The sequence below is a fragment of the Paenirhodobacter huangdaonensis genome, assembly GCF_004022465.1.
In the GTDB taxonomy this organism is placed as follows: Bacteria; Pseudomonadota; Alphaproteobacteria; order Rhodobacterales; family Rhodobacteraceae; genus Rhodobacter; species Rhodobacter huangdaonensis.
Genome location: NZ_SAVA01000001.1, coordinates 226,557 through 448,979 on the forward strand (window position 1 = coordinate 226,557; position 222,423 = coordinate 448,979).

At 68.3% G+C, this 222,423-nt stretch carries 210 protein-coding genes, 5 tRNA genes and 2 pseudogenes (2 of these 217 running past the window's edge); 93 read left to right on the forward strand and 124 right to left on the reverse strand.

Going from position 1 to position 222,423, the window contains the following annotated elements; translation table 11 throughout:
• The 6 genes from EOW66_RS01050 to EOW66_RS01075 all read right to left on the reverse strand — a co-directional run.
• Positions 1-391 carry the beginning of a fumarylacetoacetate hydrolase family protein gene (locus tag EOW66_RS01050; protein WP_128154146.1) on the reverse strand. 449 nt of this gene lie to the left of the window's left edge, so the window shows 391 of its 840 coding nt (coding positions 1-391); it begins with the start codon at positions 389-391; its stop codon lies off the left edge, out of view.
• A 63-nt stretch (positions 392-454) separates the two neighbouring features.
• A complete protein-coding gene (locus EOW66_RS01055) occupies positions 455-1,186 on the reverse strand; it encodes a GntR family transcriptional regulator (protein ID WP_128154147.1) in 732 nt (243 codons plus the stop codon).
• Between the two features lie 52 nt (positions 1,187-1,238).
• A complete protein-coding gene (locus EOW66_RS01060) occupies positions 1,239-2,744 on the reverse strand; it encodes a TRAP transporter large permease (RefSeq protein WP_128154149.1) in 1,506 nt (501 codons plus the stop codon).
• Positions 2,744-3,283, reverse strand: a complete 540-nt coding sequence (locus tag EOW66_RS01065; RefSeq protein WP_164880984.1) for a TRAP transporter small permease — start codon at positions 3,281-3,283, stop codon at positions 2,744-2,746. Before EOW66_RS01065 ends, EOW66_RS01060 begins: the two co-directional genes overlap by 1 nt.
• Before the next feature lie 118 nt (positions 3,284-3,401).
• A complete protein-coding gene (locus EOW66_RS01070) occupies positions 3,402-4,607 on the reverse strand; it encodes a hypothetical protein (RefSeq protein ID WP_128154153.1) in 1,206 nt (401 codons plus the stop codon).
• 434 nt (positions 4,608-5,041) lie between these two features.
• A complete protein-coding gene (locus EOW66_RS01075) occupies positions 5,042-5,986 on the reverse strand; it encodes an AraC-like ligand-binding domain-containing protein (RefSeq protein WP_128154155.1) in 945 nt (314 codons plus the stop codon).
• Between the two features lie 318 nt (positions 5,987-6,304).
• Here EOW66_RS01075 and capB point away from each other — a divergent pair, with 318 nt between their 5' ends.
• From capB to EOW66_RS01155, 16 genes are all read left to right on the forward strand, one after another.
• Positions 6,305-8,053: a caprolactamase subunit beta gene (capB, locus tag EOW66_RS01080; RefSeq protein WP_128154156.1), complete on the forward strand. Its 1,749-nt coding sequence runs from the start codon at positions 6,305-6,307 to the stop codon at positions 8,051-8,053.
• Positions 8,054-8,141: 88 nt separating this feature from the next.
• Positions 8,142-10,268, forward strand: a complete 2,127-nt coding sequence (gene capA, locus EOW66_RS01085) for a caprolactamase subunit alpha (protein ID WP_128154158.1) — start codon at positions 8,142-8,144, stop codon at positions 10,266-10,268.
• 77 nt (positions 10,269-10,345) lie between these two features.
• Positions 10,346-11,692, forward strand: a complete 1,347-nt coding sequence (locus EOW66_RS01090) for a purine-cytosine permease family protein (protein ID WP_128154160.1) — start codon at positions 10,346-10,348, stop codon at positions 11,690-11,692.
• A gap of 268 nt (positions 11,693-11,960) precedes the next feature.
• Positions 11,961-12,677: a GntR family transcriptional regulator gene (locus EOW66_RS01095; protein WP_128154162.1), complete on the forward strand. Its 717-nt coding sequence runs from the start codon at positions 11,961-11,963 to the stop codon at positions 12,675-12,677.
• A gap of 165 nt (positions 12,678-12,842) precedes the next feature.
• Positions 12,843-14,807, forward strand: coding sequence for an oxidoreductase (locus EOW66_RS01100; RefSeq protein WP_128154163.1), 1,965 nt, complete (start codon positions 12,843-12,845; stop codon positions 14,805-14,807).
• 26 nt (positions 14,808-14,833) lie between these two features.
• Complete coding sequence (locus EOW66_RS01105; RefSeq protein WP_128154165.1) at positions 14,834-15,199, forward strand: hypothetical protein; 366 nt, start codon at positions 14,834-14,836, stop codon at positions 15,197-15,199.
• Between the two features lie 380 nt (positions 15,200-15,579).
• A complete protein-coding gene (locus EOW66_RS01110; RefSeq protein WP_128154166.1) occupies positions 15,580-16,440 on the forward strand; it encodes a substrate-binding periplasmic protein in 861 nt (286 codons plus the stop codon).
• Between the two features lie 11 nt (positions 16,441-16,451).
• A complete protein-coding gene (locus EOW66_RS01115; protein ID WP_128154168.1) occupies positions 16,452-17,123 on the forward strand; it encodes an amino acid ABC transporter permease in 672 nt (223 codons plus the stop codon).
• Positions 17,120-17,773 (forward strand): amino acid ABC transporter permease, encoded by a 654-nt coding sequence (locus tag EOW66_RS01120; protein ID WP_128154170.1) that lies wholly within the window; start codon positions 17,120-17,122, stop codon positions 17,771-17,773. The genes EOW66_RS01115 and EOW66_RS01120 overlap by 4 nt, the downstream gene beginning before the upstream one ends.
• 80 nt (positions 17,774-17,853) lie before the next feature.
• A complete protein-coding gene (locus tag EOW66_RS01125) occupies positions 17,854-18,606 on the forward strand; it encodes an amino acid ABC transporter ATP-binding protein (RefSeq protein WP_128154172.1) in 753 nt (250 codons plus the stop codon).
• 7 nt (positions 18,607-18,613) lie between these two features.
• Positions 18,614-19,921, forward strand: a complete 1,308-nt coding sequence (locus tag EOW66_RS01130) for an NAD(P)/FAD-dependent oxidoreductase (protein WP_128154174.1) — start codon at positions 18,614-18,616, stop codon at positions 19,919-19,921.
• A gap of 43 nt (positions 19,922-19,964) precedes the next feature.
• Positions 19,965-21,554, forward strand: coding sequence for a gamma-glutamyltransferase family protein (locus EOW66_RS01135; RefSeq protein ID WP_206363653.1), 1,590 nt, complete (start codon positions 19,965-19,967; stop codon positions 21,552-21,554).
• A 150-nt stretch (positions 21,555-21,704) separates the two neighbouring features.
• Entirely contained in the window at positions 21,705-22,904 is a 1,200-nt protein-coding gene (locus tag EOW66_RS01140; RefSeq protein WP_128154176.1) for an NAD(P)/FAD-dependent oxidoreductase, read from the forward strand.
• A 54-nt stretch (positions 22,905-22,958) separates the two neighbouring features.
• The gene (locus EOW66_RS01145; RefSeq protein WP_128154178.1) at positions 22,959-23,756 is read left to right on the forward strand and encodes an AroM family protein; all 798 of its coding nucleotides are present in this window, start codon (positions 22,959-22,961) and stop codon (positions 23,754-23,756) included.
• 3 nt (positions 23,757-23,759) lie between these two features.
• Positions 23,760-24,653, forward strand: a complete 894-nt coding sequence (locus EOW66_RS01150; protein WP_128154180.1) for a creatininase family protein — start codon at positions 23,760-23,762, stop codon at positions 24,651-24,653.
• Positions 24,653-25,783 (forward strand): saccharopine dehydrogenase NADP-binding domain-containing protein, encoded by a 1,131-nt coding sequence (locus EOW66_RS01155; RefSeq protein WP_164880985.1) that lies wholly within the window; start codon positions 24,653-24,655, stop codon positions 25,781-25,783. The genes EOW66_RS01150 and EOW66_RS01155 overlap by 1 nt, the downstream gene beginning before the upstream one ends.
• Before the next feature lie 66 nt (positions 25,784-25,849).
• Here EOW66_RS01155 and EOW66_RS01160 read toward each other — a convergent pair whose 3' ends face one another.
• The 9 genes from EOW66_RS01160 to EOW66_RS01200 form a co-directional block, all read right to left on the reverse strand.
• Positions 25,850-26,509 carry an amino acid ABC transporter permease gene (locus tag EOW66_RS01160; RefSeq protein WP_164880986.1) on the reverse strand — a complete coding sequence of 220 codons (660 nt, stop codon included), beginning with the start codon at positions 26,507-26,509 and terminating at the stop codon, positions 25,850-25,852.
• A complete protein-coding gene (locus EOW66_RS01165; RefSeq protein ID WP_128154185.1) occupies positions 26,509-27,180 on the reverse strand; it encodes an ABC transporter permease subunit in 672 nt (223 codons plus the stop codon). The genes EOW66_RS01160 and EOW66_RS01165 overlap by 1 nt, the downstream gene beginning before the upstream one ends.
• Before the next feature lie 4 nt (positions 27,181-27,184).
• On the reverse strand, positions 27,185-27,976 hold the full coding sequence (locus EOW66_RS01170) for an amino acid ABC transporter ATP-binding protein (RefSeq protein ID WP_128154186.1): 792 nt from the start codon (positions 27,974-27,976) through the stop codon (positions 27,185-27,187).
• The gene (locus EOW66_RS01175; protein ID WP_128154187.1) at positions 27,963-28,742 is read right to left on the reverse strand and encodes an AroM family protein; all 780 of its coding nucleotides are present in this window, start codon (positions 28,740-28,742) and stop codon (positions 27,963-27,965) included. The genes EOW66_RS01170 and EOW66_RS01175 overlap by 14 nt, the downstream gene beginning before the upstream one ends.
• Positions 28,743-28,811: 69 nt before the next feature.
• On the reverse strand, positions 28,812-29,627 hold the full coding sequence (locus tag EOW66_RS01180) for a substrate-binding periplasmic protein (RefSeq protein WP_164880987.1): 816 nt from the start codon (positions 29,625-29,627) through the stop codon (positions 28,812-28,814).
• A gap of 153 nt (positions 29,628-29,780) precedes the next feature.
• On the reverse strand, positions 29,781-30,557 hold the full coding sequence (locus EOW66_RS01185; protein WP_128154190.1) for an SDR family oxidoreductase: 777 nt from the start codon (positions 30,555-30,557) through the stop codon (positions 29,781-29,783).
• Positions 30,557-31,483, reverse strand: coding sequence for a dihydrodipicolinate synthase family protein (locus EOW66_RS01190; protein WP_128154192.1), 927 nt, complete (start codon positions 31,481-31,483; stop codon positions 30,557-30,559). Before EOW66_RS01190 ends, EOW66_RS01185 begins: the two co-directional genes overlap by 1 nt.
• 11 nt (positions 31,484-31,494) lie before the next feature.
• Positions 31,495-32,856: a dihydroorotase gene (locus EOW66_RS01195; RefSeq protein WP_128154193.1), complete on the reverse strand. Its 1,362-nt coding sequence runs from the start codon at positions 32,854-32,856 to the stop codon at positions 31,495-31,497.
• Position 32,857: 1 nt separating this feature from the next.
• Positions 32,858-33,517, reverse strand: coding sequence for an aspartate/glutamate racemase family protein (locus EOW66_RS01200; protein ID WP_128154195.1), 660 nt, complete (start codon positions 33,515-33,517; stop codon positions 32,858-32,860).
• 211 nt (positions 33,518-33,728) lie between these two features.
• Here EOW66_RS01200 and argE point away from each other — a divergent pair, with 211 nt between their 5' ends.
• A complete protein-coding gene (gene argE, locus EOW66_RS01205; protein ID WP_239017460.1) occupies positions 33,729-34,913 on the forward strand; it encodes an acetylornithine deacetylase in 1,185 nt (394 codons plus the stop codon).
• A gap of 73 nt (positions 34,914-34,986) precedes the next feature.
• Here the strand turns inward: argE and EOW66_RS01210 are convergent, their stop codons facing one another.
• The 8 genes and pseudogenes from EOW66_RS01210 to EOW66_RS01240 all read right to left on the reverse strand — a co-directional run bounded on the left by EOW66_RS01210 (position 34,987) and on the right by EOW66_RS01240 (position 41,520).
• The gene (locus EOW66_RS01210) at positions 34,987-35,751 is read right to left on the reverse strand and encodes an amino acid ABC transporter ATP-binding protein (RefSeq protein WP_128154198.1); all 765 of its coding nucleotides are present in this window, start codon (positions 35,749-35,751) and stop codon (positions 34,987-34,989) included.
• A gap of 1 nt (position 35,752) precedes the next feature.
• A complete protein-coding gene (locus EOW66_RS01215; RefSeq protein WP_206363654.1) occupies positions 35,753-36,664 on the reverse strand; it encodes an amino acid ABC transporter permease in 912 nt (303 codons plus the stop codon).
• Positions 36,665-36,737: 73 nt separating this feature from the next.
• The gene (locus EOW66_RS01220) at positions 36,738-37,637 is read right to left on the reverse strand and encodes an ABC transporter substrate-binding protein (RefSeq protein WP_128154200.1); all 900 of its coding nucleotides are present in this window, start codon (positions 37,635-37,637) and stop codon (positions 36,738-36,740) included.
• A gap of 64 nt (positions 37,638-37,701) precedes the next feature.
• Positions 37,702-39,348 (reverse strand): FAD-dependent oxidoreductase, encoded by a 1,647-nt coding sequence (locus tag EOW66_RS01225; protein ID WP_128154201.1) that lies wholly within the window; start codon positions 39,346-39,348, stop codon positions 37,702-37,704.
• A gap of 23 nt (positions 39,349-39,371) precedes the next feature.
• Complete coding sequence (locus EOW66_RS01230; RefSeq protein WP_164880988.1) at positions 39,372-40,097, reverse strand: aspartate/glutamate racemase family protein; 726 nt, start codon at positions 40,095-40,097, stop codon at positions 39,372-39,374.
• A 739-nt stretch (positions 40,098-40,836) separates the two neighbouring features.
• A pseudogene (locus EOW66_RS20890) lies at positions 40,837-40,968 on the reverse strand (IS5/IS1182 family transposase); the annotation flags it as partial.
• 71 nt (positions 40,969-41,039) lie between these two features.
• Positions 41,040-41,287: pseudogene (locus EOW66_RS20895) on the reverse strand (IS5/IS1182 family transposase); the annotation flags it as partial.
• 145 nt (positions 41,288-41,432) lie between these two features.
• Positions 41,433-41,520 (reverse strand) — tRNA-Ser (locus EOW66_RS01240).
• 246 nt (positions 41,521-41,766) lie between these two features.
• Here EOW66_RS01240 and EOW66_RS01245 point away from each other — a divergent pair.
• From EOW66_RS01245 to EOW66_RS01275, 7 genes are read left to right on the forward strand one after another with little or no spacing between them, the layout of a single operon-like run.
• Complete coding sequence (locus EOW66_RS01245; protein ID WP_239017461.1) at positions 41,767-42,675, forward strand: SPOR domain-containing protein; 909 nt, start codon at positions 41,767-41,769, stop codon at positions 42,673-42,675.
• A gap of 15 nt (positions 42,676-42,690) precedes the next feature.
• Positions 42,691-43,863, forward strand: a complete 1,173-nt coding sequence (locus tag EOW66_RS01250; RefSeq protein WP_128154207.1) for a D-alanyl-D-alanine carboxypeptidase family protein — start codon at positions 42,691-42,693, stop codon at positions 43,861-43,863.
• A 6-nt stretch (positions 43,864-43,869) separates the two neighbouring features.
• Entirely contained in the window at positions 43,870-44,490 is a 621-nt protein-coding gene (tmk, locus tag EOW66_RS01255) for a dTMP kinase (protein ID WP_128154208.1), read from the forward strand.
• Positions 44,487-45,602 carry a DNA polymerase III subunit delta' gene (locus tag EOW66_RS01260; RefSeq protein ID WP_128154209.1) on the forward strand — a complete coding sequence of 372 codons (1,116 nt, stop codon included), beginning with the start codon at positions 44,487-44,489 and terminating at the stop codon, positions 45,600-45,602. Before tmk ends, EOW66_RS01260 begins: the two co-directional genes overlap by 4 nt.
• A gap of 54 nt (positions 45,603-45,656) precedes the next feature.
• Positions 45,657-46,448 carry a TatD family hydrolase gene (locus EOW66_RS01265; RefSeq protein WP_206363661.1) on the forward strand — a complete coding sequence of 264 codons (792 nt, stop codon included), beginning with the start codon at positions 45,657-45,659 and terminating at the stop codon, positions 46,446-46,448.
• Entirely contained in the window at positions 46,445-47,245 is an 801-nt protein-coding gene (locus EOW66_RS01270; protein WP_128154210.1) for an MBL fold metallo-hydrolase, read from the forward strand. The genes EOW66_RS01265 and EOW66_RS01270 overlap by 4 nt, the downstream gene beginning before the upstream one ends.
• On the forward strand, positions 47,242-48,186 hold the full coding sequence (locus EOW66_RS01275; RefSeq protein ID WP_128154212.1) for an AEC family transporter: 945 nt from the start codon (positions 47,242-47,244) through the stop codon (positions 48,184-48,186). Before EOW66_RS01270 ends, EOW66_RS01275 begins: the two co-directional genes overlap by 4 nt.
• Here the strand turns inward: EOW66_RS01275 and EOW66_RS01280 are convergent.
• From EOW66_RS01280 to EOW66_RS01295, 4 genes are all read right to left on the reverse strand, one after another.
• Positions 48,072-49,154 carry a glycosyltransferase family 2 protein gene (locus EOW66_RS01280; RefSeq protein WP_128154214.1) on the reverse strand — a complete coding sequence of 361 codons (1,083 nt, stop codon included), beginning with the start codon at positions 49,152-49,154 and terminating at the stop codon, positions 48,072-48,074. The two genes, EOW66_RS01275 and EOW66_RS01280, sit on opposite strands and share 115 nt — an antisense overlap.
• 30 nt (positions 49,155-49,184) lie before the next feature.
• Positions 49,185-50,105: a glycosyltransferase family 2 protein gene (locus tag EOW66_RS01285; RefSeq protein ID WP_128154215.1), complete on the reverse strand. Its 921-nt coding sequence runs from the start codon at positions 50,103-50,105 to the stop codon at positions 49,185-49,187.
• A gap of 464 nt (positions 50,106-50,569) precedes the next feature.
• Complete coding sequence (locus EOW66_RS01290) at positions 50,570-53,185, reverse strand: hybrid sensor histidine kinase/response regulator (RefSeq protein ID WP_128154217.1); 2,616 nt, start codon at positions 53,183-53,185, stop codon at positions 50,570-50,572.
• An 18-nt stretch (positions 53,186-53,203) separates the two neighbouring features.
• Positions 53,204-53,752: an oxidoreductase gene (locus EOW66_RS01295; RefSeq protein ID WP_128154219.1), complete on the reverse strand. Its 549-nt coding sequence runs from the start codon at positions 53,750-53,752 to the stop codon at positions 53,204-53,206.
• Between the two features lie 334 nt (positions 53,753-54,086).
• On the opposite strand from EOW66_RS01295, the gene EOW66_RS01300 reads away from it, so the two are divergent.
• Complete coding sequence (locus tag EOW66_RS01300) at positions 54,087-54,701, forward strand: response regulator (protein ID WP_128147664.1); 615 nt, start codon at positions 54,087-54,089, stop codon at positions 54,699-54,701.
• Positions 54,702-55,120: 419 nt separating this feature from the next.
• On the opposite strand, the gene EOW66_RS01305 is transcribed toward EOW66_RS01300, so the two are convergent.
• The 5 genes from EOW66_RS01305 to EOW66_RS01325 all read right to left on the reverse strand — a co-directional run bounded on the left by EOW66_RS01305 (position 55,121) and on the right by EOW66_RS01325 (position 60,609).
• Positions 55,121-56,080, reverse strand: a complete 960-nt coding sequence (locus tag EOW66_RS01305; protein ID WP_128154221.1) for an ABC transporter permease — start codon at positions 56,078-56,080, stop codon at positions 55,121-55,123.
• 13 nt (positions 56,081-56,093) lie between these two features.
• Positions 56,094-57,347: an ABC transporter permease gene (locus EOW66_RS01310; protein ID WP_128154223.1), complete on the reverse strand. Its 1,254-nt coding sequence runs from the start codon at positions 57,345-57,347 to the stop codon at positions 56,094-56,096.
• Between the two features lie 107 nt (positions 57,348-57,454).
• Positions 57,455-58,528 carry an ABC transporter substrate-binding protein gene (locus EOW66_RS01315; protein ID WP_128154225.1) on the reverse strand — a complete coding sequence of 358 codons (1,074 nt, stop codon included), beginning with the start codon at positions 58,526-58,528 and terminating at the stop codon, positions 57,455-57,457.
• A 108-nt stretch (positions 58,529-58,636) separates the two neighbouring features.
• Complete coding sequence (locus tag EOW66_RS01320; RefSeq protein ID WP_128154227.1) at positions 58,637-59,740, reverse strand: ABC transporter ATP-binding protein; 1,104 nt, start codon at positions 59,738-59,740, stop codon at positions 58,637-58,639.
• 410 nt (positions 59,741-60,150) lie between these two features.
• Positions 60,151-60,609 (reverse strand): GatB/YqeY domain-containing protein, encoded by a 459-nt coding sequence (locus EOW66_RS01325; RefSeq protein ID WP_113900897.1) that lies wholly within the window; start codon positions 60,607-60,609, stop codon positions 60,151-60,153.
• Positions 60,610-60,777: 168 nt separating this feature from the next.
• Between EOW66_RS01325 and carA the strand changes: the two genes are divergently transcribed.
• Both carA and EOW66_RS01335 read left to right on the forward strand, forming a co-directional pair.
• The gene (gene carA / locus EOW66_RS01330) at positions 60,778-61,944 is read left to right on the forward strand and encodes a glutamine-hydrolyzing carbamoyl-phosphate synthase small subunit (RefSeq protein ID WP_128154228.1); all 1,167 of its coding nucleotides are present in this window, start codon (positions 60,778-60,780) and stop codon (positions 61,942-61,944) included.
• Positions 61,945-62,108: 164 nt separating this feature from the next.
• Positions 62,109-64,133, forward strand: coding sequence for a glycosyltransferase family 2 protein (locus EOW66_RS01335; protein WP_128154230.1), 2,025 nt, complete (start codon positions 62,109-62,111; stop codon positions 64,131-64,133).
• 15 nt (positions 64,134-64,148) lie between these two features.
• On the opposite strand, the gene EOW66_RS01340 is transcribed toward EOW66_RS01335, so the two are convergent.
• Positions 64,149-64,775: a GntR family transcriptional regulator gene (locus EOW66_RS01340; RefSeq protein WP_128154231.1), complete on the reverse strand. Its 627-nt coding sequence runs from the start codon at positions 64,773-64,775 to the stop codon at positions 64,149-64,151.
• A 115-nt stretch (positions 64,776-64,890) separates the two neighbouring features.
• Here EOW66_RS01340 and EOW66_RS01345 point away from each other — a divergent pair, with 115 nt between their 5' ends.
• The 4 genes from EOW66_RS01345 (at position 64,891) to EOW66_RS01360 (ending at position 67,462) form a co-directional block, all read left to right on the forward strand.
• Positions 64,891-65,550 carry a pyrimidine 5'-nucleotidase gene (locus EOW66_RS01345; RefSeq protein WP_128154233.1) on the forward strand — a complete coding sequence of 220 codons (660 nt, stop codon included), beginning with the start codon at positions 64,891-64,893 and terminating at the stop codon, positions 65,548-65,550.
• 99 nt (positions 65,551-65,649) lie between these two features.
• Entirely contained in the window at positions 65,650-65,832 is a 183-nt protein-coding gene (locus EOW66_RS01350) for a hypothetical protein (RefSeq protein ID WP_128147574.1), read from the forward strand.
• Positions 65,833-65,987: 155 nt separating this feature from the next.
• On the forward strand, positions 65,988-66,170 hold the full coding sequence (locus tag EOW66_RS01355; RefSeq protein ID WP_113900903.1) for a hypothetical protein: 183 nt from the start codon (positions 65,988-65,990) through the stop codon (positions 66,168-66,170).
• An 83-nt stretch (positions 66,171-66,253) separates the two neighbouring features.
• Positions 66,254-67,462 carry a UbiH/UbiF family hydroxylase gene (locus EOW66_RS01360; protein WP_128154235.1) on the forward strand — a complete coding sequence of 403 codons (1,209 nt, stop codon included), beginning with the start codon at positions 66,254-66,256 and terminating at the stop codon, positions 67,460-67,462.
• Positions 67,463-67,610: 148 nt separating this feature from the next.
• Here the strand turns inward: EOW66_RS01360 and urtE are convergent, their stop codons facing one another.
• From urtE to EOW66_RS01400, 8 genes are all read right to left on the reverse strand, one after another.
• Positions 67,611-68,306, reverse strand: a complete 696-nt coding sequence (urtE, locus tag EOW66_RS01365) for an urea ABC transporter ATP-binding subunit UrtE (RefSeq protein ID WP_128154237.1) — start codon at positions 68,304-68,306, stop codon at positions 67,611-67,613.
• A gap of 2 nt (positions 68,307-68,308) precedes the next feature.
• Positions 68,309-69,049, reverse strand: a complete 741-nt coding sequence (gene urtD, locus EOW66_RS01370) for an urea ABC transporter ATP-binding protein UrtD (protein WP_128154239.1) — start codon at positions 69,047-69,049, stop codon at positions 68,309-68,311.
• Positions 69,046-70,272, reverse strand: coding sequence for an urea ABC transporter permease subunit UrtC (gene urtC / locus EOW66_RS01375; RefSeq protein WP_128154241.1), 1,227 nt, complete (start codon positions 70,270-70,272; stop codon positions 69,046-69,048). The genes urtD and urtC overlap by 4 nt, the downstream gene beginning before the upstream one ends.
• Positions 70,273-70,381: 109 nt before the next feature.
• Positions 70,382-72,373, reverse strand: a complete 1,992-nt coding sequence (urtB, locus tag EOW66_RS01380; protein ID WP_128154243.1) for an urea ABC transporter permease subunit UrtB — start codon at positions 72,371-72,373, stop codon at positions 70,382-70,384.
• A 64-nt stretch (positions 72,374-72,437) separates the two neighbouring features.
• Positions 72,438-73,733, reverse strand: a complete 1,296-nt coding sequence (gene urtA, locus EOW66_RS01385; RefSeq protein ID WP_128154245.1) for an urea ABC transporter substrate-binding protein — start codon at positions 73,731-73,733, stop codon at positions 72,438-72,440.
• A gap of 256 nt (positions 73,734-73,989) precedes the next feature.
• Positions 73,990-74,616, reverse strand: coding sequence for an urease accessory protein UreG (gene ureG / locus EOW66_RS01390; RefSeq protein WP_128154246.1), 627 nt, complete (start codon positions 74,614-74,616; stop codon positions 73,990-73,992).
• Positions 74,613-75,257: an urease accessory protein UreF gene (locus tag EOW66_RS01395; RefSeq protein ID WP_128154248.1), complete on the reverse strand. Its 645-nt coding sequence runs from the start codon at positions 75,255-75,257 to the stop codon at positions 74,613-74,615. Before EOW66_RS01395 ends, ureG begins: the two co-directional genes overlap by 4 nt.
• Complete coding sequence (locus EOW66_RS01400; RefSeq protein WP_128154250.1) at positions 75,244-75,747, reverse strand: urease accessory protein UreE; 504 nt, start codon at positions 75,745-75,747, stop codon at positions 75,244-75,246. The genes EOW66_RS01395 and EOW66_RS01400 overlap by 14 nt, the downstream gene beginning before the upstream one ends.
• A 76-nt stretch (positions 75,748-75,823) precedes the next feature.
• Here EOW66_RS01400 and EOW66_RS01405 point away from each other — a divergent pair, with 76 nt between their 5' ends.
• Positions 75,824-76,180 carry a hypothetical protein gene (locus EOW66_RS01405; protein ID WP_128154252.1) on the forward strand — a complete coding sequence of 119 codons (357 nt, stop codon included), beginning with the start codon at positions 75,824-75,826 and terminating at the stop codon, positions 76,178-76,180.
• Positions 76,181-76,184: 4 nt separating this feature from the next.
• Here the strand turns inward: EOW66_RS01405 and ureC are convergent, their stop codons facing one another.
• The 6 genes from ureC to EOW66_RS01435 form a co-directional block, all read right to left on the reverse strand.
• Positions 76,185-77,891: an urease subunit alpha gene (gene ureC, locus EOW66_RS01410; protein ID WP_128154254.1), complete on the reverse strand. Its 1,707-nt coding sequence runs from the start codon at positions 77,889-77,891 to the stop codon at positions 76,185-76,187.
• Positions 77,891-78,196 carry an urease subunit beta gene (locus EOW66_RS01415; RefSeq protein ID WP_128154256.1) on the reverse strand — a complete coding sequence of 102 codons (306 nt, stop codon included), beginning with the start codon at positions 78,194-78,196 and terminating at the stop codon, positions 77,891-77,893. Before EOW66_RS01415 ends, ureC begins: the two co-directional genes overlap by 1 nt.
• Positions 78,197-78,205: 9 nt before the next feature.
• The gene (locus EOW66_RS01420) at positions 78,206-78,508 is read right to left on the reverse strand and encodes an urease subunit gamma (RefSeq protein WP_128154258.1); all 303 of its coding nucleotides are present in this window, start codon (positions 78,506-78,508) and stop codon (positions 78,206-78,208) included.
• Positions 78,509-78,517: 9 nt separating this feature from the next.
• Positions 78,518-79,330, reverse strand: coding sequence for an urease accessory protein UreD (locus tag EOW66_RS01425; RefSeq protein WP_128154260.1), 813 nt, complete (start codon positions 79,328-79,330; stop codon positions 78,518-78,520).
• 141 nt (positions 79,331-79,471) lie between these two features.
• Complete coding sequence (locus tag EOW66_RS01430; RefSeq protein WP_121530366.1) at positions 79,472-79,930, reverse strand: Lrp/AsnC family transcriptional regulator; 459 nt, start codon at positions 79,928-79,930, stop codon at positions 79,472-79,474.
• A complete protein-coding gene (locus EOW66_RS01435; RefSeq protein ID WP_128154262.1) occupies positions 79,927-80,385 on the reverse strand; it encodes an Lrp/AsnC family transcriptional regulator in 459 nt (152 codons plus the stop codon). The genes EOW66_RS01430 and EOW66_RS01435 overlap by 4 nt, the downstream gene beginning before the upstream one ends.
• 65 nt (positions 80,386-80,450) lie before the next feature.
• Here EOW66_RS01435 and ilvC point away from each other — a divergent pair, with 65 nt between their 5' ends.
• From ilvC to EOW66_RS01450, 3 genes are all read left to right on the forward strand, one after another.
• Positions 80,451-81,533 (forward strand): ketol-acid reductoisomerase, encoded by a 1,083-nt coding sequence (gene ilvC, locus EOW66_RS01440; RefSeq protein ID WP_128154264.1) that lies wholly within the window; start codon positions 80,451-80,453, stop codon positions 81,531-81,533.
• Between the two features lie 84 nt (positions 81,534-81,617).
• Positions 81,618-81,998, forward strand: a complete 381-nt coding sequence (locus tag EOW66_RS01445) for a hypothetical protein (RefSeq protein WP_128154265.1) — start codon at positions 81,618-81,620, stop codon at positions 81,996-81,998.
• A 13-nt stretch (positions 81,999-82,011) separates the two neighbouring features.
• Positions 82,012-82,632 carry a sulfotransferase gene (locus EOW66_RS01450; RefSeq protein ID WP_128154267.1) on the forward strand — a complete coding sequence of 207 codons (621 nt, stop codon included), beginning with the start codon at positions 82,012-82,014 and terminating at the stop codon, positions 82,630-82,632.
• A gap of 1 nt (position 82,633) precedes the next feature.
• Here the strand turns inward: EOW66_RS01450 and glmM are convergent, their stop codons facing one another.
• From glmM to EOW66_RS01530, 16 genes are all read right to left on the reverse strand, one after another.
• Positions 82,634-83,977, reverse strand: a complete 1,344-nt coding sequence (gene glmM, locus EOW66_RS01455; RefSeq protein WP_128154269.1) for a phosphoglucosamine mutase — start codon at positions 83,975-83,977, stop codon at positions 82,634-82,636.
• Entirely contained in the window at positions 83,974-84,993 is a 1,020-nt protein-coding gene (gene folP / locus EOW66_RS01460) for a dihydropteroate synthase (protein ID WP_128154271.1), read from the reverse strand. The genes glmM and folP overlap by 4 nt, the downstream gene beginning before the upstream one ends.
• 38 nt (positions 84,994-85,031) lie before the next feature.
• Entirely contained in the window at positions 85,032-85,961 is a 930-nt protein-coding gene (locus EOW66_RS01465) for a dihydroneopterin aldolase (RefSeq protein WP_128154273.1), read from the reverse strand.
• A 95-nt stretch (positions 85,962-86,056) separates the two neighbouring features.
• Entirely contained in the window at positions 86,057-86,749 is a 693-nt protein-coding gene (locus EOW66_RS01470) for a cell wall hydrolase (RefSeq protein ID WP_113900924.1), read from the reverse strand.
• A 223-nt stretch (positions 86,750-86,972) separates the two neighbouring features.
• Positions 86,973-89,516: a putative PEP-binding protein gene (locus EOW66_RS01475; protein ID WP_128154274.1), complete on the reverse strand. Its 2,544-nt coding sequence runs from the start codon at positions 89,514-89,516 to the stop codon at positions 86,973-86,975.
• Between the two features lie 143 nt (positions 89,517-89,659).
• Positions 89,660-90,265 (reverse strand): glutathione binding-like protein, encoded by a 606-nt coding sequence (locus EOW66_RS01480; RefSeq protein ID WP_128154276.1) that lies wholly within the window; start codon positions 90,263-90,265, stop codon positions 89,660-89,662.
• Between the two features lie 105 nt (positions 90,266-90,370).
• Positions 90,371-92,149 carry a thiamine pyrophosphate-binding protein gene (locus tag EOW66_RS01485; RefSeq protein WP_128154277.1) on the reverse strand — a complete coding sequence of 593 codons (1,779 nt, stop codon included), beginning with the start codon at positions 92,147-92,149 and terminating at the stop codon, positions 90,371-90,373.
• Positions 92,150-92,250: 101 nt separating this feature from the next.
• The gene (locus tag EOW66_RS01490; protein WP_128154279.1) at positions 92,251-93,807 is read right to left on the reverse strand and encodes an FGGY-family carbohydrate kinase; all 1,557 of its coding nucleotides are present in this window, start codon (positions 93,805-93,807) and stop codon (positions 92,251-92,253) included.
• On the reverse strand, positions 93,797-94,813 hold the full coding sequence (locus tag EOW66_RS01495; RefSeq protein WP_128154281.1) for an ABC transporter permease: 1,017 nt from the start codon (positions 94,811-94,813) through the stop codon (positions 93,797-93,799). The genes EOW66_RS01490 and EOW66_RS01495 overlap by 11 nt, the downstream gene beginning before the upstream one ends.
• The gene (locus EOW66_RS01500; protein ID WP_128154283.1) at positions 94,810-95,814 is read right to left on the reverse strand and encodes an ABC transporter permease; all 1,005 of its coding nucleotides are present in this window, start codon (positions 95,812-95,814) and stop codon (positions 94,810-94,812) included. The genes EOW66_RS01495 and EOW66_RS01500 overlap by 4 nt, the downstream gene beginning before the upstream one ends.
• The gene (locus EOW66_RS01505; protein ID WP_128154284.1) at positions 95,811-97,325 is read right to left on the reverse strand and encodes a sugar ABC transporter ATP-binding protein; all 1,515 of its coding nucleotides are present in this window, start codon (positions 97,323-97,325) and stop codon (positions 95,811-95,813) included. Before EOW66_RS01505 ends, EOW66_RS01500 begins: the two co-directional genes overlap by 4 nt.
• Before the next feature lie 64 nt (positions 97,326-97,389).
• A complete protein-coding gene (locus EOW66_RS01510) occupies positions 97,390-98,400 on the reverse strand; it encodes a sugar ABC transporter substrate-binding protein (protein WP_128154285.1) in 1,011 nt (336 codons plus the stop codon).
• An 81-nt stretch (positions 98,401-98,481) separates the two neighbouring features.
• A complete protein-coding gene (gene xylB, locus EOW66_RS01515; protein ID WP_128154287.1) occupies positions 98,482-99,927 on the reverse strand; it encodes a xylulokinase in 1,446 nt (481 codons plus the stop codon).
• An 86-nt stretch (positions 99,928-100,013) separates the two neighbouring features.
• Positions 100,014-101,543 carry a glycerol-3-phosphate dehydrogenase gene (glpD, locus tag EOW66_RS01520; RefSeq protein ID WP_128154288.1) on the reverse strand — a complete coding sequence of 510 codons (1,530 nt, stop codon included), beginning with the start codon at positions 101,541-101,543 and terminating at the stop codon, positions 100,014-100,016.
• Positions 101,536-102,351: an HAD-IIB family hydrolase gene (locus EOW66_RS01525; protein ID WP_128154290.1), complete on the reverse strand. Its 816-nt coding sequence runs from the start codon at positions 102,349-102,351 to the stop codon at positions 101,536-101,538. Before EOW66_RS01525 ends, glpD begins: the two co-directional genes overlap by 8 nt.
• Positions 102,351-103,691: a sn-glycerol-1-phosphate dehydrogenase gene (locus EOW66_RS01530; protein WP_128154291.1), complete on the reverse strand. Its 1,341-nt coding sequence runs from the start codon at positions 103,689-103,691 to the stop codon at positions 102,351-102,353. The genes EOW66_RS01525 and EOW66_RS01530 overlap by 1 nt, the downstream gene beginning before the upstream one ends.
• A gap of 172 nt (positions 103,692-103,863) precedes the next feature.
• Between EOW66_RS01530 and EOW66_RS01535 the strand changes: the two genes are divergently transcribed.
• Positions 103,864-104,865: a sugar-binding transcriptional regulator gene (locus EOW66_RS01535; RefSeq protein WP_164880989.1), complete on the forward strand. Its 1,002-nt coding sequence runs from the start codon at positions 103,864-103,866 to the stop codon at positions 104,863-104,865.
• A 118-nt stretch (positions 104,866-104,983) separates the two neighbouring features.
• Here EOW66_RS01535 and glyS read toward each other — a convergent pair whose 3' ends face one another.
• Positions 104,984-107,044, reverse strand: coding sequence for a glycine--tRNA ligase subunit beta (gene glyS, locus EOW66_RS01540; RefSeq protein WP_128154294.1), 2,061 nt, complete (start codon positions 107,042-107,044; stop codon positions 104,984-104,986).
• A gap of 1 nt (position 107,045) precedes the next feature.
• Positions 107,046-107,528, reverse strand: coding sequence for a DUF6446 family protein (locus EOW66_RS01545; RefSeq protein ID WP_128154296.1), 483 nt, complete (start codon positions 107,526-107,528; stop codon positions 107,046-107,048).
• Positions 107,529-107,636: 108 nt separating this feature from the next.
• Between EOW66_RS01545 and EOW66_RS01550 the strand changes: the two genes are divergently transcribed.
• Positions 107,637-108,269, forward strand: a complete 633-nt coding sequence (locus tag EOW66_RS01550) for a MarC family protein (RefSeq protein WP_206363655.1) — start codon at positions 107,637-107,639, stop codon at positions 108,267-108,269.
• Positions 108,270-108,290: 21 nt separating this feature from the next.
• Here EOW66_RS01550 and EOW66_RS01555 read toward each other — a convergent pair whose 3' ends face one another.
• Complete coding sequence (locus EOW66_RS01555; RefSeq protein WP_113900940.1) at positions 108,291-109,229, reverse strand: glycine--tRNA ligase subunit alpha; 939 nt, start codon at positions 109,227-109,229, stop codon at positions 108,291-108,293.
• A gap of 170 nt (positions 109,230-109,399) precedes the next feature.
• Between EOW66_RS01555 and EOW66_RS01560 the strand changes: the two genes are divergently transcribed.
• Positions 109,400-111,205, forward strand: a complete 1,806-nt coding sequence (locus EOW66_RS01560; protein WP_164880990.1) for a peptidoglycan-binding protein — start codon at positions 109,400-109,402, stop codon at positions 111,203-111,205.
• 29 nt (positions 111,206-111,234) lie between these two features.
• Here EOW66_RS01560 and EOW66_RS01565 read toward each other — a convergent pair whose 3' ends face one another.
• Positions 111,235-112,683: a TrkH family potassium uptake protein gene (locus tag EOW66_RS01565; protein ID WP_128154300.1), complete on the reverse strand. Its 1,449-nt coding sequence runs from the start codon at positions 112,681-112,683 to the stop codon at positions 111,235-111,237.
• Positions 112,684-112,852: 169 nt separating this feature from the next.
• On the opposite strand from EOW66_RS01565, the gene EOW66_RS01570 reads away from it, so the two are divergent.
• Positions 112,853-116,287, forward strand: coding sequence for a pyruvate carboxylase (locus EOW66_RS01570; protein WP_128154301.1), 3,435 nt, complete (start codon positions 112,853-112,855; stop codon positions 116,285-116,287).
• Positions 116,288-116,363: 76 nt separating this feature from the next.
• Positions 116,364-116,732, forward strand: coding sequence for an MAPEG family protein (locus tag EOW66_RS01575; protein ID WP_113901851.1), 369 nt, complete (start codon positions 116,364-116,366; stop codon positions 116,730-116,732).
• A gap of 51 nt (positions 116,733-116,783) precedes the next feature.
• On the opposite strand, the gene EOW66_RS01580 is transcribed toward EOW66_RS01575, so the two are convergent.
• On the reverse strand, positions 116,784-116,981 hold the full coding sequence (locus EOW66_RS01580) for a CsbD family protein (RefSeq protein ID WP_128154303.1): 198 nt from the start codon (positions 116,979-116,981) through the stop codon (positions 116,784-116,786).
• A gap of 198 nt (positions 116,982-117,179) precedes the next feature.
• Between EOW66_RS01580 and EOW66_RS01585 the strand changes: the two genes are divergently transcribed.
• The 4 genes from EOW66_RS01585 (at position 117,180) to hisH (ending at position 118,767) form a co-directional block, all read left to right on the forward strand.
• Positions 117,180-117,254: transfer RNA gene (locus EOW66_RS01585), tRNA-Gly, on the forward strand.
• A gap of 22 nt (positions 117,255-117,276) precedes the next feature.
• Positions 117,277-117,351, forward strand: a tRNA-Gly gene (locus EOW66_RS01590).
• A 173-nt stretch (positions 117,352-117,524) separates the two neighbouring features.
• Positions 117,525-118,112, forward strand: coding sequence for an imidazoleglycerol-phosphate dehydratase HisB (gene hisB / locus EOW66_RS01595; RefSeq protein ID WP_128154305.1), 588 nt, complete (start codon positions 117,525-117,527; stop codon positions 118,110-118,112).
• A gap of 13 nt (positions 118,113-118,125) precedes the next feature.
• The gene (hisH, locus tag EOW66_RS01600) at positions 118,126-118,767 is read left to right on the forward strand and encodes an imidazole glycerol phosphate synthase subunit HisH (RefSeq protein WP_128154306.1); all 642 of its coding nucleotides are present in this window, start codon (positions 118,126-118,128) and stop codon (positions 118,765-118,767) included.
• 46 nt (positions 118,768-118,813) lie between these two features.
• Here the strand turns inward: hisH and EOW66_RS01605 are convergent, their stop codons facing one another.
• Positions 118,814-119,197 (reverse strand): DUF2147 domain-containing protein, encoded by a 384-nt coding sequence (locus EOW66_RS01605; RefSeq protein WP_113901847.1) that lies wholly within the window; start codon positions 119,195-119,197, stop codon positions 118,814-118,816.
• A gap of 149 nt (positions 119,198-119,346) precedes the next feature.
• On the opposite strand from EOW66_RS01605, the gene hisA reads away from it, so the two are divergent.
• The 15 genes from hisA to EOW66_RS01680 all read left to right on the forward strand — a co-directional run bounded on the left by hisA (position 119,347) and on the right by EOW66_RS01680 (position 132,079).
• Positions 119,347-120,066 carry a 1-(5-phosphoribosyl)-5-[(5-phosphoribosylamino)methylideneamino]imidazole-4-carboxamide isomerase gene (hisA, locus tag EOW66_RS01610; RefSeq protein ID WP_128154308.1) on the forward strand — a complete coding sequence of 240 codons (720 nt, stop codon included), beginning with the start codon at positions 119,347-119,349 and terminating at the stop codon, positions 120,064-120,066.
• A 182-nt stretch (positions 120,067-120,248) separates the two neighbouring features.
• Positions 120,249-121,010: an imidazole glycerol phosphate synthase subunit HisF gene (hisF, locus tag EOW66_RS01615; protein ID WP_128154310.1), complete on the forward strand. Its 762-nt coding sequence runs from the start codon at positions 120,249-120,251 to the stop codon at positions 121,008-121,010.
• The gene (locus EOW66_RS01620) at positions 121,007-121,318 is read left to right on the forward strand and encodes a phosphoribosyl-ATP diphosphatase (protein ID WP_113901844.1); all 312 of its coding nucleotides are present in this window, start codon (positions 121,007-121,009) and stop codon (positions 121,316-121,318) included. Before hisF ends, EOW66_RS01620 begins: the two co-directional genes overlap by 4 nt.
• 56 nt (positions 121,319-121,374) lie before the next feature.
• Entirely contained in the window at positions 121,375-121,677 is a 303-nt protein-coding gene (locus tag EOW66_RS01625; protein WP_128154311.1) for a DUF1330 domain-containing protein, read from the forward strand.
• Positions 121,670-122,020 carry a DUF1330 domain-containing protein gene (locus tag EOW66_RS01630; protein ID WP_128154313.1) on the forward strand — a complete coding sequence of 117 codons (351 nt, stop codon included), beginning with the start codon at positions 121,670-121,672 and terminating at the stop codon, positions 122,018-122,020. Before EOW66_RS01625 ends, EOW66_RS01630 begins: the two co-directional genes overlap by 8 nt.
• A gap of 42 nt (positions 122,021-122,062) precedes the next feature.
• Positions 122,063-122,506 (forward strand): tellurite resistance TerB family protein, encoded by a 444-nt coding sequence (locus tag EOW66_RS01635; RefSeq protein ID WP_128154314.1) that lies wholly within the window; start codon positions 122,063-122,065, stop codon positions 122,504-122,506.
• A 132-nt stretch (positions 122,507-122,638) separates the two neighbouring features.
• Positions 122,639-123,415 (forward strand): ABC transporter ATP-binding protein, encoded by a 777-nt coding sequence (locus EOW66_RS01640; protein ID WP_113901840.1) that lies wholly within the window; start codon positions 122,639-122,641, stop codon positions 123,413-123,415.
• Between the two features lie 50 nt (positions 123,416-123,465).
• Positions 123,466-124,191, forward strand: a complete 726-nt coding sequence (locus EOW66_RS01645) for a transporter substrate-binding domain-containing protein (protein WP_128154316.1) — start codon at positions 123,466-123,468, stop codon at positions 124,189-124,191.
• A gap of 55 nt (positions 124,192-124,246) precedes the next feature.
• Positions 124,247-125,128 carry an ABC transporter permease gene (locus EOW66_RS01650; RefSeq protein WP_128154318.1) on the forward strand — a complete coding sequence of 294 codons (882 nt, stop codon included), beginning with the start codon at positions 124,247-124,249 and terminating at the stop codon, positions 125,126-125,128.
• A complete protein-coding gene (locus EOW66_RS01655) occupies positions 125,125-125,958 on the forward strand; it encodes an ABC transporter permease (protein ID WP_128154319.1) in 834 nt (277 codons plus the stop codon). Before EOW66_RS01650 ends, EOW66_RS01655 begins: the two co-directional genes overlap by 4 nt.
• A gap of 4 nt (positions 125,959-125,962) precedes the next feature.
• Positions 125,963-127,294 (forward strand): glutamine synthetase family protein, encoded by a 1,332-nt coding sequence (locus EOW66_RS01660; RefSeq protein WP_128154321.1) that lies wholly within the window; start codon positions 125,963-125,965, stop codon positions 127,292-127,294.
• A 131-nt stretch (positions 127,295-127,425) separates the two neighbouring features.
• Entirely contained in the window at positions 127,426-128,106 is a 681-nt protein-coding gene (locus tag EOW66_RS01665) for a type 1 glutamine amidotransferase (RefSeq protein ID WP_128154323.1), read from the forward strand.
• Between the two features lie 17 nt (positions 128,107-128,123).
• Positions 128,124-129,479, forward strand: a complete 1,356-nt coding sequence (locus EOW66_RS01670) for a glutamine synthetase family protein (RefSeq protein WP_128154325.1) — start codon at positions 128,124-128,126, stop codon at positions 129,477-129,479.
• The gene (locus tag EOW66_RS01675) at positions 129,476-130,783 is read left to right on the forward strand and encodes an NAD(P)/FAD-dependent oxidoreductase (protein ID WP_128154327.1); all 1,308 of its coding nucleotides are present in this window, start codon (positions 129,476-129,478) and stop codon (positions 130,781-130,783) included. The genes EOW66_RS01670 and EOW66_RS01675 overlap by 4 nt, the downstream gene beginning before the upstream one ends.
• A 96-nt stretch (positions 130,784-130,879) precedes the next feature.
• The gene (locus EOW66_RS01680; RefSeq protein WP_128154329.1) at positions 130,880-132,079 is read left to right on the forward strand and encodes a DegT/DnrJ/EryC1/StrS family aminotransferase; all 1,200 of its coding nucleotides are present in this window, start codon (positions 130,880-130,882) and stop codon (positions 132,077-132,079) included.
• A 167-nt stretch (positions 132,080-132,246) separates the two neighbouring features.
• On the opposite strand, the gene EOW66_RS01685 is transcribed toward EOW66_RS01680, so the two are convergent.
• Positions 132,247-132,666, reverse strand: coding sequence for a CoA-binding protein (locus EOW66_RS01685; RefSeq protein WP_128154331.1), 420 nt, complete (start codon positions 132,664-132,666; stop codon positions 132,247-132,249).
• A gap of 213 nt (positions 132,667-132,879) precedes the next feature.
• Positions 132,880-133,662: a 23S rRNA (guanosine(2251)-2'-O)-methyltransferase RlmB gene (gene rlmB, locus EOW66_RS01690; RefSeq protein ID WP_128154333.1), complete on the reverse strand. Its 783-nt coding sequence runs from the start codon at positions 133,660-133,662 to the stop codon at positions 132,880-132,882.
• Positions 133,663-133,779: 117 nt separating this feature from the next.
• Between rlmB and EOW66_RS20285 the strand changes: the two genes are divergently transcribed.
• The 6 genes from EOW66_RS20285 to EOW66_RS01715 all read left to right on the forward strand — a co-directional run bounded on the left by EOW66_RS20285 (position 133,780) and on the right by EOW66_RS01715 (position 142,490).
• Positions 133,780-133,863, forward strand: a tRNA-Tyr gene (locus EOW66_RS20285).
• Between the two features lie 123 nt (positions 133,864-133,986).
• Positions 133,987-134,982, forward strand: a complete 996-nt coding sequence (locus EOW66_RS01695) for a hypothetical protein (RefSeq protein WP_128154335.1) — start codon at positions 133,987-133,989, stop codon at positions 134,980-134,982.
• 88 nt (positions 134,983-135,070) lie between these two features.
• The gene (locus tag EOW66_RS01700) at positions 135,071-135,439 is read left to right on the forward strand and encodes a hypothetical protein (protein ID WP_164880991.1); all 369 of its coding nucleotides are present in this window, start codon (positions 135,071-135,073) and stop codon (positions 135,437-135,439) included.
• A gap of 94 nt (positions 135,440-135,533) precedes the next feature.
• Positions 135,534-136,817, forward strand: a complete 1,284-nt coding sequence (locus EOW66_RS01705) for an O-acetylhomoserine aminocarboxypropyltransferase/cysteine synthase family protein (protein ID WP_128154338.1) — start codon at positions 135,534-135,536, stop codon at positions 136,815-136,817.
• 277 nt (positions 136,818-137,094) lie between these two features.
• Positions 137,095-140,463 carry a hypothetical protein gene (locus tag EOW66_RS01710; RefSeq protein ID WP_128154340.1) on the forward strand — a complete coding sequence of 1,123 codons (3,369 nt, stop codon included), beginning with the start codon at positions 137,095-137,097 and terminating at the stop codon, positions 140,461-140,463.
• 131 nt (positions 140,464-140,594) lie between these two features.
• Positions 140,595-142,490 (forward strand): monovalent cation:proton antiporter-2 (CPA2) family protein, encoded by a 1,896-nt coding sequence (locus EOW66_RS01715; RefSeq protein ID WP_128154342.1) that lies wholly within the window; start codon positions 140,595-140,597, stop codon positions 142,488-142,490.
• 52 nt (positions 142,491-142,542) lie between these two features.
• On the opposite strand, the gene EOW66_RS01720 is transcribed toward EOW66_RS01715, so the two are convergent.
• The 5 genes from EOW66_RS01720 to EOW66_RS01740 form a co-directional block, all read right to left on the reverse strand.
• On the reverse strand, positions 142,543-143,052 hold the full coding sequence (locus EOW66_RS01720; protein ID WP_113901795.1) for a CarD family transcriptional regulator: 510 nt from the start codon (positions 143,050-143,052) through the stop codon (positions 142,543-142,545).
• A 329-nt stretch (positions 143,053-143,381) separates the two neighbouring features.
• Positions 143,382-143,720, reverse strand: a complete 339-nt coding sequence (gene fdxA / locus EOW66_RS01725; RefSeq protein WP_128154343.1) for a ferredoxin FdxA — start codon at positions 143,718-143,720, stop codon at positions 143,382-143,384.
• A gap of 108 nt (positions 143,721-143,828) precedes the next feature.
• Positions 143,829-144,143 (reverse strand): RNA-binding S4 domain-containing protein, encoded by a 315-nt coding sequence (locus EOW66_RS01730; protein WP_128154345.1) that lies wholly within the window; start codon positions 144,141-144,143, stop codon positions 143,829-143,831.
• Between the two features lies 1 nt (position 144,144).
• Entirely contained in the window at positions 144,145-146,931 is a 2,787-nt protein-coding gene (locus EOW66_RS01735) for a helicase-related protein (protein ID WP_128154346.1), read from the reverse strand.
• A 22-nt stretch (positions 146,932-146,953) separates the two neighbouring features.
• Positions 146,954-147,442, reverse strand: a complete 489-nt coding sequence (locus EOW66_RS01740; protein WP_380710703.1) for a tetratricopeptide repeat protein — start codon at positions 147,440-147,442, stop codon at positions 146,954-146,956.
• Between the two features lie 137 nt (positions 147,443-147,579).
• Here EOW66_RS01740 and EOW66_RS01745 point away from each other — a divergent pair, with 137 nt between their 5' ends.
• Together EOW66_RS01745 and EOW66_RS01750 are read left to right on the forward strand one after the other, a co-directional pair.
• Positions 147,580-147,867 (forward strand): SCP2 sterol-binding domain-containing protein, encoded by a 288-nt coding sequence (locus EOW66_RS01745; RefSeq protein ID WP_113901790.1) that lies wholly within the window; start codon positions 147,580-147,582, stop codon positions 147,865-147,867.
• On the forward strand, positions 147,867-148,802 hold the full coding sequence (locus EOW66_RS01750) for an alpha/beta fold hydrolase (protein WP_128154348.1): 936 nt from the start codon (positions 147,867-147,869) through the stop codon (positions 148,800-148,802). Before EOW66_RS01745 ends, EOW66_RS01750 begins: the two co-directional genes overlap by 1 nt.
• Before the next feature lie 21 nt (positions 148,803-148,823).
• On the opposite strand, the gene EOW66_RS01755 is transcribed toward EOW66_RS01750, so the two are convergent.
• The 4 genes from EOW66_RS01755 to EOW66_RS01770 are packed head-to-tail and all read right to left on the reverse strand — an operon-like array spanning position 148,824 to position 152,762.
• On the reverse strand, positions 148,824-149,549 hold the full coding sequence (locus tag EOW66_RS01755; RefSeq protein ID WP_128154350.1) for a proteasome-type protease: 726 nt from the start codon (positions 149,547-149,549) through the stop codon (positions 148,824-148,826).
• Positions 149,550-149,579: 30 nt separating this feature from the next.
• On the reverse strand, positions 149,580-150,392 hold the full coding sequence (locus EOW66_RS01760) for a transglutaminase family protein (protein ID WP_128154352.1): 813 nt from the start codon (positions 150,390-150,392) through the stop codon (positions 149,580-149,582).
• Complete coding sequence (locus EOW66_RS01765) at positions 150,389-151,342, reverse strand: alpha-E domain-containing protein (protein ID WP_113901786.1); 954 nt, start codon at positions 151,340-151,342, stop codon at positions 150,389-150,391. Before EOW66_RS01765 ends, EOW66_RS01760 begins: the two co-directional genes overlap by 4 nt.
• Before the next feature lie 7 nt (positions 151,343-151,349).
• Positions 151,350-152,762 carry a circularly permuted type 2 ATP-grasp protein gene (locus tag EOW66_RS01770; RefSeq protein ID WP_128154354.1) on the reverse strand — a complete coding sequence of 471 codons (1,413 nt, stop codon included), beginning with the start codon at positions 152,760-152,762 and terminating at the stop codon, positions 151,350-151,352.
• 337 nt (positions 152,763-153,099) lie between these two features.
• Here EOW66_RS01770 and EOW66_RS01775 point away from each other — a divergent pair, with 337 nt between their 5' ends.
• Positions 153,100-154,923, forward strand: a complete 1,824-nt coding sequence (locus tag EOW66_RS01775) for a M3 family oligoendopeptidase (RefSeq protein ID WP_128154355.1) — start codon at positions 153,100-153,102, stop codon at positions 154,921-154,923.
• Between the two features lie 81 nt (positions 154,924-155,004).
• Positions 155,005-156,174, forward strand: a complete 1,170-nt coding sequence (locus tag EOW66_RS01780; RefSeq protein ID WP_128154357.1) for a dipeptidase — start codon at positions 155,005-155,007, stop codon at positions 156,172-156,174.
• A 410-nt stretch (positions 156,175-156,584) separates the two neighbouring features.
• Here EOW66_RS01780 and EOW66_RS20290 read toward each other — a convergent pair whose 3' ends face one another.
• The 4 genes from EOW66_RS20290 to lgt all read right to left on the reverse strand — a co-directional run bounded on the left by EOW66_RS20290 (position 156,585) and on the right by lgt (position 159,721).
• Positions 156,585-156,758: a hypothetical protein gene (locus tag EOW66_RS20290; protein WP_164880992.1), complete on the reverse strand. Its 174-nt coding sequence runs from the start codon at positions 156,756-156,758 to the stop codon at positions 156,585-156,587.
• A 239-nt stretch (positions 156,759-156,997) separates the two neighbouring features.
• On the reverse strand, positions 156,998-157,759 hold the full coding sequence (gene pgeF, locus EOW66_RS01785) for a peptidoglycan editing factor PgeF (protein ID WP_128154750.1): 762 nt from the start codon (positions 157,757-157,759) through the stop codon (positions 156,998-157,000).
• The gene (locus EOW66_RS01790; protein ID WP_128154359.1) at positions 157,743-158,843 is read right to left on the reverse strand and encodes a class I SAM-dependent methyltransferase; all 1,101 of its coding nucleotides are present in this window, start codon (positions 158,841-158,843) and stop codon (positions 157,743-157,745) included. Before EOW66_RS01790 ends, pgeF begins: the two co-directional genes overlap by 17 nt.
• A complete protein-coding gene (lgt, locus tag EOW66_RS01795) occupies positions 158,840-159,721 on the reverse strand; it encodes a prolipoprotein diacylglyceryl transferase (protein WP_128154361.1) in 882 nt (293 codons plus the stop codon). Before lgt ends, EOW66_RS01790 begins: the two co-directional genes overlap by 4 nt.
• Before the next feature lie 112 nt (positions 159,722-159,833).
• Between lgt and EOW66_RS01800 the strand changes: the two genes are divergently transcribed.
• Positions 159,834-160,091 (forward strand): accessory factor UbiK family protein, encoded by a 258-nt coding sequence (locus EOW66_RS01800; protein ID WP_113901779.1) that lies wholly within the window; start codon positions 159,834-159,836, stop codon positions 160,089-160,091.
• Positions 160,092-160,200: 109 nt separating this feature from the next.
• Here the strand turns inward: EOW66_RS01800 and EOW66_RS01805 are convergent, their stop codons facing one another.
• Together EOW66_RS01805 and EOW66_RS01810 are read right to left on the reverse strand one after the other, a co-directional pair.
• A complete protein-coding gene (locus EOW66_RS01805; RefSeq protein WP_128154363.1) occupies positions 160,201-160,626 on the reverse strand; it encodes an NUDIX hydrolase in 426 nt (141 codons plus the stop codon).
• On the reverse strand, positions 160,623-160,949 hold the full coding sequence (locus EOW66_RS01810; protein WP_239017463.1) for a DUF6476 family protein: 327 nt from the start codon (positions 160,947-160,949) through the stop codon (positions 160,623-160,625). The genes EOW66_RS01805 and EOW66_RS01810 overlap by 4 nt, the downstream gene beginning before the upstream one ends.
• On the opposite strand from EOW66_RS01810, the gene EOW66_RS01815 reads away from it, so the two are divergent.
• Together EOW66_RS01815 and rpoH are read left to right on the forward strand one after the other, a co-directional pair.
• Positions 160,939-161,976, forward strand: coding sequence for an RluA family pseudouridine synthase (locus EOW66_RS01815; protein WP_128154365.1), 1,038 nt, complete (start codon positions 160,939-160,941; stop codon positions 161,974-161,976). The two genes, EOW66_RS01810 and EOW66_RS01815, sit on opposite strands and share 11 nt — an antisense overlap.
• 163 nt (positions 161,977-162,139) lie before the next feature.
• A complete protein-coding gene (gene rpoH / locus EOW66_RS01820; RefSeq protein WP_128154367.1) occupies positions 162,140-163,039 on the forward strand; it encodes an RNA polymerase sigma factor RpoH in 900 nt (299 codons plus the stop codon).
• A gap of 63 nt (positions 163,040-163,102) precedes the next feature.
• Here rpoH and EOW66_RS01825 read toward each other — a convergent pair whose 3' ends face one another.
• Positions 163,103-163,813 (reverse strand): GntR family transcriptional regulator, encoded by a 711-nt coding sequence (locus EOW66_RS01825; RefSeq protein ID WP_128154369.1) that lies wholly within the window; start codon positions 163,811-163,813, stop codon positions 163,103-163,105.
• A 105-nt stretch (positions 163,814-163,918) separates the two neighbouring features.
• On the opposite strand from EOW66_RS01825, the gene EOW66_RS01830 reads away from it, so the two are divergent.
• Both EOW66_RS01830 and EOW66_RS01835 read left to right on the forward strand, forming a co-directional pair.
• Entirely contained in the window at positions 163,919-164,776 is an 858-nt protein-coding gene (locus EOW66_RS01830) for a fumarylacetoacetate hydrolase family protein (RefSeq protein ID WP_128154371.1), read from the forward strand.
• A 34-nt stretch (positions 164,777-164,810) separates the two neighbouring features.
• Entirely contained in the window at positions 164,811-165,704 is an 894-nt protein-coding gene (locus tag EOW66_RS01835; RefSeq protein ID WP_128154372.1) for a VOC family protein, read from the forward strand.
• Positions 165,705-165,791: 87 nt separating this feature from the next.
• Here EOW66_RS01835 and EOW66_RS01840 read toward each other — a convergent pair whose 3' ends face one another.
• The 3 genes from EOW66_RS01840 to EOW66_RS01850 form a co-directional block, all read right to left on the reverse strand.
• Entirely contained in the window at positions 165,792-167,672 is a 1,881-nt protein-coding gene (locus tag EOW66_RS01840) for an acyl-CoA synthetase (protein WP_128154374.1), read from the reverse strand.
• Complete coding sequence (locus EOW66_RS01845) at positions 167,669-169,237, reverse strand: bifunctional 3-(3-hydroxy-phenyl)propionate/3-hydroxycinnamic acid hydroxylase (RefSeq protein ID WP_128154376.1); 1,569 nt, start codon at positions 169,235-169,237, stop codon at positions 167,669-167,671. Before EOW66_RS01845 ends, EOW66_RS01840 begins: the two co-directional genes overlap by 4 nt.
• A gap of 83 nt (positions 169,238-169,320) precedes the next feature.
• Positions 169,321-169,938, reverse strand: a complete 618-nt coding sequence (locus EOW66_RS01850) for a glutathione S-transferase family protein (protein WP_128154377.1) — start codon at positions 169,936-169,938, stop codon at positions 169,321-169,323.
• 272 nt (positions 169,939-170,210) lie between these two features.
• On the opposite strand from EOW66_RS01850, the gene EOW66_RS01855 reads away from it, so the two are divergent.
• Positions 170,211-172,016 (forward strand): FAD-dependent monooxygenase, encoded by a 1,806-nt coding sequence (locus tag EOW66_RS01855; RefSeq protein WP_128154379.1) that lies wholly within the window; start codon positions 170,211-170,213, stop codon positions 172,014-172,016.
• 153 nt (positions 172,017-172,169) lie between these two features.
• Complete coding sequence (locus EOW66_RS01860) at positions 172,170-172,847, forward strand: TetR/AcrR family transcriptional regulator (protein WP_128154380.1); 678 nt, start codon at positions 172,170-172,172, stop codon at positions 172,845-172,847.
• A gap of 243 nt (positions 172,848-173,090) precedes the next feature.
• On the opposite strand, the gene EOW66_RS01865 is transcribed toward EOW66_RS01860, so the two are convergent.
• The gene (locus EOW66_RS01865) at positions 173,091-173,591 is read right to left on the reverse strand and encodes an Lrp/AsnC family transcriptional regulator (protein WP_113899287.1); all 501 of its coding nucleotides are present in this window, start codon (positions 173,589-173,591) and stop codon (positions 173,091-173,093) included.
• A 189-nt stretch (positions 173,592-173,780) separates the two neighbouring features.
• Here EOW66_RS01865 and trxB point away from each other — a divergent pair, with 189 nt between their 5' ends.
• Both trxB and EOW66_RS01875 read left to right on the forward strand, forming a co-directional pair.
• Positions 173,781-174,722: a thioredoxin-disulfide reductase gene (gene trxB, locus EOW66_RS01870; protein ID WP_128154382.1), complete on the forward strand. Its 942-nt coding sequence runs from the start codon at positions 173,781-173,783 to the stop codon at positions 174,720-174,722.
• Positions 174,723-174,930: 208 nt separating this feature from the next.
• A complete protein-coding gene (locus EOW66_RS01875; protein ID WP_113899285.1) occupies positions 174,931-176,643 on the forward strand; it encodes a bifunctional sulfate adenylyltransferase/adenylylsulfate kinase in 1,713 nt (570 codons plus the stop codon).
• Between the two features lie 94 nt (positions 176,644-176,737).
• Here the strand turns inward: EOW66_RS01875 and EOW66_RS01880 are convergent, their stop codons facing one another.
• Together EOW66_RS01880 and EOW66_RS01885 are read right to left on the reverse strand one after the other, a co-directional pair.
• A complete protein-coding gene (locus EOW66_RS01880; RefSeq protein WP_113899284.1) occupies positions 176,738-176,965 on the reverse strand; it encodes a DUF1150 family protein in 228 nt (75 codons plus the stop codon).
• Between the two features lie 21 nt (positions 176,966-176,986).
• Entirely contained in the window at positions 176,987-177,400 is a 414-nt protein-coding gene (locus EOW66_RS01885) for an Hsp20 family protein (protein WP_113899283.1), read from the reverse strand.
• A gap of 227 nt (positions 177,401-177,627) precedes the next feature.
• On the opposite strand from EOW66_RS01885, the gene EOW66_RS01890 reads away from it, so the two are divergent.
• The 3 genes from EOW66_RS01890 to EOW66_RS01900 all read left to right on the forward strand — a co-directional run bounded on the left by EOW66_RS01890 (position 177,628) and on the right by EOW66_RS01900 (position 179,482).
• Entirely contained in the window at positions 177,628-177,858 is a 231-nt protein-coding gene (locus EOW66_RS01890) for a YdcH family protein (protein ID WP_113899282.1), read from the forward strand.
• Positions 177,859-177,939: 81 nt separating this feature from the next.
• On the forward strand, positions 177,940-178,425 hold the full coding sequence (gene purE / locus EOW66_RS01895) for a 5-(carboxyamino)imidazole ribonucleotide mutase (protein ID WP_128147477.1): 486 nt from the start codon (positions 177,940-177,942) through the stop codon (positions 178,423-178,425).
• Positions 178,418-179,482 (forward strand): 5-(carboxyamino)imidazole ribonucleotide synthase, encoded by a 1,065-nt coding sequence (locus EOW66_RS01900; RefSeq protein WP_128154384.1) that lies wholly within the window; start codon positions 178,418-178,420, stop codon positions 179,480-179,482. The genes purE and EOW66_RS01900 overlap by 8 nt, the downstream gene beginning before the upstream one ends.
• 112 nt (positions 179,483-179,594) lie before the next feature.
• Here the strand turns inward: EOW66_RS01900 and EOW66_RS01905 are convergent, their stop codons facing one another.
• Positions 179,595-180,431, reverse strand: a complete 837-nt coding sequence (locus EOW66_RS01905) for a DMT family transporter (protein WP_128154385.1) — start codon at positions 180,429-180,431, stop codon at positions 179,595-179,597.
• Positions 180,432-180,534: 103 nt separating this feature from the next.
• Positions 180,535-181,554, reverse strand: a complete 1,020-nt coding sequence (locus EOW66_RS01910) for a ribose-phosphate pyrophosphokinase (protein ID WP_128154386.1) — start codon at positions 181,552-181,554, stop codon at positions 180,535-180,537.
• A gap of 113 nt (positions 181,555-181,667) precedes the next feature.
• Between EOW66_RS01910 and EOW66_RS01915 the strand changes: the two genes are divergently transcribed.
• Positions 181,668-182,267 (forward strand): 2-hydroxychromene-2-carboxylate isomerase, encoded by a 600-nt coding sequence (locus tag EOW66_RS01915; protein ID WP_128154388.1) that lies wholly within the window; start codon positions 181,668-181,670, stop codon positions 182,265-182,267.
• Entirely contained in the window at positions 182,267-183,076 is an 810-nt protein-coding gene (locus tag EOW66_RS01920) for an alpha/beta fold hydrolase (RefSeq protein ID WP_128154389.1), read from the forward strand. The genes EOW66_RS01915 and EOW66_RS01920 overlap by 1 nt, the downstream gene beginning before the upstream one ends.
• A 79-nt stretch (positions 183,077-183,155) precedes the next feature.
• On the opposite strand, the gene EOW66_RS01925 is transcribed toward EOW66_RS01920, so the two are convergent.
• From EOW66_RS01925 to EOW66_RS01945, 5 genes are all read right to left on the reverse strand, one after another.
• Positions 183,156-184,205, reverse strand: coding sequence for a threonine aldolase family protein (locus tag EOW66_RS01925; protein ID WP_128154391.1), 1,050 nt, complete (start codon positions 184,203-184,205; stop codon positions 183,156-183,158).
• Complete coding sequence (locus EOW66_RS01930) at positions 184,205-184,651, reverse strand: YcgN family cysteine cluster protein (protein ID WP_128154392.1); 447 nt, start codon at positions 184,649-184,651, stop codon at positions 184,205-184,207. Before EOW66_RS01930 ends, EOW66_RS01925 begins: the two co-directional genes overlap by 1 nt.
• Positions 184,652-184,698: 47 nt before the next feature.
• Positions 184,699-185,622 (reverse strand): bifunctional riboflavin kinase/FAD synthetase, encoded by a 924-nt coding sequence (locus EOW66_RS01935; RefSeq protein ID WP_128154394.1) that lies wholly within the window; start codon positions 185,620-185,622, stop codon positions 184,699-184,701.
• A gap of 34 nt (positions 185,623-185,656) precedes the next feature.
• Positions 185,657-186,094: a MaoC family dehydratase gene (locus tag EOW66_RS01940; RefSeq protein ID WP_128154395.1), complete on the reverse strand. Its 438-nt coding sequence runs from the start codon at positions 186,092-186,094 to the stop codon at positions 185,657-185,659.
• A gap of 164 nt (positions 186,095-186,258) precedes the next feature.
• Entirely contained in the window at positions 186,259-187,137 is an 879-nt protein-coding gene (locus EOW66_RS01945) for a TIGR01459 family HAD-type hydrolase (protein ID WP_128154396.1), read from the reverse strand.
• Positions 187,138-187,471: 334 nt separating this feature from the next.
• On the opposite strand from EOW66_RS01945, the gene EOW66_RS01950 reads away from it, so the two are divergent.
• Positions 187,472-188,374, forward strand: a complete 903-nt coding sequence (locus tag EOW66_RS01950; RefSeq protein WP_128154398.1) for a porin — start codon at positions 187,472-187,474, stop codon at positions 188,372-188,374.
• A 139-nt stretch (positions 188,375-188,513) separates the two neighbouring features.
• Here the strand turns inward: EOW66_RS01950 and EOW66_RS01955 are convergent, their stop codons facing one another.
• Positions 188,514-189,434: a manganese-dependent inorganic pyrophosphatase gene (locus EOW66_RS01955; protein WP_128154399.1), complete on the reverse strand. Its 921-nt coding sequence runs from the start codon at positions 189,432-189,434 to the stop codon at positions 188,514-188,516.
• A 264-nt stretch (positions 189,435-189,698) separates the two neighbouring features.
• On the opposite strand from EOW66_RS01955, the gene groES reads away from it, so the two are divergent.
• Positions 189,699-189,986, forward strand: coding sequence for a co-chaperone GroES (groES, locus tag EOW66_RS01960; RefSeq protein ID WP_113899268.1), 288 nt, complete (start codon positions 189,699-189,701; stop codon positions 189,984-189,986).
• A gap of 56 nt (positions 189,987-190,042) precedes the next feature.
• Positions 190,043-191,680, forward strand: a complete 1,638-nt coding sequence (gene groL / locus EOW66_RS01965; protein WP_113899267.1) for a chaperonin GroEL — start codon at positions 190,043-190,045, stop codon at positions 191,678-191,680.
• Positions 191,681-191,914: 234 nt separating this feature from the next.
• Here the strand turns inward: groL and EOW66_RS01970 are convergent, their stop codons facing one another.
• A complete protein-coding gene (locus EOW66_RS01970; RefSeq protein WP_128154401.1) occupies positions 191,915-192,265 on the reverse strand; it encodes an H-type lectin domain-containing protein in 351 nt (116 codons plus the stop codon).
• Positions 192,266-192,437: 172 nt separating this feature from the next.
• Between EOW66_RS01970 and EOW66_RS01975 the strand changes: the two genes are divergently transcribed.
• Entirely contained in the window at positions 192,438-193,007 is a 570-nt protein-coding gene (locus tag EOW66_RS01975) for a DJ-1/PfpI family protein (protein ID WP_128154402.1), read from the forward strand.
• Between the two features lie 63 nt (positions 193,008-193,070).
• Here EOW66_RS01975 and EOW66_RS01980 read toward each other — a convergent pair whose 3' ends face one another.
• From EOW66_RS01980 to EOW66_RS02005, 6 genes are all read right to left on the reverse strand, one after another.
• Positions 193,071-193,469, reverse strand: coding sequence for a F0F1 ATP synthase subunit epsilon (locus EOW66_RS01980; protein ID WP_128154404.1), 399 nt, complete (start codon positions 193,467-193,469; stop codon positions 193,071-193,073).
• A gap of 12 nt (positions 193,470-193,481) precedes the next feature.
• Positions 193,482-194,900 (reverse strand): F0F1 ATP synthase subunit beta, encoded by a 1,419-nt coding sequence (gene atpD / locus EOW66_RS01985; protein WP_128154405.1) that lies wholly within the window; start codon positions 194,898-194,900, stop codon positions 193,482-193,484.
• 18 nt (positions 194,901-194,918) lie between these two features.
• Positions 194,919-195,794, reverse strand: coding sequence for a F0F1 ATP synthase subunit gamma (locus EOW66_RS01990; RefSeq protein WP_113899262.1), 876 nt, complete (start codon positions 195,792-195,794; stop codon positions 194,919-194,921).
• A gap of 21 nt (positions 195,795-195,815) precedes the next feature.
• A complete protein-coding gene (atpA, locus tag EOW66_RS01995; protein WP_128154407.1) occupies positions 195,816-197,345 on the reverse strand; it encodes a F0F1 ATP synthase subunit alpha in 1,530 nt (509 codons plus the stop codon).
• On the reverse strand, positions 197,345-197,905 hold the full coding sequence (locus EOW66_RS02000) for a F0F1 ATP synthase subunit delta (protein ID WP_128154408.1): 561 nt from the start codon (positions 197,903-197,905) through the stop codon (positions 197,345-197,347). Before EOW66_RS02000 ends, atpA begins: the two co-directional genes overlap by 1 nt.
• A 325-nt stretch (positions 197,906-198,230) precedes the next feature.
• Complete coding sequence (locus EOW66_RS02005; RefSeq protein ID WP_113899260.1) at positions 198,231-198,989, reverse strand: methyltransferase domain-containing protein; 759 nt, start codon at positions 198,987-198,989, stop codon at positions 198,231-198,233.
• Positions 198,990-199,051: 62 nt separating this feature from the next.
• Between EOW66_RS02005 and gloB the strand changes: the two genes are divergently transcribed.
• On the forward strand, positions 199,052-199,822 hold the full coding sequence (gloB, locus tag EOW66_RS02010) for a hydroxyacylglutathione hydrolase (protein ID WP_128154410.1): 771 nt from the start codon (positions 199,052-199,054) through the stop codon (positions 199,820-199,822).
• Between the two features lie 16 nt (positions 199,823-199,838).
• Here gloB and EOW66_RS02015 read toward each other — a convergent pair whose 3' ends face one another.
• The gene (locus tag EOW66_RS02015) at positions 199,839-201,293 is read right to left on the reverse strand and encodes a chloride channel protein (RefSeq protein ID WP_128154412.1); all 1,455 of its coding nucleotides are present in this window, start codon (positions 201,291-201,293) and stop codon (positions 199,839-199,841) included.
• A gap of 299 nt (positions 201,294-201,592) precedes the next feature.
• Between EOW66_RS02015 and clpA the strand changes: the two genes are divergently transcribed.
• Both clpA and EOW66_RS02025 read left to right on the forward strand, forming a co-directional pair.
• Positions 201,593-203,914, forward strand: a complete 2,322-nt coding sequence (clpA, locus tag EOW66_RS02020; RefSeq protein WP_128154413.1) for an ATP-dependent Clp protease ATP-binding subunit ClpA — start codon at positions 201,593-201,595, stop codon at positions 203,912-203,914.
• A gap of 3 nt (positions 203,915-203,917) precedes the next feature.
• Positions 203,918-204,901 carry a M23 family metallopeptidase gene (locus tag EOW66_RS02025; protein ID WP_128154415.1) on the forward strand — a complete coding sequence of 328 codons (984 nt, stop codon included), beginning with the start codon at positions 203,918-203,920 and terminating at the stop codon, positions 204,899-204,901.
• Between the two features lie 54 nt (positions 204,902-204,955).
• Here EOW66_RS02025 and EOW66_RS02030 read toward each other — a convergent pair whose 3' ends face one another.
• The 4 genes from EOW66_RS02030 to EOW66_RS02045 form a co-directional block, all read right to left on the reverse strand.
• A complete protein-coding gene (locus tag EOW66_RS02030) occupies positions 204,956-206,848 on the reverse strand; it encodes an acyl-CoA synthetase (RefSeq protein WP_128154416.1) in 1,893 nt (630 codons plus the stop codon).
• A gap of 164 nt (positions 206,849-207,012) precedes the next feature.
• Positions 207,013-207,456, reverse strand: a complete 444-nt coding sequence (gene lysM, locus EOW66_RS02035) for a peptidoglycan-binding protein LysM (protein ID WP_128154418.1) — start codon at positions 207,454-207,456, stop codon at positions 207,013-207,015.
• A gap of 126 nt (positions 207,457-207,582) precedes the next feature.
• On the reverse strand, positions 207,583-209,370 hold the full coding sequence (locus EOW66_RS02040; protein WP_128154420.1) for an ABC transporter transmembrane domain-containing protein: 1,788 nt from the start codon (positions 209,368-209,370) through the stop codon (positions 207,583-207,585).
• 168 nt (positions 209,371-209,538) lie between these two features.
• A tRNA-Glu gene (locus EOW66_RS02045) sits at positions 209,539-209,613 on the reverse strand.
• A 241-nt stretch (positions 209,614-209,854) separates the two neighbouring features.
• Here EOW66_RS02045 and EOW66_RS02050 point away from each other — a divergent pair.
• The 3 genes from EOW66_RS02050 (at position 209,855) to EOW66_RS02060 (ending at position 211,800) form a co-directional block, all read left to right on the forward strand.
• Positions 209,855-211,033: a tyrosine-type recombinase/integrase gene (locus EOW66_RS02050; RefSeq protein WP_164880993.1), complete on the forward strand. Its 1,179-nt coding sequence runs from the start codon at positions 209,855-209,857 to the stop codon at positions 211,031-211,033.
• Between the two features lie 107 nt (positions 211,034-211,140).
• Positions 211,141-211,329 (forward strand): type II toxin-antitoxin system HicA family toxin, encoded by a 189-nt coding sequence (locus tag EOW66_RS02055; RefSeq protein ID WP_128154423.1) that lies wholly within the window; start codon positions 211,141-211,143, stop codon positions 211,327-211,329.
• A 36-nt stretch (positions 211,330-211,365) separates the two neighbouring features.
• On the forward strand, positions 211,366-211,800 hold the full coding sequence (locus EOW66_RS02060; protein ID WP_128154425.1) for a type II toxin-antitoxin system HicB family antitoxin: 435 nt from the start codon (positions 211,366-211,368) through the stop codon (positions 211,798-211,800).
• Here the strand turns inward: EOW66_RS02060 and EOW66_RS02065 are convergent, their stop codons facing one another.
• From EOW66_RS02065 to EOW66_RS02115, 11 genes are all read right to left on the reverse strand, one after another.
• A complete protein-coding gene (locus tag EOW66_RS02065) occupies positions 211,801-212,172 on the reverse strand; it encodes a bacteriophage spanin2 family protein (protein WP_128154427.1) in 372 nt (123 codons plus the stop codon).
• Positions 212,169-212,849 carry a lysozyme gene (locus EOW66_RS02070; RefSeq protein WP_206363657.1) on the reverse strand — a complete coding sequence of 227 codons (681 nt, stop codon included), beginning with the start codon at positions 212,847-212,849 and terminating at the stop codon, positions 212,169-212,171. Before EOW66_RS02070 ends, EOW66_RS02065 begins: the two co-directional genes overlap by 4 nt.
• Positions 212,850-212,920: 71 nt before the next feature.
• Positions 212,921-213,160 carry a hypothetical protein gene (locus EOW66_RS02075; RefSeq protein WP_128154429.1) on the reverse strand — a complete coding sequence of 80 codons (240 nt, stop codon included), beginning with the start codon at positions 213,158-213,160 and terminating at the stop codon, positions 212,921-212,923.
• Between the two features lies 1 nt (position 213,161).
• Positions 213,162-213,458, reverse strand: a complete 297-nt coding sequence (locus tag EOW66_RS02080) for a hypothetical protein (RefSeq protein WP_128154431.1) — start codon at positions 213,456-213,458, stop codon at positions 213,162-213,164.
• A gap of 16 nt (positions 213,459-213,474) precedes the next feature.
• Complete coding sequence (locus EOW66_RS02085) at positions 213,475-214,518, reverse strand: hypothetical protein (RefSeq protein WP_128154433.1); 1,044 nt, start codon at positions 214,516-214,518, stop codon at positions 213,475-213,477.
• 15 nt (positions 214,519-214,533) lie between these two features.
• Positions 214,534-214,974: a phage tail assembly chaperone gene (locus EOW66_RS02090; protein WP_128154435.1), complete on the reverse strand. Its 441-nt coding sequence runs from the start codon at positions 214,972-214,974 to the stop codon at positions 214,534-214,536.
• Positions 214,971-220,016, reverse strand: a complete 5,046-nt coding sequence (locus EOW66_RS02095; protein WP_128154437.1) for a phage tail tip fiber protein — start codon at positions 220,014-220,016, stop codon at positions 214,971-214,973. Before EOW66_RS02095 ends, EOW66_RS02090 begins: the two co-directional genes overlap by 4 nt.
• A 6-nt stretch (positions 220,017-220,022) precedes the next feature.
• The gene (locus EOW66_RS02100) at positions 220,023-220,445 is read right to left on the reverse strand and encodes a DUF6950 family protein (protein WP_128154439.1); all 423 of its coding nucleotides are present in this window, start codon (positions 220,443-220,445) and stop codon (positions 220,023-220,025) included.
• Positions 220,430-221,044 (reverse strand): hypothetical protein, encoded by a 615-nt coding sequence (locus tag EOW66_RS02105; RefSeq protein WP_128154441.1) that lies wholly within the window; start codon positions 221,042-221,044, stop codon positions 220,430-220,432. Before EOW66_RS02105 ends, EOW66_RS02100 begins: the two co-directional genes overlap by 16 nt.
• On the reverse strand, positions 221,044-221,676 hold the full coding sequence (locus tag EOW66_RS02110; protein ID WP_128154443.1) for a hypothetical protein: 633 nt from the start codon (positions 221,674-221,676) through the stop codon (positions 221,044-221,046). Before EOW66_RS02110 ends, EOW66_RS02105 begins: the two co-directional genes overlap by 1 nt.
• A protein-coding gene (locus EOW66_RS02115; protein ID WP_128154445.1) for a hypothetical protein crosses the window boundary here: on the reverse strand, positions 221,676-222,423 show its end. 1,592 nt of this gene lie beyond the right edge of the window; the window shows 748 of its 2,340 coding nt (coding positions 1,593-2,340); its start codon lies beyond the right edge, outside the window; it ends in the stop codon at positions 221,676-221,678. The genes EOW66_RS02110 and EOW66_RS02115 overlap by 1 nt, the downstream gene beginning before the upstream one ends.

The following is a 222,423-nucleotide window of genomic DNA, read 5'->3' on the forward strand; positions in this document are numbered from 1 at the left end:
TGATCACCGCCAGCTCGCCCTCATAGTCGAAGTCCTTGCTGACCTTCGGGCGCACCAGCGGCGTGCCGTGCCCGACCAGCGAGGACGGGTAGCGGGTGAAGATCGAGGGATGGCGGGGCCGGTCGCGGCCGGTCTCGGCGATGTGGGACAGGTAGTTCAGCCCGACACAGAGGATCTTTTCCGGGGTCGGAACCGGCGGCAGCAGCGTGACATCGGCCAGCGGCAGGGCCGTGCCGACCCCGGCCAGCCCGGCCACTGCGTCGGCAGCGATCACCTGACGCAGGTCGGCATATTGCGCCCCCAGAACGGCCCCGGCATCCAGAACGTCGGACCCGACAACGGTGCCATAACTGGCCGTCCCCGAGGGGGTGATGAAAGAAACAAGACGCATTCGTCGCTCCTGCAGAGTCTGGGATAAGGAAAATCTGATGATGATTGGCGCGCGTGGACGCGGTCACAGATCGGACGGGGGCGCGTCGGATGGGGGCGCGACGCGCTCTCCGTCCGCGGCCGCGCCGGGCCAACGGGCAAGCAGCTTGTCCGCCGTCGCCTGATAGTGTTGCAGCAGCAAAGCCGTGGCCCGCTCCGCATCGCGGTGCAGCACTGCCTCCAGAATCTCGGCATGTTCCTGCTCCACGTCGCGCGCACTCGTGGTCGTGACCGGCCCCGAGGTGACACGGTAGATCTCGGTCGCCGCCGCGAGCTTTTCGCAAATGTCGATCAGGGCCGGGATGCCACAGGCCTCGACCAGCTTTGCGTGAAATGCGCGGTGCGCGTTGAACCATTCGGGGTTGCCGTGCAGCTGGTCGCCGGGCAAACGGCGCTGCGTGCGCGACAGCCGGTGATGGGCCGCCAGCACCTCGGTCTCCCAGTCCATGTCCCCGCGCTCGATGGCCAGCGTCAGCGCCAGCTTTTCGTTATGGCAGCGCAACAACGTCAGATCGAGCAGTTCCTTGCGGTCGAGTTCGGGCACGGAAAACCCCTGCCCCGTCGTCGAGCTGACCAGACGGTCTCCGCTCAGCAAGATCAGCGCCTCGCGCACGACGGTCGTGCTGGCGTTGTATTCCTTGCTCAGAACCGCAGGCTGCAGCCGGGTGCCCGGCGTGATCTGGCCGTCAAAGATGCCCTGACGTATCCGCTGATAGACATCCAGCGCCAGTGACTTTGCGTCTCCCCGTTTCGACATGGCCCAGCGTTCCTATCTGTATCTTGGAAAAAATGACATTTGTGCATGCGGCTCAGCGGATCATCTGCGACGGCAGCCAGGTGACGAGCCCCGGGAAAATCGTGATGACGATCACCACGGCCAGAGCCAGCGGCACGAACAGCAGGACGCCGGAAAAAACGTCCTTGAGCGAGATCCGATGGCCGATGTTGATCTCGGGATCCTGCGCCATGCGATGACCGATGAACACCAGCAAGCCGACAGGCGGCGTCAGGATGCTGATTTCCGCCATCAGCACCAGAAAGACGCCGAACCACATCGGATCATAGCCCGCCGCGACCACGATCGGCATGATCAGCGGAACCGTCAGCAGCATCATCGCGATCGCATCCATGAACATCCCGAGCACGAGATAGAGCAGGATCAGCAGGCCGAAGAACACGATGACATTGCCCGAGACCTCCCGCATGCTCTGCGACAGCCATTGCGCGGCGCCGGTGACGGCCAGCAGGCGGCTGAGGATGGCCGCGCCGATGACCAGGATCAGCACCGAGCCCACCGCCGACAGCGTGCCACGCGCCGCCCCGAACAGCGAGCGCAGGAAGCTGCGGGCGTCCTGCACGGCAAGGCAATAGAGCGCCGCGCCCACCGCCCCCACCGATGCGCATTCGGTCACCGTCAGGAACCCGCCGCCGAGGCCGCCGAAGATCACCGCGATCAGCAGCGGCACCGGCCAGGCCGCGGCGACGATGCGCAGCTTCTCGCGCGGGCTCGGGGCCGGGGCCGCCGCGACCGTCGCGGCCTTCGCGCCGCGCCCGGTGGCGCCGACCCAGTCGGGGCGGAGCACGGCGATTGCCACCACGGTCAGCACATAGGCGAGGGTCAGCAGGATCCCCGGGATCGTGCCCGCGAGCAGCTGCGGCCCGACCGGCACCTCGGCGAAGCCCGCGAAGATCACCATCATGATGCTCGGCGGGATCAGCTGGCCGATGGTGCCGGCGCTGAGCACCGCGCCGACCGCAAGGCGCTTGTCATAGCCAACGCGCAGCATCTCGGCGATCGCGATCCGGCCAAGCGCATAGGTGCTGCCCACGGTCGAGCCGCTGATCGCGCCGAGACCCGCCCCGGCGATATTGGTCGTCGCGGCCAGATTGCCGGGCAGCCAGAAGAACAGGATGCGCGCGGCGGCGTAAAGCTTGGTGGTGATCCCCGAATACCAGAGCATCAGCCCCATGAAGACGAACATCGGCAGCACGACGAAGGTCGAACCGGAGGCGGTGGTGAAGGGCACCTGCGACAGCGTCGTGTCAAGCGCACGCGGGCCCATCACGGCATAGAGGCCGATCGCGCCCGAAACCCCCATCGCGAGCCCGACGCTCATGCCCAGCCCCATCAGCGCGAACATCATGCCCAGTGCCACGATCGCACGCAGCTCCCGCGCCATATCGACGAAGAACAGCGCGCCACAGACCGCGCCGAGCACCGTCAGCAAGATCACCCAGGACACGCCCTTCCACGGCTGCACATCGGCCGGGACAGGGGTGGCAAGGTCAGAAATCGGTGTCATCTGCTGGGTCATCACAGCGCCTCCGGGCTTTCCATGGGCTCATCCGCATCGGGGCTCGCCCCGGACAGAACGACGTAGAGATGCTGTGCAATGACCAGCGCGAAGCTCAGAAAGCCCACGGCCGTCACAAAGCGCACGGGCCAGATGGCGATCTTGTAGGCACCGGCATATTCGCCGTCGGTCATGCTCTCGAACGCGACGTGAAAGCCAAGCCACGCCATCTTCAGCAAGATCAGGATCGACAGCACCGCCACGATACCGTCCGCCAGTTTCAGCGCATTGCGGCCCAGAACTTCGGTCAGCATCGAGACCCGCACATGTTCATGGCTGACACCGGCCCACCAGATGCCGACAAAGACCATCGGCACCATCAGCCAGTATTCCGTGACCTCGAGCGCCCCGGGAATGGGCGTATTGAACATGTTGCGCGACACGACGTCGGCGAAGGTCAGCAAGATCAGCACGTAAAGACAGACGCTCCCCAGTCCGGTGAGCGCGGCCTTCCCCGCGCGCCAGATTGGCAGCTTCCGTTTGCCTGGGATCGATATCATGGGAGTTCTCGCAAATGGCGATTGCGCAGCCTCGGGCGGGCAGGCAATGGCGGATGGGGACATGCAGCGCGGCGCTGCGGGCGACATGGGCCGTGCCCAGCCCGCCCGCCGCGGCGCGTCAGGGCTGCGTTGCGCTATACGGGGTGACGATCTCGGCCAGGATCTGCGCCTTAAGCGGGGCGAAATCCGGCAGCTCTCCGCCCTTGGCCACGAAATCCCCCCAGGAGGTGTAATCCCCCCCGAACCCGAGGTTGTCGCTGAGCAAGCCGCGCCATTTCGCCCGCAGCTCCGTCAGGCGCGCAACCTCGCGGGCGGGATCGGCAACCTCTGCCGGGCTGGTGGCGACGGCATCGGCGCGGACGGCATCGTGATGGGCATCGACCTTCTGGCGCATGTCGGCATCCGGCGTCGTATAGACGACCCCGCTCTCGATGCTGGATTTCGCCGCGCGCAACTGCTGCCGCAGCGCGGCTTCCAGCAGCTCCGAGGCATATTGCGCGGTCTCGTCCCAGATGATCTCCTTCAGATCCTGCGGGAAGGCATTCCAGGTCTCGAGATTGAAGCCATAGACCGCCTGCGCATAGGCCGTCAGCCCCATCCCCAGGTTGAAATACTTGCCGTGATCGAAGAACCCGTTGGCCCCCGCGTCGGCAAGCCCCCCCATCCAGCAGTCGATCACGCCGGACTGGAAGGCCTGATAGACCTCGGTGATCGGCAGCGCGACCGGAGTCAGCCCGAGGTTCTGCGCCTCCTTGGTCCAGGTTTCCCCCGCGACCCGGCTGCGTTTGCCAGCGAGCTCAGAAAGGCTCGAATTGTCTTCCTTGCACAGCAGACCATAGGGGCCGGTGATCGAGAAGGACGGCATCACCGGCATGATCCCGGCATCCAGCAGCTGCTGCGTGTGCGCGGTCAGTCCGGCGTTCCATTCATACCCGGCCAATGCGGCGGTCGCCACTTCGAGGATCGGGTTCTGTTCGCTCGGAATCGCCAGACTGCCCTGCCACTCGTCCACCGAGAATTTCGCCGGCTCATAGGCCGGCAGAACGAAGCCGAAATCGAACAGCCCAGCCCCGAGCCCCGAGGTCAGCTCCTGCGCCGGCACAAGACTGCCGGCGTAGTAATATTCGAATTTCAGCTTGCCTCCGCTGCGCTTTTCCAGCCGCGCGGTAAAGGCCTCCATCGGCGCCGTGAACCAGTTGTCGGGCCCGTAAAGCGAGGCCACGCGCAACGTCATCGGCTTCATATCCGCCAGCGTTTCGGCCGAAACGGCCAGGGGTGCAAAGAGCGCCGCCGTCAGCACGGCCCCCGTCATCATGATCTTCATTGCTGTCTCCTCCCGTAAACAAAGCTGAATCGCTGCGCTCCGCCGGCCCCGTCCCCCTCCCGTCCAGGTCCAGCGCGTCACATGGCATCGCAAAAGCGAATCCAGCACCTGGAATCGATTAATTATCGAAAAATATTTTTCCGTCAACCGCAGACACCGCCGCAGCAGCGAGGGTTGTTCCCCCCCCCCCGCATCGGCGGTGTTGCGCAACGGTCTGATCTGGCGCGCCGAAAGCCGGACATCTCGCCAGGCTCAGGACCCCTTGATTTCAGGTGCCGGAAGCGCCGCAAGCAAGACGATCACGGTCGTCTCCGACAGGACCGCGCTCCTTGCGGGATCGCGGCAGCCCCACCTTGGCACACAGATGCGATCGGGGCGGTCATACCCTCAGAGCCACAGGTTGCGCATCGGCCCGCGCCCGGGCGCGGCGCGGTCTAGTCCTCGCCGCGGCGGCAGGCCGAGGGGGTCAGCCCGAACATCGCCCGGAACAGGCGCGAGAACTGCGCCTGATCGGAAAAGCCGAAGCGATAGGCGATGTCGGCGATCGAGGCGCCGGGGGTGGTGCGCAGCGCGTCGCGCGCGGCAATCAGCCGGCTTTCGCGGATGAACTGCGCCACCGTCGCATTCGTCTCGCCAAACAGCTCGTGCAGGTAGCGTTTCGAGATCGCGCAGGCCTGCGCCACGATCTCGGGCGACAGATCCGGGTCGGAGAGGCGGGCGCGGATCACCTGCTCGGCCCGGCGCAGATGCGCGGCGCGCACCGCGCTCGTGGCGCCCTCGACCGCCTCGGACTGGCGATCCAGCGCCAGCGCCAGCAGCTCGACCACCTGCCGGCCCAGCACCTCGGCGGCGTATTCGTCGGCCCGCGGCAACCCCTGCAGCGTCCGCACCGTCTGGGTGAAGAGCCCGGCCACCCCGTCGCGCCCGTCAAAGACCCGGGCGCAGAACCGGTCGGGGCCGCGCAGTTTCTCCGACAGGCCGCGTTTCGAGATCTTCAGCACGCACAGCTCGTTCGTCGCGCCATAGGAAAAGCGATAGGGCGCGTCGCCGCGTTCGATCAGGAAACCGCCCGGGTCGCAGACCACCTCGCGGCCGAGCTGGCGGAAAGCCACCGGGCTCAACCGCGGGATGGTGATCAGGAATTCCTCCTCGGCACCGGCGCGGAGGTGGCTTGGCAGGCGCTCGTATTGCGCGGGCTCGGTCATCAGCCGCGACAGCGACACCGGCCCCATCGCGCGCCGCTCGATCCGGCCCGAGAAGCGGGCGGCGTCGCGGAAGGTGAGGTCGAGCGGAAAATAGGCCTCGGCGATGGTGCCGGACCAGAACCGCGCGCGCAGCGGCGGGGCAACCTCGTCGGTGTGGCGGGCAACGACCTCCATGCGCAGTCTCCCGTTGCGCTTTTCGAATCGGTAACCGCGCCGCGCCCCGTCGATCAAGACGTTTTCGCGACAGCCGCCCGGCTTGCGCACCCGGCGACAAATCCCGGTGCGCGGAATGACAAAACCGGCAGCCGGGCGCGCTGAGTGACAAGTTTTTGCGCATCCGCGTGCAAGATCGCGCCCCCCGAGTCGCGCAGCCTGACAGGACAATGCGAGGCCGGACAGCGGCCCGTGCGAACAGGGAGAACTGACATGACCCGCCCCCGGCGGCCCGGTTTTCGCATGCCCGCTGTCCCTGAACACAAGGACCGACAGGGCATGACAAGACGCAAGGTGGACCCGATCACGCTTTCCGTGGTGCGGGGCGTTCTGGAAACGACACAGCGCGAGATGACGCTCGCGCTCGAGCAGACGGCGCGCAGCTCCGTCTTCAACCTGGCGCATGACTATTCGACCGCGCTGTTCAACGGCGCGCCCGAGATGATCCTGCAGGGCCAGGACATCCCGATCCATCTCGGCTCGCTGATCCCGGCGATGAAATCGGTGGCGCGTTTCTTCGAGGGCGAGATCCACGAGGGTGACCTGATCTTGCACAACGACCCCGCCTATGGCGGCAGCCACATCATCGACACCTGCATGTACATGCCGGTGTTCTATCAGGGCGAGCTGGTGTTCTGGACGGTGTGCAAGGGCCATCTGACCGATGTCGGCGGGCCGGTGCCGGCGGGCTACAACCCGAATGCCACCGAGATCTTCGCCGAGGGGCTGCGGATTCCGCCGGTGAAGATCTGGGACCGCGGCGTGCCGCGCCACGACGTGATGAACATGATCCTGACCAACATGCGCGCCCGCCGCGATCAGGAGGGCGATTTCAACGCGCTGATCGGCGCCTGTCAGGTGGGGGCGCGCAACCTCAAGGGGATGATGGACAAATACGGCAAGCAGGTGGTGCAGGACTGCATCGCCGAGCTGCTCGACATGGCCGAGGCGCATATGCGCAAGCTGATCGCGGCGGTGCCCGACGGCACCTATTCGGGCACCGCGATCCTCGAGGACGCGGGCCACGGCCTGGGCGATTTCGAGATCACCGCGACCGTCACCATCAGCGGCGACAATTGCCACATTGCCGTCAGCTCGCCGCCGCAGGTGCCCTATTTCATCAACTCCTACGAGGGCAACAGCCATTCGGGTGTCTATCTCGGGCTGATGATGTTCGCGCAGCTGCCGCCGCCCTACAACGAGGGGCTCTATCGCTGCGTCTCGACCGACATGGGGCCGAAGGGCACGCTGTGCAACGCGCAATCCCCGGCGCCGCACATGAACTGCACCACGACGCCGATGGAGACCCTGACCGACGCCGTGCGTCTGGCCTTCGAGCAGGCGGCGCCTGCCAAGGTCTCGGCGAGCTGGGGCCATGCGAACGGCTGCAACATCGCCGGCTGGGACAAGCGCCACGACGAGGAATACGTCACCATGGTGCTGGCCTCGATCATCTCGGGCGCCGGCGCCACGGCGACGCAGGACGGCTGGCACGCCTGCGGGCCGGAATGCTGCTTCGGCGCGCTGCATTCGGGCGACATCGAGATGCTCGAGCATTCCTATCCGATCATCATCCACGAATACGGGCTGATGGAGGATTCGGGCGGGGCCGGGCGCAACCGCGGCGGTTCCGGCACCCGCTGGGAGGTCGAACCGCTCGATGCGCCGATGACCCTCGTCACCTTCGGCGAGGGCCGGCGGATCCCGGCGATGGGCGCCTCGGGCGCGCGCTCGGCACTGGTGCCGCCGAAGGTCGGCCGGCTCGAGGTGACGCGCGGCGGCGAGACCACCGTGATCACCGAGAACGTGATCGAGACGATCCGCCCGGGCGAGCGCGCCGCCAACATGAACCCCGGCGGCGGCGGCTATGGCAACCCGTTCGAGCGCGACATCGCCCGTGTGGTCGAGGACGTGAAGAACGGCCTCGTCAGCCTCGAGGGCGCCCGGCTCGATTATGGCGTCGTCATCACCGACCGCGCGACGCTCGCCGTCGATGCCGCGGCGACGCGCGCGCTGCGCTCGGCCTGATCCCTTCATCTTGCCCGAAATACCTCCGGGGGGACCGGGGGGCAGGCAGCCCCCCGCGCGACCCCGGCCACAGTCAAGGACCCATCCCATGCAGAACCAATACCGCCTCGGCATCGACGCCGGCGGCACCTTCACCGACTTCATCCTCGCCGACCGCAGCGGCGGTGTGCGGATCTTCAAGGCACTCTCGACGCCGCAGGACCCGACCCGCGCGATCCAGAACGGCCTCGCCCTGATCGAGGAAGAGACCGGCATCACACCGCGCGAGATCGTCTCGAACGCCGATCTGTGCATCAACGGCACCACCGTCGGGCTGAACGCGCTGATCCAGCACAAGGGCGCGCGCACCGGGCTGATCGCCACGGCCGGCCATCAGGACAGCATCGAGATCCGCCTCGGCCACAAGGAAGACGGCTATCGCTACGACCCCGACTATCCGCCGGCGCGGATGCTGGTGCCGCGCTATCTGCGCCGCGGCGTGCGCGAGCGGGTGCTGTCGACCGGCACTGTCCACAGCGCGCTGAACGAGGAGGACGTGCGCGAGGCCTGCCGCCATTTCCTCGCCGAGGGCGTCGAGTCGGTCGCGATCTCCTTCGTCTGGTCGGTGCTGCACCCCGCCCACGAGCGCCGCGCCGGCGAGATCGTGCGCGAGATGATGCCGGGCGTGCGCCTCACGCTGGGCAGCGCGCTCTATCCGCAGGTGCGCGAATACACCCGCACCTCGACGGCGATCGTGAACGCCTATCTGGCGCCGATCCTCGCGGGCTATGTCGAGAAGGTCGACGGCTATTTCCAGTCGCTCGGCGCGCGCGCCCCGGTGCGCTACTTCCAGTCGAACGGCGGGCTGGCGCTTGGCCGGGTGGTGTCGGACCAGTCGGTCTATGCGATCAACTCGGGCCCGGCCTCGGCGCCGCAGGCGGCGCTCTACCTCGGCGAGCCCTGGGGGATGGAGGACATCATCACCGTCGACATGGGCGGCACCTCGTTTGACATCACCCTGACCCGCAACGGCCGCGCCAATGTCTCGAAGGACATCGACTTCCTGCGCTACCGCATCGGCATCCCGATGATCCAGGTCGAGACCCTGGGCGCGGGCGGCGGCTCGATCGGCTGGATCGACGAGATCGGACTGCTGCAGATGGGGCCGCAATCGGCGGGCTCCGAGCCCGGGCCGGCCTGCTATGACCAGGGCGGCGAGCAGCCGACCACCACCGACGCGAACCTGGTTCTGGGCTATCTGAACCCCGACGGGCTCGTCGGCGGGCGGCTGCCGCTGAACGTGGGAAAAGCCCGCCGTGCGATCGAGACGCATCTGGCCGCACCGCTTGGCATCAGCGTCGAGAAGGCCGCGCATGGCATGTTCACCATCGTCAACAACAACATGGTGAACGCGATCCGGCGCGTCTCGGTCGAGCGCGGCTATGACCCGCGCGACTTCGTGCTGAACTGCGCCGGCGGGGCGACGGCCGCCCATATCACCGCGCTCGCCCGCGAGATGGGCATCCGCAAGGTGCTGATCTCGAAGCTTGCCTCGGGGCTGTGCGCCTTCGGCCAGATCATCTCGGACGTGAAATACAACTACATGGCGCCGGCGCCGGTGCGGCTTGAAGGCGCCGAGGCGGCGGCGAAGCTCGACGCCCTCTTCAAGGAACTCGAGGCGAAGGGCCGCACCGATCTGGCCGGCGACGGCTTCGGGGCCGAGCGCGTCTCGGTGCTGCGTTCGCTCGACATGCGCTATGTCGGGCAGGTGCATGAATGCACCGTCTCGGTCGAGCCCTTCGAGGTGACCGAGGCCGCGCTCGAGCGTCTCAAGGCCGCCTTCCACGCCCGCCACGAAGAGCTTTACACCTATTCGGAACCGGGCAGCGTGGTCGAGGTGGTGAATGTCGAAAGCGCGCTGACCGGCGCCGTCGACAAGCCCGCGCGGATGACGATCGCACCGGGACTGGGGTCGCACGCGGCCCTTGCCGGCACCCGCGAGATGATCTTCGCGGCCGACGGCACGCATCAGGACACCCCCGTTTACGAGGGCGCGAAGCTCGGTGCGGGCGACCGCATTCTCGGGCCGGCGGTGATCCAGGAGGTGACGACGACGATCGTGATCGAGCCGGGCTGGACGGCCGAGCTCGACCCGACGGGCGTCTATGTCCTGACGCTCGCCGAGGCGGAGCCGGCCGTGGCCGAGGCCGCTGCGGCGCAGACCGAAGACGCGTAAGCGCCCCCCGCGGCGGGGCCGCACGCCGGCCCCCCGCCCCCGAACGACAAAACACACAACAACAGGGAGTTTCCGCAATGGCCGGAAAACTGGAGGGCTCGGAAGAGCTCGAATTCTCTGACCGCCCGGTGCCGCGCGACGCGCGGATGGGGCGGCTGCCGCTGACGATGGCCTGGTGGTCGGTCTGCTCGGCGATGTTCTATCTGGTGGTGGCGGCCTCGCTGGCGCTTGCCTATGGCGCGCGCAACGCAATCATCGGGCTAGTGCTGTCGGTGATCGCCTATGCGGTGGTGAACGCGGTGCTTGCCCGCCACGCGATCCGCACCGGGCTGAGCGTGTCGCTGTTCTCGCGCATCCTGCTCGGGCGCACCGGCGCCGCGGTGGCGACGCTGATCTTCTTCGCCACGGCGATCTATTATGCGGTGTTCGAGGGGTCGGTGATGGCGCTCGCGCTGCAGGACTATGCCGGGCTCGCCTATCCGCTCGCTGCGGGCATCGTTGTCGTCTATTCGGTCGCGCTGATCTTCGGCTCGATCCAGAACTGGCTCGACAAGCTCAATGGCGTGCTGCTGCCCTTCTACCTGCTGGGGCTCCTGGCCGCGATCGGACTGGCGGTCGCCGAATACGGCTATTCCGACGCCTGGCTGGCACTTGGCCCCGAGGGCGGCGCGCCGGCCGGCGGCTGGTGGGACTGCTTCGTCGCCTACATGGGCGTGTGGGTGCTGATGATGTACACCTACGATTACGCCCGCTTCGGCAAGACCGAGGACGCGGGCTTTCACGCGGGCTTCACCTTCGGCGCGCCGTTCTATGCCGTGGCCTTCCTGCTCAACGGCCTGGCCGGCATCTTCCTCGCCGCCAGCCTGCCCACCGGCGGCGCGGTGAGCGAGGTCTCGGTGGTGCTGGCACTGATCAAGCTGATGGGCCTTGCCGGGCTCGGCTTCGTCTGGATCTCGCAGACCCGGATCAACACCGCGAACTATTACCTTGCCGCAGTGAACATGGAGAGCTTCGCCGAGACCGCCTTCCGGCTGCACCTGCCGCGCGTGATCTGGGCCTGCGTGACCGGGGTCGTGGTCTATGCCCTGATGATGGCGGATGTCTTTGCCTACATCCTGCAGGCGCTGGCCTGGCAGGGGATCTTCGTCGTCGCCTGGGTCGCGGTGGCGATGACCCATATCCTGACCGAGGGCCGCGGCGGCGCCAACGAGGACCGGCTGCATTCGAGCCTCGCCGAAACGCCGAACGTCAATCGCGCGGGGATGACGGCATGGCTCCTGAGCGCGGGGACCGGCCTCGTCCTGCACGTCCTTGGCGGCGCCTGGGCTGCAGTCTCCGCGCCGGCGACGTTCCTCGTTGCGGCCGTGGCCTACCTCATCCTTCATCCGCTTCTCGGACTGCGGACGGCCGTGCGCAACGCATGACACTTTCGCCGCGGCCGGAAAGGCCGCGGCATCTGCCGTCACCGCAAGCGCGATGTGGCGACCCGGCGGAAATCATCTACATCCGGAATTTTCCGCCGGACCTGCCGCGGGATTTTTCTCCATCTTCATCCGGGCTTCCGGTTTCCAGACATGAGTTCCGCGCACCGATATGTGCAACAAACCCCAACCGCGCCCCTAAGGTTGCCACCCTGAGGCGATTAATATACAGATAGAAATATCAGAAATTCCTTCCCTGGACAAAACCACCATGACCGCCAAGCCGGCCGCCCTCCTTCATTCCTCGCAAACCGACGGCAAGGCCACCAAGCCCCTGTCCCTTACCGAAAAGGTCTATCAGTCGCTGCGTCACGAAATCCTGCGCTGCAAACTCAAGCCCGGGTCGGAGCTGTCCGAGGCCGAGCTGGCCGCAAGGTTCGAAGTCTCGAAGACGCCGGTGCGCGAAGCCCTCGCCGCGCTGCGTCTCGACGGGTTGATCCGGACCTTCCCGCGCCGCGGTTATCAGGTGGCCCCCATCACCCTCGGGGATATCAACGAGCTGTTCGACCTGCGCACGATCATCGAGGCGGGCACCGCCGAGCTGGCCGCGAAACGGATCACCGATGCCGAGATCGAGGAACTCTCGCGCCTCGCCAAGGCCAGCTACGATCCCGGAACCGAGCGGACCCTGGACTATTTCATCGACGCCAACCGGCACTTCCATCTCGCGATCGCACGGGCTTCCGGCAATGGCCGGCTGGTGAAGCTGCTGGAGCGGCAGATCAACGAGCTGGAACGGTTCTTCTATCTTGGCGCGACGCTGCGCGACGTGAACACCGAAACCAACAAGCAGCATCAGGAGATCGTTGACATTCTTGCGTCGCGTGATCCCGAGGCCTCGCGGGCGATCCTGACCAGCCACAACAACGCCACCCGGCACGGGCTGCTGATGGCGCTGGCGATGAATGCCAGCGACATTTCACTTTAGAACCGGGCGGGCGCGGCCGTTCCTTACGCGCGCTCCCCTCAGGCCGACGTGACATCCGGGCCATCGGCGTTTTACGCTGGACATCTCACAATAAATATTTTCTAAATATATCACACGGCGCATCGGGCGCCGGGCACCTCACCGATCCCGGACGGTCCCCCTCTCATGTCCAGCACTGATCCTGCCCACTTTCCCAACCTGTTCCGGCACCTTTCCATCAACGGGTGTCCGATCCGCAACCGGATCGTCATGACCGGCCACGGAACGGGAATGCCGACAGACGGCACACCCAACGCCCAGACCGTCGCCTATTACCGCGAACGTGCGAAGGGGGGCGTCGGCCTGATCATGCTGGGCACGCAGCAGGTGCATCCCTCCTCGCCGGGGATCACCGGGCTCCTGTGCAACTACGACGACCGGATCATCCCGGGGCTGCGCGACGTGGCGCAGGCGGTGCACGAACACGGGGCGAAGATCTTCGGCTATCTCGGGCACATGGGGCTGTCCTCTTCGGCCAAGCCCGCACCGCTGTGGTCAGCCTCAGCCACCTTCGACCAGAAATACGGCGAGGTCGCCCACGCCGTCTCGCTCGCCGAGATCAGGGAACTGATCGCCGCCTTCGCCGCAGCAGCGCGCCGCAACCTGACCGCCGGGCTCGACGGGATTGAGGTCCATTGCGGCCATGGCCTGCTGCTGATGCAATTCCTGTCCCCGCTGACCAATCACCGCACCGACGCCTACGGCGGCTCGCTGGAGAACCGCACCCGACTGCCGCGCGAGGTGCTGGCCGCCGTCCGCGCCGAGATCGGCCCGAATGTGCCGCTTGGCATCCGGGTCTCGGCCGACGAGCTGATGCCCGGCGGGCTGAGCATCGACGACATGGAAGAAATCTGCCCGATGCTGGTCGAGGCCGGCGCCCTCGACTACATCGACGTCAGTGCCGGCAATGACGGCAACCTGATTTCGAACATGTTGCACGAACCGCCGATGGGCCTGCCCTTCGCCCCCTTTGCGCCGCTCGCGGGCCGCCTGCGTGCCGCCTGCCCGGGCGTGAAGATCCTGCACGCGACGCGTATCCACACCGCCGCCGAGGCCGAAAAGCTGCTGGCCGCCGGACAGGCCGACATGGCCGGGATGGTGCGGCCGCTGATCGCCGACCCCGACCTGCCGGCCAAGGCCGCACGCGGCGAGGTCGACCGGATCACCCCCTGCGTCGGTTGCGAACAGGCCTGCTTCGGACGGCTGCACCGCGGCAAGCACATCTCCTGCGTCGGCAACCCCACCACCGGCCGTGAGATCCGCTGGTACGGGCTGGCCCCGGCGGCGAAATCGCTGAAACTCTGCATTGTCGGCGCCGGCCCAGCGGGGCTGGAATCGGCCCGCATCGCGGCGATGCGTGGCCACACAGTCACCCTGTTCGATCAGCACGACGAGCTGGGCGGGCGAATGAACATTGCAAAGCTGCCCGTCGGCCGTTCCGAATGGGGGCGGATGATCGCGCACAAGGCTTCGGAACTGGCACATCTGGGGGTCACACTGCGGCTGGGCCACGCGGTCGGCGCCGCGGAAATCCTCGCCGGGGGCCCCGACGCGGTGTTTCTGGCCACCGGTTCGAAACCCGGCAAGCTGCACGTTCCGGGCGAGGAAACCGCTCCGAGCCTGATCGTCGACGCGGCGATGCTGACCCCCGAAAGCTGCGGCGACCGGGTGCTGGTGATCGACAACATCAACCGCACCCCGGGCATCGCCACCGCGATCCACCTGGCGCGGCTGGGCCGCAAGGTCGACCTGAGCACCCAGAGCATTTTTGCCGGCTACAATCTGGTCAAGCAGAACCTCGCGCTGTTCTACCGCGAGGCCGGCCGCCATGGCGTGACCTTTCTGCCCTCGACCCGGCCCGTGCTGTTCGACGGCGGCACGGTCACGCTGGAGCAGGTCTTCACCCGCGAGAATCTGCCGCCACGAACCTATGACACGATCGTTCTGGCCGACCCGGGGCTGCCACGCGATGAGCTGATGGGGCAGTTGCAGGACAGGGTCGGCATCCTGCGCGCGATCGGCGACGCCTACGCTCCGCGCGACATCGAGGCAGCGTTCCTGGACGGTTACGAAGCCGCACTCACCCTTTAATCATCGGCAATCGAAGGAAGAAGGAAATGGAAGAGAAGATCCAGTGGTCGCGCCAGGAAGACGTTCCGCTGACCTGGGTTCACCCCGGCAAGGAATTCAGCCATCGGCTGATCACCAAGAAGCAGAACGGCTCGAGCCTGTCCTTTCACATCACCACCTACATGCCCAATTTCGAGGTGATGGTGGAAGGCAACGGCGTCAATGAAGTGATCCTGTATTGCCTGCACGGCTGGTCGCGTCAGATTGTCGAGGGCACCGGCGAAGAGCATATCTTCAAGCAGGGGGATGCGATGTATCTGCCCAAAAACTACCGCTACAAGCACATCATCGGCGAGGCCGGGCTGATCGTGGCCGTGGCTGCGAACCCGTCGAAGGAACATGGCGACATGTAAGTGTCGCGCGGGCGGCGACGCCCGGAAAAGACTGGATCGCGCAGCCCCGCCGGGAAGACCGCGGGGCTGTCTGCATTCCGCCCCCTCCCCCCGAAGCCCCGCTTTCCCGGGCGCCGGCCGCGCGGCGGAATCGCACAGCGCCGCCCCGCGAAAAGTCCCGGCCAGCCGGTCTCGTCCCGGCCGGTGCCACGTTCTTTTTCCGCTCAATAACTGACATGATCGCCATATCATTGAGCGTGCCCCACCACTGCCATCTGCAAAACATGAATGCTGATATATTACAAAAGATTTCTAGTTGAACTCCTCTTGGCCGGAGCCCTATCTGGTATCACGCCGGTCGCGAAAATCCCGGCTCACCGACTGACAGAGGATCAGAAACGATGAAAATCATGGACTTCGCCGCCGGAGTGACCGTCGCGGCTCTGACCTTGCTCCCGGCCGGGTTCGCCGCGGCACAGGAATCGCTCGGCTCGCTGCAGGTCAAACTGGAGCGCCCCAATCCCTGGCCGCTCGCGCATCTGGTCGAGGACGGCAAGCTCATGATCGTCACCACCGGCAAGACCGCGGGCGAGACGCTGGTCAACGACAAGGGCGAGCTCGAAGGCGCGCGTATCGACCTGTGGACCAAGATGGCCAAGGATCTCGGGCTGGAGCCGGTCTTTGTGCGCTCTGACTGGGCCGGCGTGATGCCGGGGCTGGCGGCGAACCGGTTCGACCTCGGCTGTGAAAGCGCCAGCTGGAACAATGACCGGCTGACCTCGAAGGACTTCTTCCTGACCCGCCCGATCAAGGTTCAGGTCGATGTCGCCGTCGTGCGCAAGGACTCCGGGATCGACAGTTTCGCCGCGATGGCGGGCAAGAAACTGGGCGGTGTCAAGGGGGAGATGGAACTGAAGGCCCTCGCCGACAAGGTCGGCACGGATCTGAACGACACGTTGGGGCTGCCGGGCGTGACCGAGTCGCGCCTTGCGCTGATGAACAAGCAGATCGACGTCTACGGCACGAACCTCACCGCGGCGGGTGCGCTGCTGAAATCCGAGGGCGGTGACCAGTTCAAGGTCCTTCCGGAACCGACCCTTGTCGGGGTTGGCGGTTTCTGCGTCAACGCGCGGGAGCCCGACCTGCTGAACGCAGTCAACTTCCTGCTGGCCGAATATCGCGCCGATGGCACGATCAAGATGCTGAACGAGAAGTGGGGCCTGCCGGACACCTCAGACCTGCTGAGCAAGGTCGGCTACTGAGCAGACCGCGCATGAGCCTCGACCTCTCCGTCTGGTTGTCCCGCGGCCCCTACATCGTGCAGGGCTTCTGGCTGACCCTCGCCATGGTGGGCGCGGTGCTGGTGATCAGCGCCCCGCTTGCCCTGGCAGTCGGGCTTGCGCTGACGTCCGGTCGGCGGGGACTGACCGCTGCCGTCGGCTTTTTCAGCTGGCTGGTGCGCGGCATCCCGCCGCTGATCATCCTGATGATCGCCTATTACATCCTGCCGATCACCCTGAACCTGAGGCTGCAACCGCTCAGCGCCGCGATCTGGGGCTTCGTGCTCTACAACACCTTCATCTTTGGCGAGGTCGTGGCCTCCGGGCTGCGTGCCGTGCCGCGCGGCCAGCGCGAGGCGATCACCGCGATGGGGCTGCCGCCGCTGCGCGCGCTGCGCCGGATCGTGCTGCCGCAGGCGATGCCGGTGATCATCCCGCCCTATATCTCCTACGCCACCGACATGGTCAAAAGCACCGCCCTCGCCGGTTCGATCGGGGTGATGGACCTGGTGACCCGCGCCAATCAGGCGATCGTCGCCACCAACCGCCCGTTCGAGATCCTGATCGGCGTGGCGGTGATCTACGGCATCTTCGACGCCGCGCTGATCGCCCTGCAATTCTGGAGCGAACGGCGCTGGACCAGAAGCCGGAGGCGCACGGCATGAATTTCGACCTGCAAATGCTGATCGACAATTGGGATCCGCTGATGCTGGGCGTGCGCACCACGCTGTGGCTGTTTCTGGCGATCATGGCGATCTGCACCCCGCTGGCGCTGCTGGTGGCGCTGGCGCGGATCTCGCGGTTCCGGACGCTGTCCCGGCTTGCAGGGGCCTATGTGAACACGATCCGTGCCCTGCCGCTGCTGGTGATCCTGTTCTTCACCTTCTACGGGCTGCCGGCCTTCGGCATCTACGTCTCGCCCTTCACCGCGGCGATGATCGGCCTGACCATCGTCACCACGGCCTTCCTGTCCGAGGATCTGCGCGCCGGGCTTTTGTCGGTGCCGCGCGGTCAGTTCGAGGCCGCCGCCGCGCTCGGGCTGAGCCCCGGGCGTTTCGTGGGCCGGGTGCTGATCCCGCAGGCGCTGCCGATCCTGTGCGCGCCCTATTTCACCCGCGCCATCGTCACGGTGAAGGCGACCTCGATCGCCTCCATGGTCGCGGTCAACGAGATCACCGCGCAAAGCATGGCGGCAGTCACCACCACCTACCACTCGATCGAGTTCCTCGGCTTTGCCGCCGCCGCCTATCTGCTGCTGAGCTCGGTTCTGGCCCTGTTGCAAGCTTTCGTGCAGCGCCGGGTCAACCTGAGCTGAGGCCCGTTTTAAAGGATCTTCCGATGTCCCTGCCCGAAACGCCCGTCCCTTCGGAACCGGCCCCCCACAGGTCCCGCTTCATGCTCGAGTTGGTGAACCTGAACAAGAGTTTCGGCGATAAGCAGGTGTTGCGCGGCATCGATCTGCGGGTGCCGCCCGGACAGGTGGTGTCGCTGATCGGCGCCTCGGGGTCGGGGAAGTCGACGCTGCTGCGCTGCGTGAACTATCTGGAACAGCCCGACCCCGGCAGTGCGGTGCTGATCGACGGGATGCAGATCGGCGGTGATGACCCGCGGCACGGCTCCGCCCGTCAACTGCGCCAGCAGCGCAGCGAGATCGGCATGGTGTTCCAGCACTTCAACCTGTTCCCGAACATGACCGCGCTCGACAACGTCTGCGAGGGGCCGCTGGCGCACAGGCGCGGCACCCGGGCCGAGATCCGCGAGATGGCGTTGCACCTGCTTGACCGGGTCGGGCTGGCCGAGCGGGCCGACCATTACCCCAGCCAGCTCTCGGGGGGCCAGCAGCAGCGCGTCGCCATTGCCCGTTCCCTGGCGATGAAGCCCAAGCTGATGCTGTTCGACGAAGTCACCTCGGCGCTCGATCCCGAGCTGGTGGACGAGGTTCTCAAGGTGATGCGCGAGCTGGCGCAGGGCGGCATGACGATGATCTGCGTCACCCACGAGATGGCCTTCGCCGAGGATGTCGGCGACCGGGTGATCTTCATGGCGGACGGCAGGATCCTCGAGGACGGACCGCCCTCGAAGGTGATCCGCAATCCCGAACACGATCGCACCCGTGCCTTCCTGGCGCGTGCGCTGCGCAACCGCTGAGGCTCCGATGACCCAAGACACGTTCTCGCAATCCCTGTGGTCGGCGATCTCCCCCCCCGGCCCCGAGCTGCCCCGCCTGCTGGGCGAGGAAACCGCCGACATCGTTCTGGTCGGCGCCGGCTTTCTGGGCATGAACACCGCACTGGGGCTGGCGCGCGCCGGACTGAAGGTGGTGCTGCTCGAGGCGAGCGAGCCCGGCTTTGGCGCCTCTGGGCGCAACACCGGCTTTGTGGTGCCGACGCTGAAAAAGGCGCTGTCGCCCTCGAACGTGGTGGCGCGTTTCGGCACCAGGCGCGGCGAGGCCTTCAACCGGATGATCGGCGGCTCGGGCGAGCGGCTGTTCTCGCTGATCCGTGACAACGGCATCGCCTGCGACAGCGAGCAGACCGGCTGGATGCAGCCCGCCCATTCCCGCGCCGCTCTTGCCGCCTGTGCCACCCAGGTCCGCGAATGGCGCGCGCGCGGCTTTGACGTGCAGCTGCTGGACCGCGGCGAGACCGAGGCCCGCACCGGCATGACCGGCTATCACGGCGCCATGCTGATCCCCTCCGGCGGCCAGATCAACCCGCTGGCCTGGGCGCGCGGGCTGGCCCGGCTGTGCCTGTCCGAAGGGGTGCGGATCTTCGCCGGTTCGCCGGTGATCCGGCTGGCGCGCGACGGCGCCGGCTGGCGGGTCCATACCCCCGGCGGCTCGGTCGTGGCGCCACGGGCGGTGCTGACCACCAATGCGCTGGTCGGCAAGCTCTGTTCCAGGGTCGACCGGGCGATCATCCCGACCTACAGTTTCCAGATCGCCACCCAGAAATTCGATGCCGAGATCCAGGCGCGGCTCCTGCCCGCGCGTTCACCGATCGCCGACAGCCGCCGTCACCTGTTCGCCGCGCGCTGGTCCTCGGACGGGCGCATCGTCGGCGGCGGGCTGGTCTACCCCGGCCCGTTCCGGCTTGCCCGGACCCGGCGCCGCTTCGAAAAGCGCTTTGCGCGCTTCCTGCCGCAACTTGGTCAGGTGCGTGCCGAATACGCCTGGTTCGGCACGGTGGCGGTGACGCTGGACGCGCTGCCGCGTCTGTTCCGGCTCGACCGGGGGCTCTGGGCGCCGATCGGCTGCAATGGCCGCGGCGTGGCGCTGACCGCCGCCTACGGCCACGAGCTGGCGCAGTTCTTTGCCGGCAACACCGCCGAAGAGGATTTCGTCGTGCCGGTCACTCAGCCCGAGCCGATCCCGATGCGGGCGATGGCCACTGCCGGTCCCTACCTGTGGCTTCCCTACAGCGAATATCGCGACCGGATCGAGACCGAGGCCCCCGCCGAGTGACTGCACGCCTCACCTGCGCAACCAGAAACCGAAAGCCCGTCCGATGATCGACTCTGCCCTGCCCTACCCCTCGTCCCGGCAACCCGTGATGGGCGACTGCGCCATTGCCGCCTCGCAGCCCCTTGCGGCGCAGGCCGGCATGGCGATGTTGATCCGCGGTGGCAACGCGATCGACGCGGCGGTGGCCGCCGCGATGGCGCTGACCGTGGTCGAACCGACCGGCTGCGGGCTCGGTTCGGATGGCTATGCGATCGTCTGGGACGGGGCCGAGCTGCACGGGCTCAACGCCTCCGGCCGGGCGCCGGCAGCCTGGACGCCGGCACTGTTTGCCGGGCTCGAGCGGATGCCCGAGCGCGGCTGGAACGCGGTGACCGTGCCCGGCGCGGTCTCGGGCTGGATCGCGCTCTGGCGTCGTTTCGGCAGCCTGCCGCTGGCCGAGCTGGCGGCGCCGGCGATCCGCTTTGCCGAACAGGGGTTCCCGGTCAGCCCGGTAATCGCCACGCTCTGGGCCAACGGCGCGAAGGTGCTGTACGCCCAGCCCGGCTTCGCCGAGTGCTTCATGCCCGGCGGCCGCGCGCCACGCGCCGGCGAACGGGTCCGGCTGCCCGGTCACGCCGCCACCCTGCGCCGGATCGTCGAGACCGAGGGCGAGGCCTTCTATCGCGGCGAGATCGCCGAGAAGATCGCCGCCCACAGCGCCGCCTGCGGCGGCCACATGACGACCGCCGATCTGGCTGCGCATGAAGCCGAATGGGTTGGCACGATCTCGACCCGGTTCGGCGATCACCTGCTGCACGAGATCCCGCCCAATGGTCAGGGCATCGCCGCGCTGATCGCCGCCGGCGTGCTGGACCGGCTGGGCTGGCACGATCACGCGCCCGACAGCGCCGGGCTGACCCATCTGGCAATCGAGGCGGTGAAGCTGGGGCTGGTGGATGCCGAACATCACGTCACCGACATCGACGCGATGCGGGTGCGCCCGGCCGATCTGCTGGCCCCCGCCTATCTGGACGCGCGCGCCGCGCTGGTCGATCCCGCCCATGCCGGCGATCCGGGCCATGGCGCGCCCCGCCCTGGCGGCACCGTCTACCTCGCCGTGGCCGATCGCGACGGCCGGATGGTGTCTTTCATCCAGTCGAACTTCATGGGCTTCGGCTCGGGTGTCGTCGTGCCGGGCACCGGGATCAGCCTGCAAAACCGCGGCACGGGGTTCAGTCTGGATCCCGACCACGTCAACATCGTCGCCCCCCGCAAGAAACCCTATCAGACGATCATCCCCTGTTTCGCCACCGACCTGTCGGGCGCGCCGGAGATGGCCTTCGGAGTGATGGGCGGACCGATGCAGGCGCAGGGGCATCTGCAGATGGCGCTGCGCTGCCTTGGCTTCGGACAGAACCCCCAGGCCGCCGCCGATGCGCCGCGCTGGCGGGTGGTGGCCGGGCGCAGGCTGGCCGTCGAGTCCTCCTTCCCTGAAGCACTGGCCGCACAGCTGGCCGCGATGGGCCACGAGATCGTGCGTGCGCCCCCCGACGCCGTCTTCGGCTTCGGCGGCGCGCAGCTGGTGCGCCGCTGCGGCAGCGGCTACGTCGCCGGCTCCGACCCCCGCAAGGATGGGCAGGCGCTGGTATTTTGAGCGCCCGTCCCGCCGCGCACCGGCATTTGCCCGGTTCTGCCGCGGCAATCGTTGACGATCTGAAATATCAATGGAAATATTATCAATATCCCGTTCGCGCCCTCCCCTCCTGCCGCGCCGCGGGCGCTGCGACATGAAGGAAGCCCGAAGATGGCCGCCAGTTTCCTCACCGACATTTCCGCCCTGCCCCGCCGCCCTGAGGTGACCGTGATCGGCGGTGGCATCACCGGCCTTGCCACCACCTTCTTCCTGTCGCGCCACGGCATCCGGCCGCTGCTGGTCGAGCGGTTGCCGGCGCTGTCGATGCTGGCCTCGCGCCGCTCGGGCGAGGGGGTTCGCGCTCAATGGGAAAAGCGCGAGAACATCGACATCGCCCGCGCCTCGATCGCGTTTTACCGCGATTTCGCCGAGGTCACCGGCGTCAGTGCCGGCTATCGCCCGCTTGGCTACCTGTATGGCGCCCGCAGCGCGGCCGGCGCGGCGCGGCTGCGCGCCCGGGTTGAACGCCAGAAGGCCGCCGGGCTGGATGACGTGCGTTACCTGACCCCCTCCGAGATGCATGCCCTGACCCCGACGCTGGCCGAGGACGTGACCGGCGGCGCGGTGCGGCAGGCCGACGGCGTGATCGAGGTCGACCGGGTGATCGAAGGCTACCTGAAGATGATGCAGGCCGACATCCTCGTCGCCGCCGATCTGCAGGCGATCATCCCCGGCCCCGGGGGCATCACCCTGACGATCAACGGGGAAACGCTGGAAACCGGCCACGCGATCCTGTGCACCGCGGCGCGGCTGCCGGCGCAGCTGCAGGCCCTGGGGATTGCGCTGCCACTGCGGCTGGCGCGCTCGACCATCCAGTATCTGCAGCTCGACGCGGTGCCGCCCGATCACCCGGCAATGGTCGACGCCGATCTGGGCTCGTTCTGGCGCCCCCACACGGGCGGGGCACGGATGACCGCCTCGTTCCGCAGCACGCTGTTCCTCGACCGCTTCACCGACGACCCGGAGATCGACCCCGATTACCTGCGCTCGGCGATCGACAGCGTGGCCCCGCTGGTGCCGTTCTGGCGCGCCCACCAGCACGAGATCCGCGGCGGCCACCTGCGGTCGGGCAGCCTGCTGGTGACCGGCGACGGCGGCCCTCTGATCGGCGCCCTGCCCGGCCAGCCGCGGCTGTGGGTGAACTCGGGCTACGGCGGGCACGGGCTGATGGCCTCGCCCGAGGGGGCGCGCCGTCTGGCCGCGATGGTGGCGGGTGCGGCACCCGACATTCCCTTCGCCCCCGAGCGGTTCCTGAACGGCACCCCGATCGTGCCCGAGCCGATGACCGTCAATCTCTCCTCGGCGCCGTAAGACCTGCTGGATCCGACAGCCCAGCAAGGCACGAAACCACTGCAAGGAACGACCATGTCCCAGACCCATATCGGCGTCGTCACCACCGGCCACGGGCCGCGCGACGAGTATATCCATTACCACGAGATGTTCCTGCGGGCGCTTGGTGCAGATGTGAAGGTGACGGTCCGCCACATCTATGACGGGATCCCGCTGGAAGCGCTGCTGCCGCACGAGGTCGACAAGACGACCCCCAACCTGGGCGCGCATGTCCATGTTCCCGGTGCCACGGGAAACCATATGGGAGACGGCTGGGAACACCGGTTCTTCGCCCTCGATTACGCCACCGGGCTGATGCAGAAGACCATCGACCGGCTGGAGACCGAGGACGGTGTGGACATGGTGCTGCTGGCCTGCGCTGCGGAATTCCCCGAAGGCGCGCTGTCGGCCGGCACGCTGATGATCCACCCGCGCGAGGTGATGTTCGGCATCGCCGGGCAGATCGCCCACGGAACCCGGCGCAAGCCGCGCATCGGGGTGATTGTCGATGCCGAGCATGCCGACCACGACCGCGCCGACTGGCTGGCGAAGCCCTTCGCCGAGCGGATCGAACTGGTGATCTCGCCGATCACCGGCAGCTGGCACGACGCGGCCCGCGCCCTCGGCGACGCAAAGGTCGAACTGGCCTTCTTCTTCGGCTATGGCGTGGGTCTTGCTCCCTATGACCGCAAGGACGAGATCCCTGCCCTCGAGGCCGAGATCGGCGCGCCGCTGATCCTGCCGCACCGGGCCACGATGCTGCACCTTCGCAACCTCGTGCGACCGGCGATGAACGATCTCGACTACCTGCCCGCCGGCTGGAACAAGGCCTGAGCCATGCGCAAGGAGACCCCCCGCCACTATGCCCCCCGCGCGCTGATCTGGTCGGAGCTGACCCGGCGCGAGCTGGAAGCCGCGCGCGATGCCGGCGCACTGGTGCTGATCCCGACCGGCTCGATCGAACAGCACGGCGACCACCTGCCGGTCGAGACCGACGCCCTGCTGAGCACCGCCATCGCCGAACTGGCCGCGGCGCGGATGCGCGACACGCCGGTGATCGTCGCCCCTTCGGTGGCCTTCGGTTTCGCCCCGCATCACCTGAGCTGGCCCGGCACCATCAGCCTGCGGCTGGAAACCTATCTGGCAATGCTGCGCGACATCGCGCGCTCGGTGCTCGACGCGGGCTTTCCGCGGGCAATCTTCGTCAACGGGCACGGCGGCAACTCGGCGCCGCTGCGCGCGCTGACCGGGCAGATGATCTGTGACGACGAGCCGGTCGGCATGGTCGATTACTTCGCCCCTTCGCAGCCGGACTGGGTAGCACTGCTGCAAGGCGGGCTGGCGCGCGCCGGTCACGCCTGCGAGCAGGAAACCGCGCTGTTGCTGGCGGTGACGGGCGAAGAGACCGCGACCGGCATCGCCGGCCGCGCCAGCGGGCTGGAACCGCGGCTGATCCAGCCGTGGATCGCGCCGGGCTATCCCGACGACCCGGTGACCGAGGCCGGCGCCGGCTGGGCCGCGATCTTCCACGCCGACGACTGTGGCTATTACGGCGATCCGGGCGCCGCGACCGCGTCGACCGGCGCTGCAATCCTCGAGGTGACGGTCGAGAAACTGGCCCGCTTCCTCGAGGGCTTTGCCCGCGCCCCGCTGCGGTGTGGCGTCGCCCGCGACCCGGCCCGGCCGGGCATTGCACCGCCCACCGTCGCTCCCAAACGCGGAGCCGAATGATGATCGACGTCCTCGTCACCGGCGCCGGGGCAGTGGGAAGCTTTGCCGTCGAATACCTCGCCCGACGCCCCGAGGTGCGCTCGATCGCGCTGGTCGATCGCGACGGCGCACGCGCCGAGGGCATCGCCTGGCGCGCTACACTCGGCGCGCTGCAGGAGGGCAGGCACGTCCGGATCGAGCCGCTGGCGCTGGACCTGACCGACACCTTCGCACTGGCCGAGGCGGTCGCCCGGTGGATGCCGCGGGTGGTGTTCCACGCCGCAACCCTGATTACCGTCCCCGAGATGGCCCGCGGCCTGCCCCCCGAGGTCTTCGAGACGGTGCGCGCCAAAGGCATGGCCGGTTTTCTGGCCGCGCATCTGGCGCTCGGGCTGTCGGTGCAGAAGGCTTTGGGACAGGCAGCACCGGGGGCGGCGCTGATTACTGCCCCCTTCCCCGATTTCACCAACCAGGTGCTGAGCCGTACCGCAGGCCCGGGCAGCGGGCCCGCACCGCTGACCGGGATCGGCAATGTCGACAACATGGCCTGCGAACTGCAGGCGATCGTGGCGCAGAAACTCGGTGTCAGCGCGCTGGACGTGCGACCGATGATCATCGCCCACCACTCGGTGGCGGAATGGTTCCAGCGCTCGGGCTCGGCCGGCGCCGTGCCGTGGCAGGTGCGGGTCTTCGTTGACGGGCGCGACCTGTCCGGGCAGTTGGACCTGACCGCGCTGATGGCCGAAAGCTCGGCCCGGATCCGCGCCGTGCCGCAGGAAAGCCGCACCGCAGCCTCGGGGGTCAAGGCGGTGCTGGCAGCGCTGCGCGACGACGGCAGCTTCCTGCATGGCGCGGGTCCGGCGGGGCTCCCGGGCGGCTGGCCGATCCGGCTCTGGCACGACCGGGTCGAGGTGCTGGACCTGCCCGGCCTTGACATGGAGCAGGGCCTGCAGACCGCGCTGGCCGGCCAGCGTAAGGGCGGCATCGAGACAATCGCCCCCGATGGCACGCTGGTCGCAACCGACGCCTGTGCGACGATGATGCGCGCGCTGTTCGACGTCGATGTGGCGCGGCTGTCCCCGGCACAGATCCCGCAAACCGCGCGGGCCCTGCGTGCCGCGCTGAGTGCAAAGATCGCTGCGGCGCGCTGAGCATCATTCCTTTCCGGCCCGAAAGGGCGCGGACCGAAGAAGGACGCCCCGCATCCGGCACCGGCCTCAGGCCGAGGGACGCCGCAGCGAGAACCGTTCCTCGATCCGGTGCTGGGCCCAGATCAGCACGCCGTTCATCAGCAGATAGGTGATGCCGATGGTGATCAGAATCTCGAACGGCCGGTAGGTGCGCGAGATCAGCGCCATCCCCTCGCCGGTCAGTTCGGTAACCGCAACCATCCCGGCCAGCGACGAGCCCTTCATCACCAGCGTGAGGTTCGAGGTCAGTGGCGGCATGATCGTGCGCAGCGCCTGCGGCACGATCACCCGGCGCAACAGCAGCCACCGGCCCATGCCCAAAGACCGGGCTGCCTCGTATTGCTCGGCAGGAACCGCGCGCAGCCCGGCCCGGATGTATTCCATGTTGTAGCCCGCAGCCGACAGCGTCAGCCCGGCGATCGCGGCCGGGATTGCATCCAGATAGATGCCGATCTGCGGCAGGCCGAAATAGGTCAGGAACAGCAGCGTCAGCGCCGGCACCGCCCGCATCACCCAGCTGAAGACCGCCGCGGCCAGCCGGGGCGGACGCGACCGCGCCTCGCGCATCAGCGCCAGCGGGAAGGCCAGCAGAACCGACAGCACGATGGTCGCGCCTGCCAGCCCCAGCGTGGTCAGGAAGGCCGAGAACAGCGCCGCACGGTTATCGAGAACGACCGCCCAGTCCATCACGACGCCCCTCCGTGTCGCACCATCGGGCCGCGGCGCGCCAGCCATCGGTTCGCCCCGGTCTCGAGCAGCATCACGATACTGGCGATCGCCGCATAAACGGCACCGGCGAACAGGATCAGCGCCATCGGATCGGTCGAGATCGCAAGGCTTTGACGCGTCACCATCATCACCTCCCCGACCGAGATCGCGGAGGCCAGCGACAGCATCTTCACCGCCCCCGCCAGATAGGTGGCCCATGGGGTCAGCGCCGTGCGCATCACCAGCGGCAGCACCACCCGGAGCAGGCGCAGGAAACGCCCCATGCCAAGCGCCCGCGCCGCCTCGATCAGCCGCGGATCGACGGCCGACAGCGCCGCACGGAAGATCTCGGCGATGAAGGCCGTTCCGATCAGCGAAAAGGCCAGAATGGCCGATCCGTTCGCCCCGAGATCGAGCCCCGCCGCCGGCAGCGCCAGAAAGCAGAACAGCAGCACCACCAGCTCTGGCACCCCGCGCAGCAGCCATGTCGCCACCGACAGCACCCGGCCGAACCCCTGCCCGCGCCGCGCCCCCAGAAGCGCCAGAACCAGCCCGGCGAGGGTCGAGATCGCGACGATCAGCGCGAACATCCAGAGCGTGAGCCAGATCGCGGCAAGGAACCTGGGCATCTGGGTGATCAGCACATCCATCGGCTCAGTCCACCACGCTGTGCACGAAGGCGCGCAGCTCGGGCGTCTGCGGATCGGCCAGCACCTGCCTCGGATCGCCGGCCTCGCAGACCTTGCCCCGGTGCATGAAGATCACCCGGTCGGCGACGGTGCGCACGAACCCCATCTCGTGGCTGACAGAGATCATCGTCATCCCCTCGGCGGCCAGATCGCGCATCACCGCCAGAACCTCGCCCTTGAGTTCGGGATCGAGCGCCGAGGTCACCTCGTCGAACAACAGCACCTCGGGGTGCATCGCCAGCGCACGGGCAATCGCCACCCGCTGCTGCTCGCCGCCCGACATCTCCTGCGGGTAGGCACTGGCGCGATGCGACAGCCGGACCTTGTCCAGCAGGGCCTCGGCCTCGGCGCGGACTTCGGTGCGCTCGCGGCCCAGCACCATCACCGGGGCCTCCATGATGTTCTGCAGCGCCGTCATGTGCGGGAACAGGTTGAAGCTCTGGAACACCATGGAAATCTGGGTGCGGTAGGACAGCAGATCCCGCTCCCGGGCCCGGACGCGAAAGCCGTTCCGATCGGCCCAGCCGACCTCCTTGCCCTTCCAGTAGATCCGCCCGTCATCGGGCGCGATCAGCAGGTTGAGGCAACGCAACAGCGTCGACTTGCCCGAACCGGAGGCGCCGATGATCGCCAGCACTTCGCCGCGCTCGACCCTGAAGTCGATGCCGCGCAGCACATCCTGCGCGCCCAGGCGTTTCTCGAGGCCGCGCACCTCGAGCAGCGGAAAGGCATGCGGGGGACGCTCAGCCGCGGACATGAACCCGCTCCGGCCAGGCGGGCGCCACAAGCATGCGTGCGTTGAACACGTTGAGCACGTTGGGGGTCACCACCGGACAGCCGAGCCAGGCCGAAATGTCGACCAGCAGGGTTTCGGGGTCGTGCGGCGCCAGACCGTCACCATAGCCCCAGATCAGGGCCAAATCGTAGGGCCCTTGCGGCGCGAGCTGATCAAGCGCCTCGCCGGTGGCGATGCCGATGCCGAAATGCGGTTCGACCTTCTCCATCCAGGGTTGCGATTTCCAGGTCGCACGATCCTGCCCGATATGCCATTCGGTCGGCAACAGCAGCGCCAGCTTCAGATGGCCGCGCGCCTCGGCCTGACGGCGCACAAGATCGAAAATCAGCTGATAGGGCAGCAGCAGCGGCACTGGAGAGCTCAGCGCCCCCTCGGGGTACATCTCGGCGCAGCACATCAGGATGATCTCGACGCCCGCCGCGACATGGGCGTCGATCGCGGCCTGTGCCCGCTCAAGGTACCAGTCCTGCGCCACGAAGATCTCTTCCCAGCCGGCCCCCATGCGGCGGTCGTCGGAAGCGGTGTTGTGCACGTAGCAGCCGATCCCCAGCCCGTCCTCGGGGGCGATCTCATGCAGGGCGATCTCGGCGCGGGTCAGCCCGTCGAGACAGGCCTGTTCGGTGACCTCCACGTCCAGCCCCAACGCCGCAAGGGCATTGCGGTGGAAGCTGACATATTCGTCGCGCGGACTCTGGCCGGTGGTGATGATCCCGAGTTTCGTGGTCATTGGGGCTCTCTCCAAGGTCTGTCTCAGGTCCGGGCCGGCGGGCCCGGACCGCTCTTCCCGGGCTGGCGGTCAGTCCGCCGGCAATGCCGAGAAATCGACGGTGGTCCCGAAATAGGCTGTGATGATCTGGTTCAGCGTGCCGTCCTGGCGCCAGGTCGCCAGCAGCGCGTCAATCGCAGCAGCAAGCGCCGGTTCACCCGAGGCGATGGCGATCGACTGCGTCTTCGGCGCACGCATCTCGGGCAGGACCGCGATGGTTGTGTCCTTGCCCGCCAGATAGTTCGGCCCGAGGTAATCCATCCCCACCCAGTCGATGCGGTGGTTCTTCAGATCCAGCGCCATCTCTGTCCAGCCGGGATATTCCTTGACCTTGCCCAGGCAATTCGCAGGCAGGGTCGCGGTGATCGCCTCGATCTCGGCCGCGCCGCGGATCACCCCCACGGTCTTGCCGCAGACGCCGTCCCAGGACGTGATGGCGTCGTTCGAGGCCAGCTTGGTCACCGCCACGCCGTTCACGATATAGGGCGAGGCCATGATCATGTCGGCGGAGGCCAGCCGCTCCTTGGTGCGGGTCACGCCCGAGGACACGACATCGAATTTCTTCGCCACCAGACCGGGCAGCAGACCGGCCCAGTCGAGCTGCTTGAACTCGACCTTGAGGCCCAGAGCCGCGCCGATCTTGTTCATCACGGCGATATCGTAGCCGTCGAGCTTGCCGGCGGTGTCGATCATCGAAAACGGCGGCGCCGAGCCGGTGGTGCCGACCACGATCGTGTCGGGGGTCAGCAACTCGGATTTGAAATCGGCCAGCGCCGGGCCGGCGAGTCCCAGCCCCACGGCCAGCGCGGTCAGGCCAAGACGAAGGCGCGAGAATTCCATCTTCATCTGTTCAGTCTCCCTGTTGCGGAATGTGGCCGTATTCCTCTGCGGGAATTCCGGTCCCCGGAGGCCCCTCCCCCACATCCGGCGGGACGGACCCTCCAAGCTCTCGGTCCGATCCCTGCCACAACCGGGTTTTCCCGTGATGCAGCCGCGGGATCAGAGGTTTTTCAGCATCCCGCCGTCGACACGGATCATCGACCCGGTGACGAAGGAGGCCTGGCGCGAGGCCAGGAAGGCGGCCACGGCACCGAATTCCTCCGGCCTGCCATAGCGGCCCACCGGGATCGTCGCGCGCGAGGCCGCGGCGATCTCCTCGACACTCTTGCCGGTCTTCTTCGCCTGGCCCGCGTCCAGCTCGGCGACGCGATCGGTGCCGATCCGGCCCGGCAGGATCATGTTCACGGTGATCCCCAGCGGCGCGACCTCGCCCGCCAGCGTCTTCGACCAGCCGGCGATCGCGGCGCGCACGCCGTTCGACAGGGCAAGGTTGGGAATCGGTGCGATCACGCCCGACGAGCCGATGGTGATGATCCGGCCGAAGCCGCGCTCGGCCATGCCCGGGATCAGCGCGTCGGCCAGCGCCATCATCGGCAGCGCCATGCCCTCGTAGGCCTCCAGCCAGCTTTCGCGCGACTGGCCGCGCGCCGGGCCGGCCTTCGGACCGCCGCAGTTAGTGACGAGGATGTCGACGCCCAGCCCGGCCATCCGTGCCGCCAGCGCGCTGACCGCCGCCGGGTCAGCCATGTCGAAGGCCACCGCCTCGACCCGCGCCGAGAGGCCGGCCGCTGCCGCCCAGTCGTCCACCGCCGCGGTGTTGCGCGCCGCGGCACAGACCTGCACGCCCTCCTCGGCCAGCGCCCGGGCACAGGCCGCGCCCAGCCCGCGGCTTGCGCCCAGCACCAGCGCCCTGGTGCCGTTCAGTCCGAAATCCATCAGTTCAGCTCCTTCAGTCGGGTCTGCAGACGCGCCATCAGGCGGTCCACCTCTGTCACGGCGCGGGCGTCCAGCCCCGCGCCCGGAGCCCGCAGCGCCGGAGACGCGATTGCCCCGCGCCGGGCCAGCATGTGTTTGCGCACCGCCAGCCCCAACCCGGGCTGGGTCTCGTAGCGGATCAGCGGCAGGTGGGCGTCGAACAGGTCCTGGGCCTTCGCCTCCTCGCCTGCAGTCATCAGCCGCACCACGTTCACCAGCATCTCGGGAAAGCCGAAGCCGGTCATCGCGCCATCGGCGCCGCGCGCCATCTCCTCGGGCAGGAACAGCCCGCCGTTGCCGCACAGGATCGAAACCCGGCGCTGGCCGGCCGCCTCGGCGGCGCGGATCCTGCTGATCTTGTTCAGACCCGGCCAGTCCTCGTGCTTGACCATCTTGATCGAGGGATAGTCGACGATGATCCGCTGCAGGATCTCGTCCGAGATCTGCACCTTGGTCGACAGCGGAAAGTCCTGCAGCACCACCGGCACCGCGTCGCCGATCTGCGTCACCACCTGCCCGTAATAGCGGTGGATCGCCGGGTCGGTGTTCAGGCTGCCGGGCGGAGCCACCATCACCCCGGCTGCCCCCAGGTCCATCACCTGCGCCGTCAGCTCGCCGATCGCTGCCAGCCCCGGGGCCGAGACGCCGACCACGATCGGCCGCCCCCCGGCGCGCGCCAGCACCCGCTTCACGATCGCGACCGATTCCGTCTGGGTCATCTTGGGCGCCTCGCCCATCATCCCGAGCACGGTCAGCCCGGTCGCGCCTTTCTCGAAGTAGAAATCCACCACCCGGTCAAGGCTGTCCCAGTCGATCGCCCCGCCCTCGTCAAAGGGCGTGACCGAGATCACGAACACGCCCGAGCTGTTTTGGTCAATCAGTGCCATGTGTTGCCCCCTTACGCGTACCAGCCCTTGGTCGCGCGCTTCACCACGCGGCCCGAGCCCTCGGGGTTCACGACATTCTCGCCGTCCCACCCCAGTTCGCCGCGCAGATAGGTGGCGCGGACCCGGACGTCGAAGGTCTCGCCGTCAAAGGGCGTCCACTTGAGACCGTCATGCGCCTTCTTCGCGTCCCAGACGAAGGCGCCCTCTTCCAGCACCGTCAGATCCGCCTCGCGACCGACCTCGATCGCGCCCTTGCGGTCATCGATACCGAAGAACTTCGCCGGCCGGGAGCTGAGCATGTCGGCGGTCATCTTGGCCGCGTCATGGCCACGTCGCCTGGCCAGCGTGTAGAAGGCCGGCACCAGCGTCTCCAGCCCGGGGATCCCCGCGCCGGCGTCGAAGATTGACGGCGTGAACTTGTTGTCGATCGGCCAGCTCGAATGGTCGGAAGAGACGAAGGCGACGTCCCCCTCTTCGAGCGACTGCCACAGCCCGTCGACCGCGTCCGGGCGGACCGGCGGGTTCACCTTCATCATCGCGCCGTATTTCTCGCCGTCGCGGGCGGCGTCGAACCACAGGTAATGCACACAGGTCTCGCCGGTCGCCCGCATGCCGGTCCGGGCGAACATCCGGGTGATGTCGAAGCTCTCCTTCGCGGTCTGGTGCACCGGGTGAGCATGCCCGCCCGCCGCCTGCGCGATCGCGAAGAACTGCGCGGTTGCGGCCAGCTCGGCCGCCAGCGGGCGCGAGGCCGAATGCGCGACGATCCCATCGACGCCGGCGTCGCGCACGCGCCCCATCCGCGCCAGCACGATTTCCTGATCTTCGTTGTGCAGCCCCAGCGGCAGGTCGGTCTGCGCCAGCGCCTCGAACAGGTCCAGCGTCAGATCCTCGGCAATGCGCGGGAAGCGCGACGGACTGTTCTCGAAGGAAGAGATCTTGAACGCCACCACGCCCTTGCGGGCCAGCCCCTCGACATGGTCGATCCGGGTCTCGCCGGTGACCGTGCCGTAGAGCGCCATATCGGCATGCGCCAGAGCCGCGATGGCGTCGACCTTGAGGTCGAAGCGTTCCTCGCGGTCCAGCGGATCGGGGTTGTCGTAGGGCATGTCGACCAGCGTCGTGATGCCGCCCGCAATGGCCGAGGCCGTCGCAGGCGCGATCCCCGGCAATCCGCCGTAATCGGTGGCGTGAGTCTGGCCGTCGACCGCCCCCGGCAGGATCAGGCACTCCCCGTAATCCTCGGTCCGGTGCGCCTGCGGCACCTCGCCCTGACCGATCGCGACGATCCGGCCGTCCTGAATGCCGATCCAGCCATTCACCAGAGTTCCCTCGGGCGTGACGATCGCCCCCTTGACGCTTCTGTCCAGCATCTCAGGCTCCCTTTCCGTAATTCAGGTCCAATGCGTTGATCGCGTCCGAGACCGCGGCCTGAACCGGGTCGATCACGATACAGCCCAGCCCGACCTGCAGCCCTGCGCGCTGCTCCCCCATGCCGGCACAGCCGAGGATCAGCACCTCGGCCTTGTCCTTCTCGAGCAGGTCCTGCGCGACACGGGTGATCGTGGGGCGCGAATGCCGGGCATCATTCGCCTCGGCCACGTCCATGTCGATCGAGCGGTCCCCCGCCAGCCGCGAGGTCAGCCCGAGCGCGTCGATCTTTGCCTTGTGGCGTGCAATCGACGATGGCCCCAGCGAAATGACACCGAAGCTTTCGCCCAAGACCAGTGTGGCGCAGTAGGCGGATTCCGCGACGCCGAATATCGGTTTTGTCGTCGTCGCCCGCGCCGCCGCAAGGCCCGGGTCAGAAAAACAGGCGATCACATAGGCATCCGCCGGCGTGTTGCGGACGAAATCCACCACCATCGGCGCGACCTGGGCCACGTCGTCGTCGGTCTCGATCCCGAGCGGCGCTTCGCTCAGCGTGTAGCAGGTGATCTCATGCGCGGTCACCGCCCGCAGCGGCGCAAGGCACCCTTCCATCGAGGCGGTCACCGCCGTCGAACTGTTGGGATTGAGTACCGCGATCTTCATTGCTCAGCCTACCTCTCACTTGTTTGCCAGCCGGAATGCCCGCACGCCCCGGCCCGTTGCGAGGGCCCGGTCTATCGAATCGGAACAGACCCGCTGCAGGTCATTGTCATTGATATATCTGATGGCATCAATCATAATATATCAAACTCCGCGTGACGGTATGCACCACCGAAATCCCGGTGCCCGCCACTTCGCCCAGAAAGGACTGCCGATGCCCGATATCTTCCCCCGTCCCGGCCCTGCCGCGATGACTGCGCAGGAGATCCTTGCCCGACTGGTCGCCTTTCCGACTGTCAGCGAGTCCAGCAATCTGGCGCTGCTCGACTGGGTCGCAGGCTATTTGGCGGGGTACGGTGTCGAAAGCCACCTGTTGCCCAATGCGACCGGAGAGAAGGCCAGCCTGTTTGCGGTGATCGGCCCACGGGTCGCAGGCGGGGTCGCGCTGTCGGGCCACACCGACGTGGTGCCGATCAAGGGGCAGGCGTGGAGTTCCGATCCCTTCGTACTGACCGAGCGCGACGGCAAGCTGTTCGGGCGTGGCGCGGTCGACATGAAGGGCTTTCTGGCGACCATGCTGGCGATCGTTCCGCAAGCCGTGCGTGCGCCCCTCAAGCGGCCAATCTACCTTGCCTTTTCCCATGACGAGGAGATCGGCTGCGAGGGCTGCATCGACATGGTGCAACAGATGGCGCGCGACCTGCCGGTGCCGCAGGCCGTGATCGTCGGCGAGCCCAGCAATCTGCGGGTGATCGAAGCCCACAAGGGCTCGATCGCCTTCCGGCTGCACGTCACCGGCCATTCGGTGCATTCCTCGCTGCTGCATACCGGCGTCAGCGCGATCATGGAGGCGGCCGAGCTGATCCACTGGGCCAACGAGACCAACACGGCAAACCGTGCGGCGCCCCCCTCGGCGGTGGCCGCGGCGTTCAATCCGCCGTGGACCACGGTCCATGTCGGCACGATCGCGGGCGGGACCGCGAACAACATCACCGCCGCCGAATGCCATTTCGCGCTGGATTTCCGGGTCGTGCCCGATGAGCGGCTCGAGGACTGGGACGCGCGGATGCGCGCCGAGGTGGCGCAGGTCGTGGCGCGGATGCGCGCCATCGAACCCGCGACCGGAATCGAGATCGAGCAGGTGTTCAGGGTTCCGCCGCTGGCCTCCGATCCCGCCCGCCGCGCTGCCCGGCTGACCGCCCGGCTGACCGGCTCGGACGCCACCGACGTGGTCAGTTTCGGCACCGAGGCCGGGCATTTTCAGGCGGCCGGCTGGCCGACCGTGGTTTGCGGTCCCGGCGACATCGCGCGGGCCCACAAGGCCGACGAGTTCATCGCGGTGGACGAGCTGGAAGCCGGGGTCGCCCTGCTGCGCCGGCTGATCGCCGAACTGAGCTGAACAGAGCGCGCGGGGGAGCCACGGCCCCGGCGCGGTATCGCAACGCGCGTTCGACGGTGCCATCCCGCCCCGCCTACAGAATCCGCGCGAGGAATTCGCGCGTTCGTTCCTGCCTCGGGTCGCGAAACAGCACGGAGGGGGCAGAACACTCGACCACCCGGCCGCCGTCCATGAAGGCAACCTTGTCGGCGACCTCCTCGGCGAAGCGCATCTCGTGGGTGACAACGACCATCGTCATCCCGGCCTGCGCCAGCTGCCGCATCACATCGAGCACCTCCCCCACCAGCTCGGGATCCAGCGCCGAGGTCGGTTCATCGAACAGCATCAGCTTGGGTTTCATCGCCAGCGCCCGGGCGATCGCCACCCGCTGCTGCTGCCCGCCCGAAAGCTGGTGCGGATAGGCGTTGATGCGGTTTCCCAGCCCGACCCGCTGCAGCAGGCTGACAGCTTCCTCGCGGACCTCGGCGGCGGGGCGGCGCTGAACACTCACCGGCGCCTCGCAGACGTTCTGCAGCGCGGTCATGTGGCTGAACAGATTGAAGCGCTGGAACACCATGCCGATCTGCGCCCGCTGCACTGCAATGTCGCGCTCATGCAGCTCGTAGAGCTTGTGGCCCTCCTGCCGGTAGCCGATCAGGTCGCCGTCAACCCGCAACGTGCCCGAGTCGACCTTCTCGAGGTGATTGATGCAGCGCAGGAAGGTCGACTTGCCCGAGCCCGACGGGCCGATCAGGCAGAACACCTCGCCTTGCTCGACCGTCAGGTCGATCCCCTTGAGGACTTCCAGCGTGCCGAACGTCTTGCCGACTTGCCGGGCGGAAACCATCGGTGCGGTCATTTCAGTGTGCCCCCGAGCTTTTGGCGTTGAAATGGGCTTCGATCCGGCTCTGGATCACGCTCAGGATCGAGGTGAGCACGAGATACCAAAGGCTTGCCACGATCAGCATCGGGATCGTCTGAAAGGTGCGCGAGGCGATCGTCTGCACCGCGTACAGAAGATCATAGAGAGCGATCACGCTGACCAGAGAGGTGGTCTTGAGCATGCCGATGGTCTGGTTCCCGGTCGGCGGGATGATGATCCGCAGCGCCTGCGGCAACACCACCCGCAACAAGACCTTGCGTCGCGTCATGCCGAGGGCGCGCCCGGCGTCCTGCTGACCGTGATCGACCGACATGATGCCCGACCGCACGATCTCGGCCATGTAGGCGCCTTCGTTGAGCGCCAGCCCCAGAAGCGCCGCGCTGTAGGGCGTGATCAGGTCATTGACCGAGCCCTCGTACAGTGTCGCGCCGCCGAACGGGAGGCCGATGCGCAGGTCCGGGTAAAGGAAGGCGAGGTTATACCAGAAGATCAGCTGGACCAGCAGCGGCGTGCCCCGGAACAACCAGAGGTAAAGCAGCGCGGGCACCCGCAGCCAGGTCCGCGCCGACATCCGCATCACCGCGAAGATCACGCCGAGGACCAGCCCGATGGCCATCGAGGCGATCGTCAGCCAGAGCGTCAGCCCCATCCCCCACAGCACCGCGGGCTCGAACAGGTAGGAGAACACCACCCCCCATTCGAAATTCGGATTGCGGATCAGCTCGGCCACGATCCCCAGCCCGACAATGCACATCAGCGCCATGCCGATCCGGTCGGTCATCCGCTGTGCCGGGATCACCATCGGCGCATCGTCCTGCCCCGTCGCGGTCCTGGCCGCGCGGGACAACACGCCTGGCCGTGTCGTTTCGTCGAATCCGTTGTCGCTCATCTTCGGGACCACTTTGTTGTCTGTTCGCGCGGATCGGCGAGGGGCTGCAGGCCCCTCGCCCTGGCGGGGACCGTTACTCGGCCGCCTTGGTCTTCAGGTTGATGCCGGGCTCGCGCAGGATGATCGGCTGCAGGTCCCATTTCTTCATGATCTCGTCATAGGTGCCGTCAGCCAGAATGGCCTTGGCCCCGGCCAGCAGCGCATTCGCCAGCTCGTCATTGCCCTTTTGCACGACGATGCCGTTGATCCAGCGCGGCAGGATGTCCGGGATCACGATCTCGAGCGGCTTCTTCGAGGCCTCGCGGATGTATTTCGCCGAGGAGGCGTCGTTGACGAGGAAGTCGACCCGGCCCGACAGCAGCGCCAGAATCGTCGCGTCCTGTGAGTTGAATTCCATCTTTTCAATCGGCTTCAGCCCCTGCTCGACGCAATAGGGCGACAGGATGTTGCTGATGGTCTGGCCATAGGTGGTGCCGGACTGGTTGCCCGATTTCTTGCCGCACAGGGTCTTCGGATCGGCGGTGACGCCACTGCCCGCCAGCAAGTAGATGCCGTTCGTCGACAGCGAGACGTCGACGAAATCGACGATCTTCTCGCGCTCGACCGAGTCCGAGATGCATTGCATCGCCATGTCGTAGCGGCCGCTTTGCACGCCCGGGATCAGCCCGTCGAAAGCGATCGAGACCGGCTCGATCTTGACGCCGAGCTTCTTGCCCAGAGCCTGGCGATAGTCCTCTTCCCAGCCGGTAAAGGTCTTGTTGTCTTCCTCGAGGAAGTCGCAAGGCGCATGCTGGGCATCGGTCGCAGCCTTGATCACGCCCGCGTCCCGGATCTTCGCCGGGAGCAGCGCGGTCAGCGCCGGATCGGTCGTGACTTTGGCAGTGATCGCCTCGTCGGCCATGCCGCTCGCGGGGATCACCGCCGAGCCGAGGAAGATGGCCCCCATGGCCATGAGCGAATGGATTTTTTTCATGGTCTTCAATCCCTGTTGGTTCTGTGCCGGGCTCCCGGCACGCTGGAGATGATCGGATGATCGGTCACTGCGCCTGTTGCGGAGCAGGAGAGAAGTCGCCCTCCGGCTCCGACGCCGCCGCGCTTTTTCTTCCGGAGGGCGCACCTCCGGGCGCGCGTTCCGCGGCCGTCTTCTTCGCGACCTTCACCAGGTCATCGGTATCGAGATCGAGATCGGCATAGGCCCGGATCTCGTCGAGGTAATAGTCGGCCTCGGCCAGCCACAGGAACGAGGTGATCCCGTCCATGAGCCGGCGGATGCCGTATTTCATCCCGGTCAGAGAGGCGCCGGAATAGCCCACGCTGGCGGTCGCCATGTAGGTGAAGTTGTGGATGTTCTTCAGAAACGGGGCGGTTCCCGGGACCTTCTCGCGAAATGACAGGTCGCCCGACAGATAGGGGTAGTCCAGCACCGGGTCTTTGCGCTGCGACGCGGGCGGGGTGAAAGCGTCGCCCCACAGCTCGATCCTGTCGGCGAAGGGCGCGAGTTCGGGGCGCTTCGACAGGTCGACCTTGTAGCCGGTGCCGAGGATCAGGAAATCGGTCATCACCGTGGTGCCGTCGGACAGCGTCAACGCGATCTCGTCGCCGATCATCCGCACCCCCTTCCAGCTGACGCCGAGGCTGAGCCGGTAATTGTCATGCGCAGTGCAGCGGTTCACCCCGTCCTGGGTCGGCGGCTGGCCTTCGCCGGTGATTGCCATCATCCAGTCCCAGCGCTGCTGGTCGGTCATGTCGGCGAAATGGTGCAGGAAGCCCGAGCGCTCCATCAGCCGGAACGGGTTCACGTCGGGGATCGTCTTGCGGCGCACGAACTGGTGCACCTCGGCCGCGCCGATCTCCAGCGCGGCGGCGGCGGTATCGAAAGCCGAGGCGCCCGCCCCCAGCACGGCGACACGCTTGCCGATCACCACCGACAGATCGTATTCCCAGTTGGTATGCATGTAGCGGCCTTCCGGGATCGCGGCGAAGTCCAGGTCCGGCAGCTGCCAGGCACCGTTGCCCTCGATCCCCGTCGACAGCACGACCTTGCGCGCCAGCCAGCTCAGCGGTTCCTTGCTGTCCACGTCGTGACCCGAAACCCGGATCAGCTCGCCCTCCGGTTCCAGCCCGGTGATCTCGGTGCAGTTGCGCACCGGCAGGTCCAGAACCTTGCGATACCAGATCAGGTAATCCTGCCAGACCCCGCGATGCCACTTGCCCAGCTCGTCCCAGGCCTTCTCGCCGTAGACTGCGACATACCAGGCCCGCGGCGTCAGCGAGCCGACGCCCAGATCGGGCCCGGTCACATGCTTGCCGGACCGCAGGGTGAGCATCCGCGCATAGGTGATCCACGGCCCCTCGCGCCCGGCGGGGGCGCGGTCGAGCGCGATCACGTTGTCAACCTTTTCCCGTCGCAGCCCGAAGCTCAGCGCCAGCCCGCCCTGCCCGGCACCGACGATCACCACATCCCAGATATGCTCGCCCGAGGCGCTCTGGCGCGGCGTCACCCACGGGTAGGCCGGGTAGTCGAGGTTGAGAAGATCCAGCCGCACCTGCTCTTCCAGCTTCGCCAGCCGCGCCGGCGCGTCGTGCAGTGGCTTCGCGTCGATCCCCGCCGTCGGCTTGAGAAGCGAGAGCTCTGTTCTGCGGAACAGCCCGTTCTTCTTCACCATGTCAGGAGATGTGCTCATCTTCTTTCCCTCAGCCTTGCTTTTCAGTTGAAATTTCCGGTCCGCGGCTGTCCCGCGAGGGCCGAATGGAACCAGGTCACGAGGCTCACCGCGTCGAAGACCGGCAACCCCGTGGCGCGCCGCAGCGCCGCCGAATGGGGAGCCATGTTGGTGCATTCCAGCAGCAGCGCACCGATCCGGCCGCCCTGCGCCGCGATCAGCGCCTGCGCGCTGGCGATCAGCTCGGCCTCCTGCGCGGCCGCATCGACCGTCGCCGCGTTTCCCGACAGGTCGCGGCGCAGGGCGCCTTCGGGTGACAGCCCGGCGACCGGCGGGATCTCGGCCACCCCGACCCCGGCAAAATGCGCCACGCTCAGCGCCGCGGCATCGGTGGTCAGCACCGCCAAATCGCGCCCGGCGCCAATCAACTGCCGGACCATCGGAATCTGCATCAGCGCCGAAGTCACCACCGGCACCGGCGAGCGCGCCGAGAGTTCGGGCTGCAGCCGTGCCAGAAAACCGCAGGACGTCGCGATCCCCGAGACCCCCAGCGCCGCCAATTCGTGGCAGCCGTCCAGAAAGGCCTCCAGAAAGGTCTCACTCCCCTGGCTGAAGAACGCCTCCTGGCTGGCCTTCTCGATGACCTTGTAAAGCACCGGGAAGCTCCAGCTCATGGCGTTGCCAATGTCGCCGGGCAGCCGCTGAAACCCGGTGTCGAGCATCAGGATGCCCAGGGAGACGCCGTGAATTGTGTGATGACGTGGCAGCACTGCACGAAAGCCTTCCAACCAATACGAATGGGGCAGCGGTCGGCTCCGGAAATCCGGGCCCCGGCTTACCTTGAGTCTGGATGGCTCTTCCGGAACAGAAATTCAAAATAAGATTACTGAAGATATATCAATACGGACATCAAAAGAACATCAGAAGCCGAAAAACGGGCAGCACCGGGCTCGGATGGGCAATTTCTCGGCAAATGCGGAATCTTGGAGGGCGGCCTCGCCTGGCGACGGGACTTCTCGGATGCCATCTGATGGTTCGTGCCGCAGCCTGCTCTCACCCGCCGTCGCGGAACGATCTTGTCAAACCGCAACAAGGTCTTGCGGTGATACGGATCGCGGCGGCGCCCGGTTCGATGTAAGCGGCGCAAAACCCCGTGTTTCAATGAACGAATGCCTGAAACCCGTCACCATCTGCTGGAAGAGGTGATGCCTGCCGGACGGAGAGGGGCCGGAGAAGGCGGATCGGGTCTGGGGCTGTGAGCCCGCCCCGGAGTGGCAGTCGGCGGAAATCGCCCGAGGCATTTCGGTCCATGCGGTCGAGCGGATTGCCGCCGGCGATGGCCTCCGGCAGATCGCCGATGCGGTCGCGGCGAACACGTCCCTGGTGGCGCTCCGCGGCAAGAATGCGCATCGCAAAGAGCCCGTGCCCGCGTTCTTCAAAGTCGTGCCACCGCCCCCGGTGAAACCCGGCCGCCGACCGGGCTTGCCCTTTCCCCGAACGGACATATTGCACGACCTCTGTGATTGGGGAGCCGAGAGCGGTGAAGCCGGTGAGCACGGCCACTTGCCCGCGGATCTCGGCAAGCTGACGGTCGAAGAGGCGCGCGGAGAAGCGCTGCCCCAGCAACTTGAAACCGTGCATCCCCGCGTCGGGGAAAACGATCCCCCGGATCGTTTTCTCGTCCTCCTCGTATCTCGCCCCGGCATTGCCACGATAATCCCCCCATCGTCGCCAGATGGTCCGGCCGACATCCGTTGATGTCCGCAGGAATTCGGTGCGGGCGACAGCGCCGGGGGGATCGGGTTTCCGGGGTTTGGCGCTCTTGCGGGATGATCGCAACAGCCACGCGGGCGGCGATCGCGCCATGGCACTTTCGGGGGTCGAAGGCGCCGTCGGCCGTGACGGTGGCGATCTCCTGCCCGGGCGAGATCCGATCGCCCCGTTCTGACAGCATGGGGTGCGGGGCGCTTTCGTGAGCCTGCGACAAGGCCGCGACGAGTTGCACACTATGCCCGAATCGCGCGCCCCCTGCATCGCCAGCTTGTAGCGCACTTATCGCAGGGGTTTTCGGGCGGAACCGAGCGGCAGCCCCCCATTGGAAACATTGGCGGATGAGGTGGGATTCGAACCCACGGAACCTTTCGGTTCGCTGGTTTTCAAGACCAGTGCCTTAAACCACTCGGCCACTCATCCGCATTAGTTTTCAACACCGGAGCCTTGAACCACCCGGCCACGCTTCCGGCCCGCCCCCGCCTAGCGGGCTTCACGCGATTCTGAAAGCCACCCGCCGCCGATTTCCGCCTCGCGGGCGCCCGGATGCTTTCCTTGCAACGCCCGAAACGCTACAGTCGGCGCGACTGCGCGGGGGGCCGCGCCGATGGGACAAGGGCCGAAGGGCCCGCAACCGACGCGGGGACAGCCCGCGCGAAGAGGGGCGAGATGGGCGACAGGATGCAGGGCAAACACCCCGGCACGCGATTTGGTCTGATGCTGGGGGCCGCGCTGGCACTGGCCGGCTGCCAGGAGGGCACCCAGCCCTTCGGCTTCCTGAAATCCGCCCCGAAGGCCGCCGCGGACGGTGCCGCTGCCGACGTGGCCCCCGCCACCTCCGCCCGGCTGGTCGAGCGCGACGTCGAGGCGCCGCAGGCCTTCTCGGTCGAGGAGCAAGGCCTGTGGGACGGCCGGCCCTCGCTCGGCGGCGTCTGGGTCGCCCATCCGACGGTGAAGGACCCCGAGCGGGTGATCATCCGCAACACCGCGAATGGCAAGTTCGTCATCGGTGCGCTGTTCCGGCGCGAGCGCGACAACCCCGGCCCGAAGCTGCAGGTGTCCTCGGACGCGGCGGCGGCGCTCGGCATGCTCGCCGGCGCGCCGGCGAAGCTGTCGGTGGTGGCGCTGCGCCGCGAGGAGGCCCCGGCCGACGGGGGCACCACGCCGATCGTCACCGACCCGGTGATCGCCGCCCCCGAAGCGATCGCGGCGCAGCCGCTTCCCGACAAGGGGGCACCGCCGCAGAAGCCGGGCGCCAAGCCCGTCCCGGCCCCGGCGAAACCGGCCGCGGGCGCAGCTGCCGCCGCGCCGGCGAAACCCGCCGCCCCGCCCGCCAAGGCGCCGGCCGGCAAAATCTATGTGCAGATCGGCATCTTCTCGGTCGAGGCGAACGCCAAGCGCGCCGCCGCGCAGATCGAGAAGGCGGGCGCGCCCGCCGCCGTGCGCACCGAAGAGAGCCAGGGCAAGACCTTCTGGCGCGTCGTCGCCGGCCCCGCCTCGGGCGCGGGCGAGCGTGATGCGCTGCTGAAGAAGATCCAGGGCCTCGGCTACCCCGACGCCTACGCCGTCACGAAATAAGGAAGTCCCGTCCCGATGCCGTTTCTCCGCCTCGTTGCCGTCCTGAGCCTCGCGCTGCTTGCAGCCCTTCCCGCCCGCGCCTTCGAAACCCGGGCCCATGCCGCCTGGGTCTATGACATGACGACCCGCACGGTGCTGCTCGAGAAGAACGCCGACATCCCGCTGCCGCCCGCCTCGATGTCGAAGCTGATGACGCTCGAGCTGCTGTTCGACGCGCTGCGCGACGGCCGGGTGACGATGGACACCACCTTCGCCGTCTCCACCAGGGCGAAGCAGATGGGCGGCTCGACGATGTTCCTCAACGAGCTCGACCGCCCCTCGGTGCACGAGCTGATGCAGGGTATCGCGATCAACTCGGGCAATGACGCCTGCGTCGTGGTGGCCGAAGGGCTCGCCGGCTCGGAAGAGGCCTTCGCGCGGCTGATGACCGAACGCGCCCAGGCGCTCGGCATGACCAACTCGAGCTTCGCCAATGCCTCGGGCTGGCCGGACCCGGGCCAGCGCATGTCGATGCATGATCTCGGCGTGCTGGCCGCGCATATCATCACCAATTTCCCGGAATATTACCCGCTCTTTGCCGAGACGACCTATAATTACAAGGATCGCGCCCCGGCGAACGCGCATAACCGCAACCCGCTGCTGAAGATCTCGGCGGCCGACTGGCACGCCGACGGGCTGAAGACCGGCCATACCGAAGAGGCGGGCTTCGGCCTTGTCGGTTCGGCGGTGATGGGCGAGCGGCGCATCGTCTTCGTGCTCTCCGGCATGGCCTCGGACACCGAGCGCGCGCAGGAGGCGGAGGCGGTGGCGAACTGGGCCTTCCGGCAGTTCGTGCTGAACACCATGGCGACGAAGGGCACGCAGCTTGCCGAGGCGCCGGTCTGGCTCGGTGCTGTGCCGAAGGTCGGCCTTGCGCCCGCCGAGGACGTGACGCTGCTGCTGCCCGCGGGCGCCAAGGAGGGCGTGACCGCCGAAGCGGTGTTCAACGGCCCGGTGCAGGCGCCGGTGAAGGCGGGCGACCCGCTCGGCCAGCTCGTCATCCACATCCCGGGCCTCGACGAGCCGACGACGGTGCCGCTTGTCGCCACCGCCGACGTCGCCGAGGGCGGCTTCCTCGTGCGGATGAAAACGGCGATCGGCCGGCTTTCGGCCCGCGCCTTCCAGGCCGCCTCGGGCGCGAACAGCTGAGGCCGGATGTTCATCACCTTCGAAGGCATCGACGGATCGGGGAAATCCACGCAGGCGCGGCTTCTGGCCGAGGCGCTGAGGGCCGAGGGCCATGACGTCGTGCTGACGCGCGAGCCCGGTGGCTCGCCCGGCGCCGAGGAGATCCGCCGCCTCGTGCTCGAGGGCGACCCCGACCGCTGGTCGGCCGAGACCGAGATCCTGCTGTTCACCGCCGCCCGGCGCGACCATCTCGAACGCACTATCGCGCCCGCGCTCGCCGCGGGCCGGATCGTGATCTGCGACCGCTTCGCCGATTCCACGCGGATGTATCAGGGCCTCAGCCGCGGCGACCTGCGCGGCCTTGTCGATCAGCTGCACGCGCTGATGATCAGGTGCGAGCCGGACCTGACCTTCCTCATCGACCTGCCGCCCGAGCTGGGCCTTGCCCGCGCCAAGGGCCGGCAGGGCAAGGAGGAACGCTTCGAGGATTTCGGCCTCGATCTGCAGGTGCGGATGCGCGCGGGCTTCCTCGCGCTCGCCCGCGAATTCGCTCCGCGCTTCCGCATCTTCGACGGCGCCGCGCCGAAGGAAGAGGTCTCGGCCGCGATCCTTGCGACCGCCCGCGCGGCGCTTGAGGCGCGGCAATGAGCGCCGAGGACCTGCCCGATCCGACACAGGTCGAAGGCGCCCCCCACCCGCGCGACACCGTGGCCCTGTTCGGGCAGGAGCGCGCCGAGGCCGATTTCCTGACCGCCTTCACCACCGGCCGGCTGCACCATGCCTGGATGCTGACCGGCCCGCGCGGCACCGGCAAGGCGACGCTGGCGTGGCGCATCACCCGCTTCCTGCTGACCCGCGGCGCGGCCGAACCTGCGGGCCTCTTCGGCGCGCCCGAGCCGCCCAGCAGCCTCGACACCGATCCCGACGACCCCGTGTGCCGGCGCATCCATGCGGGTTCCGAGGCCGGGGTCTTCGTGCTCAAACGCGGCCCGAACGCCACCGAAAGCGCGCTTTCGCTCGACATCCGTGTCGACGAGGTGCGCAAGCTGAAGAACTTCCTGCAGCTCTCCGCCGCCGAGGGCGGGCGGCGCGTGGTGATCGTCGATGCCGCCGACGAGATGAACACCCAGGCCGCGAACGCGCTGCTGAAGCTCTTGGAGGAGCCGCCCGAGCGGGTGACCTTCCTGCTGGTCACGCATCAGCCGGCGCGGCTTCTGCCGACGATCCGCTCGCGCTGCCGCGAGCTGCGTCTGGCGACCCTCGCCCCCGCCGACATGGCGCGCGCGCTGGCCGCCGCCGGCGCCGAGACCGAGGGCGAGGAAGAGGCACTTGCGGCGCTTGCCTCGGGCTCGGTCGGCGAGGCGATCCGGCTTCTGAACCTCGGCGGGCTCGAGACCTATGCGGCGCTGGTCGCGCTTTTCGCCCCCCTGCCCCGGCTCGACCGGCCGAAGGCGATTGCGCTCGCCGATAGTATCACCGGCAAGGCGAACGAGCCGCGCTATGATCTGCTTCTGGGGCTGATCGAGCTTTTCCTTGCCCGTCTGGCGCGCGCCGGACTGGCCGGCCCGCCGCTGCCCGAGGCCGCACCGGGCGAGGCCGAGCTGATGGCGCGGCTTGCCCCCGACGGGGCGGCGGCGATGAAATGGGCGTCACTTCACCAAAGCCTTGGCACCCGCGCACGCCACGGCAAGGGGGTCAACCTTGACCCTGCCGCCCTCGTGATGGATATGGTTCTGGAGATGACCGCGGCCGCCGCCTGACGGCGCCGCGCCGAAAGGACAAGGCCCGTGGCTGACAATACCCCCATTTCCGAAATCACCCCCATTTCCGAAATCGTCGACAGCCACTGCCACCTCGATTTCCCCGATTTCGCCGAGGAACTGCCCGAGGTGATCGCGCGGGCGCGCGCTGCAGGCGTCACCCGGATGGTGACGATCTGCACCCGGCTGCGCGCGGAACCTGCGGTGCGGGCGATCGCCGAGGCCTATGACGGCGTCTTCTACGCCGCCGGCACCCATCCGATGAGCGCGGCCGAGGAACCGATGGCGACGGTGGACGAGCTGATCGCCCTCGCCCGCCATCCGAAATTCGTCGGCCTTGGCGAGACCGGGCTCGATTATCACTACACCCCGGACAGCGCCGAGGTGCAGAAGGTCTCGCTGCGCGTCCACATCACCGCGGCGCAGGAAACCGGCCTGCCGCTGATCATCCACACCCGCGACGCCGACGAGGACACCGCCGCGATCCTGACCGCGGGGATGAAGGAGAAACCCTTCGGCTGCGTCATGCATTGCTTCTCGTCCGGCCCGGCGCTCGCCCGCACCGCGATCGACCTCGGCTTCTACCTGTCGATGTCGGGCATCGCGACCTTCCCGAAATCGCAGGAGGTACGCGACATCTTCGCCGCCGCACCGCTTGACCGGATCCTGGTCGAGACCGACAGCCCCTATCTTGCGCCGAAGCCCAAACGCGGCAAGCGCAACGAACCCGCCTATACCGCGATGACCGCCGCCGTCGGCGCCGAGGTCTTCGGCCTCGACTATGCCGCCTTCGCCGCCGCCACCTCCGCCAATTTCGACCGTCTGTTCACGAAGGCCGCCCGATGACCCGCATGCGTTTCACCATCCTCGGCTGCGGCTCCTCGGGGGGCGTGCCGCGCATCGGCGACATCTGGGGCGAATGCAACCCGGAGAACCCGAAGAACCGCCGCACCCGCTGCTCGATGCTGGTCGAGCGGGTGGCGCCCACCGGCATCACCCGGGTGCTGATCGACACCTCGCCCGACATGCGCGCGCAGCTCCTGCGCGCCGGGGTGGGCGAGCTTGACGCCGTGGTCTACACCCACAGCCATGCCGATCACGTGCACGGGCTCGATGACCTGCGCCAGATCACCTTCAACATGCGCCGCCGCCTGCCGGTCTGGGCCGACAGCGACACCCAGGAGGCGCTGATCAACCGCTTCGGCTATGCCTTCGTGCAGCCGCCCGACAGCAACTATCACCCGATCTGCGAGCTGCGCGCGATCCATGGCCTGTTCGAGATCGACGGCGCCGGCGGGCCGATCGGCTTCACCCCGTTCCGGGTCGAGCATGGCAATATCGACGCGCTCGGCTTCCGCATCGGCGGGCTGGCCTATCTGCCCGACGTCAGCGCCATCCCCGAGGCGGCCTGGCGCCACCTCGAGGGGCTCGACTGCTGGGTGCTCGACGCGCTGCGCCGCACGCCGCACCCGACCCATGCCCACCTTGCCCTCGCGCTCGAATGGATCGCGCGGTCGGGCGCGGCCTCGGGCGTGCTGACCAACATGCACATCGATCTCGACCATGACGCGGTCGAGGCCGAGACGCCCGAGAACATCCGCGCCGCCTATGACGGCATGGTGCTGGAGTTCGCCGCCGAATGAGCGGCCTCGTCAATGTCGTCCTGCCGGTCTTCCTGGTCCTCGGCTTCGGCTATCTCGCCGCCTGGCGCCGGCTGATCTCGGAAGCCTCGATCGACGGGGTGATGCGCTTTGCCCAGACCTTCGCGATCCCGGTGCTGCTCGCCCGCTCGATCGCCAGGCTCGACCTTGGCGCCAGCTACGACGCGGGGCTGATGATCTCGTTCTATGTCGGCGCCTTCGTGGCCTTCGGCCTCGGCATCGCGCTGTCGCGGTTCTGGCTCGACCGCACCCCCGTCGATGCCGCGGCGATCGGCTTTTGCTGCCTGTTCTCGAACGCGCTCCTGCTCGGCATCCCGATCACCGAACGCGCCTATGGCCACGACGCGCTCGACGGCAATTTCGCCATCATCTCGATCCACTCGCCGCTCCTCTTCACCGCCGGCATCCTGACGATGGAGGCCACGCGCTCGCGGGGCGCGGGGCTGGGCACGGTGGCGCTCAACGCCATCCGCGGCGTGCTGACGACGCCGATGGTGATCGGCATCCTGTGCGGCTTTGCGATCCGCGGCTTCACCGCGCTCACCGGGCAGGACCTGCCCGAACCGGGCTGGGCGGCGATCGACATGGTGGCGCGGGCCGCGCTGCCCGCCGCGCTCTTCGCGCTTGGTGGCGTGCTGGTGCGCTACAAGCCGGCGGGCGACGGCCGGGCGATCGCCATGGTGACGGCGCTGTCGCTCGTCGTGCACCCGGCGGTGGCCTATGCGCTGGCGCACTGGGTGTTCCATCTGCCGGCCGCGGGTCTGCGCTCGGTGGTGATGAGCGCAGCGATGGCGCCCGGCGTCAACACCTATATCTTCGCCAACATGTATGGCGCGGCGAAGCGCGTCGCCGCCTCCTCGGTGCTGGTCGCGACCGCGCTGTCGGTGCTGACGATCTGGGCCTGGCTCGCGATCCTGCCCTGAGGCACGGGCGGCACGGCCGCACCGGAAAGGCGCAGCGCCAGCGCCGCAGCGAGCGTCGTCAGGGTTTTCGCCGGCTCGCGCCGCAGCGGCTGGCGCGAGAGGCGCAGGCTCGCGAGGGCGAGGCACAGCGCCGCGCGCCCGTCCCCGGCCAGGACCGCGCCCCGCGCAAGGGCGCGCAGCTGATAGGCACGCGCGGCAGGGGTGTGACGGGCGAAGAACTCGGGTGCGAGCGGCGTGAGCTTTGCCACCACCCGCTCCCAGGCGGCAAGCTGCCGTCCGGGGGCCACCGGGGGGCCCGCGGGGGGCCCCGCCGGGGGCAGCCGATGCGCGGTCAGCGCGCCCGGCACCCCCTCGATCTGCCAGTCGGTGGTCAGTGCAAGGCGCAGCCAGCACTCGAGATCCTCGAACTGGCGAAAGCTCTCGTCAAACCACCAGTCGCCGAGCCTCTCTCCGGCCGGGTGCCAGGCGATCGCGTCAAGCGCCGCGCGTCGCAGCACCGCGGCCGAGCCGTTGCCCACCGGGTTGCTCAGGAAAACATGCTCGGGCCGGATGCCCGCCAGCCGCGGCCGCTGCACCAGGCCAGGCGCATGCCCGGCATCGCCGATCCGCGCCGAGCCGGAGAAGCTGAGCCCCACCGCCGGCGCCGCGGCGAGATGGCGGACATGGGCGGCAAGCTTGTGCGGACGCCACAGATCGCCCGCGTCGCAAAAGCCGACGATCGCGCCGCGCGCCACCCGGATGCCGCTGTTGCGCGCCGCGGCCGGGCCGCGGTTCGCCTGCACCACCAGCTGCACGCGGGGATCCTCGCCGGCGTGATCGGCGGCGATCCGCACCGTGCGGTCGGTCGAGCCGTCATCGACCACGATGATCTCGAGATCGGCGAAGCTCTGCGCGCGCAGGCTGCGCAGCGTCGCATCGAGTGTCGCTTCGGCGTTGCGGGCGGGCACGATGATCGAGGCATGGGGCATGATGGGCACCTTCGGGCGGCGGGGGACGGGTCAGGCAAAGAGGATGCGGCGCAGCGCGCCGGGCAGCAGCGGAGCGAAGAGTGCGCCCCCCGCCGTCAGCGCGCCGCGGCGCGGGTTCGCGAAGAAGCCGCCGGGGCTTGCCGCGATCCCCGCCAGCGCGAGCCGCAGTGCCACGCCGCCGCGCGGGTCAAGCCGCAGCGCGCGGCGCGAGAGATAGCGCAGGAACACCGCCGCATGGCGCGGATCGGGCGTCCCGCCACAACGCGCGGCGCTTTCGAGCGCGGCCGCACGCCCGGCCTTCGGCGCCGTCAGATCGGCCGCAAGCCCGCCGGGGCTGGTGCGGTAGAAGGTCAGCACCGCGTCGATGCCGATCACCAGTGCACCGCCCCCCACAAGGCGCACCAGCCATTCGAGGTCTTCGTTGCGCGCGAGGTCCTCGTCGAAGCCGCGGGTGGCCCTGAAGGCGGTTCGGCGGATCGCCAGGTTCGACATCGTGCAGACCGGGTTCTCGCCCAGCAGGTCGAGGATCGTCAGCGGCACCTCGGCCACCGCCGAGACGGTGCTCGGCCGGTCCGGGTCGGAGTGGAAGAAGGCGACGCGGGCATAGACCGCGCTCACCGCCGGATCGGCGAAGGCCGCATCGAAGCGGGCGAGCTTTTCCGGCGCCCAGAGGTCATCGGCATCGCAAAAGGCGAGGATCTCGCCCTGCGCCTCGGCAAGCGCAGCATGGTTGCAGGCGGCCGGCAGGCCCCGGCGCGGCGCGCTCACGGCGCGAAGGCGCGGATCGGCGGCGGCGGCTTCGGCGATCAGCGCCGCGGTCGCATCGGTCGAGGCGTCGTCGACAAGCAGCGCCTCCCAGTCGGTCAGGCTCTGCGCGGCAAGGCTTGCAAGCGTCGCGGGCAGCGTGGCGGCGGCGTTGTGGCAGGGGATGATGATCGAGAAACGGGGCATGGCGGGGCCTTTCTGCTGGTCAGGCGGTGGCAGGGCACAGCGCCGGGCGGCGCGGCCGGAGAAGGGGGGCGGCAACGGCGGGCAAAGCCACGCCGGGCAGTCCCTGCGCCCTCATCTGCGAAGCGAGGCGGCCGGCAATGGGAAGGCGGGGCGTGGTCATCGGAAGGCTCCGGCAGAGGGGCAAAGTGCCGCTGCGTCATGCCTTCTGTTTTACCCCGCCCGCGGCCGCCCCGTCGCGGGAGCCCCCGGAGAGCGGACCGGCGCCGACGGAGCCCCATCCTGTCCGAACGGAGAGGGTCCCTCTCCCGCCGCGCAGGGGGAAACACCCGCCCGGCCCTGCGACAGTCCGGCCGCAGTCCCTGCCTGTCTTGCCAAAAACCGGGTGGGCGCCCGGCGGGCCGCGGTCGCCCTCACGTGGCGGCCGGCCCCGGCACGGACCGACCGGCGGCTGAGGCGGGCAGGGCTCAGCCCGCCGGCGGCCCCGGGCGCTGCGCAGCCAGCCAGTCGGTGATGGCGGCGCGCGTTTCCGTCCAGACCGGCAGGACCGCTGCGGCCGCCGCCGCAAGCGACGCCGCCCCGTCCCGCTTCGCCGCGGTCTCGAGCGCCTGCAACCGCATCTGCAGCCGCAGCGCACCGAGGGCGCCCGCCGAGCCCGCGCAGCGATGGACCGCGGCGAGCACCTCCTCGCGCCCCGCCGCCCCCGCCGCGAGATCCGCCGCCAGCGCATCGCCCTGCGCGACGAAGCGCTCGAACAGGCCACGCAGTGTCGCCGCCGACAGCGGGCCGGCACCGCACCGCTCCGGGTCGAAGACCGGCGCCGGAGCCGTCGCACCGCCCGCCTGCGCCGTGCCGGCAAGCAGCCGCACCAGCTCGGGCCGGTCGATCGGCTTTTTCAGGATCTCGGTCATGCCGACCTCGCGGAAGGCCGCCAGCTCCTCGGGCAGGGCATGGGCGGTGACGCCGATGATCGGCACATCGCGCGAGGCCCCCGCCCCCGCACGGATCTCGCGCGTTGCGTCGCGCCCGTCGAGCACCGGCATCGAGACATCCATCAAGATCAGGTCGAAGCGGGTCGACGCGGCGCGCTCGACGCCCTCGCGGCCGTTCACCGCCTCGGTCACGGCATGGCCCTCGGCCTCGATCATCTCGCGCAGGAGGGTACGGTTGATCTCGTTGTCCTCGACCACAAGCACCGACAGCGGGTGCACCGGCGCGCGGCGCCGGCGCGGACGGCTGCGCAGCGCCCGCGCCTCGGGCGGCGCCGCCTCGGCCCGTTCGAGCGGCAGGCGCAGCCAGAACAGGCTGCCCTCGCCCGGCGTGCTCTCGACCCCGATCTCGCCGCCCATCAGCTCGACCAGGCGCCGCGCGATGCCAAGGCCAAGCCCGGTGCCGCCCTGCCGGCCATAGGAGCTGTCGAGCATCTCGAAATCGCGGAAGATCCGCTCCTGATCCGCCTCGCCGATGCCGGTGCCGGTGTCGATCACCCGGAACTCGACCTCCCGCAGCGCGTCCGTGCCCGGGCTGGCCTCCACCTCGATGCGGATCTCGCCGTCGGTGGTGAACTTGGTGGCGTTGTTCACCAGGTTCAGCAGCACCTGGCGCAGCTTGGCCGCATCGCCGATGCAGGGCTCGAAGGCCGGACCGCACCAGCTCCAGCCAAGCCGGTTGCCATGGGCCCGCGCCAGCTCGCGCTGGTTCGCCACCACGTCCTCGAGCACCCGCGACAGCAGGAACGGCGCGCGCGCGAGGGTCATCATCCCGGCCTCGAACTTCGACAGGTCGAGCACGTCGTTGACAAGCCCGCTCAGCAGCCGCCCCGACAGCTCGACCGTGTCGACATAGCGGCGCTGACGCGCATCGAGCCCGGTGTCGCGCAACAGCGAGATCGAGCCGAGCAGCCCGTTCAGCGGGGTGCGCATCTCGTGCGACATCACCGCGACGAAATCGGCTTTCGCCTTCTCGCCGGCGACGGCGCGGTCGCGGGCCTCGGTCAGCGCCGCCTCGGCCTCTTTCAGCGCCGAGATGTCGCGGATGAACAGAACGAAGATCCGCCCGCCGCCGGCGTCGGCCGGACGCAGCGAGGCCTCGGCCGGGAAGGTGCTGCCGTCGCGCCGCCGGCCGTCGAGATAGATGCGGTCATGCGCCCCGGGCAGCGGGTTGCGCAATTCGGCGGCCAGGGCCAGGCTGCCCGGCGCCATCCCGGCCTCGGGCGGCAGGATCAGCCCGAGCATGTCGCGCCCCTTCGCCTCGGCCGCGGTCCGGCCGAAGATCGTCTCGGCCGCCGGGCTGAACTCGATGATCCGGCCGGTGCGGTCGCAGACGATGATCCCGTCGAGCGAGGTCTCGATCACCGTGCGCATCCGGGTGGCGGTGGCAGCGCGTTCGGCCGCGCGGGTCTCGCTCAGCCGGTAGAGGCGCAAAAGCGACACCGCGAGCAGGGAAATCGCGACGAAGAGCACCGAGGCGACGCCGCCGAGCCGCATCAGCATGGTGGTGATGGCGACCCGGCCGGCGTCGGACTGGCGAGCGAATTCCGCCAGCCCGATGAGCGACAGCGAGCGCACCGTCTGCGCCACCGCCTCGGCTTCGGTGTCGAGCGCGACCAGGCCGGCGGCAAGCTGATCGTCCGGCGCGTCGATCAGCGGCATCATCTGCGCGAGCGCGGCGCCGGTATCGGCGAAGGCCCGCGAGAACTCCGGATCGTCGCGCAGCTTGGCATAGGTGCCGGTGGCGCGGAAGGTGTCGATGCGGCTGTAGAAGATGTCGAAGCGGGTGCGCAGCTCGGCCAGATCGGCGGCGGTCAGCGCGCCCAGCATGCTGTTCACCCGCGCCTCCTCGATCGCGTGGTGATAGCGCAGGAACTCGGTGTCGACCTGGGCGAGGGTCCATTGCAGGTTGTCCGACGCGGCGGTGCGCAATGCGCGCATCTGCCCCATCACCCCGACGCTCATGCCCGCGATCACCGCAAGCGCAAGGCCCAGGACAAGCACGACGAGCCCCGGCCGCAGCAGCCGCACCAGCCGCGGCCGGCCGCGCCGGGCCGCATCACGCCGTTTCGTCGCGATCTCGAAATCCCACACCCCCCGCCTCCCGGCCCGTCAGGGCTTCAGCTCCAGCCGGTCGAGCTGCCAGATGCTGCGCGAATAGACCACCTCGCTGCGATAGTCGGAGCGCGCATCATAGGGATAGACGATCCACAGCGGCCCCTTCTCGCGCACCGACATCGGCTTGCCATTGCGCAGATAGGCGACGATCGGGCCCTCGGCCGGCCAGGTCTCGACCGGGATCTCGACCGAATAATCGTTGATCGCGCGCGCGAGGATTGCCCGGCCGGTCATCCCGGTGGCGGCCAGCAGCGCCGAGAGCGGCACGCCGGTGAAGGTCTGCGGCCCCTCGGTCCAGATCGTGGTGGTGGTGAAGCTCGCCTGCGGCAGCGCGGCCAGCATCGCCTGATCGAGGTGCAGCGTCACCGGCGCCGCCTGTCCGGCCACCGGCCCGGTGATGGTGAGCAGCACCGCGCCGGTGGGCTTTTGCGCCAGCACCTCCGCCCCCGGACCGAGGGTCTGCGACAGGATGGCGGGGGCCGGCACAAGCAGCAGCCCGCCGGCAAGAGCGAGCGACAGGAGCGGATGAAAACGTCTGGTCATGGGGCACCGGAAATGGGAGGGGCGGGACATGCATATACCGAGAATCTCGCGCATCGGTTGAAATCAGGCTAACACGATCCGGCGCGGGCCGACGGGGACTTCGGCACAGCCGACCTATCCGATGGGATAGGTCGCGGCGGTCGCTCTGGCCCCGGCCCCGGCACTCGCGGCCGCCCGGATCGGCCCCGGTCTGACCGCCCTTCCCCAAAATCGCCACGATCCCGTGCAATGGATGCGACGGGAGGACCACAGCATGCAACCATGTCCGCAAGGCGAATCGACCGGGAGGAAAGCAGTCGTGACCAGCAGACCGGCCGATGCCCCGCCCCCGCCCCTGCGCATCCTGATCGCCGACGATCACGACCTGCTGCGCGACACGCTCGTGCTGTTCCTCGAGAGCGAGGGCGGCATGGCGGCCGAGACCGCGGCCGATCTGCCCGCGGCGATCGCCGCGATCGAACGCGGGCCGGCCTATGATCTTGTGCTGCTGGACCTGACGATGCCGGGGATGAACGGGCTCGAGGGGCTCGAGCGGATCATGGCGCTTGGCGACGGCCAGCGGGTGGCGCTGATCTCGGGCACCGGCACGCCGGAGCTTGCCGAACGCGCGCTGGCGCTTGGCGCGGCCGGCTATGTGCCGAAGACCCTCGCCGCGAAATCTCTGGTCAATGCCGTGCGCTTCATGGCCATGGGCGAGCAATTTGCCCCGTTCGACTTCCTGCGCACCGCCCCCGAGGAGGCGGCCAACCCGCTGCGCGAACGCCTGACCCGGCGTGAGGCCGAGGTGCTCGAGGGGCTCGTCGAGGGCAAATCGAACAAGGAGATCGCCCGCGACCTCGAGGTGACCGAGCCCACGGTGAAGCTGCATGTGAAGACGCTCTATCGCAAGATCGGCGCGCATAACCGCACCCAGGCGGCGATGATCGCGCGCGACGCGGGGCTGTTCTGACCTATCCGAACGGATAGGTGCCCCTCTCCCATCGCCCCCTGCGCCGATCCCTCCTCGCGGCGGCATCCGCCGGCACGCCGCGCTAGAAGGAACCGGAGGAGGCGCCGCCATGATGTTGCGTCACCCGCCGCTTGCAGGCGCCGAAGCCACCACTCTCAGCACGGCAAGCGGTTGCGGCAGGCGTCTCCTCCCTTGATGCCCGGCAGGAAACACCTTTTCGCTGCTGCGGCTTATCGGCGGCGGCCGGCGCGACGATGCCGGCCGCCTGCCGTGCGTCGGGCGGTAGGCGCGGCCGCCCCCCTTCGGCCCTTGGCCCGGGCGGGTGCGGCCCGCGTGAACAGCCCCGCCGCGCCGCGCGGCCCCCGAAACGCGACAGGGGGGCCGAAGCCCCCCTGTCTGATCCGGTTCCGAAGGCCCGCTCAGCGCGGGCTGAGACCGCGCAGCCGTTCCGAGCGGCGGCGCAGCAGCTCGACCGTGGCCAGAAGCGCGATCGAGATCACCACGAGGATCGTCGCCACCGCGAGGATCGCCGGCGAGATCTGTTCGCGGATGCCGTTCCACATCTGCCGCGGGATCGTCTGCTGGTCGTGGTTGGCGATGAAGAGCACCGCGACCACCTCGTCGAAGGAGGTGACGAAGGCGAAGAGCCCCCCCGACACCACCCCCGGCAGGATGAGCGGCATCACCACCCGGAAGAAGGCCGTGCGCGGGTTCGCGCCGAGCGAGGCCGCCGCCCGCACCAGCGACTGGTCAAAGCCCGAGAGCGTCGCCGTCACGGTGATGATGACGAAGGGAATGCCAAGCGCGGCATGGGCGAGGATGATGCCGGCATAGGTGCCGGCAAGCCGCCCCCATTCCATGTGCACCCCGCCCGAGAGGCTGATGATCGGCAGCCACTTGCCCGAGTAGAAGAAGAACATGCCGGTGGCCGAGATGATGATCGGCACGATCATCGGCGAGATCAGCACCGCGGTGATCTGCTTGCGGAAGGGCATCTCGGGCCGGGTCAGGCCGAGCGCCGCAATGGTGCCGAGCCCGGCCGACAGCAGCGTCGCACAGACGCCGATGATGATCGAGTTCTTCGTCACCTGCATCCAGGTCGCGTTGTTCCAGAAGTCCCACCAGAAGGCGGCGCCGCGCTCGGCCTCGGGGTTCTGCATGCCGAAGGTGATCAGCTTGTCGTACCAGCGCAGCGAATAGCCCGCCGGGTCGAAATGCAGCATCTTCTCGGTGAAGGTGAAGTAGGGCTCGGCGTTGAAGCTGAGCGGGATCACGATGATGATCGGCGCGATCAGGAACAGCAGGATCAGCGCGCAGATCACCAGATAGGTATAGTGCCACAGCCTTTCGAGCGGGCTTGCGTAGACGGGAAGCGCCATGGGTCCTCTCTCCTCAGCCGAGCTTCATCTTGTCGATGCCGACGAGCTTGTCGTAGATCCAGAAGAAGATCATCACGACGGCCAGCAGCTCGGCGGCGAGCGCCGCGGCCAGCGACCAGTTCAGCGTCTTCTGCATGTGCATCGCGATCATGTTGGAAATCATCTGCCCGTCGGCGCCACCGACGAGGGCGGGGGTGATGTAGTAGCCCATCGCCAGGATGAAGACCAAAAGCCCCCCTGCCCCGATGCCGGGCAGCGTCTGCGGCAGGTAGATCCGGCGGAACGCCGTCCAGGAGGTGGCGCCCAGTGAGCGCGCCGCACGCACATAGGAGGGCGGGATCGTCTTCATCACCGAATAGAGCGGCAGGATGGTGAAGGGCAGCAGGATGTGGGTCATCGCCACGATCGTGCCGGTCTCGTTGTACATCATCTGGATGCGGTGGTCGTCGCGCACGAGGCCGAGCCAGACCAGCAGGTCGTTCACCACGCCCTGGCTTTGCAGCAGCACCATCCAGGCGGTGGTGCGCACCAGCAGCGAGGTCCAGAACGGCAGCAGCACCAGGATCATCAGCAGCATCGCCTTGCGCATCGGCAGCGCCGAGAGCAGGAAGGCGATCGGGAAGCCCAGAAGCAGACACAGCGCGGTGATCTCGAGCGACAGCATCAGCGTGCGGCCCATCAGCTTCTTGTAGATCGCCTGGCCCTCGGCCACCGGCACGATCTTGCCGCTCTCGTCACGGGTCAGGTCGTTCGCGGCGAGGTAGAAGTCGAGGGTGAACGGGCTCGAGGCCGAGCGCATCGCGCGCCAGACGTTCGGGTTGTCCCATTTCTTCTCGACCTGCAGGATCGCCGCCTTGAACGGCGGCTGGAACTTGTCGGCGCCGCGGGCGGTGCCGGTGAACATCGAGCGGGTGCCCGAGACGTCATAGTTGATCCGCGTGCCCGCCTCGCCGGCGCTGCGGTTCTTCTTCATCAGCGCAAGGTCGGCGGCGAGCGCGGCATAGGCGCTCTCGTCGATCTCCGAGCCTTCGGGATGGGTCGAGAACCACTCGACCAGCGCCGGGGCGTTCTTGCTGAAGGTGTCGTTGTAGAACGACTGGAACAGCATCTGCCCGATCGGCACGATGAAGGAGATCAGGATGAACAGAAAGAGCGGCGCGACAAGCAGGAAGGCGCGGCGGCGGCGCACGGCAAGCGAGGCGGCAAGCGCAGCCTTGAGCGGCTTGCCGTCCGCGGTGGTAATCAATTGGGAGGTTGCGTCGGTCATTCGGTTCCCCTTCGGAAGGCGCGTCGGGGCCACCGCGGCGAAGGCGGCGGCGCGGGGGAGAGGGAGGACAGGGAAGCCCCGTCCTCCGCAGTCTGAAGGTCAGACGATCAGCTGGCGAGCCAGGCGTTGAACTTCTCGGCCAGTTCCGCATCGTGATCGGCCCAGAAGGTCGGGTCGGTCCAGATCGGGTTCTTCATGTTTTCCGGGTTGGTCGGCATGTAGGGCGCCATCTCGGTCTTGCCGTCCTTGTACATGCCGATCAGCGCGTTCGACGATTTCCGGGCCGGGCCGTAGGCGATGTATTTCGCCTGGTCAGCGAGGCGCTGGGTGTCGGTCGAGAAGGCGAGGAACTTCATCGCGTCTTCCAGATGCGGCGCACCCTTCGGGATCACCCAGAGGTCGTAGTCCATGTATTCGCCGTCCCAGATCGTGCCGAAGGGCTTGCCCTCGCCCACTTCGGCGGCGAAGAAGCGGCCGTTATAGCCGGTGGTCATCACCACTTCGCCATCGGCGAGCAGCTGCGGCGGCTGCGCGCCGGCTTCCCACCACACGATGTCCTTCTTGATGCTGTCGAGCTTCTTGAAGGCGCGCGCCACGCCCTCGTCGGTGCCGAGCACCTCATAGACCTGGTCAGGGGCGACGCCATCGGCGACGAGCGCCATTTCCATCGTGCGCTTGGCGGTCTTCAGCAGGCCGCGCTTGCCCGGGTATTTGGTGGTGTCGAAGAAGTCGGCCAGCGTCGAGGGCTCGTTGCCTTCGAACTTGGTCTTGTCATAGGCGACGACCGTGCCCCAGACGATGTTCGCGACGGCGCAGTCCTGGATCGCGCCCGGCACGAAGTCCTCGGTCGCCGGGGTGCCATCGGGCGCGGGCGGCAGGATCGCCGGGTCGATCGGCTCGAGCAGGCCCTCGTCGCACATGCGGATCGCGTCGGAGAGCTCGACGTCGGAGAGGTCGATCGAGACGTTGCCGGCCTCGGTCTGCGCCTTCACCGGGGTCGCCGGATTGTCGGCGTCGATCGAGTTGATCTTGATGCCGGTCATCTCGGTGAAGGGCTTGTGATAGGCCTCGACCTGCGAAACGGTGTAGGACCCGCCCCAGGAGACGATGTTGAGCTCCTGCGCCGAGGCGGCATAGCCCGTCGCCACCAGCGCGGTGGTGAGGATCAAAAGTTTCTTCATGGTTTACTCCCCTGTTGGTCTTGTCTGACTTCTGTTGGTCTTGTCTGACTTGTCGTCATTTCTGTCGGCGCGACGGTTCCGCCGCCCGCGTTTTTGAGCGGCGCCCGCTCACATCGGGTCGAGGGCGCGCGCGTCCTGCGGATGCCAGCCGATCTTCAGCTTCTCGCCCGGGTGCAGGCGGGTCTGGCCGAGGGTGTTGCGCGACTTCATCACGAAGTCGTCGATCCCGGCGACCCGCATCCGGGTGCGGAAGATGTCGCCCATGTAGATCACCTCGAGCACCTCGGCGTCGATCATGTGCGCGCCCGGCGGCATCATCTCGGGCTTGAACTCGATGCGCTCAGGGCGGATCGAGACCAGCGTGTCCTGGCCGACATGGCGGATGTTGACGGGCGTCGCGCTGATCAGCTCGCCGGTCTGGAGCCGAACCGTGCAGGTTTCCTCATCGAGGCTCTCGACGGTGCCGGGCAGCTTGTTGTTCTCGCCGATGAACTGGGCGACGAAGCTGTTCTTCGGCCGCTCGTAAAGCTCGTCCGGCGGGGCAAGCTGCTGGATCCGGCCGTCGTTGAACACCGCGACGCGGTCCGACATCGTCAGCGCCTCTCCCTGGTCGTGGGTGACATAGACCACGGTGATGCCAAGCCGCTCGTGCAGCGCCTTGATCTCGAACTGCATGTGCTCGCGCAGCTGCTTGTCGAGGGCGCCGAGCGGTTCGTCCATCAGCACCAGCTCGGGGTCGAAGACCAGGGCCCGGGCGAGCGCGATGCGCTGCTGCTGGCCGCCCGACATCTGTGCGGGGCGACGGTTGGCGAACTTGCCCATCTGCACCATGTCGAGGGCGCGCGTCACTTTCGCCTCGCGCTCGGACTTGGCCATGCCCCGCACCTCGAGCGGAAAGGCCAGGTTCTCGGCCACCGTCATATGCGGGAAAAGCGCGTAGTTCTGGAACACCATGCCGATCCCGCGCTTGTGCGGCGGAAGGTGGTTGATGTTCGTCCCGCCAAGGCGTATCTCGCCGTGCGTGGCGGTTTCGAATCCCGCCAGCATCATCAGGCAGGTTGTCTTGCCCGAGCCGGACGGGCCGAGCATGGTCAGGAATTCGCCCTTGCCGATCGAGAGGTTGAGGTCCTTCACCACCAGAGTTTCGCCGTCATAGCTCTTCTGGACGTGATCGAATACGACGAAACCTTCGTCGGTCGTTGCAGTCGTCAAATTCGGGCTCCCCTGTCGTTTTTTGTGGTTCGTTTGCTCCCGTGGGGGAAACTTAAACAAGCGCGCATCAGGAATTCAACAAGGAAAACCCGTTACGACGAAATGGGGCCGAAGCGGACCGATCGTCGTCACGGAACCGTCAGAAAGCGTCGCCCTGGGCGCGAAGCGCGACCTGCCCTCTGCGTCAGACTGTCCATTTTCAAGGCAGTGCAACAACGCGTCCCGCACCGCACGCAGACGCGGCGTCAGCCAGGGGCGGCCGTCGCGGCTCGAATCGCACCGCAGGACGGCACCGCCCGCACCCGGCCGGCGAATCGCGGCCCGGGGCACGCGCGTTCATCAATGTCTGGAAACAGGTGCGGGCCGCCCCGCGCCGCCCGCACGGGCGCGCAGGGCAGCGCTCCGCAGGCTCAGCCGAGCCGGGTCTTCACCATCGGGCCGACGGCACCAAAGTCCATCTGCCCGGTGTATTTCGTCTTCAGCTCGGCCATCACGCGGCCCATGTCGCGGATCGAGCTGGCGCCGACCTTGGCGATCGCCGCGTCGATCGCGGCCGTCGTCTCGTCGGCGGTCAGCTGCCGCGGCAGGAACTCCTCGATCACCTTGACCTCGGCGAGTTCCTTCTCGGCCAGCTCGAGCCGGCCGCCCTCTTCATAGGCGCGCGCCGATTCCTGGCGCTGCTTCACCATCTTGCCAAGGATGCCCAGCACCTCGGGATCGCCGATCGACACCGCCTCGCCCTCGGTCCGCATCGCGATCTCGCGATCCTTGATCGCGGCATTGATCAGCCGCAGCGTCGAGAGACGGGCAGCATCCTTTGCCTTCATCGCCTCTTTCAAAGCCGCGGAAAGCCGCTCGCGCATCTGCATCACGTTATCCCCATCTGGATCAAGGGGCTCAGGATACCCCCGCAGGAGCCCCAGCGCAAGCAATGCAAGTTATTGATTTTAAATGAAAACATCTTTTGCCGTAAGGGCCTTGACCCGGCTGTTCTCCCCCCGTAGGTTCCAGCAGATTTTGCCCCGGGGAGTCGCACCATGCCTGCCAGTCACCAGTCATCGGAAAAGCCCACCGCGCTGATCGCGCTGGCAGACGGCCAGCTGTTCTACGGCAAGGGCTTCGGCGCCACCGGCGTCACCGTCGCCGAGCTGGTGTTCAACACCGCGATGACCGGCTATCAGGAGATCATGACCGACCCGAGCTATGCCGGTCAGGTCGTCACCTTCACCTTCCCCCATATCGGCAACGTCGGCGTCAACGCCGAGGATGACGAGACCGCCGAGCCGGTCGCCGCCGGCCTCGTGGTGAAATGGGACCCGACCGATCCCTCGAACTGGCGCGCCACCGACGACCTCGTCGACTGGCTGGTGAAGAAGGGCCGGATCGGCGTCGGCGGCGTCGACACCCGCCGCCTGACCCGCGCGATCCGCCAGCAGGGCGCGCCGCATGTCGCCATCGCCCACGATCCCGAAGGCAACTTCGACATCGAGGCGCTGGTGAAGAAGGCGCGCGAGTGGAAGGGCCTTGTCGGCCTCGACCTCGCCAAGGATGTGACCTGCGCGCAAAGCTACAGCTGGGATGAAAAGCGGTGGGCCTGGCCCGAGGGCTACAGCCGCCGCGAGGGCCCGGGCCTGAAGGTCGTCGCGATCGACTATGGCGCCAAGCGCAACATCCTGCGCTGCCTCGCCTCGGCCGGCTGCGAGGTCACCGTTCTGCCCGCCTCGGCCACCGCCGAGGAGGTGCTGGCGCTGAACCCCGAGGGTGTGTTCCTGTCGAACGGCCCGGGCGACCCGGCCGCGACCGGCGCCTATGCCGTGCCGATGATCAAGGGCATCCTGGACACCGAGCTGCCGCTCTTCGGCATCTGCCTCGGCCACCAGATGCTCGCCCTCGCGCTTGGTGCGAAGACGATCAAGATGAACCACGGCCACCACGGCGCCAACCACCCGGTCAAGGACCTGACCACCGGCAAGGTCGAGATCACCTCGATGAACCACGGCTTCACCGTCGATGCGCAGACCCTGCCGAAGGGCGTGCAGGAGACCCATGTCTCGCTCTTCGACGGCTCGAACTGCGGCATCGCGATGGAGGGGCGGCCGGTGTTCTCGGTGCAGTATCACCCCGAGGCGAGCCCCGGCCCGCAGGACAGCTATTACCTCTTCGAGCGCTTCGCCGAGGCGATGCGCGCCCGCCGCGCCGGCTGAGCGCGGCACAGACAGGACCTTCGGGGGGCGGCTTCGGGACACCGGGCCGCCCCTTTTCCGTCTCCCCCTCCCCGCCGGCACACCGGGCGGCGGGACAAGATTAACGCGACGTTAATCCGACTCGGGAATGCTGTTCCGCGCAACACCAGCGCAGCGAGGGCGGCATGGTCTCGGACAGGGGGGGGCGGATCAGCGGACCGGCGGCGGAGAACACGCCGGGCCTGACCGGCCTGGCCGCCGGGGGGCGCATTGCCGTCCGCGCGCCGCCGGCCCGCATCCCGCGTCCGGTCGCCGGGCGCCGTCCGCTCGGGCGCATCCTGCTCGACCGCGGCGCCGTCGCGCCAGGCGATCTGACCACGGCCCTCGCGCTGCGCGAGCGCGAGGATGTGCGGCTTGGCGACATCCTGCTGACCCATGGCTGGGTGAGCGAGGCGGCGCTGATGGCGGCGCTGGCCGAACAGTGGCAGGCGGCCCTCGTCGATCTTGCCGCCGAGCCCCCCGATCCGCGCCTGATCGATGCGCTCGGGCCGGAGCTGTGCCTTGCCGAGGCGATGGTGCCCTGGCGGCGGATCGGCGCGACCACGGTGATCGCCACCGCGCGGCCCGAGGAGTTCACCCGCCTGCGCGGCGTGTTGCCGGCGAAATTCGCCCCCTACCGGATGGTGCTCGCGCCCGAACGCGCGGTGCATGACGCGCTGCTCGCGCGCCGGCAGACCGCCCTGATCCGCCGCGCCGAATGCCGCGTCGCCGCCGCGGAGAGCTGCCGCAGCCATGACGGCGAGCGCGCCGCGCGCCGCGCGCTCGGGGCGCTCCTCGGGCTGGCCTGCGGGCTGTTTCTGGCACCGGTCGCGGTCTTCGCGCTGCTCTTCGCCTGGACGATCGTCACGCTGGTCCTGACCATGGCGCTCAAGTTCGCCGCCTGGCTTGCCGAGTTGCACCACCGCGCCACCACCCTGCCGCCGCCGCAGATCACCGCGCCGATCCGGCTGCCGGTGATCTCGGTGCTGGTGCCGCTTTTGCACGAAAAAGATATCGCCGGGCGGCTGGTCGCCCGGCTCGGCCGGCTGACCTACCCGCGCGAGCTGCTCGACGTGCTCCTGGTGGTCGAGGAGGCGGACACGCCCACCCGCGACGCGCTGGCCAAGGCCACCTTGCCGCGCTGGATCCGGGTCGTCACCGTGCCGGACGGGCCGATCCGGACGAAGCCGCGCGCGCTGAACTACGCGCTGAACTTCTGCCGCGGCTCGGTGGTCGGGGTCTGGGACGCAGAGGACCGGCCCGATCCCGACCAGCTCCACGCCGTCGCCCGCCGCTTCGCCGAGGCGCCGCCCGAGGTCGCCTGCCTGCAGGGCGTGCTCGATTACTACAGCCCGCGCACGAACTGGCTCTCGCGCTGCTTCACCGTGGAATATGCGGTGTGGTTCCGCGCCGTCCTGCCCGGCGTCGCGCGGCTTGGCCTGGCCGTGCCGCTGGGCGGCACCACGCTCTTCTTCCGCCGCGACCTCCTTGAGGCGGTCGGCGCGTGGGACGCCTTCAACGTCACCGAAGATGCCGATCTCGGCATCCGCCTGGCCCGGCGGGGCCTGCGCACCGAGCTGATCGCCACCGTCACCCAGGAGGAGCCGAACTGCCGCCCCCTGCCCTGGGTGAAGCAGCGCTCGCGCTGGCTGAAGGGCTATGCGATGACCTGGGGGGTGCATATGCGCGCGCCACGGCAGCTGTGGCGCGAACTCGGCGCCTGGCGTTTCCTCGGCCTGCAGGTGATGTTCCTCGGCACGCTGTCGCAATACCTGCTCGCGCCGCTTTCGTGGAGCTGCTGGCTCATCCTGTTCGGGCTGTGGCATCCGGTGCGGGCGCTGCTGTCGCCCGGCAGCGAGACCGCCCTGCTTGTCGCCTTCGGGCTGACCGAGCTCGTCAATCTGGCGGTCGGGTTCTGGGCGGTGCGCGGCGCCGGGCATCGCCACCTGCTGCCCTGGGTGCCGACGCTGCACCTCTATTTCCCGCTCGGCACGCTGGCGGGCTGGAAGGCGATCTACGAGGTGATCGCGAAACCCTTCTACTGGGACAAGACGGCCCATGGCCTGTTCGATGCGCTGCACGAGATCGCCGCCCCCGCAACGCCCGCCCCGGGGCGCGCCCGGCTCCAGCCCGAGCCGGCGCGGCCGCAATGCGCGCCGCTGATCGACTAGCGCCCCTTGCCCGCGCTAGTGCCCGCCCTGGGCATCGAGCTTCAGCCGGGTCTCGAACGCCTTCGAGATATGGGCCCGCAAGGCCGCCGCGGCCCCCGCCTCGTCGCCCTCGCGGATCGCGTCGACGATCGCTTGGTGTTCGGCCAGCGCCGTCTCGCCCCGCCCCTCGGCGGCAAGCGAGGTGGTGGCCAGCAGCGCCATCGAGCGGTGCACGAGGTCGAGCTGCTGCACCAGATAGCGGTTGTGCGAGGCGAGATGGATCTGCCGGTGAAAGCGCTTGTTCGCCTGCGACAGCGCGATCGGGTCGCGGGTGCGGGCGCGGTCCTCGTCGACCATCTCCTGCAGCACCCGCACCTCCTCGGGCGCGGCGTGCTTCGCGGCCAGCGCCGCGGCGAGCGCCTCGAGCTCCGAGCGCACGACATAAAGCTCGGCAAGCTGGTTGTGATCGAGCGAGGCGACGATCAGCGAGCGGCCGTCGCGCGCCAGCATCGACTGCGTCTCGAGCCGCTGCAACGCCTCGCGGACCGGGGTGCGCGACACGCCGAAACGCTCGGCGAGTTCCGATTCCACCAGCCGGTCCCCCGGCCGGTAGACCCCGGCGTCGATCGCCTCGAGGATCAGCGTGTAGGCGTCTTTCTGCATCGTTCCTCTCTCGCGCTTGCGGGGCGCAACCTTAGGAGCGGCGCCGGCCCCTGACAAGCCGGCAATAGGAGAGCCCCCCTTCCCCCCGCCCGACGGCCGGGATAGGGTCCGCGCCATGTCAGCCGCAGATTTCGCACATGTCACCGACTGGGTGTTCGACCTCGACAACACCCTGTACCCGCCCGAGGCCCGTCTCTTCGCCCAGATCGAGGTGAAGATGACCGAATATGTCATGCGCGCGCTCGGCGTCGACCGTGGCGAGGCGAACCGGCTGCGCGACCATTACTGGCGCCTTTACGGCACCACGCTCGCCGGGCTGATGCACGAGCACGGGCTCGACCCGATGCCCTACCTCGCCGAGGTGCACGACATCTCCTTCGACTCGCTCAGCCCCGATCCGGCGCTGCGCGGCGCGATCGGCGATCTGCCCGGGCGCAAGATCGTCTTCACCAACGGCTCGGCCCCCTATGCCCATCGGGTGCTCTCGGCGCGCGGGCTGAGCGGGCTTTTCGACGGGGTCTTCGGCGTCGAGGATGCCGAGTTCCACCCCAAGCCCGAGCCCCGCGCCTTCGAGACCGTCTTCACCAAGGCCGGTATCCGCCCGCCGCAGGCGGCGATGTTCGAGGACGATCCGCGCAACCTTGCCGCGCCGCATGCGATGGGGATGCAGACCGTGCATGTGGCGGCCGACCCCGCCCCCGCGGCGCATATCCAGCACCATACGAACGACCTCACGGGCTTCCTTGCCGCGCTGCGGCATCCGCGACACAGCTGAGCCATTTTGCCCCTGCGACATTGTGGCGCGGTTCCCATGCGCGGCGCCAGCCGCTATTCAGGCCGGACTGTCAGGGAGACAGCCAAGGGAGATTCTGCCATGACCGCCGAGCACGCGGACACCAAAGACAATTCCGCCCAGATGTACCTTCTGGCGCTCGTGATCATCGGCATCGCCGTTGGCCTCGTCGCCTTCATGGGTCTTGGCGGGCTGATCCTCTGGGCCGTTGTGGCCACCTGGATCATGCTGGCCTTCCTCGTGGTGATGACCGCGGGCGGCTGAGCCGTTCCGGCCCGGCAAGACCGACACGGCCCGAGCCCCCGGCTCCGGGCCGTTTTCGCCTGCGACAAGATGGGATCTGGTTCCGTCCGGCCGCGCGCCCTATCAAAGATGCATCGTCGATCCATCATTTCGACCGCATCCGAAAGGGCCTCCCGATGACCACCACCCATCCCGAAACCGGCACCCCCGGCGCCCTTGGCGCCTATCTCATCGCCCTTCTCGTCGTCGCGGGGGCCGCGGCCTCGGTGCTGGTGATGGGGCTCGGCGGGCTGATCCTGTGGTTCGTCGCCCTCACCTTCCTGATCCTCGCCGGCATGATCATCGTCTCCTTCCCGTGACCCGCGGGCGGACCGATCGCCGCACCCGATTGCATCGCGCCGCCCGGCGGGGCATCTTGGGCGCGCTGTAACGGAGGCCCGAGATGGAGCAACAGACCCTGCGCACGACCGATATCCTGATCTCGGGTGGCGGTGTCGCCGGCCTGACCGCCGCGGCGGCCTTTGGCGCGGCCGGCTTCACCACGATCTGCGTCGACCCGCAGCCGCCGGTCACCGCCGAGGGCGAGGCCGGGGCCGACATGCGCACCACCGCCTTCCTGCACCCCTCGCGCGCGGTGCTGGAACGCGCCGGGCTCTGGGCGCGGCTCGCCCCCTATGCGGCGCCCTTGCAGATCATGCGCATCATCGACGCGGGCGGGGCCGAGCCCGTCGCCCGGCTCACCCGTGATTTCGACGCGGCCGACCTCTCGGACGAGCCCTTCGGCTGGAACTTCCCGAACTGGCTCCTGCGGCGCGAGATGGTGGCGCGACTGGCCGAGCTGCCGCTCGTCGATTTCCGCCCGGGCGTCGCGACGACCGGCCTTGTCAGCCGCGAAAGCGGCGCCGAGGTGACGCTGTCGGACGGCAGCCGGGTGCGCGCCCGGCTGGTGGTGGCCGCCGATGGCCGCAACTCCTTCATCCGCGAGGCCGCGGGCATCCCGGTGAAGACCACGCGCTATGGCCAGAAGGCGCTTGCCTTCGCCGTCACCCACCCGCTGCCGCACAATGACGTCTCGACCGAGATCCACCGCTCGGGCGGCCCCTTCACCCTGATCCCGCTGCCCGATCGCGACGGGCTGCACAGCTCGGCCGTCGTCTGGATGGAGCGCGGCGCCGAGGCCGAACGTCTCGCCGCCCTGCCGGTGCCCGAATTCGAGGCGGCGATGACTGCGCGCTCGACCGGGCTTCTCGGCCCGCTCACCCTCGTCACCCGCCGCTCGGTCTGGCCGATGATGACGCAGATCGCCGCGCGCTTCGCGGCCGAACGCGTCGCGCTCATTGCCGAGGCCGCGCATGTGATCCCGCCGATCGGGGCGCAGGGTCTGAACATGTCGCTCGCCGATCTCAGCTGCCTGCTGGGCCTTGCCGAGAAGGACCCGGCGCATCTGGGCGAGGCCGCGATGCTCGCGGCCTACACCCGTCGGCGCTGGCCCGAAGTGAAGGCGCGCGAGATCGGCATCGACTTCCTCAACCGCGCCTCGATGGTCGAGCCCCGGCCGCTGCGCGACCTGCGGGCGGGGGTTCTGGGCGCGCTCTACTCGCTCAAGCCGGTGCGCAGGACGCTGATGCGGGCGGGGCTTGGCGTGCGCTGAACAGACAGGGGGGGCGCTGCCCCCCTCGGCCTGCGGCCTCACCCCCCGGGATATTTGAGGCAATTGGAAGACAAGGGCTTTCCGGCTTCCAATTGCCTCAAATATCCCGGGGTGAATTGCCCCGCAGGGGCAAGAGGGGCAGCGCCCCTCACACGCTCACCACCTCGCGCAGCGCCTCGCGGGTGAGCGACACCTTCGTCCCCTCCATCGCCACCGCGCCGCGCTTGAGCACATAGAAGCGGTCGCCGAGATCGTGGGCGAAGTCGAAATACTGCTCGACCAGGATGATCGCGATGTCGCCGCGCGCGCGCAGATAGGCGATGACGCGGCCGATCTGCTGGATGATATTGGGCTGGATGCCCTCGGTCGGCTCGTCGAGCAGCAGGATCTTCGGCTTCATCAGCATCGCCCGGGCAATCGCCAGCTGTTGCTGCTGCCCGCCCGAGAGATCGCCGCCGCGGCGGTGCAGGAACTCTTTCAGGATCGGGAACAGATCATAGATCTCGTCGGGGATGAAGCGCTCGGATTTCGGCAAGACGGCGAAGGCGGTTTCCAGGTTCTCGCGCACGCTGAGCAGCGGAAAGATCATCCGCCCCTGCGGCACATAGCCGAGGCCGCGCCGCGCCATGCCCTGCGGCGCCACCCGCGGCACCTCCTCGCCATCGAGGACAAGCGTGCCGCCCGAGCGCGGATGGGTGCCCGAGATCGCCTTCAGGAGCGAGGTCTTGCCCACGCCATTGGTGCCCATGATGCAGGTCACCTCGCCCGCCTTCGCCACCATGTCGATGCCGTAGAGGATCTGCGATCCGCCGTAGTGAAGCGTAAGCCCCTTGGTTTCCAGCATGTTCAGCGCCCCAGATAGACTTCGATGACCTGCCGGTCGGCGGTGACGTGATCGAGCGAGCCCTCGGCCAGCACCGATCCCTCATGCAGCACGGTGACGCGGCAGTTCAGCCGGCGCACGAAGTCCATGTCGTGCTCGACCACCACCACGGCGCGCGTCTTCGCCAGATCGACGAGCAGCGCGGTGGTCTGCTCGCGCTCGGCCAAGGTCATGCCGGCGGCGGGCTCGTCGACCAGCAAAAGCCGCGGCTCCTGCGCCAGCAGCATACCGATCTCGAGCCATTGTTTCTGACCATGCGACAATTCCCCGGATTTCCGCGTCAGGCTGTCGGCAAGCCCGACCTGCGCCGCCAGCGCCGCAACGCGGGCGTGATCGGCCGGGCGCGGGCGCCAGACCAGCACCTTCCAGGGCGCGCGTGCGGCCTTCAGCGCGATCATCAGGTTCTCGGCCACCGACTGGTCCTCGAACACCGTCGGGCGCTGGAACTTGCGGCCGATGCCGGCACGGGCGATCTGCGCCTCGTTCATCCGCAGCAGGTTGACCGATTTCTCGCCCCAGAGCACGCGGCCCTCGTCGGGCCGGGTCTTGCCGGTGACGATATCCATGAAGGTGGTCTTGCCCGCCCCGTTCGGGCCGATCACCGCGCGCAGTTCGGCCGGGCCGATCGAGAAGGACAGGTTGTTGATCGCCCGGAAGCCGTCGAAGGAAACGGAGATGCCGGAGACCTCGAGCAGCGCCCTCATTCCACCGCCTCCTCTTCGCGCAGTGCGCCGTCATCGGGACCGAGCGGATCGCCCCCGCGCCAGGGCGCCCGCAGCCCGGCAAGCAGGTCGACAAGCCCCGAGAGCCCCTTCGGCGCGAAGAGCGTGACCAGAACGAAGCTGAGGCCCAGCAGCACCTGCCACCAGTCGACCCATTTCAGCGTGTAGAGGCCAAGGTTCAGGTCGGGCGCCCGTCCGCCGGTGAACCAGGTCGAGACGAGCGAGACGAAACCCGCCCCCATCACCGCGCCGTAAAGCCGGCCCCTGCCGCCGATCGCCACCCAGACCGCGAGATAGATCGAGGCGATCGGCGCCATCTCGGCCGGGTTGATGATGCCCGCCTGCGGATAGTAGAGCGCGCCGGCGATCGCGGCGATCACCGCGGTCAGGGTGAAGACGAAGAGCTTGTAGCCCTCGACCGAATAGCCGAGGAACCGCACCCGCGCCTCGTCATCGCGGATGCCGCGCATCACCGAGCCGAACTTGCCCGAGGTGACGAAGCTCGCGAGCAGATAGCCGAGGCCGAGCGCCGCGGCCGAGGCCCAGAGGAACCAGACCGACAGGTGGTCCTGATCGGCGGCGAGGCCGGGGATGTTCTGCAGCCCCGAGAGCCCGTTGTTGCCGCGCAGGCCGGAGTCGTTCTGGAAGAGGTAGAGCGAGAGCGCGAGGGTCATCGCCTGGGTCAGGATCGAGAGATACACCCCGGTGACGCGCGAGCGGAAGGCGAGCCAGCCGAAGACGAGCGCGAGCAGCCCCGGCACCAGCACGACGAACAGGAGCTGCATCGGCAGCGATCCGGCGAAGTGCCAGATCGCGGGCAGCTCGGAGGAGCCGACGACGCCGAAGATCTGCGTCGCGATCGCGTCGCTCATCTCCTGCGGCGTCATCGGCAGCACGCCCGCGGCGGAGGCGAGCACGATCTCGCGGGTGCGGGCAGCCATCAGCCACATGCCGATCATGTAGCCGCCAAGCCCGAAGAAGGCGAAATGGCCGAGGCTGAGGATGCCGGTATAGCCCCAGACCAGATCCATCGCGATCGCGATCAGGCACAGGCACAGCGTCTTGCCCAGCGTCTTCACCATCGAGGTCGAGACGATCTCGGCCCCGTAGGCGGTCGAGAGCAGCGTCACCGCGAGGGTGAAGAGCGCGAGCAGCGCGAGGAAGGTGAGAACCGAGGGGTTCTTTGCGAGGAAGCCGGGTTTCATCTCTGGGCCTCGGGGATTGCGGCGGCGTGCCGGGGGGCCAGCCCCCCGGGCCCCCCGGAGTATTTTTGCCAAGAAAAAGGCAAGGCGAGGGAAGAGTGCCGGGTCATGCTCAATCCCCCGCCGCGCGGCCCTTGAGGGCGATGATGCCCCGCGGCCGGAACTGGATGAAGATGATGATGAAGAGGATCATGTAGGTCTGCGCGGCGAGCGTGTTCGAGGGGTTCAGCGCCTCGATCCCCTTTTGCAGGAAGCCGACGAGCGTGGCGCCGGCGAGCGTGCCCCAGATATTGCCGACGCCGCCGACAACCACGGTCATGAAGCTTTGCACGATGTAATCGGAGCCGAGTTCCGAGGTGACCTTGGCGAAAAGCCCGATCGCCACCCCCGCGATGCCCGCAATGCCCGAGCCAAGGCCGAAGGCCAGCATGTTGATGCGGTCGGGGTTGATCCCCATCGAGGCCGCCATCGAGGGGTTCTGCGTCACCGCCCGGACCTCGAGGCCGAGCCGCGTGCGCTTCATCACCCAGAGGTAGAGGGCGAGGAAGACGAGCGCGAGCACGAAGATCGCGATCCGGATGTAGGAGATGCCGACGATGTCGTTCAGCGTCCAGGCGCCGTCGAGCCAGCCGGGCGCGGTGAGCGGGCGGGCCTGGGTGCCGAAGATGTTCTTGAACAGCTGCTGCAGCGCGATCGAGATGCCGAAGGTGGCCAAGAGCGTTTCCAGCGGGCGCTTGTAGAGGTGGCGGATCACCAGCCGTTCCATCGCCACGCCCGCGGTGAAGGTGACGGCGAAGGCGAGCGGCAGCGCCACGAGAAGCGAGGCGGTGTAATCGTGGATCCAGAGCTGCACGACATAGCCGGTATAGGCGCCCATGGTGATGAACTCGCCATGCGCCATGTTGATCACCCCCATCACCCCGAAGGTGATGGCAAGCCCGATCGCCGCGAGGAAGTAGATCGAGGCGAGCGAGAGCGCATCGAGGCCAAGGTCGATCCCCTGCATCGCGTCGACCTTGAGCGAGACCGATTGCAGCGCCGCGGCGGCGGCCGTGGTGACGGCGGCGTCGGGCTCGGCGTAGATCTCGGCATAGCGGTGTGCCGCGACAGCGCGCGCGACCTCGTCATCGGTGGCGGCGGCGGGAACGGCACCGGCCGCTTCGAGCGCGGTATAGGCGGCGTCGCGCTTTGCCGGGTCGTCGAGCGCGGCCAGCGGCACGCCGCCGACCGTGCCGTTCTCCACATGCGCCTCGAGTGCCGCGCGCAGGTCGGCCCGCGACAGACGCCTGGGCGCCAGCCCCTGGGCCACGAGCAGCGCATAGGCCTCCTCGGCGCTGAAGCCGCCCTGCCCCGGGCGCAGTTCCGTGGCCACGTTGCCGATGGGGGCGCCGTCGAAGGCCTTGCGCGTGGTGGTCAGGATCGGGTTCAGCGCGCCGCGGAAATCAAGCCCCATGTCGGCGCCGAAGCCCCCGATCGCGGCGACGCGGTCGGCGGGCGTGGCGCCGAAACGGATGGTCAGAAGGCCGAGCAGGCGTTCCTTCTGCGCCTTGATCGCCGGATCACCCTCGCCGGCGATCGAGGCGGCGAGCGGGGCCAGATGCTCGGCCCCGCCTTCGCGGGCAAGCGCCTCGAGCGCGGCGCGGCGCTGCGCGGGGTCGGGATCGGCGAGCTGGAACTGCACCAGTGCTGCCGCGATCAGCCCGCGCACGCCGGAATTCGGCTTGATCTCGGCGATCTCGGCTTTCGGCGCGGTGCCGGCCGGGGCGCCGCTGACCGGGTCGCTCAGCGCATAGCCGGCGCCCTGCTTTTCGACCGCGAAGATCGCCCCGTCGGTCTTGCGTTGGCCAAGCCGCTTGTCGGCCCAGGCGGCGAGGAAGCCGGGCGCCCCCTCTCCCGCCGCGACGATCGCCGCCACCACCGGGCCGATCGTCTGGCGCGAGGGCTTGGCGATCGCCTCGGCATTCGCCGCGATCACCGCCGCGAGGCCGGTCACGGCCGGGGCGGACACCCTCGGTTCGGACGGAACGGGGGCGGCGCTTTCCTGTGCGAGGCCGGGCAACGCGAGGCACAGCGAGGCACTCAGCGCCAGAAGGAGTTTGCGCATCTCGGTTTCCCTGCAAGGGTCGTCGGAGGGGGCGCGAACGCCCCCTCCTGGGTGCCAAAGCCGATCAGTAGTTCGACTTCAGCTGAACGCAGGTCTTGGTGTCGGTGTTGTACATGCCGCATTTGAGCGTCTTCCAGTCCGACTCGAGCACCGCGGATTCGGGCAGGAAATCGGTCCAGGCATCGCCCGGCACCGGGTCGGTCTGCGAGATGATGTCGAACTGACCGTCCGCCTGGATCTCGCCGATCAGCACCGGCTTCGTCAGGTGGTGGTTCGGCAGCATCTCGGCCGTGGTGCCGGTGAGGTTCGGGAATTTCTGCCCGATCATCGCGTCCTCGACCTTGTCGACATTGGTGGTGCCGGCCTCGGTCACCGCATTCACCCACATGTTGAAGCCGATATAGGTGGCCTCCATCGGGTCATTGGTGACGCGCTTGTCGTTGCCGGTGAACTTGTGCCAGCCGTCGATGAAGGCCTTGTTCTCGGGCGTATCGGCGCTCTCAAAGTAGTTCCAGGCGGCGAGCTGGCCGACGAGGTTCTTCAGATCGCCCTCGCCGAGCCCAGAAAGCTCCTCCTCGCCCACCGAGAAGGCGACGACGGGGATGTCCTCGGCGGTGATCCCCGAGGCCGCGAGCTCCTTGTAAAAGCCGATGTTCGCATCGCCGTTGATCGTCGAGATCACCCCCACCTTCTTGCCGTCGGCGCCAAGCGCCTTGACGTCGGCCACGATCTTCGACCAGTCAGACTGCCCGAAGGGGGTATAGTTCACGAAGATGTCGCTCTCGGCGATGCCCTTCGACTTGAGATAGGCGGTGAGGATGTTGTTCGTGGTGCGCGGATAGACATAATCGGTGCCAAGCAGCGCGAATTTCTGCACGCCGAGCTCGTTCAGGAAATAGTCCACCGCCGGGATCGCCTGCTGGTTCGGCGCGGCGCCAGTGTAGAACACGTTGTACGAGCTTTCCTCGCCCTCGTATTGCACCGGGTAGAACAGCAGCCCGTTCAGTTCCTCGAGCACCGGCAGCACCGACTTGCGGCTGACCGAGGTCCAGCAGCCGAAGATCACATCGACCTTGTCGACGGAGATCAGCTCGCGCGCCTTCTCGGCAAACAGCGGCCAGTCGGAGGCCGGATCGACCACCACCGGCTCGATCTTCTTGCCCAGAAGCCCGCCCTTCTTGTTCTGTTCGTCGATCAGCATCAGGACGGTGTCCTTCAGCGTCGTTTCCGAGATCGCCATCGTCCCCGACAGCGAGTGCAGCACGCCGACCTTGATCGTGTCGCCTTCGGCGAGCGCGCCGCCCGCCGAGAACAGCGTGGCCAGCGCCGCACCCGCCATCAGTTTGCCAAACCGCGTCATCGTGAAAATCCCCCTGTTCCGGCCCGTCGTTCGATGCGCGGGCAGATTGTCTGCCGCCGGTTGCGGCGGCGCGGCCCGGTTCTGATGCCGCTGAGATCAACAGAGCGCAGCACGCCGCGCTGCGGCAAGAGATGGCGGGCGCGGCGCTCACGCCGCCCGCACGAATTCGTGAGTTAAGCCCGAAAAACATGCAAATGCCCGGGCATCGCGCAATGCCCGGGCACCATTTCGATCAATTTGTCGGTTTTTCTGCCAATCAGGTCGGAATCTCCGCCAGGGCGAGCCCCCCTTCGCGCTCGAGAAAGGCGATGATCTCGGCGACGCCCCGGCCCTGGCGCAGCTGTGCCATGACATAGGGCCGGGCGCCGCGCGCGCGCTGCGTGTCCGCCTCAAGAAGCACCGGATCGACGCCGACATAGGGCGCAAGGTCGGTCTTGTTCACCACCAGCAGGTCCGAACGGGTGACACCCGGGCCGCGCTTGCGCGGGATGTCCTGCCCCGCCGCGGTGTCGATCACATAGATCGTCAGATCGGCCAGTTCCGGGCTGAAGGTGGCGGCCAGGTTGTCGCCGCCCGACTCGATCAGCACGAGGTCGAGGTCCGGGAAGGCCGCGTTCAGCTCGGCGATGGCCGCAAGGTTGATCGAGGCATCCTCGCGGATCGCGGTATGCGGACAGCCGCCGGTCTCGACGCCGCGGATGCGCTCGGCCGGCAGCACCTGCGCCCGCATCAGCGCCTCCGCATCCTCGCGGGTGTAGATGTCATTCGTCACCACCGCCATCGAGAGCCGATGGCCGAGGGCGCGGCACAGCTGTTCGGTCAGCGTGGTCTTGCCCACGCCCACCGGGCCCCCGATGCCGACGCGAAGCGGTCCGTTCGTCATGTCTTGAAGATCCTTACATCGAGCGTTTCATGCGCCGCCGCCTGCAGCTCGGCGCGGAAGGCCGCGCTGGCCAGATCGGCGCGCGTGGCGGTGGCCGCGCGGGCGGCCAGAGCGGCGATCATCGGGTGCAGGCCAGCCAGCACCGACTGCCCCGCGGATTGTCCCAAAGGGATAAATCTGACCCCCGCCGAGACCAGGTTCGAGGCGAAGGAATGTTGGAAAAGTGCAATCACCTGCCCGGCCGGAAGGGCCAGGCCGCGCGCCGCCCGGGCCACTGCAAGCGGCAGCGGCAGCGGCGCAAGCGGCGTGCCGGTCATCTCCGCCTGCGCCCGGGTGAAGGCCGCGCCCTGCGCCTCGGTCTCATGCAGCCGCTCGGCACTGCCGGCCAGCGCCCGGGCAAGCCCCGCGAGCGGCGCAAGATCCTCGCCGCGCAGCGCACAGGCCAGCAGCACCGCGTCGTTCCAGCCCGCCCCATCGGCGAGGATGTCGGCAAGCCAGGCCGCCAGCGCCGGCGCATCGCGCACGTCGCCCTCCGCCACCGCCTGTTCAAGCCCGTGGCTATAGGCGAAGGCGCCGGTCGGGAAGGCCGGCGACAGCCATTGCACGAGGCTGAGCAGGCCAAGCGCCTCAGGGGTGGACATGGAACTGCCCCGGCCCGTGCGAATGCCCCGCCCCGGAATGGCCGTGATCGTGGCCCATCGTGCGCCCGATGCCATAGGCGCCGCCCTCGGGGGCGAAGGGCTCGACCGTCGCCGTGACCCGCGCGCCAAGCTGGCGCAGCATCGCCTCGAGCACATGATCGGCGCGGATGACGAGCCGCGTGGGCTCGATCTGGCAGGGCGTGTGGCGGTTGCCGATGTGCCAGGCGAGGCGCGCCAGATCGCCCGAGATGCTCAGCACCGGCTCGAGCCCGCAGCGCACCTCGACGAGGCGCCCGTCATCGAGGCGGAACGCCTCGCCGCCGGTCAGGTTCACCACCTCGGGCAGGTCGGCAAGGAAGGCAAGCCCTCCCGCCGCGACCAGCCGCTTGCGGCGCAGGAAACGCCCCTCGTAGTCAAGCGCGACGTGATCGGCCGCGCCCAGCCACTGGCCCTTCGGCACCACGGCCTGCGCATGGGGAAGTTCTGTCATCTCGGACCTTCGTTGTTAGACGTTTCTTAAAGATGGCGGCGCAGGCTGAGGCTTCAACTTCGCAAGGGAGGCGAAGATGCATCTGACATCCCCTGCCGACGAGCTGGTCGCCATCCGGGCCGAGATTGCCCGGCTGCGACGACGCGAAGCGGAACTGCGCGCGGTCTTCCTGACCCGGCCAGAAGTGCCGAAGATCGGCCGCTGGCACAAGATCGAGGTGGTGACACAGCGCCACCGCGTGTTCGACCCGCGGCTTCTGCCCGATGAGATCCGCCTCGATCCGGGCTATACCCGCGAGAAGATCGCGCGCGTGCTGCGGGCCTCGCGCCGCGCGGCCGAGGAACGCCCGCCGCTGCTCGACCTGCCGGACCTGGCCGGCGCCCTGCGCACGCTGCCGCGCGCAAGGCTGTTCGCCGGACTTGGTCTGGGCTGAGCGCTCAATAGAGGAAGTAGCGCTGCGCAAGCGGCAGGCTTTCCGCCGGCTCGCAGACAAGCAGCTCGCCATCGGCGCGCACCTCGTAGGTTTCCGGGTTCACCTCGATCATCGGTGTCGCGGTGTTCAGCTTCATGTCCGCCTTGCCGATGCTGCGCGTGCCCTTGACCGCGATCACCTCTTTCTCGAGGCCAAGCCGGCCGCTCACCCCCTCGGCCACCGCGGCCTCGGAGACGAAGGTGGCGCAGCTTGCCGAAAGCGCCTTGCCGAAGGCGCCGAACATCGGCCGGGTGTAGAAGGGCTGCGCCGGGATCGAACCGTTCGGGTCGCCCATCTGCGCCGCGATGATCATGCCGCCCATCAGCACCATCTCGGGCTTGGCGCCGAAGAAGGCCGGGTCCCACAGCACGAGGTCCGCACGCTTGCCGACCTCGACCGAACCGATATGGGCGGCGATGCCATGGGTGATCGCCGGGTTGATCGTGTATTTCGCGATATAACGGCGGACGCGGAAGTTGTCGTTGGCGCCGGCTTCCTCGGCCAGCCGCCCGCGCTGCTTCTTCATCTTGTCGGCGGTCTGCCAGCAGCGGATGATGACCTCGCCCACCCGGCCCATCGCCTGGCTGTCCGAGCTGATGATCGACATCGCGCCGATGTCGTGCAGGATATCCTCCGCGGCGATCGTCTCCTTGCGGATCCGGCTTTCGGCGAAGGCCACATCCTCGGGCACCTTGTTGTCGAGGTGGTGGCACACCATCAGCATGTCGAGGTGTTCCTCGATCGTGTTCTTGGTGTAGGGCCGCGTCGGGTTGGTCGAGGACGGGATCACATTCGGCGCCGAGACCACGCGCAGGATGTCGGGGGCATGACCGCCGCCCGCGCCCTCGGTGTGGAAGGCGTGGATGGTGCGGCCCTTGAAGGCGGCCAGCGTGTTCTCGACAAAGCCGCTTTCATTCAGCGTGTCGGTGTGGATCATCACCTGCACGTCCATCGCGTCCGCCACCGACAGGCAGCAGTCGATCGCCGCGGGCGTGGTGCCCCAGTCCTCGTGCAGCTTGAGCGAGCTTGCCCCCGCCTTCACCATCTCCTCGAGCGCCTCGGGCAGCGAGGCGTTGCCCTTGCCGGCCAGCGCCAGGTTCATCGGGAAGGCCTCGAAGCTTTGCAGCATCCGGCCGATGTGCCACGGCCCCGGGGTGCAGGTGGTGGCGAGCGTGCCATGCGCGGGGCCGGTGCCACCGCCGAGCATCGTGGTCACGCCCGAGGCCAGCGCATCCTCGATCTGCTGCGGGCAGATGAAATGGATATGCGCATCCATGCCGCCCGCGGTCAGGATCTTGCCCTCGCCCGCGATGATCTCGGTGCCCGGGCCGATGATCAGCGTCACGCCGGGCTGGGTGTCGGGGTTGCCGGCCTTGCCGATACCGGCAATGCGGCCCGAGCGCAGTCCGACGTCGGCCTTGTAGATGCCGGTGTAATCGACGATCAGCGCATTGGTGATGACGGTGTCCATCGCGCCCGCGGCGCGGCTGACCTGGCTTTGCCCCATGCCGTCGCGGATCACCTTGCCGCCGCCGAATTTCACCTCCTCGCCATAGGTGGTGAGATCCTTCTCGACCTCGATGATCAGGTCGGTATCGGCCAGACGCAGCCGGTCGCCGGTGGTGGGGCCGAACATGTCGGCATAGGTGGCGCGGGAAATCGTTGCGGGCATCAGAGGTCCCCCATCACGGTCTGGTTGAAGCCGAACACCTTGCGCGCGCCGCGATAGGGCACAAGCCGCACCTCGCGGGTCTGGCCCGGCTCGAAGCGCACCGCGGTGCCCGCGGCGATGTCCAGCCGATAGCCGCGCGCGGCGGCGCGGTCGAAGCTGAGGCCCGGGTTGGTTTCGGCGAAATGGTAATGCGAGCCCACCTGCACCGGCCGGTCGCCGGTGTTCGCGACGGTGAGGGTGATCGCCTCGAGCCCCTCGTTCAGGGTGATAACGCCGTCGGCGGGGAAGATTTCTCCGGGGATCATCGCGGCACCTCAGCGGATCGGATGGTGAACGGTGACGAGCTTGGTGCCGTCGGGGAAGGTCGCCTCGACCTGGATCGAGTGGATCATCTCGGGGATGCCCTCCATGCACTGCTCACGGCTCAGCACCTGGGCGCCGGTCTCCATCAGCTCGGCGACCGAGATCCCGGCACGGGCGCCCTCGACGACGAAATCCGAGATGATCGCGATCGCCTCGGGATGGTTGAGCTTCACGCCGCGCTCGAGCCGGTTGCGCGCCACGATGGCGGCAAGGCTGATCAGCAGCTTGTCCTTTTCGCGGGGGGTCAGGTTCATCGTTCCCTCTTACAATTGCCAGACGCGCGGCGGGGCAGCACCCCGGCGCAGCGCATCCATCAGCTTCAGGATCTGTCGGCGCAGCGGCCAGCCGTCACCGGCCAGCAGCCGCACCACGCATTTGCCGTCAAAGCCCGAGGCGGCGCCTTCAACCCCGGCCTCGGTCAGCGCCGCACGAGCGGCGGCAACCGCATCCTCGGCGCCCGGGGCGCAGAGCACCAGCGTCGCGAAGGCACGCGCGGGGCCCAGGATCGCGGCACGCGGCCCACGGGCCAGAATGTTCGAATTCAGCGCGAAAGGCTCGAAAAACACCGGCCTTCCGGCCCGCAGGATGGTGCGATGGTCGGAAAACTGCAAGGTCTCCACCGTCTCGCCCATCGCTGCACGGCCCAGAACCACCGCCTCGAGCAGCAGGCAGGCGGCATCGGGGGCGAGCTCGATCACCGTTTCGCGAGCGAGGTTCGCCGCCTCGAACAGGATCGTCTCCTGTGGCAGCCAGTCGAGCGACCCGCCCGGACCGACCTTGTGGCGCACGGTGACACGGGCAGGGCCGGCATTCGCGCGATAGGCGCGCTCGGCCGCCTGGGTGGTGGTCACGGCCCGCGCACCGCCCTCGAGTGTCACGGAATAGGAGAGCGTATCACCCGAGGTCAACCCGCCCGAGGTGTTGAGAAACACCACCTCCGGCACGCCACGCACCCGCGGCAGCAGCGCCTTGCCCGAGCCCTTCTGCCGCAACCCGGTCAGGCGCGTGCCATCAAAGGCCACGGCGGCCTCGCCATGGCTGCGCTGCATGCGGGACTGGCCGGCTGTGTCGAACATCATTTCCTCTCGCCCCGATCCAATCCCCGGCGCGCGGGAAGGTCCATCCCGCGCCCTGCGCCCTGCCCCGCTCCGGTCGCGCAACACGGCGTGAATGCCCGCAGGAATGGCGTATCGCCCATAAAATGAGCGATCATAAAATCAGCCAAGCGGCCCCGGCAGCCGCTCTTCCGACAGCAGCACATTCGCCTCGACCTGACCGAGGCCGGGCAAGGTCATGATCCGCCGCCGCAGCACGCGCTCGAAATCGGCGATGTCGCGGGCGCGCACCTTGATGCGATAGTCGAAAAGGCCCAGCACATGCTGCACCACCTGCACCTCGGGAATGGCGGTCACCGCGCGCTCGAAATCCTCAAGGCTGACGCGGCCCTTGGTGGCAAGCTTCACCCCGAGGAACACCGTCACCCCGAAGCCGAGCGCGGCATGGTCGAGCACCAGCCGCCGCCCGGCGATCACCCCGGCCTCTTCCAGCCGCCGGATCCGGCGCCAGCAGGCAGGCTGCGACAGGCCGAGCCGGCGACCAAGCGCCCCCGCGCTCAGCGTCGCATCGGCTTCGAGCGCGCGCAGGATCGCCCGGTCGGTATCGTCGAGCGCGATCACAGCGGCAGCTCCGCACTGTCCTTGATCGTCGAGATCAGCATCAGCGCCTCGGTGTCCTGGATATGCGGCAGGGTCAGGATGCGGGTGCGGTAGATCTCCTGCCAATGCGCCATGTCGCGGGCGATCACGTTCAGCCGCACGTCGGTCTGACCGAGGAAGGTCTGGATCTCCAGCACCTCGGGCACCTCGCGCGCAGCGGCGAGAAACTCGTCGAAGGCGCGCGGATGGGTCTTGTCGAGGGTGAAGCGCAGGCTGACCTCGACCTCCCAGCCAAGCGCGCGCCAGTCGATCACCGCCTGCGCGCCGCGGATCACGCCGCCCTCGCGCAGCCGTTCGAGCCGGCGCCAGCAGGTCGCGGTGGTCACCCCCGCGCGCTCGGCCAGATCCGCCGTCGCCATCGCCGGTTCCGCCAGCAGCTGGCGCAGGATCCTGCGGTCGGTGTCGTCGATGAGCATGAATATTCCGTCAATGTCGATTTTCAGGAATGACTTTTAACGTATTGCGCGAAAATCTTCAAACAATGAACCGACAATCTTTGCAATGCGCCTATCCTGTGCGCATCAATCAATGGAGGACCGCCATGCGCGTCTATTATGATCGCGATTGCGATGTGAACCTGATCAAGGACAAGAAGGTCGCCATCCTGGGCTATGGCTCGCAGGGCCACGCCCACGCGCTGAACCTGCGCGACTCGGGCGCGAAGAACGTCGTCGTCGCGCTGCGCGAAGGCTCGGCCTCGGCGAAGAAGGCCGAAGCCGAAGGCCTGACCGTCATGGGCATCGCCGAAGCCGCCGCCTGGTGCGACCTGATCATGTTCACCATGCCCGACGAGCTGCAGGCCGCGACCTACAAGAAATACGTGCATGACAACCTGAAGGAAGGCGCCGCCATCGCCTTCGCTCACGGCCTGAACATCCACTTCGGCCTGATCGAGCCGAAGGCCGGCGTCGACGTCATCATGATGGCGCCGAAGGGCCCGGGCCACACCGTGCGCGGCGAATACGTCAAGGGCGGCGGCGTGCCCTGCCTCGCGGCCGTGGCGCAGGATGCCACCGGCAAGGCGATGGACATCGCGCTGAGCTACGTCTCGGCGATCGGCGGCGGCCGCTCGGGCATCATCGAAACCACCTTCCGTCAGGAATGCGAGACCGACCTGTTCGGCGAGCAGGCCGTGCTGTGCGGCGGCGTGGTCGAGCTGATGCGCATGGGCTTCGAGACCCTGGTCGAGGCGGGCTATGCCCCCGAGATGGCCTATTTCGAATGCGTGCACGAGATGAAGCTGATCGTCGACCTGATCTATGAAGGCGGCATCGCGAACATGAACTACTCGATCTCGAACACCGCCGAATACGGCGAATACGTCTCGGGCCCGCGCGTTCTGCCCTATGACGAGACCAAGAAGAACATGAAGGCCGTGCTGACCGACATCCAGAATGGCAAGTTCGTGCGCGACTTCATGCAGGAAAACGCCGTCGGCCAGCCCTTCTTCAAGGCGACCCGCCGGATCAACGACGAGCACCTGGTCGAAGAGACCGGCGCCAAGCTGCGCGCGATGATGCCCTGGATCACCGCCGGCAAGCTGGTGGACCGTTCGCGCAACTGATCGCCGCGACATCGCAACACGGACGGGGCGCCTTGCGGGGCGCCCCTTTTGTTTCTACGCTGCACGCGCAGAAGGAGAGCAGCGATGACCGAACTGACGGAACGAGAGATCGAGAAGATCGAGGCGGAACGCGCGAAGATCTTCACCGCACCGTGGTTTCGCGACCTCGTCGCCGGCCGGCTGGGCCTGGGCGACACCTTCTGGATCGGCAATTACGGCGTGCTGCTGGGCGTGGTGCCGCTGGTGGTGCTGATTTCGGGCCTGCTCTATGCGCAGCTGCCCGACCTGCTCACCCCCTTCCTGCGGCTGTTCGCGGCGGCGCTTGGCCTGTGGCGCCTCGTCACCCTGCGCGCGCTGGCGCGGGCGCGCACGCGCCTTGCCGCCCGCGGCGCCTGGCCCATCGCCGGGCTGATCTGGACGCTGGGCGAGGCGATCACCGCCGTCGTCTATGCCGCCACGCTCTGATCCGGGGGCGCCGATGGACGGGACGCCCGACGCGCGCCGCCTGCCGAAGCTCCTCGTCGTCGGCTTCCCGAAATCGGGCACCAGCACGATCCAGCGCGCGCTCGAGGAAAGCGGCCTCGTCAGCGCGCACTGGATGTGGCGCAACCGCCCGGTCGGCCGGCTGATCTATGACGGCTGGTTCTCGCGCGGCGATCCGCTGGCGCTGCTCGAGGGCGTCGATGCGGTGACGCAGATGGATTTCTGCATGCCGTCGCAGGGGGTGAACCTCTGGCCGAACCTCGACATCGCGCTGCTGCTGACGATCCGCCGGCTGTATCCCGACTGCCGCTTCATCCTGAACTATCGCCCGCCGCAGGCGACCGAGAGCAGCTTTGGCCGCTGGAACACATTGGTCGAGCGGATCACCGAAAGCGACATCCCCGGTCTGCCGCGTGGCCGCGGCGGCCGCCCGGGCGAGATCGCGCGCTGGATCGAGACGCATCTCGATGCGATGCGGCAGATCTTCGCGGGCGACCCGAACTTCCTGGAACTCGACATCACCGCGGCCGATGCGGCCGAGAGGCTCGGCACCTTTCTCGGCCACGAGATCCACTGGTGGGGCGTCGCGAACGCGAACCCGGACGGCAAGCGCTGAGTTACGCCGCCGCCTCGACCGCGGCGACGATGCCGTCGACGGTTTCCGACAGCAGCGCCGCGTCCTCGCATTCCGCCATCACCCGGATCAGCGGCTCGGTGCCCGACTTGCGGATCAGCAACCGGCCCTGACCGGCCAGACGCACCTCCGCCTCGGCGATCACTTTTCGAACATTCTCCGTCGAAAGCGGCTCTTGCCCGGCGGCATAGCGCACATTCTTCAACAATTGCGGCACAGTCTCGAATTGCTGCGTCAGCTCCGAGGCAGGCTTGCCGCTTTCCGCCATCGCGGCGAGGAACTGCAGCCCCGCCATCAGACCGTCGCCGGTGGTGGCATAGTCGGTCATCACGATATGGCCCGACTGCTCGCCGCCCAGATTGAAGCCGCCCTCGCGCATCCGCTCGACCACATAGCGGTCGCCGACCTTGGTGCGTTCAAGCCGCAGCCCGTGGCCGGCGAGGAACCGCTCGAGCCCGAGGTTCGACATCACCGTGGCCACCAGCGCGCCGCCGCGCAGCTTGCCCTCCTCCGCCCAGCGGCGGGCGAACAGCGCCATGATCTGGTCGCCATCGGCCACCTGCCCGCGCTCGTCGAGGATCATCACCCGGTCGGCATCGCCATCGAGCGAGATGCCGAGATCGGCGCCATGGCGCAGCACCGCCTCGGAGGCCGCCTCGGGATGGGTCGAGCCGCAGCGGTCGTTGATGTTGTGCCCGTTCGGGCTGATCCCCACCGGGATCACCTCGCAGCCAAGCTCCCACAGCACCTCGGGCGCCGCCTTGTAGGCCGCCCCGTTCGCGCAATCGACCACCACCTTCAGCCCGCTCAGCCGGTCGCGCGCCGGGAAGGTGGTCTTGGCATATTCGACATAGCGCCCGACGCCGTCGTCGATGCGCTTCGCCCGGCCGATGTTGTGCGGCTGCGCCGGGCGGATCTCGCCGGCGACGATCGCCTCGATCTCGGCCTCGGCCTCGTCCGAGAGCTTGAACCCGTCCGGGCCGAAGAACTTGATGCCATTGTCCTTGGCCGGGTTGTGGCTGGCCGAGATCATGATCCCGAGGTCGGCCCGCATCGAGCGGGTCAGATAGCCCACGGCGGGCGTCGGCACCGGGCCGAGCAGCAGCACGTTCATCCCGGTCGAGGTCAGCCCGGCGGTCAGCGCGTTTTCGAGCATGTAGCCCGACAGCCGCGTGTCCTTGCCGATCACCACGCGGTGGCCGTTGCCGGCGTCACGGCGGAAATAGCGCCCCGCCGCGGCCCCGAGCTTCAGCGCCATCTCGGCGGTCATCGGCCAGCTGTTGGCCTCGCCCCGCACCCCGTCGGTGCCGAAAAGCCTGCGCGTCATTGCTCGTACCCTTTCGTGATCGCGGCCCACAGCCGGACGCCCTGGGCGATCTCGGCGACATCGTGCACGCGGTGGATCTGTGCCCCCTGCGCGATCCCCGCAAGCGTCACGGCGAGCGTGCCGGGCATCCGCGCCTCGGCGGTCTCGACGCCTCCGACGGTGCCGATGAAACGCTTGCGCGACACGCCCAGAAGGATCGGGCAGCCGAGCCCGTGAAACAGGCCAAGACCGCGAATGAGCGCCAGATTATGCGCCACGGTCTTGCCAAAGCCGATGCCCGGGTCGACGACGATCTGCTCGCGCGCGATGCCCTGCGCCTCGGCGAGCGCAATGCGCTCCTCGAGATAGTCGTAGACGTCAAGCAGCACGTCGCCATACTCGGGGTCGTCCTGCATCGTCTCGGGCAGGCCCTGCGCGTGCATCAGGCAGATCGGCAGGCCGGTGATCGCGGCAAGCTCTGCCATCGCCGGGTCGAACTCCATCGCCGAGACGTCGTTGAGCATCTCGGCCCCGGCCTCGACCGCGGCATCGGCGACCAGCGCCTTGCGGGTGTCGATCGAGATCGGCAGCGGGAAATCCTCGTCGCGCAGCGCGGCAATCACCGGGGCGGTGCGGTCGATCTCCTCGTCCTCGGGCACTTCCTCCGCGCCCGGCCGGGTGGATTCGCCTCCGATGTCGAGGATGTCGGCGCCGGCCTCGGCCAGCGCGCGGGCATGCTCGAGCGCGACCTCCTCGTCGTCGTAGCGGCCGCCGTCCGAGAAACTGTCGGGGGTGACGTTCAGGATCCCCATGATCCGCGGCACGTCCATGCTCAGCCCGGCGACGGGCCGGCGCGGGGCGCACAGCCGTTCGGCCACCTCGGGCGGCAGATGGGTGGCGGGTAGGATCTCGCTTTCGCCGCCGCGACCGAGGACCTCGACCTCGGTGAACCAGCACCAGCCACCGGCAAGCGGCAGGGCGCCTTCGGGGCGGACGGCATCGGTCTGGACGAGCGGGCGATAGTAAGGTCGGGTCATGCCGTTCCTATCGCCCGCGCGCGCCGGCTTGGCAAGCGTCAGACCGGCACCCGGACGACCGGCACGCGGCTTCCTGCCGGGGCTGAAACATCCCCGTGAAGTTCAAGCCGCAGCGCCGCACTCTGCTCGGCCAGCCACAGCGCCAGCGCCACCGCATCGCGCGCGGGCCCCTTCGGGCCGTCGACCGCGTCGAGCACGATCTTCGAGGGCGCCCAGACCACCATCTCGCCGTTGCGCATCGCCCAGTCGATCTCGGTGCGGGTGGCGACGACCATGCAGCGCCGGTCGCGCGCGGCAAGCCTCCAGGCGTTCTGCTCGATCGCCAGAAGGTCGATGCGGCGCTGCGTCGGGCGCTGCCCGGTCTCGGGCACCGGGGTATCGGGCAGACCGACGGTCAGGATCACCGGCGCGCCCGAGGCCGCCAGCCGGTCGAGCCGCGCGCCAAGGTCGGGCGCCGCGATCGCGGCATTCGTCAGATAGGCCACCACCGGGTGCAGCGCCTCGGCCCCCTGCCCCTCATGCGCGGCAACCGGCGCCGCCGCGCGCGAGCGCACGATCTCGACGCCAAGCGCACCGGGGCCGCGGTCGAGCTTTTCGATCCGGACGAAGACGCGCATCGCCTGCGGTTCGGCAAGGATGCGCTCGGCCACCCGCTCGGCCAGCGTCTCGAGCAGGTTCAGCCGCTCGGCCGCGAGCTCGGCCGCGATCGCCTCGGTGATCCGGTCATAGCTGAGAATGCGGTCGACGTCGTCATCGAGCGGCGCGGGCGCCGGACGGACCTCGACCACCACGTTGAAGCGCAGCCGCTGGCCGTGGCCGCGTTCCTGCTGGAAGGCGCCGATATCGGCGGTGACCACATGGTCGCGCAACGAGATCCGGTCGCGCGGATCGGCCGAGGCGGAGGCGATCGCCCGCTCTTCGGGATGGGCGAAGGCCAGCGAGGTGTCGGAAGTGGGATCGGGTGTCATCGGCGTCCTGTGCAGTCACGCCCCGCCGTTATAGAAACGGGGCAGGCAAAGGCCCACCCCGAAACGTCCTGTTCCGGCCGCGAAACGACCCCGCCTCAGTTCGAGGCGGTCTGGATCGGCCGGCGGTAGAACAGATGCGCACCGATCTCGGCGGTGTTGACGAAGCGGTTCGACCAGCTCGGCCGGACGCTGCGGGCGTGGAAGAAGGTTGCGCCGTCGGTCAGGCTGCGCGGCATCCCGTCCAGCATCGCCCGGGCGACCTTGGCGACCCGCTCGTAGGTTGCGTCGCGGCGCACGGCGTCGGATCGGCCGTCACAGGCCCAGCTGAACTGGCAGCTGCCGCCGCTGCGCTGATGCACGACACCGCAGATGGTCTGGGGAAACCGGCCGTCGTCGACACGGTTGAGGATCACCTCGGCCACCGCCTGCTGGCCCTCGACGCTTTCGCCGCGGGCCTCGTGATAGAGGGCGCTGGTGAGGCACTGGAACTGCTGGTCACCGCCGGCAGGCACCGGCTGGGCAGCGATCCAGTCCTCGGTGAGAACCCCGGGGGCTTCCCCGGCCTTCGGCCGCGGCGCGGTGGTGATTGCCGTGATCCGGCTCGCTGGAACCGAATCGAACCCGCTGCGTTCCTGAGACAGAAGCGCGACAAGGCTCGACGGAGCGAAGTCGGGCTGCGCAGTCCCGATGGGGTCATTTGACTGGCTTACCGTAACTTCGGCACGCAAGCCTCCGGCGAGGGCAAGGAGGAGCAGGGCTCCACCCGTCCAGCTTTTCAGCACTGACATGTGTATCTTCCGATAAGGACGTCGCCCCGACAAACGTCAGGACCCGGCGCTCATAGCCCACAAGGGCGCACCGCGTCTACCTACCGATTTGAAAACAAGCACTTCCTTCCGCCTTCACGGCGGAATTCCGCTGATTTGCGACCCGAATCACCCCCGAGCCACTTTTCTGTGAGTAGTCCCGCGCCAGATGAAACGCCAGTGAAATCAGCGCCAAAACGCAAGATCAGGGACCCGCGCGATGCTTCGGCGCAAGAAGGGCGAAATGTGCGGCAGCAAGGCGCGCGACCGGCACCCGGAAGGGTGAACAGGAGACATAATCGAAGCCCGCAGCACGGCAGAAGGCGATCGATTCGGGGTTGCCGCCATGCTCGCCGCAGACCGAAATCGTCACATCGGGGCGCGCGCTCTTGCCCCGCGCGGCACCGATCAGCAGCAGCTCCCCCACCCCCTCGACGTCGAGGATGTGGAACGGGTCCTCGGCAAAGACCCCCTGATTGACATAGGTCGACATGAAGCGCCCGGCGTCGTCGCGCGACAGGCCATAGGTCATCTGCGTCAGGTCGTTGGTGCCGAAGGACAGGAAATGCGCATGCTCGGCGATCTCGCCCGCCCGCAGCGCGGCCCGCGGCGTCTCCACCATCACGCCGAGGCGATAGGTGAACTCGGCCTTCATCTCGGTGCGCACGGCGGCCGCCACCGCATCGATCCGAGTCTTGACGATCTCGACCTCGCGCGCCGCGGAGACGAGCGGGATCATCACCTCGGGCACCACCTTGGCGCCGCGCCGGCTGGCCTCGACCGCCGCCTCGAAGATCGCGCGGGCCTGCATGTCGTAGATCTCGGGCACGGTCACGCCAAGGCGCACACCGCGCATGCCGAGCATCGGGTTGAATTCCGAAAGCGCCTCGCAGCGCCGCGTGACCTCGCTCAGCGGCCGGTCGAGCGCCTCGGCCAGCTCGCGCATCCCCTCGCGGTCATGCGGCAGGAACTCGTGCAGCGGCGGGTCGAAGAGCCGGATACAGACCGGCTGGCCCGCCATGATGTCAAAGAGCGTGATGAAGTCGGCGCGCTGCATCGGCAGCAGACGCTCGAGCGCGATGCGCCGGTCGTTCGGCGTGTCGGCAAAGATCATCTCGCGCATCAGCGTCAGGCGATCCTCGTCGAAGAACATGTGCTCGGTGCGGGCAAGGCCGATGCCCTCGGCCTCGAACATGCGCGCGGTGCGGGCATCCTCGGGGGTGTCGGCATTCGCCCGCACGCCGATGTCGCGCACGTTGTCGGCCCAGTGCAGCAGCGTGCGGAAACCGTCGTCGAGCGCCGGCTCCAGCATCTCGGCGACGCCCGCCAGAACCTCGCCATTGGTGCCGTCAACGGTAATCACGTCGCCTTCGCGGAAGATCCGGCCGCCGGGCGCGCGCATCACCCTTTCGCGGGTGTCGATCGAGATGTCGGCGCAGCCCGCGATGCAGGGCAGCCCGAGACCGCGCGCGATCACCGCGGCATGGCTGGTCATGCCGCCACGCTCGGTCAGCACGGCGACGGCAGCGTGCATGCCACGGATGTCCTCGGGCGCGGTCTCGCGGCGCACCAGGATGCAGGGCTCGTCGCGCGCGGCCGAGGCCTGGGCGGCGGCGGCGGTGAAGACGATGCGGCCGGTGGCGGCGCCGGGGCTTGCCGCGATGCCGCGGGCAAAGCGGTCGCGCGCGCCGCGCGGGTCGACCTGATAGTGCAGAAGCTCCGACAGCGCCCGCGGCTCGACCCGCAAGAGCGCCTCCTCGCGACTGATGATGCCGTCCTGGGAGAGCGCCACGGCGATCTTCACCGCCGCCCGCGCCGAGCGCACCACCCGCACCGCGTCGATCACCGAGACCCGCCCGCCCTCGATCGCGAATTCGATCTGCATCTCCTCGCGCAGTTTCGCCCGGCAGGCGAGGCCATAGCCCTGCAGCTCGGCGAAGACCTCGGGCGAGGCCTCCTCGAGCGAGGCACCGCGCGGATCGCGGGTGAGGTAAAGCGTCTCGACCGAGGCCTTGCGGCCCTGGCTCTGGCCGCGGAAGCGGCCGGTGATGCGGCGCGCGCCGGTGACGCCATCGGCAAATTGCATCGTGCCCGAGCCCGACAGCCCCGGCCCGATGCCAAGCGCCATGCGCTGCACCAGAAGGCCAAGCACCGCCTCGAGCGGGGCGCCCTTCGCCTGACGCAGAAGCCGCGCCGTGGTCCCCTCCCAGGCCCGCGCCATCGAGCGCAGCACCTCGCCCAGCTGGCGGGCGGGCGATTGCGGGAACTCCTCGTCGGTCTCGGCGCGATAGGTGGCCAGCGCCGAGGCCAGCGCTCCGGGGCCCGGCTCGTCATGGAACATGTCGGGATCGAGCCGGGCAACATGGGTCGCGTAATTCTGCACGAAGCGCAGATAGAGCGCATCGGCCGCCTCATGCCCGTGGCTGTCGGTCAGCCGCGCGTGCATGGCATCGTTCATGCCGACATTCAGCACCGTCCCCGGCCCGCCCCACTCGGGGTTTTCCGGACTCGAGCGCACCGAAACAAGGAAATCCGGCCCGAACACCGCAGCCAGCCGCTCGGTGTCGGGCAATTGCCCGGCGACGATCGCGCGCACCGTCTCGCTGGGCAGCGCCACGGTCTGCGGCACCGGCAGATCAAGCCGGATCAGCCGTTGCAGGCACTTCGCCCGCCAGCCATGGCGCGCGACACTGACCTGCGCCGAGGGCGTCAGTTCGACAAATTCAGCGAAATTCGCATGTTTCTGCATTGCAGCAATCCCCCGGTCCCCCGCAGGATATGCGGAAACGCGCCCCGTGCAAGTGCGACGATCAGGTGACGGACGCAACGTCGGTGCCGCCGCGTCAGCCAGAGCATGGAAAAGCCCGTCCGGTCCCCCGGACGGGCGCGGGCTCAGATCAGCCCCTCGGCGCGCAGCGCCGCCTGTGCGGCCGGCCGCGCCATCACCCGCGCGCGCAGCGCAAGCGCCTTCGGGCAGGCCGACATGTCGAGGTTCAGCGCCAGCCCCCAGCCGAGGATGGTGGCGACATAGGCATCGGCCTGAGTGAAATCGGGGCCGAGCCAATAGCCCTCGCCCGCCGGCATCATCGCCTCGAGCTCGCCCAGACGCCGCTTCACCCGCGCCATCACCATCGCCCGCGTCTCCTCGGACATGTTCGGGGCGAACAGCCCGCCCACAGCCGCGTGCAGGTCCGAGCAGAAGCCGAGCGCCTCGTGCAGCCGCGCCCGCGCGATCGTGCCGCAGGCGGGCTTCAGCGCCGCGATCTGCGACAGATCGCCAAGATAGGGCAGGATCGCCGCGTTCTGGGTCAGCACCGTGCCGTCATCAAGCTCGAGCGCCGGCACCGCACCGCGCGGGTTGATCTCGAAATAGTTGCGCCCGCCGGCAGTCACCTTGCCCTGCAGATCGACCGCCTCGGTCTCGAAGGGCACGCCCATCTCGCACAGCACGATATGGGAGGCGAGCGAACAGGCGCCGGGCTTGTAGTAGAGTTTCATCATCCATCCTCGGAAAACAGATCCTGCGCCCGATGTAGCAGGCTCGCGCGGCGCGGCAACGGCAACCGCCCCCGGATCGCTCCGGAGGCGGCAACTGCCCTTGCGTCACTCGGCAAGGTCGGGCGAGACCTTCCAGTCGCGCAGCTTGTAGACCGTGCCCGGCCGCGGGAAGGGGGTGTCCGACTTCTCGCGCAGGCGCCGCTTGAACGAGTGGATCGGCGTCGCGCGGTCGTCGATGCGGATCTCGACCACCGAGGGGCCGTCATGGGCGAAGGCGCGGTCGAGCGCCGGGCCGATCTCGTCGGGGGTCTCGACATAGATCCCCAGAAGGCCAAGCGCCGCGGCCGCCCCGGCATAGCCCGGCTTCACGCTTTGCGTCTCGAGAACCGCCGATTGCACGTTGTTGAAGTAGAGCTCCTGCCAGAGCTGGATCCAGCCGAGCTTGCCGTTGTTGATGACCACGTTGACGATCCGCTGGCCATATTGCGCCTGCGTCGCAAGCTCGCCCACGGTATAGGAAAAGGCGCCGTCGCCCGCGACGGTGACGATGCGCGCATCGGGCCGCACCGCCGCGGCGCCGATTGCGGCCGGCACCGAATAGCCAAGCCCGCCCTGCCCGCGCGCGAACAGGAACTGCCGCCCTGCCCGCTTCGCCGGGATGTAGCCCGAGATCCAGCCCGCCGAGAACGAGGCATCCGAGACCACGATATCCTCGGCGCCAAGGCGGCGCGCGATCTCGGCCATCACCCGCGGCGGCTGGATCGGCATCCGGTCGCTCTCGATCTCGGCGCGCTTGTCGGCGTCGCAGGCGGCCTTCACCTCGGCGATGCGGGCGCGCCACTCGGGATGGGCCGGGATCTCGACGAGCGCCGCGTCGATCGCCGCCATCGTCTCGCGCACGTCGCCGAGCAGGGCCACCGTCGGGCGGAAGGTGCGGCCATGTTCCAGCGGGTCGGCGTCGATGGTGATCGTCGCCTGCTCGGGCAGCGGCAGCGACCAGTTCATGCCGGTGTTCTGACTGACCTTGGAGCCGCACCAGATCACCAGATCGGCCTCGCGGACGAGATCAATGGCCGCCTTCGAGCCGAGCGGGTTCAGCACCCCGGCCGCATAATCGCGGGTCTCGGGAACCGAGCCCTTGCCCGAGAGCGAGGTGACGACCAGCCCGTCGAGCCGGTCGGCGAAGGCGGTCACCTCGGCCGTCGCCTCCGATCCGTGCACGCCGCCGCCGCACACAAGGGCCGGCCGTTTCGCGCGCCGGATCAGCGCCGCGGCGCGGGCGATCTCGCCATGCGGGGCGCAGCTGCGCAGGTAGGGGATCTGCCGGGCGCGGTCGTCGACGCGGATCTTCAGCACCTCCTCGTCCCATTCGGCATCGAAGATGTCATGCGGGATGATCAGCGCCACCGGCCCCGGCCGCGGCGCGGTGGCGATGCGGAAGGCGGTGCGGATCAGCTCGGGCAGCGCGGTGACCGAGGGCACGAGGAACGCCTCCTTGGTGCAGGTCTTGAAGAAGGAGAGCTGGTCGAAGCCCTGGCTCGCGATGCCCTTCTCCTTCAGCGGCAGCCAGTCGAGCGGCAGCTCGCCGATGATGCCGATCATCGGGATCGAGGCGTTCAGCGCCTCGAGGAAGCCCGCGGGCAGCAGGTTGGCGCCCGGGCCCACCGTGACGTCGCAGATCCCGGGCTTGCCGGTCAGGCGGGCATAGGCGTCGGCGGCATAGGCGGCGTTGCGCTCGTCGCGCATCAGGATGTGGCGGATGCGGTCGGTGCGGCGCGAGATCCCGTCATGCAGCGCCGTGGTCTGCCCGCCGGGCATGCCGTAGACATATTCGACCCCGTATTGCGCCAGCATTTCCGCAATGAGGTCACCGATATGAGCCATGATCTTTCCTTTCGTCAGGCATCGTTGGGCCGTGCCGCGGCGCAAGGCGCGCCGCGACCGGCAGGAAGCAAGGTCGTGAGCGAGTGGTGGCCGGCCCGGGATCAGGCGGGCACGGTGGCAGGGGGCGGCGCCACGGGCGCGGGGCTCGCCCGGCTGCGCGCCGCCATCCGGTGCATCAGCGGCCGCAGCGCGGCATGGGTTTCAAGGTACAGCTCAAGCTGCGCGCGGAACTGCGCAGTGCGCCCGGGGTCGGGGTGCACCTCGTCGCGGATCCGCACCATCCGCTCCGCCGCCGCCTCGAGCGAGGGGTGCAGCCCCGCCCCGACCGCCGCCGCAATCGCGGCACCGAAGGCGGTGGCGTCGCCCACCTCGGGGATGCGCAGCGGCGTGCCGGTGGCATCGGCGTGCATCTGCACCCAGAACGGCGAGCGCAGCACCCCGCCCGCCAGCGTCATGCTGTCGACCGCAAGGCCCTTCGCGCTCAGCCGGCCGAGGATGTTCGCGGTGCCAAGCGCCACCGCCTCCATCAGCGCCCGCGTCACCTCGGCGCGCGAATGCTTGAGCGTCAGCCCCCAGATCGCGCCCTGCAGGTCGTAATCGGTGAAGGGGTTGCGATTGCCCTGCCAGAAGTCGAGCACGACGAGCCCGTTCGCCCCGGCCGGCGCCGCCTCGGCCTCGGCCAGCAACCGGCCATAGCCGTCGCCCGCCTCATGCAGCAGATCATGCCACCAGCGCAGGATCGCGCCCGACGAGACCTGCCCGCCCTCCATCACGAAGCGGCCGCGGGTGACGCAATCGGGATGCGGGCCGAAGAGGCCCTCGATCTCGACATCCTCGGCCACCACCGGCAGCACCAGATGCGAGGTGCCGGTGATGAGGGCGGTCTCGCCCGGGCGCAGGGTGTTGAGCCCGACCATCGCGACATAGGCGTCGGTACCGCCCGCCACCACCAGCACATCCGCGGGCAGGCCGGTCTCGGCCGCGGCGGCAGCGCAAAGCGGCCCGATCGGATCGCCAAGCGCGGGCATCTCCTCGGGGAAACGCGCGGTGATGCCCTGAAGCCCGATCGCGGCGAGGAAATCCTCGGGCCAGCCGCCGGCGCGCGGATCATAGAACCAGCGGTTGATCGTCAGGTTCTGCCCGAGCGTCAGCCGGCCCGACAGCTTCAGCGCCAGATAATCGGCCATCTCGACGAACCAGCGGGTGCGGGCAAACCGCTCGGGCGCCTCTTCGCGCAGCCACAGGATCTTCGGCAGCGCGGTCTCGGCGCTGACCCCGGCGCGCGAGCGGCGCAGCGCAGCATGGCCCGTCGCCTCGATCCGGCGCGCCTGCGGCGAGGCGCGGTTGTCCATCCACAGGATCGCCTCGGAGACCGGCTCGAGCTCCGCGTCGAGCGCGACCAGCGTGCTCGAGGTGCCGTCGGCGCAGATCGCGGCGATGCGGGCGGGGTCGATGCCGGCGCGCCCGACCGCCTCGCGGATCGCGCCGCAGGCCGCGCGCCACCAGTCGGCGGGCGCCTGCGTCGCCCAGCCCGGGCGCGGGTAATGGGTGGGGTAGTCGCGCGTTGCCATGGCAAGCACCTGCCCCGCCGCGTTGCACACCAGCGCCCGCGCGCCGCCCGTGCCGCAATCAAGCCCGATGGTGATGTCACGCGCCATCGCGGTGCCCTCCCGCGCCGTGGTGGCGCGCCGCCAGCGTCGCGACCGCGAGCCCGATCAGCAGCAGCGCCCCCTGGATGATCTGGCGCTGGTAATCGGGCAGGCCGAGCAGCGCCGTGCCGCTGAACAGCACCCCGATGAAGAGCGTCGCGGTGAGCGTGCCAAGGATGTTCGGCTTGCCGACCCGCACCATCATGCCGCCGAGCAGAACGACCGTCAGCCCGTTGATCAGGTAAGGTCCGCCGATCATCGGCTGACCCGATGCGAGATGCTCGGCGAGCAGCACCCCCGCGGCGGCGGCACTCACCCCCGACAGCGCGAAAAGCAGCACGCCAAGCCCCACCACCGGCACGCCGACGCTGCGCACCGCGGCCTCGTTCTGCGCCATCGCGTAGATGTAGCGCCCCATCGCCAGCCGCTCCTGCACCACCCAGGCCAGCGCCGCGATCAGCAGGACGGGCACCACCACCGGCGGCACCGCGCCCCCGAGCACCGGGTCGAGCAGCGGTGCGAGCGGTCCCGGCGTCTCGATCCGGATCACCGTGCCCTTGCCAAGCGCCGCCGCGATCGAGGCGCAGATCCCCGCGGTCGAGATCGTGACGATCAGCGCCGGCAGCCGCATCGCCGAGACGAGGAGCCCGTTCACCACGCCGACAACAAGCCCCGCCGCCAGCGCCACACCGATCGCCGCGCCCCAGCCCCAGCCCTGCGCCAGGCTCCAGGCGCAGAGCATGTTGGCGAGCGCCGCGACCTGCATGAAACTGACGTCGATCTTGCCCGCGGCAATCACCCAGGTCAGGCCGAGCACCATCACCGCCATCACCGAGAAGGATTTCAGCACCGCCGCGATATTGCCGGCGTCGAGGATCTGCGGCCGGACACTGGCCACCGCGAGGGTCAGCACCACCACCGCCGCCGGCAGCCACAGATCGGTGGTCAGCCGCGCCATGCGCCGGCGCAGGGTGCCGCCCGGGCGGGTCGTCTTGTCGATATAGGTCATGGTCATGCCCTGTTCTCCGATTTCCGCGCCGCGCGCGGGCGCAGCAGGCCAAGCCCGGTGATCCACTCACGCAGGCTGTCCGAAAAGGCGATCACCCCGCCCAGCAGGATCAGGCTGACGACCCCGTCGCTGTAGTAGTAGGGCACCCCCATCAGCGCGAAGCCGTCGAGCAGCATGGTGATCAGCAAGATCCCCCCGAAGGTGGCGACGACCGAGGTTCCGCCCATCACCGCGGCACCGAGGAACACCCCGGCATAGGCCGGCATCATCAGGTTCGCGCCCTTGTTGGTCTCGGCATTGCCCGATTCCGCCAGGATCAGCAGCACCGCCAGCACCGTGCACAGCGCACACAGCACATAGGCGAGCGCCACGAAGCGCCGCGTCGCGATGCCCGAGAAATGCGCCGCAACCGGGTTCTCGCCGGTGGCATAGAAGGCCATGCCGGTGCGGGTGCGACTCATCACGAACCAGGCCGCGGCATAGACCGCGAGCAAGATCCACAGCGACACGCCCAGCCCCAGCAGCCGGGCATCGTTGAGATCGGTGATGCCGCTCTGGAAGAAGTTCTGGAAGATCGAGCGCCCGCCGGTGTAGAGGAACGCCAGCCCGCCGCAGACCGAACCGACGGCGATGGTGGTGACGATGTCGGGCAGCTCGAAATAGCTGATCGCGATGCCCGAGACGGCGCCCAGCACCGCGCCAAGCGCCATCCCGCCGCAGATCGCCGCCCAGAGCGGCAGCCCGGCGGCAATCATCGCCCCCATCGACATCGCCGCGAAAGCCGCAATGCCGGCGATCGACAGGTCGAACTTGCGCACGATCACCACGAAGGTAAGGCCAAGTGCCGCGAGCCCGTTCGCCGCCATGTGCCGGGCGATGCCGTTCAGGCTCGCGTGGCTCAGAAAGCGCGGCTCGATCAGCGCGAAGACCGCGCCCACCCCCAGCACCAGCGCGACAAAGCCCAGAACCCGGGCCGCGCCGCGGAAATGATCGTTCAGCCGGCTCATGCCGCAACCTCCCCCATGATCCCAGCCATCAGCAGCTCGTCGCGGCTGAACCGGCGCGCTCCCGGCGCCACCAGCCGCCCCTTGTGCAGCGCCACGCTGCGATCGGAGACGCCGTGCACCTCGTCGCAGTCGCTCGAAATCACCACCACCGCGGCGGTCTCGGCGAGCGCGCGCATCTGCGCATAGATCTTCGCCCGCGCGCCGATATCGACGCCGACCGTGGGCTCGACGAAGATGTAGATGTCGGCCTGACTGTAGAGCCCCTTCGCCAGCACGATCTTCTGCTGGTTGCCACCGGAAAAGCCGCTCGCCGGCGTGGTCAGGCTGGGCGGATGCAGCGCCACCTGCCGCGTCAGCTCCTGCGCGTCGCGGCGCAGCCTTCCGCGGCGCAGCGCCCAGAACCCGCCCGAGGCGCGGCGCAGGTTGGCGAGCGGCACGTTGAACAGCGCCGGCCGGCTCAGCGCCAGCCCCTCGCTGCGCCGGTCGCCCGGCACGAGGAAGATGCCGGCATCGAGCGCCGCGCGCGGCGAGCGCAGCACCACCTCGCGGCCATGCACGCGGATCGTGCCGCGCACGGCCGGCAGCGCGCCGAAGATCGTCTTCGACAGCTCGTCGCAGCCCGATCCGACCAGCCCGAAGATGCCGAGGATCTCGCCGCGGCGGGCCTGAAGGCTGATGTCGGTGAACTCGTGCGGCCGGCCGAGCCCCGCAAGCTCGAGCAGCGCCGCACCCGCGGGCGCGCCGGCCTTCGGCGGGAACACGTCGCCGATCGCCTCGCCCAGCATCAGCTCGGCCAGCGACACCCGGCTCTCGCGCGCCTCGGCAACGCTCATCCGCGCCACGCAGGTGCCGGCACGGAACACCGAGAAGCTGTCGGCGATGGCAAAGACCTCCTCGAGCTGGTGGGTGATGTAGATGATCGAGATGCCGCGGGTCTTGAGCTGGTTCATCAGCGCGAAGAGGTCCTCGCGCTCGACCTCGGTCAGCGTCGAGGTCGGCTCGTCGAGGATCAGCACGCGGATGCCGTCGACGGCGAGCGCCTGCAGGATCGCCACCGCCTCGCGTTCGACCGCCGACATCTGCCCGACCTCCTGGCGCAGATCGAGCGGCACGGCAAAGCGCGCCAGCAGCGCCTCGGCGCGGGCCTCGAGCCCGGCGCGGTCGATGCGGCCGAACAGCCCGCGGCCGGCGGTCTCGCGACCGAGGAAGATGTTGTCGAGCCCGCTCATGTCGGCGACCAGCTCGGGGTGCTGCTGCACCGTGGCGATGCCGGCGCGGATCGCGTCCTCTGGGGTGCGGAAATGCACCTCGCGGCCGGCGACGGTGAGCGTGCCGCCGTCTTTCTGGATGATCCCCGAGAGGATCTTGATGAAGGTGGATTTTCCCGCGCCGTTGATGCCGAGCAGGGCGTGCACCTCGCCCGGCTCGACGTGGAAGTCCACGCCGCGCAGGGCCTGCACCGGGCCGAACCGCTTCGACACATCGGACGCCGTCAGAACGGGCGTTGCCATGGCTTCAGTTCCTCATGTTGCGTTTGCGGGCCGCGGGCGGGGGTCCCCCGCGGCCCGGCCCGGGTCAGAGCGCGCGGGTCCAGCCCAGCTCTCCGGCGCGCCCCGGCACGTCGTAATCGTCGGGAATGCCCGCCTGCAGCATGTCTCGGGTCACCGCATAGGTCGGGGTGATCACCAGCCGCGGCGTCTTGCGCCCGGCCAGCCCCTCATGCGCATAGAAGACGCTGGCATAGGCCATCTCGTAGAAGCTCTGCGCCATCGAGAGTTTCAGCGGCGTATCGGCAGCGATGTAGTTGAAGGCCTGCGAGCCGCCGTCGATGCCGGTCAGGATCAGGTCGGCCCGCCCCGCGGCGCGGGCGGCAAGCGTGCCCTCGACCGAGGCGCCATCCCAGGCGCACCAGATCGCATCGACATCGGGGTTCGAGGTCAGGATGTTGTCGACCGCCTGACGCGGCGTGACATTGCCGGCCAGCGCAAAGGCCCATTCGGTGACGATCTCGATCTCGGGATAGCGGCGCAGCGTCCATTCCATGCCGAGCGTGCGCTGATCCCAGCTTTCGTTTTGCGGCAGCATCACCCGGGCGATCTTGCCCTTGCCGTTCAGCGCCTTGCAGATGAACTCGGCGGAATACTGACCCATGCCGAAGTTCGAGGACATCGCCGTCGTGGTGATCATCGCGCCCGGCACCGAGCTGTCGGCACAGAAGACCGGGATCCCCGCGGCGATCGCGCGCTGCACCGCCGGGGCGATCGCCACCGCGTCGGCCGGGGTGACGAAGAGCGCCTCGGGTTTCGAGGCGACGAGCGAGTCGATCTGGTCGGACTGCACCCGCGCGTCAAAGCCCGCGTCGGTGGTGGTCAGGGAGCCGCCCAGCTCCTTCACCGCGGCGTTGAACCCGTCCTGCAGGTGGCGGCCCGAGTCATAGGTCGTCCAGCCGAGCGCTGCGGCGAACTTGCGGTCGGCGGCGGCGGCGCGCATCTCGCGCGGCCAGAGCGCGGCGGAAGCGGCGAGCGTCGCGGCCCCCGCGAGGAAGGCACGGCGGCCAAGGCCCGCGCCGGTGAAATCGTCGGTCATGTCGTCTCTCCTCCACTGTTGCACCGCCCTGTTCCCGGGCGGGATCCTTGGCCGGCGCCCCGCAAGGCGCCCGCCCCTTCGTCAGCACAACGCCGCGACCGTCCTCCAGCGGTCGTAGGCCTGTGTGTAACCGTCGGCATGGGCGGGCTCGGGCCCGACCGCCTCGCGCAGCGCCGGGCGGCGCAGCACGGTGTCGGGCGCCGCGCCACTCGCCGCGATCATGCCGAGCCGCGCCGCCCCGAAGGCCGCGCCAAGCGCGCCGGTGCGCGGCACGTCGAGCTCGACCCCGAGCGAGGTCGCGATCATCGCGAGCCAGGGCCGCGAGCGCGAGCCGCCGCCGATCGCCAGCAGCCGGCGCAGCTCGGAGCCGCCCGAGCGGAAGGCATCGGCGCAGTCGCGCAGCGCGAAGGCCACGCCCTGCATCACCGCCTGCGCCATCGCGAGGTCGTCGTGCTGATGCGCCAGACCATAGAACCCGCCACGCACCGAGGCATCCGAGCGCGGCGACCAGCAGCCGTCGAGGAAGGGCACGAAGATCAGCCCCGTCGCCGGCAGCGGCGCCTCGCCCAGTGCCCGGGCCAGCTCGCCGGGGTCGCGCTTGAGCCGCGCGCCGAGCCAGGTCAGGCAGGAGGTCGCGGACAGCAGGACCGACATCTGGTGCCAGCGGCCGGGGACGGCGTGGCACAGCGTCTCGATCGCGTAATCGCCGGCCGGGCGCGGGCTGTCGTTCGCCACGAACAGCACCCCCGAGGTGCCGAGCGACACGGTGCCGTCGCCATCCTCGATCACCCCGGTTCCGCAGGCGCCGCAGGCGTTGTCGCCGCCACCGCCGGCGATCACCGGGCGGCGGTGCATGCCCCAGCGGGCGGCAAGCTCGCGCCGCAGCCGGCCCGAGACCTCGGTGCCCTCGACCAGCTGCGGCATGTGCGAGCGGTTCAGCCCCGAGGCCTCGAGCATCCGGTCCGACCAGTTCCGCGCCGCCAGATCGACCCACATCGTGCCGCTGGCATCGGCGAGGTCGGTCGATTTCTCGCCCGACAGCCGCAGCCGCACATAGTCCTTGGGCAGCAGGACCTTGCGGATCTGGCGATAGGTCTCGGGCTCGTGCCGGCGCAGCCACAGGATCTTGCTGGCCGTCACCCCGGGCGTCGGCCGGCGCCCGACGCGGGCGACCAGATCGGGCACCCCCGCCATCAGCTCGTCGCATTCGGCGCCGCTGCGGGTGTCGTTCCACAGGATCGCCGGACGCAACGGCTGATCGCGCGCGTCCAGCACGGTCGCGCCATACATCTGCCCGGACAGCCCGATCCCCTCGACCGCCGCCATCGCCGCCGGATGCCCGGCCGCAAGGCTGTCGAGCGTCTCGCTCACCGCTTCCCACCACAGTTCGGGGTCCTGCTCCGACCAGCCCGGCCGGTGCCGGCTCACCTCGAGCGGCCGCGAGGAGGCCTCGCCGATCACGCTCTGGGCGTCATCCATCAGGATGCACTTCACCCCCGACGTTCCAAGGTCGATCCCCAGAAACATCGCGTCTCCTCCCTGTTATACGGCCGCCTCCCGTGCGGCCGGTTGGATCAGAGCGCCCCGGGCCTCCACTCCCGGCGCGATCGCGCTCAGGCGCTCTGACGTTTCGGCATCGGTCCTTCCATGTAGCGTTCCAGCGCCGCCACCTCGGCCGGGCTCAGCACGAGACCAAGCTTCGAGCGGCGGAACAGGATGTCCTCGGCGCTGCGCGCCCATTCCTGCGCGCGCATGTAGTCGACCTCGCGCGCGGTCAGACCGCCGCCGAAGGCCTCGCCCAGATCGGCACGGCTGCGGGCCCCTCCCAGAACCCGTCGCGCCCGCGATCCGTAATAGCGCAGAAACCGCGTCGCCTCGGCCTTGCCCAGAAAGCCATAGTCCGCCAGCAGCCCGTCGCGCTCGGCGTCGAATGCCAGGGGCGCGAAGTCCCCGCCCGGAAGTGCCTTCTGCCCGGTCCATCCCGCCGGCAGCCGCGGGCCTCCCTCAGGGTCTCCGAGGCACGAAGCAATGCGCTCCAGCGCCGATTCGGCAAGCCGGCGATAGGTCGTGATCTTGCCACCGAAGACCGAGAGCACCGGCGCCTCGGCCCGGGTGTCGAGCTCGAGCACGTAGTCGCGGGTGGCCTTCTGCGCCTCGGAACTGCCGTCGTCATAAAGCGGACGCACCCCGGAATAGGTCCAGACCACATCGGCGGGCGTCACCGGGTGCTTGAAATAGCTGCTCGCGAGCGTGCACAGATAGGCGATTTCCTCGGGCGAGGCCGCGACCTTGGCCGGGTCGCCCGGATAGTCGCGATCGGTGGTGCCGATCAGGGTGAAGCGCCCCTCGTAGGGGATGGTGAAGACGATCCGGCCGTCCCCGTTCTGGAAGATGAAGCAGCGGTCGTGATCGTAGAGCTTCGGCACGACGATATGCGAGCCCTGCACCTGCCGCACCCGCCCCTTCGGCGGGCGCCGTGCGATGGTGCGCGCCACATCATTCGCCCAGGGGCCGCCGGCATTGATCAGCATCCGCGCCTCGATGACCTCCTCGCGGCCGGTCTCGTCGCGGATCGTGACGCGCCAGCCGCCGCCCGGGCGCGGCTCGGCCCTCGTGCAGCGGGTGCGCACCCGCACCGTCGCACCGCGCTCGACCGCGTCGATGGCGTTCAGGATCACCAGCCGGTTGTCCTCGACCCAGCAATCCGAATACTCAAAACCAAGCGTCAGCCCGTCGCGCAGCCCCTGCCCGATCGGCCCCGACTTCAGGTCGACGCGCGATGTGCCGGGCAGCAGCTTGCGCCCGCCGAGGTGGTCATAGATGAACAGGCCAAGCCGCAGCAGCCAGGCCGGCCGCATCCCCTTGCTGTGCGGCAGCACGAAGCGCAGCGGGCGCACGATATGCGGCGCGATGCCCCACAGCACCTCGCGTTCGATCAGCGCCTCGCGCACCAGGCGGAACTCGTGATGTTCGAGATAGCGCAGCCCGCCATGCAGCAGCTTCGTCGAGGAGGACGAGGTCGCCCCGCCCAGATCGCCCTGCTCGCACAGGACAACCGAATAGCCCCGCCCGACCGCGTCGCGCGCGATGCCGCAGCCGTTGATGCCGCCGCCGATGATGAACAGATCGACCATGTCAGGCATCGGCCGCCTCCGGCACGCGCGCGCTCAGAATCCGCTCGGCGATCTCGACGAACCCCGCGCCCCCTTCCGAGGCGGCGACGAAGGCCGGCGGCGTGAAGCTGCCCGGTGCGAAGTCGCGCACATTCGCCACGCCGCAGCTGTTCGGGAAGAAGCCGAACATCGGCCCGTCGTTCGGGCTGTCACCAGCAAAGATCACCCGCGCCCGCTCGGCGTCGATGTCGAACCCGAGGATGTCGCGCGCGAAGATCCGGGTCATCGACAGCTTGTCGTAATCGCCGAACCAGCCGTTCACATGGATCGAAGACAGCTTCGCCACCGCCCCTGCCTCCGCGAAGATGTCGAGGATGCGTTGCACCTCGGTCTCGGGCAATGCCGGCACGTCCTCGCAGAAGTCGATGGCGAGATCGGCCTCGCGGTAAAGCTGGTCCGAGGCGATCCCCGCCCCCGGCACCTCGCGCAGGATCCGCTCGCGCAGCGCATTCAGCCGGGCACGGTTCGCCTGACGCTCGGCCTCGGGCGCGAAGAAGCGCTGCCGCATCACCCGCGCCGTGCGGTCATAGCTGAAGTAGAAGGCGCCATTCTCGCCCACCACCCCGGCGACCGGCCAGAACCGGGCGATCATGTCGCACCAGCCCGCCGGGCGGCCGGTGATCGGCACCACCGCAAGCCCGGCCTGCGCCAGCCGCTCGAGCGCCCCATAGGCAGCGGCGGGCAACTGCCCGTCGGTGGTCAGCGTGTCGTCGATGTCGGTCAGCACCGCGACGCAACCGCGCAGCGCGGCCGGGTCCAGGTCGGCAAGCGGTCGCATCAGACCTCCTCCTCGATGAAATCGTCCAGAATGCCGATGTCCTCGGCCAGATCGAGCAGCGAATAGCGGTCGCGCATCTCGCGGCAGCGGCGCAGCGCCTCGATATAGAGGTCGCGGTCGAGGCCGATCTCGGCCGGCGTCGCGCCGCCGCCGGCCGCGCGCAGATGCGCCGCCATCTCGTCCGCCGGCAGCATCATCGCGCCGAGCGTCGCGCGCAGCTCGGGCCAGATCGCGGCGAGCTTGGTGTTGAAGGCTTCGGCCTGATCGGCCGTCATCGCCTTCGCCCGGCTCGCCGTCAGGCAATCCTCGACCGCGGCGGCCGGATAGCGGGCGCGGATCGCCGCCTCGTCGGGCTGCCAGGGCCGCAGCCGCGGCGCCTCTTCCATCGCAAGGATCCGCGCCTGCAGCCGCGCCATGGTGACCGAGGCAACGCCGACCTGCTGGCCGTGCACCGTGCCCGGATGCCGCGCGCCGGCAAAGCTGTCGATCCAGTGCGAGATCTGGTGCTCGCCCATCGAGCCCGGGTGGCTCATCCCCACCACCGCGATGCCCAGCCCGCCGAGCGTCAGCAGGCGCTGCAAAGAACCGATGGCGTCATGGTCGCGCGCGCCAAGCCCCGTGCTGCGCGCCAGAACCAGGGCCTCGTCCTCCTCCTGCAGCAGATAGGGGGCGGTGGCATAGCGCGTGCCCAGCATCACATGCGAGAAATACCAGTCGACCTGCGCGGTGGGCCGGCACAGGCTGTCACCCAGCCCCGCCCCGATCAGGTATTGCGGCGCCGCCGCCGAGACCCCGATGTCGATGAAGACGCCGCGCGCGGCATGGGCCTTCTGCGTCGTCTTCAGCCCCGAATCGAGGGTGATCGAGGCGGTCGACGAGGTGTATCCGTTCATCGACGGCGCGGTGCCGAAAACGCTGTAGGCCCGCCCGTCGCGGAAGGTCGCGTATTTGCACAGATCGTTGATCGTGCCCGAGCCGACGGCGATCAGCGCCTCGACATCGCGGGTCTCGTCGCTCAGCGCCCGCACCTGCGCCGCATCGGCATGCGGGTGATCGAGCACGACCAGCCGTGCCTTCGCCCCGATCGCCCGGGCGACCTCCGCCCCCATCGCCTCGGCGGTGTCGGCATCGCAGACCACGGCATAGCTCTCGGCCCGCATCACCCGCTCGACCAGGTCCCGCGCCCCGGCGGCAAACCCGTCGCCGATCTCGATGCAGCGGAACGGCACGGTGACCGCAGCCCCGGTGTCCGGGTCCTGCCAGCGGCCGGTGGTGACGTCTTCGATGAGGGCATTCCAGCCCCCGGTCGCGCTCTCGCGCGCCGTCAGCGGCAAGCTCATCTGCTCCTCCCAAGCAAGTGCTCTCCCTTGCATTGAAAGTTGCCAGATGAGCCTGTCATTCGTCAACAACAATTTTCACGTAACGTCGGCATTTGCCAAAAGCCCCGGTTTCATGCGAAACTGCGGGAAGGCGCGGGGCGCATTTCGGCCCTGCCCGACGAAGGGAAAACGCATGGCAAGAAAAGCGGATTTGATCGAGACGACCGAGCCCCGGACCGGCCGGCGCGCCGTTCCGGCGCAATTCGGCATGGACGAGGTGCTCTGGGCGGCCTGGCTCTATTACGAGCAGGGGCAAAAGCAGGACCGGATCGCCGAGGAGCTCGGGATCTCCCGCGCCTCGGTGTTCAACCTGCTGCAGAAGGCGCGCGACGAGGGGGTGGTGAACATCTCGATCGACCCGACGCGAATCGCCGGCATGGCACTGTCGCTGAAGATCTGCGCCGCGACCGGCCTTGCGGAATGCTACATCCTGCCGCGCCAGCGCGAGGGTGAGGGCGGATCGCTGCACGGCCAGATCGGCCATCTCGCGGCACGGGTGCTGGAAAACCGGCTGCGGCCCGAGGACACGATCGGCGTCGCCTGGGGGCGCACCGTGCTTGCGCTGTCACAACACCTCAGCGCCATCGCCTGCCCGACCGTCACCGTGGCGCAGATCACCGGATCCTCCGCCGCCACCTTCGACTTCTCGCCGGTGCTCTGCACCTCGAACATCGCGGCGCGGCTGAACGCGCGGGCGATCAACCTGCACGCGCCGGGCGTCGTCTCCTCGCCGCATGTGAAGGAGATCCTGATGCACGAGCCGGCGATCCGCGACCATTTCGCGCTGCTGCGCGGCTGCACCAAGGCGGTGTTCGGCGTCACCCAGCTGACCGGCGAGACGCTGCTGGTGCAGGGCGGCTTCATGACCGAGGCCGAGCTTGCCGCCTATCGCGACCTCGGTGCGGTGGGCTTTGCCGCGGGCTATTTCTTCGATGCCGAAGGCAGGATCGTGCACAGCGAATTCGACGGCCGCCACATCACCATGGCGCTTGGCGACCTGCTGCAGGTGCCCGAGCGGATCTGCATCGGCGGCGGTCCGGAAAAGGTCGAGGCGATCCGCGCCATGCTGCGCGGCGGGCTGGCGAGCGTCCTCGTCACCGACGAGGCGACGGCCCTCGCCCTCGCGGCCGGCTGACGCACCGGAGGAAACACCCCGGGGCTTTCATCTTGCCCGAAATACCTCGGGGGGCCTGCCCGCGGCAGGCGGGGGCAGCGCCCCCTCCCCGGCCGGGGAAGGGGCGCTGCGCCGGGGCTCAGCCCTCGATCTTCGTCAGGTCGGCGACGCTCAGGCAGATCTGCCGGATGCGCGAGAGCAGGTTGAGCCGGTTGCGGCGCAGGATCTCGTTCCCGGCATTGATCTGCACCGCGGTGAAGAAGGCGTCGATCGGTGCGCGCAGGGCCGCCATCGCCGCCATCGCGGCACCGAACTCCTCGGCCGCCATCGCCGGGCCGATCGCCGCCTCGGCCGCATCGAGTGCCGCGAACAGCGCCGTCTCTTCCGCCCCTTCGGCAAACTTCGGATCGGCGCCGAAGCTGTATTCGACCCCGTCCTTCGCCTCGGCCTGGCTGAGGATGTTGTTCGCGCGCTTGAAGCCCTGGATCAGGTTGCCGCCATCCTCAGTCTTCAGGAACGCCGCCAGCGCCTCGGCCCGCTTCACCACGAGCGTCAGATCATCGTTGCCCGGCATGGCGAGCACCGCGTCGATCACGTCGTGGCGGATGTTCTGATCCTTCATGAACACCTTCAGCCGGTCATGGAAGAAGGCCAGAAGGTCGGCGGCATCGGTCTTGTCATTCGCCGTCGCGAAAACCTTCGCAAGGTCAAGCCGCAGCCCGTTCGCCAGCACCAGCCGGATCACACCAAGTGCGGCGCGGCGCAGCGCGAAGGGGTCTTTCGAGCCCGTGGGCTTCTCGTCGATCGCCCAGAAGCCGGTGAGCGTGTCGATCTTGTCGGCGAGCGCCACCGCCACCGTCACCGGCTCCGAGGGCACCTCGTCCGAGGGGCCAAGCGGCGAGTAATGGCCCTTGCAGGCATTGGCGACCGCCTCGGGCAGGCCCGCGGCCCGGGCGTAATAGCTGCCCATCAGGCCCTGAAGTTCCGGGAACTCGCCGACCATCGCCGAGCGCAGGTCGGATTTCACCACCCGCGCCGCTTCGGCGGCCAGATCGGGCTGCGCGCCGACCATCGGCGCGATCTCCTGCGCCAGCGCCTCGATGCGTTCGATCCGCGCCGCCTGGGAGCCAAGCTTGTTGTGGAAGGTGACCTGGGCCAGCCCCTCGCCCATGCCCTCGAGCCCCTCGGTCTTCACGATCCGCAGGTCGTGTTCCCAGAAGAACTTGGCATCCGACAGCCGCGCCGAGAGCACCTTGAGGTTGCCCTTCAGGATCGTCGCGCCATGGTCGGCGGTCTCGCGGTTCGCCACGGTGACGAAGCCCTCGATCCGGCCGGTCTTCGGGTTCTTCACCGAGAAGAACTTCTGATGTTCCTTCATCGAGGTCTGCAGCACCTCGGGCGGCAGGCCGAGGAAGGTCTCGGCGATGTCGCCCATCAGCGCGACCGGCCATTCGACCAGCCCCGCGACCTCGGCCAGAAGGCCGCGGTCCGGCACCAGCTCGAGGCCACGCGCGAAAGCGAGCGTCTGCGCCTCGTTCCACAGGATGTCCTCGCGCTCGGCACTGTCGAGCACGACCTTCGCCGCCTTCAGCTTGGCGACGTAATCGTCAAAGCCCGTCACCGCGAAGCGGCCCGGCGCCATGAAGCGGTGGCCCTCGGTGGTGTTGCCCGAGCGGATGCCTTCGACCTCGAGGTCGACGACCTCGGCGCCGGCCTCGGTGGTCAGCAGGCACAGGATCGAATGCAGCGGCCGCACCCATTTCAGCGTGCCCGAGCCCCAGCGCATCGACTTCGGCCAGGGGAAGGTGCGGATCGTCTTTTCCAGCACCTCGGCGACGATCTCGGGCGCGGTGCGGCCGGGTTTCTCGACCACGGCGAAATAGACCTGGCCCTTCTTGTCGTCACGCACCTCGAGCTGCTCGAGGGTGAGGCCGGTCGAGCGCAGGAAGCCCTCGATCGCCTTCTCGTTCGCGCCGGTCGAGGGGCCCTTGCGCTCTTCGCGCAGCGTCGGGCTCTCGGCGCTCAGCCCCTCGAGGGCAAGCGTGAGGCGGCGCGGCGTCGAGAACGCCGCGGCATGGGCATAGGTCAGGCCGGCCTCGACGAGACCGTCGGTCACCAGCTTCTTCAGCGCTTCCCGCGCCCCCGGCTGCATCCGCGCCGGGATCTCCTCGGAGAAGAGTTCAATCAGCAGATCGGGCATATCACTTCCCCGCTTCGTCATTCAGTTGCTGCCAGGCATAGGCCCGGCCATCGGGATAGATCGCCACCACACGGTCGACGCCGGGGTGGATGTCGTGTTCGGACAGGAAGGCCACCGCCCCGCCGGTCTCGAGATCGGTCCCGATCCGGGCCGCATCGAAACAGGAGAACCAGCCCGGCGCGTTGAGCGGCGTGGCCTTGTCATAGACGGTGAAGGTCTCGGTCAGAAGCGCCAGGCTCATCGGCGTGCGGAAGCAGCCGCGATAGCGCAGCGGCGAGCTGTCGGCGTCGATGCCCTGGAAATCCTCGGCGAGGATCGGTTCGGGGGCGCCGGTCTCGATCGCGGTGAGACGGATCTCGGCCGCGGGCGCCGTCGCCTCGACGGCATGATAATAGCCGTAGACCTGCAGGTAATAGACTGCAGCCCCGGTGATCAGCGCGCTGAACACGAGAAAGCCTCCGACATATCGTCCCCTGACCGCCATAGCCCAGCGCATACAGGCCCGCCCGCCGCCGCGCAAGCGCGGGCAAGAGGATTTTGCACAATCGGGCTCATGCCGTTAGACAGGCACGACAGCCGGAAGGAAGACGCATTGGATCCCCTGTTCTTCATCAAGTCGCTCGCCGCCTTCTTCGCGATCATGAACCCGTTCATCGCGTTGCCGATGTTTCTCAGCCTGACCTCGGACTGGGACGCCCCCAGCCGGCACTGCGCGGCGCTGGCCACCATCGTCTTCAGCGCCGGGATGTGCCTCGTGATCGCGGTGGCGGGGCTGCGGGTGCTCTCGGTCTTCGGGATCAGCATCGACGACTTCCGCGTCGCGGGCGGGATCGTGCTGGCGACGATCGGGCTTGGCATGCTGAACGGCAAGGGCCACAGCGCCCATTCGGGCACCCCCGACGAACAAGCCGAGCAGCAGGAGCTTGACAGCATCGCCTTCTACCCGATGACCTTCCCGATGATCGTCGGCCCCGGCACGATCGCCACTCTGGTGATCTTCACCGGGCAGGTACAGGGCCTTGCGGACTCGGTCGCACTCGCCCTCGCGATCGGCTGCGTTTTGCTGGCGATGCTCTGCGTGCTGTGGTTTTCCGGCACCATCACCCGGGTGACGACACAGACGCTGCGCGTCATCATGACCCGGCTGATGGGAATGATCCTGATCGCCATCGCCGTCGACATGGCGACGACGGGGCTGAAGGCGCTGCTGCCGGGGCTGGGCTGAGCGCCCTGCCCCGCGCAGCGGTTACGCGGCCGCGTCGGGCGTCCAGCCGCCGGCGGTGGTCTGCACGAAGGCATCGGCGCATTTCTTCGCCAGCGCCCGGACCCGGCCGATATAGGCCTGCCGCTCGGTCACCGAGATCACGCCCCGCGCGTCGAGCAGGTTGAACAGGTGGCTTGCCTTGATGCACTGGTCATAGGCCGGGTGCACCATGAGGATGCGCTTGCCCGAATTCGGGTCCTCGGCCGGGAAGGACAGCAGCCGCCCGCATTCCGCCTCGGCATCCTCGAAATGGCGCAAGAGCATCTCGGTGTTGGCCGCATCGAAGTTGTGGCGCGAATATTCTTCCTCGGTCTGGCGGAACACGTCGCCATAGGTCAGCGGGATCGGCGCGTCGGGGGCGTTGAACGGCATCTGCATGACGTGGTCGATGCCGAGCACATACATCGCAAGGCGCTCGAGCCCATAGGTCAGCTCGCCCGAGACCGGCTTGCAGTCATGGCCGCCGACCTGCTGGAAATAGGTGAACTGGCTGACTTCCATGCCGTCGCACCAGACTTCCCAGCCCAGGCCCCAGGCGCCGAGCGTCGGGCTTTCCCAGTCGTCCTCGACAAAGCGGATGTCGTGCAGATCAAGGTCGATGCCGATCGCGGCGAGCGAACCGAGATAGAGCTCCTGCAGGTTCGAGGGGCTCGGCTTGATCAGCACCTGATACTGGTAATAGTGCTGCAGCCGGTTCGGGTTCTCGCCATAGCGGCCATCGGTCGGACGGCGCGAGGGCTGGACATAGGCCGCAGCCCAGGGGTTCGAGCCGAGCGAGCGCAGCGTGGTCGCCGGGTGGAAGGTGCCCGCGCCCACCTCCATGTCATAGGGCTGCAACACCGCGCAGCCTTTCGAGGCCCAGTAATTCATGAGCCGCAGGATGATTTCCTGAAACGACCGCGGAGCGACAGGGTTCGACATGGCTTCCCTCTGGTTCAAAGCGCCTTCTCTCTAGGCAAGCGCCGGGCAAGGGTCAACGCCCCGCCCCGCCCCCGGGCCCGATTTCCCGCGATTTCCGGGGTGACGCGGGCGGTCAGCCTGCTAACCTCACCCCGTTTTGAGAACAGGAAGTGGGTTTCACGATGACGGGAATGCGCAGGGCGATGCACCTCGCGACGGCGGCGGGTCTGGCGGGGCTGATCTGGACGGGCCCCGGAGCGGCTGAGCCGGTCTGGCTGCAGATCGAGGCGCAGCCCTCGCTGCCGCAGGCCGAGGAGCGCGCGCGGGACTGGGCCGGCATGTTCCCCGACATCGCCGGTTTCGCGATGTCGACGGGCTGGTATGCCATCGCCATCGGCCCCTTCGCCGACACCGCAGAGGCGACGGCGCGGCTGCGCACGCTGCGCCGCGAGGGGCTGATCCCGGGCGACAGCTATGTCTCGGACGGCGGCCGCTTCCGCGGCCAGTTCTGGCCCAACGGCACCGCCCCCCTGCCCGGGGTGGCCGGGACGCCGGCGCCGGAGGCCCCCGCCCCCGACACCGCTCCCGAAACCGCCGCGGCCGAACCGCCGCCGGCCGAGGCTCCGCCCGCCGCCCCCGAGATCGCCGCCGTCCCTGAGCCGGTGACGCCGGTCGAGACACTGGCCGAGTCGCAGCGGCTCGAGGCCGGCCTCGACCGCGAGGCGCGGATGGAGATTCAGGCCGCCCTCGAATGGCAGGGCTTCTACAACGCCACGATCGACGGCGCCTTCGGCCGCGGCACCCGCGCCGCGATCGCCGCCTGGCAGGCGGCACAGGGCTTTGCACCGACCGGCGTGCTCGCCTCGGCACAGCAGACGCAGCTTCTCGCCGCCGTCGCGGCCGACCGCGCCGCGCTTGGCCTCGAGACCGTCGAGGAGACCGACGCCGGCATCGCCATCGACCTGCCGCTCGGCCTTGTCGAATTCGACCGCTACGACCCGCCCTTCGTCATCTACCGCGCCAAGGACGGTTCGGGCGTCACGGCGCTTTTGCTGTCGCAGACGGGCGACCAGAACGCGCTTTATGGCCTTTACGACCGGATGCAGACGCTGGCGCTGGTGCCCGCCGAGGGCGAACGCAGCCGCAACCGTTCGGGCTTCACCATTTCCGGGCAGAGCGACAGCCTGCACTCCTGGACCGAGGCACATCTGGCAGGCGGGCTGATCAAGGGCTTCACCCTGGCCTGGCCGCCCGGGCAGGAGGCGAAGATGGCGCGGGTGCTCGCCGCGATGAAGGCCTCGTTCCGGCCGATCGGCAGCACCGCGCTCGACCCCTCGCTTGGCACGCCGATGACGGTGACGCGCGGCGACCTGATGGCGGGGCTCGAGCGGCGGCACCCGGAATTCGCCCGCTCCGGCGCCTTCATCGACGACAAGGGCGCGGTGCTGACGGCGGGGGCAGGGCTCGACGCCTGCACCAAGATCACCATCGAGGACGAGGAGGCAGAGCTCGCCTTCGCCGACCCGGCGCTCGGCATCGCGGTGCTGCGGCCGAAGAAGCCGCTTGCCCCGGCGGGGATCGTGACCTTCGAAACCGCCCCGACCGCGCCCGGCGCCCAGGTCGCGGTGGCGGGCTTTTCCTATCCCGAGGCGCTGACCGCGCCGGTGCTGAGCTTCGGCACGCTGTCCGACCTGACCGGCCTTGCCGGCGAAGCCGGCCGCGCCCGGCTCGCGGTGCACACGCTTGCCGGCGACGCGGGCGGGCCGGTGCTCGACGGCTCGGGGGCGCTCGTCGGCGTGGTGCTGCCGCGCGCGGTCGATGGCACGAAGCTGACACCCGCCGACCTGACCGAAGCGGTGCAGGCGATGCCGCTGGTTCAGGTGCTGGCCGAGCATGGCTTCATGCCGACAGCGTCGGAGGCCACGGGCACGCTTGCGGCCGAGGATCTCGCCGTCGAGGCGCAGAAGTTCACCGTGCAGATCGCCTGCTGGAAATGACGGCCGGGAAATGAGCGCGGGCGCGGCGCTCAGCCGCGCCAGAACTTCGGCAAGAGCAGCACGAAGGCCGACATCAGCTCGAGCCGGCCCAGCAGCATGCCGAGGGCCATCAGCCATTTCGCGCTGTCAGGGAAGCGGTCGACGGCGCCATTGGCCGAGACCTCCGGCCCCCAGGCCGGCCCGACATTGGCAATCGCCGTCCAGGCCGCGGTCAGCGCGGTGCGCGGCGCGAGCCCGGTGAGCGACAGCGCGACGATCAGCCCGCCGAAGGTCAGCACGAAAAGGGTGAAGAAGGCGACGACGGAATCGAGCACCTCGCCCTCGACCGCGCGGCCGTCATAGCGCATCCCCATCACCCGGTGCGGGCTGTAGAGCCGCCGGATCGCCACCTTGATCGCCTGCAACAGGATCAGATAGCGGAACACCTTGACCGAGCAGCCGGTCGAGGAGGTGCAGCCGCCGATCAGCCCGGTGATGATCAGCACCACGAAGGCCAGATGCCCCCAGGTGGTGATGTCCTCGGACGCATAGCCGGTGCCGGTGAAGGTGGAGACGACGTTGAACGTCACCTCGCGCAGCGTCGGCCAGAATGCGCTTTCGTGCCGGATCAGCCGATAGAGCACGATCACCGCGATCGCATAGCCATGCCAGCGCAGGAAGGCGCGCACCTGCGGGTCGCGCCACAGCGGCGCGGGATTGCCCTGCGCAAGCTGCACGAAGCGGATGAACGGCATCGCGGCGAGCAGCATGAAGAGCGCGGCCGCGTATTCCGGCGCGCCGCGATAGGTGCCGAAGCTCGCGTCGTAATTCGAGAACCCGCCGGTCGAGAGCGTGGTCAGCGCATGCACCACCGCATCGAAGGCGGTCATGCCAAGCACGGCATAGGTCACCGCGCAGGCCACCGTCAGCCCGACATAGACCCGGATCAGCGCCGAAGAGATGTCCATCGCCCGCGGCAGGATCTTGCCCAGCGTGTCGAAGCCCTCGGAGCGGAAGAACTGCATGCCGCCGACCTTCATCACCGGCAGGAAGATCATCGCCACGATGATGATGCCGAGCCCGCCCAGCCATTGCAGGATCGCGCGCCACAGGTTGGTGCCGGCGGGCAGCTCGTCGAGCTCGGGGATCGCCGTCGTGCCGGTGGTGGTCAGCCCCGACATCGCCTCGAAATAGGCATCGGTGAAATCGAGCCCCGGCGCGCCGGTGAGAAAGGGCAGCGCGCCGAAGGCGGGCAGCACCGCCCAGGCGCCGGTGGTGACGACGAAGCTCTGCCGCAGGCTCAGCATCGAGCCGCGCCCGTCATGGGCCGCCAGCGCCACCAGACCGCCCGCGGTCATGGTGACGATCGCCGCCTCGAGGAAGGCGCCGGCATTGGCGTCACCGCGCAGGAAATCGAGCGCGGCCGGGATCAGCATCGCCGCCCCGAGGGCCGTGGCCAGCAGGCCGATGATGTAGCCCACCGGGCGCAACTCGATCATGGCCCCTGCTTGCCCGCCCCCCCGCCGCACGTCAATAGCGCGCCGCGTTGCGGCCAACTTTGCAAACATTTCCAAATTGGTCAGTTAATTTGCTCAATTTCGCAGAATTAACTTGCGCTGCATCGCAGCGACGCTAGGTTTTCCGGCACCACTGCGGGGAGGGTCCATGATGTTCCGCAAGATTCTGATCGCCAACCGGGGCGAAATTGCCATCCGCGTGATGCGGGCTGCCAATGAACTCGGCAAGAAGACCGTCGCCGTCTATGCCGAGGAAGACAAGCTCTCCCTGCACCGCTTCAAGGCGGATGAGGCCTACCGCATCGGCGCCGGGCTGAGCCCCGTGGGCGCCTATCTCTCGATCCCCGAGATCATCCGCGTCGCGCAGGAATCGGGCGCCGACGCGATCCACCCGGGCTATGGGCTGCTGTCGGAAAACCCCGATTTCGTCGAGGCCTGCGACAAGGCCGGCATCACCTTCATCGGCCCGCGCGCCGAGACCATGCGCGCGCTTGGCGACAAGGCTTCGGCCCGGCATGTAGCGATGAAGGCGGGCGTGCCGGTGATCCCGGCGACCGAGGTGCTGGGCGACGATTTCGACGCGATCAAGACCGAGGCCGCCGCGATCGGCTATCCGCTGATGCTGAAGGCGAGCTGGGGCGGCGGCGGGCGCGGCATGCGCCCGATCATGGGCCCCGAGGAGCTGGTCGAGAAGGTGCGCGAGGGCCGGCGCGAGGCCGAGGCCGCCTTCGGCAATGGCGAGGGTTATCTGGAAAAGATGATCCTGCGCGCCCGCCATGTCGAGGTGCAGCTGCTCGGCGACACGCACGGTCATCTCTACCACCTCTTCGAGCGTGACTGCACCGTGCAGCGGCGCAACCAGAAGGTGGTCGAGCGCGCCCCCGCCCCCTATCTGACGCCCGAGCAGCGCGCCGAGGTCTGCGGCCTTGCGCTGCAGATCGGCAATGCGGTCGGCTATCAGAACGCCGGCACCGTCGAGTTCCTGATGGACATGGACGAGGGCCGTTTCTACTTCATCGAGGTCAACCCGCGCGTGCAGGTCGAGCATACCGTGACCGAAGAGGTCACCGGCATCGACATCGTGCAGGCGCAGATCCGCATCGCCGAGGGCGCGACGCTCGCCGAGGCGACGGGCGCCGCCGGCCAGTCCGAGGTGACGCTTTCGGGCCATGCGCTGCAGTGCCGGGTGACGACCGAGGACCCGCAGAACAACTTCATCCCCGATTACGGCCGCATCACCGCCTATCGCACCGCGACCGGCATGGGGATCCGGCTTGACGGCGGCACCGCCTATGCCGGCGGCGTCATCACCCGCTATTACGACAGCCTGCTGGTGAAGGTGACCGCCTGGGCGCAGACCCCCGACCAGACCATCCACCGCATGGACCGCGCGCTGCGCGAGTTCCGCATCCGCGGCGTGAGCACCAACATTGATTTCGTCATCAACCTGCTCAAGCACCCGACCTTCCTGAGCATGGGCTACACGACGAAGTTCATCGACACCACGCCCGAGCTCTTCCAGTTCAAGAAGCGGCGCGACCGCGGCACCAAGATCCTGACCTACATCGCCGACATCACGGTGAACGGCCATCCCGAGACCGCGGGCCGGCCGAAGCCGCCGGCCGAGGCACGCCCGCCGCGCCTGCCCGAGATCAAGGGCCCGGTCCGTCCCGGCACCCGGCAGTTGCTCGAGGCCGAAGGGCCGAAGGCGGTGGCCGACTGGATGAAGGCGCAAAAGCGGCTGCTGCTGACCGACACCACGATGCGCGACGGCCACCAGTCGCTTTTGGCGACCCGGATGCGCTCGATCGACATGGTCACCGCGGCGCCGGTCTATGCGGCCAATCTGGGCGATCTGTTCTCGGTCGAGTGCTGGGGCGGCGCCACCTTCGACGTCGCCTATCGCTTCTTGCAGGAATGCCCCTGGCAGCGGCTGCGCGACATCCGCGCGGCGATGCCGAACGTGCTGACGCAGATGCTGCTGCGCGCCTCGAACGGGGTCGGCTATACCAACTATCCCGACAATGTGGTGCGGTTCTTCGTGGCGCAGGCGGCGAAGACCGGCGTCGATGTGTTCCGCGTCTTCGACAGCCTGAACTGGGTCGAGAACATGCGCGTCGCGATGGATGCGGTGATCGAGGCCGAGAAGATCTGCGAGGGCACGATCTGCTACACCGGCGACATCCTGAACCCCGAGCGGGCGAAATACGACCTGAAGTATTACGTCGCGATGGCGAAGGAGCTCGAGGCCGCGGGCGCCCATGTGCTCGGCCTGAAGGACATGGCGGGGCTGCTCAAGCCCGCCGCCGCCCGGGCCCTCGTCACCGCGCTGAAGGAGGAGGTGGGCCTGCCCATTCACTTCCACACCCATGACACCTCGGGCATCGCCGGAGCCACGGTTCTGGCCGCGGCCGAGGCGGGCGTCGATGCCGTAGACGCGGCGATGGACGCCTTCTCGGGCGGCACCTCGCAGCCCTGCCTCGGCTCGATCGTCGAGGCGCTCGCGCATACCGAGCGTGACACCGGCCTCGACATCGACGCGATCCGGCGGATGTCGAACTATTGGGAGGCGGTGCGCACGCAATATGCGGCCTTCGAATCGGGCACGCGGGCGCCCGCCTCGGAAGTCTGGCTGCACGAGATGCCGGGGGGCCAGTTCACCAACCTCAAGGCGCAGGCGCGCAGCCTTGGCCTCGAGGAACGCTGGCACGCGGTGGCGCAGGCCTATGCCGACGCGAACCAGATCTTCGGCGACATCGTGAAGGTCACGCCGTCGTCGAAGGTGGTGGGCGACATGGCGCTGATGATGGTGGCGCAGGGGCTGTCGAAGGCCGATGTGCTTGATCCCGAGCGCGACATGGCCTTCCCCGACTCGGTCGTCGACATGCTGAAGGGCAACCTTGGCCAGCCGCCCGGAGGCTGGCCCGAGGCAATCGTGAAGAAGGCGCTGAAGGGCGAGCCCGCCTCGACCGAGCGGCCGGGGCTGCATCTGCCGGCGGTCGATCTCGAGGCGACGCGGGCAAAGCTTTCGGCCGAGCTGAACGGCTATGCCGTCGATGACGAGGATCTGGCGGGCTACCTGATGTATCCGAAGGTCTTCCTCGACTACATGGGCCGGCACCGGCAATACGGGCCGGTGCGCTCCCTGCCGACGCCGGTCTTCTTCTACGGCATGCAGGCGGGCGAGCAGATCTCGGCCGAGATCGACCCGGGCAAGACGCTCGAGATCCGCTATCAGACGATGAGCGAGACCGACGAGGCCGGCGAGGTGAAGGTGTTCTTCGAGCTGAACGGCCAGCCGCGCGCGGTGCGCGTGCCGAACCGGGCGGTGAAATCGGCAGTGAAGGCGCGGCCGAAGGCCGAGGCCGGCAACCCCGCCCATGTCGGCGCGCCGATGCCCGGATCGGTCGCCTCGGTCACCGTCGCGGTCGGGCAGAAGGTGGCGCAGGGCGACCTGCTGCTGACGATCGAGGCGATGAAGATGGAAACCGGCATCCACGCCGATCGCGCCGCCACGGTGAAGGCCGTGCATGTCGCGCCCGGCGCACAGATCGACGCCAAGGACCTGCTCGTCGAGCTCGAGTGAGCCCCGGCCCGTTTCCCCTTGTCCTCGCGCCCGCGGCCGGTCAGGCTTGCGGGCGCGATCACATAGGGAGACGTCGATGATCACTGCCGGCTATGCGCTGCCGCTCGTTGCGCTTTATATTTTCCTGTCGCTGCATGTGGTGAATGCGCGCAAGACGCATCGCGTCTCGATCGGCGACGGCGGCAAGGATGACCTCGCGCTGCGGATCCGCACGCATGGCAACCTCGCCGAATATGCGCCCTTCGGCATCGTGATGCTGCTTCTGGCCGAGCTGGCCGGCGCCGGCGCGATCGCGCTGCACCTGTCGGGGGCGGCGCTGGTCGTGGGGCGGGCCCTGCATGCCTGGGCGCTTGGCTTCGGCGGCCCGATGGGGGCGCGCGTCGCCGGCATGGTGCTGACCCTTCTGTCGCTCGCCGCCAGCGCGGTGCTGGCGGTTCTGGCCTGAGACGCGAAAAGGGGGGGGCCTGAGCCCCCCTTCCCACCGGAATTGCCCCGGTCAGAGCGACTCGATGAAGTCGTTGACCTCGCGCTTTGCCGCATCCTTCGAGCGGCCGTATTTCTGCTGGATCAGCCCGGCCAGGCGTTCGGCATTGCCGGCCACCTGCTCGACCTCGTCATCGGTCAGCGCCCCCCATTTCGCGCGCACGCTGCCCTTGATCTCCATCCACTTGCCTTCGAGCATGTCGGTGTTCATCACTTGCCTCCGTCTGCGGTTTCGGGTCCGGGCAGATCTTTCCGCCCTGCCCGCTGTCAACGGCCTTGCCCCGCAGGAGGTTCCCACCTCGCGCCCGGTCGCCGCCGCGGGCCCGCCGCAGGAAATTTTCGGAGCGGCGAATTTTTCCTCTTGCAGCCCCCCGCCCGATCCCATAAATCGCCTCCACCGAACGACGGTGCGGGCGTAGCTCAGGGGTAGAGCATTACCTTGCCAAGGTAAGGGTCGTGAGTTCGAATCTCATCGCCCGCTCCAGTTCGGAAACATATCGCTGCATGCGGGCGTAGCTCAGGGGTAGAGCATTACCTTGCCAAGGTAAGGGTCGTGAGTTCGAATCTCATCGCCCGCTCCAGCGAAATGAATGCGAAACGGACCGCTTCGGCGGTCCTTTTGCTTTTCCGCCCCTCCTTCACGACCACGCGCCCGCAGCCGCCCGGCCGGCGGCCGCGCCGCAACAGTTGCAAGCCCCTGCTTTGCAAGCCGCGCCCCGCGCCCTATAAGGCGGTGACACGGAAGGGAGCGACGATGCGCAAGGCCACCATCACCCGCAAGACCGCCGAGACCGAGATCTCGGTCGAGATCGACCTCGACGGCACCGGCAGCTACCGGAACGTGACCGGGGTGGGCTTTTTCGACCACATGCTCGACCAGCTTGCCCGCCACTCGCTGATCGACCTGACGATCACCGCACAGGGCGATCTGCACATCGACGACCACCACACCGTCGAGGACACGGGCATCGCCCTTGGCCAGGCCCTGGTGCAGGCGCTCGGCGACAAGAAGGGCATCCGCCGCTACGGCCATTTCGCGCTCGCCATGGACGACACCCAGATCGCCACCGCGCTCGACCTGTCGGGCCGGCCTTACCTGGTGTGGAACGTCGACTTCCCGACGCAGAAGATCGGCACCTTCGACACCGAGCTGGTGCGCGAGTTCTTCCAGGCGCTCTCGACCAATGGCGGCATCACGCTGCATGTCGACAAGGTGCACGGGATCAACAGCCACCACATCGCCGAGGCGGCCTTCAAGTCGGTCGCCCGGGCACTGCGCGCCGCCGTCGAGATCGACCCGCGCATGGCCGGGGTGCTGCCCTCGACCAAGGGCGCGCTCTGAGAAGGAAAGACAGATGAGCCTCACCGTTCTGGTCGATTACGATTCGGGCAACCTGCATTCGGCGCGCAAGGCCTTCGAGCGGATGGCGCTCGAGCTCGGTCAGGGCTCGGTCGTCGTCAGTTCCGAGCCCGACGTGGTGGCGCGCGCCGACCGCATCGTGCTGCCGGGCGACGGCGCCTTCCCGTCCTGCCGCGCGGCGCTGACCCGCTTCACCGGCCTCTTCGAGGCGATCGAGGAAGCGGTGCACAAGAAGGGCACGCCCTTCCTTGGCATCTGCATCGGCATGCAGATGATGGCGAGCCGCGGGCTCGAATTCGAACCGACCGAGGGCTTCGGCTGGATCCCGGGCGAGGTGGTGCGCATCACCCCCGCCGACCCGGCGCTGAAGGTGCCGCACATGGGCTGGAACGATCTGGTGATCGACCGCCCGCATGCGCTGCTGGCGGGCATCGAGACCGGCGATCACGCCTATTTCGTGCATTCCTACCACTTCCGCGTGGCAAACCCCGAGCATCTGCTCGCCCATGTCGACTATGCCGGGCCGATCACCGCGATCGTCGGGCGCGACAACATGGTAGGCACGCAGTTCCACCCGGAGAAATCGCAGCGCACCGGGCTGCGGCTGATCTCGAACTTCCTGCAGTGGACCCCATGAAAAAGGGCGCCCTCGGGCGCCCTTTCCGCTGCGGTCTGCGGCCGCGTCACTTCACCCGCGACCAGTCCTGCTTGGCGCAGAACAGCCCGCCAAGGACACAGCCCGACAGCTTCATCGCATCGCCCGCCAGGGCGATCTTGCCGATGTAGGTCTTGTCGTTCGACGGCCGCCAGACCTTGCCCTCGTAGGCGCCGCTGCCCTTCGGCGCCATGTCGATGACGATCTGCCGGCCGATGTTGGGCGACTTGTATTCGCCGCCGTCCTTGAAGGTGCGGGTGATCTTGCCGCAATAGGCCGGCCCGCAGGGCGCGATCTGCACCAGCGCATAGGCGCCGTCATCGGCCTGGGTCTGCCACAGCCCCTCGATCGGATCGGCGCCCGCGGCGCCCGCGGCGAGCGCAAGCGCCCCCGCCAGCAGAATGCATTTCATCGTCTCTCCTCCCGGTTTCCCTGCGCGTCATCTGGCCATGCGCCCCGATTCCCGGCAAGCCTGACGTGGCGTTTCGCGACACTTGCCGCGCGCCCCGGCCCGTGGCATGAGGCGCGAAAGCCCAAAGCCCGAAGGCAAGGAGAGCCGCGATGATCCTCTACCCCGCGATCGACCTCAAGGACGGCCAGTGCGTGCGCCTGCTGCACGGCGAGATGGACAAGGCCACGGTCTTCGGCGACGACCCCGCCGCCCAGGCCGCCAAGTTCGAGGCCGCGGGCTGTGAATGGGTGCACCTCGTCGACCTGAACGGCGCCTTCGCCGGCGCGCCGGTGAATGCCGCGGCGGTCGAGGCGATCCTCGCCCGGATCACCGTGCCCGCCCAGCTCGGCGGCGGCATCCGCGACATGGCGACGATCGAGGCCTGGCTCTCGAAAGGGCTTTCGCGCGTCATCCTCGGCACCGTGGCAGTCGAGAACCCGGACCTCGTGCGCGAGGCGGCCCGCGCCTTCCCGGGCCAGGTCGCGGTCGGCATCGACGCCCGCGGCGGCCGCGTCGCCACCAAGGGCTGGGCCGAGGAGACCGACGTGATGGTCACCGATCTCGCGAAATCCTTCGAGGACGCGGGCGTCGCCGCGATCATCTACACCGACATCCTGCGCGACGGCGCGATGACCGGCCCGAACCTCGAGGCGACCGAGGCGCTGGCCCGCGCCGTGACGATCCCGGTGATCGCCTCGGGCGGGGTATCGTCGCTGCCCGACCTGATCGCGCTGCGCGACACCGGCGTCATTGCCGGCGTGATCTCGGGCCGGGCGATCTATGACGGCGCGCTCGACCTGACCGCGGCGCTTGCGACGCTGAAGGCGTAAGAGGGGCTCCGCCCCGCCGAGGCGATGCCTCGGCTCCCCGAGGTATTTTCGGCAAGATGAAAGCGCCGCGGCCCTCTCTTCATCTTGCCCGAAATACCTCGGGGTGCAGGGGCAGCGCCCCTGCCCTTTCGCTTCCCATCCCGCGCGACGGGCGCTATCAAGGCGCCAAAGGAGGCGCCTCCATGCTGAAAACCCGCATCATCCCCTGCCTCGATGTCGCCGACGGCCGTGTCGTCAAGGGCGTCAACTTCGTCAACCTGATCGACGCGGGCGACCCGGTCGAGGCGGCGAAGGCCTATGACGCGGCGGGCGCCGACGAGCTGTGCTTCCTCGACATCCATGCGACGCACGAGAACCGCGGCACGATGTACGACCTCGTCACCCGCACCGCCGAGCAATGCTTCATGCCGCTCACCGTCGGCGGCGGCGTGCGCAGCCACGAGGACGTGCGCAGACTGCTGCTCGCGGGCGCCGACAAGGTCAGCTTCAACTCGGCCGCCGTGGCGAACCCCGATGTCGTGGCCGAAGCCGCCGACCGCTTCGGCAGCCAGTGCATCGTCGTCGCGATCGACGCGAAGACGGTGGCGCCGGGCCGGTGGGAGATCTTCACCCATGGCGGGCGCAAGTCCACGGGCATCGACGCGGTCGACTTTGCCCGCACCGTCGAGGCGAAGGGCGCGGGCGAGATCCTGCTGACCTCGATGGACCGCGACGGCACCCGGGCGGGGTTCAACATCCCGCTGACCCGCGCCATCGCCGATGCCGTCGAGGTGCCGGTGATCGCCTCGGGCGGGGTCGGCACGCTCGACCATCTGGTCGAGGGCGTGACCGAGGGCCATGCCTCGGCGGTGCTTGCCGCCTCGATCTTCCACTTCGGCACCTACACCATCCGGCAGGCGAAGGAACACATGGCCGCCGCCGGCATTCCCGTGAGGCTGACATGACCACGCTCGAACGGCTTGAAGCCACGATCGCGGCGCGCAAGGGCGCCGATCCCGACAGTTCCTGGACGGCGAAGCTGCTGTCCAAGGGGGCGCAGAAATGCGCGCAGAAATTCGGCGAGGAGGCGATCGAGGCCTGCATGGCCGTGGCCAAGGACGACCGCGCGAACCTCGTCTATGAAAGCGCCGACGTGCTTTACCACCTGCTGGTGATGCTTGCCGCGAAGGACGTCCCCCTCGCCGAGGTGCTGGCCGAGCTCGAGCGCCGCGAGGGCACTTCGGGGATTGCCGAAAAGGCCGCGCGCGGCTGAGCGGTCTTGCAAAATCCGCGTTCTCCCGCAAGGCTTTGGCAAAACGGGAGGCGCAGATGAGCAAGAGTGCAAAAGGATACTGGATCGGCCATGTCACTGTCGACGACCCGCAGGCCTATGCGGCCTACCGGGACGCGAATGCGGTGGCCTTCGAGAAATACGGTGGCCGGTTTCTGGTGCGCGGCAGCGCGCAGGAGGTGGTCGAGGGCGACCTGCGGCCGCGCACGGTGGTGATCGAGTTTCCGAGCATCGAGGCGGCGCGGGCCTGCTATCTGAGCCCGGAATACCAGCACGCGATGGCGCTGCGCACACCGGTCTCGGAGGCCGATCTGTGCATCGTCGAGGGCTGGAATGGCTGAGCCCCGGGAAGCGGCGGTCAAGGGGTACTGGGTGGCGCAGGTGCGCGTGCACGACCGGACGGGCTATGCCGCCTATCGCGCCGCGGCGGCGGCCCCGATCGCGGCTGCGGGCGGGCGCCTCCTCGTGCTCGGCGGCGCGCCCGAGGTGGTGGCGGGGCAGATGGCGCCCGGGACCATGCCCGAGGCCGTGCCCGAAACCGTGCCCGAAACCGTGATCGTCGAGTTTCCAGACCTTGCCGCGGCGCGGGCCTGCTATCACGGCGCCGCCTATCAGGCGACGCTCGCCCTGCGCGATGCCGCGGCGACGGTCTCGCTCGCGATCGTCGCGGGCCACGCCGGCTGAGCCCGTCTTGCCCCGGCGGCGAAAGGCGCTAGAGTATCGGCCATGTTCAAGGCACTTCTCACCCTTCTGGCCGCCCCCCACCCCGCGCCGCTGACCGCGGAAGATGCGGAGCTGGCGCTGGCGGCACTTCTGGTGCGGCTCGCCCGCGCCGACGACAGCTATGACGAGGGCGAGAAGATGCGGATCGACCGCGTTCTCGCGATGCGCCGCGGGCTCGGGCCCGAGGCGGCGCGCGCGCTGCGCACGCGGGCCGAGACGGTCGAGGCCGAAGCCCCCGATACCGTGCGTTTCACCCGCGCGCTGAAGGAAAAGATCGCCTATGAGGACCGCGCCGGCGTGATCGAGGCGATGTGGGACGTGGCGCTGTCGGACGATGCCCGCGCCCCCGAGGAAGAGGCGCTGATCCGCCTCACCGCGAGCCTCCTTGGCATCAACGACCGCGATTCGGCGCTGGCCCGGCAGCGGGTGGAAGCCCGGCGCGACTGAACCGCTGCCCTGCATGTTTCGAGGCATCTGCCCGACTTTTTGGCGCATCTCCTTGCGTCAACCGTCACTCCGCCGTTGCATTCCCCCCCGGAATCGCGCCAACTTTACCAACCGGACAAAGAGAAGCCGAAAGTGACAGTGACCGCACCCGTCATCGAAATCCGCGACCTGCACAAAAGCTACGGGTCGCTCGAGGTGCTCAAGGGCGTCTCGATCCGTGCTGACCGGGGGGAGGTGATCTCGCTGATCGGCTCCTCGGGCTCGGGAAAATCCACCCTGCTGCGCTGCTGCAACCTGCTCGAGGACAGCCAGCGCGGCGAGGTCCTGTTCCGCGGCGAGGCGGTGAAATGGGCGGGCGAGGGCCTTGCCCGGCGTCCCGCCGACCGCGCGCAGGTGACGCGCTTCCGCACCAACCTGTCGATGGTGTTCCAGCAGTTCAACCTGTGGTCGCACATGACGATCCTGCAAAACGTCATGGAGGCGCCGGTGACCGTGCTGAAGCGCGATCCGCGCGAGGTCGAGACGCTGGCGCGCAGCCTGCTCGACAAGGTCGGGATCGGCGACAAGGCCGACAACTGGCCGGCTCAGCTCTCGGGCGGCCAGCAGCAGCGCGCGGCGATCGCGCGCGCGCTGTGCATGCAGCCCGAAGCGCTGCTCTTCGACGAACCGACCTCGGCACTCGATCCCGAGCTGCAGCAGGAGGTGGTGAAGGTGATCAAGGATCTGGCGAACGAACACCGCACGATGATCCTCGTCACCCATGACATGCGGCTTGCCGCCGACGTCTCCGATCACGTCATTTTCCTGCACAAGGGCCTGATCGAGGAAGAGGGACGGCCCGAGCAGCTTTTCGGCGCGCCGCGATCGGAGCGTCTGCAACAGTTCCTGTCGGCCAGCGTGCCGGCTTGATGCCAACGACTGCAAAGCAACGATAGAAAATCACTGCACAGGGGAAACACATGAAGAAGCTGATCCTGACCGCCGCCGCCGTGCTGGCGCTGTCGACCGGGTTTGCCAGCGCCGAGGACGTCGTGCGCATGGGCACCGAGGGCGCCTACCCGCCCTTCAACTTCATCAACGACAAGGGCGAGGTCGACGGCTTCGAGCGCGAGCTCGGCGACACGCTCTGCACCAAGGCCGCGGTCAAGTGCACCTGGGTGACGAACGAGTGGGACAGCATCATCCCGAACCTGCTCGGCGGCAACTATGACACGATCATGGCCGGCATGAGCATCACCGACGAGCGCAAGCAGACCATCGACTTCACCGAAGCCTATTACCCGCCGGCGGCCTCGGCCTATGCCGCGCTGAAGGACGGCGCCGACCTCAAGGGCGTGGTCGCGGCGCAGGTCGGCACGATCCAGGCCGATTACGTCGCCAAGTCGGGCGCGACGCTGCTGGAATTCGCCACCCTCGACGACACCGTCGCCGCGGTGAAGAACGGCGAGGCCGACGCGGTCTTTGCCGACAAGGACGCACTCGCACCCTTCACCGCCGACCAGGGCGGCGCCCTCGTCTGGACCGGCGAGGACATCCCGCTGGGCGAAGGCATCGGCATGGGCCTGCGCAAGTCCGACACCGCGCTGAAGGACAAGTTCAACGCCGTCATCACCGCGATGAAGGCCGACGGCTCGCTCAACGCGATGATCAAGAAGTGGTTCGGCGACGACGCCCTGACCTTCTGAGCCACCCGGCGGGGGCCGCCGCAAGGCCGGCGCCCGCCCTTTTCCGGCAGGTTCCATGTTCGCAAGCTGCGCCGACCCGAAAGCCCTCGAAGGCCTCGCCTGGATGCTGTGCTACCTGAGTTCGGGCAAGCACCTGCTGTTCTACGGCTCGTTCCTCGTGGTGATCGCGCTGATGCTGATCGTGGCGCCGGTGGCGCTGGCCTTCGGCTTTGGCGGGGCGCTCGCCGCGCGCTCCCACATCGTGCCGCTGCGCTGGCTCGGCATCGGCTATACCTCGATGGTGCGGGGCGTGCCCGACATCATCTTCTTCCTGTTCGTGCCGGTGGCGATGGACCAGGGGCTGGAATACCTCCGCCACAAGATCCTCTGCCCGGACTGGACCGCGCCGATCCGGCAGGGCAACGACTTCCTCGTCTGCCCGGCGGCGAAGCTGCCGCTGAATTCCGCGCCGCAGATCTATCACGAGGCCTATGGCTTCGCGCTCGCCGTGGTGGCCTTCGCCATCGTCTTCGGCGCCTTCGCGGCGAATGTGCTTTACGGCGCGATGCGGGCGGTGCCGCGGGCCCAGCTCGAGACCGCCGAGGCCTATGGCATGACGCCCGCGCAGGTGCGCCGGCGCATCCTGATCCCGCAGATGTGGACCTATGCGCTGCCCGGGCTGTCGAACCTGTGGATGATCCTGATCAAGGCGACGCCGCTGCTGTTCCTGCTCGGCGTCGAGGATATCGTCTACTGGGCCCGCGAGCTTGGCGCGACGAAATCGCAGATCTATGACTTCCCGCACCCGGACTGGCGGCTGTGGTATTTCCTGCTGCTGCTGGCCTTCTACCTCGGCATGACCCGGATCTCGGAAATCGTGCTCGGCCGGCTGTCGGCGCGGCTCGCCCGCGGTCAGGCGACGATGGCGGGCGAAGCGATGCGAAAGGCCGGCGCATGAGTTCCTCCTGCCTGCAGACGATCTCCGATTACGGCCTGCGCTCGCTCGGCTTTGGCGAGCGGCTGCTGCCGCGCGGCGACTTCACCCTGTGCGAACAGTTCACCCTGATCGGCTCGGGGCTGATCTGGAACATCTACTTCGGCCTGCTCGCGCTCGCCTTCGGCTTCTTCTTCGCCACCGCCCTTGCGCTCGCGAAGGCAAGTCCGAACCGCTGGCTGCGCAAGCCCGCCGAGTGGTTCATCTTCGTCTTCCGCGGCTCGCCGCTCTTCATCCAGTTCTTCATCGCCTACGAGGCGCTGGTGATGCTGCCGCGCACCGGCATCGACCTTGGCGGGCTGCTCATCGCCACCGACTGGATGACCTCGGCCTGGGCCGGCGCGCTGTTCGTGCTGTTCCTCAACACCTCCGCCTATTCCGCCGAGATCTTCTATGGCGCGCTCAACGCCGTGCCGAAGGGCGATCTCGAGGCCGCCGACGCCTATGGCATGGCAGGCTGGGTGAAGTTCCGCCGCGTCGTCTGGCCAACCATGCTGCGTCTGGCTTGGCCTGCCTACACCAACGAGGCGATCTTCCTGTTCCACGCCACCACGCTCGTCTTCTTCTCGGGCTTCCCGGCATTTCAGCAGCGCGGCGACGCGCTCTATTACGCGAAATTCTTCGCGGACAAGACCTTCAACCCCTTCGTCCCCTACCCGATCGCGGCGTTCTACTTCGTCTGTCTGACGGTCACCCTGATCGCGCTGTTCGGAGGGATCAACCGCCGCCTGAACCGGCATCTGCCGGGCGCGATCCGCCCGAAACTGAGGATCAGGCCGCAAATCGTCAGGTGAGGACATGGACTGGCTGAGAGAACACCCCGAAGTGCGCACCATTCGCGTGGCAGCGGCGGACCTGAACGGGGTGGCGCGGGGCAAGCGCATCCCCGCAAGGTTCGCCGACAAGGTCTTTACCGAGGGGACGCGGTTTCCCTTCTCGGTGATGAACCTCGACATCTGGGGCGAGGACATCGAGGACAGCCCGCTCGTCTTCGAGACCGGCGATTGCGACGGGCTGCTGCGCCCGACCGAGCGCGGCTTCATGCCGATGCCCTGGCTCGCCTCGCCGACGGCGCTGCTGCCGATCTGGATGTTCCACATGGACGGCCGGCCCTATGCCGGCGATCCGCGTCAGGCGCTTGCCCGCGTCGTTGACCGCTACAAGGATCGCGGTCTGACGCCCGTCGTGGCGACCGAGCTGGAATTCTTCCTGATCGACGACAGCGGCAAGACCCTGCGGGTGCCGCCCTCGCCCCGCTCGGGCAAGCGGCGCACCGGCGGCGAGACGCTGTCCTTGCGCGCCCTCGATGCCTTCGACGCCTTCTTCAGCGCGCTTTATGACGCCTGCGAGGCGATGGACATTCCCGCCGACACCGCAATCTCGGAAGCCGGGCCGGGCCAGTTCGAGCTGAACCTGATGCACCAGCCCGACGCGCTGAAGGCCGCCGATGACACCTGGGCCTTCAAGATGCTGGTGAAGGGGCTTGCCCGCAGCCACGGTTTTGCCGCCTCGTTCATGGCGAAACCCTATTCGCTGTGGTCGGGCAACGGCATGCACATGCATTTCTCGGTGCTCGACCGCGACGGGCGCAACATCTTCAATGACGGCAGCGAGAAGGGATCGGAGGCGATGCGCGCCGCGGTCGCGGGCTGCCTTGCCGCCCTGCCCGGCTCGACCCTGATCTTCGCGCCGCATGCGAACAGCTTCGAGCGCCTCGTGCCGAACGCCCATGCGCCGACGGGCATCGGCTGGGCCTATGAGAACCGCACCGCGGCGCTGCGGATCCCGGCCTCGGGCCCGGCTGCGCGACGGATCGAGCATCGCGTGGCAGGCGGCGACGTGAACCCCTATCTCAGCATCGCCGCGGTTCTGGGTGCGGCGCTGATCGGCATCGAGGACGGCCTCGTCCCCGACGATCCGATCATCGGCAACGCCTATGCGCAAAGCCTCGCGCAGCTGCCCGCGACCTGGAACCTTGCGATCAACACTTTCGCCGAAGACCCGCTGATCCGGCGCATCTTCGACGAGGAACTGGTCGAGAACTTCCTGATGACCAAGCGTCAGGAGGTGCATTACATGGCCGAGCTGTCCGAACAGGAACAGACCGAGCTCTACCTCGACACGGTGTGACTCGGCCGGGCGGGGCATGCGCAAAGGGCCGCCGCCCATGCGCAAACGGCCCGCCCGCCGCCCCTGCCGGCCCCCTTGCCCGCTTCGGGGCGGAGGGCTAGGCTTGCCCGACCCAACTGCACGAGACTTCCATGCTGATCGGCATCCTGCAAACCGGCGAATCCCCCGACATCCTTCGGGAGGGCTCCGGTGACTATCCCGACATGTTCGAAACCCTGCTCGCCGGACGCGGCTTCACCTTCCGCACCTACCGGGTGAAGGACATGGACTTCCCCGCCGACGTCCATGACTGCGAGGGCTGGCTCATCACCGGCTCGCGCTTCGGCGCCTATGAGGACCACCCCTTCATCAAGCCGCTCGAGGCCTTCATCCGCAAGGCGATCGCGGCGAAGGTGCCGATGGTGGGCGTCTGCTTCGGCCACCAGATCATCGCCCAGGCCATGGGCGGCACCGTCGAGAAATTCCCGGGAGGCTGGGCCGTCGGTGCGCAGGACTATGATTTCGGCGGCGAAACGGTGACGCTGAACGCCTGGCACCAGGATCAGGTGACGCAGCGCCCCGAGGGGGCCGAGGTGGCGGGCTCCAACGCCTTTTGCGAGAATGCCGCCCTCGTCTACGGCGATGCCGCCTTCACCGTGCAGGCCCACCCCGAGTTCCGCGACAGCTTCATCGAGGGGCTGATGGACACCCGCGGCAAGGGCGTGGTCCCCGACGACCGGCTTGCGGCCGCCCGCGCCCGGCTTGGCGCGCCGAACGCCTCCGGCACGCTTGCCGACCGGATCACGGCCTTCTTCCTCAAACCCCGGGCCTGAGCCCCGAAAGGCACATCATGTCAGACTGGACCGATCTGATCCCGCAGGCCGCACGCAACTACATCGCCGGGCGGCGCCTCGACGAGGTCGAGTGCATCGTCGCCGACATCGCGGGCGTGGCCCGCGGCAAGGCGATGCCGGCCTCGAAATTCGTGCATCAGGACCGCTTCTTCCTGCCGAACTCGATCTTCCTGCAATCAATCACCGGCGAATGGGTCGACAACCCGATGGGCGCCTTTACCGAGCCCGACATGATCCTGACGCCGGACTGGGCCACCGCCACCGCCGCGCCCTGGACCGCCGACGTGACCTTGCAGATCATCCACAACGTCGAGGACCAGCAGGGGAACCCGGTGCCGACCGCGCCGCGCAACGTGCTCAAGCGCATCCTCCAGCTTTACGAGGACGAGGGCTGGACCCCGGTGATCGCGCCCGAGATGGAATTCTTCCTCGTCGCGCGCAACCTCGACCCGAACCAGCCGATCATCCCGCCGATGGGCCGCTCGGGCCGCCGCGCCGCGGGCAAGCAGGCCTATTCGATGTCGGCGGTCGACGAATACGGCAAGGTGATCGACGACATCTATGACTTCGCCGAGGCGCAGGGCTTCGAGATCGACGGCATCTTGCAGGAAGGCGGCGCCGGTCAGGTCGAGATCAACCTTGCTCATGGCGATGCGGTGCATCTGGCCGACCAGATCTTCTTCTTCAAGCGGCAGATCCGCGAGGCGGCGCTGCGCCACGACTGCTTCGCCACCTTCATGGCGAAACCGATCGAGGGCGAGCCGGGCTCGGCAATGCACATCCACCAGTCGGTGATCGACAGGAAGACCGGCGAGAACATCTTCTCGGAGCCCGACGGCAGCGAGAGCATCCAGTTCATGTATGCCATCGCCGGGCTGCAAAACCACCTGCCCGCGGTGATCGCGCTGCTCGCCCCCTATGTGAACAGCTATCGCCGCTACGTGCCGGACTTCGCCGCGCCGATCAACCTCGAATGGGGCCGCGACAACCGCACCACCGGGCTGCGGGTGCCGATCTCGGGCCCCGCCGCGCGGCGCATCGAGAACCGCCTCGCCGGGATGGACTGCAACCCCTATCTCGGCCTCGCCGCCTCGCTGGCCTGCATCTATCTTGGCCTCAAGGAAAAGAAGATGCCGCGCCCCGAGTGCATCGGCGACGCCTACATGAACGAGACCGACCTGCCCTACAACCTCGGTGACGCGCTGGATCTGTTCTCCGATTCCGCGCCGGTGCGCGAGGTGCTGGGGGTCGAGTTCTGCACCGTCTACGAGGCGGTGAAACGCAACGAATACAAGGAGTTTCTGCAGGTGATCTCGCCGTGGGAGCGGGAACATCTGCTGCTGAACGTATGAACCTGCTCTTCGCCAACGACCGTCCCGGGGAATTCCCGCAAAGCTTCTATGCCGCGAGCCGCGATGCCGCGCCCGACCGTCCCGCCCTGGCGGGGGCGGTCCGCGCCGACGTCGCGGTGGTGGGGGCGGGATACACCGGACTGTCGGCGGCGCTGCATCTCGCCCGCGCGGGGCGGCGCGTCATCGTGCTCGAGGCGCATCGCGCGGGTTTCGGCGCCTCGGGCCGCAACGGCGGGCAGATCGGCTCGGGCCAGCGGCTCGAGATGCCCGATCTCGAGCACATGGCCGGCAAGCCCGCGGCGCGGCGGATGTGGGACATGGCCGAGGAGGCGAAAGCGCTGACCTATGCGCTCGCCGCCGAGGCGGGCGTGCCCACCCATCGTGGCATCGCCCATTGCGCGGTGCACGACCGCGAGGTCGCGCATGCCCATCACATCGCCGAACACCTCGCCACCCAGTACGGCTATGACGCGATCACCCCCCTCGACCGTGCGGGACTGGCCGCGCTGATCCCCTCGCCGCTCTATGTCGGCGGTGACATCGACCGCGGCGCGGGGCATGTGCATCCGCTGAACCTCGCGCTTGGCCTCGCCCGGCTGGCCGAGGCCGCCGGCGCGCAGATCTTCGAGCGCTCGGCGGTGACGAAGATCCGCCACGCCCATCATGCCGGCGAGACGAGCCGGGTGATCACCGCGGCGGGCGAGGTCAGCTGTGACCAGGTGATCCTCGCCGCGAACGGCTATCTCGACCATCTCGAGCCGAAGATCGCCGCGCGGGTGATGCCGATCAACAATTACATCGTCGCCACCGAGCCGCTCGGCCCCCGCCTGCGCGAGGTGCTGACCGAGAACATCGCGGCGCATGACACGAAATTCGTGGTGAACTACTGGCGCGCCCACGAGGACCGGCTGCTCTTCGGCGGCGGCGAGACGGTCAGCTACCGCTTCCCGCGTGACATCGCGGCGCTGGTGCGCAAGCCGCTCGAACAGGTCTATCCGCAGCTCAGGGGCGTGAAGATCACCCATGCCTGGGGCGGCACGCTGGCGATCACCGTGAACCGGATGCCCTGCTTCCGCCGCCCGCATGTGAACTGCCTCTCGGCCTCGGGCTTCTCGGGCCATGGCGTGGCGCTGGCCACCCATGCTGGCCGGCTGATGGCCGAGGCGGTGACGGCAACCGGCGACGGCTTCGACGTGATGGCGACGCTGCCCGCCCATATCTTCCCGGGCGGCAGCCACCTGCGCTTCCCGCTCCTTGCACTCGGCATGGGCTGGTACAGCCTGCGCGACAGACTGGGATTCTAGGCGACACTTCGCCGCCGACACGAAACTTTCACTTGGCCTGTGGCCCGCAGCATCTTACTGCTTTTCTGAATATGACATTCAGGAAAGCTGAAACTCATGCCCCGTGACGGCGATCTCGCCCCGACCTGTCCCCCGCCGAATTGCTATGACGCCGAGCCCATCCCCGAGGCCGCCCGCGCCGAGATCGAGCGGCTCCTCAGCTCGGGCGATCTGTTCCGCTACACCTCGGAGAATGCGCCGGTGTCGCAGCTCGAGGCCGAATTCGCCGCCTTCATGGGCACCCGCTATGCCGTCGCCGTCGCCTCCTGCTCGGCCGCGCTCTTCCTGTCGCTGAAGGCGCTCGACCTGCCGCGCGGCGCGCGGGTGCTGGTGCCCGCCTTCACCTTCGCCGCCGTGCCCTCGGCGATCGTGCATGCCGATTGCGTGCCGGTGCTGGTTGAGGTGGGCAAGAATTTCCGCGTCGACCTCGATGACTTCCGGGAAAAGTTCGACGACAGCATCGCGGCGGTGCTGATCTCGCACATGCGCGGCCATACCTCGGACATGGACGCGATCATGGCGCTCGCCGACGCGAAGGGCGTGCCGGTGATCGAGGATGCGGCGCACAGCCTCGGCACGGTCTGGGGCGATCGCAAGATCGGCACGATCGGCAAGATCGGCTGCTTCAGCTTCCAGAGCTACAAGCTGGTGAACGCCGGCGAGGGCGGGGTCCTGGTCACCGATGACCCGGAACTTGCCGCCCGCGCGATCATCATGTCGGGCGCCTACGAGCACAACTGGAAGAAGCACCCGGGGCTGCAGAACAGCTTCGTGCACTGGCAAAACCAGCTGCCGCTCTACAACACCCGGATGCAGAACCTCTCGGCCGCGGTGATCCGGCCGCAGCTGGCCGAGGTGCCGCGCCGTGTGCGCGACGGGCTGGCGAACCACGATTATGTCGCGGCGAAACTGAACCAGAGCCCCTGGCTCGACGTGCCGCCCGCCCTCGGCCCCGAGACCCGCGCCCCCGACAGCCTGCAGTTCAACCTCACGGGCGACTGGACCGATGCCGAGGCGCTGCGCCTGCAGGACGAGGCCAAGGCGCGCGGTGTCGGCGTGCAGGTCTTCGGGCTGAGCAAGGACAATGCCCGCGCCTTCTGGAACTGGCAGTTCCTCGGCGAGCTGCCCGAACTGCCGAAGACCCGCGCGATGCTGATGCGTGCCTGCGACACGCGGCTGCCCGCCCGCCTCACCCGCGCCGAACTCGATTTCATCGCCGATGCGATCGTCGCGGCCGCGGCGGCAGTCAGGGGCTGAGGGCGGCAGGGGGCGCTGCCCCCTCGCGGCGGACGCCGCTCACCCCCGAGGTATTTCGGGCAGGAAGAAAGCAGGGGCCCCGTCACTCAGGCGAGGCCCCTGCCCTTTTCATCTTGGCAAAAATACCTCGGGGGGCGCGCAGCGGGGGGCGGAGCCCCCCTCCCCGGTCACAGCCCGAGCCGCGGGATTTCCATCTTCGGGCAACGGTCCATCACCACCCGCTTGCCGGCGGCGCGGGCAAGGGTGGCGCCTTCCGCGCTGATCACGCCAAGCTGCATCCAGACCGTACGCAGTGCCGGCAGATGGGCAAGCGCCTCTTCGACGATGCCCGGGACCGCCTCGGGGGCGCGGAAGATGTCGACCATGTCGACGGCGATCTCGGCCGGGATCGCGGCGAGATCGGCAAAGACCGTCTCGCCGAGGAAGCTTTGTCCGGCAAGCCCCGGGTTGACCGGAATCACCCGATAGCCCTTCGCCTGCAAGAAGGCCGCGACGTAATGCGAGGCGCGGTCGGGTTTCGCAGAAAAGCCCACGACGGCGATCACCTTCGTGGTCTGCAGGATCTCGCGGAGTTCGGCATCGGTCATGGCAGCCTCCCTTTCAGCCGGCGCAGATAAAAATGCGCCCGAACCAGAAGCTCGGGCGCACAGGTGCGGAACGAGGGACAGTGAACTGAAACACAGCGGTTCCAAGCTGCGCTTCTGTGATCATACATAGGAATGCGTCCCCCCGGTTAAAGGGGGGCGGCCGCGAATCGCATCTTTGTGAAGGTGCGACAGGCATCCGTCCGCCCGCGCGCTTCAGCGGTTCGTGGCCGCGTAAAGCGCCACCGCCGCCGCATTCGACACATTGAGCGAGCCGAACTCGCCCGGGAAGGGGATCTTCACCAGCCGGTCGCAGGTGTCGCGCGTCTTCTCGCGCAGCCCCGGCCCCTCGGCGCCCAGCACCAGTGCCACCGGCCGCGTGCCGACAGCGGCCAGCGCCTCGGCCAGCGTCTCCTCGGCCTCGCCCGCAAGGCCCAAAAGCACGTAGCCCATCTTGCGCAGCTCCTCCATCGCATCGGCGAGGTTCGTCACCCGCAGGTAGGGCTGACGCTCGAGTGCGCCCGAGGCGGTCTTCGCCAGCGCCCCGGTCTCGGGCGCGGAATGGCGCGCCGGCGCCACCACGGCGCGCGCCCCGAACACCTCGGCCGAGCGCAGGATCGCGCCGACATTGTGCGGGTCCGTGACCCGGTCGAGCAGCACGACAAGCGGCTCGCCGCGGCCGGTCAGCGCCACCTCCTCGAGCTTGCCCCAGTCGAGCGGCTTGACCTCGAGCGCGGCGCCCTGATGCACGGAATCGGGCGCAAGCGGCACCTGGGTATCGAATTTGCGCGGATCAACGATCTCGGCCGTCATCCCCGAGGCGGCGATCGCCTCGGTCAGCTTGTCCGAGGCGTTCTTCGTCAGCACGAGGCGCAACTTCTCCCGCGCCGGGTTCACCAGCGCGTCGCGCACCGCATGCAGGCCGAACAGCCACACGGTTTCCGCCGCCGATGCGCGCTTGGCACGCTCCTTCTCGATCACCCAGGTCGGTTTCTTCATCGCCGCTCCCCTTTTGCCCCTTCCTGCGCCGGCAGAGCCGTTTTGGCAAGAGCCGCGAAAACCGTCAAAAACCCGCTTGACGCCCCCCACCCCCTTCGGTAAATCCCGCCCCACGTCGGGTGACGAGCTGCAAGGTGCGGCAGCGGACTGTAACTCCGCCGGGGAGACCCACGCCTGGTTCGATTCCAGGGTCACCCACCACTCCCCCTCAGGATTGGTGATTTCGCAAGGCCTGCGGGCACTTCTGCCGCGGTCTTCGCGCGCGGCACCTTCCCTCCATCCCTGCTCTGCCGCTATAGTAAGCCGACAGTGAAAGGCAGTACGATGACGGGCACAGTGGCCGGCGGGCAAACCTACAACGTGTTCTGCGTGGCGCAGGCGGGGCGGCTCGAATACGAGGCGATCCTCTTCACCCATTCCTTCCGCAAGGCGAATCCCGACTTCGCCGGCCGGCTTCTGGTGGCCGAGCCCACCGGCGCCCGCTGGTCGCAGCCGGTGCGGATCTCGGACCCGGTGCGGGCGCTGCTGGCCGATGCGGGCGCCGAGATCGTGCCCTTCGAAAACAAGCACTTCGGCGAGATCTACCCGCATGGCAACAAGATCGAGGCGATGGCGGCGCTGCCCGCCGAGCCCTTCGTCTTCTTCGACACCGACACGCTCTTCACCGGGCCGCTGAGCGCCGTGGGCTTTGATTTCGCCCGCCCCTCCGCCTCGATGCGGCGCGAGGGCACCTGGCCCGAACCGCCGCTCTACAAGGTCGGCTACACCGAGATCTGGAAGAGCCTCTATGACCATTTCGGCCTCGACTTCGAAAGCTCGCTCGACCTGAGCAAGCCCGACGAATACTGGCAGCGCTATCTCTATTTCAACGCCGGCTGGTTCTTCGGCGCCGATGCCCAGGCCTTCGGCAAGCGCTTCCTGCATTACGCGCACTGGATCCGCTGGAACACACCCGAGGAGCTGGCCTGCCAGTCGCTCGATCCCTGGCTCGACCAGATCGCGCTGCCGCTGGTGATCCATTCCTTCGGCGGCGGCCGGCCGGGACCGGAGCTGGCCGGGCTCGACGGCGCCGTCACCACCCATTACCGCGCCCTGCCGCTGCTTTACGCGCGCGAGAGCGACGCCGCGGTGGCGGTGGCCGAGGCGGTCGCCGCGCCGAATGCGGTGAAGAAGGTGCTGAAGAACTACGAGCCGGCAAAGAAGCTGATCTATCAGAACAAGGGGCAGAAGCTGCGCCGCAAGTTCGACCGCAACGATCTGCCCCGGCGCGAGCAGGTGCTGCGCAATGCGATCCGGCGCGAGGGGCTCTGGCTGCGCTGAGAGCTCTGCCACATTTCCTTCACGGTCTTCCCGCAATCCGACCCCAGTTCCGCGTTAACCTTTTGGCAGAGTGAGGATGGAGAGACCCATGGATCGGCTCATGGAATTCACGATACCGATTCTCGGTGCGGATGTTCCCGTCGTCATGACAACTCTGACCGGCATCGGGTTGGCGATCTTTGCCGAGGCTGTGCACACCGGCCTCGGCACCTGGTTCCGGCCGCTGCGCTTCCTCGGCACGCTGCTGGCGCTGGCGCTGGCCTCGGCCTTTGCCGCCGAGCTTCTCGCCTTCATCGTGCAGCCCTTCGCGCGCACAGAGATCATCTCGGCCGGAGCCGACGGGCTGATCGCATCGACGGCCGTGCTTGGCGCCATCGGCTTCACCTACATGATCCTGAAGTGCATCATCGCGCCGGCCTGGTACCGGCTGCGCGGCTATCTGCACCTCGGCCTCTAGCGCGCCGGCCGGAACATCCCACGCAAAACGAATGTGTTTGAAGCGCCCCGGACCCGGCGATAGGGTTCGCCCCGTTGCATTCCGGGAGGCGCATATGACCGACTTTTCCTTTGACACGCTGCAGGTGCACGCCGGGGCCGAACCCGATCCGGCCACCGGGGCCCGCCAGGTGCCGATCTACCAGACCACCGCCTATGTCTTCAAAGACGCCGACCACGCGGCGCGGCTCTTCAACCTCGAGGAAGTGGGCTACATCTACTCGCGCCTGACCAACCCGACGATCTCGGCGCTGGCAAACCGCATCGCCGCGCTCGAGGGCGGCGCGGGGGCGGTGTGCTGCTCCTCGGGCCATGCGGCGCAGATCATGGCGCTCTTCCCGCTGATGGGGCCGGGGCTGAACATCGTCGCCTCGACCCGGCTTTACGGCGGCACCATCACCCAGTTCGGCCTGACGATGAAGCGCTTCGGCTGGGGCTGCACCTTCGTCGACTTCGACGATACCGCGGCGATCGAGGCGGCGGTGGACGAGAACACCCGTGCGATCTTTTGCGAGTCGATCTCGAACCCCGGCGGCTATATCACCGATCTCGATGCGGTGGCGAAGGTGGCCGACAGGCTCGGCCTGCCGCTGATCGTCGACAACACGCTTGCCTCGCCCTATCTGTGCCGCCCGATCGAGCATGGCGCGACGCTGGTGGTGCATTCGACGACGAAATACCTCACCGGCAACGGCACGGTGATGGGCGGCGCGATCGTCGATTCCGGCAAGTTCGACTGGTCGGCTTCGGACAAGTTCCCCTCGCTCAGCGCCCCCGAACCGGCCTATCACGGGCTGACGTTCCACCAGGCGCTCGGGCCGATGGCCTACACCTTCCACTCGATCGCGATCGGGCTGCGCGACCTCGGCATGACGATGAACCCGCAGGCGGCGCATTACACGCTGATGGGGATCGAGACGCTCAGCCTGCGCATGGAAAAGCACGTGGCGAATGCCAAGGCCGTGGCCGAGTGGCTCGAGAACGACCCGCGCATCGACTATGTGACCTGGGCCGGCCTGCCGTCCTCGCCCTGGCATGACCGCGTGGCGAAGATCTGCCCGAAGGGCGCCGGCGCGCTCTTCACCGTGGCGGTGAAGGGCGGCTATGACGCCTGCGTCAAGCTCGTCGACAATCTGAAGCTCTTCAGCCATGTCGCGAACCTCGGCGATGCGCGCTCGCTGATCATCCACCCGGCCTCGACCACCCACCGCCAGCTGAGCGAGGAACAGCAGGTCGCCGCCGGCGCCGCGCCGGGCGTGGTGCGGCTGTCGATCGGGATCGAGGATGTGGCCGACCTGATCGCCGACCTCGACCAGGCGCTCGCCGCCGCCACCGCCTGAGGCGAGGCGCCAGGACATCGACAAGGCCGGGCCGCGTGCCCGGCCTTTTGCATGGTCAGATGGCAGCAGAAATCCGCCCGGTCGGGCCATGTCACCGTGCGGCACGACACCGTGGCCATCACTTTCTCAACATTCGGCGAAGAAATGCCGGCGGGAGTGGCTGCCGGCGGGGGCTGCGGCCCGGCCGCCGCTTTTCATGGCGGGGAAGATGCTTTACCAAGGGAGGAACCGCCCGCGCCCGTTCCGGCGCCCGTCCAGCTGTGCCAGAGCCCCCGACATGAAACCCAGCTTCGCGCTCAATCTTTCGCATGATGGCATCGGCCTGCTGCACCGCACGGCCGGCGGCTGGGAGGTTCTGGGCGAGGTCAGTCTCGACGCACCGAACCTGTCGGCAGAGCTCGGCCGGCTGCGCCGCCTCGCCGAGGCACGCGCACCCGAGACCGGCGTGCTGACGAAGCTCATCATCCCGGCCAGCCAGATCCTCTATGCCCAGATCGCCGCCCCGGGCCCGCGCCCGGCGATGCGCCGCCGCCAGATCACCGCCGCGCTCGAGGGGATGACGCCCTATAAGGTCCCGGATCTGGTGTTCGACTGGTCCGGCCGCGGCGAGACGGTGCAGGTGGCGATCGTGGCGCGCGACACCCTCGCCGAGGCCGAGAGCTTTGCCGAGGACTGGGGCTTCTGCCCGGTGGGCTTCGTCGCCGTGCCGGCGCCCGGCAGTTTCGCCGGCGAGCCCTGGTTCGGGCTGAGCTCGGTCGCCGGCCGGCACCTGCCCGATGGCGCCCGGCTCGACCGCGACCAGGACCCGGTGCCACTGGCCTCGGCGCCCCATGCCGCCGCGGACGAGCCGGTTCCCGAAAGTGTCGAGAACGTCGAAGAGCCGGTGCCCGCGCCCGAAGCGCCCGAAGCTCCCGAAGCTGATCTGGACGCAATCGCCCCGGCCGAAGAGCTTGCGGCCCCCGAGATCGCGGCCGCGACCGAAGACCCCGCCGTCGGAGACGCCCTCGTCCCCGCCGAAGCCGCCCCCGAGGCCGAAGCGCAGCCCGCCGCCGAGGCACCCGAGGTCGCCGCAGCACCGCCCGCCGAGGCCAGCGCGGACGAGACCGAAGCCGAGCCGGCCGAGATCCCCGCCGACGCGCAGCCTCAGCTCCCGGCCGACACCGAGGAGCTTCCCGCGACGGAACCGGCGGCTGTGCCCGAGCCCGCCGCAGAAACCGCGCCCCTCGCCGCAAGCGACGATGACACCGGCAGCGAGATCGACGCCCCCGAGGCAGCGCCCGATCTCGACCGGGCGCCGGACGGGCCGCCCGGGCCCGAGGCGGCCCCTGCGACCGAAACCCCGGCGGAGGACAGCCCCGCCGAGCCGATCGCGCCGACCTCCCCGATCGAGGCGCCGGAGGAACTCCCGGCCGAGGCGGATGCCGCTCTTGCGCCGCTGGACGCGGTGCCCGAGGCGGAAACGTCCGAGCTGGCGGCCGAGGAAGGCCCCTCCGAAAGCGACACGCTTGCCGTTGCGGCGGCCCTTGCCGCCGCAGACGTGAGCGCGATCGAGGAGACCGCCGAAGCGGCCGAGGAGATGGCCGAGGCCGGAGAGGACAGCGCTGAAGAGGACGCCGGCGAAGACGATGCTGCCGAAGACGATGCTGCCGAAGGGGCGGCAGAGGTCGAAACGGACGGGGCGGAAGAGGACGCGGCCGAAGCAGTCCCCGAGGCAGCGACCGACGAGGACGTGCCCGAGACGGAAAGCCCGCCCGAGCCGGTCACCGACGGCGCAGCGGAGGCCGGAACCGGCACCGCCGCGCGCGCACCGCGCATCCCGCCGCTGGCCGGTGTCGCGCGCACCTCCGCCCCGCCCCGCGCGCTCGGCGGCGCGGTGCGCCCGGCCGCGATCACCGCCCCCGGGCTCGAGCTGGCCGCCGACGAGGCTGCGCCGGTGCTTGCTGCGCCGCGCAAGCCGCGCCCCGCCGAGCCGAAGCCCGCTCCGGGCGCGCACACCGCCGTTCCGCCCGAGACCACGGTCTTCGGCGCCCGGCGCCAGAAGCAGATCGGCGGCAAGCCGCGTCATCTCGGCATCGCGCTGATGCTGGCCTTGGTGATCTTCCTCGGTCTGGTGGCGATCTGGGCCTCCTATCTCGACACACCCGCCCCCGTGGCGAACTCCGTCGCGGCGCCGGAACAGGACAGCGCCGCGCAGGGCCTGTCCCTCGGCACCGACAGCGCCGCGCTGACCGGCGGGCCGGCGGATGCCGGATCTGACCTTGCCACGGCATCGAGCCCCGACAGCCCGGGCACGGCCGACGCGGCGGCAAGCGATATCCCCCCCGATGCCGACCTTGCCGGCATCGACGCCGAGATGGCGGCCGATGGCGTGATCCCGGAAGCCACTCCGACCGGCAGCGCCGAAATACTGGCCGCGGCCCCCGACGCCACGCCGTCGGGCGCGCAGATGCCTGCCGAGCCCGCTACCGACGGGCAGGACCCGGCCCCGGCCGCCCCGGTGGCCGATGCCCTTGCCGCCGCGGCCGAGGCCACCGCCGCCGGCGCCCCGGCCGGCGCCATTCTTGCCCCCGCCGCGCCGCAGCCCGACCTTCAGCCTGCCGTCCCCGCCGCCCCGCCGCCCTTCGAGGAGCTCGCCCGCGTCACACCGGGCGCCTCCTTCGAGCCGACGCCCGAGGGCGTGGTGACGCCGGGCGGGTTCACCCTCTACTCCGGCCGCCCGCCGCGGGCCTCGCGCGCGCGCCCCGATGCGGTGACCAAGGCCGCCATCGCCGCCGAAGAGGCCGCCGCCCTGCCCTGGGCCGACCCGGCGCTGAAACGTTTCAAGCCGAAAACCCGGCCCGCGACGGTCGAGAGCGCCGCGGCGGTGGCCGCGACGGCCCCCGCCCCGCAGCCCGCACCCGCTGCGGCAGAGCCCCCCAAGGCCACCGAGACCGAAACCGAGACCGCAGCCGCCCCCGTCGCGCCGCTCTCGGCCGAGGCGCAACGCCTGGCTGCACAGCGCCCCTCGACCCGGCCGAGCGCCGTCGAACGCAGCGCCGAGGCCGCCGCGGCCGCTGCCGAAGCCGAGGCCGCCAAGGCCGAGGCGGAAGCCCAGGCGGCGAAAGCCGCTGCCGAAGCCGGTGCCACCGCACAGGCGGTGTCGGTCTCGCGCCGCCCCGCGGCCCGGCCGCGCAGCTTCAAGACCTCGGTCGAACAGGCGCTGGCGCTGGCGATCGCCGCTGAACCCGAACCTGTCATCGCCGCACCGGCACCCGCCCCGGCGCCGGTGATCGCCCCCCCCGCCCCGGCGCCGCAGAAGGCTGCCCCCGCGGCCCCGCAACGCAGTGTCGCCACCGCGCCCGAACCGGCGGTGGAGCTCGACGAGCCGGAACCGACGCTGCCGACGAAGCGGATGCCGACCTCGGCCTCGGTGGCGAAACAGGCGACCGAGCAGAACGCGCTGGCGCTGCGCGAGATGAATCTGATCGGCGTCTACGGCGCCTCGGGCAACCGCCGCGCGCTGATCCGCATGCCGAACGGCCGCTTCGTCAAGGTCGCCGTCGGCGACCGGCTCGACGGCGGCCGGGTGACGGCGATCGGCGACGGGCAGCTGAGCTACCAGAAGGGCAGCCGCACCCTGATGCTGAAGATGCTCAAAGGCAGCTGACGCGCGATAACAGCTTCGACAGACGCCGGTTTCGGCCTTGTCGCCGGGGCGTGATGCTCTAGGCTTGTGCCGTCCATCCTCTCCCTGCCCTTCGGCCGCTTCGGGCGGCCCAGAGAACGAGTCCCCGCGCCATGACCGGCTTCCTGATTCAGGCCACGCTTTATCTGTTCGCGATGGTGATCGCGGTGCCGCTGGCCACCCGCGCCGGGCTCGGCTCGGTGCTGGGCTATCTCTGCGCCGGCATCCTGATCGGGCCGGTGCTCGGCCTGTCGGGTTCGGAGATGACCGACCTGCAGCATTTCTCCGAATTCGGCGTGGTGATGATGCTGTTCCTGATCGGGCTCGAGCTGGAACCGCGCGCGCTCTGGGCGATGCGCGACAAGCTGATCGGGCTTGGCGGGCTGCAGGTGCTGCTGACGATGGCGCTGGTGACGGCGGTGTCGCTCGCCTTTCACCAGACCCTGCCGGTGGCGGTCGCACTTGGGATGATCTTCTCGCTCTCCTCGACGGCGATCGTGCTGCAGACGCTGAACGAGAAACGGCTGATGCAGACGGCCGGGGGCCGCTCGGCCTTCGCGGTGCTGCTGACGCAGGATATCGCGGTGATCCCGATGCTGGCGATCCTGCCGCTGCTTGCCCTGCCCGGGGCGCGCGCCGTCGCCAAGGCCGAGGCGGCGGGCGACCACCCGGTCAGCCGCTTCATCGACAGCATGCCGGGCTGGGGCGTGACGCTGATGACGCTCGCCGCCGTCGCCTTCATCATCATCGCCGGGCACTATCTGGTGCGGCCGGTGTTCCGCTTCGTGCACGGCGCGCGGCTGCGCGAGATCAACACCGCGATGGCGCTGCTGATCGTGGTCGGCATCGCCTCGCTGATGAGCCTCGTGGGCCTCTCGCCGGCGCTTGGCACCTTCCTTGCCGGCGTGGTTCTGGCCGACAGCGAATTCCGCCACGAGCTCGAAAGCGACATCGAGCCGTTCAAGGGCCTGCTGATGGGCCTCTTCTTCATCACCGTCGGCGCCGGCATCAACTTCGCGGTGATCACCGCCCAGCCGTTCCAGATCATCGGGCTGGTGATCGCGCTGGTGGCGGTGAAGGCGGGCGTGCTTTACGTGCTTGCCCGCGCCTTCCGGCTGAAGGGGGCGGATCGCGGTCTCTTCACCCTCGGCCTGGCGCAGGCCGGCGAATTCGGCTTCGTCCTTGTCTCCTTCGCGGTCGGCCAGCGCATCCTGCCCGCCCCGGTCGCGGAAAAGGCACTGGTGCTGATCGCGCTCTCGATGCTGATCACGCCGCTCCTGTTCATCCTGAACGAACAGCTCTCCCGGCGCCTGCGGCGCGAGGATGACAGCCCCGATGCCGACGAGATCGACGAGCAGCAGCCGATCATCATCGCCGGTGTCGGCCGCTTCGGGCAGGTGGTGAACCGGATGGTGACGATGTCGGGCTTCCGCACCACGGTTCTCGACGCCGATCTGAAGACGATCCAGCTGATGCGCACCTTCGGCTTCAAGGCCTATTTCGGCGACCCGACGCGGCCCGACCTGCTGGCCGCGGCGGGGCTGGCGAAGGCGCAGGTGCTGGTCGTGTGCCTTGACGACAAGGCCTCGGCGAACCGGCTCGTCGCCTATGCCCGCTCGGTGCGGCCCGATCTGCACATCATCGCCCGCGCCCGCGACCGCATCCATGTGTTCGAGCTCTACAAGGCCGGCGCGAACGACATCGTGCGCGAGCTTTTCGACTCCTCGCTGCGCGCGGCGCGCTATGTGCTGGAAAACGTCGGGCTGAACGAATTCGAGGCTTCGGAGCTGGAGAAGGTCTTCTTCAAGATCGACCGTGCCGCGGTGCGCGACCTCGCCCAGGCCTGGAAACCCGGCGTGCCGATCGAGCAGAACCCCGAATACATCCAGCGCACCCGCGAGCTGAACGCCGAGCTGGAAGCGGCGATGCTGAAGAGTTTCGCGCGGCGCGAGGAGAAGGGCGAGGAGCCCGAGGCCACCCCCGCCACGCCACTCGACAGCCGGAGCTGAAATGCGAACGGGCCCCGCGAGGGGCCCGTGATAAACGCGCTGTGGCCTGTGCTCAGGCGGCGCGGCCGACCAGAACGTCGTCGACCTTCTTCGCCGCACCGGCCTCGTCGGTGCCCGAGACCGCCGCAACCTCGCGGGTCAGCCGCTCGAGCGCCGCCTCGTAGAGCTGACGCTCGGAATAGGACTGCTCGCGCTGGTCATCGGCGCGGTGCAGGTCGCGCACCACCTCGGCAATCGACAGCAGGTCGCCCGAGTTGATCTTCTGTTCATATTCCTGCGCCCGGCGCGACCACATCGCGCGCTTGACCTTGGCCTTGCCCTTCAGGGTCTCCAGCGCCTTCGACACCACATCCGGGGTCGACAGGCCGCGCATGCCGATGTCGAGCGCCTTGTAGGTGGGCACACGCAGCGTCATCTTGTCCTTCTCGAAGGAGATGACGAACAGCTCGAGCCGGAGACCGGCAATCTCCTGCTCCTCGATCGAGATGATCTTGCCGACGCCGTGGGCAGGGTACACAACGAAATCGTCCGGACGAAACTCGGTCTTCTTGGTCTTGGTCATTCAGTCGCTTCCTCGCAGCCGGTCCTTCGCCCGCCGTTTTCAGCGCAGAAGACATCCCCGGCGCCGAAGCTCCGCGATGTCATTCTCTGTCACCGGAAACACCCCGGAGAGGCGAGCAGAGCCGCCGGGGCTTGGGGGTCGAACATCCTTGTCACAGGAATGTAGCACAAAATAAGGCCATTTCAAAGCACTGCAGCACGACACCACACCGTAATGCCGCAGTTTCAAGGCCTTGGCGGCGAAAATTCCGATTCTTTCCCTTGGGGAAGCAGCCCTGACGCAGCCGAATCAGGGGAGAGGACCGCCACCGGCAGCGGGGCCCCGGTCGATCAGTCGCCCGCGCCGGGATTCGGCGAGAAGTATTTCTCGAGCTTGCCAGTCTCGCCGTCGTGCTTCTCGTGATCCGGAAGCGGCTCTTTCTTCTGGGTGATGACCGGCCACATCTCGGCATATTTGCGGTTCAGCTCGACCCAGCTCTCCATCCCCGGCTCGGTGTCCGGGCGGATCGCGTCGGCGGGGCATTCGGGTTCGCACACGCCGCAGTCGATGCATTCGTCGGGGTGGATCACCAGCGTGTTCTCGCCCTCGTAGAAGCAGTCCACCGGGCAGACCTCGACACAGTCGGTGTACTTGCAGGCGATGCAATTGTCGGTGACGACATAGGTCATGGAGAACCCCCGGATCGTTTGCGCTTTTTCCGCTTCCTAGCCCTGCCGTGCGGATCAATCAAGAGCGCGGCGGCCGGAAAGACCGGCCGCGGCATTCTTGCCGCGGGCTCAGGACGGGCGTTCCGCGCTTTCGGGTGTCGGGGAAACGCCGGCCTCGCCGAGCTCGAGGAAAAGCTCGGCCGCCTCGGTCGCGGGGCCGCGGCGGATGCCGCAGCCGAGGAGGTGCAAAACCCGCACCCGCCCGGCGACCGAAAGCGTCAGAACATCACCCGGGCCGACGGCGCGGCCCGGCTTGTCGGTGCGGTTGCCGTTCACCCGGACCCGGCCCTTCGACACCAGTTCCGCGGCCAGCGCGCGGGTCTTCACCACGCGCGCGTGCCACAGCCATTTGTCGAGGCGGATGCGCTCCGGGTCGTCGGGCAACTCAGGGCTTGCTCTTGAAGCCCATCAGCGCGGCGGCGAAGGGGTTGTCCGGGTCGATCGGCTTGTCCTTCTTCGGCGGACGGGCCTCGTAGGCGCGGCTCTTCTCGTCGTCGCGGGGCTTGCCATGCGGCTTGCCCTTGCCCTTCGGCTTACCGCCCTTGGCGCCGTCACGGTCACCGCGGAACTCGGGCTTGCCGCCCTCGCGGCGCGGCTTGCCACCGCCCTCGCCCTCGCGGCGCGGGGCGCGTTCGGGGCGCTGCGGACGCGGACGCGGGGCCCAGGCGAAGGTGTAGAACACCTCGGTCTCGGGCTCGGCCGCAGCGGCTTCTGCCTCGGCTTCGGTCTCGGCGATCGGCGAGGTCTCTTCCGGGATCGGGTTCTCGGCGCCCTCGACCGGCGGCTTCGGCTCGGCCACCGGGCGGGTCTTCGCCCGCTCGCCCTTCTCGGCGCGATAGCCCAGCCCCTGCATCAGGTCGGCGAACTGCTCGAGCGTCATGCCGGTGATCGACAGCATGTCGGGCGTCGCCTCGAAGCCCGCGCGGGTGTCTTGCGTGCGCAGCAGGTCGGCCAGCCGTTCGAGCATGTCGATGCGGATCGCGCGGCTGCCCGCCGGGCGATAGCCCGACAGCGTATAGGCAGAGGCCGGCACCTCGGCGATATGCGGGATCGTCACGAGGCCCGGAGGCGGGCTTTCGGGGAATTCCTGCAGCCCGTCCCAGAGCGAGGCAAGCACCAGCCGCAGCCGGGTCGGCGCGGGCTTCAAGAGAGCCTGCTGGAAGATCGTGTATTGCCCGAAGCGCACGCCATGCTTGCGCAGCAGGCCGCGGGCATCCTGGTCAAGTTCCTTGACCTCGTTCGCCACGCCCTCGCGCGGCAGGATGCCCATGTGCTCGACCAGCCGGAAGGCAAAGCCGCGGGCCAGGCCCGTCAGCGCCTCGTCGCGGCTCATCGCCAAAAGCGGCTCGAACAGCGCGGCAACCTTGCGGTCGATGAAATGCTGCAGCCGGCGCTTGACCTTCTCGGCCACGTCCGCGCCCGCTTCCTCGTCGACGAAGGCCTCGACCGAGGGCTTCATCGGGTCGGCGCCCTTCACCAGCTTGCCCACCGCGAGCTCGCCCCACATCAGGCCGCCCTGCTCGGTGAAGTCCATCTCGGTGTCGGGCGCGTTGTAGAAGCGGTCCGCCCGCAGGCTGAACTCGGGCTTCAGCGCCTCGTAGGCGGCGCGCGCCAGCATCTTCGCCTCGTCAGGCGACGTGGTCGCGTCCTGCCGGAAGCGGAAGCCTTCCAGACGGCCGGCGAATTCGCCCTCGACCGTCACTTCGCCCTTGTCGTTCACCTCGGCCACGAGGGTCTCCTTCTGCTTGAGCCGGCGCAGCAGCACAGAGGTGCGCCGGTCCACAAATCGTTGGGTCAGTGCGCCATGCAACGCATCCGACAGGCGGTCTTCTACCGCGCGTGTTTCCTCGCGCCAATGGGTTTCGTCATCGACCCATCCCTTGCGTTGCGCCACGTAGGTCCAAGTGCGGATGAAGGCGAGGCGTTTCGACAAGGTGTCGATGTCGCCCTGCACCTTGTCGATCCGCCCGATCTGCCCCGCAAGCCAGTCCGAGGGCACGCCCTTGCCCTCGCGCAGGAAGCCGAAAATGCGCGCCAGAAGCGTGGCATGTTCGGCCTCGGAAATCGAGCGGAAATCGGGGATTCGGCAGACGTCCCACAGCAGGCGCACATCATGCGGATGGCCGATCCGGCCGGCGATCTCGGGGATCTCGACGAGCGCCTTCAGCGCGCGCAGATCGTCCGCCTCGCGCCCACGGGTCAGCCATTCGTTCTGCGGGCTTTCCTCGAGCGCGCGGATCAGCCGCTCGGGCGTGCCGAATTCAAGCCGCGGGTTGCGCCATTGCAGCCGCTGGATCGGGGCGAAGCGGTGCTCCTCGACCGCGGCGATCACCTCGGGCGGCGGCGGGCTGGCCTCGCCGGTCACGCCGAAGGTGCCGTCCATCGTGTGCCGCCCGGCGCGGCCGGCGATCTGGCCGATCTCGTGCGGGAACAGCGCGCGCATCCGGCGGCCGTCGAATTTCGCCATCGAGGAAAAGGCGACGTGTTCGATGTCGAGGTTCAGCCCCATGCCGATCGCGTCGGTGGCCACCAGATAATCGACGTCGCCCGACTGATAGAGCGCCACCTGCGCGTTGCGCGTGCGCGGGCTCAGCGCCCCCATCACCACCGCCGCGCCGCCCTTCTGGCGCCGCAGCAGTTCCGCGATGGCATAGACATTTTCAACCGAAAACCCGACGATCGCGCTGCGCGGCTTCATCCGGCTTGTCTTTTTCGAACCTGCCCAACTGAGTTTCGAGAACCGCTCGCGGCGGGTGAACTGCACCCCCGGCACCAGCGCGGCAATCGCCCCCTTCATCGTCTCGGAACCGAGGAAGAGCGTCTCGTGCAGCCCGCGCATGTGCAGCAGCCGGTCGGTGAAGACATGGCCGCGCTCGGGATCGGCACAAAGCTGGATCTCGTCGATGGCGACGAAATCGGCGCCGACCTCGGGCATGGCCTCGGTGGTCGCGACCCAATAGGCCGCGCGCTCGGGCACGATGCGTTCCTCGCCGGTGACCAGCGCCACGACCGAGGGGCCGCGCGCGCTCACGATCCGGTCATAGACCTCGCGCGCCAGAAGCCGCAGCGGTAGGCCGATGACGCCGGTGCGATGCGCCAGCATCCGCTCGATCGCGTAATGCGTCTTGCCGGTGTTGGTCGGCCCGAGGACCGCGGTGATCCGCCCAGACATTTCCCCTGCCCCCTCGCGGCCGTCACAACGCGACGCCCGCAAGCTCCTTTTCCAGCCTTGCGATCGCGTCTTTCACATCCTGCTGGTGCGGGTTCAAGGCGAAAGAGGCGCGATAGGCGGCCAGCGCGCGCGGCCGGTCGCCGATCTCGTCGAGAATCGCGCCCAGCCCGGCCAGCGCCTCCCAGTGCCGCGGCTCGAGTTCAAGGGTGCGGGCGATGTCCTCGACCGCCGGACCGAAGAGCCCTGCCCCCGCATAGGCCGTCGCGCGCGCGTTCCAGCCCTCGGCGAAATCGGGCGCGTGATCGGTCAGCGCGGTCAGATGCTCGATCGCGGCGGTGGTGTCGCCCGAATCAAGCGCCTCCTCGCCGCGCTTCAGCAGCAGGTCCATCGACGCCGAGCCCGAGCGCGACCAGGCGCGGCGGATGTCCGACTCGGCACGGCTCCAGCCGGCATAGTCCGGATCGGCCAGTTCGGTGAAAGACCGGTCGAGCCCCGCCGTCTCGGCATGCACCGGAGCAGCGAGGTTGACGATTACGGCAACTGCCGCAACGATACATTTGTTTGTGGCCCGGAGCGCGCGCATATACCAAACTGTAACCCAAGCGCCGGAGAAAGCGAGAGCCCGGCGTTCACTTTCGGAGGAACTCAATGAGCGACATCATCGACAAGGCGGTTTCGGCGCTGGCCGAAAAACTGCCGAACGGCTTCTCGTCGACGGCGAAATTCGTCATCAAGGATGAGGGCAGCATCATCATCGACGCCGACGGCGTGCGCGCGGGCGATGACGAGGCCGATGTGACGCTGATCGCCGATGCCACCACCTTCCGCGGCATCCTCGAGGGCGATGTGAACCCGACGATGGCCTTCATGACCGGCAAGCTGAAGATCGACGGCTCGATGGGCCTCGCGATGCAGCTCGGCGCGGCGCTCAGCTGATGCAGGCGGCCCCGTTCCACGCGGCGATGGCACGCGGCCCCGAGGGCGGCCGCGCGGTCTGGCTGCGCACGGAGGACGGGGTGCGCATCCGCCTCGGTCTGTGGCCGGGGCCGGCTTCGGCGAAGGGCACGGTGTTCCTGCTGCCCGGCCGCACCGAATATGTCGAGAAATATGGCCCCGCGGCCGCCGATCTGGGCGCGCGCGGTTATGCGATGCTCGCCGTTGACTGGCGCGGTCAGGGGCTCGCTGACCGCCCGCTCGACGACCCGCTGAAGGGCCATGTCGCGCATTTCCCCGATTTCCAGCGCGATCTGGCCGCGGTGATCGCCACCGCGACCGAGCTTGACCTGCCCCGCCCCTGGTTCGTCCTCGGCCATTCGATGGGCGGCGCGATCGGGCTGCGGGCACTGATGGGGGTGCATCCGTTCTCGGCGGCGGCCTTCTCGGCGCCGATGTGGGGCATCGGCCTGCCGGCGCTCATCCATCCCTTCGGGCCGCAGATCTCGCGGCTCTTCGACGCCGGAGCCTTCGCCGAGCGCTATGCCCCGGGCACCGGCCCCGGCACCTATGTGCTGAGCGCGCCCTTCCTCGACAACAAGCTGACCACCGATCCGGGCATGTGGGCCTTCATGGTCGGCCATCTCGGCGAGGCGCCCGAGATGGCGCTTGGCGGGCCGACGCTGCACTGGGTGACGCAGGGCATCCTCGAATGCGAGGCGCTTGCCGCGCTCGCCTCGCCCGACCTGCCCTGCCTGACCGCGATCGGCGGCGCCGAGCGGATCATCGACATCCCGGCGGCAAAGGCGCGGATGGCGCGCTGGCCGCAAGGCCGGCTCGAGATCATCGAGGGCGCCCAGCACGAGCTGATGATGGAAGGCGCCGCCACCCGCGCGCGGTTCTTCGACGCGGTGGCCGAGACCTTCGCGCGCGGCTGAGCCGGGCCCGGGCGGGCCCGCTCAGATCGCGATGCGGGTGAAGCCTTCGCGCAGCGCTTCCGACCAGGCCTCGGACATGCGGGCGAAATCCGGGTCCTTCTTCTCGATCCGGCGGCGCGTGGTGACCCGGCAGGCGTCCTTCGCGATCACCGCGAAATCAAGCGGCATGCCGACCGACAGGTTCGAACGCAGCGTCGAATCCATCGACAGCAGCACCGCCTTGCGCGCGTCGTCAAGCGAGGTCGCGGGCGTCACCACCCGGTCGAGGATCGGCTTGCCATATTTGTGCTCGCCGATCTGCAGATAGGGCGTGTCCTCGGTCGCCTCGATGAAGTTGCCTTCCGGATAGATCAGGAACATCCGCATCGCGCCGCCCTTGCGCTGGCCCGCGACGATCATCGAGGCCGCGGTCGAGACCTTCGAGGCCTCCATCTTGCTGTCGATGTCCTGGCGCACGGACGACAGCGTGTTGCCGACGATCTCGGCCACCTTCAGCATCGTCGGCGCCAGCATGATCGAGCTTTCCGAGGTCGCCTCGTGGTCCTCGACCGCCTCATGCAGCCGCGCCATCGTCGTCTGGGTGACCGACAGCGACCCCGCGGTCAGAATCGCGACGACCCGCTCGCCGGGCTCCTCGAAGACGAACATCTTGCGATAGGTGGCGATGTTGTCGAGCCCCGCATTGGTGCGGGTGTCGGACAGCAGCACCATCCCCTCGTTGAGCAGAAGGCCAACGCAATAGGTCATGTTCTTCCCCGGAAAAGCCCGGGGCCCTTTCTATTGCTGGATCGCGCCGAGAGCAACGGTCACGTCGAGCTTCTCCTCGCCCGTGCCCATGGCGACGCCCTTGATCGGCGCCGCCTCGCGCGCATCGAGCCCCGAGCCGAGCCGGATGTAGCGCTCGTCCGGGCAGCAGCCGTTCGCCGCGTCGAAACCGATCCAGCCGATCCCCTCGACCCAGATCTCGGCCCAGGCGTGGCTCGCCTCGTGCGGCACGCCGTCGTCGCGGGCGTAAAGATAGCCCGAGACATAGCGCGCCGGCATGTCGAGCGCGCGGGCGCAGGCGATCAGCGCATGGGCGTGATCCTGACAGACCCCCTCGCCAAGCTCCAGCGCCTCGGCCGCGGTGGTGTGGGCATGGGTCACCCCCGGCGCATAGGCGATCGCCTCGGCCACCGCCGCACTCAGCCGGTGGGCGCGGTCGAGCGCATCCTCGGCCCCGGCCGCGGCCTCGTGCGCAAGCGTCTCGATCGCGTCGTCGATCCAGGTCGCGACGGTCTCGCGCAGATAGGCGAAGGGCGCCACCACCTCGCGGTGGCCGCGCAGCACGCCGGCAAGGTCGATGGTCTCGACCTGCCCCGCGACGGCAATCGACACCTCGGTCACCGGGCCGCGCATCGACCAGCCCTCGACCTTGTCGCCCGCCCCGTCGCGAAACGAGCCGCCGCGGGTGCCGCCCTCGACCGTCACGTCCCAGCGGATCGAGCGCTGACCGTCGAAGCGCGAGGGGAACAGCCGCAGCGACTGCACCGCGGCGCGCATCGGCGCGTCATAGCGGTAGGTGGTCACGTGATTGACGGTCAGGATCATCTCGCCTCTCCGCTCAGATACGCGTTGTAGACCATGTTCGTCAGCTCGCCGATGTCGCGGATGAAGCGGGTCAGGAACTCGTGCAGCCCCTCCTCGAAGATCTCCTCGACGGTGGTCTCGGCCAGTTCGCCGACCAGCGCGCGGGCCCGCATCTGGGCCGGGCCCGAGCGGTGATAGGCATGGGCGAGATCGTCGAGATGCTCCATCGCCGAGGTCGTCGCGGTGATCAGCGAGCGCGGCGTCTGCCGGTTCAGGATCAGGAAATGCGCGATCTTCTTTGCCGTGATGTCGCCGCCATAGGCCCAGTGGAAGGCGCGCTGCGCCGACATCGCGCGCAAGAGCGTCTGCCACTGGTAATTGTCGAGCCCGGAGCCGACGAAATCCACGCTCGGCAGCAGGACGTAATATTTCACGTCGATCAGCCGCGCGGTGTTGTCGGCGCGCTCGAGCGCGAAGCCGAGGTTCAGGAAGTTGTAGCCGTCGTTGCGCAGAAGCGTCGCCTCGATCGCGCCACGGATCATTGCCGCCTGCCGCATCACCCATTCGGTGAGTTCGGTCAGCTCGAGCTCGGAGCGCGGCTTGCGTTCGAGCTGGCGCATCTCCTGGAACGCCATATTGAGCGCGTCCCAGACCTGCGCGGTCAGCGCGGTGCGCACGATGCGGGCGTTTTCCCGCGCCCGCTCGATGCAGGAGATCACCGAGGACGGGTTGTCGCGGTCGAAGAACAGATAGCTCTCGATGTTGCGCTGCACCGGGTCGCCGTATTTCTCGGCAAAGCCCTCGGCGGTGCCCGAGGCCTGCAACAGGCTTTCCCACTCGCTTCGGTAGCCGTGCCCCGCCGAGGGCATCAGCGCGATCCTTGCGCCCACCTCGAGCAGGCGCGCCATGGTTTCCGCCCGCTCGATGTAGCGCGCGATCCAGAACAGGTTTTCCGCAGTCCGGCTCAGCATCTTGTCGTCACTCCGCCAGCACCCAGGTGTCCTTGACCCCGCCGCCCTGCGACGAGTTGACGACCAGCGAGCCCTCCTTCAGCGCCACGCGGGTCAGCCCGCCCGGCACCAGTTCGATCTTCTCGCCGACGAGGCAATAGGGCCGCAAATCGACGTGGCGCGGCGCAATCCCCTCCTCGACGAAGGTCGGCGTCGTCGACAGCGCCAGCGTCGGCTGCGCGATGTAATTGTCGGGGTCTTCCTCGATCTTGATGCGGAAGGTCTCGATCTGCTCCTTCGTCGACTTCGGGCCGACCAGCATGCCGTAGCCGCCCGAGCCGTGCACTTCCTTCACCACCAGATCGCCCAGATGCTCGAGCACATATTTGCAATCGTCGTCCTTGGCGCATTTCCAGGTCGGCACGTTGTTCAGGAGCGGCTCCTCGCCGAGGTAGAAGCGCACCATGTCCGGCACATAGGTGTAGATCGCCTTGTCGTCGGCGACCCCGGCCCCCGGCGCCGAGCAGATCGTCACCCCGCCCGAGCGGTAGACGTCCATCAGCCCCGGCACGCCCAGCATCGAATCGGGGCGGAAGCACAGCGGGTCGAGGAAGGCGTCGTCGATCCGGCGATAGATCACGTCGAGCTTCTTCGGCCCCTCGGTGGTGCGCATCCAGCAAAAGCCGCCTTCGACGAAGAGATCGGCGCCCTCGACGAGTTCCACCCCCATCAGGTCGGCGAGGAAGCTGTGCTCGTAATAGGCCGAGTTGAAATGCCCGGGCGTCAGGATCGCGAGCGTCGGCTCGCGGTCGCATTTCGCCGGCGCCACGCTTGCCAGCGTGCGGCGCAGCGCGTCGGCATAGCCATCGACCGGCTCGATCCGGTTCTCGCGGAAGATCTGCGGGAACATCCGCATCATGATCTCGCGGTTTTCCAGCATGTAGCTGACGCCCGAGGGGGTGCGGCAGTTGTCTTCCAGAACGAAGAACTCGTCCGCCCCGGTGCGCACGATGTCGATGCCGACGATATGGCTGTAGATGCCGCGCGGCGGGGTGAAACCCGCGACGGCGCGCTCGTAGGCCTCGTTCTGATAGACCAGCCGCGCCGGGATCTTGCCCGCCCGGACGATCTCGCCGCGCCCGTAGACGTCGAGCAGGAAGGCGTTGAGCGCGCGGGCGCGCTGCTTGATGCCCTTCTCGAGCCTGCGCCATTCGAACTGGGTGAAGACGCGCGGGAACATGTCGAAGGGGATCAGCCGATCCGGGTCTCCGCCTTCGCCATAGACCGCGAAGGTGATGCCGATGCGGCGGAAGAGTGCCTCCGCCTCGGCCTGTTTCAGGTGCCGCAATTCGGCAGGCATCGCTCTGGTCCAGTCCTCGAGCCGTGCATAGGGCTCGCGGACGGTTCCGTTGTCATACATTTCGTTGAAGAAGTCGCTCATGGCGCGTTGATTCCTCCGGCCTTGCTCAAACCTTACGGAGCGGTTTCGGCGAGCGGAAGCGGCGCTCCGGTGTCAAAGCGACCACACCCCGGAATTAAGCGCGAACACGGGGCGTTTGCCTAAAATTTATACAGCATTCAGCTTACTTTCGTGGCGAACTGATAACTTTCGCCGCCAAATCGGGCAAATCATCGTGCATTTCGGCAGCGACCCCGGCCGGCGCGAGGGGCCGGGCACGGCCCCGGCACCGGCGCCCCGCCGCCGCCCGATCTGCAGCGCGGCTTGAACCTGCCCCCCGCCTGCGCCTATCTCTGGGACAACCACAGATGAGGGTGCCATGAAAAAGAACCTGCCGCTTCTCGATGCCAACGCCAGCGCGGGGGGCGCGTCGGGCGGCTTCGGCGACCTGCCGGACTGGGACCTGAGCGATCTCTACACCGCCCCCGATGCGCCGGAACTTGCCCGCGACATGGCATCGCTCGAGACCCTGTGCGCCAGCTTCGCCGCCGATTACGAGGGCAAGCTCGCCACGCTCGACGCCGCCGCGATGGCCGAATGCATCCACCGCTACGAGGCGATCGAGACCACGGCCGGGCGGATCATGTCCTATGCCGGGCTGCGCTATTATCAGAACACCGTCGACGGCACGCGCGCCAAGTTCCTGTCGGACGCGCAGGACCGGATCACCGCCTTCACCACCCCGCTCGTCTTCTTCTCGCTCGAGTTCAACCGGATCGACGACGCGACCTATGAGGCGGTCTTCGCCGATCCGGCGGTGGCCCGCTACAAGCCCGTCTTCGACCGGATGCGGGCGATGAAGCCCTATCAGCTTTCCGACGAGCTCGAGAAATTCCTGCACGACCAGTCGGTCGTCGGTGCCGCCGCCTGGAACCGGCTCTTTGACGAGACCACCGCCGCGCTGACCTTCGAGGTCGAGGGCGAGACGCTGAGCCTCGAGGCGACGACGACGCTGATGACCGACCATGACCGGCCGAAGCGCGAGGCCGCGGCCCATGCCCTGGCCAGGGTCTTCACCGACAACATCAAGATCTTCTCGCGCGTGCACAACACGCTTGCCAAGGAGAAGGAGATCGAGGACCGCTGGCGCAAGATGCCGACGCCGCAGACGGCGCGGCACCTGTCGAACGATGTCGAGCCCGAGGTGGTCGAGGCGCTGCGCAATGCCGTGGTCGCCGCCTATCCGCGGCTCAGCCACCGCTATTACGCGCTGAAGGCGAAATGGCTCGGCCTCGAGACGCTCGAGATCTGGGACCGCAACGCGCCGCTGCCGACCGAGGCGCCGCGCAAGATCCTGTGGGACGAGGCGAAGGACACGGTGCTGACCGCCTATGCCAGCTTCTCGCCGAAGATGGCCGAGATCGCCCGGCCCTTCTTCGAAAAGGGCTGGATCGACGCAGGCGTGAAGCCCGGCAAGGCGCCCGGCGCCTTCGCCCATCCGACGGTGACCACGGTGCACCCCTATGTGATGCTGAATTACCTCGGCAAGCCGCGCGACGTGATGACGCTGGCGCACGAGCTGGGCCATGGCGTGCATCAGGTGCTGGCCGCGGGTCAGGGCGAGATGCTGGCCGACACGCCGCTGACGCTGGCCGAGACCGCCTCGGTCTTCGGCGAGATGCTGACCTTCCGCAAGCTGCTCGATGGCGCGAAGACCCAGGCCGAGCGCAAGACCCTCCTTGCCGGCAAGGTCGAGGACATGATCAACACCGTGGTGCGGCAGATCGCGTTCTATGACTTCGAATGCAAGCTGCACGCGGCCCGGGCCGAGGGCGAGTTGACGCCCGAGGACATCAACGCGCTGTGGATGTCGGTGCAGGCCGAGAGCCTCGGGCCGGCGTTCACCTTCATGCCGGGCTACGAGACCTTCTGGTCCTACATCCCGCATTTCGTGCACTCGCCCTTCTACGTCTATGCCTATGCCTTCGGCGACGGGCTGGTGAACGCGCTTTATGCCGCCTATGCCGACGGGCTGCCCGACTTCCAGGAGAAGTATTTCGAGATGCTGAAGGCGGGCGGCTCGAAGCATCACAAGGAACTGCTCGCCCCCTTCGGCCTCGACGCCTCCGACCCCGCCTTCTGGGACAAGGGGCTGAACATGATCGCGGGCTTCATCGACGAGCTCGAGGCGATGGAAGCCTGATCCTGACGCAAGGGCGCCTCTGGGCGCCCTTGCCCTGCCCTGCTAGCCTCTGTGCCGGAGGATTTCAGGGAGGAATTTCCAATGGCACGCAAATGGCTTTGGGGCCTTGCGGGGGGGCTGGCACTGGCTGCCGGCGGCTTCTTCGCCCTCGCCCCCGGCATTGCCGAGAACAAGCAAAACGCCGTCACCGCGCACGCGCCCTGGCCGGTCTCGGCCGAGGCGGCGGCACTGCACGACCGGCTGTTCATCGGCGACTGGCATTCGGATGCGCTGTTGTGGGACCGCGACCTGCTGACCCGCTCGTCCCGCGGCCATGTCGATCTGCCGCGGCTGCGCGCGGGCCATGTCGCGCTGCAGGTCTTCACCACGGTGACGAAAAGCCCCGCAGGGCAGAATTACGACCAGAACTCGGCCGCGGCGCGCGACAATATCACCGCGCTGGTGATCGCCGAGGCGCGCCCGCCGCGCACCTGGTTCAGCCTGATGGAGCGCGGCCTCGACCAGGCGGCGCGGCTGAATGCGATGGCGGCAAAGGCCCCCGACCAGCTGCGGCTGATCCGCACCCGCGCCGATCTCGACGCGCTCGTCGCCGCACGGGAGGCCGGCGCCGAGACCGTGGGCGGCATCCTCGGCGCCGAGGGCGGGCATGTGCTGGAAGGCAAGATCGAGAACCTCGGCCGGCTTTACGACGCCGGGTTCCGGCTGATGGGGCTCACCCATTTCTTCGACAACGAGCTTGGCGGCAGCCTGCATGGCGAGGGCGACACGGGCCTCACCCCGTTCGGCCGCGAGGTGGTGACCGAGATGGTCACGCGCCACATGGTGATCGACCTCGCCCATGCCTCGCCGCAGATGGCGCGCGAGGTGCTGGCGATGCCGGGCACCCGGCCGATCGTCAGCCATACCGGCATCCACAATGTCTGCCCGACGAAGCGCAACTTCCCCGACGAGCTGATGCAGGCGATCGTGGCGAAGGGCGGCGTGATCGGCATCGGCTTCTGGGACGAGGCGGTCTGCGACCCGACGCCCGCCGGCATCGCGAAAAGCATCGTGGCCGCCGTGGCGCTTCTGGGCGAGGATCACGTCTCGCTCGGCTCCGATTTCGACGGCGCGGTGACCACCGATCTCGACAGCTCGGAACTTGCCGCGATCACGCAGGCGCTGCTCGACACCGGGATGAGCGAGGCGGTGATCGCCAAGGTGATGGGCACCAACATGCTGCGGTACCTGCGCGAGACCCTGCCGGGCTGAGCCTCGGCGCCACAGCGCCGCGGCCTCGATCCGGGTCAGGCGCGGCAATGCGGGCCGGCCGAAACCGGCCAGGCCCGCGGGCTGCGGGAGCTGCGCAAGGCACAGCGACAGCATCCGCGGCTCGCCCCGCGTCTCGGGCCCTTCGTCGGGGGGGCAGCTTTCGACCCCGATGCCGGCGACGCGCAGGCTGCCCTGCCGCTCGAGCACGAAGTGATGCACGGTGACCGGCCTCGCCGGGCGCAGCTCGATCACGCTCTCGCCATCGACAAGGGCACACACCGGCACATAGGCCGCCTCGAACCCTGTCGCCCGCAGCCGCCGCGCGCGCGCCGAGAAGGCCTCCTCGACGGGCGGGATGGCTGATCTCGGCGGGCCGGGAGTGGCAGCCCCCGGCCCGGGGGCCAGCCCGCTCAGCGGGCGGCCAGCACCGGACGCTGCGGCGCGCGCGAGGCGGCCTCGGCAGCGGCACGGCGCGCAATCATCGCCGCGCGGCACGCGCCCCGGGCCCAGGGCATCTGCGCTTCGGACTGCGCCGCCTCGGCGAGGATCGACTTCATCCAGCGGGGGGTCTTGGTCTTGCTCATCTGTGCTCTCCTGCCTTGGGGCGTGTCGCTGCGGGGGCTTCCCGGATGCATCCTGTATCGCGGCCCATTGCGGCACTGTTAAGGCTTTGGAACCAATCCGTCACCGCCCCGGGTGCCGGAAATATGGCCCGCGGATTGTTGCGCAGCACGAACAAATCAACGCATTTTCACGGGAACCGGCCGCAGGGCGCCACAATTGCGGCAAGAGCGTGGCGTGGGGCGGCGCAATCGCGCCGCAATCACAGCCGAATCGCCGAGATCAGCCGGCCGTAATCGGCCTCGCCGGCATGGGTCGCGCGGCGGTAGGAATAGAATCGCTCGGGGTCGGAATAGGTGCAATGCCCGGTCCATTCCGCCGCGCCCACGCCCGCGCTCCGCAGCCGGTGCAGGCCGAAGGACGGCAGATCAAACATCGGCTTGCCATTCGTGCCACCGGCGAAGAAGCGGTCATAGTCCGGGTCTTCGGCAAGGAAATTGTCCATGAAGTCGAAACCGACCTCATAGGCGCGCTGCGAGATGCACGGGCCGATCACCGCCACGGTATCGGCGCGCTGCGCCCCCAGCCCCTCCATCGCGTCAAGCGTCGCCTCGAGCACGCCGCCAAGCGCACCGCGCCAGCCGGCATGGGCGACGCCCACCACCCCCGCGCGGCGGTCGGCAAACAGCACCGGCTCGCAATCTGCGGTCAGCACCGTCAGCAAAAGGCCGGGCGTCGCGGTGACGATCGCATCGGCGGTGACCGGCGCGTCGAGCGGCGCCTCGACCACCGCGACATCGGCGGAATGCACCTGATTCACCCCCACCATCTCGGCCGGGCTCACCCCCATCGCGCTCGCCACGCGGGCGCGGTTGAGGTTCACCGCCTCGGTCAGGTCGCTCGACCCGTGGCCGCAGTTCAGCCCGTGGAACACGCCTGAGGAGGCCCCGCCGCGGCGGGTGAAGAAGCCATGCTTGACGCCCGAAAGCGCGCGCGAGGTCAGGATATCAAGAGTTGTCGGCATCATCATCTGCGGTGGCTGCATCGAAGCCCGGAGGCCGCGGAGCGGCCTTGGGAAAAAGGGCAAGCGTCTGGAACAGGTGACCCATTTCGGCCGGGTGGGTCAAGCGCCGATGCGCGGCGACATGCGCATCGAGCGCCGCCCCGGTCAGCGCCTGCGCCAGACGCCCGGCGCGGGCGGTGATGCCGAGCCGCTCGAGCAGCACGCCCTGCGGTGTCAGCCCGCTCACCGCGACACCCGCGGCGCGGGCCGCGCGCGCGATCGGCTCGAAATCGACATGGGCGGTCAGGTCGGCCTCGCCCGGCGCCTCGAACGGGTCGCAGGGCGCATGGGCGCGCAGCGCCTGAAAGGTGTCGCCACGGCTGCGCCAGTTGCCATAGTCGATCACCAGCGCCGCGCCACCATGGCGCGCGATCCGGCCGGCAATCTCGGTCACGATGGCGGGCACGGCGGGGCAGATCTCGACGATATCGCCCTCGCCGGTGTCGGCAAGGCGATCGTCGAGCAGCGTCAGCGCCACCGGCGGCGCAAGCCCCGGCACCAGCCGGCCGTCCGCAAGCCCCACCTGCCGCTCGGCCCAGGCCTCGCCCCGGCGCTCGAAGGCGCGGATCGGCAGGGCGTCGAAGAACTCGTTCGCGACGAGGAAGAGCGGCGCCTCGGGCAGGTCGGCGACGCTTTCGTGCCACTGCACCGCATGGCCCGCGAGGCGGGCGCGCTGCACCTCGCGCAGGCTGGCCGAGGCCTCGACCAGATGCACCTCGGCCGCCGCCGCCATCCCCGGCACGGCGCGCATCGCGCGCAGCATGTCGGCCATCAGCGTGCCGCGCCCGGGGCCGAGCTCGGCCAGCACGAAGCGCGTGGGCGCGCCCTGATCGAGCCAGGCCTGCGCCAGACACAGCCCCAGCATCTCGCCGAACATCTGCGAGATTTCCGGCGCGGTGATGAAATCGCCCGCCCGGCCGAACGGATCGCGGGTGGCGTAATAGCCATGCGCCGGATGCAGCAGGCATTCGGCCATATAGGCATCAAGCCGCATCGGCCCCTCGAGCGCGATGCGCCGCGCGAAGATCTCGGCAAGCGGCGTCACGCCTGCCCCCGCCGCGCGCGCAGCGCAAACCACAGCCCGACGGCGATCATCGGCAGCGACAGGATCTGCCCCATCGTCAGGCCCCAGTCGCCGAACTGCAGCGCAAGCCCGAGCGGGTTGCCGGGCCCGACGAATTGCGCGTCGGGCTGGCGGAACAGCTCGACCACCGCGCGGCTGAGGCCATAGCCGATGAGGAACACGCCAAGCAGCAGCCCCGGCCGCTTCAGCGCCCCCGTGGCCATCAGCGCCCAGAGGAGAGCGCCCAGCAGCAGCCCTTCGAGCCCCGCCTCGTAGAGCTGCGAGGGGTGGCGCGCGCAAATGCCGTCGATCTGCCCGGCGATGCCGTTGCAGAGCTGCGCCGCCTCGACCGGGAAGATCACCCCCCAGGGCGCATCCGTCGGCCGGCCCCAGAGCTCGGGCTTGATGAAATTCGCGACCCGGCCAAGGAACAGCCCGATCGGCGCGACCAGCGCGAAGGCATCGGCCACACGCAGCGCCGGCAACTCGTGGCGGCGGCAGAACCACAGCCCCGCCACCACCGTGCCGAGAAAGCCGCCGTGGAAGGACATGCCGCCCTGCCAGACCTTCACCACCTCGAGCGGATGCGTCAGGTAATAGCCCGGTTCGTAGAACAGCACGAAGCCGAGCCGGCCGCCGATCACCACGCCGAGGATCACCGCCGTCAGCAGATCCTCGACCAGCTTCGGCCGCATCGGCGCCTCGCCGCCCCAGAGCGCGGGGCGGTTCATCAGCGCGACGATGATGCGCCAGCCGGCCAGCAGCCCGGCGATATAGGCCAGCGCATACCAGCGGATCGGCAGGTTCACGACCGGAATGACGAAGGCGTTCGGGTCGATCTCGGGGAAGGGAATGGCCATGGTGCTCCTCGATGTCGCGCGCAGGAAGCCCGCGGGCCGGGGCGAAGTCAACCTTGTCTCTTGCCGCGGCTGCGCCCATATAGGGCAAAACCCCGTGACCATGAGGGACGCGATGCAAGCGCCGAACAAGTTCTTCGACGAGATGTCCAAGCTGATGACCAACGCCATGGGCGTGGCGCAGGGCGCCCGCACCGAGGCGGAAACCGCGATGAAAAGCTGGATGGACCGCTGGCTCGCCGACCGCGACTTTGTCACCCGCGAGGAATTCGACGCGGTGAAGGCGATGGCGCAGAAGGCGCGCGAGGAAAACGAGGCGCTGAAGGCCCGTCTCGACGCGCTCGAGGCCGCCGCACCGAAAACCGGGGCTTGAGCCCCCGCGGGCTTTCCTGCCGCGGCTTTTTCTTGGTTCAAATACTCCCGCCGGAGGCTCCCGCACCCTCGGAAGCGCCTCCGGCGGGAGTATTTTTGCAAGGAAAAGCCTAAGCGCGCGCCGCCAGAGCCCGGGCGAGGACCTCTTCGACGCGCGCGCTCATCGGGCGGGCGCGGGCCAGCACCTCGGGCACCGGCACCCATTCCGCCTCGAGCGCATCATCGGCGGCCTGCGCCGTGCCCTCGGCCCCGTCGCAGACGACGGCGACGAGGTGGTAGTGGAACTGCACCGCGCCGCCCGCGTCGCGGCTGATCGCGTCGGTCTGGGCGATGACGGTGCCGGCGCGGGCAATGAGCCCGGTCTCCTCGGCCAGTTCGCGCAGCGCCGCCGCCTCGACCGTCTCGCCCCAGTCGACCTTGCCGCCCGGATAGCCCCAGAGCCCGGCATCGGGCGGGTTCGCGCGGCGCACGAGCAGGACCTGTTCGCCGCGCAGCACCACCGCCAGCACGGCAAGCCGCGGCACCGGCGCGCTCATGGCGCGACCGTCCCCGGGGCGGGCGCGATCCGGGTCTCGCCCAGCAGCGTGCCGTCGCGCAGATAGACGAGGACGCGGTCGTCGGCGGACAGCACCACGATCCGGTTGCCGGCGAAGGCGAGCGAGATCGGCCGCACCCCCTCGGGCAGGACCACCGCCGCGGGCAGCTCGGGCAGCGGCACCGGGCCCGACAGGCGGGTGACAAGCAGCCCGACGATCGTTACAAGCCCGAGGATCATCGTGACGGCCAGCGCCGTCACCAGGATTTTCAGAAACCGGACCTCGGGCAGCGGGGCCGGATCGGAAGGCAGCATGTCGGACATCGGGCAGACCATCCTTCGCGTCGAGATCGGGGACACCCCCGCCGGCCGCCTTGATAAGGCCTTGGCGGCGGCAGTGCCAGAGGAAGCGGCGCTGTCGCGCTCGCGCCTGGCACGGCTGATCGCCGAGGGCGCAGTGACGAAGGACGGCACGCCGGTCACCGACCTGAAGGCGAAGGTCGAGCCCGGCGAGGTCTACGAGATCGCGCTCGAGCCGCCGAGGCCGGTCGAGACCGTGGCGCAGCAGATCCCGCTCACCGTGGTCTGGGAGGACGAGGACCTGATCGTCATCGACAAGCCGGCGGGGATGGTGGTGCATCCGGCGCCGGGATCGGCGGACGGCACGCTGGTCAATGCGCTGCTCCATCATTTCGGCGGCAACCTGTCGGGCATCGGTGGCGAGGCGCGGCCGGGGATCGTGCACCGGATCGACAAGGACACCTCGGGCCTTCTGGTGGTGGCGAAGTCGGACCGCGCCCATCACGGGCTCGCCGCGCAATTCGAGAAGCACACGGTGCACCGGCATTATTCGGCAGTGGTCTATGGCGTGCCGGACGCCGGGGACCCGCGCCTGCGCGGCACCCGCGGGGTCAGCTTCGAGCCCGGCAACGTGATGAAGGTCACCTCGCAGCTCGCCCGCCACAAGACCGACCGGCAGCGCCAGGCGGTGCTGTTCGAAGGCGGCCGTCACGCCGTCACCCGCGCCCGCGTGGTCGAGGCCTTCGGCGGTGTCGCGGCACTCGTCGACTGCTGGCTCGAGACCGGACGCACACACCAGATCCGCGTGCACATGGCCCATGCCGGCCACGGGCTGATCGGCGACCCGGTCTATGGCGGCAAGCGCAAGCTGCCGCCGAAGGCCGTGGGGGAGGTGGGCGCGGCGGCGGCGGCCGCCTTCCCGCGCCAGGCGCTCCATGCCGCGACGCTCGGCTTCGTCCACCCGGTGACCGGCGAGGAGCTGAGCTTCTCCGCGCCGCTGCCCGCCGACATCGAGGCGCTGCTTGCCGCACTGCGCACCGGCGAAAACTGAACCGAAAAGTTCACATTTTCACCATTCGGCCCTTGCCCGGCAGCGGAAACGGTTCCATCATCGGCAAGACTTCCCGAGCCCGCGCGGCCGGGCCCCATGCGGGGGCTTGAAGGTGGCGGGGGCCCTCCCCATTTGTCGGGGTTGATCAGGGAGAAAGGGACCAATGACGAGTTACGCGAACCTTCCCGCACCCAGCCCCGAACAGGGGATGAACCGCTATCTGCAGGAAATCCGGAAGTTTCCGCTGCTGGAGCCGGAAGAGGAATACATGCTGGCGAAGGCCTGGGTCGACCATCAGGACTCGGAGGCGGCGCACCGGCTTGTCACCTCGCATCTGCGACTCGCGGCGAAGATCGCCATGGGCTATCGCGGCTATGGCCTGCCCCAGGCCGAGGTGATCTCGGAGGCGAACGTCGGGCTGATGCAGGCGGTGAAGCGCTTCGACCCGGAACGCGGCTTCCGCCTGGCGACCTATGCGATGTGGTGGATCCGCGCCGCGATCCAGGAATACATCCTGCGCTCGTGGTCGCTGGTGAAGCTCGGCACCACCTCGGCGCAGAAGAAGCTGTTCTTCAACCTGCGCAAGGCCAAGGCCCGGATCGGCGCCTATGAGGAGGGCGATCTGCGCCCCGATGCGGTGAAGCGCATCGCCCATGATCTGAACGTCACCGAGACCGAGGTGGTCGAGATGAACCGCCGCCTCGCCGGCTCGGACGCCTCGCTGAACGCCCAGGTCGGCTCGGCCGAGGGCGATGGCGCGGCACAATGGCAGGACTGGCTCGAGGACGAGGATGCCGATCAGGCCGAGGCCTTCGCCGAAGCCGACGAGCTCGAGGCGCGGCGCGCGATGCTGATTGCGGCGATGGACGTGCTGAACGAGCGCGAGCGCGACATCCTGATGGAACGGCGCCTGCGCGACGAACCCGTCACGCTCGAGGCGCTGTCGACGAAATACGATGTCTCGCGCGAGCGGATCCGGCAGATCGAGGTGCGTGCATTCGAGAAGCTGCAAAGCCGGATGCGGGTTCTGGCGAAGGACAAGGGGATGACGATTCCCGCCTGACGCGGGGCGTCTCCCGCCTGACGCGAGGCGTCTTACGGCCCTCCCCTGCCCGCCCCGCCGACCTCAGGCCGCCGTCTCGAAGGCGGCCCGGAGGCGCGGCGAGGTGAGCAGGATATCGGCCGTCTTCCGCAGATGCGCTTCGATGAGGTCTCCGGCCCGGGCCGCATCGCGGTCGAGCGCCGCGCGCATCAGCGCCGCATGCTCGGCATTCACATCGCGGTCGATTCCCGGCGAGCCGCCCCGGGTGAGCCCCGACAGCTGGCGGTATCGTTCCGACTGGATGAACAGCTGCTGCCGGAAGCGCAGCCACCAGCGGTTGCCGCAGGCGCAGGTCAGCGCGTCGTGAAAGGCCTCGTGCAGCGCATGCCATTGCAACACGGTGTCGCGGTCGCTCTTCTGCGCGAGCGCAGTGGTCGCGGCCGCAAGCCGGTGCTCGGCCGCGATGATCTCGCTTTCCCAGTTGACGTCGCCACGCTCGATCGAGGCCGCCAGACAGTCCCGTTCGACCCGGACCCGGGCGTCCGTCAGCTCGGTCAGCTCGTCGCGCGAGATCGGCGAGACGATGAAGCCGCGCTGCGGCAGCGCCGTCACCAGCCCTTCGGCGCTCAGCCGCGACAGGGCCTCCCGCACGATGCCGGTGGAGGCGGCAAAGCGCAGCGCGAGATCGTCGATCTTCAGCTTGCTTCCGGGCAGATACTCGCCAAGCACGATGCTCGTGCGAAGGTCATCCGAGATTTGTGCGGCGAGGCTGGATTTGAGCGATTTGTCTTGCATGGAGTTTTCATAGCATCATTTGGCAGATCGTAAAAAATAAATTTTATATTGAAAAATTAACGTGAAGTCTCTACACCCGATCCTGTTTCAAGCAGGAGGTGGACGATGCGGTTTCTGGCGTTCGAGGCTGATGGCCGGAACGGGCTTGCCGTCGCGGTGGAGGGCGGCGCCTATCACGGATTGACCGAGGCGGACGCGGCCTGGCCGGGCGATCTCGAGACGCTGATCGCCGGGGGCTTCCCGGCATCGGCGATCGCGGCCCTGCGCTCGGGCCCCGCGGTGGATCCGGCCACGGTGACGGTGGCGCTGCCGGTGCGCCGGCCCGGGAAGATCCTCTGCGTCGGGCTCAACTATGCCGCCCATGCACAGGAATCGGGGCACGAGATCCCGAAGGTTCCGACGGTGTTCGGCCGGTTCGCCACCGGGCTGATCGCCTCGGGCGCGGGGCTGGTGCGGCCGCGGGTCTCGGATCTGCTCGATTACGAGGCCGAGCTTGCGGTGGTGATCGGCAAGGCCGGGCGCAACATCGCGAAAGAGCACGCGCTCGAGCATGTGGCGGGCTACACGATCTTCAACGACGGCTCGGTGCGCGACTGGCAGCTGGCCACGCCGCAATGGACGGTGGGCAAGAATTTCGACGGCACCGGCGCGCTCGGCCCGGTGCTGGTGACGCCCGACGAATTGCCGCCGGGCGCGGCGGGGTTGCATCTTCAGCTGCGCCTGAACGGCGAAGTGCTGCAAGATACGATGACCGATGACCTGATCTTCGGCGTCGCCGATCTGATCGCCTTCCTCTCCACCGCGATGACGCTGGAGCCGGGCGACATCATCGCCACCGGCACGCCCTCGGGCGTCGGCGGCGCGCGCAAGCCGCAGGTCTGGATGAAACCGGGGGATGTTTGCGAGGTCGAGATCGAGGGCATCGGCATCCTGTCGAACCCGATCGTGCAACAACAGGACTGAGGCCCGGAGGAGGGCCGCAACAAGGGAGAGAGAAATGGCGGAATTCAACCCGAAGACGGTGGGGCTGGGCTATGTCGCGCTTGGCAGCACCGATCCGGCGCGGGCGGTGGCGCATTACCGCGACGTGCTCGGCCTGACCGAGACCGGCAGCGAGGGCGGCGCGACCTATCTGTCGCTGTGCGGGGCGCATCACGACATCGTCGTGACCAAGGCCCGCGAGAAGAGCTTTGTGCATCAGGGCTATCAGCTGCGCGCCGATATCGAACTTGCGGCCTTCGCGAAAGAGCTCGGCGCGGCGGGCTTTGCGGCGCAGATCAAGTCCGACAGCCAGCCCGGCGTGGCGAAGCTCGTCGAGATCGACGGCCCCGGCGGCGTGACCTTCCAGTTCTACAAGGAGATGGAGCGCAGCGTTGCCCCGGCCACGCCCGCCGGCATCGCGCCGCTTCGGCTTGGCCATGTGGCGATCATCAGTCCCGAGGCGGCGAAACTCTTCGCCTTCTACCGCGACGTGCTCGGCTTCCACTACACCGATGACATCGCCGAGCTCGCCTTCTTCCTGACCTGCAACCGCGACCACCATGTGGTGAACCTCGTCGGGCTGCCCGACAGCCGGGTGCATCACATCGCTTTCGAGCTGCGCGACGGCAGCGATCAGGTGCGCGCCGCCGATATCCTGGCGCGGAACGGCGCGCCGACGCTCTGGGGGCCGTCGCGGCACGGCGCGGGGCACAACCTCGCCGGCTATCACCACGACCCCGACAAGGTGATGATCGAGCTTTACACGCAGATGGACGTCTACCTGCCCGCGCTCGGCCAGCATGAGCCGCGCCCCTGGCACGAGGACTATCCGATGGTGCCGAAGTCCTGGCCGCTGGAGAAGATGTCGGTCTGGGCCACCGAGTTCAACTTCAACATCGCGATGGGCTGACCGCCCGCCGCGCCGCGCGCGAAAAGAGAGAGCCGGGGAAACCCGGCTCTCTTTCGTTTTGCACCGGCCCTGCGATCGCGACAGGCCTCAGCCCGCCGCGATCTCGAGCTTGAAGGTGAAGGGCTGCAAGGCGGCGCGCAGCGTCGCGGCATCGCCCCCGGCCAGCGTGACATGGGCGAGCATGCCGCGGGCGGGGTCCTGTTCGACCCGCACCTGAGCCAGCGCCACCCCTGCCCCGGCGGCAGCCTCGCGCAGCACGCTCTCGATCTCGCGCATCACCAGCGCCGGCTTGAAGATCTTGCCCACCGCGGTCACCGGCATCGCCTCGATGATATGGACCGCCTTCGGCCGGGCGGCGCGCTCGCCGATCTCGGCCTCGGCCCAGGCGACGATCTCCTCGGGGCTCAGCGTCGCGCCGGGCTTCGGCTGGACATAGAGCACCGGCACCTCGCCGGCATGGGCATCGGGGCGGCCGACCGCGGCGGCGAGCGCGACCTGCGGGTGATGGTGGATCGGGTTCTCGATCGTGGCGGGGTCGATGTTGTGACCGCCGCGGATGATCAGCTCCTTGCGCCGGCCGGTCAGCCAGAAGAAGCCGTCGCCATCCTCGCGCCCGAGATCCCCGGTGTTGAGCCAGCGCTCGCCGGCGATCTCGACCCGGGCGGCGGCGGTCTGCGCCGGATCGACATAGCCGGCAAAGACATTCGGACCGTTCAGCAGCAGGCTGCCCGCCTCGTCGGTCGCGCACCAGCGCCCGAACCGGCCCTCGACGTCCAGCTCGGCCGCGCGCATCCGCTGATAGGGCAGACGCAGCCCGATCGAGCCGATCCGCGGCGCACCGTTGGCCGGATTGAGCGAGGAGACGCAGGCGCCCTCGGTCAGCCCGTAGCCTTCAAGGATCTTCAGCCCGGTCGCGGCCTCGAACTTGCCGAACAGCGCCGCCGGCATCGGTGCTGCGCCGCAGACGGCGTATTCGAGCGACGACAGGTCGTGCCCTTCGACCGGCGTCGCCAGCAGTGCCGAGAGGATCGTCGGCACCGAGGAGAAGATGGTGACGCGGAACCGCTCCACCACCTCCCAGAACCGCGCGAGCAGCTCGGGCGTGCGGTAGCCCGCCGCGCCACCGAGCACCACCGCACCGCCCTGTATCCAGACCGCGAGCCCGGTGACAAGCTGGGCGTTGACGTGGAACAGCGGCAATCCGCAGAAGGCAGCAGTGCCGGCGTGCAGCAGCTGCGGATGCGCCGCGGCGATCGCCCAGGCGTCGAAGATCTCCGAGCGCTGGCTGCGCCGGGCGATCTTCGGCAGGCCGGTGGTGCCGCCGGTGCAGAAATAGGAGGAGATATCCTCCGCCTCGGGCGGCGCGAAGCTCAGCGCGCCAGCCGGTGCGGCGGCGCGCAGCCGGTCGAAATCGCGCACCGGAACCGCGCCGATGCTCTCGCCCGGCGCGACCGGGCCGACCTTCAGCACGAGCCGCAGGCAGTCGCTCGCGCCGGCGGCGGCGACCGCCTTTTCCCAGATCTCGGAGGCGATCTGCGGCCCCGCGGCAACCAGCATCCGGGCCCCTGCGGCGCTCAGCAGCGCGGCGATTTCCCCGGCGCCAAGCGCGGGGTTGAGCGCCATCACGATGCCCGCGGTCTCGCCGCCCCAGATCGTCCAATGCGTCTGCGGCAGGTTCGGCAACAGATAGGCCACCACGTCGTCGCGGCCGAGCCCCTCGGCGCGCAGCATGTTGGCGGTGCGGGTGATCTCTTCCGCGAAGGCGCGGAACGACCAGGTTTCGGGGCGCTCCATCGCCTCCATCCCCGGGAAATAGGCGAGCGCCATGGCTTCCGGCCGGGCGGCGGCGGCCTGCCGCAGCGCCGCGTAGGTGCTCGTCGGAAGCCCCCGCCGCGCGAGCGGCGTCGCCTCGATGCGCAGGACATCCGCCAGATCCGAGATTCCCTCGGGAAGTTCCGTCACGCTCATGCTGTCTCCTTCTCCGTCGTGATCGCAGGTTGGTTGAGGGCATAGGCACCGACCAGCCAGTCGAGCTGCCCGTCGCCGGCGCCCGGCGCCATCACGTCGGCGACGATCCGGTCGGGACGAACGAGGACCAGCGCCGGGCGCCGGCCCAGCCATTTCGCCAGCACCCCTTGCGGGTCGCGGATCGCGCCGCCGGTCTCGACACCGAGGAGCCGCGCGCCGAGCCGGTCGAGCGTGTCGCGGTCGTTCCGGCCGAGAACCGTCTCCGGCTCGATGCCGAGACCGACCAGCGCGAACCCCGGCCCCATCAGCGCGTCAAGCCGCACGGCGCGGCCCGCGACCGACAGCTCGGGCGTTTCGATGAGCCGCCCGACCCGCCGGTGCGCCCGTCGCCGCACGAGCGGAGAATGACGCTGCACATTGTGCGGCACCGGGTCGGTGCGGTCGATGTAGTCGCGCAGCGGCGGAACGCTCCAGATCAGCCGCATGAGGCGGTCGCGCATCCAGGCCTGCACCGGGCGCGTCGTCATGATGAAGCCACCGAGCCGCACCGCGAACCCCGTCGCCCGGTGCAGTTGCGGCAGGCGTTCGAGGCGATAACTGTCGAGGATCTCCGCCCCGAACCGCCCCTGCAGCACGCCGGCAAGTTTCCACGCAAGGTTGCCCGCATCGCGCACGCCGCCGACCAGTCCCTGGCCCGCGAAGGGCGGGGTCACATGCGCCGCATCGCCGGCAAGCAACAGGCGGCCGACGCGGAATTTCGCCGCATGGCGGGCATGGAAGGTGTAGATCACGCAGCGTTCGATGCCGAAGCCCGCGCCGCCGCCCCGCTCGGCGATCCGGGCCCGCACCCAGGCGTCGGAAGACACTTCCGCCTCGTCGTCGCCAGGCATCACCAGGAACTCCCAGCGGCGCCGGCCGCCGGCATTCGGAACCGTCAGCCCCGGCCGCGCCGGATCGCAGAAGAAGACGATCCCGTCCCCGGGGAACTGGTCCTCGAGCGTGTCGACCACGACCCATTTCTCGGTGAAGGTCTCGCCCTCGAACCACAGCCCCAGCGCCGCGCGGGTCGGGCTCGAGCCGCCGTCGCAGGCGACGGCATAGCGCGCGCGCAAGCTGCCACCGCCGAGATCGAGCGTGACCCCGTCGTCATCCTGCACGACCGCACGCACCTCGATGCCGCGCCGGAGCGTGACCTGCGGCAGCTCGGCGATCGCCTCGCTCAGACCGCGTTCGAGATCGGGCTGGTAATAGGTCCCGCGCGCGGCGAACCCGAAGGCCTGCGGGCATTGGGTAGACGACCACAGCACCTTGCCCTTCGCATTCAGATAGCGCACCCCGAGGTCGTGAACGAAGGATGCCCCGATCCGCTCGAGCACCCCCACCGTCCGCAGGCTGCGCATCAGCTCGGCATCATAGGCGATGGCACGCGGCGTGGTGAACGGTTCGTCGCGTTTCTCCAGCACACAGACGCGGACGCCCGCCCGTCCCAGCTGCAGCGCCGTCATCAGCCCGGTTGGACCGGCGCCGATGATGGCGACGTCGCAGTCGAAATTCTCCTGAGGCATGGCCTCCCTCCCCTTTTCATGCGGTCTCGGCGCCCCCGCTCCCCGCTCCTCCGGGAAGGGCCTCGGGCGCACCGGAATGAGGCTCAGCCCGCCGCGAGGCCGCGCAGCGCCACCTGCGCGCTCGGACGGGCGAGCAGCGCCTCGGCATAGGTCGACAGCGGCGCCGGCACGGCGATGCCCAGCGCCCGGGCCCAGACGAGAATGTAGAACAGCGCCGCATCCTCGATGCCGATCCGGCTGCGCGCACACAGCGCCGCGCCGTGCTGCGCCGCCACCGTCGCAAGCCCGGCCTCGACCTCGCGGCGGCCGAGCGCGCGCAGGCTGTCCTGCGCCGCCGGGTCGGCCGAGAATTTCTGCGGCATGACAAGGAAGGTGAAGCCGCGCATGTGGATCGAGGCGACGAGGAACTCGACCAGTTCGAGCACCCGTGCCTGGCCGTCGATCGTGTCGGGCCAGAGCTCGGCCGCGCCATGGCGGCGGCAAAGCCAATAGGCGATCGCGGGAAACTCGGTCAGCGCCGTCCCGTCGTCGAGAATCAGCGTCGGAACCTTCCCTTTCGGGTTCATCTGCCGGAATGCCGTGTCGTTCTGCTCGCCCTTGCGCAGGTCGATCGCCGCAAGCGTATAATCGACGCCGAGTTCTTCGAGCAGGAACACGATCCCCATCGAGCACGCGCCCGGGGAGTGGAACAATGTGAGCATGGCTGGTCCTCCTGAAGACCTCCTAGCTGAAAAAATAACAAAAATGAAGAAAAATTAATTTTCTAGGAATTGTCGTTTGACACGAATCTCGTTTTGACCACGTAGTCACTGCGAGATGCCGGTCGATGCCCCGGCATTTCACACTGCAACCGTCCCGCACGGCCCGGACAGGAGGAGGTTTCGGTCCGGATCTGCCCCGATCCGCCGCAGGCGGTGCGATCGGCGGCGGGGTCATGTCGGGATGTCACACCCGAACGGAGGAGACCCGAGAAATGCCCCCTGAAACTCCCGCAGCCACACCCGATATCGAAGTGCCGGTGCTCGTCGTCGGCGGTGGCGGCGCTGGCCTGACCAGCTCGATGCTGCTGTCCGGGCTCGGTGTCGAGCATCTTCTGGTCAGCGCGCTGCCGACCACCTCGACCCTGCCCAAGGCGCATGTGCTCAACCAGCGCAGCATGGAAATCCTCGAGGATGCCGGCGTCTCCGAGGCGATCTATGCCCGCAGCACCCCGGCCGAGAACATGCGGGCGATGGGGTGGTATGCCGGGCTTGCCGGCGCCGATCCCGATCTCGGCCGGACCATCGCCAAGATCGAGTGCTGGGGCGACGGCGGCCAGAATGTGAACTGGCAGCAGGCAAGCCCGCTGCGTTCGGCCAACCTGCCGCAGATCCGGCTCGAGCCGGTCCTGCGGGCGCGGGCCGAGGCGCTGAACCCGGGCCATGTCCGCTTTCATCACGAGCTGACGCGGCTCGAGCAGGACGCGGAGGGCGTCACCGCCTGGATCACCAATCGCGACGACGGGTCCGACTACACGGTGCGGGCGCGCTACCTGCTCGGCTGCGACGGCGGGCGGACAATCCCGCGGCTCGTCGGCATCGCGCATCAGGGGCTCGGCGTGATCGCCCAGACCGCGACGGCGCATGTCTCGGCCGACCTGTCACAGCTCGCCCGCGATCCCGACGTGCTGATCCGCTGGATCTGGTGCCCGGCGATCGGCGAGATGGCGGTGCTGGTGCCGATGGGGCCCGACCATTGGGGGCCGGAGAGCGAGGAATGGGTGTTCCACATCACCTATCAGGGCGAAGGGCCGCGTGATCTGACCGACGCGCAGATCGTCGCGAACATGCGGCTTGCCCTCGGCATTCCCGAGCTGCCGATGACCGTGCACAAGATCACCCGCTGGGCGCTCGAGGGGGTGCAGGCAGAGCGGTTCCGCGCCGGCCGGGTGTTCCTCGTCGGCGACGCCGCGCATCGCCATCCGCCGACCGGCGGGCTCGGGCTGACAAGCGGCATTCAGGATGCGCATAACCTGTGCTGGAAGATCGCCGCGGTTCTGGCCGGTCAGGCCGGGGCGTCGCTGCTCGACAGCTACGAGGCCGAGCGCGCCCCGGTGGACGGGCACAACATCCGCCGCTCGATGGAAAACTCGATGGGCCACATGGCGATCGGCCGGGCGATGGGGCTTTCCCCCGATGCCACCGCCGCGCAGAACTGGGCCGAGGTCAAGCGGCTGCTGAGCGGCCTGCCGCAGGATGCCGCGCACCGCGCCACCGCGATGCGCGCGATCCGCGCACTCAGCATGGAGGCGAATGAGCTGAACGTCGAATACGGCTATCGTTATGCCTCCGGCGCGATCGTCGGCGACGGCACCACGCCCCCGGCGAATGCCGACGAGATCCGGCTTTACGAGCCGAGCACCTTCCCCGGCAGCCCGCTGCCGCATGCCTGGCTTGACGACGAGGCCGGCGCGCGGCTGCCGATCAAGGACCTCGTGCGCCCCGGCCGGTTCCTGCTGATCGCCGGCGAGAATGGCGCGCCCTGGTGCGCCGCGGCCGAGGCCCTCGCCCGCGCCAACGACCTGCCGCTCGACGTGCGGCGCATCGGCCATCTCGACGGTGACCTGTTCGATCCGCGGCTGATGTGGGCGCGCGCGCGCGGCATCTCCGAGACCGGCGCGGTGCTGATCCGGCCCGACCGGGTGGTGTGCTGGCGTCAGGCGGAAGCGGGCGACGCGCCCGCCGCAAGCCTCACCGCGGCGCTTGGCACGGTCCTCGGCCGGCACCTCGCCGCGGGCTAAGGACCGGCCCCGACCGGGCACGGCCCCCCCGAAGCCCCCGCCCCGGCCGCGGCCGGGGCGGCCCCCCGAGCCCGGACATCGCGGGGGGTTGACCTGGGGCGGCTCTGCGGGCAGGTCGCTGTGCAGGACCGAAGCGACGGAAAAGGGCCTTCGATGGCGCGGGTGAACCTGGAACGCCGGGCGGAGATCGGCCGCGAGAAGCGGGCACGCACGCGCGCGCTGATCCTCGCGGCGGCACGCGGCTGTTATGCCGATCCGGCCGCGCCACAGGTCACCGTCGAGGTCCTGACCCGCGCCGCCGGGGTCGCCAAGGGCACCTTCTACGTGCATTTCCCCGACCTGAACACGCTGGAGGCGGAGCTGGGCGACGAGATCATCGACGCGCTGGCGCAGCGCCATCAGGCCGTGCTCGGGATCGTGTCCGACCCGCTGACGCGGATCGCGACCGTCACCATGATTTTCCTGCGCGATCTGGCACAGGCCCCGGCGCGGGCGCGGCTGGTGTCGCATGCCGTTGCCGCATTGCCCGATTTCGCACAGGCGGTTCAGGCCCGGCTGCACAACGACCTGGCCGAAGCCCGGGATGCCGGGCGCCTTGCCGTCGGGGCGCCCGGCCTCGCCGCGCAGATCGTGGTGACGATGGTCGCGCAGGGGGCGCAGATGCTGGGGCGGGGCGCGCTCGATGCGGCCGGGGTTCCCGATCTCGTGCGCGCCCTCCTGCGCGCCCTCGGAAGCCCGCCGGACGACGCCGCGACCCGCACCGAGACGGCCATTGCGACGGCCGAGGCGATCACGACGGCCGAGGCGCTCGCCCGGTCGCGCAACCTCTGACCCTCTGCGACGCACCGCACCGGGCACCTCCCCCACACATGTCTGCATGCCGTTCCGGTCCCGGTGAGGCTGCGACAGGGGGCGGATGACCGAAGGCGGCGCCGGCTCCCGCGGGGGGCGGGCGCCGGCCTCGCCGGCATGTGGCATTTGGAAGCAGCCGGCCGGATCCGCCCGGGGTCGGGCACGGCGGGGCCACAGATCCGCGGCCGGCCGGCGAATCGCCCCGGCCCGCGGCGGCCGCGCTCAGGCCTGTTTCGCGAGGCGCTCCTCGAGCACGTCGAAAGGCACGCCGGGCTCGTCCTTGGCGCAGCGGATGACGAGCGAGGTCTTCACGCTGGCCACGTTGTCGGCCGGCGTCAGCTCGCCCATCAGGAAGGACTGGAAGGTCGAGAGGTCGGGCGCCACGCATTTCAGCACGAAGTCGATCTCGCCGTTCAGCATGTGGCACTCGCGCACCAGGGGCCAGGCGCGGCAGCGGTTTTCAAAGGCGCTGAGGTCGGCCTCGGCCTGGCTTTGCAGCCGCACCATGGCAAAGACCTGCACCTCGAAGCCAAGCTCGCGCGGGTTCACGTCGGCGTGGTAGCCGCGGATGAAGCCCGCCTCCTCGAGGGTGCGCACGCGGCGCAGGCAGGGCGGCGCCGAGATCCCCACGCGCTTGGCCAGTTCGACGTTCGTCATCCGACCGTCCGCCTGCAACTCGGCCAGGATTTTCCGGTCGATCTCGTCAAGCTTGGTGCTGGCCATCTTACCCTCCGCAGTTGCGCAGAACTTATCCGCGAGAAGAAGATGGCGCAATAATCTTTCGCCATGGCGGCCGCAAGAGCAATTCGACCGGTTTTCAAAGCGTTTTGGCGGGGGGTTCCGTCGGCGCCCGCCTGTGCCTATATCTGCGACACCAGAAAGACCTGCGACACCAGAAACCGGGAGGCTGCCATGGGCGAGACGAAGAAGACACGCGTGCTGATCATCGGGTCGGGGCCCGCCGGCTATACCGCCGCCGTCTATTCCGCGCGCGCGATGCTGAACCCGGTGCTGGTTCAGGGCATCCAGCCCGGCGGCCAGCTGACGATCACCACCGAGGTCGAGAACTGGCCCGGCCGCACCGCTGTCGAGGGGCCCGAGCTGATGGTGCAGATGGAAGAGCACGCCCGCGCCATGGGCACCGAGATCATCTCGGACACGATCACCAGCCTCAATCTCGGCGACCGGCCCTTCGTCGCGCTTGGCGATTCCGGCACCACCTATGTCGCCGATGCGGTGATCCTGGCGACCGGGGCGCAGGCGCGCTGGATCGGCCTGCCCTCCGAGGAGAAGTTCAAGGGCTTCGGCGTCTCCGCCTGTGCCACCTGCGACGGCTTCTTCTATCGCGGCAAGGAGGTCGTGGTGATCGGCGGCGGCAACACCGCGGTCGAGGAGGCGCTGTTCCTGACCAATTTCGCCACCAAGGTCACGGTGATCCACCGCCGCGACAGCTTCCGCGCCGAGAAGATCATGCAGGACCGGCTGTTCCGCAACCCGAAGATCGAGGTGATCTGGGACTCGGTTCCCGAAGAAATCCTCGGCACCGAGGCGCCGCTTGGCGTCACCGGGGTGCGGATCCGCAACGTGAAGACCGAAGCGGAAACCGTGGTGCCCTGTGACGGCTTCTTCGTGGCGATCGGCCATGCCCCCGCCTCGGAGCTGGTGAAGGATCAGCTCAGGCTGCATGGCGGCGGCTATGTCTGGGTGCAGCCCGGCACGACCCGCACCTCGATCGAGGGGGTCTTCGCCGCCGGCGATCTGACCGACCACACCTATCGCCAGGCGGTGACCTCGGCCGGCATGGGCTGCATGGCCGCGCTCGACGCCGAGCGCTGGCTGGCCGAACAGGAATAAACCTGTCGGGCGGGCGGGAACATTTGTGGTCCCACCCGCCTGAAATCGCGAAATTTGGCCCGAAATGGTGCCAAAAAGCCCAAAAATCGGCTTTTTTCCGCCGCTCCTTTCCCCGATGCTTGCCACAAGCGCGCTTTGCACGCTAAGGCCCGCGCAGGATGCCATCGGTGTTCTTTCGGCATTTCACGTCAATCAGACAGGTCCAGTAATGTCCCTCCCCAATCTCGCCCCGATCCCGGAGCTCTACGTTTCCCATGAATCCGCGCAGAAGCTGAAGATCGAGGCCGGCAACCTCGTTTCGTGGGACCTGACGCCGCGGCAGATCTGTGACCTCGAGCTGCTGATGAACGGCGGTTTCTACCCGCTCAAGGGCTTCCTGAGCGAAGAGGATTACAACTGCGTCGTCGAGGACATGCACCTCGCCAACGGGGCGCTCTGGCCGATGCCGATCACCCTCGACGTCAGCGAGAAATTCGCCGAGGGCATCGAGCCCGGCACCGATATCGCGCTGCGCGACCAGGAAGGCGTGATCCTCGCGATCCTGTCGGTCACCGACAAATGGGTGCCGAACAAGGCCAACGAGGCCGCCAAGGTCTTCGGCGCCGACGACCTCGCCCATCCGGCGGTGAACTACCTGCACAACACCGCGGGCGCGGTCTATCTCGGCGGCCCGATCACCGGCATCCAGCCGCCGGTGCATTATGACTTCAAGGCCCGGCGCGACACGCCGAACGAACTGCGCGCCTATTTCCGCAAGCTCGGCTGGCGCAAGATCGTCGCCTTCCAGACCCGCAACCCGCTGCACCGCGCGCACCAGGAGCTGACCTTCCGCGCCGCGAAGGAAGCCCAGGCGAACCTGCTGATCCACCCGGTGGTGGGCCTCACCAAGCCCGGCGATGTCGACCACTTCACCCGCGTGCGCTGCTACGAGGCGGTGCTCGACCAGTACCCGCAGTCGACCACCACGCTCAGCCTGCTGAACCTGGCGATGCGCATGGCCGGCCCGCGCGAGGCGGTCTGGCACGGCATCATCCGCCGCAACCACGGCTGCACCCACATGATCGTCGGGCGCGACCACGCCGGCCCGGGCAAGAACAGCGCCGGCGAGGATTTCTACGGCCCCTATGACGCGCAGGAGCTGTTCGCCAAGCACCAGTCGGAGATCGGCTGCGAGATGGTCGACTTCAAGCAGATGGTCTATGTGCAGGAGCGCGCCCAGTACGAGCCGGCCGACGAGATCGCCGACAAGGACAAGGTCACCATCCTCAACATCTCGGGCACGGAACTGCGCCGCCGCCTGCGCGAAGGGCTGGAGATTCCGGACTGGTTCTCCTTCCCCGAGGTGGTGACCGAGCTGCGCCGGACCTCGCCGCCGCGCTCGAAGCAGGGCTTCACCGTGTTCTTCACCGGCCTCTCCGGCTCGGGCAAGTCGACGATCGCCAACGCGCTGATGGTCAAGCTGATGGAAATGGGCGGCCGCCCGGTGACGCTGCTCGACGGCGACGTGGTGCGCAAGCACCTGTCCTCGGAGCTCGGCTTCTCGAAGGAGCACCGCGACATCAACATCAAGCGCATCGGCTATGTCGCCTCCGAGATCACCAAGAACGGCGGCATCGCGATCTGCGCGCCGATCGCGCCCTATACCGCGACCCGTCGGGCCGTGCGCGAGATGATCGAGGCCTACGGCGCCTTCGTCGAGGTCCACGTCGCCACCTCGCTCGAGGAATGTGAAGCGCGCGACCGCAAGGGCCTCTACAAGCTCGCCCGCGAAGGCAAGATCAAGGAGTTCACCGGGATCTCGGACCCCTATGAAGCGCCCGCGACTCCCGAGCTGCGCGTCGACACCACCGGCGTCGACGTCGACCACTGCGCGCATCAGGTGATCCTGAAGCTCGAATCGATGGGCCTGATCAAGGCCTGAGCCGCAGGCTCCCCGAAATGACGAACGCCCCGGCCTGCGCCGGGGCGTTTCGCTTTTCCGCCCGGATTTCGGGGACGACGCCCCGGCCCGCGGCTCAGTGCACGTTGACCGCCTGCACCTCGTTCTCGCGCGCAAGTGCAAAGGCCATCCAGCGATCCTTGACGAGGGCAAGCCGCGCGCCGTTCGCATCGCACAGCGCATAAAGCTGCGTCAGCCCGGCCGCCTGCGCCTGAATCTCCTCGGGCAGATCCGCCACTGCCACCGGCCGGACATAGACGATGCGCTCGCCCGTCTCCGCGCCGAAATCGTATCTCGTGTCCATTTCAGCCTCCTTGCCTGATGTTCACCGCCGCCGGATCGGGATCGACTGCACCACCGGATCGGGCATCACCCGCTTCAGATCGACATGCAGCAACCCGTTCTCGAGCCCCGCCCCCGCCACCTCGACGCCATCGGCGAGCACGAAGCTGCGCTGGAAGGCGCGTGCGGCGATGCCGCGGTGCAGGAAGATCCGCTCGCCCAGATCGTCGGCCTGCCGGCCGCGGATCACCAGCGCCCGGTCCTCCATGGTGATCGCGAGGTCATCCTCGGCGAAACCCGCCACCGCAAGGGTGATGCGGAAGGCGTCGGGACCGTTCTGTTCGATGTTGTAAGGCGGGTAGGCGTCGGAGCCGGACTTCGCCGTCCGCTCGACAAGGCGCTCCAGCTGGTCGAAGCCCAGCAGGTAGGGATGCGCGCCAAAGCTCAGTTTCGTCATCAGGCAAGCCCTTGATCAGCGACATTGCGGTTGCGGGCCCCGCGCTGCGGCAACCCGTTCCGCACAGATATGGGCAGGCGGTGCTGCGCCTGCAAGGGGCAGCCGCGACCCGGAACAGCGCGAATTTTTCCCCGCAAGCGCCAGAAATTGTTATATTTGTCTTCACCCGAGGGCCGAGTCGCCCGCGAGCCTTGCAGCCAGAGCCAGTCAGAAGCCCGAAAACGCTCATGAACGCCCACAGCGACGCCCCCGTCGAGATGAATACCGAAGAAGTGCTGCAGCTGAAGCTTGCCGTGCTGCGGCGCGAACATCGCGACCTCGACGAGGCGATCGCGGCGCTCGTTGACACCGGCCACCCCGACCAGCTGCGCATCGTGCGGCTGAAGAAGCAGAAGCTGTCGCTCAAGGACCAGATCGCCCGGATCGAGGACCGCCTCACCCCCGACATCATCGCCTGATGGCGCCCCCGCCCCGCCCGGCCCCCTTGCCGTTCCGGGCCTGCCGCCTATAGTGCCGGCGCGACAACAGCGAGGGCGGCGATGAGCGTGAAAGTGGGAATCATCATGGGCAGCCAGTCCGACTGGGCAACCATGCGCGAGGCGGCTGCCGTGCTCGACGAGCTCGGCGTTCCCTACGAGAAGAAGATCGTCTCGGCCCACCGCACCCCCGACCGGCTCTGGAGCTATGGCAAGACCGCGGTCGAGCGCGGGCTGCACGTGATCATCGCCGGCGCCGGCGGGGCCGCGCATCTGCCCGGCATGATGGCCTCGAAGACCCGCGTGCCAGTGATCGGCGTGCCGGTGCAGACGAAGGCGCTCTCGGGCGTCGACAGCCTCTATTCGATCGTGCAGATGCCGAAGGGCTTCCCCGTCGCCACCATGGCGATCGGCGCCGCGGGTGCGGCGAATGCCGGGCTGATGGCCGCGGGCATCCTTGCGATCTCCGACCCCGCGCTCGCCGTCCGTCTCGACGCCTGGCGCGCCGCCCTTTCCGCCTCCATTCCCGACGAGCCGCAAGATGACTGAGACCCTGAAACCCGGCGCCACCATCGGCATTCTCGGCGGCGGCCAGCTTGGCCGCATGCTCTCGGTCGCGGCCTCGCGCCTCGGCTTTCGCTGCCACATCTTCGAACCCGGCGCCGAGCCGCCGGCAGGTCAGGTTGCCTGGAAGGTGACGACCGCGCCTTACGACGACGAGGCCGCGCTCACCGCCTTTGCCGAAAGCGTCGACGTGGTGACCTACGAGTTCGAGAACATCCCGACCGCCGCGCTTGACCTGATCGAGCGGCTGCGCCCGATCCATCCGAACCGCCGCGCACTGGCGATCTCGCAGGACCGGCTGCAGGAAAAGGCCTTCCTGAACGGGATCGGCCTTGCGACCGCGCCCTGGGCCGCGGTCGAGGACATCGCCTCGCTCGAGGCGGCCCTTGCCACGATCGGCACGCCCTCGATCCTGAAGACCACCCGGCTCGGCTATGACGGCAAGGGCCAGGCGCGGATCAAGGCGCCCGGGGACGCGCCGGCGGCGCTTGCGGCGATGGCCGGCGCGCCGGCCGTGCTCGAGGGCTTCGTCGGGTTCAGCTGCGAGATCTCGGTGATCGCGGCACGCGGGCTGGACGGGTCCGTTTCCTGCTTCGACCCGGGCGAGAACGTGCACCGCGACGGCATCCTGCACACGACGACGGTGCCGGCGCGGATCTCGCCCGCGCTGCGCTCGGACGCGGTGCTGATCGCGGCGAAGATCCTCAACGCGCTCGATTACGTCGGCGTGCTCGGGGTCGAGCTTTTCGTCACGCCGAAGGGCCTGCTGGTGAACGAGATCGCGCCGCGGGTGCACAACTCGGGCCACTGGACGCAGGCGGGCTGCACCGTCGACCAGTTCGAACAGCACATCCGCGCGCTCGCCGGCTGGCCGCTCGGCGACGGCAGCCGCTATGCCGATGTCGAGATGCTGAACCTGATCGGCGACGATATCGCACAGGTTCCGACGCTGGCGAAGGAACCGCGCACGCAGATCCACCTCTACGGCAAGGCGGAGGCCAAACCCGGTCGCAAGATGGGCCACGTCAACCGCGTGCTTTGAGCGCCGGGGCTCTGCCCCGGACCCCGAGGTATTTCAGGCAAGATGAAGGGGCTTTCATCTTGCTCCAAATACCTCGGGGTGAATGGGCCGCAGGCCCAGAGGGGCAGCGCCCCTAGCCCTTGCGCAGCGACAGCGCGATGCCTCCCAGAACCAGCGCCGCCGCCACCCAGAAGCGCGGCCCGGGCACCTCGGCCAGCAGCAGCGCCCCACCAAGGGCGGCCAGCACCGGCACGGACAGCTGTGCCACCGCGGCAAGGCTTGCGGCAAGGCGCGGCACCACCGCATACCACAGCGCATAGCCAAGCCCCGAGGTAACCGCGCCCGAGACAAGCGCCGGCCAGATCCCCCAGGTGGGTTCCGGCACCGCGCCCCGCAGCGCAAGCCAGGCCAGCGCCGGCAGCAGTGCGAGCGCAAAGTTCACCGCCGTCGCGCCGAGCGGATCGCGCGTCCGCCGCCCGTTCAGCGAATAAAGCCCCCAGCCGAGCCCGCCTGCCGCCATGAAGGCCGCGCCCAGCGGATCGACCGTCGCGCCCCCCGCAGGCGCCACCAGCACCGCGAGCCCGGCAAAGGCCACCCCCGCCCCGATCAGCCGCCAGCGCCCCAGCCGCTCGCGGCCGAGGAGGGCGGCCGAGAACATGGTGATCTGCACCGAGCCGAAGAGGATCAGCGCGCCGACGCCTGCGTCGATGCGCCCGTTCGCAAGGGTGAAGCCGAAGATATAGAGAAAGAGCGTCGCCATGCCCGCAAGCGCCACCCGCGGCGGCAGGCGCAGCGCCGCACTTCCCCGCCGCACCAGCGTCAGGGCGAGCAGCACCCCTGCCCCGGCGCCAAGCCGCACCACGCCGGCGAGCGCCGGGTCGAGCCCGGCGACGCCGACCGCCATCCGGTTCAGCACCGAATTCGCCGCGAAGGCGATCATCACGAGGGTGGTGAGCAGGAAAAGTCGCATGGGCCAAGGCTGCACCGATCGGGGCAGCCGCGCAATCCGACCTTCGCGCAAGGAAAAGGCCCGGGGAAATCCCCGGGCCCGTGATCCGTCGCCTCGGCTGAGATCAGCTCTGCGAGTAGAAACCTTCGTAGATCGGCACCAGCGTGTCGGTCTCGAACAGCGAGCTGACCGAGGTGCCCGACCAGGTGTTCAGGATCGCCTGGGCGAACATCGGCGCGGTCGGCACGATGCGGATGTTCGGGCAGGCGAGCGTCGCCGGCGTCGCCTGGATCGAGTCGGTGATCACCAGCGATTTCATCACCGAGTTGCGCACCCGCTCGACCGCCGGGCCCGACAGCACGCCATGGGTGATATAGGCGTGAACTTCGGTCGCGCCGGCCTCCATCAGCACCTCGGCCGCCTTGCACAGCGTGCCCGCGGTGTCGCAGATGTCGTCGACGATGAAGCACTTCTTGCCGGTCACGTCGCCGATCACCGTCATGCCGGCCACTTCGCCCGCCTTCTCGCGACGCTTGTCAACGATGGCGAGCGGCGCGCCGATGCGCTTGGCGAGTTCGCGCGCACGGGCCACGCCGCCGACGTCCGGCGAGATCACCATCACGTCGTCGAGCTGACCGCGGAAATTGTGCAGAATGTCGAGCGCGAAGACCGGCGAGGCATAGAGGTTATCGACGGGGATGTCGAAGAAGCCCTGGATCTGTGCCGCGTGCAGATCGAGCGTCAGCACCCGGTCGACGCCGGCCTCGGTCAGCAGGTTGGCGACGAGCTTGGCCGAGATCGGCGTGCGGGCCTTGGCGCGGCGGTCCTGCCGGGCATAGCCGAAATAGGGGATCACCGCGGTGATGCGATCGGCCGAGGAGCGCTTCAGCGCGTCGGTCATGATCAGCAGTTCCATCAGGTTGTCATTCGCCGGGTTCGAGGTCGGCTGGATGATATACATGTCCTCGCCGCGGACGTTCTCGTAGACCTCGACGAAGATCTCCTGATCGTTGAAGCGTTCGACGCGGGCGTCGACGAGGTTCACCGACATGCCCCGATGCATCGACATCCGGCGGGCGATGGCATGGGCGAGCGGCGTGTTGGCATTGCCAGCAATGAGTTTCGGTTCAGTCATGACGGGCATCAGCTACCTCTGGTCTGCGCCGGGAGCAGACCGGCGGATTCGCGAAGATTGCGCCTGCCTTAGCACCGGGCTAGCCTCCCCGCAAACGCCGTGCATGCCCCAAAGGAGCCCTGATGGCCCATATCGACTACTTTTTCTCGGTCTTCAGCCCCTGGACCTACCTTGCCGGGCTGCGACTCGAGGAAATCGCCGCCCGCCACGGCGCCGAGATCACCTACAAGCCGCTTGACCTGCTCGGGCTTTTCGACCGCACCGGCGGCACCCGCCCCGCCGGCCGGCACCCGAACCGGCTCGCCTATCGCAGCCAGGAACTCACCCGCTGGTCGCGGCGGCTCGGCCTGCCGCTGACGCTCGCGCCCGCGGGCTATCCGCCGAACCCGGCGCCCGCCTCCTACGCGGTGATCGCGGCGCAGGCCGCGGGCGGCGGCGATCTCGGCGGGCTCGTGCACGCGATCGGCCGCGCACTCTGGGCCGAGGGGCGCAACATCGCCGAAGACGAGGTGCTGCGCGACCTGCTGGCCGCGCATGGCTTCGATCCGAACCTCGTCAGCACCGGGCTGTTCACCGGCGCGCTCGCCTACGAGCGCAATCTCGAGGAGGCGGTCGAGCGCGGCGTCTTCGGCTCGCCCTTCTATATCCTGCGCGAGACCGACGCGCGGTTCTGGGGCCAGGACCGGCTCGACTTCCTCGACGAGGAGCTGGGGGCTCTGTGATGGACAAGGATATCCGCGAGGGCACCGGCATCAGCTGGCAGGTCTTCGGCACCGGCCCGCGCCCGGCGCTCGCCATCCATTGCATGCTCGGCACCTCGGACATGTGGGGGCCGCTGCTGTCACCGCTGGCCGAGCTTTCGACCACCGCCTTCGACCTGCCCGGCCACGGCAAGTCGGACCCCTGGGGGGCCGAGGGGGCAGCCCCCGGCGCCTATCAGACGCTCGCGACCCGCATCGCCGCCTCCTTCATCGAGCGCCCGCTCGACCTGATCGGCCACAGCTTCGGCGCCTCGGTCGCGCTGCGCATCGCTGTCGCCGCCCCCGAGGCAGTGCGCTCGCTCACCCTGATCGAGCCGGTGCTTTTCGCCGCGGCGAAGGACAGCCCCGAATGGGCCGAGCTGCGCCCGCATCAGGACCACCTCGACGCCCTTCTCGCCGACGGCGCGGATGAGGAGGCGGCGCGCCGCTTCGTGCGCGACTGGGGCGCGGGCGCGCCCTGGGACACGATCCCGGACCGCCACCGCGCCCGCTTCGTCGCGCAGATGCCGATCGTCGCAAACGTCACCCCGGCGAATTTCGAGGACCCGGGCCAGATCTGCCGCCCGGGCGGGATCGAGGCGATCGACGCGCCGGTTATGCTGATCCATGGCGACCAGAGCCCGCCGATCTCGGCGCGGGTCTGCGAGGCGCTGGCCGCGCGCATGGCCGATGTCGGCACCGCCTGCGTGCCGGGCGCGGGCCACATGCTGCCGCTCACCCATACCCGTCAGGTCACCGAGCTGATCGCGCTGAACCTCGAGCGGAGCTGAGGCGCCCCTTCCGGGCCTTTCCTTGGAAAAATACTCCGGGGGGAGTCCGCAGGACGGGGGGCAGCGCCCCCCTTCCCCCTCAGCGCAGAAGCGAGAGGAATTCGTCGATCTCTTCCTCGCGCGTCGCCCAGCTGCACACCAGACGCGCCGCCAGCGGCTCCTCGCCCGGACCGTCGAGCGACTGGTCGAAGGGCCACAGGTAATAGGCCGCGCCTGCCGCCTGCGCACGGCGATGCGCGGCGCGCGGGACGGCGGCGAAGACCGCATTCGCCTCGGTCGGATGCACGAGGCTTGCCCCCGGCAGCGCCGCGATCCCCTCGGACAGCCGCGCCGCCATCGCATTCGCATGGCCGGCAAGCTCGAGCCACAGCCCGCCCGCCAGATAGGCCAGCATCTGCGCCGCAAGGAAGCGGTGCTTCGAGAAGAGATGCCCCCCACGCTTGCGCCGCAGCTCGAAGTCGCGCGCACGGGCGGGGTCGAACAGGATCACCGCCTCGACGCCCATGCAGCCGTTCTTCGTGCCGCCAAAGCTCAGCACGTCGACGCCCGCCTTCCAGGTCATCTCGGCCGGGCTCGCCCCGGTCGCGACCAGGGCATTGGCAAAGCGCGCCCCGTCCATGTGCACCGGCAGGCCGAAATCGCGCGCAATGGCCGCAAGCGCCGTCACCTCGGCCACCGAATAGACGGTGCCCGCCTCGGTCGCATTGGTGATCGAGACCATGCCGCGCTGCAGGTTGTGGATGCCGCCGCGGCCGGTATGGGCGATGGCGCGGCGCAACGCCGCCGGGTCCATCTTCGCATGCGGCCCGTCGACCAGCGTCAGCTTGCCGCCGCCGATGAAGAATTCGGGCGCACCGCACTCGTCTTCCTCGATATGGGCGGTGCGGTGGCAAAACACCGTCTCCCAGGGCGCGCAGAGCATCGCGCAGGACAGTGCATTCGCCACCGTCCCCGTCGCCACCAGATAGACCGCGGCCTGCGGCGCCTCGAAGATCTCGCGCAGCCGCACCGTCACCGCCTCGGTCAGCGCGTCGGCGCCATAGGAGGGCACATTGCCGGCATTCGCGGCCTCGAGCGCCGCCATGATCTGCGGGGCCACCCCCGCGGTGTTGTCAGAGGCGAAATGCATCACGGTTCCTCGATGATGAACTGGTCCCACAGATCCTCGGGCACCTCGGTTTCCGATACCGTCCGCCCGCGCACCGAGATCCCGGCCTCGTGCACCGTCTCGTGCGAGCCGGAGACCAGGTAGTGCCAGGGCTCGAGCGGCTTGCCCTCGAAGCGCAGCCGGTAGGCGCAGGTCGCGGGCATCCAATAGGCGATCTTGCGGATCGACTTCGGCGTCAGCAGCACGCATTCGGGCACGTATTGGTGGCGGGTCTCGTAGCGGGTGCAGCGACAGGTCTCGTCATCGAGCAGCCGGCAGGCGACGCGGGTGAACTCGAGCTCCCCCGTGTCCTCGTATTCGAGTTTGTTGAGACAGCAGCGGCCGCAGCCGTCGCACAGCGCTTCCCATTCCGCGGGCGTCAGCTTCGCGAGCGGCAGGGTCCAGAATTCGGGGCGAAGATCGGTCATCGGCGCACCCTGACGCAAAGCGGAGCCAAGGGAAAGGGGGGTCTGCGTCACGCCCCCGAGAGGATCATCCGCGCCTGCGCGCAATCGGCCTTCATCTGGTCGACAAGCGCATCGAGGCTCGAAAAGCGCAGCTCGGGCCGCAGATACTCGACCAGCGCCACCGACACGTCGGCGCCGTAGAGATCGCCCTTGAAGTCGAAGACATAGGTCTCGAGATTGGGGGTGTTCTCGCCGAACATCGGCCGCACGCCCAGGCTCGCCGCGCCCTCGTAGCTGCCCGCATGCGGGCCCGTGAGCACGTCGAACTTCACCGCATAGACGCCAAGCCGCGGCAGGTGCAGCCCGGCGACGCTCATGTTCGCGGTCGGAAAGCCCAGATCGCGGCCGCGCTTGTCGCCGTGCAGGACCGGCCCCTCGATGCGGTGCAGATGGCCGAGCATCGCCGCGGCATCGCGCGGGCGGCCCTCGGCCAGGGCCTTGCGGATCGCGGTCGAGGAGATCTCGACCCCCTCGAGATGCAGCAGCGGCGCCACCGTCACCTCGAAGCCGAAGCGGTGGCCCAGCTCAGTCAGCGTCGCGGTGTCGCCCTCGCGCGCCTTGCCGAAGCGGAAGTCACCGCCCACGGCGACATGGCGCACGCCCAGCCCCTCGGCCAGCACCTCGCGGGCGAAGGCCTCGGCGCTCATCCCGGCAAGGGCGCGGTCGAAGGGCAGCTGATACAGCCGCTCGACGCCCAGCTTCGCCAGCCGGTGCGCCCGCGCCTCGGCGTTCATCAGCCGGAACGGCGGCGCCTCGGGGGCGAAGACCTGCCGCGGGTGCGGTTCGAAGGTGACGATGCCAAGCGGGCCCTTGCCGCGCGCGAGATCGATCACCGACTGGTGGCCGAGATGGATCCCGTCGAAATTTCCCATCGCGACCGAGGCGCCGCGAAACGCCTCGGGCACATCCTGCCAGTGGGTAAACGTCTGCATCTTCCCCGTCTTCCGGCGCCGTGGCCGGCGCGTCTCAGTTCCGCGAGGGCGCCAGAACCAGCGCTTCGCCCTTGATGACGGTGGTATCGCCCACAGAGCAGGTGGTTTCAAGGGTGACACGACGACGGGCGTGGTCGATCGCCACCACCTTGACCTCGGCGACCACCTCGTCGCCCGGGCGCACCGGCGCGAGGAACTTCAGCGACTGACCGAGGTAGATCGTGCCATGGCCCGGCAGCTGTTCGCCGATCACCGCCGAGATCAGCCCGGCCGAGAGCATGCCATGCGCGATGCGGCCCTTGAACATCGTCTTCGCCGCATAATCGGCATCGAGGTGCACCGGGTTGTGGTCGGTCGAGACCTCGGCGAACATCTCGATGTCCTTGTCGGTGATGACCTTGCGGAGCGAGCGCGTCATGCCGATCTCGAGGTCTTCCAGATAGATCGTGCCGGGGGTGAAGTCATTCGCCATTGTCGCTGTCCTGCCGCGGTTCATGTTGCACCGCGGCATAACACTCCGGCGCCGGGCGCGCAAGGCGACGCGCAACTTCCATGCCGGAACGGATCATTCAGCGCAAGAAAATTGCAAAAATGCGACAGGGCACCCCGACAGAGAGCCGGGGCGCGCGGCAGCGCTCAGCGCAGGTGGCCGATGGCGAATTGCGGCGCCTGCTGGCGCGCGGCCAGCCAGGTGTCGAGCAGCTCGGCGTCCGGCGCCTCGACATCGGGGCCGAACTGGTCGGCCGCCAGCCCGCCGGTGACGAAAAGCGCGTCGATCCCCTCGCCTGCGGCGCCGGCAACGTCGGTGTTGACGCCATCGCCGATCGCCAGGATGCGCGCATCCTCGGCCACACCGAGCGCCGCGAGGCGCCGGCGCGCGAGGTCATAGACCGGCGGGTGCGGCTTGCCGAAATAGAGCGCCTCGCCGCCCATCTCCTCGTAGAGTGCGGCAAGCGCGCCGGCGCAGTAGATCCGGGTTTCGCCCATGTCGACAACGATATCCGGGTTGGCGCAAAGCAGCGGCAGGCCGCGGGTCTTGGCCAGAAGGAAGCGCGGCCGGTAATCCTCGGGCACCTCGTTCAGCTCGTCGAAGGGGCCAGTGCAGACGATGCCCTCGGCCTCCTCGAGCGGCACCCGGGTGACGCCGGGCTGGCCCTGCCAGGCCTCGGGCACCTCCTCGAAGAAGCCGTTGTCCTTCGCCGGCCCGAGATGCCAGACCTTGCGGCCGATCGCGCCGGCAAACATCGCATCCTGCGCCGCATCACCCGAGCTGACGACCAGATCCCAGGCGTCACGCGGCACGCCGAGCCGGTCGAGCGTGGCGATGACGTATTTCGCCGGCCGCGGCGCATTCGTCAGCAGCACCACGCGCCCGCCCGTCGCGCGGAACGCCTGCAGCGCGGCGACGGCCGCAGGGAAGGCCGCGACGCCGTTGTGCAGACAGCCCCACAGGTCGCAAAAGAGCGCGTCATAGGGCGCCGAGATCTCGGCCAGGGATTGCACGATCCGGGTCATATCTGCCTCAAGTCCTTGATCCGGCGGGTCGTCTCCCGCCGCGTTGTCCTACAGCCGCTATATGACACTTCGATGAGGAAAGGCAAAGCCCGCCCCTCGCCCGGCGCATCCCGGGATGACGCAATGACGCCGAGGAATGTTTGCGCAATCGCGGTTGAAGTCGCCGGCCGGCGGGCATAAGCAAAAGACAGAGGGTTGAATTTTCTTTTGTTGACAATTGGGTAGCGTTTGAGTTCCGCCCTCTCTGCGTTCGCAGGGGCGCAGGTTCGAAACCGCATCGTTCCGCCCGGCCGGCCTTCGGCGCCGCGGAGCCAACCACAGAAACAGGCAAAAGATGACGAAACTTCTCACCAGCTCCGCCCTCGCGCTGATCGCCAGCGCCGGCCTGGTCGCTGCACAGGACATCTCCGGCACTGCGACGGTCGGCTATGGCCGCACCGACGTGTCGGACACCAGCACCGATCTCGACAGCATCACCTTCGACGGCAATGTCGCCGCGACTTTTGACAACGGCCTCCTGCTCGGCGCCCGCGCCACCGCGATGAACGCCAGCATCGACGATGCACCGGACCTGAACGCCTCGCTGCTCGGTGCCTCGGGCGGCTACCGTCTCGGCAGCGGCCTGCGTGGCGGCGCCTATTACGAGCGCGCCCACCTCGGCTTTGCCGGTATGTCTGGCACGGCCAATTCCTACGGCGCCACGGTCGGCTACGACTTCGCCGCTGGCACCGTCGAGGGCTTCTACGGCCGCAGCGCCGGCTCGGATCTCGGGGATCTGAACGTGCATGACTACGGCGTGACCGGCCGCTACACTGCGATGGACGGCCTCACCTTCGGCGGCAACCTGATGCGCACCAACATCGCGCTCGGCGGCGAGGACGAGAACCTTGACCTCGTCGGCCTCGCGGCGGTTTACGACGTGGCTCCGGCCTGGACCGTGTTCGGCGGCCTTACCCGCAGCTCGATCGCGGACACGGACGTGACCACCTTCGGCCTCGGCGCGAGCTACGACCTGAGCGGCATGGTTGCCGTGCCGACGGTCCTCTCGCTCGAGCTGGCCCGCACCAACCTCGACAGCGACGATCTGGACGCAGACGGCCACGGCAACACCGTGCGTCTCGGCGTGACCTTCCCCTTCGGCCAGACCGGCTCGAAACTGCCCGCGAACAGCGTCGCCGGTGCCGTCATGACCCCGAGCCACAGCGCCGTGACCCAGACCGTGCTCAGCGCGTTCTGATCGCCCCGCACAAGCAACGCGAAAGGCCGGGGCATATGCTCCGGCCTTTTTCATGCGCCGCCGCCATCCGGCCCCCGGCGCAAAGGCAAGGGGCGGAGGTTTCCCCCCGCCCCTCAAACCTGCGCCGCGCGCGTAAGGATCAGACCTTCAGCGCCGGAATGATCTGCTTCTTGCGCGACATCAGCCCGGGCAGGACCACGGTGTCGCCCTCGACGGTGCAGCCGAACGAGGCCTCGGCGATCTTCTTCACCAGATCGTTCGGAACCAGCAGCGTGGCTTCCTCGTTCAGGATGTCGATGACGAAGAGCAGGACCTGATCGGCGCCGTCTTCCTGCGCCACGCCCGGCATCGACGCCATCAGGCTGTCCTTGCGGTCGAGGATCAGCTTCGGCGCGGTGGTCTCGAGGACCGAAACCCGCAGCTCGGTGCCGTCGACGTTGTATTCCTTGCTGTCCATCCGCAGCAGCGCCGCGTCGGAGAAGGCCGAGACGTCCGATTTCGCCTCGAACATCGCCGAGGCGAGCTCGTTGATGTTCACGCCCAGATCAGCGGCCAGCTTCTCGGCCACGGCCTTGTCGTGGTCGGTGGTGGTGGGCGAGCGGAACTCGAGCGTGTCGGACAGGATGCACGACAGCATCGCGCCCTTGATCGCGCGCGGCGCCTTCTCCACGTCGGCCCCCATCAGATCGTAGAGGATGGTGGCGGTGCAGGCGAGCGGACGGATGGTGATGTCGATCGGGCCCTTGGTCTCGATCCCGCCGACCAGCTTGTGGTGGTCGATGATCGCGGTGATGTCGGCCTTGTTGATGCCCTCGGGCAGCTCGGCCGGGTTGTTGGTGTCGACGATGACGACGCTCTCGCCCGGCTCGACGCCGGCGATGATCGCGGGCTTCGGCAGGTCCCAGTGCTTCAGCACGAAGGCCGCCTCGGTGTTGGGTTCGCCGAGCAGCGCGGGCTCGGCGGCCACGCCCTTCACTTCGTTCAGATACCACGCCCAGACGATGGGCGAGCCGGTCGAGTCGGTGTCAGGGGCCTTGTGGCCGAAAACCTTGGTGGTCATGGGATCCCTCGGATGGTCGGTTTCGCGCGTCTTATAGGCGCTGCAGCAAGACTTGTCACGCGCCGCGCAGAGCCCGTCGGGCGAAGCGGCGTGGTTTGCCGCCCGGCCCCGCTCCGCCGCCCGTCGCCGCCGCGGCGCGGCGGAAATTTTCGCCGGTCCGGGTGTTGACAGGCCGGCGGGGGCGTGACTAACTCCCGCATCGTTAGCACTCGCCAGTGCTGAGTGCTAAAAGCAATGGACCTGGAACCTTAGGGAGTGACCCAGATGGCATTCAAACCGCTTCATGACCGCGTGCTGGTCAAGCGCGTGCAGAGCGAAGAAAAGACCAAGGGCGGGCTGATCATTCCGGACTCGGCGAAAGAAAAGCCGGCCGAGGGTGAAATCGTCGCCGTGGGCGACGGTGCGCGCAAGGACTCGGGCGAGCTGATCGCGCCGTCGGTCAAGGTCGGCGACCGCGTCCTGTTCGGCAAGTGGTCGGGCACCGAGGTGACCCTCGACGGCACCGAAATGCTGATCATGAAAGAATCCGACATCATGGGGATCATCGCCTGAGGCCCATCCGCCCACGCGATCCCCTGATCTCAACGTTATTCTGAAGGAGCCAAACAATGGCAGCCAAGGACGTCAAGTTCTCGACCGATGCCCGCGACCGCATGCTCAAGGGCGTGAACATCCTCGCCGATGCGGTGAAGGTCACTCTCGGCCCGAAAGGCCGCAACGTCGTCATCGAGAAATCGTTCGGTGCGCCGCGCATCACCAAGGACGGTGTCTCGGTCGCGAAGGAAATCGAGCTCTCGGACAAGTTCGAGAACATGGGTGCGCAGCTGGTGAAAGAAGTCGCCGCCCGCACCAATGACGAGGCCGGCGACGGCACCACCACCGCCACCGTGCTCGCCCAGGCGATCATCAAGGAAGGCCTGAAGTCGGTCGCCGCCGGGCTCAACCCGATGGACCTGAAGCGCGGCATCGACCTCGCCACCGCCAAGGTCGTCGAATCGATCAAGGCCGCCTCGCGCCCGGTCGCCGACAGCGACGAAGTCGCTCAGGTCGGCACGATCTCGGCGAACGGCGAGGCCCAGATCGGCCGCTTCATCGCTGACGCGATGCAGAAGGTCGGCAACGAGGGTGTCATCACCGTCGAAGAAAACAAGGGCATGGAGACCGAAGTCGAAGTCGTCGAAGGCATGCAGTTCGACCGCGGCTACCTCTCGCCCTACTTCGTCACCAACCCGGACAAGATGATCGCCGATCTCGACGACGTGCTGATCCTGCTGCACGAGAAGAAGCTCTCGTCGCTGCAGCCGATGGTGCCGCTGCTCGAGGCCGTGATCCAGTCGCAAAAGCCGCTGCTGATCATCGCCGAGGACGTGGAAGGCGAAGCGCTCGCCACCCTCGTGGTCAACAAGCTGCGTGGCGGCCTGAAGATCGCCGCCGTCAAGGCTCCGGGCTTCGGTGACCGCCGCAAGGCGATGCTGCAGGACATCGCGATCCTGACCGGCGGCCAGGTGATCTCGGAAGATCTCGGCATGAAGCTCGAGAACGTCGGCATCGACATGCTCGGCAAGGCGAAGAAGGTGTCGATCTCGAAAGAGAACACCACCATCGTCGACGGCGCCGGCGACAAGGCCGAGATCGAGGCCCGCGTCGGCCAGATCCGCACCCAGATCGAGGAAACCACCTCGGACTACGACCGCGAGAAGCTGCAGGAACGTGTGGCCAAGCTTGCCGGTGGCGTCGCCGTGATCCGCGTCGGCGGCATGACCGAAGTCGAGGTGAAGGAGCGCAAGGACCGCGTCGATGACGCGCTGAACGCGACCCGCGCCGCGGTGCAGGAAGGCATCATCGTCGGCGGCGGTGTCGCCCTCGTGCAGGCCACCAAGACGCTCGAAGGGCTGAAGGGCGCCAACGCCGATCAGGACGTCGGCATCTCGATCATCCGTCGCGCCCTCGAAGCGCCGCTGCGTCAGATCTCGGAGAACTCGGGCGTCGACGGCGCCGTGGTCGCCGGCAAGATCCGCGACTCGGAATCGCTCTCGTTCGGCTTCAACGCGCAGACCGAAGAATATGGCGACATGTTCAAGTTCGGCGTGATCGACCCGGCCAAGGTGACCCGCACCGCGCTTGAAAACGCGTCCTCGGTCGCCGGCCTGCTGATCACCACCGAGTGCATGATCGCCGAGAAGCCCGAGCCCAAGGCTCCGGCCGGCGGCATGCCCGACATGGGCGGCATGGGCGGCATGATGTAATCACGCCTTCCCTTGCGGGAAACGGAAGGGCGCCCCCCCGGGGCGCCCTTTTGCTGTTCCGACGCCGAAAAAAGAGGGGGGCGCTGCCCCCCTCGGCCCTTGCGGGCCTCTCCCCCCGGGATATTTGCAGCGATTGGACGCGGAACCCGTGCGGCCGGAGATGGCGATCACCTTCCCGCGGCGCCACCCGATGGGAAAGCGGGGAAGACGCAGCGCATCGCCCCCTGCCCCGCCTCAGTAGACTTCCCAGTCGTCCTCGTGCCCGACGCCGCCGATCGCCATCCAGTCGGCGCGCACCCGCGCCACGCGGCTGTCGCCCCAGGTGCGGAAGACGATGACGAACCCGTCTTCCGTCACCGCATCGGTCGAGATGTCCATCCGGCCGTTGTGCTTCTGGTCGATGTCCCACATCGACAGCGAGACCTGCACCGCGGGCGGCATGCGGAAAGGCTCGCGGAACTGCACCGTGCGGCGCATCTCGCGCGGGCCCTCGCCGGTCCACATGATGCCGCCATCCTGGAAATCGGAGAACAAAACCAATGACCCCTGCGCAATTCCCACGCGGTGCGACGAGATCTTCAACATCGCTCACCCCTCTGAATTTTTCCAAGATCTACGATGACCGCGGGCAAGAAAAAAGATGGGAAGAGCGTGCCGGCGATGGCGGCGCCGCCGTCGACGCGCCCCTCGCGGCCCCGCCATTGCCATTCGCCGCCGCGCCACCCATGGTTCCCCAGCGTAAAGGAGAGAGAAACAGATGGCGCGCATCGCACTGATCCTGACCCCGGGTTTCGCGGATTGGGAATATGCATTCATCGCCGGAACCGGTGCCCCGTTCTATGGCATCGAGACCCGGTTCTTCGCCCCTGCCCCGGGGCGGTTCCGGTCGCAGGGCGGGCTGACGGTCGAGGTCGAGGCCGGGCTTGGCTCCTGCCGCGACTGGCGACCGCAGGTCGTCGCGGTGATCGGCGGGATGATCTGGGAGAGCCCGGAGGCGCCCGATCTCGCCGGGTTCGTGCAGGCACGCCACGCCGGGGGGGCGACGGTGGCGGGGATCTGCGGCGGCACGCTCGCCCTCGCCCGGGCGGGGCTGCTCAATGCCGTGCCGCATACCTCGAACAGCGCAGACTTCCTTGGCGCGCATGCCACAGGCTACACCGGCGCCGCGTTCTACCGCGACAGCGGCGCGGCAGTGGCCGCCGGGCGGGTGGTGACCGCCCCGGGCTCCGCCCCGGTCAGCTTCACCTGCGCCGTCTTCGAGGCCGCCGGCCTTGCCGCCGGCAGCGTGGCGCAGTTCCGCGCGCTGCTCGCCGCAGAGCACCGCTGAGCCCCCGGAATGCAAAAGGCCCCGGGGTTTCCCCCGGGGCCCTCGATCTTGCGGCACCGCCCCTCAGAGGGTCATGTGCGTGCCAAGGGCTTCCATGTCGGCAAGCACCTTCATCGCGGCGTCGACGAGCGAGGGCGCAGCCTCCTCGACGGCCTTGCGGGCCTCGGCCACCATCTCGGCATGCACGTCGGGCGTCAGTTCCGCCTTCGGCATGCCGCGCTCGGCCAGCACGATCACGCTTTCGGGCGTGATCTCGGCGAAGCCGCCGGTCACCGCATAGTCCTCGGCACCGGCCGCGCTGACGACGGTCAGGATCCCCGGCCGCAGCGTGGTGATCAGGGGCGCATGCCCCGGCATCGCGGACAGGTCGCCATCGGCGCCCGGAATCCGCACCTCGGTCACCTGAGCGGAAGCAAGCTTCCGCTCGGGCGCGACGAGGTCGAACTGCATCGTATCGGCCATGGGTTATCCCCCTTACGCCGCAGCAGCGAGTTTCGCGGCCTTGGCGATCACTTCGTCGATGCCACCCACCATGTAGAAGGCGGCTTCCGGCAGGTGGTCGTATTCACCGGCCACCACCGCCTTGAACGACTTGATGGTGTCCTCGAGCGGAACCTGCTTGCCGTCGGCGCCGGTGAAGACCTTCGCCACGTCGAACGGCTGGCTGAGGAAGCGCTGGATCTTCCGGGCACGGGCCACGGTCAGCTTGTCCTCTTCCGACAGTTCGTCCATGCCGAGGATGGCGATGATGTCCTGCAGCGACTTGTAGCGCTGCAGCATGCCCTGCACGTCACGGGCGACCTGATAATGCTCTTCGCCGACGATCTGCGGATCGAGGATCCGCGAGGTCGAGTCGAGCGGGTCAACCGCCGGGTAGATCCCGAGTTCCGAGATCGCGCGCGACAGAACCGTGGTGGCGTCGAGGTGGGCGAACGAGGTCGCCGGCGCCGGGTCGGTCAGGTCGTCGGCCGGCACGTAGATCGCCTGCACCGAGGTGATCGAACCCGCCTTGGTCGAGGTGATGCGTTCCTGCAGCGCGCCCATGTCGGTCGCGAGCGTCGGCTGATAGCCCACGGCCGAGGGGATACGGCCGAGCAGCGCCGACACTTCCGAACCCGCCTGGGTGAAGCGGAAGATGTTGTCGACGAAGAACAGCACGTCCGAACCCGACTGGTCGCGGAACTGTTCGGCCAGCGTCAGGCCCGAGAGGGCGACGCGCATACGGGCCCCCGGAGGCTCGTTCATCTGGCCGTAGACCAGCGCCACCTTCGATTCCTCGAGGTTGTCGAGGTTGATGACGCCCGACTCGATCATCTCGTGATAGAGGTCGTTGCCTTCACGGGTCCGTTCACCCACGCCGGCGAACACGGAGAAGCCCGAGTGCACCTTCGCGATGTTGTTGATCAGTTCCATGATCAGAACGGTCTTGCCCACGCCGGCGCCGCCGAACAGGCCGATCTTGCCGCCCTTCGAGTAGGGGGCGAGCAGGTCGATCACCTTGATGCCGGTGACGAGGATTTCCGACGCGGTCGACTGCGCCGCGAAGTCCGGGGCGGGCTGGTGGATGGCGCGGTATTCGTCCGCCACGACCGGGCCGCGTTCGTCCACCGGCGCGCCGATGACGTTCAGGATGCGGCCGAGCGTCGCGTTGCCGACCGGCACCGAGATCGGCGCGCCGCTATCCGACACCTCAGCGCCGCGCACGAGGCCCTCGGTGGCGTCCATCGCGATCGCGCGGACGGTGTTCTCGCCGAGATGCTGGGCGACTTCGAGCACCAGCTTCTTGCCGTTGTTGGTGGTCTCGAGCGCGTTCAGAATTGCGGGCAGGCCGCCTTCGAACTGCACGTCGACGACGGCGCCGATGACCTGGGTCACTTTGCCTTTGCTTGCCATTGTCTATCTCCGGTTCCGTCAGAGCGCCTCGGCGCCCGAAATGATTTCGATGAGCTCTTTGGTGATCGCGGCCTGGCGCGAGCGGTTGTACTCGATCGTCAGCTTGTCGATCATGTCGCCCGCGTTGCGGGTGGCGTTGTCCATCGCCGACATCTGGGCGCCGTTGAACGAGGCGTTGTTCTCGAGCAGCGCCGAGAAGATCGCCGTCGAGACACCGCGCGGCAGCAGGTCGTGGAGGATCGCCTCCTCGCTCGGCTCGTAGTCGAAGAGCGCCGAGGAACCATGCCCCTCGCTTTCCTCGAACTGGGCCGGGATCACCTGTTTCGCCGTCGGCACCTGCGAGATCACGCTCTCGAAGACCGAGTAGAAGATCGTCGCGACATCGAATTCGCCGGCGTCGAAGCGGGCGAGAATGTCGCGGCCGATCCCGCGGGCGGTGAGATAGGTGAGTTTCTTCACCTCGCTCAGGTCGATATGCCCGACGAAATACTGGCCATAGTCGCGGCGCATCGCGTCGCGGCCCTTCTTGCCGACGGTGAGGATCTTCACCGTCTTGCCGGCGGCCAGCAGTTCATCCACCCGGTGCCGCGCAAGCTTGGCGATATTGGCGTTGAAGCCACCGCAAAGCCCGCGTTCGCCGGTCATCACCACCAGAAGGTGGGTCTGGTCAGAGCCCGTCCCGGCCAGAAGCCGGGGCGCAGAGGCAGAGCCGCCGACCGAGGCCGCAAGGCTGGTCATCACGGCGTTCATCCGCTCGGCATAGGGCCGGGCGTGTTCGGCGGCTTCCTGGGCGCGGCGGAGCTTTGCCGCCGCGACCATCTGCATCGCCTTCGTGATCTTACGAGTGTTCTTGACACTCGCGATCCGGTTCTTGAGGTCCTTAAGGCTGGGCATGTCCCTGTCCTTTCAGGCGGGTCAAGCGAAAGTCTTGGCGAATTCTGCGATCGCGGCTTTCAGCTTGGCTTCGGCATCGCCCTTGATCTTCGGATCTTCGTTGGTGATCCAGTCAAGGACATCTTTGCGGTTCGAACGCAGGTAGCTCAGCAGCCCCTTCTCGAAACGGTCGACTTCCTTCACCGGCACGGCGTCGAGGAAGCCGTTGGTGCCCGCGAAGATGACCGCGACGATTTCCGCGTTGGTCAGCGGCGAGTACTGCGGCTGCTTCATCAGCTCGGTCAGGCGCGCACCGCGGTTCAGCAGCTTCTGCGTCGCGGCGTCGAGGTCCGAGCCGAACTGCGCGAAGGCCGCCATTTCGCGGTACTGCGCCAGTTCCAGCTTCACCGGGCCGGCGACCGACTTCATCGAGTTGGTCTGCGCCGAGGAGCCGACGCGCGACACCGAGAGACCGGTGTTCACGGCCGGGCGAATGCCCTGGTAGAACAGTTCGGTTTCCAGGAAGATCTGGCCGTCGGTGATCGAGATCACGTTGGTCGGGATGTAGGCCGACACGTCGCCCGCCTGGGTCTCGATGATCGGCAGAGCGGTCAGCGAGCCAAGACCGTAATCCTCGTTCAGCTTCGCCGAACGCTCGAGCAGACGCGAGTGCAGGTAGAACACGTCGCCCGGATAGGCTTCACGCCCCGGGGGACGACGCAGCAGCAGCGACATCTGGCGATAGGACACGGCCTGCTTCGACAGGTCATCATAGATGATCAGCGCGTGCATGCCGTTGTCGCGGAAGTATTCCGCCATCGCGGTCGCCGAATAGGGGGCGAGGAACTGCATCGGCGCCGGGTCCGAAGCGGTGGCGGCGACGACGGTGGTGTATTCCATCGCGCCCGCTTCCTCGAGCTTCTTCACCAGCTGCGCCACGGTCGAACGCTTCTGGCCGATCGCGACGTAGAAGCAGTGCAGCTTGTTCGAGGGGTTGGCCTCGTTGTACGACTTCTGGTTCAGGATGGTATCGAGCGCGATCGCGGTCTTGCCGGTCTGACGGTCGCCGATGATCAGCTCGCGCTGGCCGCGGCCGATCGGGATCATCGCGTCGACCGATTTCAGGCCGGTCGCCATCGGTTCATGCACCGATTTGCGCGGGATGATGCCGGGAGCCTTCACGTCGGCGATGCGACGCTCGACATAGGTCACCGGGCCTTTGCCGTCGATCGGGTTGCCGAGGGCGTCAACGACGCGACCGAGCAGGCCCGGGCCGGTGGGCACGTCCACGATCGAGTTGGTGCGCTTGACGACATCGCCTTCCTTGATGTCGCGGTCGGAGCCGAAGATCACGATACCGACGTTGTCGACCTCGAGGTTCAGCGCCATGCCGCGGATGCCGCCGGGGAACTCGACCATTTCGCCCGCCTGGACGTTGTCGAGCCCGTGCACGCGGGCGATACCGTCGCCCACCGAGAGCACGCGGCCGACTTCGGCCATCTGGGCGTCCTGCCCGAAGTTCTTGATCTGCTCCTTGAGGATCGCAGAGATCTCAGCTGCTTGGATGCCCATTATCCGACCTCTTTCATGGTGTTCTGGAGAGAAGCGAGCTTCGAGCGGATCGAGGTGTCGATCATGCGCGAGCCCAGCCTGACAATCATTCCGCCGATCAGGCTGTCATCGACGGCAACGTTGAGTTTGACGGTCTTGCCCGTCTTTTCCTGCAGCGTGGCGGCCAGCTTGGCGGCCTGCGCATCGCTGAGGGGCGCGGCGGCAGTGACCTCGGCGGTCATCTCGCCCTTCGCCGTGGCAATCGCCTCGGCCAGCGCCTTGAGAAGCTGCGGCAGCGCGAACAGGCGCCGCTTGCTCGCCATCAGCGCGAGGCCCTGCGCCATCGGCGCCGAGAGCCCCATGCGCGCGGCCACCGCGGCGATCGCCTTGCCCTGGTCATCGCGGCTGTAGAGCGGCGAGGAGATCAGGTCGCGCAGCTCGGCCGAAGCGGCCAGCGCCGCGCCGAGCGCGCCGACATCGGCCTCGAGGGCGTCAACGCCCCCGGCATCCCGTGCGAGTTCGAAGATGGCCGTGGCATAGCGCCCGGCGATGGCTGCGGAAATCGAAGCTGGTTCGGACACGTCCACCCTTCCGATGCTCTTGCCCCCGCGCGTCCGATCCGATCGCACCGACCGGGCCGGGCCGGAGGCTCCCTTCGGCGCGCGGGTTCCCGCCCTTACGCCGCATTCGGGACCGCGTGTAGCAGAGCGTTCCCCCCCTCGCAACCGTCTTGCACAACAGAATGTGAATGGGGTGAACGGAATTGCACCGGGGCCGAGACTGTTAGCGCAAGCCCTTCGGAAGTTGCGGCGCTAACACGATGCCGCAATGCAGCATTGCGCCTCCGGAAGGGCTGCCGCGGGGGCCCGGGAGGCGCGTGATTCCCCGGCGGCAAGGCGGCCCGGCTCAGACCGGATCGGCCATCGGTTTCGCCGCCCCCTCGAGGATCGACAGCGGCTTGCGCACCGCCGCCCCCAGCCCCGGCCGGCGCGGTGAATGCACCTGTTTCGAGAGCTCGAGAAACAGCACGCCCGCCGCAAGGAAGCCCGACACCCGCGCCCCCATCCGCTCCCACATCGCCGCCGAGCGCAGCCAGAACCGGCGGTGCGAGGGCGGGATATAAAGAGCCGCGGCATGACGCTCGGGCACGAAGCCCGCCCGGCGCGCCTGCAGGTCGAGCTGCCCGAGCGAGTAGGGCCGGCCAAAGCCGAAAGGCGTGGTCTCGCGCGGGGCCCAGAGCCCCGAGCGGTTCGGCACGATCAGCATCGCCCGCCCGCCGGGGCCAAGCACCCGCCAGCACTCCTCCAAAAGCGCATCGGGGTTGTCCGAAACCTCGAGCCCGTGCAGCACGACGAGCCGGTCGACCATGCCGGTCTCGAGCGGCCAGCGCGTCTCCTCGCACAGCACCGAGACATTGGGCATCCCCGCGGGCCAGGGCATCACCCCCTGCGCCGCCGGCATCAGCCCGATCACCCGCCGCGCCGGCGCCAGATAGGGGCGCAACAGCGGCACGGCAAAGCCGTAACCCGCCACCGTCAGCCCCGCCATCTCGGCCGAGGTCGCGGGCCAAAGCTCGAGCAGACGGTCGCGCACCGCCCGCTGCGCCGCACGGCCCAACTGGGTGCGATAATAGAAATTGCGCAGGTCGAGCACGTCGAGGTGCATTGCGTGCGGTCCCTCCCCGGGCGTAACTGGGGGCCACAATAGCGAATGCGACACGAAAAGCCATGACCCTCGAATTGCTGATCGTCCCCTGTCTTGCCGACAATTACGCCTATCTGCTGCACGATGCCGGCAGCGGCACGACCGCCGTCGTCGATGTGCCCGAGGCGGCGCCGGTGCAACAAGTGCTGGCCGAGCGCGGCTGGCGGCTCGACACGATCCTGCTCACCCACCACCACAACGACCACATCGCCGGGGTGCCGGCGCTCGCGGGTGCGACCGGGGCCGCGGTGATCGGCGCCGCGGCCGACGCGCACCGGCTGCCGCCGCTGAGCACGGCCGTGCATCCGGGGCAGGTGATCGAGGTCGCGGGCCACCGCACCGAGGTGCTCGACGCCGCGGGCCACACGCTCGGTCACATCGCCTTTTACCTGCCGCTCGCGGGGCTGCTGTTCTCCGGAGACAGCCTGATGAGCTGGGGCTGCGGGCGGCTCTTCGAGGGCAGCCCGGCGCAGATGCTTGCCACGCTGACCCGGATGGCGGCGCTGCCGGGCGACACGCTGGTCTGCTCGGGCCACGAATACACCGAGGCGAATGGCCGCTTCGCGCTGAGCCTCGAGCCCGGGGCCCCTGCCCTGCGCGCGCGGATGGCCGAGGTGCAGGCGCTGCGCGCCGAGGGCCGGCCGACGGTGCCGGCGCGGCTCGACCTCGAGCAAGCGACGAACCCGTTCCTGCGCGGGACCGATCCGGCGCTGAAACGCGCCCTCGGCCTTGCCCCCGAAGCCAGCGCGCTTGCCACCTTCACCGAGGCGCGGGCACGCAAGGACCGGTTCTGAGCGCTCGGCGGGCCGCTCAGCGCGGCCCGTCGCCGTTCTTGCCGGGCTCGGCCGGGGTCTGATCTTCCGGCTCGCGGTCGTCGAACACCGCCTCGGCCTCGGCCACCGCCGCCACCTCCTGCGCCGCCGCCGCCCGCCCCGCCGCCCCGGCCGCGCGGGCCTGGCGCAGCGCATCGGCGACGAAGAGGCGCGACAGCGTGGCATAGAGCGGCTCGGGCGAGATGAAGCGCGAGGTGCCATAGCCGAGCATCGCCGCCGCCATCACCGGCACGATGATCTCGTGGTTGCCGGTCATCTCGATGATGATGACGAAAGCGGTCATCGGCGCCTGCGTCACGCCGGCGAAATAGCCCGCCATGCCGAGGATCGCGGCAAGGCCCACCTCGGTCGACAGGATCAGCGCCACGGTGGCCCCAAGCCCGGCCCCGACCGAGAGCGAGGGCGCGAACAGCCCGCCCGGAATCCCCGAGACGGTGGCGGCCAGGGTCGAGACGAGCTTGGCCAGGAAATAGGTGGGCGGCGGCGCCTGCCCCTCGATCGCGGCGCGGGCGACATCATAGCCCGTGCCCCAGGTCAGCCCGTCGCAGGCGACGCCCGCGACGGCGGTGACGATGCCCGCAACCAGCGCCACGATCACCGTCTTGCGCCCGGCCGAGGCCGAGCGCCACCGCCGCAGCCGGCGGGTGATGAGGATCGTGCCGCGGCTGAACAGTGCCCCTGCCAGGCCGCCGGCAAGGCCGCAGACCAGCACCATCACCCAGTCGCGCCAGCCATTCGCCAGCGCATCGGAATGGCCGAAATAGGTGTAGTTGCCGAGAATGCCGAGCGAGGAGAGACCGGCGATGATGACGGTGATCAGCACCACGCCGTTGGTGCGCGCCTTGTAGGCGCGGCTCATCTCCTCGATCGCGAAGACGATGCCCGCAACCGGGGTGTTGAAGGCCGCCGCGATGCCCGCGGCCGAGCCCGCAAGGATCAGCCCGCGCCCGGCCGGGATGCCCCCGAAGCGCCCCGCCGCCATCATGATCGAGGCGCCCACCTGCACCGTCGGCCCCTCGCGCCCGATCGAGGCGCCGCAAAACAGGCCGACCACGGTCAGCGCCACCTTGCCCACGGCGATCTTCAGGCTCAGCATCGCGCCGCGGTCGGGCAGGTCGCGCAGCACCCGCGCCGCCATCGCCTGCGGGATGCCCGAGCCCTGCGAGTTCGGGATCCAGCTTTGCGCCACCCAGGCGCAGGCGACGAAGCCGAGCGGGGTGACGATCAGCGGCGCCAGGCGGAAATCCTCGGTCGCGGCAAAGGCGGCGAAGGTCTTCTGCGCGAAATCGGCCGCGATCGCGAAACCTGCGCTGATCGCGCCGATCGCCAGCGCGCCGAGCCAGAACACGAACCGCGACTTCCACAGCCGGGGCGCGTTCATCGCCCGCGAGCGACGCCACATCGCGAGGCGCGAGATCCGGAAGGAGGCCATCGTTCTTTCCGTTCTTTCCGTATCGAGAGGCCCTTCCAATGAACCCTCCCCCACCCTATTTCAACCCGGAACTGGCTTTGACGCGGGATTTCCGCCCCTGTAGCCAGGCCCCCGGAGCGCGGAGCGCCTGCCCTGATGGCAGGAGATCGGGCGGGTGTCCTGTTCACTTTTCGGGCAGAACGGAAACAGTGAGTGATTTTTACGCAAAGAGGGCTTGAAGCGCGGCCATTTCCGCCGAACTTTAATCCCATAAGGCCAGCAAAGGGCTCAGGCCCCGCACCGCAGGAAAGGAGCACCATATGCCGTCGTTCTCGACCACGCTCGAACAAGCCATCCACGGGGCGCTCGCGCTGGCAAACTCGCACAAGCACGAGCTCGCCACGCTCGAGCACCTGCTGCTCGCCCTGATCGACGAGCCCGACGCGAACCGCGTGATGCGCGCCTGCGGCGTCGATCTCGACGAGCTGCGCCAGACGCTGAACGAATTCATCGACGACGACCTCTCGACCCTGATCACCGAGGTCGAGGGCTCGGAGGCCGTGCCCACGGCTGCCTTCCAGCGCGTGATCCAGCGCGCCGCGATCCATGTGCAAAGCTCGGGGCGGACCGAAGTGACGGGGGCGAACGTGCTCGTCGCGATCTTCGCCGAGCGCGAGAGCAACGCCGCCTTCTTCCTGCAGGAGCAGGACATGACCCGCTATGACGCGGTCAACTTCATCGCCCATGGCGTTGCCAAGGACCCCGCCTTCGGCGAGGCGCGCCCGGTCGTCGGCGCCGAGGACGAACAGAAGGCCGAGGCCGCCCAGCCCGGCGAGGCGAAGGAATCGGCGCTGGCGAAATACTGCGTCAACCTGAACCAGAAGTCGCAAAAGGGCGATATCGACCCGCTGATCGGCCGCGAGGAAGAGGTCGAGCGCGCGATTCAGGTGCTGTGCCGGCGGCGCAAGAACAACCCGCTTCTGGTGGGCGACCCGGGCGTCGGCAAGACCGCCATCGCCGAGGGGCTGGCGCTGAAGATCACCCGCGGCGAAACCCCCGAGATCCTGTCCGGTGCGACGATCTTCTCGCTCGACATGGGCGCGCTCTTGGCCGGCACCCGCTATCGCGGCGATTTCGAGGAACGGCTGAAGGCAGTGATGAAGGAGCTCGAGGACCATCCCGACGCGATCCTCTTCATCGACGAGATCCACACGGTGATCGGCGCCGGCGCCACCTCGGGCGGCGCGATGGATGCCTCGAACCTGCTGAAACCGGCGCTCGCTGGCGGCAAGCTGCGCTGCATGGGCTCGACCACCTACAAGGAGTTCCGCCAGCACTTCGAGAAGGACCGCGCGCTCTCGCGCCGGTTCCAGAAGATCGACGTGAACGAACCCACGGTGCAGGATTCGGTGAAGATCCTGATGGGGCTGAAGCCCTATTTCGAGAAGCACCACGACATCCGCTACACCAACGACGCGATCAAGGCGGCGGTGGAGCTGTCGGCGCGCTACATCCATGACCGCAAGCTGCCCGACAAGGCGATCGACGTGATCGACGAGGCCGGCGCGGCGCAGCACCTGCTGAGCGAGAGCAAGCGGCGCAAGACGCTTGGCCCGAAAGAGATCGAGGCGGTGGTGGCAAAGATCGCCCGGATCCCGCCGAAGACCGTCTCGAAGGGCGATGCCGAGGTGCTGCGCGATCTGGAAAAGACGCTCAAGCGCGTGGTCTTCGGTCAGGACAAGGCGATCGAGGTGCTCGCCTCGGCGATCAAGCTCAGCCGCGCCGGCCTGCGCGAGCCGGAAAAGCCGATCGGCAACTATCTCTTCGCGGGCCCCACGGGTGTCGGCAAGACCGAGGTGGCAAAGCAGCTTGCCGATACGCTCGGCGTGGAACTGCTGCGCTTCGACATGTCGGAATACATGGAGAAGCACGCGGTCAGCCGGCTGATCGGCGCGCCTCCGGGCTATGTCGGCTTCGATCAGGGCGGCATGCTGACCGATGGCGTCGACCAGCACCCGCATTGCGTGCTGCTGCTCGACGAGATCGAGAAGGCGCATCCGGATGTCTACAACATCCTCTTGCAGGTGATGGACCACGGCAAGCTGACCGACCACAACGGCCGGACGGTGGACTTCCGCAACGTGATCCTGATCATGACCTCGAACGCCGGCGCCTCGGAACAGGCGAAGGCAGCGATCGGCTTCGGCCGCGACCGGCGCGAGGGCGAGGACACGGCGGCGATCGAGCGCACCTTCACCCCCGAGTTCCGCAACCGTCTCGATGCCGTGGTCAGCTTCGCGCCGCTGTCGCGCGACGTGATCTTGCAGGTGGTCGACAAGTTCGTGCTGCAGCTCGAGGCGCAGCTGATCGACCGCAACGTGCATATCGAGCTGAGCCCCGAGGCGGCGAACTGGCTCGCCGAGCGCGGCTATGACGACAAGATGGGGGCGCGTCCGCTTGGCCGCGTGATCCAGGAATACATCAAGAAGCCGCTCGCCGAGGAACTGCTCTTCGGCAAGCTGACGAAGGGCGGCATGGTGTTCATCGGGGTCAGGGACGACGCTATCGTCCTCGACGTCGAGGAGCCCGGCAAGCCGCGCCTGACCGGCGAGGCGAAACCGCGCCTGCTGCCCGCCGGCTGAGCGATGCAGCGCCTGCGCCATCCGATCCCGGCCCTGATCCTCGGGGCCGGGATTTTTCTTGCCCCGGCCGCACGGGCTGCGGACATCACGCTGACCCTGCCGATCGACTGCAGGCTGGGCGAGACCTGCTACATCCAGCATTACCCCGACCGCGACCCGGGCCCGGGGGTGCGCGACTACAGCTGTGGCGCCGTCACCTACGAGGGCCATGACGGCACCGATTTCGCCCTGCCCACCCGCGCCGCGATGGCGGCGGGTGTCGCGGTGCTGGCGGCCGCTCCGGGCCGGGTGCGGGCGGTGCGCGACGGCGAGGCGGACGGCGCGCTGCTTGCCGGCGCGAGCGTGAAGGGCAAGGAATGCGGCAACGGCGTGCTGATCGAGCATGGCGCGGGCTGGCAGACGCAATATTGCCACCTGAGGCGCGGCTCGATCCGGGTGCAGCCGGGCGAGACGGTTGCGGCGGGCACGCCGCTCGGCCTCGTGGGCATGTCGGGTCTGGCCGAGTTCCCGCACCTGCACCTGACGCTGCGCGAGAACGGCACGCCGGTCGACCCGTTCCGGCCCGCCCACGACGCGAGCTGCACCGCCGTGGCGCAGACCGGCCTGTGGGGCAGCGCCCTGCCCTACCGCCCCGGCGGCCTGCTCGAGACGGGGCTCGCCATCGCCCCGCCCGATTACGGCGCGGTCCGGGCCGGGCTGCCGCCCGCGACGCGGTTGCCGGCCGATGCCGGGGCGCTGCTGCTGTGGGCCTATGGCTGGGAAAGCGTGACCGGCGACGTGCTGCGCTTTGTCATCGACGGCCCCGCGGGGTTCCGCTTCGAGCAGGAGAGGCCGCTCAAGAAGGGGCAGGCGCTGTTTCTCGGCTATGCCGGGCGCAAGGCTCCCACGGCCGGTTTCCCGGCCGGCACCTACCGCGCCGAGGCGAGCCTCCTGCGTGCGGGCAAGGTGATCGCACAACGCAGCACCCTGGCCGATCTCGGCGGCTGATGAGGGCGCACAGGAAAAGGGCGGGCCAGGGGCCCGCCCGCAGTCATCCGCCGCTTACTTCGCCCATTCCCAGGGCACGGTGAACTCGCCGAGCCGGTGCTTGATCACCTCGTCCTCGACCGCGCCGGTGGTGGCGATCTGGGCCACCAGACCACGTTTCTTGTCCTCGATCACCGAAACGACATGAGCGGCGATGCCCGCTTCGCCCAGGGCCGCATCCAGCACCCGCTGGATCGCCCGCTTGCGCAGGTCGGGCTTGAAGATCTTGCCGACCGCGGTCTTCGGCAGCTCGGGCATGATCTCGATGTGCTTCGGGATCGCGGCGCGTTCATGGATGTGCTTCTTCGCATGGGCCATGATCTCGGCCTCGGTCACCTCGGCGCCCGCGACCAGCTCGACATAGGCGCAGGGAAGCTCGCCCGCGAAGCTGTCGGGCTGGCCGATGGCGCCGGCGAAGGCGACCGCCGGATGGCTGAGCAACGCCTCCTCGATCTCGGCCGGGTCGATGTTGTGGCCGCCGCGGATGATCAGGTCCTTCGCCCGCCCGGTGATCCACAGATAGCCATCGGCGTCGAGACGGCCAAGGTCGCCGGTGCGCAGGAAGCGGTCCTCGGCGAAGAGGTCATGGTTCTTGTCGGGCTCGGTATAGGTCGAGCCCTCGAACACGCCCGGGTTGGCGACGCAGATCTCGCCGACCTCGTCGACGCCGCATTCGATGTATTCGTGGTTCACCCGGCGCAGGATCCGCACATGGGTATAGGGCAGCGGCAGACCGACCGAGCCCACCTTCTTCTTGCCGTCGGGCGGGTTCACCGCAACGAGGCAGGTCGCCTCGGTCAGCCCGTAGCCCTCGCAGACCTCGACCCCGGTCGCCTCGCGGAAGCGGTTGTAAAGCTCGACCGGCAGCGCCGCCGAGCCCGAGATTGCCGTGCGCAGCGAGGAGATATCGGCATTCACCGGGCGCTGCATCAGCGCCGAGATCGCCGTCGGCACGGTGATCAGGAAGGTGACCTGCCAGCGTTCGACCAGCTTCCAGAAATTGTCGAAGACGCCCTCGCCGCGATAGCCCGCGGGCGTCGGCATCACCACATGCGACCCGGCCGCGATTGCCGACATCATGATCGGATAGGCGGCGAAGACATGAAACAGCGGCAGCGGGCAGATCATCACGTCGGTCTCGTCAAAGAGCAGCGTGCCGCCGAGCCAGCCGTTGTAGATCATCCCCGAATACTTGTGCTGCGCCACCTTCGGCATGCCGGTGGTGCCGCCGGTGTGGAAATAGGCCGCGACCCGGTCGCCGGTGCTGTCGGCGAAGGTCAGCCGGTCGCCCGGCATCTTCGCGCATTCGCGGTTGAAATCGAAGATGTCGGCGTGGTGGCGGGTCTCGACCTTCGGGCGCAGGAAGGGGACGATCCAGCTTTTCGGCGGCGCGAGATAGCGGTTCAGGTCGATCTCGAGCACGGTCTGCACGTTCGGCGCGAACTTCACCGCCTGGGCCGCCTTCTGCGCCACATCGGTCTTCGGGAAGGCCTTGAGCGTGACCAGCACCTTGGCCTTGGTCTCGCGCAGGATCGCCGAGATCTGCTCGGCTTCGAGGAGCGGGTTGATCGGGTTGACGATGCCCGCGGTGGCACCGCCAAGAAGCGTGATCGCGGTCTCGAGGCAGTTCGGCAGCATGTAGGCCACCGTGTCGCCCTCGCCGACGCCAAGGCTGCGCAGCAGGTTCGCGGCCTGCGTCACCCGGGCATGGAGCGCCGCCCAGCTCAGCGTCTGTGCCGGCGCCTGCGGGTCCGAGAACAGCTGGAACGACAGTGCCGGACGCGCGCCGTGGCGCTCTTTCGTCCGCGTCAGGAATTCATAGAGCGTCTTCGCAGTGTCGCGTTCTGCCCAGGGCATCTCGCGCTCGATACGATCACGATCCGCAACCGTGGCATAGATTTCCGCCATTTCAACCTCCCCTGCCCGTTCCTCCTCGGGCCTCGCCCGCAGAATGCGTCAAAGCGCCGATAGGCGGCAAGGGCAAGGCTTACCAAAACGTCACGTCATGGCAGCCATGACGCGAGGGAAGGGCTCCGCCCGCCTGCGGTGCGGACGGAGGCCCCGCGTCCGGCTCAGGCCTTGGCGCCGGGGATGCGCAGCATCTGGCCCGGATAGATCTTGTCGGGATGGCTCAGCATCGGCTTGTTCGCCTCGAAAATCTCGGGATAGCGGTTGGCGTTGCCGAGGTATTTCTTCGCGATCGCCGACAGCGTGTCGCCCTTTTCCACAGTGTGGAAGACCGCGGCCTGGGTGTCCTCGTCGTGATCGGTCTCGACCTGCGCGACGCCGCCGACATTGCCGACCGCCAGAATGATCTTTTCCTTCGTCGCCGCATCGACCGCCTTGCCCGAGACGGTGACCTTGTCGCCCTCGACCTTCAGGTCAACGCCGCTGGTGTCGAGGCCGAGATCCTTCAGCTCGGCTTTCAGCACCTCGGCCTTCGGCGCCTCGGCGGCCTCCGCCTTGCCGCCAAACAGCGATTTTCCGGCGTCCTTCACGAAATTCCACAGGCCCATGTCTCTCTCCTCTGCCAGTCCGCGCCCCCGGCACAGGCCGGGCACGGGGACCAGCCTGCCCCGGAACGCACAAGGGCGACAGGGGGAAAAACCGGGCTGCGGCCGCAGTCCGGCGGATAACCGCCCTCAGAGGGCGGTGCCGTCGGTGAACTGCAGTTTCGCAAGCTCGGCGTAAAGCCCGCCCTCGGCCACCAGTTCTTCGTGCGTGCCCTGCGCAACGATCCGGCCCTCGTCGAAGACGACGATCCGGTGCGCCTTTTTCACCGTCGCCAGACGGTGCGCCACGATCACCGTGGTGCGCCCGACCGAGAGCCGGTCGACCGCCGCCTGCACCTCGCGCTCGGAAGCGGCATCAAGGGCCGAGGTCGCCTCGTCGAGCAGCAGGATCGGCGCGTCGCGCAGGATCGCGCGGGCGATGGCGATGCGCTGCTTCTGCCCGCCCGAGAGCATCACGCCGCGCTCGCCCACATAGGTGTCAAAACCCTGCGGCAGCGCGGTGAGGAAGTCCCAGGCATGGGCCGCGCGCGCGGCCTCCTCGACCTCGGCATCCGTGGCCTCGGGCCGGCCGAAGCGGATGTTCTCGCGCGCCGAGGCCGCGAAGATCACCGGGTCCTGCGGCACCAGCGCAATCGCGCGGCGGAAATCGGCACGCGCGAGCGTGCGCAGATCGTGGCCGTCGATGGTGACGCGGCCGGTCTCCGGGTCCCAGAACCGCTGGATCAGCTGCACCACGGTGGTCTTGCCCGCGCCCGAGGGGCCGACGAGGGCCACCGTCTCGCCCGGGTTGATCGCCAGTTCGACATGATCGAGCGCCGAGGTCTCGGGCCGCGAGGGGTAGTGGAAGCTGACATCCTCGAAGCGGATCGCCCCCTTCGCCGGCATCGGCAGCGGCAGCGGGTGCTCGGGGTCGGTGACGCTGTCATGGGCGGAGAGCAGCTCGACCAGACGCTCGGTGGCGCCGGCAGCGCGCTGCAGCTCGCCCCAGATCTCGGACAGCGCGCCGACCGAGCCCGCGACCATCACCGCATAGATCACGAACTGCACCAGCTCGCCCACCGACATCGCGCCGCCGCGCACGTCGCGCGCACCGACCCAAAGGACGCCGACCACCCCCGCGAAGACGAGGAAGATCACGATCACCGTCATCAGCGCGCGGGTGCTGATCCGCCGCCGTGCCGAGTCATAGCTTTTCTCGGTCACGTCCGAGAAGGCGCGCCGGGTCAGCGCCTCGTGGGTGAAGGCCTGCACCGTCTGCGCCGACAGCAGCGCCTCCGAGGCCGAGGCCGAGGAGGCGGCGATCCAGTCCTGGTTCTCGCGGCCGAGAACGCGCAGCCGTCGCCCCATCACCACGATCGGCACGACGACGAGCGGCACCACCAGCAGCACGAGCCCGGTCAGCTTGGCCGAGGTGACGAGCAGCATCAGCAGGCCGCCGAACAGGATCAGCACGTTGCGCAGCGCGACCGAGACCGAGGAGCCGATCACCGAGAGGATCAGCGTGGTGTCGGTGGTGATACGCGAGATAATCTCGCCGGTCAGGATCCGTTCGAAGAACGCGGGCGACATGCCGATCACCCGGCCGAACACTGCCTTGCGGATATCGGCAACGACGCGCTCGCCGAAGCGGGTGACGAGCGCATAGCGCAGCCCGGTGCCGATCGCGAGCAGCGCCGCGATGACGAGGGCCGCCCCGAAATACTGGTCAAGCAGTTCCGCTCCCTGCTGGAAGCCGTCGACGACACGGCGCACCGCGATCGGCAGGATCAGGCTGATCGAGGCGGTGAGGACAAGCGCCGCGAGCGCCGCGGCAGCGGTGCCGCGATAGGGCAGCACGAAGGGAGCAAGCCCCCTCAGCGCGCCGATGCGTTTCGTGGTGGGCCGGTCCTCGATCGGGGCTTGCGGTCTGCGTGCCATGGGCTCTCCCTTCGTTTGTTGCCCGTTTAGGCGGCGCAAGCGCTCCGGGCAAGCACTGTGTTCCCGCGCGTGCGATGCGCACGCAGCCGTGAAGGCATGGGGGAAAGGCGCGACGCCGCTCCCGCCCCGAAGGGCGGTCAGCGGTGATCGTTCATGTCGCGAAAGGATTGGCAGCGCCTACGGGATTCGAACCCGTGTTTTATGGCTGAGAACCACACGTCCTAACCCCTAGACGAAGGCGCCACATCCGTGGGGGGCGATATAGGCCGATGCGCCGGCGGGCACAAGCGGATTTTGCGGCGTGGAAGACAACGGGCCGGAGGGCTGGTGCGGGCGACCGGCACCATTTTCTTGTATCATCGTGTTCCATGTTGACTCCCGTTTGCCTCATATACCAATGGGGTAACGGCATTTTTGTCTCACCGCGTCGCATTCGTGATCGGTGCAGCGCATGCCTAATGTGGGGCTAAGAGTGGGGCTAGGCATGGCGGCACTGAACAAATTGACTGCGGTCAGGATCAGGACCGCGCCTTCCGGCCGGCATGGCGACGGCGGCGGTCTCTATCTGGATAAGACAGCAGACGGCGGGAAATGGCTATACCGCTACACATTTTCAGGCAAGCGGAGAGACATGGGGCTCGGGTCAATGTCAGCCGTGACGCTGGCTCAGGCGCGTCAGCAGCGCGATAGATGGGCAGCGGTGCTCGCATCCGGGAGAGACCCAATTGCGGAGCGGGCACGCGAGCGTGAGGCTAATGCGACTCGCGATGACCCATCTCTTGCAGACCTCGTGGATACCGTCTTCGGGGCACTCAAACACACACTCAAGGGACAGGGAGAGGCAGGGCGATGGATGTCACCGCTGCGAGTGCATGTCCTGCCAGCGCTTGGACGCCGCCCCGTGTCATCTCTCAGAACCGCAGATTTCGTGCGGGTGCTGCAGCCGATATGGCGCAGTAAGCCGAGCACGGCTGAAAAGGCCTTCAGCCGGCTCCGGCTATGCTATCGCAAGGGCAAGCGCCTCGGCCATCCGATCGACCCTGACACGCTGGATGCAGCGCGAGAACTGATGGGGGATCTGCACATCTCACCGGAGCATATCGCAGCCACGCGCTGGCAGGATGCACCTGCCCTCTTTCAACGTCTATCCGGGGACACGTCGGGGCTGATGTGTCTGCGCCTGCTGCTGCTTACAGCTGTCCGCGGAGATGCAGCACGCGGGGCTCACTTTAGCGAGATCAGCGGCGCAGTGTGGACCGTACCAAAGGAGCGTGTGAAGGGGCAACTGAAAGCGGCTTCCGACTTCCGCGTGCCGCTATCGACACAGGCAGTTGCGATCATTGATGAAGCCCGACGCCTGTCGAATGATCCAGAGGGCGGCCTTCTGTTCCCTGGAGACCGCGGCACAGCGATCAGCCAAAACGCCCTACTGAAGGCGATAGACAAGATCGGAGAACCTGGGCGTCCGCACGGCTTCCGCACCACATTTCGGACATGGGTGCAGGACACGCTTGATGGATCGCACGACCTGGCCGCAGAAACGGCACTCGGCCATGTCATCGGCAGCAAGGTCCGGCGGGCATATGCACGCTCTGACATGCTCGACCAGCGCGCTGTGCTGATGCAGAGGTGGGCCGACTATGTGACGGGAGAGGCGGCCTAGCCGGAACATGCCAGCTAGTCAGGTCGCATGCTGAGGTCTTCACAAAAATAGCCCGGATATTCCACACATCTGTTGACTTCCACACTTGTGTGGACTACCTTATATTCATGAACAGCGCAGAACTCAAAAAGCTCCTCGCCAAGCTCGGTTGCACTTTCGAAGCCAAGCGCGGCAAGGGCGGACACATCACCGTCCGGCTCGGAGAGAAAAAGACGGTGATGCCTGTTCACGGATCGCGGAAAGAACTCGGATCGGGTCTCGTCGCGAAGATCAGGAAAGACCTCGGCATCGAATGATGCCGGGGTCACCCAGAAATCCAGAAAGGAAGAACAATGTTGCAATATCCGATCACGATCGAACCGGATGGCGACGGCTATCTGGTGACCTGCCCCGATCTTCCCGAGGTGACCTCTGACGGGGACACGATTGCAGAGGCAATTGCAAATGGCGCAGACGCAGTCGAGGAGGCACTCGCGGGAAGGCTGGATGACTTCGAGGATATCCCGCATCCGGGCACATCCGGCAATGCCGTGGCCTACGTCTCGTCCCTGATCGGCCTCAAGGTGCTCCTCGCATGGGGGTTGCGCGAGCAGGGCCTCACCCGTGCCGACCTAACGCGTGCCACCGGATGGCACCGCAATCAAGTCGACCGTCTTTTTGATCCGCGGCACGCGACTCGGCTGGACCAGTTTGATGCGGCCTTTGCAGCCATTGGGAAGCGCATCGAGGCGCAGACTGCTGCGCTCGATCTGAGAAGCGCGGCATGATCATTTTCCACCCGGCCCCGCATTCCGCCCCCTGACCGCGCGCCAGATCTGCTCGGGCCAGCGCAGGGGGCTGTCGAGGAGGAGCGCGACGGCGAAGGCGATGATCAGCCAGGGCGGGCTGTTGCCCTCGACCACCACGCGCCCGACGCTGCCCGCGCGCACGGCATTGGCGTCGGCCGATTGCACGACATCGCGGCCGGCACTGGCGGCGCGGATCGCCTGATCGCGCTGCGTGCTGGTGCCAAGGGTCTGCGCCGCGGTGCGCGCCGCCTGCCCGTTCGCGGCAACCTTCGGGCCGCTCAGCAGCCCGGGCAGCGCGCCGCAGGCGGCAAGCACAAGGCAGAGCGCGAGCGCGCCCCCTGCCCGTCTCACAGCCCGCTCAGGCACAATGCGCGCTCCGCCTCCCGCCGGCGCACGAGGCCGCGCACCACCTGCCCGCCCGCCTTGTTCCACAGCCGCAGCGCCTCGCAGGCGCCGCGCAGATCACCCGCCCGGGCCCGCCGCGCCATGCTCGAGCTGCAGAACGCACCCGAGCCGATGTTGTAGGCGGCCGAGACGAACGCCGCCCGGGTCTCGGCCGGCAGCCCGGCCGGCAGGCACGGCCGGATCTCGCGCTCGAACTGCGCCACGCGGGCGGCGAGGCGGCTGTCGCACTCGGCCGGCGTCGCCACCTGCCCCGGCCGCACCCCCTGCGTGTCGCCATCGCAGATCGTCCAGACGCCCACGATATCGCGGTAGGCGCGCAGCTCGCGCCCCTCGAAAGGCGCGATCACCGCCGCCGCAAGCGCCAGCACGGCGCCGAGCCCCGCCGCCGTGCGCCGGCCGACGGCGCCGCTCTCGTCGGTGCAGAAGGCCCGGTCCCGGCGCCACTTGCGGATCAGGAGCAGGAGGTTCACCACCGCGATCAGCAGGCCCACGATCGGCACCAGCTGCGAGGCGAGGGTCGAGGCGCTCTCGAGCGAGGGCCACCATACCGGGAACGTCACCGCCCCCGGGATCGTCCCCCAGCCCGCCCGTGTCGCAATTTGATCCAGCTTGTCAGTTGTCACTTCCCTGCCCCTTTCCGGCAACAAAAAACCCGCCAGAGGCGGGTCGGTCTTCTAGCGATTTTGGGAGCCCGTCAGGCGTCAGGCATGTCTGGGATCTCGGCGAGGTATGTGGGCACCACCGTCTCCAGGTCACGGTCGTCGCTCCCCCATCCATCATCACCGCAGACATACCGATTCGGTCCTGGCCACCCAGAGTGCCACCAGACGACCTTCCAGTTCCCGTACTTGTCGATCGACAACAGCTTTTCCCCATCCTTCCATTCGGGCGGAGCTTCGTCTGCCGGCACGAAATTCAACATCATGGGGATCATTTCAGATCTCCCAATCATCGTTCGGCGGCAGCTGCACCGGCCCATCGGCAGTGACGGCGATCGGCTGCGGGAAGCGCGTCGCCTCGGGGGCATCCGCGCCATGCGGCAAGATCAGCGTCACATTCCAGACGCCGGTATCCTGCACCGGCTGACCGACGATCCAGTCATGCGGCGCGTCAGGGTCTGCGGTGTAGGTGCCGAGATCGAGCGCCTCGCCGTTCAGCACCAGAACATCGCCGGCGACAGAGACCGTCAGCATGTCGTCGCGGCGCATCGGGCTCAGGGTGATCAGAAACATGTGAGGCTCCTTTGGGTCAGTACCAGCGCCCGATGGCGCTGAAATCGACGGTGAAGTTGTTGACGTTGGAGTTGGCGGCAAACAGCATCACGCTCGCCGATGAGATGCCGGTCACCCGGACCTTGTTCCAGGCCGCCGCGCCGGTGCGCAAAGACCCGTTCACCGCAAGATTGCCGGTCGCAGCGAAGCTTGCCGGGAAGGTCCAGGAATATTCCGTCGAGCGCCAGATCGCGCCTTCGGCCGTCATGATCGGCCCCGCCGCACCGACCGCCGAATAGGTGCAGATCTGCGTGCCGTCGGCAAAGCGCACGTATTCCCCGTTGGCATTGCTGCCGCGTTCGATTTCGCGCCCCAGCACCCAATAGGTGCCATCATAGCGGGCCACCGTGTCGGTGGTGGTCAGGATATAGCCGACCGGCAGCGCGATGCCGGTGGGTGTTCGGCACGATTTGGGCCCGGTGCCATCGACGTTGAGCGTCGCGGCGCCGGTATTTGCCGCAGCGGCGCGAAACCGGATCTCAGTGCCGACGGCAATCGCCGGCAGGCCAGCAGTCACCGTGATCGCATTGGCAGATCCCGCGCACGCGCCATAGACCGATGCAGCCGGCGAGCGCGGCACCTCGAGCGTCGTGCGCATGGCGGCCGCGCTGGCATCGTCCAGCAGCGCCCTGGCCGCAGGCGTCAGTGCCGTGGCCCCCATGACACCGACCCCGGTGAAATAGGGCATCTGATCGGCCGACGACGCCATCGCGGCGAGCGAGACCAGCGTCCCCCCGGTCAGCTGTGCCAGCAGCGCATTGGCAGAGGTCAGCGACCGCACGGCATCGTCGACCATCAGTATGTCATAATTTGCGCCGGCGAGCGCGGCACCAGTCCAGCCACGACTGAGGGTGATCGAGGTCGCCGAATTGACCGCGGTAATCGGCACCACAGCGGTGCCGGCGATCAGCAGATCACCGGCACGCACACCGGCGCTGGCCCAGGTAGTGCCGACGCCGGTGACAGACGTCGATCCGGCCCCGACACTGATCGTGCCGGAGGAATAGGTCGTTGCGCTCATCAGTTGCTCCAATGTTCAGGGAAGGTCAGGCCAGATCGGCGCGGTAGGGTCAGAGGTGGTCTGCGGCATGTCCCGCAGCGCCTGCACATAGGCCAGCAGGGCAGCGCCATCGTCCGTCGGCGTCACCTGACGATCGGCCTCGTCACGCCAGCGCTGCAGGCGCCACTGCACCGCGGCGATGCGCATGTCGCGCTCGGCACGCAGGGCACCCCACGCGGCAGCGGCCTGCGCCGCGCGCCACGCATCGTCGCGGCCATCGACCCAGGCCTCGGCCTCCCAGTCCCAGACAGACCAGGATGTGGGCGGGTCAGGCAGACGCACCAGATCGCCCGCTGGCGATACAACCAGCGCCGCCGCCGGCGTCGTCGGGTCGATCACGATGTAATTCACGCCACTCGGCGCGCGGCTCGACCGGGTGATGCGCCCGGTCCGGCTGTTGACATAGGCATAGGTCATCGCTGTGCCCCCGAGATCGTCAGGCTGACACCGGTGAGGGTGTAATGCGCGTGCGGATTGGTGTCGCTGTTGTAGGAGCGGTTATAGGCATAGACCTCGATCGTGACCTCTGCCCCCCCGTCGTAGACACCGCCGACGGTCACCGGGATGATCGAATAGGTCTGGCCGCTCGCGGTGCGCACGCCGTAGGACTGCCGGTCGACCTCCTGGCCGTTGATGACCATGAAGACCGTTCCAAACGCATCAGCGGCATACGAGGCATCGGAATAGGCGCTGAAGGTCGCCAGGAACCCGCCGCCCTCGAAATCCGTGATCGTCTCGCTCATCACCAGTACCGGGGATGCATAGTTATTCGACGTCGGCACGGGCACATCGACCGAGGTGAAATAGTAGGAGGCGTAGATCTGGTGGTTACCGATCTGCGCGCGCGTGATCGAGGCCTCGCCGATCAGCGCCGACGAGATATAGACCTGCCCGCCGCTCACGACGAATGGCACGGTAGACGCGCTGCCATCCGTCACCGCAAATTGGTCAGCCTGTACGATCGTCCGTGAGAAACCTCCCGCCACAGCCTCGAGGAAAAGCGCCGCCTTGCGCCAGTCACCCTCATCCGCACTGGCACGCACGGAAAGCCCGATCCGGCTCAGCGCACCGGCAGGCGTCGCCTCGACCGAGACCTGCAGCAGACCCTCTGCGCTGACGCCATCCACGGATGCGCTCAGGTCGGTAATGCTGTCTGCCTGTGCACTGATCTGCCCGCCCTGCGAGGTCACCGTCGATTGCAGCGACGAGAGTGCCGAGGCGCTGGCCTTGGTATCGACCTCGTCCGACAGGTCGGCGAGGTCATTTTGCAGCGTCGTGATCGCCGAGCCCTGCGAGGTGATCGCCGCGCCCTGCGTGGTGACCGTGCCGGTGAGCGCCGAGAGCGCCGAGGCCGAGGCCTTGGTGCCCAGCGTCGTGTCGATCCCGTCGAGCCGGGCATCGAGACTGCCCGCCCCGCCCCGGGCGGTGGTCACCTCATTGCTGATCGAGGTGATCTGCGACCCCTGCGAGGTGATCGTGCCGCCCTGCGAGGTCACCGTCGATTGCAGCGACGAGAGTGCCGAGGCGCTGGCCTTCGTATCGACCTCGTCCGACAGGTCAGCGAGGTCATTTTGCAGCGTCGTGATCGCCGAGCCCTGCGACGTGATCGCCGCGCCCTGCGTGGTGACCGTGCCGGTGAGCGCCGAGAGCGCCGAGGCCGAGGCCTTGGTGCCCAGCGTCGTGTCGATCCCGTCGAGCCGGGCATCGAGACTGCCCGCCCCGCCCCGGGCGGTGGTCACCTCATTGCTGATCGAGGTGATCTGCGACCCCTGCGAGGTGATCGTGCCGCCCTGCGAGGTCACCGTCGATTGCAGCGACGAGAGTGCCGAGGCGCTGGCCTTCGTATCGACCTCGTCCGACAGGTCAGCGAGGTCATTTTGCAGCGTCGTGATCGCCGAGCCCTGCGACGTGATCGCCGCGCCCTGCGTGGTGACCGTGCCGGTGAGCGCCGAGAGCGCCGAGGCCGAGGCCAGATCAGGGATTGCTGCCTCGAGCGTCGTCACTGCCTCGGCGACGACCTCCACTGCCTCATTGGTCGCATCGACCCGCGTGGTCAGCTGTTCGCGAGCCGTCGCCACATAGGCGCGCACCGCCTGCGTCTGTGCCGACGACTGTGACAGTGCATCGAGCAGCTCGGCCGCGACCCCGCTCACCTGCGAGCGCAGCGACCGAATCGACCCGGCCTGCGCTGTCTGCGCATTGCCGCCATCCTGCACATCGGTGCTCAGCGTGTCGACCGCATCGGACAGCGCGGCAGTGCCCGCCTCCAGATCGCTGACACCGGATTGCAGCGCGGTGATTGCCTCACCCTGTGAGGTCAGACCACCCTCGGCCGAGGTGACACGGGCGGTCAGCCCATCGACGGCCGATGCGACCGCCTCCGTGTCCCCCTGCGCACCGGTCAGATCTGCCTGCAGCTGGGCGATATCCTGAGCCAGCGCCTCGTCTGCGACGACCACCGCCTGTTGCAGCGCCGACAGATCTGCCGAGGAGGCCCCGGGCGCCGGGCGCCCGATGGCGATCCAGTCGATCACGACACCGCTGGCGGGCAGGTCGAGACCGATCTGATCCACGGTGCCAGACCAGCCCGGCGCGACGGTGATCAGGCCGATGTCCTCGCTCCAGTCGGGCTCGGAAATAGCCACGGTCGACTCGACGCCGCCTACCCACCAGCGCAGGGTGCCATCCCAGGACGGTGTGCCGGTGCGCTGCACGCGCAGCCGCAGCTGCGCATATTTGACACCATCGATCGCCAGCCCAGCGGGTGACAGCAGCGGCGCCGACGGCTCCAGATACCCGCCCGAGATCCACGTGCCACCGGTCCAGCCGTCGGCCCCGTCGTCATAATACCAGATCACGGCCGGGTCGAATTGCACAGCGGTGCCGACGCTCATCGCCGTAATCAGGGCGGCGAGGGCATCGTCGCCGTCGATCTGCGCCTGCGAGACCTGCTGGATCTCGACAGACAAGTCGCCCGATGCCGCCTCGAGCGTCTCGATCCGTGCCGCGGTAGCCATGCCTGCATCGGCCAGCACCACGATTTGCTCGTCGTAATGCGCACGCATGGCGCCAACCTGCACCGACAGGCTGCGCCGGATTTCCTCGCGCGCCGAATGGTCAGCCGCGGCAAGGTCAATGACCTCGGCCACCAGCGCCGTGACACGGTCGCGCGTGGCGCGCATCTGGCGCGCTGCCTCCGCCGCAGCGGCCGCCCGAGCCTCTGCCTCTGCCGAGAGGCCATCTGCAACCGACAGCACACTCTCGGCGACACCCGCCACCTCGTCGGCCCGTGTGGCCGCCTCTGCCGCCAGATCATCAGACAGCTGTTGCGCAGCTGCCGCCCGCGCCTCTGCCTCGGCTGCGATTTCGTCTGCCAGGCCGGACAGCTCCGCCGGCAGATCACCGACACCGCCGTCAATCCAGGCAGATAGGTCCGCGAGCCATTCCCGCACCTCGTCATTGAGGTCGGCCACGGTCACCCGCACATCCGGCGTGGTGACGGTGATCCAGTCAGACCAGACCGACAGCCCCGCGATCGAGGACACCAGCTCGCCGCGCACCTCATAGGCGGTCGCCGCCGCGACCCCGGTCACCGTCCAGGAATAGGGCGCATCATACGGGCGCGTCACATCGACGACGCAGGCCTCTGCCGACGGGCGGCGCACCTGCACGCGGACACTGTCGATCCCGATCTCGCCCGAGGCACAGCTGACCAGGATAGCCGGCAGGCGCGCCACACCATCCTCGCCCAAAATCGAGGTCCCGATTGCCGTCCAGTCCTCGATCTCCTGCACGGCCGGGATCGGATTGACTGGTGATACGGTCACATAGGGGATCTCGTAATCACTCGACCAGTCGTAATCGCCGGGGTCGACCTCGCGCAGCGTGACTGCGACACACATGCCGGGCAACTTTTGCACCGACTCGACCGAAAACCTCTTGGCATCATAGCCATTGCGCGCCGAGGTCCAGCTGATCGTGTCTGTCAGCGGCTGCAGCCCATAGGCCAGCGGCGGCAGCTGGAACTGGTGCCGCCGCATCCGGCGGTAATCGCGCAGCTGCGACCGCATCAGGCGCTGCACCTGATTGGGATACGGCGCCGCGCCATAGGCGACCGAGGTCGGCAGATAGCGCCCGCCATCAGCCGCGGTCGCATCGGCGTCGACGTACTCGGGCGCGTCCTTCGAGGCCCATTTCTCGGCCGGCTCCGGATAGGTCGCCGACAGCGCATTGTAGGTCTCGGAGACCGGCGCGAATGGCGTGGCGGACTGCCCCTCGGTGATGACGATGTCGTCGTCAGTGATCGCCAGCACCGAGGCGGCGGGCAAATCGACCTGCGGCAGCAGCATGCCGCCGACCTCGGCGAAGCGCATATTCGCGGCGCGGCCGATCTCCTCGAGAACGCCAAGCGGCTCCAGGTCGACGGTGATCTGCATTCCGGCGCGATACGCCGGTTCAGATCCACCGCCGGACAGCGAAACAGGGGCGTCGCAGGCATTCGCCGCAGCCACCCACGCATCGAACGGCAGTCTCCAGGCCGCGAAGTTCTTCCCGCCAAAAATCCATTCCTCGCCGAAATAGACCCCCCGCGCGAGGTTGTAGGCGATCACCGCGGCATTGCGGCTCGGCTCATAGGTGGACCTGTCACCCCAGCGATGCGCGCCGACACCCCCTGCCGTGCTGTCACGGCGCGGGTCGTACACCGGCAGCGGCTCGGGCTGCCACAGGTACGACGGATAGGAGGTCAGGATGCTCTCGTCGAAACGCGTCGTGACGACCGCATAGGATTTGCCGGTCCCGATATGGTCGGCGGTCCACGGGTAGTCCGCATCGTTGCCAAAGACCCACCGCAGGAAAGCGTCCGGCTCGGTCTGCGTGCCGTCGTACCAGTGCACGCAGACCCGGATGCCGTCGTCCTGATAGGCCGTCAGCGAGCGGCCGACATAGATCATGCCGTCGCGCGGTGTATCGTCAGGGAACGTCGCCAAGTCCTTGACCCGCCAGTGATCGGCCGAGGCCGGCACAAAGGCGTGTGCCCAGTCACCGGTGACCCACTCGCCCGGCTCGTCGTCGACATAGAGACCGGCCAGCCCCTGCGGCAGGCAGGACACCTCGATGACCTCGGTCACATAGCGGGTATTTTTGCCCCAGCTGCCGATGTATTTCCGTTTTCCTGCCGTGACATAGTCGCCGACCGTGAAGGCAAGGGGCGTGTCGTCGCCGAATTCGACGTCGAACTGCACATTCGCGCTGACGCCGGTATCCATCACCGCCATCGCGATGCCGCCGACCAGCAGATTGAGCCCGAGGCCCAGTGTCATCTGAGCCAGAGCGGTTGCGGTCGCGGCAGAGAATGCACCAAAAATCGTAGTCGCCATCCAGGAGGTGACCGGATCGGCATGCGCCGGACCGGCCCCGAGCGCGACGAGCGCCGTGGTGACGAAGAGCAGTTTTTTCATGAGAGATCAGCCGACCTTGAACGCACGTTTGGCGGCGGCGCGCTCCCGCACGCCGAGCCCGTCGAGGGTCAGCACGATCAGCGTGCTGCCGTTGAAAATGGCCAGCGCGCCGATCTCGCCCTCCTCGATCAGGGCGAGATCGCCGTCGCGGGCAAATGCGGGGTGCACCTCGGGCAGCAGCGATGCCGCCGCATCCCCCAGCGTGTCAAAGCCCGCGGTGCGCAGCGCCCGCAGCGCCCCGGCTGCGGTGCGGTATTTCCCGCGCCAGCCGCGGCGCAGGTCATCCCCCGTCATCGCCTCGACCGCCCCGGCCGCCAGCCCGAGTGCGCAATCACGTGCGCCCCAGGCAAATGCCTCGCGGCGGTGTGCCTCGATTTCCGCGTGCAGCCGCGCGCGCCAGTCGGGTCGGCGCGTCAATCCCTGTACCACTGGATGCTCCTCGACCCGATGATGCCGCTGTATTCGCAAAACCGATCTACGCTCAGGCGGCGTCGCTGGTGCGCATCCGATGATTTCGCCGGAGATACCTGCCCGAGCTGAGTCATGATCTCGGAGCGGATCGACAGCGCAATCCCACCCTCTCCGCCCGCGCCCGGCGTGCTGATCGGCCCCTCATCGACGATCCCGATCCACTGCAGCTGCGGCGCCGAGGTCAGGGCCCCACCCGTCCATGTCGTGGCGTGGATCTCACAATAGGCGAGCCGCACGTCACGCCCGCGCACCAGGAGCTGCGCCGCTGGCGCCAGTTGGCTGAGGCTCGCCGACACCGGGTTGTCGGTCAGGTCTGCCACATACTGGATCCCGTCGATTTCGAGATTGCAGGCGCCAAGATAGGCCCGCGACACGCTGCCGCCATCCGGCCGCTCGATCGTGATGGTGATATCCTCGTCGCCCGACCAGAGACCGATCGGCGCCTCCGCGCCGGTCTCTCGGTCACGTGCGACGATCCACAGGAAATAGACCGGGGCAATACTGCCGTCCTGTGCAGCGGTCAGGCTCTCGGCAAACTGCGCATCATAGACCCGCATCAGGTCACCCGCTGCAGCAGCGAAAGCGAGGCGCCATGGCTGTATTGACCGGGCATCGCCATGAAACCGGTGTACGCCTCGACACACATTTTCACGCAGGGTCGGTCCATCTCCACTGCCTGACCGACATCGGCCCACAACGGCAGATAGGGATAGACCTCCACCGCATCGGTATTGCCCGAGGCATCCGCCACTGCCGGTGCCGAGAATGTCGCGAGCGATACGCGGCCCGATCCATGCGTGAGGCTGAGGCGATCACCGATCGAGACCTCATATCCTGCGGGCAGGCCGCTCAGCACCACTGCGGTCCGGTCTGCCGAAATAGAGGATACCGAGACATATTGACCAGCCGTACCACCGGCAGCAGGGGAATAGGACCTGTCCGCCCACAGAAATGCCTTCCCCATGCCATCGAGCGCCAGGATCTTCGCATCAATGGCACGCGCCTCGGCTGAGGATCTCGCCACCAGCGGCAGCGTAGCGGTCCAGAGCGGCGGTGCCATCCGGGCCGACCAGACCCGGCCATCCCCGCTGCCAGAGGACTCGTCGAACCGCCGCAGAGCCAGGGGAATCGCGGTCTCCCGGATGTGATGGCTGAGGAAATCAACAGGGTAGGGGAAATTCAACGGCATCACCGTTTCCTCGGATTTTGGCTGATCGTCTGAACGCGCCCCGGCAGCGCCTTGTCATAGGCAGAAATGCCGCTCGCCACGACCCGGCCGGCCTCGTCGCGGACATAGGCCGACAGTCCACCCGTGCTGCTGTCAAACCCAATGGTCACGGAAAGCTGACCACCGGCTTTGGCCGCCTGATCCGCCATGCGGTTGCTCACGTCATGCGGGATGATCCGGGTGCCCGACGGCAGGTCCAGAATTTCGCCGCCACGCTCATTGACCTTGGTCAGCCCCCCGGTCCAGCTTTCAGTGCCATTCGCGTTCGCCCCGATGCCGGATCCGATCACTGAAGCCAGCGTCGATCCCCACGAGGTGCCCCCCAGAAGACCAAGCGCGCCCTTCGCAAATTGCATGCGCGCGATCTCCAGCAGAAGGTCGATCACTGCCCGTTTTGCAGCGTCTGCCCCATCGAGAACCGATCCAAACACGTCCTGAAGCGCATCTGCACCGCGCTCACTTTCGCGCTGCATTTTCCTGATCGCATCGCGCGCCGTGTCGGCCCCTTGCGCCGAATGCCCATAGGCGGCGGCGACAGCCTCGATTTTGGTGGCGAGTTCTGGGGTGACCGCAATCCCCTCCTGCTGCATCGCAGTCAGTAGTTTTGCCTTGGTCGCAGCATAGTCGGCCTTGTCGCCATAGATGTCACCGGCACCGGCCGCGGCCAGCAGCGCCTGCGTCTCGGCATCGAGCGCCGCGGTCTGCTGC

Excerpts from the sequence above, each read along its gene's own strand:
- groL (WP_113899267.1), top strand. The coding sequence starts at position 190,043 with ATGGCAGCCAAGGACGTCAAGTTCTCGACCGATGCCCGCGACCGCATG.
- gloB (WP_128154410.1), top strand. The coding sequence starts at position 199,052 with ATGACCCTCGAATTGCTGATCGTCCCCTGTCTTGCCGACAATTACGCC.
- EOW66_RS02005 (WP_113899260.1), bottom strand. The coding sequence starts at position 198,989 with ATGCACCTCGACGTGCTCGACCTGCGCAATTTCTATTATCGCACCCAG.
- EOW66_RS01180 (WP_164880987.1), bottom strand. The coding sequence starts at position 29,627 with ATGAAGATGGAATTCTCGCGCCTTCGTCTTGGCCTGACCGCGCTGGCC.
- glpD (WP_128154288.1), bottom strand. The coding sequence starts at position 101,543 with ATGCCTGACATGGTCGATCTGTTCATCATCGGCGGCGGCATCAACGGC.
- EOW66_RS01495 (WP_128154281.1), bottom strand. The coding sequence starts at position 94,813 with ATGACCATGACCTATATCGACAAGACGACCCGCCCGGGCGGCACCCTG.
- capA (WP_128154158.1), top strand. The coding sequence starts at position 8,142 with ATGCAGAACCAATACCGCCTCGGCATCGACGCCGGCGGCACCTTCACC.
- EOW66_RS01900 (WP_128154384.1), top strand. The coding sequence starts at position 178,418 with ATGACTGAGACCCTGAAACCCGGCGCCACCATCGGCATTCTCGGCGGC.
- EOW66_RS02015 (WP_128154412.1), bottom strand. The coding sequence starts at position 201,293 with ATGGCCTCCTTCCGGATCTCGCGCCTCGCGATGTGGCGTCGCTCGCGG.
- EOW66_RS01775 (WP_128154355.1), top strand. The coding sequence starts at position 153,100 with ATGAAAAAGAACCTGCCGCTTCTCGATGCCAACGCCAGCGCGGGGGGC.
- EOW66_RS01345 (WP_128154233.1), top strand. The coding sequence starts at position 64,891 with ATGTCAGCCGCAGATTTCGCACATGTCACCGACTGGGTGTTCGACCTC.
- EOW66_RS01125 (WP_128154172.1), top strand. The coding sequence starts at position 17,854 with ATGCTCGAGTTGGTGAACCTGAACAAGAGTTTCGGCGATAAGCAGGTG.
- EOW66_RS01670 (WP_128154325.1), top strand. The coding sequence starts at position 128,124 with ATGTCAGACTGGACCGATCTGATCCCGCAGGCCGCACGCAACTACATC.
- EOW66_RS01715 (WP_128154342.1), top strand. The coding sequence starts at position 140,595 with ATGACCGGCTTCCTGATTCAGGCCACGCTTTATCTGTTCGCGATGGTG.
- EOW66_RS01685 (WP_128154331.1), bottom strand. The coding sequence starts at position 132,666 with ATGACCGATGCCGAACTCCGCGAGATCCTGCAGACCACGAAGGTGATC.
- hisB (WP_128154305.1), top strand. The coding sequence starts at position 117,525 with ATGCGCAAGGCCACCATCACCCGCAAGACCGCCGAGACCGAGATCTCG.
- EOW66_RS02025 (WP_128154415.1), top strand. The coding sequence starts at position 203,918 with ATGCAGCGCCTGCGCCATCCGATCCCGGCCCTGATCCTCGGGGCCGGG.
- EOW66_RS01605 (WP_113901847.1), bottom strand. The coding sequence starts at position 119,197 with ATGAAATGCATTCTGCTGGCGGGGGCGCTTGCGCTCGCCGCGGGCGCC.
- EOW66_RS01705 (WP_128154338.1), top strand. The coding sequence starts at position 135,534 with ATGACCGACTTTTCCTTTGACACGCTGCAGGTGCACGCCGGGGCCGAA.
- xylB (WP_128154287.1), bottom strand. The coding sequence starts at position 99,927 with ATGTTTCTGGGGATCGACCTTGGAACGTCGGGGGTGAAGTGCATCCTG.
- EOW66_RS01420 (WP_128154258.1), bottom strand. The coding sequence starts at position 78,508 with ATGAACCTGACCCCCCGCGAAAAGGACAAGCTGCTGATCAGCCTTGCC.
- clpA (WP_128154413.1), top strand. The coding sequence starts at position 201,593 with ATGCCGTCGTTCTCGACCACGCTCGAACAAGCCATCCACGGGGCGCTC.
- EOW66_RS01285 (WP_128154215.1), bottom strand. The coding sequence starts at position 50,105 with ATGCCCCGTTTCTCGATCATCATCCCCTGCCACAACGCCGCCGCCACG.
- EOW66_RS01070 (WP_128154153.1), bottom strand. The coding sequence starts at position 4,607 with ATGAAGATCATGATGACGGGGGCCGTGCTGACGGCGGCGCTCTTTGCA.
- ureG (WP_128154246.1), bottom strand. The coding sequence starts at position 74,616 with ATGACGAACGGACCGCTTCGCGTCGGCATCGGGGGCCCGGTGGGCGTG.
- EOW66_RS02060 (WP_128154425.1), top strand. The coding sequence starts at position 211,366 with ATGTTGCAATATCCGATCACGATCGAACCGGATGGCGACGGCTATCTG.
- EOW66_RS01925 (WP_128154391.1), bottom strand. The coding sequence starts at position 184,205 with ATGCATTTCGCCTCTGACAACACCGCGGGGGTGGCCCCGCAGATCATG.
- EOW66_RS01745 (WP_113901790.1), top strand. The coding sequence starts at position 147,580 with ATGAGCGACATCATCGACAAGGCGGTTTCGGCGCTGGCCGAAAAACTG.
- EOW66_RS01950 (WP_128154398.1), top strand. The coding sequence starts at position 187,472 with ATGACGAAACTTCTCACCAGCTCCGCCCTCGCGCTGATCGCCAGCGCC.
- EOW66_RS01400 (WP_128154250.1), bottom strand. The coding sequence starts at position 75,747 with ATGACAGAACTTCCCCATGCGCAGGCCGTGGTGCCGAAGGGCCAGTGG.
- hisH (WP_128154306.1), top strand. The coding sequence starts at position 118,126 with ATGAGCCTCACCGTTCTGGTCGATTACGATTCGGGCAACCTGCATTCG.
- EOW66_RS01945 (WP_128154396.1), bottom strand. The coding sequence starts at position 187,137 with ATGACCCGGATCGTGCAATCCCTGGCCGAGATCTCGGCGCCCTATGAC.
- EOW66_RS01415 (WP_128154256.1), bottom strand. The coding sequence starts at position 78,196 with ATGATCCCCGGAGAAATCTTCCCCGCCGACGGCGTTATCACCCTGAAC.
- EOW66_RS01560 (WP_164880990.1), top strand. The coding sequence starts at position 109,400 with ATGCGCAGGGCGATGCACCTCGCGACGGCGGCGGGTCTGGCGGGGCTG.
- EOW66_RS01565 (WP_128154300.1), bottom strand. The coding sequence starts at position 112,683 with ATGATCGAGTTGCGCCCGGTGGGCTACATCATCGGCCTGCTGGCCACG.
- EOW66_RS01835 (WP_128154372.1), top strand. The coding sequence starts at position 164,811 with ATGGCGGAATTCAACCCGAAGACGGTGGGGCTGGGCTATGTCGCGCTT.
- glmM (WP_128154269.1), bottom strand. The coding sequence starts at position 83,977 with ATGACGCGCAGGCTTTTCGGCACCGACGGGGTGCGGGGCGAGGCCAAC.
- EOW66_RS01485 (WP_128154277.1), bottom strand. The coding sequence starts at position 92,149 with ATGGCTCATATCGGTGACCTCATTGCGGAAATGCTGGCGCAATACGGG.
- EOW66_RS01120 (WP_128154170.1), top strand. The coding sequence starts at position 17,120 with ATGAATTTCGACCTGCAAATGCTGATCGACAATTGGGATCCGCTGATG.
- EOW66_RS01970 (WP_128154401.1), bottom strand. The coding sequence starts at position 192,265 with ATGTTGAAGATCTCGTCGCACCGCGTGGGAATTGCGCAGGGGTCATTG.
- EOW66_RS01770 (WP_128154354.1), bottom strand. The coding sequence starts at position 152,762 with ATGAGCGACTTCTTCAACGAAATGTATGACAACGGAACCGTCCGCGAG.
- EOW66_RS01350 (WP_128147574.1), top strand. The coding sequence starts at position 65,650 with ATGACCGCCGAGCACGCGGACACCAAAGACAATTCCGCCCAGATGTAC.
- EOW66_RS01955 (WP_128154399.1), bottom strand. The coding sequence starts at position 189,434 with ATGACCACCAAGGTTTTCGGCCACAAGGCCCCTGACACCGACTCGACC.
- EOW66_RS20290 (WP_164880992.1), bottom strand. The coding sequence starts at position 156,758 with ATGAGCAAGACCAAGACCCCCCGCTGGATGAAGTCGATCCTCGCCGAG.
- EOW66_RS01800 (WP_113901779.1), top strand. The coding sequence starts at position 159,834 with ATGCAAGCGCCGAACAAGTTCTTCGACGAGATGTCCAAGCTGATGACC.
- EOW66_RS01525 (WP_128154290.1), bottom strand. The coding sequence starts at position 102,351 with ATGCGACCGCTTGCCGACCTGGACCCGGCCGCGCTGCGCGGTTGCGTC.
- EOW66_RS01700 (WP_164880991.1), top strand. The coding sequence starts at position 135,071 with ATGGATCGGCTCATGGAATTCACGATACCGATTCTCGGTGCGGATGTT.
- EOW66_RS01825 (WP_128154369.1), bottom strand. The coding sequence starts at position 163,813 with ATGCAAGACAAATCGCTCAAATCCAGCCTCGCCGCACAAATCTCGGAT.
- EOW66_RS02075 (WP_128154429.1), bottom strand. The coding sequence starts at position 213,160 with ATGATCCCCATGATGTTGAATTTCGTGCCGGCAGACGAAGCTCCGCCC.
- EOW66_RS01675 (WP_128154327.1), top strand. The coding sequence starts at position 129,476 with ATGAACCTGCTCTTCGCCAACGACCGTCCCGGGGAATTCCCGCAAAGC.
- EOW66_RS01625 (WP_128154311.1), top strand. The coding sequence starts at position 121,375 with ATGAGCAAGAGTGCAAAAGGATACTGGATCGGCCATGTCACTGTCGAC.
- lysM (WP_128154418.1), bottom strand. The coding sequence starts at position 207,456 with ATGGGCCTGTGGAATTTCGTGAAGGACGCCGGAAAATCGCTGTTTGGC.
- EOW66_RS01095 (WP_128154162.1), top strand. The coding sequence starts at position 11,961 with ATGACCGCCAAGCCGGCCGCCCTCCTTCATTCCTCGCAAACCGACGGC.
- EOW66_RS01720 (WP_113901795.1), bottom strand. The coding sequence starts at position 143,052 with ATGACCAAGACCAAGAAGACCGAGTTTCGTCCGGACGATTTCGTTGTG.
- EOW66_RS01140 (WP_128154176.1), top strand. The coding sequence starts at position 21,705 with ATGGCCGCCAGTTTCCTCACCGACATTTCCGCCCTGCCCCGCCGCCCT.
- ureC (WP_128154254.1), bottom strand. The coding sequence starts at position 77,891 with ATGCCCGCAACGATTTCCCGCGCCACCTATGCCGACATGTTCGGCCCC.
- folP (WP_128154271.1), bottom strand. The coding sequence starts at position 84,993 with ATGACCCGACCTTACTATCGCCCGCTCGTCCAGACCGATGCCGTCCGC.
- EOW66_RS01850 (WP_128154377.1), bottom strand. The coding sequence starts at position 169,938 with ATGCTCACATTGTTCCACTCCCCGGGCGCGTGCTCGATGGGGATCGTG.
- EOW66_RS01555 (WP_113900940.1), bottom strand. The coding sequence starts at position 109,229 with ATGTCGAACCCTGTCGCTCCGCGGTCGTTTCAGGAAATCATCCTGCGG.
- EOW66_RS01355 (WP_113900903.1), top strand. The coding sequence starts at position 65,988 with ATGACCACCACCCATCCCGAAACCGGCACCCCCGGCGCCCTTGGCGCC.
- rpoH (WP_128154367.1), top strand. The coding sequence starts at position 162,140 with ATGACGAGTTACGCGAACCTTCCCGCACCCAGCCCCGAACAGGGGATG.
- EOW66_RS01425 (WP_128154260.1), bottom strand. The coding sequence starts at position 79,330 with ATGTTCGACACAGCCGGCCAGTCCCGCATGCAGCGCAGCCATGGCGAG.
- EOW66_RS01270 (WP_128154210.1), top strand. The coding sequence starts at position 46,445 with ATGACCCGCATGCGTTTCACCATCCTCGGCTGCGGCTCCTCGGGGGGC.
- EOW66_RS01310 (WP_128154223.1), bottom strand. The coding sequence starts at position 57,347 with ATGACCGACGCAACCTCCCAATTGATTACCACCGCGGACGGCAAGCCG.
- EOW66_RS02030 (WP_128154416.1), bottom strand. The coding sequence starts at position 206,848 with ATGGCGGAAATCTATGCCACGGTTGCGGATCGTGATCGTATCGAGCGC.
- EOW66_RS02110 (WP_128154443.1), bottom strand. The coding sequence starts at position 221,676 with ATGCCGTTGAATTTCCCCTACCCTGTTGATTTCCTCAGCCATCACATC.
- EOW66_RS01090 (WP_128154160.1), top strand. The coding sequence starts at position 10,346 with ATGGCCGGAAAACTGGAGGGCTCGGAAGAGCTCGAATTCTCTGACCGC.
- EOW66_RS01755 (WP_128154350.1), bottom strand. The coding sequence starts at position 149,549 with ATGACCTATTGCGTTGGCCTTCTGCTCAACGAGGGGATGGTGCTGCTG.
- urtE (WP_128154237.1), bottom strand. The coding sequence starts at position 68,306 with ATGCTGGAAACCAAGGGGCTTACGCTTCACTACGGCGGATCGCAGATC.
- EOW66_RS01405 (WP_128154252.1), top strand. The coding sequence starts at position 75,824 with ATGCATCTGACATCCCCTGCCGACGAGCTGGTCGCCATCCGGGCCGAG.
- EOW66_RS01710 (WP_128154340.1), top strand. The coding sequence starts at position 137,095 with ATGAAACCCAGCTTCGCGCTCAATCTTTCGCATGATGGCATCGGCCTG.
- EOW66_RS01635 (WP_128154314.1), top strand. The coding sequence starts at position 122,063 with ATGTTCAAGGCACTTCTCACCCTTCTGGCCGCCCCCCACCCCGCGCCG.
- EOW66_RS01545 (WP_128154296.1), bottom strand. The coding sequence starts at position 107,528 with ATGGCGGTCAGGGGACGATATGTCGGAGGCTTTCTCGTGTTCAGCGCG.
- EOW66_RS01395 (WP_128154248.1), bottom strand. The coding sequence starts at position 75,257 with ATGTCCACCCCTGAGGCGCTTGGCCTGCTCAGCCTCGTGCAATGGCTG.
- EOW66_RS01065 (WP_164880984.1), bottom strand. The coding sequence starts at position 3,283 with ATGATATCGATCCCAGGCAAACGGAAGCTGCCAATCTGGCGCGCGGGG.
- EOW66_RS01195 (WP_128154193.1), bottom strand. The coding sequence starts at position 32,856 with ATGCTGGACAGAAGCGTCAAGGGGGCGATCGTCACGCCCGAGGGAACT.
- EOW66_RS01175 (WP_128154187.1), bottom strand. The coding sequence starts at position 28,742 with ATGACCACGAAACTCGGGATCATCACCACCGGCCAGAGTCCGCGCGAC.
- EOW66_RS01750 (WP_128154348.1), top strand. The coding sequence starts at position 147,867 with ATGCAGGCGGCCCCGTTCCACGCGGCGATGGCACGCGGCCCCGAGGGC.
- EOW66_RS01500 (WP_128154283.1), bottom strand. The coding sequence starts at position 95,814 with ATGAGCCGGCTGAACGATCATTTCCGCGGCGCGGCCCGGGTTCTGGGC.
- EOW66_RS02105 (WP_128154441.1), bottom strand. The coding sequence starts at position 221,044 with ATGCGGGTCTATGATGCGCAGTTTGCCGAGAGCCTGACCGCTGCACAG.
- EOW66_RS01340 (WP_128154231.1), bottom strand. The coding sequence starts at position 64,775 with ATGCAGAAAGACGCCTACACGCTGATCCTCGAGGCGATCGACGCCGGG.
- EOW66_RS02095 (WP_128154437.1), bottom strand. The coding sequence starts at position 220,016 with ATGAAAAAACTGCTCTTCGTCACCACGGCGCTCGTCGCGCTCGGGGCC.
- urtA (WP_128154245.1), bottom strand. The coding sequence starts at position 73,733 with ATGACGCGGTTTGGCAAACTGATGGCGGGTGCGGCGCTGGCCACGCTG.
- EOW66_RS01810 (WP_239017463.1), bottom strand. The coding sequence starts at position 160,949 with ATGTCCGACATGCTGCCTTCCGATCCGGCCCCGCTGCCCGAGGTCCGG.
- rlmB (WP_128154333.1), bottom strand. The coding sequence starts at position 133,662 with ATGAAGAAACCGACCTGGGTGATCGAGAAGGAGCGTGCCAAGCGCGCA.
- EOW66_RS01250 (WP_128154207.1), top strand. The coding sequence starts at position 42,691 with ATGCCGTTTCTCCGCCTCGTTGCCGTCCTGAGCCTCGCGCTGCTTGCA.
- EOW66_RS01840 (WP_128154374.1), bottom strand. The coding sequence starts at position 167,672 with ATGAGCGTGACGGAACTTCCCGAGGGAATCTCGGATCTGGCGGATGTC.
- EOW66_RS01465 (WP_128154273.1), bottom strand. The coding sequence starts at position 85,961 with ATGACACCCGATCCCACTTCCGACACCTCGCTGGCCTTCGCCCATCCC.
- EOW66_RS01445 (WP_128154265.1), top strand. The coding sequence starts at position 81,618 with ATGACCGAACTGACGGAACGAGAGATCGAGAAGATCGAGGCGGAACGC.
- EOW66_RS01815 (WP_128154365.1), top strand. The coding sequence starts at position 160,939 with ATGTCGGACATCGGGCAGACCATCCTTCGCGTCGAGATCGGGGACACC.
- EOW66_RS01530 (WP_128154291.1), bottom strand. The coding sequence starts at position 103,691 with ATGAGCTTGCCGCTGACGGCGCGCGAGAGCGCGACCGGGGGCTGGAAT.
- EOW66_RS01535 (WP_164880989.1), top strand. The coding sequence starts at position 103,864 with ATGGCAAGAAAAGCGGATTTGATCGAGACGACCGAGCCCCGGACCGGC.
- EOW66_RS01100 (WP_128154163.1), top strand. The coding sequence starts at position 12,843 with ATGTCCAGCACTGATCCTGCCCACTTTCCCAACCTGTTCCGGCACCTT.
- EOW66_RS01620 (WP_113901844.1), top strand. The coding sequence starts at position 121,007 with ATGACCACGCTCGAACGGCTTGAAGCCACGATCGCGGCGCGCAAGGGC.
- EOW66_RS01860 (WP_128154380.1), top strand. The coding sequence starts at position 172,170 with ATGGCGCGGGTGAACCTGGAACGCCGGGCGGAGATCGGCCGCGAGAAG.
- EOW66_RS01940 (WP_128154395.1), bottom strand. The coding sequence starts at position 186,094 with ATGGCGAATGACTTCACCCCCGGCACGATCTATCTGGAAGACCTCGAG.
- EOW66_RS01915 (WP_128154388.1), top strand. The coding sequence starts at position 181,668 with ATGGCCCATATCGACTACTTTTTCTCGGTCTTCAGCCCCTGGACCTAC.
- argE (WP_239017460.1), top strand. The coding sequence starts at position 33,729 with ATGCCCGATATCTTCCCCCGTCCCGGCCCTGCCGCGATGACTGCGCAG.
- carA (WP_128154228.1), top strand. The coding sequence starts at position 60,778 with ATGCCTGCCAGTCACCAGTCATCGGAAAAGCCCACCGCGCTGATCGCG.
- EOW66_RS01245 (WP_239017461.1), top strand. The coding sequence starts at position 41,767 with ATGGGCGACAGGATGCAGGGCAAACACCCCGGCACGCGATTTGGTCTG.
- EOW66_RS01470 (WP_113900924.1), bottom strand. The coding sequence starts at position 86,749 with ATGTCAGTGCTGAAAAGCTGGACGGGTGGAGCCCTGCTCCTCCTTGCC.
- hisF (WP_128154310.1), top strand. The coding sequence starts at position 120,249 with ATGCTGAAAACCCGCATCATCCCCTGCCTCGATGTCGCCGACGGCCGT.
- EOW66_RS01130 (WP_128154174.1), top strand. The coding sequence starts at position 18,614 with ATGACCCAAGACACGTTCTCGCAATCCCTGTGGTCGGCGATCTCCCCC.
- EOW66_RS01280 (WP_128154214.1), bottom strand. The coding sequence starts at position 49,154 with ATGCCCCATGCCTCGATCATCGTGCCCGCCCGCAACGCCGAAGCGACA.
- EOW66_RS01190 (WP_128154192.1), bottom strand. The coding sequence starts at position 31,483 with ATGGCACTGATTGACCAAAACAGCTCGGGCGTGTTCGTGATCTCGGTC.
- EOW66_RS01680 (WP_128154329.1), top strand. The coding sequence starts at position 130,880 with ATGCCCCGTGACGGCGATCTCGCCCCGACCTGTCCCCCGCCGAATTGC.
- urtC (WP_128154241.1), bottom strand. The coding sequence starts at position 70,272 with ATGAAACCCGGCTTCCTCGCAAAGAACCCCTCGGTTCTCACCTTCCTC.
- urtD (WP_128154239.1), bottom strand. The coding sequence starts at position 69,049 with ATGAGGGCGCTGCTCGAGGTCTCCGGCATCTCCGTTTCCTTCGACGGC.
- EOW66_RS01570 (WP_128154301.1), top strand. The coding sequence starts at position 112,853 with ATGTTCCGCAAGATTCTGATCGCCAACCGGGGCGAAATTGCCATCCGC.
- EOW66_RS01170 (WP_128154186.1), bottom strand. The coding sequence starts at position 27,976 with ATGTCCGCGGCTGAGCGTCCCCCGCATGCCTTTCCGCTGCTCGAGGTG.
- EOW66_RS01855 (WP_128154379.1), top strand. The coding sequence starts at position 170,211 with ATGCCCCCTGAAACTCCCGCAGCCACACCCGATATCGAAGTGCCGGTG.
- EOW66_RS01650 (WP_128154318.1), top strand. The coding sequence starts at position 124,247 with ATGTTCGCAAGCTGCGCCGACCCGAAAGCCCTCGAAGGCCTCGCCTGG.
- EOW66_RS01325 (WP_113900897.1), bottom strand. The coding sequence starts at position 60,609 with ATGCAGATGCGCGAGCGGCTTTCCGCGGCTTTGAAAGAGGCGATGAAG.
- EOW66_RS01505 (WP_128154284.1), bottom strand. The coding sequence starts at position 97,325 with ATGGCAACGCCCGTTCTGACGGCGTCCGATGTGTCGAAGCGGTTCGGC.
- EOW66_RS01335 (WP_128154230.1), top strand. The coding sequence starts at position 62,109 with ATGGTCTCGGACAGGGGGGGGCGGATCAGCGGACCGGCGGCGGAGAAC.
- EOW66_RS01760 (WP_128154352.1), bottom strand. The coding sequence starts at position 150,392 with ATGATCCTGACCGTCAATCACGTGACCACCTACCGCTATGACGCGCCG.
- glyS (WP_128154294.1), bottom strand. The coding sequence starts at position 107,044 with ATGCCCGATCTGCTGATTGAACTCTTCTCCGAGGAGATCCCGGCGCGG.
- groES (WP_113899268.1), top strand. The coding sequence starts at position 189,699 with ATGGCATTCAAACCGCTTCATGACCGCGTGCTGGTCAAGCGCGTGCAG.
- EOW66_RS01260 (WP_128154209.1), top strand. The coding sequence starts at position 44,487 with ATGAGCGCCGAGGACCTGCCCGATCCGACACAGGTCGAAGGCGCCCCC.
- tmk (WP_128154208.1), top strand. The coding sequence starts at position 43,870 with ATGTTCATCACCTTCGAAGGCATCGACGGATCGGGGAAATCCACGCAG.
- EOW66_RS01295 (WP_128154219.1), bottom strand. The coding sequence starts at position 53,752 with ATGACCAGACGTTTTCATCCGCTCCTGTCGCTCGCTCTTGCCGGCGGG.
- EOW66_RS01905 (WP_128154385.1), bottom strand. The coding sequence starts at position 180,431 with ATGCGACTTTTCCTGCTCACCACCCTCGTGATGATCGCCTTCGCGGCG.
- EOW66_RS01975 (WP_128154402.1), top strand. The coding sequence starts at position 192,438 with ATGGCGCGCATCGCACTGATCCTGACCCCGGGTTTCGCGGATTGGGAA.
- fdxA (WP_128154343.1), bottom strand. The coding sequence starts at position 143,720 with ATGACCTATGTCGTCACCGACAATTGCATCGCCTGCAAGTACACCGAC.
- EOW66_RS01165 (WP_128154185.1), bottom strand. The coding sequence starts at position 27,180 with ATGGATGTGCTGATCACCCAGATGCCCAGGTTCCTTGCCGCGATCTGG.
- EOW66_RS01275 (WP_128154212.1), top strand. The coding sequence starts at position 47,242 with ATGAGCGGCCTCGTCAATGTCGTCCTGCCGGTCTTCCTGGTCCTCGGC.
- EOW66_RS01580 (WP_128154303.1), bottom strand. The coding sequence starts at position 116,981 with ATGAACACCGACATGCTCGAAGGCAAGTGGATGGAGATCAAGGGCAGC.
- EOW66_RS01920 (WP_128154389.1), top strand. The coding sequence starts at position 182,267 with ATGGACAAGGATATCCGCGAGGGCACCGGCATCAGCTGGCAGGTCTTC.
- EOW66_RS01160 (WP_164880986.1), bottom strand. The coding sequence starts at position 26,509 with ATGGACTGGGCGGTCGTTCTCGATAACCGTGCGGCGCTGTTCTCGGCC.
- EOW66_RS01765 (WP_113901786.1), bottom strand. The coding sequence starts at position 151,342 with ATGCTGAGCCGGACTGCGGAAAACCTGTTCTGGATCGCGCGCTACATC.
- EOW66_RS01830 (WP_128154371.1), top strand. The coding sequence starts at position 163,919 with ATGCGGTTTCTGGCGTTCGAGGCTGATGGCCGGAACGGGCTTGCCGTC.
- EOW66_RS01655 (WP_128154319.1), top strand. The coding sequence starts at position 125,125 with ATGAGTTCCTCCTGCCTGCAGACGATCTCCGATTACGGCCTGCGCTCG.
- EOW66_RS01215 (WP_206363654.1), bottom strand. The coding sequence starts at position 36,664 with ATGAGCGACAACGGATTCGACGAAACGACACGGCCAGGCGTGTTGTCC.
- EOW66_RS01155 (WP_164880985.1), top strand. The coding sequence starts at position 24,653 with ATGATCGACGTCCTCGTCACCGGCGCCGGGGCAGTGGGAAGCTTTGCC.
- ilvC (WP_128154264.1), top strand. The coding sequence starts at position 80,451 with ATGAACCGACAATCTTTGCAATGCGCCTATCCTGTGCGCATCAATCAA.
- EOW66_RS01875 (WP_113899285.1), top strand. The coding sequence starts at position 174,931 with ATGTCCCTCCCCAATCTCGCCCCGATCCCGGAGCTCTACGTTTCCCAT.
- capB (WP_128154156.1), top strand. The coding sequence starts at position 6,305 with ATGACAAGACGCAAGGTGGACCCGATCACGCTTTCCGTGGTGCGGGGC.
- EOW66_RS01885 (WP_113899283.1), bottom strand. The coding sequence starts at position 177,400 with ATGACGAAACTGAGCTTTGGCGCGCATCCCTACCTGCTGGGCTTCGAC.
- EOW66_RS01150 (WP_128154180.1), top strand. The coding sequence starts at position 23,760 with ATGCGCAAGGAGACCCCCCGCCACTATGCCCCCCGCGCGCTGATCTGG.
- EOW66_RS02040 (WP_128154420.1), bottom strand. The coding sequence starts at position 209,370 with ATGGCACGCAGACCGCAAGCCCCGATCGAGGACCGGCCCACCACGAAA.
- EOW66_RS01060 (WP_128154149.1), bottom strand. The coding sequence starts at position 2,744 with ATGACCCAGCAGATGACACCGATTTCTGACCTTGCCACCCCTGTCCCG.
- EOW66_RS02090 (WP_128154435.1), bottom strand. The coding sequence starts at position 214,974 with ATGACCTATGCCTATGTCAACAGCCGGACCGGGCGCATCACCCGGTCG.
- EOW66_RS01145 (WP_128154178.1), top strand. The coding sequence starts at position 22,959 with ATGTCCCAGACCCATATCGGCGTCGTCACCACCGGCCACGGGCCGCGC.
- EOW66_RS01645 (WP_128154316.1), top strand. The coding sequence starts at position 123,466 with ATGAAGAAGCTGATCCTGACCGCCGCCGCCGTGCTGGCGCTGTCGACC.
- EOW66_RS01880 (WP_113899284.1), bottom strand. The coding sequence starts at position 176,965 with ATGGACACGAGATACGATTTCGGCGCGGAGACGGGCGAGCGCATCGTC.
- EOW66_RS01055 (WP_128154147.1), bottom strand. The coding sequence starts at position 1,186 with ATGTCGAAACGGGGAGACGCAAAGTCACTGGCGCTGGATGTCTATCAG.
- hisA (WP_128154308.1), top strand. The coding sequence starts at position 119,347 with ATGATCCTCTACCCCGCGATCGACCTCAAGGACGGCCAGTGCGTGCGC.
- EOW66_RS01665 (WP_128154323.1), top strand. The coding sequence starts at position 127,426 with ATGCTGATCGGCATCCTGCAAACCGGCGAATCCCCCGACATCCTTCGG.
- EOW66_RS01845 (WP_128154376.1), bottom strand. The coding sequence starts at position 169,237 with ATGCCTCAGGAGAATTTCGACTGCGACGTCGCCATCATCGGCGCCGGT.
- atpD (WP_128154405.1), bottom strand. The coding sequence starts at position 194,900 with ATGGCAAGCAAAGGCAAAGTGACCCAGGTCATCGGCGCCGTCGTCGAC.
- EOW66_RS01980 (WP_128154404.1), bottom strand. The coding sequence starts at position 193,469 with ATGGCCGATACGATGCAGTTCGACCTCGTCGCGCCCGAGCGGAAGCTT.
- EOW66_RS01315 (WP_128154225.1), bottom strand. The coding sequence starts at position 58,528 with ATGAAGAAACTTTTGATCCTCACCACCGCGCTGGTGGCGACGGGCTAT.
- EOW66_RS01135 (WP_206363653.1), top strand. The coding sequence starts at position 19,965 with ATGATCGACTCTGCCCTGCCCTACCCCTCGTCCCGGCAACCCGTGATG.
- EOW66_RS02080 (WP_128154431.1), bottom strand. The coding sequence starts at position 213,458 with ATGTTTCTGATCACCCTGAGCCCGATGCGCCGCGACGACATGCTGACG.
- EOW66_RS01695 (WP_128154335.1), top strand. The coding sequence starts at position 133,987 with ATGACGGGCACAGTGGCCGGCGGGCAAACCTACAACGTGTTCTGCGTG.
- EOW66_RS01935 (WP_128154394.1), bottom strand. The coding sequence starts at position 185,622 with ATGCAGACGTTTACCCACTGGCAGGATGTGCCCGAGGCGTTTCGCGGC.
- EOW66_RS01630 (WP_128154313.1), top strand. The coding sequence starts at position 121,670 with ATGGCTGAGCCCCGGGAAGCGGCGGTCAAGGGGTACTGGGTGGCGCAG.
- EOW66_RS01210 (WP_128154198.1), bottom strand. The coding sequence starts at position 35,751 with ATGACCGCACCGATGGTTTCCGCCCGGCAAGTCGGCAAGACGTTCGGC.
- EOW66_RS01360 (WP_128154235.1), top strand. The coding sequence starts at position 66,254 with ATGGAGCAACAGACCCTGCGCACGACCGATATCCTGATCTCGGGTGGC.
- EOW66_RS01450 (WP_128154267.1), top strand. The coding sequence starts at position 82,012 with ATGGACGGGACGCCCGACGCGCGCCGCCTGCCGAAGCTCCTCGTCGTC.
- EOW66_RS01930 (WP_128154392.1), bottom strand. The coding sequence starts at position 184,651 with ATGACCGATCTTCGCCCCGAATTCTGGACCCTGCCGCTCGCGAAGCTG.
- EOW66_RS01510 (WP_128154285.1), bottom strand. The coding sequence starts at position 98,400 with ATGACCGACGATTTCACCGGCGCGGGCCTTGGCCGCCGTGCCTTCCTC.
- EOW66_RS01435 (WP_128154262.1), bottom strand. The coding sequence starts at position 80,385 with ATGCTCATCGACGACACCGACCGCAGGATCCTGCGCCAGCTGCTGGCG.
- EOW66_RS01865 (WP_113899287.1), bottom strand. The coding sequence starts at position 173,591 with ATGGCCAGCACCAAGCTTGACGAGATCGACCGGAAAATCCTGGCCGAG.
- EOW66_RS01780 (WP_128154357.1), top strand. The coding sequence starts at position 155,005 with ATGGCACGCAAATGGCTTTGGGGCCTTGCGGGGGGGCTGGCACTGGCT.
- lgt (WP_128154361.1), bottom strand. The coding sequence starts at position 159,721 with ATGGCCATTCCCTTCCCCGAGATCGACCCGAACGCCTTCGTCATTCCG.
- EOW66_RS01185 (WP_128154190.1), bottom strand. The coding sequence starts at position 30,557 with ATGGATTTCGGACTGAACGGCACCAGGGCGCTGGTGCTGGGCGCAAGC.
- EOW66_RS01735 (WP_128154346.1), bottom strand. The coding sequence starts at position 146,931 with ATGTCTGGGCGGATCACCGCGGTCCTCGGGCCGACCAACACCGGCAAG.
- pgeF (WP_128154750.1), bottom strand. The coding sequence starts at position 157,759 with ATGCCGACAACTCTTGATATCCTGACCTCGCGCGCGCTTTCGGGCGTC.
- atpA (WP_128154407.1), bottom strand. The coding sequence starts at position 197,345 with ATGGGCATCCAAGCAGCTGAGATCTCTGCGATCCTCAAGGAGCAGATC.
- EOW66_RS02085 (WP_128154433.1), bottom strand. The coding sequence starts at position 214,518 with ATGAGCGCAACGACCTATTCCTCCGGCACGATCAGTGTCGGGGCCGGA.
- EOW66_RS01805 (WP_128154363.1), bottom strand. The coding sequence starts at position 160,626 with ATGAGCGCGCCGGTGCCGCGGCTTGCCGTGCTGGCGGTGGTGCTGCGC.
- EOW66_RS02055 (WP_128154423.1), top strand. The coding sequence starts at position 211,141 with ATGAACAGCGCAGAACTCAAAAAGCTCCTCGCCAAGCTCGGTTGCACT.
- trxB (WP_128154382.1), top strand. The coding sequence starts at position 173,781 with ATGGGCGAGACGAAGAAGACACGCGTGCTGATCATCGGGTCGGGGCCC.
- purE (WP_128147477.1), top strand. The coding sequence starts at position 177,940 with ATGAGCGTGAAAGTGGGAATCATCATGGGCAGCCAGTCCGACTGGGCA.
- EOW66_RS01115 (WP_128154168.1), top strand. The coding sequence starts at position 16,452 with ATGAGCCTCGACCTCTCCGTCTGGTTGTCCCGCGGCCCCTACATCGTG.
- urtB (WP_128154243.1), bottom strand. The coding sequence starts at position 72,373 with ATGCGCAAACTCCTTCTGGCGCTGAGTGCCTCGCTGTGCCTCGCGTTG.
- EOW66_RS01220 (WP_128154200.1), bottom strand. The coding sequence starts at position 37,637 with ATGAAAAAAATCCATTCGCTCATGGCCATGGGGGCCATCTTCCTCGGC.
- EOW66_RS02050 (WP_164880993.1), top strand. The coding sequence starts at position 209,855 with ATGGCGGCACTGAACAAATTGACTGCGGTCAGGATCAGGACCGCGCCT.
- EOW66_RS01105 (WP_128154165.1), top strand. The coding sequence starts at position 14,834 with ATGGAAGAGAAGATCCAGTGGTCGCGCCAGGAAGACGTTCCGCTGACC.
- EOW66_RS01225 (WP_128154201.1), bottom strand. The coding sequence starts at position 39,348 with ATGAGCACATCTCCTGACATGGTGAAGAAGAACGGGCTGTTCCGCAGA.
- EOW66_RS01475 (WP_128154274.1), bottom strand. The coding sequence starts at position 89,516 with ATGCAGAAACATGCGAATTTCGCTGAATTTGTCGAACTGACGCCCTCG.
- EOW66_RS01305 (WP_128154221.1), bottom strand. The coding sequence starts at position 56,080 with ATGGCGCTTCCCGTCTACGCAAGCCCGCTCGAAAGGCTGTGGCACTAT.
- EOW66_RS01890 (WP_113899282.1), top strand. The coding sequence starts at position 177,628 with ATGAACGCCCACAGCGACGCCCCCGTCGAGATGAATACCGAAGAAGTG.
- EOW66_RS01660 (WP_128154321.1), top strand. The coding sequence starts at position 125,963 with ATGGACTGGCTGAGAGAACACCCCGAAGTGCGCACCATTCGCGTGGCA.
- EOW66_RS01480 (WP_128154276.1), bottom strand. The coding sequence starts at position 90,265 with ATGAAACTCTACTACAAGCCCGGCGCCTGTTCGCTCGCCTCCCATATC.
- EOW66_RS01200 (WP_128154195.1), bottom strand. The coding sequence starts at position 33,517 with ATGAAGATCGCGGTACTCAATCCCAACAGTTCGACGGCGGTGACCGCC.
- EOW66_RS01990 (WP_113899262.1), bottom strand. The coding sequence starts at position 195,794 with ATGCCCAGCCTTAAGGACCTCAAGAACCGGATCGCGAGTGTCAAGAAC.
- EOW66_RS01575 (WP_113901851.1), top strand. The coding sequence starts at position 116,364 with ATGATCACTGCCGGCTATGCGCTGCCGCTCGTTGCGCTTTATATTTTC.
- EOW66_RS01075 (WP_128154155.1), bottom strand. The coding sequence starts at position 5,986 with ATGGAGGTCGTTGCCCGCCACACCGACGAGGTTGCCCCGCCGCTGCGC.
- EOW66_RS01490 (WP_128154279.1), bottom strand. The coding sequence starts at position 93,807 with ATGGCGCGTGACATCACCATCGGGCTTGATTGCGGCACGGGCGGCGCG.
- EOW66_RS01910 (WP_128154386.1), bottom strand. The coding sequence starts at position 181,554 with ATGCCCGTCATGACTGAACCGAAACTCATTGCTGGCAATGCCAACACG.
- EOW66_RS01110 (WP_128154166.1), top strand. The coding sequence starts at position 15,580 with ATGAAAATCATGGACTTCGCCGCCGGAGTGACCGTCGCGGCTCTGACC.